234 protein-coding genes (2 of these 234 running past the window's edge) are annotated in these 223,525 nt (G+C 61.5%); 100 read left to right on the top strand and 134 right to left on the bottom strand.

Features of this window, described 5'->3' with window-relative positions; genetic code table 11:
* On the top strand, positions 1 to 627 hold the final stretch of the coding sequence (locus E4M07_RS14885) for an adenylate/guanylate cyclase domain-containing protein (protein WP_136659120.1). 1,050 nt of this gene lie to the left of the window's left edge; only the last 627 of its 1,677 coding nucleotides appear in the window; the start codon falls outside the window, past its left edge; it ends in the stop codon at positions 625 to 627.
* A gap of 20 nt (positions 628 to 647) precedes the next feature.
* Here the strand turns inward: E4M07_RS14885 and E4M07_RS14880 are convergent, their stop codons facing one another.
* Positions 648 to 1,769, bottom strand: coding sequence for an AI-2E family transporter (locus E4M07_RS14880; RefSeq protein WP_136659119.1), 1,122 nt, complete (start codon positions 1,767 to 1,769; stop codon positions 648 to 650).
* A 247-nt stretch (positions 1,770 to 2,016) separates the two neighbouring features.
* Between E4M07_RS14880 and E4M07_RS14875 the strand changes: the two genes are divergently transcribed.
* Complete coding sequence (locus E4M07_RS14875; protein WP_136659118.1) at positions 2,017 to 2,721, top strand: SH3 domain-containing protein; 705 nt, start codon at positions 2,017 to 2,019, stop codon at positions 2,719 to 2,721.
* Between the two features lie 259 nt (positions 2,722 to 2,980).
* Entirely contained in the window at positions 2,981 to 4,069 is a 1,089-nt protein-coding gene (locus tag E4M07_RS14870) for a Glu/Leu/Phe/Val dehydrogenase dimerization domain-containing protein (RefSeq protein ID WP_246660461.1), read from the top strand.
* 168 nt (positions 4,070 to 4,237) lie between these two features.
* Here the strand turns inward: E4M07_RS14870 and E4M07_RS14865 are convergent, their stop codons facing one another.
* Positions 4,238 to 4,657 carry a MucR family transcriptional regulator gene (locus tag E4M07_RS14865; protein ID WP_136659117.1) on the bottom strand — a complete coding sequence of 140 codons (420 nt, stop codon included), beginning with the start codon at positions 4,655 to 4,657 and terminating at the stop codon, positions 4,238 to 4,240.
* 520 nt (positions 4,658 to 5,177) lie between these two features.
* Positions 5,178 to 6,164, bottom strand: a complete 987-nt coding sequence (locus E4M07_RS14860; RefSeq protein WP_169054225.1) for an AraC family transcriptional regulator — start codon at positions 6,162 to 6,164, stop codon at positions 5,178 to 5,180.
* A 109-nt stretch (positions 6,165 to 6,273) separates the two neighbouring features.
* Here E4M07_RS14860 and E4M07_RS14855 point away from each other — a divergent pair, with 109 nt between their 5' ends.
* Together E4M07_RS14855 and E4M07_RS14850 are read left to right on the top strand one after the other, a co-directional pair.
* Complete coding sequence (locus E4M07_RS14855; RefSeq protein ID WP_136659115.1) at positions 6,274 to 6,726, top strand: cupin domain-containing protein; 453 nt, start codon at positions 6,274 to 6,276, stop codon at positions 6,724 to 6,726.
* Positions 6,727 to 6,824: 98 nt separating this feature from the next.
* Positions 6,825 to 8,312: an NAD(P)/FAD-dependent oxidoreductase gene (locus tag E4M07_RS14850; protein WP_136659114.1), complete on the top strand. Its 1,488-nt coding sequence runs from the start codon at positions 6,825 to 6,827 to the stop codon at positions 8,310 to 8,312.
* A 64-nt stretch (positions 8,313 to 8,376) separates the two neighbouring features.
* On the opposite strand, the gene E4M07_RS14845 is transcribed toward E4M07_RS14850, so the two are convergent.
* The 9 genes from E4M07_RS14845 to E4M07_RS14805 all read right to left on the bottom strand — a co-directional run bounded on the left by E4M07_RS14845 (position 8,377) and on the right by E4M07_RS14805 (position 19,257).
* Positions 8,377 to 9,018 carry a hypothetical protein gene (locus E4M07_RS14845; protein WP_136659113.1) on the bottom strand — a complete coding sequence of 214 codons (642 nt, stop codon included), beginning with the start codon at positions 9,016 to 9,018 and terminating at the stop codon, positions 8,377 to 8,379.
* Positions 9,019 to 9,168: 150 nt separating this feature from the next.
* Positions 9,169 to 11,499 carry a hypothetical protein gene (locus E4M07_RS14840; protein WP_136659112.1) on the bottom strand — a complete coding sequence of 777 codons (2,331 nt, stop codon included), beginning with the start codon at positions 11,497 to 11,499 and terminating at the stop codon, positions 9,169 to 9,171.
* Positions 11,496 to 11,972, bottom strand: a complete 477-nt coding sequence (locus E4M07_RS14835; protein WP_136659111.1) for a hypothetical protein — start codon at positions 11,970 to 11,972, stop codon at positions 11,496 to 11,498. The genes E4M07_RS14840 and E4M07_RS14835 overlap by 4 nt, the downstream gene beginning before the upstream one ends.
* 137 nt (positions 11,973 to 12,109) lie before the next feature.
* Entirely contained in the window at positions 12,110 to 12,688 is a 579-nt protein-coding gene (locus tag E4M07_RS14830) for a DUF6362 family protein (RefSeq protein WP_136659110.1), read from the bottom strand.
* 76 nt (positions 12,689 to 12,764) lie between these two features.
* Positions 12,765 to 13,859, bottom strand: a complete 1,095-nt coding sequence (gene ugpC / locus E4M07_RS14825) for a sn-glycerol-3-phosphate ABC transporter ATP-binding protein UgpC (protein WP_136659109.1) — start codon at positions 13,857 to 13,859, stop codon at positions 12,765 to 12,767.
* Positions 13,860 to 13,886: 27 nt separating this feature from the next.
* Positions 13,887 to 15,539 (bottom strand): alpha-glucosidase family protein, encoded by a 1,653-nt coding sequence (locus tag E4M07_RS14820; RefSeq protein WP_136659108.1) that lies wholly within the window; start codon positions 15,537 to 15,539, stop codon positions 13,887 to 13,889.
* Positions 15,540 to 15,566: 27 nt separating this feature from the next.
* Positions 15,567 to 16,718, bottom strand: a complete 1,152-nt coding sequence (locus E4M07_RS14815) for a carbohydrate ABC transporter permease (RefSeq protein ID WP_136659107.1) — start codon at positions 16,716 to 16,718, stop codon at positions 15,567 to 15,569.
* 1 nt (position 16,719) lies between these two features.
* Positions 16,720 to 17,730, bottom strand: a complete 1,011-nt coding sequence (locus tag E4M07_RS14810) for a sugar ABC transporter permease (RefSeq protein WP_136659106.1) — start codon at positions 17,728 to 17,730, stop codon at positions 16,720 to 16,722.
* Between the two features lie 159 nt (positions 17,731 to 17,889).
* Positions 17,890 to 19,257, bottom strand: a complete 1,368-nt coding sequence (locus tag E4M07_RS14805) for an ABC transporter substrate-binding protein (protein ID WP_136659105.1) — start codon at positions 19,255 to 19,257, stop codon at positions 17,890 to 17,892.
* A gap of 320 nt (positions 19,258 to 19,577) precedes the next feature.
* Here E4M07_RS14805 and E4M07_RS14800 point away from each other — a divergent pair, with 320 nt between their 5' ends.
* Complete coding sequence (locus E4M07_RS14800; protein ID WP_136659104.1) at positions 19,578 to 20,609, top strand: substrate-binding domain-containing protein; 1,032 nt, start codon at positions 19,578 to 19,580, stop codon at positions 20,607 to 20,609.
* Here E4M07_RS14800 and E4M07_RS14795 read toward each other — a convergent pair.
* Complete coding sequence (locus tag E4M07_RS14795; RefSeq protein ID WP_136659222.1) at positions 20,606 to 22,201, bottom strand: GMC family oxidoreductase N-terminal domain-containing protein; 1,596 nt, start codon at positions 22,199 to 22,201, stop codon at positions 20,606 to 20,608. The genes E4M07_RS14800 and E4M07_RS14795 overlap by 4 nt on opposite strands.
* Positions 22,202 to 23,493: 1,292 nt before the next feature.
* On the opposite strand from E4M07_RS14795, the gene E4M07_RS14790 reads away from it, so the two are divergent.
* Complete coding sequence (locus E4M07_RS14790; protein WP_169054223.1) at positions 23,494 to 24,561, top strand: NAD(P)-dependent oxidoreductase; 1,068 nt, start codon at positions 23,494 to 23,496, stop codon at positions 24,559 to 24,561.
* Between the two features lie 33 nt (positions 24,562 to 24,594).
* Here E4M07_RS14790 and E4M07_RS14785 read toward each other — a convergent pair whose 3' ends face one another.
* The 6 genes from E4M07_RS14785 to E4M07_RS14760 form a co-directional block, all read right to left on the bottom strand.
* A complete protein-coding gene (locus E4M07_RS14785) occupies positions 24,595 to 25,404 on the bottom strand; it encodes a class II glutamine amidotransferase (protein ID WP_136659102.1) in 810 nt (269 codons plus the stop codon).
* Positions 25,405 to 25,467: 63 nt separating this feature from the next.
* Positions 25,468 to 26,952 (bottom strand): nucleotidyltransferase family protein, encoded by a 1,485-nt coding sequence (locus tag E4M07_RS14780; protein ID WP_136659101.1) that lies wholly within the window; start codon positions 26,950 to 26,952, stop codon positions 25,468 to 25,470.
* Between the two features lie 6 nt (positions 26,953 to 26,958).
* Positions 26,959 to 27,639 (bottom strand): glycosyltransferase family 2 protein, encoded by a 681-nt coding sequence (locus tag E4M07_RS14775; protein WP_136659100.1) that lies wholly within the window; start codon positions 27,637 to 27,639, stop codon positions 26,959 to 26,961.
* On the bottom strand, positions 27,636 to 28,391 hold the full coding sequence (locus tag E4M07_RS14770) for a glycosyltransferase family A protein (protein WP_136659099.1): 756 nt from the start codon (positions 28,389 to 28,391) through the stop codon (positions 27,636 to 27,638). The genes E4M07_RS14775 and E4M07_RS14770 overlap by 4 nt, the downstream gene beginning before the upstream one ends.
* Positions 28,388 to 29,443, bottom strand: a complete 1,056-nt coding sequence (locus tag E4M07_RS14765; protein WP_136659098.1) for a hypothetical protein — start codon at positions 29,441 to 29,443, stop codon at positions 28,388 to 28,390. Before E4M07_RS14765 ends, E4M07_RS14770 begins: the two co-directional genes overlap by 4 nt.
* Complete coding sequence (locus tag E4M07_RS14760; protein WP_136659097.1) at positions 29,430 to 29,885, bottom strand: PqqD family protein; 456 nt, start codon at positions 29,883 to 29,885, stop codon at positions 29,430 to 29,432. Before E4M07_RS14760 ends, E4M07_RS14765 begins: the two co-directional genes overlap by 14 nt.
* A 140-nt stretch (positions 29,886 to 30,025) precedes the next feature.
* Between E4M07_RS14760 and E4M07_RS14755 the strand changes: the two genes are divergently transcribed.
* Entirely contained in the window at positions 30,026 to 30,853 is an 828-nt protein-coding gene (locus E4M07_RS14755) for a hypothetical protein (protein WP_136659096.1), read from the top strand.
* 81 nt (positions 30,854 to 30,934) lie between these two features.
* Here E4M07_RS14755 and fabF read toward each other — a convergent pair whose 3' ends face one another.
* Positions 30,935 to 32,203: a beta-ketoacyl-ACP synthase II gene (gene fabF / locus E4M07_RS14750; protein ID WP_136659095.1), complete on the bottom strand. Its 1,269-nt coding sequence runs from the start codon at positions 32,201 to 32,203 to the stop codon at positions 30,935 to 30,937.
* Positions 32,204 to 32,233: 30 nt separating this feature from the next.
* On the bottom strand, positions 32,234 to 32,698 hold the full coding sequence (locus tag E4M07_RS14745; protein WP_136659094.1) for a MarR family winged helix-turn-helix transcriptional regulator: 465 nt from the start codon (positions 32,696 to 32,698) through the stop codon (positions 32,234 to 32,236).
* Between the two features lie 115 nt (positions 32,699 to 32,813).
* Here E4M07_RS14745 and E4M07_RS14740 point away from each other — a divergent pair, with 115 nt between their 5' ends.
* The gene (locus tag E4M07_RS14740) at positions 32,814 to 33,227 is read left to right on the top strand and encodes an SRPBCC domain-containing protein (RefSeq protein ID WP_136659093.1); all 414 of its coding nucleotides are present in this window, start codon (positions 32,814 to 32,816) and stop codon (positions 33,225 to 33,227) included.
* 305 nt (positions 33,228 to 33,532) lie between these two features.
* On the opposite strand, the gene E4M07_RS14735 is transcribed toward E4M07_RS14740, so the two are convergent.
* Together E4M07_RS14735 and E4M07_RS14730 are read right to left on the bottom strand one after the other, a co-directional pair.
* The gene (locus E4M07_RS14735) at positions 33,533 to 34,849 is read right to left on the bottom strand and encodes an aspartate aminotransferase family protein (protein WP_136659092.1); all 1,317 of its coding nucleotides are present in this window, start codon (positions 34,847 to 34,849) and stop codon (positions 33,533 to 33,535) included.
* 315 nt (positions 34,850 to 35,164) lie between these two features.
* The gene (locus E4M07_RS14730; RefSeq protein ID WP_348640521.1) at positions 35,165 to 35,491 is read right to left on the bottom strand and encodes a helix-turn-helix domain-containing protein; all 327 of its coding nucleotides are present in this window, start codon (positions 35,489 to 35,491) and stop codon (positions 35,165 to 35,167) included.
* A 267-nt stretch (positions 35,492 to 35,758) separates the two neighbouring features.
* Here E4M07_RS14730 and E4M07_RS14725 point away from each other — a divergent pair, with 267 nt between their 5' ends.
* From E4M07_RS14725 to E4M07_RS14715, 3 genes are all read left to right on the top strand, one after another.
* Positions 35,759 to 36,457 (top strand): glutathione S-transferase family protein, encoded by a 699-nt coding sequence (locus E4M07_RS14725; protein WP_136659090.1) that lies wholly within the window; start codon positions 35,759 to 35,761, stop codon positions 36,455 to 36,457.
* 126 nt (positions 36,458 to 36,583) lie between these two features.
* Positions 36,584 to 37,777, top strand: a complete 1,194-nt coding sequence (locus E4M07_RS14720; protein WP_136659089.1) for a phytanoyl-CoA dioxygenase family protein — start codon at positions 36,584 to 36,586, stop codon at positions 37,775 to 37,777.
* Positions 37,778 to 37,830: 53 nt separating this feature from the next.
* Positions 37,831 to 38,691: a DMT family transporter gene (locus E4M07_RS14715; protein ID WP_136659088.1), complete on the top strand. Its 861-nt coding sequence runs from the start codon at positions 37,831 to 37,833 to the stop codon at positions 38,689 to 38,691.
* 3 nt (positions 38,692 to 38,694) lie between these two features.
* On the opposite strand, the gene E4M07_RS14710 is transcribed toward E4M07_RS14715, so the two are convergent.
* Positions 38,695 to 39,387: a phosphatase PAP2 family protein gene (locus E4M07_RS14710; protein WP_136659087.1), complete on the bottom strand. Its 693-nt coding sequence runs from the start codon at positions 39,385 to 39,387 to the stop codon at positions 38,695 to 38,697.
* Between the two features lie 231 nt (positions 39,388 to 39,618).
* On the opposite strand from E4M07_RS14710, the gene E4M07_RS14705 reads away from it, so the two are divergent.
* A complete protein-coding gene (locus E4M07_RS14705) occupies positions 39,619 to 39,975 on the top strand; it encodes an MmcQ/YjbR family DNA-binding protein (protein WP_136659086.1) in 357 nt (118 codons plus the stop codon).
* Between the two features lie 31 nt (positions 39,976 to 40,006).
* Here E4M07_RS14705 and E4M07_RS14700 read toward each other — a convergent pair whose 3' ends face one another.
* Positions 40,007 to 41,437: an MATE family efflux transporter gene (locus E4M07_RS14700; RefSeq protein WP_246660460.1), complete on the bottom strand. Its 1,431-nt coding sequence runs from the start codon at positions 41,435 to 41,437 to the stop codon at positions 40,007 to 40,009.
* A gap of 192 nt (positions 41,438 to 41,629) precedes the next feature.
* On the opposite strand from E4M07_RS14700, the gene E4M07_RS14695 reads away from it, so the two are divergent.
* Positions 41,630 to 42,244, top strand: coding sequence for a TetR/AcrR family transcriptional regulator (locus E4M07_RS14695; protein WP_136659085.1), 615 nt, complete (start codon positions 41,630 to 41,632; stop codon positions 42,242 to 42,244).
* 28 nt (positions 42,245 to 42,272) lie between these two features.
* On the opposite strand, the gene E4M07_RS14690 is transcribed toward E4M07_RS14695, so the two are convergent.
* The gene (locus E4M07_RS14690; protein WP_246660459.1) at positions 42,273 to 43,835 is read right to left on the bottom strand and encodes a hypothetical protein; all 1,563 of its coding nucleotides are present in this window, start codon (positions 43,833 to 43,835) and stop codon (positions 42,273 to 42,275) included.
* A gap of 218 nt (positions 43,836 to 44,053) precedes the next feature.
* On the bottom strand, positions 44,054 to 44,404 hold the full coding sequence (locus tag E4M07_RS14685) for a hypothetical protein (RefSeq protein ID WP_136659084.1): 351 nt from the start codon (positions 44,402 to 44,404) through the stop codon (positions 44,054 to 44,056).
* A gap of 181 nt (positions 44,405 to 44,585) precedes the next feature.
* Between E4M07_RS14685 and E4M07_RS14680 the strand changes: the two genes are divergently transcribed.
* From E4M07_RS14680 to E4M07_RS14670, 3 genes are all read left to right on the top strand, one after another.
* Complete coding sequence (locus E4M07_RS14680) at positions 44,586 to 46,856, top strand: tetratricopeptide repeat protein (protein WP_136659083.1); 2,271 nt, start codon at positions 44,586 to 44,588, stop codon at positions 46,854 to 46,856.
* Positions 46,857 to 46,966: 110 nt separating this feature from the next.
* Positions 46,967 to 47,815 carry an alpha/beta hydrolase gene (locus E4M07_RS14675; protein WP_136659082.1) on the top strand — a complete coding sequence of 283 codons (849 nt, stop codon included), beginning with the start codon at positions 46,967 to 46,969 and terminating at the stop codon, positions 47,813 to 47,815.
* 84 nt (positions 47,816 to 47,899) lie between these two features.
* On the top strand, positions 47,900 to 49,060 hold the full coding sequence (locus E4M07_RS14670; RefSeq protein WP_136659081.1) for a DUF3616 domain-containing protein: 1,161 nt from the start codon (positions 47,900 to 47,902) through the stop codon (positions 49,058 to 49,060).
* A gap of 5 nt (positions 49,061 to 49,065) precedes the next feature.
* On the opposite strand, the gene E4M07_RS14665 is transcribed toward E4M07_RS14670, so the two are convergent.
* Positions 49,066 to 49,383: a hypothetical protein gene (locus tag E4M07_RS14665; RefSeq protein ID WP_246660458.1), complete on the bottom strand. Its 318-nt coding sequence runs from the start codon at positions 49,381 to 49,383 to the stop codon at positions 49,066 to 49,068.
* Positions 49,384 to 49,773: 390 nt separating this feature from the next.
* Between E4M07_RS14665 and E4M07_RS14660 the strand changes: the two genes are divergently transcribed.
* Positions 49,774 to 51,027 (top strand): hypothetical protein, encoded by a 1,254-nt coding sequence (locus E4M07_RS14660; RefSeq protein ID WP_136659080.1) that lies wholly within the window; start codon positions 49,774 to 49,776, stop codon positions 51,025 to 51,027.
* Positions 51,028 to 51,052: 25 nt separating this feature from the next.
* Here the strand turns inward: E4M07_RS14660 and E4M07_RS14655 are convergent, their stop codons facing one another.
* From E4M07_RS14655 to E4M07_RS14645, 3 genes are all read right to left on the bottom strand, one after another.
* A complete protein-coding gene (locus tag E4M07_RS14655; RefSeq protein ID WP_136659079.1) occupies positions 51,053 to 51,481 on the bottom strand; it encodes a GFA family protein in 429 nt (142 codons plus the stop codon).
* Between the two features lie 23 nt (positions 51,482 to 51,504).
* Positions 51,505 to 51,732, bottom strand: a complete 228-nt coding sequence (locus tag E4M07_RS14650) for a hypothetical protein (protein ID WP_136659078.1) — start codon at positions 51,730 to 51,732, stop codon at positions 51,505 to 51,507.
* An 84-nt stretch (positions 51,733 to 51,816) separates the two neighbouring features.
* The gene (locus E4M07_RS14645) at positions 51,817 to 52,227 is read right to left on the bottom strand and encodes a GFA family protein (protein ID WP_136659077.1); all 411 of its coding nucleotides are present in this window, start codon (positions 52,225 to 52,227) and stop codon (positions 51,817 to 51,819) included.
* 77 nt (positions 52,228 to 52,304) lie between these two features.
* On the opposite strand from E4M07_RS14645, the gene E4M07_RS14640 reads away from it, so the two are divergent.
* The gene (locus E4M07_RS14640) at positions 52,305 to 52,748 is read left to right on the top strand and encodes a helix-turn-helix domain-containing protein (RefSeq protein WP_136659076.1); all 444 of its coding nucleotides are present in this window, start codon (positions 52,305 to 52,307) and stop codon (positions 52,746 to 52,748) included.
* 41 nt (positions 52,749 to 52,789) lie between these two features.
* Here the strand turns inward: E4M07_RS14640 and E4M07_RS14635 are convergent, their stop codons facing one another.
* From E4M07_RS14635 to E4M07_RS14585, 11 genes are all read right to left on the bottom strand, one after another.
* On the bottom strand, positions 52,790 to 53,248 hold the full coding sequence (locus E4M07_RS14635; RefSeq protein ID WP_136659075.1) for a GNAT family N-acetyltransferase: 459 nt from the start codon (positions 53,246 to 53,248) through the stop codon (positions 52,790 to 52,792).
* A 90-nt stretch (positions 53,249 to 53,338) separates the two neighbouring features.
* On the bottom strand, positions 53,339 to 54,277 hold the full coding sequence (locus E4M07_RS14630) for a 3-keto-5-aminohexanoate cleavage protein (protein ID WP_136659074.1): 939 nt from the start codon (positions 54,275 to 54,277) through the stop codon (positions 53,339 to 53,341).
* On the bottom strand, positions 54,258 to 55,331 hold the full coding sequence (locus E4M07_RS14625) for a branched-chain amino acid ABC transporter permease (protein ID WP_136659073.1): 1,074 nt from the start codon (positions 55,329 to 55,331) through the stop codon (positions 54,258 to 54,260). Before E4M07_RS14625 ends, E4M07_RS14630 begins: the two co-directional genes overlap by 20 nt.
* Complete coding sequence (locus tag E4M07_RS14620) at positions 55,328 to 56,194, bottom strand: branched-chain amino acid ABC transporter permease (protein WP_136659072.1); 867 nt, start codon at positions 56,192 to 56,194, stop codon at positions 55,328 to 55,330. Before E4M07_RS14620 ends, E4M07_RS14625 begins: the two co-directional genes overlap by 4 nt.
* Before the next feature lie 3 nt (positions 56,195 to 56,197).
* Positions 56,198 to 56,902, bottom strand: coding sequence for an ABC transporter ATP-binding protein (locus E4M07_RS14615; RefSeq protein WP_246660457.1), 705 nt, complete (start codon positions 56,900 to 56,902; stop codon positions 56,198 to 56,200).
* Positions 56,895 to 57,623 carry an ABC transporter ATP-binding protein gene (locus E4M07_RS14610; RefSeq protein ID WP_136659071.1) on the bottom strand — a complete coding sequence of 243 codons (729 nt, stop codon included), beginning with the start codon at positions 57,621 to 57,623 and terminating at the stop codon, positions 56,895 to 56,897. The genes E4M07_RS14615 and E4M07_RS14610 overlap by 8 nt, the downstream gene beginning before the upstream one ends.
* A 114-nt stretch (positions 57,624 to 57,737) precedes the next feature.
* Positions 57,738 to 59,021 (bottom strand): ABC transporter substrate-binding protein, encoded by a 1,284-nt coding sequence (locus tag E4M07_RS14605; RefSeq protein ID WP_136659070.1) that lies wholly within the window; start codon positions 59,019 to 59,021, stop codon positions 57,738 to 57,740.
* A gap of 44 nt (positions 59,022 to 59,065) precedes the next feature.
* Positions 59,066 to 59,989 (bottom strand): 3-hydroxyacyl-CoA dehydrogenase family protein, encoded by a 924-nt coding sequence (locus E4M07_RS14600; protein ID WP_136659069.1) that lies wholly within the window; start codon positions 59,987 to 59,989, stop codon positions 59,066 to 59,068.
* Between the two features lie 3 nt (positions 59,990 to 59,992).
* Positions 59,993 to 60,790, bottom strand: a complete 798-nt coding sequence (locus E4M07_RS14595) for an SDR family oxidoreductase (protein ID WP_136659068.1) — start codon at positions 60,788 to 60,790, stop codon at positions 59,993 to 59,995.
* Positions 60,787 to 61,149 carry a cupin domain-containing protein gene (locus tag E4M07_RS14590; protein WP_136659067.1) on the bottom strand — a complete coding sequence of 121 codons (363 nt, stop codon included), beginning with the start codon at positions 61,147 to 61,149 and terminating at the stop codon, positions 60,787 to 60,789. The genes E4M07_RS14595 and E4M07_RS14590 overlap by 4 nt, the downstream gene beginning before the upstream one ends.
* The gene (locus tag E4M07_RS14585; RefSeq protein WP_136659066.1) at positions 61,149 to 61,988 is read right to left on the bottom strand and encodes a cyclase family protein; all 840 of its coding nucleotides are present in this window, start codon (positions 61,986 to 61,988) and stop codon (positions 61,149 to 61,151) included. The genes E4M07_RS14590 and E4M07_RS14585 overlap by 1 nt, the downstream gene beginning before the upstream one ends.
* Positions 61,989 to 62,155: 167 nt before the next feature.
* On the opposite strand from E4M07_RS14585, the gene E4M07_RS14580 reads away from it, so the two are divergent.
* Positions 62,156 to 62,917 (top strand): IclR family transcriptional regulator, encoded by a 762-nt coding sequence (locus E4M07_RS14580; RefSeq protein ID WP_136659065.1) that lies wholly within the window; start codon positions 62,156 to 62,158, stop codon positions 62,915 to 62,917.
* A gap of 2 nt (positions 62,918 to 62,919) precedes the next feature.
* Here E4M07_RS14580 and E4M07_RS14575 read toward each other — a convergent pair whose 3' ends face one another.
* Both E4M07_RS14575 and E4M07_RS14570 read right to left on the bottom strand, forming a co-directional pair.
* Entirely contained in the window at positions 62,920 to 63,621 is a 702-nt protein-coding gene (locus tag E4M07_RS14575; RefSeq protein WP_136659064.1) for a glutathione S-transferase N-terminal domain-containing protein, read from the bottom strand.
* 103 nt (positions 63,622 to 63,724) lie between these two features.
* Positions 63,725 to 64,630 carry a GlxA family transcriptional regulator gene (locus tag E4M07_RS14570; protein ID WP_206057259.1) on the bottom strand — a complete coding sequence of 302 codons (906 nt, stop codon included), beginning with the start codon at positions 64,628 to 64,630 and terminating at the stop codon, positions 63,725 to 63,727.
* A 111-nt stretch (positions 64,631 to 64,741) separates the two neighbouring features.
* Between E4M07_RS14570 and E4M07_RS14565 the strand changes: the two genes are divergently transcribed.
* From E4M07_RS14565 to E4M07_RS14535, 7 genes are all read left to right on the top strand, one after another.
* Positions 64,742 to 65,650: a 3-keto-5-aminohexanoate cleavage protein gene (locus E4M07_RS14565; RefSeq protein WP_136659062.1), complete on the top strand. Its 909-nt coding sequence runs from the start codon at positions 64,742 to 64,744 to the stop codon at positions 65,648 to 65,650.
* Positions 65,647 to 67,110, top strand: coding sequence for a carnitine 3-dehydrogenase (locus tag E4M07_RS14560; RefSeq protein ID WP_136659061.1), 1,464 nt, complete (start codon positions 65,647 to 65,649; stop codon positions 67,108 to 67,110). The genes E4M07_RS14565 and E4M07_RS14560 overlap by 4 nt, the downstream gene beginning before the upstream one ends.
* On the top strand, positions 67,107 to 68,267 hold the full coding sequence (locus tag E4M07_RS14555) for an acyl-CoA dehydrogenase family protein (protein WP_136659060.1): 1,161 nt from the start codon (positions 67,107 to 67,109) through the stop codon (positions 68,265 to 68,267). Before E4M07_RS14560 ends, E4M07_RS14555 begins: the two co-directional genes overlap by 4 nt.
* Positions 68,268 to 70,298, top strand: a complete 2,031-nt coding sequence (locus E4M07_RS14550; protein WP_136659059.1) for an acetate--CoA ligase family protein — start codon at positions 68,268 to 68,270, stop codon at positions 70,296 to 70,298.
* The gene (locus E4M07_RS14545; RefSeq protein ID WP_136659058.1) at positions 70,291 to 71,076 is read left to right on the top strand and encodes a carnitinyl-CoA dehydratase; all 786 of its coding nucleotides are present in this window, start codon (positions 70,291 to 70,293) and stop codon (positions 71,074 to 71,076) included. The genes E4M07_RS14550 and E4M07_RS14545 overlap by 8 nt, the downstream gene beginning before the upstream one ends.
* Positions 71,077 to 71,174: 98 nt before the next feature.
* Complete coding sequence (locus E4M07_RS14540; RefSeq protein WP_136659057.1) at positions 71,175 to 72,062, top strand: EamA family transporter; 888 nt, start codon at positions 71,175 to 71,177, stop codon at positions 72,060 to 72,062.
* A gap of 77 nt (positions 72,063 to 72,139) precedes the next feature.
* Complete coding sequence (locus E4M07_RS14535; protein ID WP_136659056.1) at positions 72,140 to 72,472, top strand: hypothetical protein; 333 nt, start codon at positions 72,140 to 72,142, stop codon at positions 72,470 to 72,472.
* Here the strand turns inward: E4M07_RS14535 and E4M07_RS14530 are convergent.
* The 3 genes from E4M07_RS14530 to E4M07_RS14520 are packed head-to-tail and all read right to left on the bottom strand — an operon-like array spanning position 72,454 to position 73,604.
* A complete protein-coding gene (locus E4M07_RS14530) occupies positions 72,454 to 72,939 on the bottom strand; it encodes a hypothetical protein (RefSeq protein ID WP_246660456.1) in 486 nt (161 codons plus the stop codon). The genes E4M07_RS14535 and E4M07_RS14530 overlap by 19 nt on opposite strands.
* Positions 72,936 to 73,349 carry a hypothetical protein gene (locus E4M07_RS14525; protein WP_136659055.1) on the bottom strand — a complete coding sequence of 138 codons (414 nt, stop codon included), beginning with the start codon at positions 73,347 to 73,349 and terminating at the stop codon, positions 72,936 to 72,938. Before E4M07_RS14525 ends, E4M07_RS14530 begins: the two co-directional genes overlap by 4 nt.
* 48 nt (positions 73,350 to 73,397) lie before the next feature.
* The gene (locus tag E4M07_RS14520; protein ID WP_136659054.1) at positions 73,398 to 73,604 is read right to left on the bottom strand and encodes a hypothetical protein; all 207 of its coding nucleotides are present in this window, start codon (positions 73,602 to 73,604) and stop codon (positions 73,398 to 73,400) included.
* A 287-nt stretch (positions 73,605 to 73,891) separates the two neighbouring features.
* Between E4M07_RS14520 and E4M07_RS29315 the strand changes: the two genes are divergently transcribed.
* Positions 73,892 to 74,665, top strand: a complete 774-nt coding sequence (locus tag E4M07_RS29315; RefSeq protein WP_246660455.1) for a S24 family peptidase — start codon at positions 73,892 to 73,894, stop codon at positions 74,663 to 74,665.
* A 99-nt stretch (positions 74,666 to 74,764) separates the two neighbouring features.
* Here the strand turns inward: E4M07_RS29315 and E4M07_RS14510 are convergent, their stop codons facing one another.
* Complete coding sequence (locus E4M07_RS14510) at positions 74,765 to 75,529, bottom strand: transglutaminase family protein (protein ID WP_136659053.1); 765 nt, start codon at positions 75,527 to 75,529, stop codon at positions 74,765 to 74,767.
* A 74-nt stretch (positions 75,530 to 75,603) separates the two neighbouring features.
* Here E4M07_RS14510 and E4M07_RS14505 point away from each other — a divergent pair, with 74 nt between their 5' ends.
* Both E4M07_RS14505 and E4M07_RS14500 read left to right on the top strand, forming a co-directional pair.
* Positions 75,604 to 76,452 (top strand): aminoglycoside phosphotransferase family protein, encoded by an 849-nt coding sequence (locus tag E4M07_RS14505; protein WP_348640520.1) that lies wholly within the window; start codon positions 75,604 to 75,606, stop codon positions 76,450 to 76,452.
* Positions 76,453 to 76,587: 135 nt separating this feature from the next.
* Positions 76,588 to 77,475, top strand: a complete 888-nt coding sequence (locus E4M07_RS14500) for a DMT family transporter (RefSeq protein WP_136659052.1) — start codon at positions 76,588 to 76,590, stop codon at positions 77,473 to 77,475.
* A 12-nt stretch (positions 77,476 to 77,487) separates the two neighbouring features.
* Here E4M07_RS14500 and E4M07_RS14495 read toward each other — a convergent pair whose 3' ends face one another.
* The 7 genes from E4M07_RS14495 to E4M07_RS14465 form a co-directional block, all read right to left on the bottom strand.
* The gene (locus tag E4M07_RS14495) at positions 77,488 to 78,420 is read right to left on the bottom strand and encodes a fatty acid desaturase (RefSeq protein ID WP_246660454.1); all 933 of its coding nucleotides are present in this window, start codon (positions 78,418 to 78,420) and stop codon (positions 77,488 to 77,490) included.
* Complete coding sequence (locus tag E4M07_RS14490; RefSeq protein WP_169054222.1) at positions 78,417 to 78,836, bottom strand: ester cyclase; 420 nt, start codon at positions 78,834 to 78,836, stop codon at positions 78,417 to 78,419. Before E4M07_RS14490 ends, E4M07_RS14495 begins: the two co-directional genes overlap by 4 nt.
* Positions 78,837 to 78,870: 34 nt before the next feature.
* Entirely contained in the window at positions 78,871 to 80,430 is a 1,560-nt protein-coding gene (locus tag E4M07_RS14485; RefSeq protein WP_136659050.1) for a trimethylamine methyltransferase family protein, read from the bottom strand.
* A gap of 20 nt (positions 80,431 to 80,450) precedes the next feature.
* Positions 80,451 to 81,485, bottom strand: a complete 1,035-nt coding sequence (gene tdh, locus E4M07_RS14480) for an L-threonine 3-dehydrogenase (protein ID WP_136659049.1) — start codon at positions 81,483 to 81,485, stop codon at positions 80,451 to 80,453.
* Positions 81,486 to 81,497: 12 nt separating this feature from the next.
* The gene (locus tag E4M07_RS14475) at positions 81,498 to 82,700 is read right to left on the bottom strand and encodes a glycine C-acetyltransferase (protein WP_136659048.1); all 1,203 of its coding nucleotides are present in this window, start codon (positions 82,698 to 82,700) and stop codon (positions 81,498 to 81,500) included.
* Between the two features lie 86 nt (positions 82,701 to 82,786).
* Positions 82,787 to 83,377 (bottom strand): XRE family transcriptional regulator, encoded by a 591-nt coding sequence (locus tag E4M07_RS14470; RefSeq protein WP_136659047.1) that lies wholly within the window; start codon positions 83,375 to 83,377, stop codon positions 82,787 to 82,789.
* 83 nt (positions 83,378 to 83,460) lie between these two features.
* Positions 83,461 to 84,363, bottom strand: coding sequence for a LysR family transcriptional regulator (locus E4M07_RS14465; protein ID WP_136659046.1), 903 nt, complete (start codon positions 84,361 to 84,363; stop codon positions 83,461 to 83,463).
* Positions 84,364 to 84,560: 197 nt separating this feature from the next.
* Here E4M07_RS14465 and E4M07_RS14460 point away from each other — a divergent pair, with 197 nt between their 5' ends.
* The 3 genes from E4M07_RS14460 to E4M07_RS14450 all read left to right on the top strand — a co-directional run bounded on the left by E4M07_RS14460 (position 84,561) and on the right by E4M07_RS14450 (position 87,412).
* Complete coding sequence (locus E4M07_RS14460) at positions 84,561 to 84,992, top strand: cytochrome c (protein ID WP_136659045.1); 432 nt, start codon at positions 84,561 to 84,563, stop codon at positions 84,990 to 84,992.
* Positions 84,993 to 85,171: 179 nt separating this feature from the next.
* The gene (locus tag E4M07_RS14455; RefSeq protein WP_136659044.1) at positions 85,172 to 86,344 is read left to right on the top strand and encodes a zinc ABC transporter substrate-binding protein; all 1,173 of its coding nucleotides are present in this window, start codon (positions 85,172 to 85,174) and stop codon (positions 86,342 to 86,344) included.
* A 123-nt stretch (positions 86,345 to 86,467) separates the two neighbouring features.
* On the top strand, positions 86,468 to 87,412 hold the full coding sequence (locus E4M07_RS14450) for an alpha/beta hydrolase (protein WP_136659043.1): 945 nt from the start codon (positions 86,468 to 86,470) through the stop codon (positions 87,410 to 87,412).
* A 50-nt stretch (positions 87,413 to 87,462) separates the two neighbouring features.
* Here E4M07_RS14450 and E4M07_RS14445 read toward each other — a convergent pair whose 3' ends face one another.
* The 12 genes from E4M07_RS14445 to E4M07_RS14390 form a co-directional block, all read right to left on the bottom strand.
* The gene (locus tag E4M07_RS14445) at positions 87,463 to 88,422 is read right to left on the bottom strand and encodes a TAXI family TRAP transporter solute-binding subunit (protein WP_136659042.1); all 960 of its coding nucleotides are present in this window, start codon (positions 88,420 to 88,422) and stop codon (positions 87,463 to 87,465) included.
* 208 nt (positions 88,423 to 88,630) lie between these two features.
* Complete coding sequence (locus E4M07_RS14440) at positions 88,631 to 89,065, bottom strand: PaaI family thioesterase (RefSeq protein WP_136659041.1); 435 nt, start codon at positions 89,063 to 89,065, stop codon at positions 88,631 to 88,633.
* Positions 89,066 to 89,094: 29 nt separating this feature from the next.
* Positions 89,095 to 90,039: a glyoxylate/hydroxypyruvate reductase A gene (locus E4M07_RS14435; RefSeq protein ID WP_136659040.1), complete on the bottom strand. Its 945-nt coding sequence runs from the start codon at positions 90,037 to 90,039 to the stop codon at positions 89,095 to 89,097.
* A gap of 100 nt (positions 90,040 to 90,139) precedes the next feature.
* Complete coding sequence (locus E4M07_RS14430) at positions 90,140 to 90,523, bottom strand: cupin domain-containing protein (protein WP_136659039.1); 384 nt, start codon at positions 90,521 to 90,523, stop codon at positions 90,140 to 90,142.
* 70 nt (positions 90,524 to 90,593) lie between these two features.
* Entirely contained in the window at positions 90,594 to 92,189 is a 1,596-nt protein-coding gene (locus E4M07_RS14425; protein ID WP_206057258.1) for a BCCT family transporter, read from the bottom strand.
* Positions 92,190 to 92,449: 260 nt separating this feature from the next.
* Positions 92,450 to 93,355 carry a VCBS repeat-containing protein gene (locus tag E4M07_RS14420; protein WP_136659037.1) on the bottom strand — a complete coding sequence of 302 codons (906 nt, stop codon included), beginning with the start codon at positions 93,353 to 93,355 and terminating at the stop codon, positions 92,450 to 92,452.
* A gap of 11 nt (positions 93,356 to 93,366) precedes the next feature.
* Positions 93,367 to 93,792, bottom strand: a complete 426-nt coding sequence (locus E4M07_RS14415; protein ID WP_136659036.1) for a periplasmic heavy metal sensor — start codon at positions 93,790 to 93,792, stop codon at positions 93,367 to 93,369.
* Positions 93,793 to 93,795: 3 nt separating this feature from the next.
* On the bottom strand, positions 93,796 to 94,230 hold the full coding sequence (locus E4M07_RS14410; protein WP_136659035.1) for a hypothetical protein: 435 nt from the start codon (positions 94,228 to 94,230) through the stop codon (positions 93,796 to 93,798).
* Positions 94,214 to 94,813, bottom strand: coding sequence for a sigma-70 family RNA polymerase sigma factor (locus E4M07_RS14405; RefSeq protein WP_136659034.1), 600 nt, complete (start codon positions 94,811 to 94,813; stop codon positions 94,214 to 94,216). The genes E4M07_RS14410 and E4M07_RS14405 overlap by 17 nt, the downstream gene beginning before the upstream one ends.
* Before the next feature lie 84 nt (positions 94,814 to 94,897).
* Complete coding sequence (locus tag E4M07_RS14400; protein ID WP_136659033.1) at positions 94,898 to 98,011, bottom strand: efflux RND transporter permease subunit; 3,114 nt, start codon at positions 98,009 to 98,011, stop codon at positions 94,898 to 94,900.
* A gap of 5 nt (positions 98,012 to 98,016) precedes the next feature.
* On the bottom strand, positions 98,017 to 99,141 hold the full coding sequence (locus tag E4M07_RS14395; protein ID WP_136659032.1) for an efflux RND transporter periplasmic adaptor subunit: 1,125 nt from the start codon (positions 99,139 to 99,141) through the stop codon (positions 98,017 to 98,019).
* Between the two features lie 106 nt (positions 99,142 to 99,247).
* Complete coding sequence (locus E4M07_RS14390; RefSeq protein ID WP_136659031.1) at positions 99,248 to 100,141, bottom strand: LysR family transcriptional regulator; 894 nt, start codon at positions 100,139 to 100,141, stop codon at positions 99,248 to 99,250.
* Between the two features lie 97 nt (positions 100,142 to 100,238).
* On the opposite strand from E4M07_RS14390, the gene E4M07_RS14385 reads away from it, so the two are divergent.
* Positions 100,239 to 101,567 (top strand): aminotransferase class I/II-fold pyridoxal phosphate-dependent enzyme, encoded by a 1,329-nt coding sequence (locus tag E4M07_RS14385; protein WP_136659030.1) that lies wholly within the window; start codon positions 100,239 to 100,241, stop codon positions 101,565 to 101,567.
* Positions 101,568 to 101,569: 2 nt separating this feature from the next.
* Here the strand turns inward: E4M07_RS14385 and E4M07_RS14380 are convergent, their stop codons facing one another.
* Entirely contained in the window at positions 101,570 to 101,956 is a 387-nt protein-coding gene (locus E4M07_RS14380) for an SH3 domain-containing protein (RefSeq protein ID WP_136659029.1), read from the bottom strand.
* Positions 101,957 to 102,025: 69 nt separating this feature from the next.
* Positions 102,026 to 102,658, bottom strand: coding sequence for a LysE family translocator (locus E4M07_RS14375; protein WP_136659028.1), 633 nt, complete (start codon positions 102,656 to 102,658; stop codon positions 102,026 to 102,028).
* Between the two features lie 117 nt (positions 102,659 to 102,775).
* On the opposite strand from E4M07_RS14375, the gene E4M07_RS14370 reads away from it, so the two are divergent.
* Complete coding sequence (locus E4M07_RS14370; protein ID WP_169054221.1) at positions 102,776 to 103,435, top strand: class I SAM-dependent methyltransferase; 660 nt, start codon at positions 102,776 to 102,778, stop codon at positions 103,433 to 103,435.
* Between the two features lie 93 nt (positions 103,436 to 103,528).
* The gene (locus E4M07_RS14365) at positions 103,529 to 103,921 is read left to right on the top strand and encodes an MAPEG family protein (protein WP_136659026.1); all 393 of its coding nucleotides are present in this window, start codon (positions 103,529 to 103,531) and stop codon (positions 103,919 to 103,921) included.
* Positions 103,922 to 103,931: 10 nt separating this feature from the next.
* On the opposite strand, the gene E4M07_RS14360 is transcribed toward E4M07_RS14365, so the two are convergent.
* The 3 genes from E4M07_RS14360 to E4M07_RS14350 all read right to left on the bottom strand — a co-directional run bounded on the left by E4M07_RS14360 (position 103,932) and on the right by E4M07_RS14350 (position 107,460).
* The gene (locus E4M07_RS14360) at positions 103,932 to 104,948 is read right to left on the bottom strand and encodes a M12 family metallopeptidase (protein WP_136659025.1); all 1,017 of its coding nucleotides are present in this window, start codon (positions 104,946 to 104,948) and stop codon (positions 103,932 to 103,934) included.
* Positions 104,949 to 104,970: 22 nt separating this feature from the next.
* Entirely contained in the window at positions 104,971 to 106,749 is a 1,779-nt protein-coding gene (locus E4M07_RS14355; RefSeq protein ID WP_136659024.1) for a caspase family protein, read from the bottom strand.
* A gap of 156 nt (positions 106,750 to 106,905) precedes the next feature.
* Complete coding sequence (locus tag E4M07_RS14350) at positions 106,906 to 107,460, bottom strand: sugar O-acetyltransferase (protein ID WP_136659023.1); 555 nt, start codon at positions 107,458 to 107,460, stop codon at positions 106,906 to 106,908.
* Between the two features lie 110 nt (positions 107,461 to 107,570).
* On the opposite strand from E4M07_RS14350, the gene E4M07_RS14345 reads away from it, so the two are divergent.
* Together E4M07_RS14345 and E4M07_RS14340 are read left to right on the top strand one after the other, a co-directional pair.
* Positions 107,571 to 108,158, top strand: coding sequence for an NAD(P)H-dependent oxidoreductase (locus tag E4M07_RS14345; protein WP_206057270.1), 588 nt, complete (start codon positions 107,571 to 107,573; stop codon positions 108,156 to 108,158).
* 84 nt (positions 108,159 to 108,242) lie between these two features.
* Positions 108,243 to 109,619: a metallophosphoesterase gene (locus E4M07_RS14340; RefSeq protein ID WP_136659021.1), complete on the top strand. Its 1,377-nt coding sequence runs from the start codon at positions 108,243 to 108,245 to the stop codon at positions 109,617 to 109,619.
* A gap of 31 nt (positions 109,620 to 109,650) precedes the next feature.
* Here the strand turns inward: E4M07_RS14340 and E4M07_RS14335 are convergent, their stop codons facing one another.
* Complete coding sequence (locus E4M07_RS14335; RefSeq protein WP_246660453.1) at positions 109,651 to 110,247, bottom strand: LysE family translocator; 597 nt, start codon at positions 110,245 to 110,247, stop codon at positions 109,651 to 109,653.
* Between the two features lie 70 nt (positions 110,248 to 110,317).
* On the opposite strand from E4M07_RS14335, the gene E4M07_RS14330 reads away from it, so the two are divergent.
* On the top strand, positions 110,318 to 111,127 hold the full coding sequence (locus tag E4M07_RS14330; RefSeq protein WP_136659020.1) for an AraC family transcriptional regulator: 810 nt from the start codon (positions 110,318 to 110,320) through the stop codon (positions 111,125 to 111,127).
* A gap of 11 nt (positions 111,128 to 111,138) precedes the next feature.
* Here the strand turns inward: E4M07_RS14330 and E4M07_RS14325 are convergent, their stop codons facing one another.
* Genes E4M07_RS14325 through E4M07_RS14315 form a run of 3 tightly spaced genes read right to left on the bottom strand, consistent with a single transcriptional unit; the run spans position 111,139 to position 114,043 of the window.
* Positions 111,139 to 111,933, bottom strand: coding sequence for a VOC family protein (locus tag E4M07_RS14325; RefSeq protein ID WP_136659019.1), 795 nt, complete (start codon positions 111,931 to 111,933; stop codon positions 111,139 to 111,141).
* Positions 111,926 to 113,221 (bottom strand): chromate efflux transporter, encoded by a 1,296-nt coding sequence (chrA, locus tag E4M07_RS14320; RefSeq protein WP_136659018.1) that lies wholly within the window; start codon positions 113,219 to 113,221, stop codon positions 111,926 to 111,928. Before chrA ends, E4M07_RS14325 begins: the two co-directional genes overlap by 8 nt.
* Positions 113,222 to 113,224: 3 nt before the next feature.
* Positions 113,225 to 114,043 carry a sulfurtransferase/chromate resistance protein gene (locus tag E4M07_RS14315; RefSeq protein WP_136659017.1) on the bottom strand — a complete coding sequence of 273 codons (819 nt, stop codon included), beginning with the start codon at positions 114,041 to 114,043 and terminating at the stop codon, positions 113,225 to 113,227.
* 217 nt (positions 114,044 to 114,260) lie between these two features.
* On the opposite strand from E4M07_RS14315, the gene E4M07_RS14310 reads away from it, so the two are divergent.
* The gene (locus E4M07_RS14310) at positions 114,261 to 114,902 is read left to right on the top strand and encodes a LysE family transporter (protein WP_136659016.1); all 642 of its coding nucleotides are present in this window, start codon (positions 114,261 to 114,263) and stop codon (positions 114,900 to 114,902) included.
* 7 nt (positions 114,903 to 114,909) lie between these two features.
* Positions 114,910 to 115,419 (top strand): GNAT family N-acetyltransferase, encoded by a 510-nt coding sequence (locus tag E4M07_RS14305; protein ID WP_246660451.1) that lies wholly within the window; start codon positions 114,910 to 114,912, stop codon positions 115,417 to 115,419.
* Here the strand turns inward: E4M07_RS14305 and E4M07_RS14300 are convergent.
* Positions 115,407 to 116,282 (bottom strand): LysR family transcriptional regulator, encoded by an 876-nt coding sequence (locus E4M07_RS14300; protein ID WP_136659015.1) that lies wholly within the window; start codon positions 116,280 to 116,282, stop codon positions 115,407 to 115,409. The genes E4M07_RS14305 and E4M07_RS14300 overlap by 13 nt on opposite strands.
* Before the next feature lie 124 nt (positions 116,283 to 116,406).
* Here E4M07_RS14300 and E4M07_RS14295 point away from each other — a divergent pair, with 124 nt between their 5' ends.
* The 10 genes from E4M07_RS14295 to E4M07_RS14250 all read left to right on the top strand — a co-directional run bounded on the left by E4M07_RS14295 (position 116,407) and on the right by E4M07_RS14250 (position 125,980).
* Positions 116,407 to 117,162: a class II aldolase/adducin family protein gene (locus E4M07_RS14295; protein ID WP_136659014.1), complete on the top strand. Its 756-nt coding sequence runs from the start codon at positions 116,407 to 116,409 to the stop codon at positions 117,160 to 117,162.
* 7 nt (positions 117,163 to 117,169) lie between these two features.
* The gene (locus E4M07_RS14290) at positions 117,170 to 118,204 is read left to right on the top strand and encodes a fatty acid desaturase (RefSeq protein WP_169054220.1); all 1,035 of its coding nucleotides are present in this window, start codon (positions 117,170 to 117,172) and stop codon (positions 118,202 to 118,204) included.
* Positions 118,205 to 118,219: 15 nt separating this feature from the next.
* Complete coding sequence (locus E4M07_RS14285; protein WP_136659012.1) at positions 118,220 to 118,534, top strand: non-heme iron oxygenase ferredoxin subunit; 315 nt, start codon at positions 118,220 to 118,222, stop codon at positions 118,532 to 118,534.
* 85 nt (positions 118,535 to 118,619) lie between these two features.
* Positions 118,620 to 119,120 carry an Rrf2 family transcriptional regulator gene (locus tag E4M07_RS14280; protein ID WP_246660450.1) on the top strand — a complete coding sequence of 167 codons (501 nt, stop codon included), beginning with the start codon at positions 118,620 to 118,622 and terminating at the stop codon, positions 119,118 to 119,120.
* The gene (locus E4M07_RS14275; protein ID WP_169054219.1) at positions 119,117 to 120,058 is read left to right on the top strand and encodes an NAD(P)-dependent oxidoreductase; all 942 of its coding nucleotides are present in this window, start codon (positions 119,117 to 119,119) and stop codon (positions 120,056 to 120,058) included. Before E4M07_RS14280 ends, E4M07_RS14275 begins: the two co-directional genes overlap by 4 nt.
* Before the next feature lie 59 nt (positions 120,059 to 120,117).
* A complete protein-coding gene (locus E4M07_RS14270) occupies positions 120,118 to 121,089 on the top strand; it encodes a helix-turn-helix domain-containing GNAT family N-acetyltransferase (RefSeq protein WP_136659010.1) in 972 nt (323 codons plus the stop codon).
* An 88-nt stretch (positions 121,090 to 121,177) separates the two neighbouring features.
* Positions 121,178 to 122,110: a ring-cleaving dioxygenase gene (locus tag E4M07_RS14265; RefSeq protein ID WP_136659009.1), complete on the top strand. Its 933-nt coding sequence runs from the start codon at positions 121,178 to 121,180 to the stop codon at positions 122,108 to 122,110.
* 112 nt (positions 122,111 to 122,222) lie between these two features.
* Positions 122,223 to 122,924, top strand: coding sequence for a hypothetical protein (locus E4M07_RS14260; protein ID WP_136659008.1), 702 nt, complete (start codon positions 122,223 to 122,225; stop codon positions 122,922 to 122,924).
* Positions 122,925 to 123,201: 277 nt separating this feature from the next.
* Positions 123,202 to 124,821, top strand: a complete 1,620-nt coding sequence (locus E4M07_RS14255; RefSeq protein WP_169054218.1) for a L,D-transpeptidase family protein — start codon at positions 123,202 to 123,204, stop codon at positions 124,819 to 124,821.
* 142 nt (positions 124,822 to 124,963) lie between these two features.
* Positions 124,964 to 125,980 (top strand): hypothetical protein, encoded by a 1,017-nt coding sequence (locus E4M07_RS14250; RefSeq protein ID WP_136659006.1) that lies wholly within the window; start codon positions 124,964 to 124,966, stop codon positions 125,978 to 125,980.
* Positions 125,981 to 126,017: 37 nt separating this feature from the next.
* Here the strand turns inward: E4M07_RS14250 and E4M07_RS14245 are convergent, their stop codons facing one another.
* Positions 126,018 to 126,458 (bottom strand): DUF4399 domain-containing protein, encoded by a 441-nt coding sequence (locus E4M07_RS14245; protein WP_136659211.1) that lies wholly within the window; start codon positions 126,456 to 126,458, stop codon positions 126,018 to 126,020.
* A gap of 186 nt (positions 126,459 to 126,644) precedes the next feature.
* On the opposite strand from E4M07_RS14245, the gene blaOXA reads away from it, so the two are divergent.
* From blaOXA to E4M07_RS14230, 3 genes are all read left to right on the top strand, one after another.
* A complete protein-coding gene (gene blaOXA / locus E4M07_RS14240) occupies positions 126,645 to 127,445 on the top strand; it encodes a class D beta-lactamase (protein ID WP_136659005.1) in 801 nt (266 codons plus the stop codon).
* A 169-nt stretch (positions 127,446 to 127,614) separates the two neighbouring features.
* The gene (locus tag E4M07_RS14235; protein WP_246660469.1) at positions 127,615 to 128,808 is read left to right on the top strand and encodes an MFS transporter; all 1,194 of its coding nucleotides are present in this window, start codon (positions 127,615 to 127,617) and stop codon (positions 128,806 to 128,808) included.
* Between the two features lie 136 nt (positions 128,809 to 128,944).
* Positions 128,945 to 129,607, top strand: coding sequence for a cupin domain-containing protein (locus E4M07_RS14230; RefSeq protein WP_206057257.1), 663 nt, complete (start codon positions 128,945 to 128,947; stop codon positions 129,605 to 129,607).
* Between the two features lie 24 nt (positions 129,608 to 129,631).
* On the opposite strand, the gene E4M07_RS14225 is transcribed toward E4M07_RS14230, so the two are convergent.
* A complete protein-coding gene (locus E4M07_RS14225; protein ID WP_136659002.1) occupies positions 129,632 to 130,093 on the bottom strand; it encodes a hypothetical protein in 462 nt (153 codons plus the stop codon).
* Between the two features lie 18 nt (positions 130,094 to 130,111).
* Positions 130,112 to 130,567, bottom strand: coding sequence for an alpha/beta fold hydrolase (locus tag E4M07_RS14220; RefSeq protein ID WP_169054234.1), 456 nt, complete (start codon positions 130,565 to 130,567; stop codon positions 130,112 to 130,114).
* A gap of 119 nt (positions 130,568 to 130,686) precedes the next feature.
* Here E4M07_RS14220 and E4M07_RS14215 point away from each other — a divergent pair, with 119 nt between their 5' ends.
* The 3 genes from E4M07_RS14215 to E4M07_RS14205 all read left to right on the top strand — a co-directional run bounded on the left by E4M07_RS14215 (position 130,687) and on the right by E4M07_RS14205 (position 132,861).
* Positions 130,687 to 131,679 (top strand): helix-turn-helix domain-containing protein, encoded by a 993-nt coding sequence (locus E4M07_RS14215; protein ID WP_136659001.1) that lies wholly within the window; start codon positions 130,687 to 130,689, stop codon positions 131,677 to 131,679.
* Between the two features lie 142 nt (positions 131,680 to 131,821).
* On the top strand, positions 131,822 to 132,139 hold the full coding sequence (locus tag E4M07_RS14210) for a hypothetical protein (RefSeq protein ID WP_136659000.1): 318 nt from the start codon (positions 131,822 to 131,824) through the stop codon (positions 132,137 to 132,139).
* A 140-nt stretch (positions 132,140 to 132,279) separates the two neighbouring features.
* Entirely contained in the window at positions 132,280 to 132,861 is a 582-nt protein-coding gene (locus tag E4M07_RS14205) for a hypothetical protein (protein WP_136658999.1), read from the top strand.
* A gap of 25 nt (positions 132,862 to 132,886) precedes the next feature.
* Here the strand turns inward: E4M07_RS14205 and E4M07_RS14200 are convergent, their stop codons facing one another.
* Positions 132,887 to 133,567, bottom strand: a complete 681-nt coding sequence (locus E4M07_RS14200) for a GntR family transcriptional regulator (protein ID WP_136658998.1) — start codon at positions 133,565 to 133,567, stop codon at positions 132,887 to 132,889.
* The gene (locus E4M07_RS14195; RefSeq protein ID WP_136658997.1) at positions 133,564 to 133,857 is read right to left on the bottom strand and encodes a hypothetical protein; all 294 of its coding nucleotides are present in this window, start codon (positions 133,855 to 133,857) and stop codon (positions 133,564 to 133,566) included. Before E4M07_RS14195 ends, E4M07_RS14200 begins: the two co-directional genes overlap by 4 nt.
* On the opposite strand from E4M07_RS14195, the gene E4M07_RS14190 reads away from it, so the two are divergent.
* The 3 genes from E4M07_RS14190 (at position 133,856) to E4M07_RS14180 (ending at position 137,495) form a co-directional block, all read left to right on the top strand.
* Positions 133,856 to 134,749, top strand: coding sequence for a dihydrodipicolinate synthase family protein (locus E4M07_RS14190; RefSeq protein ID WP_136658996.1), 894 nt, complete (start codon positions 133,856 to 133,858; stop codon positions 134,747 to 134,749). The two genes, E4M07_RS14195 and E4M07_RS14190, sit on opposite strands and share 2 nt — an antisense overlap.
* Before the next feature lie 69 nt (positions 134,750 to 134,818).
* Positions 134,819 to 136,078, top strand: a complete 1,260-nt coding sequence (locus E4M07_RS14185) for an FAD-binding oxidoreductase (RefSeq protein ID WP_136658995.1) — start codon at positions 134,819 to 134,821, stop codon at positions 136,076 to 136,078.
* An 808-nt stretch (positions 136,079 to 136,886) separates the two neighbouring features.
* Complete coding sequence (locus E4M07_RS14180) at positions 136,887 to 137,495, top strand: NUDIX domain-containing protein (protein ID WP_136658994.1); 609 nt, start codon at positions 136,887 to 136,889, stop codon at positions 137,493 to 137,495.
* Here E4M07_RS14180 and pip read toward each other — a convergent pair.
* Both pip and E4M07_RS14170 read right to left on the bottom strand, forming a co-directional pair.
* Positions 137,483 to 138,442, bottom strand: a complete 960-nt coding sequence (gene pip, locus E4M07_RS14175; protein WP_281404981.1) for a prolyl aminopeptidase — start codon at positions 138,440 to 138,442, stop codon at positions 137,483 to 137,485. The genes E4M07_RS14180 and pip overlap by 13 nt on opposite strands.
* A gap of 140 nt (positions 138,443 to 138,582) precedes the next feature.
* Positions 138,583 to 139,062 (bottom strand): hypothetical protein, encoded by a 480-nt coding sequence (locus E4M07_RS14170; protein ID WP_136658993.1) that lies wholly within the window; start codon positions 139,060 to 139,062, stop codon positions 138,583 to 138,585.
* Between the two features lie 251 nt (positions 139,063 to 139,313).
* Between E4M07_RS14170 and E4M07_RS14165 the strand changes: the two genes are divergently transcribed.
* Positions 139,314 to 140,555, top strand: coding sequence for an MFS transporter (locus E4M07_RS14165; protein WP_136658992.1), 1,242 nt, complete (start codon positions 139,314 to 139,316; stop codon positions 140,553 to 140,555).
* An 8-nt stretch (positions 140,556 to 140,563) separates the two neighbouring features.
* Here E4M07_RS14165 and E4M07_RS14160 read toward each other — a convergent pair whose 3' ends face one another.
* Both E4M07_RS14160 and E4M07_RS14155 read right to left on the bottom strand, forming a co-directional pair.
* Positions 140,564 to 141,979 (bottom strand): amidase family protein, encoded by a 1,416-nt coding sequence (locus E4M07_RS14160; protein ID WP_136658991.1) that lies wholly within the window; start codon positions 141,977 to 141,979, stop codon positions 140,564 to 140,566.
* Positions 141,980 to 142,007: 28 nt separating this feature from the next.
* Positions 142,008 to 142,688: a winged helix-turn-helix domain-containing protein gene (locus tag E4M07_RS14155; RefSeq protein WP_136658990.1), complete on the bottom strand. Its 681-nt coding sequence runs from the start codon at positions 142,686 to 142,688 to the stop codon at positions 142,008 to 142,010.
* A gap of 65 nt (positions 142,689 to 142,753) precedes the next feature.
* Here E4M07_RS14155 and E4M07_RS14150 point away from each other — a divergent pair, with 65 nt between their 5' ends.
* The 3 genes from E4M07_RS14150 to E4M07_RS14140 all read left to right on the top strand — a co-directional run bounded on the left by E4M07_RS14150 (position 142,754) and on the right by E4M07_RS14140 (position 144,420).
* Positions 142,754 to 143,083, top strand: coding sequence for an NIPSNAP family protein (locus tag E4M07_RS14150; protein WP_136658989.1), 330 nt, complete (start codon positions 142,754 to 142,756; stop codon positions 143,081 to 143,083).
* On the top strand, positions 143,080 to 143,439 hold the full coding sequence (locus E4M07_RS14145; RefSeq protein ID WP_136658988.1) for an antibiotic biosynthesis monooxygenase: 360 nt from the start codon (positions 143,080 to 143,082) through the stop codon (positions 143,437 to 143,439). The genes E4M07_RS14150 and E4M07_RS14145 overlap by 4 nt, the downstream gene beginning before the upstream one ends.
* An 84-nt stretch (positions 143,440 to 143,523) precedes the next feature.
* Positions 143,524 to 144,420: a cation diffusion facilitator family transporter gene (locus E4M07_RS14140; RefSeq protein ID WP_136658987.1), complete on the top strand. Its 897-nt coding sequence runs from the start codon at positions 143,524 to 143,526 to the stop codon at positions 144,418 to 144,420.
* Here E4M07_RS14140 and E4M07_RS14135 read toward each other — a convergent pair.
* Positions 144,417 to 144,821, bottom strand: coding sequence for a MerR family transcriptional regulator (locus E4M07_RS14135; protein WP_136658986.1), 405 nt, complete (start codon positions 144,819 to 144,821; stop codon positions 144,417 to 144,419). The two genes, E4M07_RS14140 and E4M07_RS14135, sit on opposite strands and share 4 nt — an antisense overlap.
* Before the next feature lie 73 nt (positions 144,822 to 144,894).
* Here E4M07_RS14135 and E4M07_RS14130 point away from each other — a divergent pair, with 73 nt between their 5' ends.
* Together E4M07_RS14130 and E4M07_RS14125 are read left to right on the top strand one after the other, a co-directional pair.
* Positions 144,895 to 145,233, top strand: a complete 339-nt coding sequence (locus E4M07_RS14130) for a hypothetical protein (RefSeq protein WP_206057256.1) — start codon at positions 144,895 to 144,897, stop codon at positions 145,231 to 145,233.
* Between the two features lie 4 nt (positions 145,234 to 145,237).
* Positions 145,238 to 145,474: a GDCCVxC domain-containing (seleno)protein gene (locus E4M07_RS14125; RefSeq protein ID WP_136658985.1), complete on the top strand. Its 237-nt coding sequence runs from the start codon at positions 145,238 to 145,240 to the stop codon at positions 145,472 to 145,474.
* Between the two features lie 24 nt (positions 145,475 to 145,498).
* On the opposite strand, the gene E4M07_RS14120 is transcribed toward E4M07_RS14125, so the two are convergent.
* Entirely contained in the window at positions 145,499 to 145,903 is a 405-nt protein-coding gene (locus tag E4M07_RS14120) for a hypothetical protein (protein WP_136658984.1), read from the bottom strand.
* A 93-nt stretch (positions 145,904 to 145,996) separates the two neighbouring features.
* Here E4M07_RS14120 and E4M07_RS14115 point away from each other — a divergent pair, with 93 nt between their 5' ends.
* Positions 145,997 to 146,374 (top strand): helix-turn-helix domain-containing protein, encoded by a 378-nt coding sequence (locus E4M07_RS14115; RefSeq protein ID WP_136658983.1) that lies wholly within the window; start codon positions 145,997 to 145,999, stop codon positions 146,372 to 146,374.
* A gap of 15 nt (positions 146,375 to 146,389) precedes the next feature.
* On the opposite strand, the gene E4M07_RS14110 is transcribed toward E4M07_RS14115, so the two are convergent.
* The 5 genes from E4M07_RS14110 to E4M07_RS14090 are packed head-to-tail and all read right to left on the bottom strand — an operon-like array spanning position 146,390 to position 151,919.
* Complete coding sequence (locus E4M07_RS14110) at positions 146,390 to 147,382, bottom strand: oligopeptide/dipeptide ABC transporter ATP-binding protein (RefSeq protein ID WP_136658982.1); 993 nt, start codon at positions 147,380 to 147,382, stop codon at positions 146,390 to 146,392.
* A complete protein-coding gene (locus E4M07_RS14105) occupies positions 147,379 to 148,356 on the bottom strand; it encodes an ABC transporter ATP-binding protein (protein WP_136658981.1) in 978 nt (325 codons plus the stop codon). The genes E4M07_RS14110 and E4M07_RS14105 overlap by 4 nt, the downstream gene beginning before the upstream one ends.
* A gap of 4 nt (positions 148,357 to 148,360) precedes the next feature.
* Positions 148,361 to 149,302, bottom strand: a complete 942-nt coding sequence (locus E4M07_RS14100; protein ID WP_136658980.1) for an ABC transporter permease — start codon at positions 149,300 to 149,302, stop codon at positions 148,361 to 148,363.
* Complete coding sequence (locus E4M07_RS14095; protein ID WP_136658979.1) at positions 149,299 to 150,276, bottom strand: ABC transporter permease; 978 nt, start codon at positions 150,274 to 150,276, stop codon at positions 149,299 to 149,301. Before E4M07_RS14095 ends, E4M07_RS14100 begins: the two co-directional genes overlap by 4 nt.
* Positions 150,277 to 150,326: 50 nt before the next feature.
* The gene (locus tag E4M07_RS14090; RefSeq protein WP_136658978.1) at positions 150,327 to 151,919 is read right to left on the bottom strand and encodes an ABC transporter substrate-binding protein; all 1,593 of its coding nucleotides are present in this window, start codon (positions 151,917 to 151,919) and stop codon (positions 150,327 to 150,329) included.
* A gap of 359 nt (positions 151,920 to 152,278) precedes the next feature.
* On the opposite strand from E4M07_RS14090, the gene E4M07_RS14085 reads away from it, so the two are divergent.
* Positions 152,279 to 152,710: a DUF4345 domain-containing protein gene (locus E4M07_RS14085; protein ID WP_136658977.1), complete on the top strand. Its 432-nt coding sequence runs from the start codon at positions 152,279 to 152,281 to the stop codon at positions 152,708 to 152,710.
* Between the two features lie 13 nt (positions 152,711 to 152,723).
* On the opposite strand, the gene E4M07_RS14080 is transcribed toward E4M07_RS14085, so the two are convergent.
* Both E4M07_RS14080 and E4M07_RS14075 read right to left on the bottom strand, forming a co-directional pair.
* The gene (locus E4M07_RS14080; RefSeq protein ID WP_136658976.1) at positions 152,724 to 153,038 is read right to left on the bottom strand and encodes a multidrug efflux SMR transporter; all 315 of its coding nucleotides are present in this window, start codon (positions 153,036 to 153,038) and stop codon (positions 152,724 to 152,726) included.
* Between the two features lie 116 nt (positions 153,039 to 153,154).
* The gene (locus E4M07_RS14075) at positions 153,155 to 153,802 is read right to left on the bottom strand and encodes a glutathione S-transferase family protein (RefSeq protein WP_136658975.1); all 648 of its coding nucleotides are present in this window, start codon (positions 153,800 to 153,802) and stop codon (positions 153,155 to 153,157) included.
* A 59-nt stretch (positions 153,803 to 153,861) separates the two neighbouring features.
* Here E4M07_RS14075 and pth2 point away from each other — a divergent pair, with 59 nt between their 5' ends.
* Positions 153,862 to 154,200: an aminoacyl-tRNA hydrolase gene (pth2, locus tag E4M07_RS14070; RefSeq protein ID WP_136658974.1), complete on the top strand. Its 339-nt coding sequence runs from the start codon at positions 153,862 to 153,864 to the stop codon at positions 154,198 to 154,200.
* Positions 154,201 to 154,203: 3 nt separating this feature from the next.
* Here the strand turns inward: pth2 and E4M07_RS14065 are convergent, their stop codons facing one another.
* Complete coding sequence (locus E4M07_RS14065; protein WP_136658973.1) at positions 154,204 to 155,307, bottom strand: agmatine deiminase family protein; 1,104 nt, start codon at positions 155,305 to 155,307, stop codon at positions 154,204 to 154,206.
* Positions 155,308 to 155,428: 121 nt separating this feature from the next.
* Between E4M07_RS14065 and E4M07_RS14060 the strand changes: the two genes are divergently transcribed.
* Positions 155,429 to 156,382: an MBL fold metallo-hydrolase gene (locus E4M07_RS14060; RefSeq protein WP_136658972.1), complete on the top strand. Its 954-nt coding sequence runs from the start codon at positions 155,429 to 155,431 to the stop codon at positions 156,380 to 156,382.
* Between the two features lie 57 nt (positions 156,383 to 156,439).
* Here E4M07_RS14060 and E4M07_RS14055 read toward each other — a convergent pair whose 3' ends face one another.
* Positions 156,440 to 157,231: a PIG-L family deacetylase gene (locus tag E4M07_RS14055; protein WP_136658971.1), complete on the bottom strand. Its 792-nt coding sequence runs from the start codon at positions 157,229 to 157,231 to the stop codon at positions 156,440 to 156,442.
* Between the two features lie 23 nt (positions 157,232 to 157,254).
* Positions 157,255 to 158,319 carry a GNAT family N-acetyltransferase gene (locus E4M07_RS14050; RefSeq protein WP_169054217.1) on the bottom strand — a complete coding sequence of 355 codons (1,065 nt, stop codon included), beginning with the start codon at positions 158,317 to 158,319 and terminating at the stop codon, positions 157,255 to 157,257.
* 219 nt (positions 158,320 to 158,538) lie between these two features.
* Here E4M07_RS14050 and E4M07_RS14045 point away from each other — a divergent pair, with 219 nt between their 5' ends.
* Together E4M07_RS14045 and E4M07_RS14040 are read left to right on the top strand one after the other, a co-directional pair.
* A complete protein-coding gene (locus E4M07_RS14045) occupies positions 158,539 to 159,471 on the top strand; it encodes a pirin family protein (RefSeq protein ID WP_136658969.1) in 933 nt (310 codons plus the stop codon).
* 271 nt (positions 159,472 to 159,742) lie between these two features.
* Positions 159,743 to 160,705, top strand: coding sequence for a LysR family transcriptional regulator (locus E4M07_RS14040; RefSeq protein ID WP_136658968.1), 963 nt, complete (start codon positions 159,743 to 159,745; stop codon positions 160,703 to 160,705).
* Positions 160,706 to 160,990: 285 nt separating this feature from the next.
* Here E4M07_RS14040 and E4M07_RS14035 read toward each other — a convergent pair whose 3' ends face one another.
* The gene (locus tag E4M07_RS14035) at positions 160,991 to 161,554 is read right to left on the bottom strand and encodes a MarR family transcriptional regulator (RefSeq protein WP_136658967.1); all 564 of its coding nucleotides are present in this window, start codon (positions 161,552 to 161,554) and stop codon (positions 160,991 to 160,993) included.
* Between the two features lie 29 nt (positions 161,555 to 161,583).
* On the opposite strand from E4M07_RS14035, the gene E4M07_RS14030 reads away from it, so the two are divergent.
* Positions 161,584 to 162,852 (top strand): flavin-dependent oxidoreductase, encoded by a 1,269-nt coding sequence (locus tag E4M07_RS14030; RefSeq protein ID WP_136658966.1) that lies wholly within the window; start codon positions 161,584 to 161,586, stop codon positions 162,850 to 162,852.
* A gap of 17 nt (positions 162,853 to 162,869) precedes the next feature.
* Here the strand turns inward: E4M07_RS14030 and E4M07_RS14025 are convergent, their stop codons facing one another.
* Both E4M07_RS14025 and E4M07_RS14020 read right to left on the bottom strand, forming a co-directional pair.
* Positions 162,870 to 164,384, bottom strand: a complete 1,515-nt coding sequence (locus tag E4M07_RS14025) for a malonyl-CoA synthase (protein WP_136658965.1) — start codon at positions 164,382 to 164,384, stop codon at positions 162,870 to 162,872.
* The gene (locus E4M07_RS14020; RefSeq protein ID WP_136658964.1) at positions 164,377 to 165,717 is read right to left on the bottom strand and encodes a malonyl-CoA decarboxylase; all 1,341 of its coding nucleotides are present in this window, start codon (positions 165,715 to 165,717) and stop codon (positions 164,377 to 164,379) included. Before E4M07_RS14020 ends, E4M07_RS14025 begins: the two co-directional genes overlap by 8 nt.
* Positions 165,718 to 165,914: 197 nt before the next feature.
* On the opposite strand from E4M07_RS14020, the gene E4M07_RS14015 reads away from it, so the two are divergent.
* Positions 165,915 to 166,583, top strand: a complete 669-nt coding sequence (locus tag E4M07_RS14015; protein ID WP_136658963.1) for a GntR family transcriptional regulator — start codon at positions 165,915 to 165,917, stop codon at positions 166,581 to 166,583.
* A 6-nt stretch (positions 166,584 to 166,589) separates the two neighbouring features.
* Here the strand turns inward: E4M07_RS14015 and E4M07_RS14010 are convergent, their stop codons facing one another.
* From E4M07_RS14010 to E4M07_RS13980, 7 genes are all read right to left on the bottom strand, one after another.
* The gene (locus tag E4M07_RS14010) at positions 166,590 to 167,654 is read right to left on the bottom strand and encodes an ABC transporter ATP-binding protein (protein WP_136658962.1); all 1,065 of its coding nucleotides are present in this window, start codon (positions 167,652 to 167,654) and stop codon (positions 166,590 to 166,592) included.
* Between the two features lie 13 nt (positions 167,655 to 167,667).
* On the bottom strand, positions 167,668 to 168,951 hold the full coding sequence (locus tag E4M07_RS14005) for a trehalase family glycosidase (RefSeq protein ID WP_136658961.1): 1,284 nt from the start codon (positions 168,949 to 168,951) through the stop codon (positions 167,668 to 167,670).
* A gap of 3 nt (positions 168,952 to 168,954) precedes the next feature.
* Positions 168,955 to 170,187 carry a carbohydrate ABC transporter permease gene (locus E4M07_RS14000; protein WP_136658960.1) on the bottom strand — a complete coding sequence of 411 codons (1,233 nt, stop codon included), beginning with the start codon at positions 170,185 to 170,187 and terminating at the stop codon, positions 168,955 to 168,957.
* On the bottom strand, positions 170,184 to 171,467 hold the full coding sequence (locus E4M07_RS13995; protein ID WP_206057255.1) for a sugar ABC transporter permease: 1,284 nt from the start codon (positions 171,465 to 171,467) through the stop codon (positions 170,184 to 170,186). Before E4M07_RS13995 ends, E4M07_RS14000 begins: the two co-directional genes overlap by 4 nt.
* Before the next feature lie 59 nt (positions 171,468 to 171,526).
* A complete protein-coding gene (locus E4M07_RS13990; RefSeq protein ID WP_136658959.1) occupies positions 171,527 to 172,870 on the bottom strand; it encodes an extracellular solute-binding protein in 1,344 nt (447 codons plus the stop codon).
* 31 nt (positions 172,871 to 172,901) lie between these two features.
* Complete coding sequence (locus E4M07_RS13985) at positions 172,902 to 173,969, bottom strand: substrate-binding domain-containing protein (protein ID WP_206057254.1); 1,068 nt, start codon at positions 173,967 to 173,969, stop codon at positions 172,902 to 172,904.
* 82 nt (positions 173,970 to 174,051) lie between these two features.
* A complete protein-coding gene (locus tag E4M07_RS13980; RefSeq protein ID WP_136658957.1) occupies positions 174,052 to 174,498 on the bottom strand; it encodes a DUF4396 domain-containing protein in 447 nt (148 codons plus the stop codon).
* Between the two features lie 76 nt (positions 174,499 to 174,574).
* On the opposite strand from E4M07_RS13980, the gene cueR reads away from it, so the two are divergent.
* The 3 genes from cueR to E4M07_RS13965 all read left to right on the top strand — a co-directional run bounded on the left by cueR (position 174,575) and on the right by E4M07_RS13965 (position 177,405).
* Complete coding sequence (gene cueR / locus E4M07_RS13975; protein ID WP_136659206.1) at positions 174,575 to 174,991, top strand: Cu(I)-responsive transcriptional regulator; 417 nt, start codon at positions 174,575 to 174,577, stop codon at positions 174,989 to 174,991.
* 93 nt (positions 174,992 to 175,084) lie between these two features.
* Complete coding sequence (locus tag E4M07_RS13970; RefSeq protein ID WP_136658956.1) at positions 175,085 to 176,131, top strand: permease; 1,047 nt, start codon at positions 175,085 to 175,087, stop codon at positions 176,129 to 176,131.
* A 41-nt stretch (positions 176,132 to 176,172) separates the two neighbouring features.
* A complete protein-coding gene (locus E4M07_RS13965; protein WP_136658955.1) occupies positions 176,173 to 177,405 on the top strand; it encodes an MFS transporter in 1,233 nt (410 codons plus the stop codon).
* 12 nt (positions 177,406 to 177,417) lie between these two features.
* On the opposite strand, the gene E4M07_RS13960 is transcribed toward E4M07_RS13965, so the two are convergent.
* Positions 177,418 to 178,686, bottom strand: coding sequence for an FAD-binding oxidoreductase (locus E4M07_RS13960; RefSeq protein ID WP_136658954.1), 1,269 nt, complete (start codon positions 178,684 to 178,686; stop codon positions 177,418 to 177,420).
* Between the two features lie 203 nt (positions 178,687 to 178,889).
* Here E4M07_RS13960 and gltS point away from each other — a divergent pair, with 203 nt between their 5' ends.
* The 4 genes from gltS (at position 178,890) to E4M07_RS13940 (ending at position 181,405) form a co-directional block, all read left to right on the top strand.
* The gene (gene gltS / locus E4M07_RS13955) at positions 178,890 to 180,113 is read left to right on the top strand and encodes a sodium/glutamate symporter (RefSeq protein WP_206057253.1); all 1,224 of its coding nucleotides are present in this window, start codon (positions 178,890 to 178,892) and stop codon (positions 180,111 to 180,113) included.
* A 125-nt stretch (positions 180,114 to 180,238) separates the two neighbouring features.
* Positions 180,239 to 180,571: a metalloregulator ArsR/SmtB family transcription factor gene (locus E4M07_RS13950; RefSeq protein ID WP_136658953.1), complete on the top strand. Its 333-nt coding sequence runs from the start codon at positions 180,239 to 180,241 to the stop codon at positions 180,569 to 180,571.
* A complete protein-coding gene (locus E4M07_RS13945; protein WP_206057252.1) occupies positions 180,561 to 180,989 on the top strand; it encodes an SRPBCC domain-containing protein in 429 nt (142 codons plus the stop codon). Before E4M07_RS13950 ends, E4M07_RS13945 begins: the two co-directional genes overlap by 11 nt.
* Before the next feature lie 110 nt (positions 180,990 to 181,099).
* Positions 181,100 to 181,405, top strand: a complete 306-nt coding sequence (locus E4M07_RS13940) for a hypothetical protein (RefSeq protein WP_136658951.1) — start codon at positions 181,100 to 181,102, stop codon at positions 181,403 to 181,405.
* Positions 181,406 to 181,417: 12 nt separating this feature from the next.
* Here E4M07_RS13940 and E4M07_RS13935 read toward each other — a convergent pair whose 3' ends face one another.
* The 3 genes from E4M07_RS13935 to E4M07_RS13925 all read right to left on the bottom strand — a co-directional run bounded on the left by E4M07_RS13935 (position 181,418) and on the right by E4M07_RS13925 (position 183,805).
* The gene (locus tag E4M07_RS13935; protein WP_136658950.1) at positions 181,418 to 182,077 is read right to left on the bottom strand and encodes a tetratricopeptide repeat protein; all 660 of its coding nucleotides are present in this window, start codon (positions 182,075 to 182,077) and stop codon (positions 181,418 to 181,420) included.
* 4 nt (positions 182,078 to 182,081) lie between these two features.
* The gene (locus E4M07_RS13930; protein WP_136658949.1) at positions 182,082 to 182,648 is read right to left on the bottom strand and encodes a hypothetical protein; all 567 of its coding nucleotides are present in this window, start codon (positions 182,646 to 182,648) and stop codon (positions 182,082 to 182,084) included.
* Between the two features lie 233 nt (positions 182,649 to 182,881).
* Positions 182,882 to 183,805 (bottom strand): LysR family transcriptional regulator, encoded by a 924-nt coding sequence (locus E4M07_RS13925; protein WP_136658948.1) that lies wholly within the window; start codon positions 183,803 to 183,805, stop codon positions 182,882 to 182,884.
* Between the two features lie 119 nt (positions 183,806 to 183,924).
* Between E4M07_RS13925 and E4M07_RS13920 the strand changes: the two genes are divergently transcribed.
* The 3 genes from E4M07_RS13920 to E4M07_RS13910 are packed head-to-tail and all read left to right on the top strand — an operon-like array spanning position 183,925 to position 185,809.
* Positions 183,925 to 184,365, top strand: a complete 441-nt coding sequence (locus E4M07_RS13920; RefSeq protein WP_136658947.1) for a VOC family protein — start codon at positions 183,925 to 183,927, stop codon at positions 184,363 to 184,365.
* A 24-nt stretch (positions 184,366 to 184,389) separates the two neighbouring features.
* Positions 184,390 to 185,148: a hydrolase gene (locus tag E4M07_RS13915; RefSeq protein ID WP_136658946.1), complete on the top strand. Its 759-nt coding sequence runs from the start codon at positions 184,390 to 184,392 to the stop codon at positions 185,146 to 185,148.
* 28 nt (positions 185,149 to 185,176) lie between these two features.
* Positions 185,177 to 185,809: a glutathione S-transferase family protein gene (locus E4M07_RS13910; protein ID WP_136658945.1), complete on the top strand. Its 633-nt coding sequence runs from the start codon at positions 185,177 to 185,179 to the stop codon at positions 185,807 to 185,809.
* Between the two features lie 79 nt (positions 185,810 to 185,888).
* Here the strand turns inward: E4M07_RS13910 and E4M07_RS13905 are convergent, their stop codons facing one another.
* On the bottom strand, positions 185,889 to 186,551 hold the full coding sequence (locus tag E4M07_RS13905) for a peroxiredoxin (RefSeq protein ID WP_136658944.1): 663 nt from the start codon (positions 186,549 to 186,551) through the stop codon (positions 185,889 to 185,891).
* Between the two features lie 225 nt (positions 186,552 to 186,776).
* Here E4M07_RS13905 and E4M07_RS13900 point away from each other — a divergent pair, with 225 nt between their 5' ends.
* Positions 186,777 to 186,992, top strand: a complete 216-nt coding sequence (locus E4M07_RS13900) for a hypothetical protein (RefSeq protein ID WP_136658943.1) — start codon at positions 186,777 to 186,779, stop codon at positions 186,990 to 186,992.
* Between the two features lie 25 nt (positions 186,993 to 187,017).
* On the opposite strand, the gene E4M07_RS13895 is transcribed toward E4M07_RS13900, so the two are convergent.
* Positions 187,018 to 187,653: a cation transporter gene (locus tag E4M07_RS13895; RefSeq protein ID WP_136658942.1), complete on the bottom strand. Its 636-nt coding sequence runs from the start codon at positions 187,651 to 187,653 to the stop codon at positions 187,018 to 187,020.
* 74 nt (positions 187,654 to 187,727) lie between these two features.
* Between E4M07_RS13895 and E4M07_RS13890 the strand changes: the two genes are divergently transcribed.
* A complete protein-coding gene (locus E4M07_RS13890; protein WP_136658941.1) occupies positions 187,728 to 188,141 on the top strand; it encodes a helix-turn-helix domain-containing protein in 414 nt (137 codons plus the stop codon).
* 1 nt (position 188,142) lies between these two features.
* Entirely contained in the window at positions 188,143 to 188,451 is a 309-nt protein-coding gene (locus tag E4M07_RS13885; protein WP_136658940.1) for a cupin domain-containing protein, read from the top strand.
* On the opposite strand, the gene E4M07_RS13880 is transcribed toward E4M07_RS13885, so the two are convergent.
* The 3 genes from E4M07_RS13880 to E4M07_RS13870 form a co-directional block, all read right to left on the bottom strand.
* A complete protein-coding gene (locus E4M07_RS13880) occupies positions 188,452 to 189,645 on the bottom strand; it encodes an NnrS family protein (protein WP_136658939.1) in 1,194 nt (397 codons plus the stop codon).
* Positions 189,629 to 190,063, bottom strand: a complete 435-nt coding sequence (locus tag E4M07_RS13875) for an Rrf2 family transcriptional regulator (protein WP_136658938.1) — start codon at positions 190,061 to 190,063, stop codon at positions 189,629 to 189,631. Before E4M07_RS13875 ends, E4M07_RS13880 begins: the two co-directional genes overlap by 17 nt.
* A gap of 268 nt (positions 190,064 to 190,331) precedes the next feature.
* Positions 190,332 to 190,673 carry an antibiotic biosynthesis monooxygenase family protein gene (locus E4M07_RS13870; protein ID WP_136658937.1) on the bottom strand — a complete coding sequence of 114 codons (342 nt, stop codon included), beginning with the start codon at positions 190,671 to 190,673 and terminating at the stop codon, positions 190,332 to 190,334.
* A gap of 979 nt (positions 190,674 to 191,652) precedes the next feature.
* On the opposite strand from E4M07_RS13870, the gene E4M07_RS13865 reads away from it, so the two are divergent.
* The 3 genes from E4M07_RS13865 to E4M07_RS13855 all read left to right on the top strand — a co-directional run bounded on the left by E4M07_RS13865 (position 191,653) and on the right by E4M07_RS13855 (position 195,148).
* Positions 191,653 to 192,612 carry a LysR family transcriptional regulator gene (locus E4M07_RS13865; protein ID WP_206057251.1) on the top strand — a complete coding sequence of 320 codons (960 nt, stop codon included), beginning with the start codon at positions 191,653 to 191,655 and terminating at the stop codon, positions 192,610 to 192,612.
* A 158-nt stretch (positions 192,613 to 192,770) separates the two neighbouring features.
* Positions 192,771 to 194,153 (top strand): aminotransferase class III-fold pyridoxal phosphate-dependent enzyme, encoded by a 1,383-nt coding sequence (locus tag E4M07_RS13860; protein WP_136658936.1) that lies wholly within the window; start codon positions 192,771 to 192,773, stop codon positions 194,151 to 194,153.
* A 611-nt stretch (positions 194,154 to 194,764) separates the two neighbouring features.
* Positions 194,765 to 195,148: a glyoxalase superfamily protein gene (locus E4M07_RS13855; protein ID WP_136658935.1), complete on the top strand. Its 384-nt coding sequence runs from the start codon at positions 194,765 to 194,767 to the stop codon at positions 195,146 to 195,148.
* A 16-nt stretch (positions 195,149 to 195,164) separates the two neighbouring features.
* On the opposite strand, the gene E4M07_RS13850 is transcribed toward E4M07_RS13855, so the two are convergent.
* The 6 genes from E4M07_RS13850 to E4M07_RS13825 all read right to left on the bottom strand — a co-directional run bounded on the left by E4M07_RS13850 (position 195,165) and on the right by E4M07_RS13825 (position 202,906).
* Complete coding sequence (locus tag E4M07_RS13850) at positions 195,165 to 195,899, bottom strand: proteasome-type protease (RefSeq protein WP_136658934.1); 735 nt, start codon at positions 195,897 to 195,899, stop codon at positions 195,165 to 195,167.
* Positions 195,900 to 195,908: 9 nt separating this feature from the next.
* The gene (locus E4M07_RS13845) at positions 195,909 to 196,718 is read right to left on the bottom strand and encodes a transglutaminase family protein (RefSeq protein WP_136658933.1); all 810 of its coding nucleotides are present in this window, start codon (positions 196,716 to 196,718) and stop codon (positions 195,909 to 195,911) included.
* A gap of 12 nt (positions 196,719 to 196,730) precedes the next feature.
* Positions 196,731 to 197,654, bottom strand: a complete 924-nt coding sequence (locus tag E4M07_RS13840) for an alpha-E domain-containing protein (protein ID WP_136658932.1) — start codon at positions 197,652 to 197,654, stop codon at positions 196,731 to 196,733.
* Positions 197,655 to 197,658: 4 nt separating this feature from the next.
* A complete protein-coding gene (locus tag E4M07_RS13835; protein WP_169054233.1) occupies positions 197,659 to 199,050 on the bottom strand; it encodes a circularly permuted type 2 ATP-grasp protein in 1,392 nt (463 codons plus the stop codon).
* Positions 199,051 to 199,218: 168 nt separating this feature from the next.
* On the bottom strand, positions 199,219 to 202,452 hold the full coding sequence (locus E4M07_RS13830) for a 2Fe-2S iron-sulfur cluster-binding protein (protein ID WP_136658930.1): 3,234 nt from the start codon (positions 202,450 to 202,452) through the stop codon (positions 199,219 to 199,221).
* 4 nt (positions 202,453 to 202,456) lie between these two features.
* The gene (locus E4M07_RS13825) at positions 202,457 to 202,906 is read right to left on the bottom strand and encodes a MarR family winged helix-turn-helix transcriptional regulator (RefSeq protein WP_136658929.1); all 450 of its coding nucleotides are present in this window, start codon (positions 202,904 to 202,906) and stop codon (positions 202,457 to 202,459) included.
* Between the two features lie 172 nt (positions 202,907 to 203,078).
* Between E4M07_RS13825 and E4M07_RS13820 the strand changes: the two genes are divergently transcribed.
* The 3 genes from E4M07_RS13820 to E4M07_RS13810 are packed head-to-tail and all read left to right on the top strand — an operon-like array spanning position 203,079 to position 206,694.
* Positions 203,079 to 204,041: a 2-hydroxyacid dehydrogenase gene (locus E4M07_RS13820; RefSeq protein ID WP_136658928.1), complete on the top strand. Its 963-nt coding sequence runs from the start codon at positions 203,079 to 203,081 to the stop codon at positions 204,039 to 204,041.
* 43 nt (positions 204,042 to 204,084) lie between these two features.
* Positions 204,085 to 205,374, top strand: a complete 1,290-nt coding sequence (locus E4M07_RS13815; protein WP_136658927.1) for a hypothetical protein — start codon at positions 204,085 to 204,087, stop codon at positions 205,372 to 205,374.
* A 30-nt stretch (positions 205,375 to 205,404) separates the two neighbouring features.
* Positions 205,405 to 206,694 carry an MFS transporter gene (locus E4M07_RS13810; RefSeq protein ID WP_136658926.1) on the top strand — a complete coding sequence of 430 codons (1,290 nt, stop codon included), beginning with the start codon at positions 205,405 to 205,407 and terminating at the stop codon, positions 206,692 to 206,694.
* Between the two features lie 5 nt (positions 206,695 to 206,699).
* Here E4M07_RS13810 and E4M07_RS13805 read toward each other — a convergent pair whose 3' ends face one another.
* Positions 206,700 to 208,277 carry an FMN-binding glutamate synthase family protein gene (locus tag E4M07_RS13805; protein WP_206057250.1) on the bottom strand — a complete coding sequence of 526 codons (1,578 nt, stop codon included), beginning with the start codon at positions 208,275 to 208,277 and terminating at the stop codon, positions 206,700 to 206,702.
* 321 nt (positions 208,278 to 208,598) lie between these two features.
* Between E4M07_RS13805 and E4M07_RS13800 the strand changes: the two genes are divergently transcribed.
* The gene (locus E4M07_RS13800; protein WP_136658925.1) at positions 208,599 to 209,141 is read left to right on the top strand and encodes a DUF992 domain-containing protein; all 543 of its coding nucleotides are present in this window, start codon (positions 208,599 to 208,601) and stop codon (positions 209,139 to 209,141) included.
* A gap of 112 nt (positions 209,142 to 209,253) precedes the next feature.
* Positions 209,254 to 211,653, top strand: a complete 2,400-nt coding sequence (locus E4M07_RS13795) for a heavy metal translocating P-type ATPase (RefSeq protein WP_136658924.1) — start codon at positions 209,254 to 209,256, stop codon at positions 211,651 to 211,653.
* Here the strand turns inward: E4M07_RS13795 and E4M07_RS13790 are convergent.
* From E4M07_RS13790 to E4M07_RS13780, 3 genes are all read right to left on the bottom strand, one after another.
* Positions 211,633 to 212,028 carry an XRE family transcriptional regulator gene (locus E4M07_RS13790; RefSeq protein ID WP_136658923.1) on the bottom strand — a complete coding sequence of 132 codons (396 nt, stop codon included), beginning with the start codon at positions 212,026 to 212,028 and terminating at the stop codon, positions 211,633 to 211,635. The two genes, E4M07_RS13795 and E4M07_RS13790, sit on opposite strands and share 21 nt — an antisense overlap.
* Positions 212,028 to 212,324 carry a type II toxin-antitoxin system HigB family toxin gene (locus E4M07_RS13785; protein ID WP_136658922.1) on the bottom strand — a complete coding sequence of 99 codons (297 nt, stop codon included), beginning with the start codon at positions 212,322 to 212,324 and terminating at the stop codon, positions 212,028 to 212,030. Before E4M07_RS13785 ends, E4M07_RS13790 begins: the two co-directional genes overlap by 1 nt.
* A 148-nt stretch (positions 212,325 to 212,472) precedes the next feature.
* Positions 212,473 to 213,006 carry a PadR family transcriptional regulator gene (locus E4M07_RS13780; RefSeq protein ID WP_136658921.1) on the bottom strand — a complete coding sequence of 178 codons (534 nt, stop codon included), beginning with the start codon at positions 213,004 to 213,006 and terminating at the stop codon, positions 212,473 to 212,475.
* A 104-nt stretch (positions 213,007 to 213,110) separates the two neighbouring features.
* On the opposite strand from E4M07_RS13780, the gene E4M07_RS13775 reads away from it, so the two are divergent.
* The gene (locus E4M07_RS13775; RefSeq protein ID WP_136658920.1) at positions 213,111 to 213,551 is read left to right on the top strand and encodes a nuclear transport factor 2 family protein; all 441 of its coding nucleotides are present in this window, start codon (positions 213,111 to 213,113) and stop codon (positions 213,549 to 213,551) included.
* Positions 213,552 to 213,603: 52 nt separating this feature from the next.
* The gene (locus E4M07_RS13770) at positions 213,604 to 215,637 is read left to right on the top strand and encodes an NADPH-dependent 2,4-dienoyl-CoA reductase (protein WP_136658919.1); all 2,034 of its coding nucleotides are present in this window, start codon (positions 213,604 to 213,606) and stop codon (positions 215,635 to 215,637) included.
* Positions 215,638 to 215,679: 42 nt separating this feature from the next.
* On the opposite strand, the gene E4M07_RS13765 is transcribed toward E4M07_RS13770, so the two are convergent.
* On the bottom strand, positions 215,680 to 216,114 hold the full coding sequence (locus E4M07_RS13765; RefSeq protein WP_136658918.1) for a glyoxalase superfamily protein: 435 nt from the start codon (positions 216,112 to 216,114) through the stop codon (positions 215,680 to 215,682).
* Positions 216,115 to 216,391: 277 nt separating this feature from the next.
* Here E4M07_RS13765 and E4M07_RS13760 point away from each other — a divergent pair, with 277 nt between their 5' ends.
* Positions 216,392 to 217,684: a glycosyltransferase gene (locus E4M07_RS13760; RefSeq protein WP_136658917.1), complete on the top strand. Its 1,293-nt coding sequence runs from the start codon at positions 216,392 to 216,394 to the stop codon at positions 217,682 to 217,684.
* Here the strand turns inward: E4M07_RS13760 and E4M07_RS13755 are convergent.
* The gene (locus tag E4M07_RS13755; protein WP_136658916.1) at positions 217,681 to 218,055 is read right to left on the bottom strand and encodes a VOC family protein; all 375 of its coding nucleotides are present in this window, start codon (positions 218,053 to 218,055) and stop codon (positions 217,681 to 217,683) included. The genes E4M07_RS13760 and E4M07_RS13755 overlap by 4 nt on opposite strands.
* A gap of 3 nt (positions 218,056 to 218,058) precedes the next feature.
* Positions 218,059 to 218,937: an NAD(P)H-binding protein gene (locus E4M07_RS13750; protein ID WP_136658915.1), complete on the bottom strand. Its 879-nt coding sequence runs from the start codon at positions 218,935 to 218,937 to the stop codon at positions 218,059 to 218,061.
* A 109-nt stretch (positions 218,938 to 219,046) separates the two neighbouring features.
* Between E4M07_RS13750 and E4M07_RS13745 the strand changes: the two genes are divergently transcribed.
* Positions 219,047 to 219,940: a LysR family transcriptional regulator gene (locus E4M07_RS13745; protein ID WP_136658914.1), complete on the top strand. Its 894-nt coding sequence runs from the start codon at positions 219,047 to 219,049 to the stop codon at positions 219,938 to 219,940.
* Positions 219,941 to 220,015: 75 nt separating this feature from the next.
* Complete coding sequence (locus tag E4M07_RS13740) at positions 220,016 to 220,996, top strand: pyridoxal-phosphate dependent enzyme (RefSeq protein ID WP_136658913.1); 981 nt, start codon at positions 220,016 to 220,018, stop codon at positions 220,994 to 220,996.
* Here the strand turns inward: E4M07_RS13740 and E4M07_RS13735 are convergent.
* The 4 genes in view from E4M07_RS13735 to thiO are tightly spaced (at most 1 nt apart) and all read right to left on the bottom strand, a layout consistent with a single transcriptional unit that may run on beyond the window.
* Positions 220,979 to 221,614: a thiamine phosphate synthase gene (locus tag E4M07_RS13735; RefSeq protein ID WP_136658912.1), complete on the bottom strand. Its 636-nt coding sequence runs from the start codon at positions 221,612 to 221,614 to the stop codon at positions 220,979 to 220,981. The genes E4M07_RS13740 and E4M07_RS13735 overlap by 18 nt on opposite strands.
* Positions 221,611 to 222,396 carry a thiazole synthase gene (locus E4M07_RS13730; protein WP_136658911.1) on the bottom strand — a complete coding sequence of 262 codons (786 nt, stop codon included), beginning with the start codon at positions 222,394 to 222,396 and terminating at the stop codon, positions 221,611 to 221,613. The genes E4M07_RS13735 and E4M07_RS13730 overlap by 4 nt, the downstream gene beginning before the upstream one ends.
* Before the next feature lies 1 nt (position 222,397).
* On the bottom strand, positions 222,398 to 222,604 hold the full coding sequence (gene thiS / locus E4M07_RS13725) for a sulfur carrier protein ThiS (RefSeq protein ID WP_136658910.1): 207 nt from the start codon (positions 222,602 to 222,604) through the stop codon (positions 222,398 to 222,400).
* A protein-coding gene (gene thiO / locus E4M07_RS13720) for a glycine oxidase ThiO (protein WP_136658909.1) crosses the window boundary here: on the bottom strand, positions 222,597 to 223,525 show its 3' portion. The gene runs 40 nt beyond the window's last position; 929 of the gene's 969 nt are visible here — the last part of the coding sequence; its start codon lies beyond the right edge, outside the window; its stop codon occupies positions 222,597 to 222,599. The genes thiS and thiO overlap by 8 nt, the downstream gene beginning before the upstream one ends.

The following is a 223,525-nucleotide window of genomic DNA, read 5'->3' as shown; positions in this document are numbered from 1 at the left end:
ATCTGGACGACCTATGCGGGGATGTCAATCGGCCTCAAGAGTGTTTTGCCTTTCTACGAGAAGTATTTCCCCGATTGGGTCGCCCGCGGCAGTCGTCTGACCGGCCGCAGTCCTGTTCTCGGTATCGGAATCGCACTCGCCAATTTCAAATCGAGTTCGGATGCAGCGCCATTGCGCAACGCGATTGCAGATGCACTGCGCGTGTCGGCGTCGGATGCGAACGTCCTGCATTATGCGGCATGGTGCTCGCTTTGGTGCGGGGAGACCTCGACCGCCCTGGACTGCTTCAGAAAATTCGAACGTTTCGGCAAGGCCCATCCGTTTTCAGCGCCGGCTAAAGGTGGAGCAGCGATTGCATCCCTCCAGTTGGGCGACGATGCCACAGCCATCAGGATGGCCAATGAGGGGCTCGAACTGTCCAGCACATATGCATCGCTCTATTCGGTATTGGCAGCGGCCTATGCGAATTCCGGCCAACCTGAAAAGGCCGCTGCCGCATTGTCCGCCTATCGGGAACTGGTGCCGGACCGAACGATCTCCTCCTGGAAGGCCATGAACGACTACGGCGGCTCGGCTGGCGGTGAACGCTACTTCGACGGGCTGCGAAAGGCCGGCCTGCCGGAATGACCACGGCCAGCCGTTGATGATTACACGCCCTGGTTCGGAGCCGCAGGCTGTCGTTTTTGCCCACTGCCTGCGGCATCGGCCGTTCCCCTGTTGCTGCCGAAATTCCCGCTCTGGGAGAGCAGGATGGCGATCGGCCGGGTCGGGCTGAATTCCGCCAGGATAATGACGACGACCGACGTCATCGGCACCGCGAGGATCGCGCCGCCGATCCCCCACAGCGCATACCAGACCGTCAGCGAGATCAGCACCACGAACGGGCTCAGGTTCATCGACCGTCCGAGGAGCCGTGGTTCGACGACACCGCCCATGAACATCTGCGAGGCCGTCAGGCTGATCAAAACGATCAGGATTGGCTCAATCGAGCCGAACTGGGCCGCCGTCAAAAGAACCGGAAAGGCCACGCCAACTAACGATCCGACATAGGGGATGTAGTTCAGGACGCCGATCAGCACGGCAAAAAAGCCGGCGAAATCGACCCCGATGAGGCGCATGCACACATAGCTGATCAGCCCCAGAAGCACATTGACCAGCGTTTTGACGGTCAGGTAGTTGCCGATGCGTTCGTTGACGTTGCCGACGACTTCCATGATGCGCTTGGCATCCTGCTGCGTTGTCGTGGCGAGAATGATCTTCCGGCTGAAATGCAGGCGTTCGGCCATGAGAAAACTGGCATATAAAATGACAACGAAAAGCTGTCCGCCAAGCACGGTCACCGATGTCACGGTTGTGCCAATGAGCCTTTGAAGGTCAATTTCGCCGAGAAACAGATTGCGTATCGTGCCCCATGTGGGTTCGTCCTCGACACCCAGCATTTTGGCGATGTCACCGGCAAAAGCGAGCAGCGTGGCCTGATATTGCGGTGCCAGCGCGATCACCCGCTGTACGTTATCTGCAAAAAGCAGAACCAGCAGAAAACCAAGAAAAATGAAAACAAGCAGCGCTGCGATATGGCGCAGCCAGAGCGGAATCCATGAGCCGATGATTGGGACCCTGCCCAGGCTCGTTGCCACGGTGCTCAGGACGTAGACGGATATGATGCCCGCAATCACCGGTATGAATATGGGCTTGCCGATCCGCAGGACAAAGCCGACCATGATCGCGAATGCAAGGCCGTAGACAAGGTTGCTAAATCGGTTGTTCATTCTTGATTCCAATCTGCCGCCGCCCACCGGTGCGCGCCGAAGTGTTCAGCGAATAGCATCGTTTGGCAAGTCTTATCGGGATTGAAGGCATTGTCTCCTGTGGGCGGTCTCGTCCGGCACAGCGGACAATGAGAACCGGTCACGGCGAATTCATCTCTACTGCGAAAGTCGTACTTGTGGCTGCCACAATTGGTCACGACATGCGCGGCATGAAACCCGAAACATCAACCAATGGATCGAACGAACCATGATAAAACGGATACTTACGGGTCTTGTCGCCATCGTCGGTGCTACCACAATAGTGGGCGCCGCACAGGCCGCAACATCCAGCTACACCACCGCAAATGTCAATTTGCGTGCGGGTCCGGGCACCGCCTATCCGATCCTTGTCACCGTGCCCAACGGGACACCGATCACGACATATGGTTGCCTGGATGGCTACAACTGGTGCGACGTTTCCTGGGGTACGGAACGCGGATGGATGTCCGCATCCTATATCCAGGTCACCTATCAGGGCCAGCCGCGCATCATAACCCCGGCAATTGCCCCGTCAGTCGGCATCACGGTCGTTGTCTTTAACCGTGCCTATTGGGACCGTTACTATTACGGGCGTCCCTGGTACGCGAACTGGAACCGCTACTACAGGCCGCCGCCGCGTCCGCCGCAGGCCAACCCGCGCCCGCCGCGTCCGCCGCACGCCAATCCGCGCCCGCCGCAGATGGTGCAGCCCATCCAGCCGCCGCGTCCGCCGCAGGCCAACCCCCGTCCGCCGCGCCCGCCGCAGGCCAACCCGCGTCCGCCGCAAGCGGTGCAGCCGATACTGCCGCGCCGGCCGCAGGCCGTACAGCCCGTGCAACCGAGGCAGCCTCAAGCAACGCAGCCTCGTATGGGTCAACAAAGGGGCATCCAGCCGCGGCAGGGACTTGGTCAGCGCAACAACCGCAGAGGCTGACCAGTCGCCCAACCTCAGCCAATGGCGGACCGCACGTCCGCCGTTGGCTGATTCAGTGCTCATCGGCCCGCATAAGTCGCTGATTCGGGCGGGGTATTTTGCTTTTGCACGTGCAACAGCGATCAAATAACTGTGTGTATCCGACGCTTTAAATCCAACGGGCCAAGGATCATATAAAATAGAACCAGTAAACGCCGATTCGGTTCGGCGGCTCCGTAATCTGACGCCGGTATCGTGTAGATTTTCCGGGAGATTATCGATGGAAATCACTTCGAAAAGCAAAGAAGCAGGCAGCATGAATATGTCCGGATTCGACCATCCGGAATTCGACGGCCACGAAAAGATCGTCTTCGGCCATGACGCCAGGACCGGCCTTTACACGGTCATCGCGATCCACGACACGCGTCTTGGCCCGGCGCTGGGCGGTTGCCGGATGTGGCCCTACCAGAACACCGAGGAAGCGCTCACCGATGCGCTGCGCCTGTCGCGCGGCATGACCTACAAGAACGCCATGGCCGGCCTCGATTATGGCGGCGGCAAGGCCGTCATCATCGCCGATCCGAAGAAGGACAAGTCCCCCGAACTGATGCACGCCTTCGGCAAGAAGGTCGATGCCCTGGGGGGCCTTTACATTACCGGCGAGGATGTCGGCATGACGCCCGCGGACATGGAAGCGATCGGCGGAGCCACCGAGCATGTGCGCGGCACGTCGAAAACACACAGGGGCGATCCCTCCCCTTACACCGCGCTCGGCGTCTATTGCGGTATTCAGTCGGCGCTCAAACACCTCTACGGCTCGTCCGATCTTCACGGTCGCACGGTTTCGGTGCAAGGGCTCGGAAATGTCGGCTTCACGCTGGCGCGCTTCCTGCATGACGCGGGCGCGGACCTGGTCGTTTCCGACATCAACCAGAGCGCGGTTGGCCGTGCCGTCTCGGCCTTCGGGGCAAAATCCGTCGACACGAACGACGCCCACAAGGTGGAAGCCGACGTCTTCGCGCCCTGCGCGATGGGCGCCGGGATCAACAGCGACACCATTCCTGAACTCGGAGCGCCGATCATCGCGGGTTCCGCCAACAATCAGCTTGCCGAGCCGTCCGACGGCGAGGCCCTCGCCCAGCGCGGTATTCTTTATGCGCCGGACTATGTCATCAATGCCGGCGGCGTGATCGCCCTGGCGCGGCACGACGTGGAAGACGACGTTCTGGAGGCAGACGTGCGCGACATTGGCGACACGCTCACCGAGATCTTCCTGCGGGCGCAGGCGGAAAATGCTCCCACGGCAACGGTGGCGGACCGGATCGCAGAGGAGCGGCTGTCGGCCGCAGACAGGCAGGGTCGTTCATAGAAGCAGCGGCGCGCGTCGTCTCCTGTCCCACGAACCGGCAACCAAAGGAAAACGGGCGCTTGAGGCGCCCGTTTCCTTTGTGATCGTCTTGAAACCCGAATGCGGGCTTCAATGCCACCCGTGTCGCAACGGAAGGACCGCCCGGCCCTCACGGAGCGACAACAACGGTCATTTGCCGCGCTTGTGGCCGAGTTTCATATCCTTGGCGAGCTTCGAACGCTTTTCCGCATATGCGGGCGCCACCATCGGATAGCTGGCCGGAAGGTTCCACTTTGCGCGATACGCCTCAGGCGTCAGACCATGATAGGTCATCAGGTGGCGTTTCAGCGACTTGAACTTCAGACCGCATTCCAGACAGGTAATCTGATTTTCCTGTAGCGATTTCCTGATGTTCACGGCAGGCTTCTGCTGTGTATCGACTTTGGTTTCCTCACTCGTCGTGGTGGATCCCAGAGCGGAATGCACTTCAGCGATAAGATGCGGAAGATCGCTTGTCTGGACGACATTGTTGCTGACATAGGCCGCAACAACATCTGCGGTTAGTTCAACGAGCCGGTCTTCGCGGCCCTGTTCCATAGTTTCATCCATTTTGCGCCTCGGAATTCTTGTTAGTTTGTTATCCGCTATTCACGTTTACCGTCATAGCACTGTGTGCGCTCGAGAAAGTGAATAGCGAGTTCCTGATTATAAGATTAGAAGTAACTTATCAATATAATAAATGTTTACTCGAAGTCGATTACTATTCAATATTTCCGATATTTAAATTTTTGAATGCTTTGAGATATATCTCAGGCATCCGGATGAGCACGCAATGTGTACATAACTGTCAAAAATGCTGTAATCGTGCCGAAAATCGCCTTATTGCGGTGCAATATCAATGTCAAAAATATATGTCATGCCGTATTTGACAGATTTCTGACGATTTTTCACACCCGCAATTTTACCAAAATTCCACAGGTTTTGCGAGTGAAACCGTGTTTTCCCGCTGTAATGGCAATATAGACCTGGATACACAAGATGAAGTTGAACCACGCGGCCGTTTCGATGTTTCGCGCGTGGTCGCAAATTTCCGGACCGCATCAGAAATGAGACGCGTGCCCGTTTGTTTCTACTGTTTTAGTAGTTTGGAGGTCCGTATTGTATTGCTAGGCAACTCGCCGAATTCACTGGCGTAGTACCGCGAGAACCTGCCGAAATGCGGCATTCCCCATTTTGCCGCGACACAAGCGACCGTGCCGTCGCAGTGACCGGATCCGAGCTCCTGCCTGATCCGCATCAGCCGTTCTTTTCGCAGCGCCTGCATGGGACTCATCGACAGGCTTTTCATGAACTCGTATTGCAGCGCCCGCACGGAGACATCCGCAGCCGCCGCGATGTCGCTCAGCGCGATCGGGCGCTGCGCGTTTTCGACGATGTAGCGCCGCGCACGCGTCACGTAGCCGGGCGCCAGGGACGCAGGGGCACGCTCCAGGAAGTGACTGATGTTGCTCGGCTGAATCTCGAGGAACGTGGCAAGCAACTGCTCTTCGAGCATGCGCTGTGATTGCCGCGCATCGGCGGTGAACAGGCTGCCGTCGTCGGCGGCCGCGTAAATCGCCATCACTTTCCTGCGCCAGTTTCGTGCGCCTCTTCGCCCGAAATCGATATGCGGATCGAAAACCAGCGGCTTCGTCAGATACCGTCCGATCAGCTGTTCGGCGAACGCGGTCAGCACGTCCCGGGCGATATAGATGAGGTACTGTTCGCATCCGGCATGCCAGACCATGCGGGTCTTGCGGTCCGGATTGAGGATCGTGCCGTTTTCGGTGTCGGAATCGAACACCACGCTGCCGTTGGCGATCTGCGCGCCGCCGGCAACCGGTATCTGGATCAGGTAGAAATCCCGCAGTTCCCCGGGATCGATCAGGACCGTCGCCCCGTATTGCATGTAGTTGATGGCGAGCATCGCGCCGCGCGCGAAATGGTGGCGGGCATCGAAGGCATCGCGTTCGGCCAGGGGCTCGAGACGATGGCCGCAGAACTTCCGCGCGACCAGCTCGCGGGCATGATCGGGATCACTGGTCCGGAACAGTGCGTGTTGCGAGAGCGGCGTCATGGCATCGCATTCCGGTCGGTTTTTGCGCAAAACGGATAGACAGCGCAGCGGACCGGCTCCATCCTTCAAGCTTAAAATACATCTGGATACTGTCAATAGGGAGGAAACCATGACGCAAGATCTGGAAAAGGGGATCACCCGCAACGGGACCGGCTATGCCGGCAAGACCTGGAACATCCTTGGCCAGACCTATTACCCCAAGGCCTGTTGCGACACGACCTTCGCATTCGAGACGAACTCCGAACCCGGCCAGTTCGTGCCGGTGCATGTGCATCCGACGCAGGACGAATTCATCCTGGTGCAGGAAGGCGTGCTCGACCTGAAGCTCGACGGCCAGTGGGTCAAGGCCGAGGCCGGCGACCTGGTGCGCATGCCGCGCGGCATTCCGCACGGCTATTTCAACAAGTCGGACAAGCCGGCGCGGGCCTTGTTCTGGGTCTCGCCGGCGCAAAAGCTCGAGGAACTGTTCAACAACCTGCACAATCTCGAGGACCCCGAGGAAGTCGTGAAGATATCCGCCCAGCACGAGGTCGATTTCCTGCCGCCCGAAGCCAATGAATGAGTAGGCGGTCCGGCCGGGCGGAACCGTCCGGCCCGGGCCAACAGCGAAAGACAACAAAACCTGTCGGCGCCGTCGGCAGGCAATGAGGGAGATATGCCATGGTCAAGCGCAAGAAAGTCGCGATCATCGGCGCCGGCGTCAGCGGCCTTGCCGCCGCCAAGGTATTCAAGGACAAGGGACACGAGATAACCGTCCTGGAGCGCAGCCACGATCTGGGTGGCGTTTGGGAGCCGTCGCGCTCCTATCCGGATGTGCAGACCCAAAGCCCCAAGGATCTCTACCGCTATACCGACAAGCCGATGCCGGACAATTATCCGGAATGGCCGAAGGGACCGCAGGTCCACGCCTATCTGGACAGCTACGCGGGGGATTACCGCCTGCGCGATCATATCCGTTTCAACACGAGCGTCGTTTCCATGGCGCGGCGCGCCGACGGCGCGCCCGGCTGGAGCCTCGAAATCGGGCATGACGGCGCGACAAGCACGGAAGACTTCGACTTTGTCGCCGTGTGCACCGGGCAGTTCAGCGAGAAGAACATCCTTACCCATCCCGGTCAGGAGGCGTTCGAAGCGGCCGGCGGGTCGGTCATGCACTCGTCGGAATACACCGATCCTGAAACGGTCAGGGACAAGGACGTGGTCGTGCTCGGCTTCTCCAAGTCCGCCACCGACATCGCCGTCCATGCGGCCAATGGCGGCGCCAAATCGGTGACCATCGTCTATCTGGAATCGGTCTGGCGCATCCCCTACTTCATCGGCGGCCTGATCAACTTCAAGCGCATCCTTTATATCCGCAAGCAGGAAAACATGTTCCAGGGTTGGGGGCTGTCGGCGCTCGACCGGTTCAAATATGCCATTGCGGCGCCCTTCATCTGGGCAAACTGGCGGGCGCTTGAATCGCTCTTGACGATGCAGCTCAAGCTCAACAAGACCGGGCTGCGGCCGAAGACCCGCATCGAGGACGGCGTCAACTGTTCGGTGCCGATCGTGACGCCCGGCTTCTTCGACCTGATCGCCAAGGGGCGCATCAAGGCCATCCAGGGCACATTCGAGGAATACGAACCCGGGCATATCCGGCTGACCGGCGGGGAAACCGTTCCTGCGGATGTCGCGATCCTCGCCGTTGGATGGAAGCTCGGCGTGCCGTTCCTGCCGGAGGAATACCGCGAGAAGCTCGTCGAGCCGGACGGCCAATACCGGCTTTACCGCATCATCGCCAATCCGGACCTGCCGGATATGGGTTTTGTCGGCTTCAATTCGTCATTCTGCACGGTACTGAGCGCCGAACTTTCGGCCAACTGGCTGGTGCGCTACGCCGACGGCATGCTGGAGAACCAGCCGAGCGCCGAGGAGATGCGCGACAATATAGACATGATGCTGGACTGGCGGCGCAACGGCCGGCCGGCGGCGCAGGTCTATGGCGGCTTATGCTCGGCGCCGTTCCACTTCATGCATTTCGATGAATTGATCGCCGACATGGGTGCCAGCAAGCGCAGGCGCAACCCGCTCGCGGAAAACCTCTCGCCGCCGAATGCCGACGCCTATGCGCGGTTCCTGGCGACGACACCGGACTATACCGCGGCCTGAACGAAGCGCGGCGGGGCCGCCCTGCCCCGCCGCGCTCCATGATTTCAGTTCAACGGCATCGCGGTTACATGCCCGTCAATCGGACATTCTGCTCAAAGTCGGCGAATGCGCCGGCAAAGGGCAGCATCGGCCATTTGCGGACAAGGGTCTGGTCGTAGCGGTCGGTGAATTTGACATACATGTGCAGCGCATGTGCGGACTGGTCCGAAAAGGAGCGGACAAGCGCCCGGGCCGCGGGACCTGAAAAGCTGCACACACCGCTCTCAAGGCAGGTATGTATGTCGAGGCGCCAGACCGGGAAATTCTCGCGCGCCAGGTAAAAGCCGCCCTTTTCGAATTTCAGGCCCTTTTCCATCTGGAACGTGATGCGCAGCCCGTTTTCGTGCGGCTGGATCATCGCGCTGATTGCGCCGAATCGATCATGGGCGCCGGAGTCCTGCGGCGGACCGAACCGGTCGACAAGCCGCAGGTAACAGCGCTCATCCACGCCGCCTTCCACCTTGGACGCATTGCCATTGCTTGAAGATTGGCGAATTTCGCAAATGGATTCCCAGTCACCGAAACGGCTGTATCGGGTTGTCGTCCAGCCGTCTGTCCTGGTCTGCGCGATACCTTCTTCCACCGCACGGGTCTCCGTCGATGCCAAACCGACAAAAGTCACCCCTCCGGCCGCCAGCACCGCCGCGGCAACGGTCATAAGTCGCATCAATAGCTCCGTGTTTTGCCCCGGGGGGCCGTTCCGTCAAAACATTCCGGAACAAACGTACGGTTTCATATGGTGACGGCGGGCCGCCGAACAAGTGGTTGTAATAATTTCGTGAACGCCCGGTCGCGATTCCCGTTCGGACTCAACGGGTTACGGACCGGTCGGTTCATTTCCCGGCTTCGTTTTCGGAACCGGGCCTGTCTTTGGCAACGGCCGATGGGGCCTTGGCCGGGGCATGGGCACGATGGCGGGCAGTGCCGGCCTTCCTGCTTGAGCGGGCCTGACAAAGCGGTTGAGGGCTTCCTGTCTGCTGCGCAGATAACCCGGCTCGAAGCCGCTGCGCTGCAGCACGTAATCCTCCGGCGACGGCAGGTCGCTGCGAAAAATCCAGTAGAAGGGCTGGCCCTCGTTCTTCATAAAGGGCCTGCGGCCGCGCATATTGCCCTGCGCATCCGGCAACTGCACCGCCCGCCGGAAGACATCGCCGAGCGCCGCATCCGCACCGTTATTGAGAATGAACCGAAGGCCGGCGCGGGAGCGCCCCGTGCCGCCTTCCACCGGCTTGCCGTCACGGTCCAGCAACTGCATGTTGACAAAACGGTCATAGACCTGATCGGCGGGCCTGCCGGTCGAGGCGCGGATCACCTCACCCTTTTCGTTGCGCAGCACCCCGTCTCTCAACAGCAGGTCCATGATCGGAACCTTGCGGAATCGCGGCTGCCGGCTGCCCGAAGTCAGGCTGGCATCGTTGTCATCCGGGAAATAGCTGACATCGCCCACATCCGGGTCGCCATCGACGGAATCGCCCGCCCGCATGGGCGTGCCGAAAAAGTCGATTTTCATTTCGGGATCGTAATGCGGCGAGGCTGGCGCGAGGAAGTCCGGCGGCGCGGGCGCGGGAACGGCCCGGCGGCCATTGGCGGATTCGCCCTTGCGCGGCGCCGGATAGACGCGCGGTATATAGGCATAGATCCTTCGGGATTTGAGTGAATAGAAGAATGTGCCGTCATCGATTTCGATGCGCTTGATGGCATGGCCGTCCTCGCGCACGACCGGGGCCGCGTCGATCGCCGTGTGGTCCACCGCGATCTGCCATTCGCCGCCCAGGCCGTCGCGGACATCGAAATAGTGCGAGTCGTCATGGACGAAATAGGACGGGTCCGACGGATCAATGGCAAAACTGCGCAGGGTGACGATGCTCGGCCTGCCACGGCGCAGGCGATCCGTCTTGTCGCCCGTTTGCGTGGGTGCCGGCGGGCGACCTGTCTTTTGCGGGTTAAACGCTTCATCGAAGCGGCCCGGGTCGACGCCACGCGCGGCGGTAAAGCGCCGCGCCTCCCGCGTCAGCATGTCGAAGGTAAATGCTTCCTCGCCGTGGCGGCTGGCCATGTGACGGGCGAAATCCGCCGCCAGCTCCTCAGCCGGCTCGCCGACGGCGAGGCTGCCCGCGACACCGCCCACCAGCGCCGTCGCCAGCAACGCCCAGGGGCCAACCGTGATGCCGGCCGCACCGGCAAGGATCGTGGCGGTCGCCGCCGCCGCCGCGCCGGCCGCGCTGCCGCCGGCGGTCTCGGCCGCAAAGCGGGCAATCGTCTTGAAGGCTTCATCCTCCCTGCCCGCATCCAGGTGCCCCTTTACTTCCTTGTAAACGAGGCCGATTTCCAGCGCATTGGCCGGACCGCTTAATTGGCGCATGCCTTCCAGCAGGACACCGCCGCTGACCCCGCCAACGATTGCCGCATTGCGCATCTCCTTGGCCGAGAACCTGTATTTGCCGTTTTCCTTGCGCGCCGCAGAGCGCGCGCGCTCGACATAATCCTCCAGAAGCTTCAGCTTGAGCTGCTCGACCCGCCGCGGTTTCTTGCGGGCGGTCTTCTTGTTCTTTTCCGCTTGCAGCCGGTCCTTGATTTCGGAAAGTCCGAGGCCGTACTCGTCGGGCAGATCATGCACCGACATGTGATCGAACAGGCCCGCGAGCTGCGCTGTGCTCATTCGGCCGTTGAGCACTTCCTCGACATAGATCGGCGCGAGACCCGCATAGGAGTGGTGCCTGGAATTGACGAATTCAGATTTGACCTTCGTTCGATAATCGGCCCAGTCGGCGTCGCGCCCGACCAACGCGTATTGCCGGCCGTCCCCGCGCTTCTGGTCAAGGTAGACGAACATCGCGATGTCGGATCCTTGTTTGGATTGCCGCCGCGCGCCTTTTTGGCTGACGAGATATTTCCGCTTGGCCGCCGCACGGGCGGCATCGTTCTCCATTTGTTCTTCTGCAATTTCAACACCGTTGCTCTTTAACCATGTTTCGATTGCTACCCGTTTCCATGTGCCCCTCACCTCATTAAGCGTATCCTGGAGGACGACGATAGCGGACCCTTTCGCCCTGAATGGCGCAAGGACATCGGTACCGCCCGGCAGACCTTTGTGCAGGGAGAGCTTGTAGAGTTCCTCAAGCGGGTTCTTATCGAGGAGGTAGATCATTCGTCACCCTTTTGGATATACGGGCTTTTGTGCATATAGTCGATGGCCTGCTGTCCGAACAGAGCGTCAATAGTGCCTTGAGCGTACAACTCGATAACGGCACCTGGACTCGACAGTGCAGGTTTCGGTACATCCGGATGGAACTTGAGCCGGTACCAACTCTGAAACCAGACTGAAAGTACATGCCGGTTGTCGTCCTCCTCCGAGGGTTCATAGCCCGCCGCCTCTTCCTCGTCGGTCGGAATGTACATGTTCGTGAAAGCGTCCCAGACCTCCGGCATCGACTGCGCGGTGCGGATATAGCGGAAGCAGTCCTCGATCGTCAGCTTCTTGTCCGGGTCGGGCCTCAGGTAGTATTTCTCGTCCTTGCCCTCGCGCAGGGCGCGCGCCTTGCGCTCCTCAACCATGCGCTCCAGCTCGTGTTCCCACGGATACAAGGTCCGCGGCGGGCAGTCTCCTTCGTCTTCACTCATCATGTGGTCCTCGCGGCGGGCCATCGGCCCGGCGCCGTTGAATTGTTCGAGCGAAAAAATTCAATCCAGAATTGCAGGCGCAGTATGGGAGGTTCTTTTGTCACAAGCAAGAAAAAAGAACAAATATGGAACATTTTTCAAGTCCACCGCCTCAAGGTGCGCGACGGTGGCAGGGATGGATCGATTTCGGGCCGCGCTTCCGATGTGCGCCAATGCGTGCTGTATTTCGGTGTTTCGGCACGCTTTCGGGCTTCGGCGCCCGAGCCCCTCGCCGGCTCCACAGGACCGCCTTGCCAGGGCAAGTGCGCGCGATTGAGTGAACTGGCGATGGCCGTGCAGATGCGCGTGATTTCCCGCCGCAGCGTACGCCCGCTCACGCCTTCCAGTTGTGCAAGCAAGTGCAGCGAGCGGCCACGCCCGCATTTGGCGCGCGCCCAGTCATACAGAAGCCGGCGCTCCGCCTCGTCCTCAAGCGCGTTGATCCAGGCCCAGCACGCTTCCATGCGGTCGATCGCGCCGGCGGACGGGCGCCGCCGGTATCGCGGCGCGTTTGACGCATAGGCATCGATCTGGCGGCGCAGCGGCTCCGGCATCGCATTGCCGAAGGCCTTCGGCCCGAGCGCGCGCGGACACAAGGCAAGCGTCTCCGCTGCTTCTACGACGCGATGTTCGACGGCTTTTGCCGTCCAGTCCTCAAATTGGGGATTGGCGCTCATCGTCTTCGATGTTCCTGCAGATTATGCGCAGGAACATATCACGAACGCGGCAAGCCGATAATCCCAAATTCGGCGATCAGTTCAAATGGCGCAGCGATATGCCTGAGTCATTGAAGAGATGCAGCTTGTCGGGATCCGCGTCCAGCGACAATTGCTGGCCGCGCTGGATATCCTGGTTGCCGGGCAGCTTGACGATCATCGGCTCGTCCGAACCCGTGCCGTCCATGTAACCGAGCGTCACCTCGCCCAGCGATTCCGTCATCGACACGGTACCGTGCAGCACGCCGCCGCCCGGATCGGCCAGTCGCAAATCCTCGGGCCGAACGCCGAAGTGGACGGAAGCGCCCTTCATCGCCTCGGCCGAGGGAACCGGAACGCTGACATGGTCGCCCGACTGCAGCGCCACCACCGTCTGGGCGCCGGTCTGCTCGATGGTCGCCGGCAGGATGTTCATGGCGGGCGAGCCGATGAAACGGGCGACGAAAAGGTTATGCGGGTCCTCGTAAAGGTCCATCGGCGCGCCAACCTGTTCCACATAACCGCCGGAGAGCACGACGATCCGGTCCGCCAGCGTCATCGCCTCGACCTGGTCGTGGGTGACGTAGATCATCGTCGCATCGGGCATGCTTTCTTTCAGCTTGGCGATCTCGATGCGGGTGGCGACGCGCAGTGCCGCGTCGAGGTTCGACAGCGGTTCGTCGAAGAGGAAGACCTTCGGATCGCGGACGATGGCGCGGCCGATGGCGACGCGCTGCCGCTGGCCGCCGGAGAGCGCCTTCGGCAGCCGCTCCAGATACTGCGTGAGCTGCAGCTTGTCGGCGGCGGCGCGCACCCGCTCGTCGATCTCGTCCTTTGAGGCCTTGGCGATCTTCATGCCGAAGGCCATGTTGTCGTAGACGGTCATGTGCGGATAGAGCGCGTAGGACTGGAACACCATGGCGATGCCGCGCTTCGAGGGCGGCATGTTGTTGACCACGGTTCCCTCGATCTCCATGGTTCCGGAGGTGATCTCCTCGAGGCCGGCGATCATGCGCAGAAGCGTTGACTTGCCGCAGCCGGACGGTCCCACGAAGACGATGAATTCGCCCCTCTTGATGTCGAGATTGACATCGTGAAGGACTTCGACATCGCCGTAGGCTTTCTTGGCATTGGCTATCTTGAGGCCCGTCATCGTAATTCTCCCTCCTCAGTTCCGCGCCTATCCGACGAGGCCGAAATAGGCATCGATCGGCGGAATGGTAATGGTCTGACCGTCGGCAGTGCCGCCGAAGCCGCTGTCCCGCAACGTGCTGACGGCACCCTCCGTTATGCGGACGGTCTGCGTTTCGTCCGACATGTTGAATGCGCACAAAATGGTCTCGTTGCCGTGGCGGCGGCGGAAACAGAACACCTTGTCGTTCTGGCCGTCGAGCTCGACCGACCCCTTGACCAGCGGCAGATGAAGCTTTCTGAAACCGATGAAGCGCCGGTAATGGGCGAGCACCGAATCCGGATCGCCGTCCTGCCGGTCCACCGCCAGGTTCCGATGCCCCTGCGGCACCGGCAGCCAAGGCTTGCCGGAGGAGAATCCGCCATTTTTTTCATCGGAGCTCCAGACCATCGGGGTCCGGCAGCCGTCGCGGCCCTTGAAAGTCGGCCAGAACTCGATGCCGTAGGGATCCTGCAGGTCCTCGAATTCCAGATCGGCTTCCGGAAGTCCGAGCTCCTCGCCCTGGTAGACGCAGACCGAGCCGCGCAGCGAAAGCAGCACGCCGGCAAGCAGTTTCAGGTGCTTCGGCGTGTCGCCGAAGGTCTCGGACCAGCGTGTCGAATGGCGTCGCACGTCGTGGTTGGAGAACGCCCAGCAGGCCCAGCCGTCGGTGACCGTTGTCTCGAAATCGCTGACCACCTTGCTCAGGTGACCGACGGTCGGCGGCGTCGCCGATAGAAGATCGAAGCTGTAGCACATGTGGACCTTGTCGCCGCCGGACGTGTAATCGGAGACGATCTGCAGGCCGCGCTGTGCGTCGCCCACCTCGCCGACGGCCGCGGAGCCCGGATAGGTTTCGAGAAGGCGGCGCAGCCGTTTCAGGAATTCCAGGTTCTCCGGCTGGTTCTTGTCATGGAGATGGTCCTGGAAGTTGTACGGATTGACGTCCGGCGCGATGCTTGCATTGCGCATCTCGGGAACCAGCGGCGGATTGTCATGCAGCTCCGGGTCATGGAAATAGAAGTTGATGGTGTCCAGCCGGAAACCGTCGACGCCAAGGTCGAGCCAGAAACGGACCGTGGACAACAGGGCATCCTGAACGTCCGGATTGTGAAGGTTAAAATCCGGCTGCGAGGCCAGGAAATTGTGCAGGTAATATTGCCTGCGCCCGGTGTCCCACTGCCAGGCCGAGCCGCCGAAGATCGACAGCCAGTTGTTTGGCGGCGAGCCATCCGGCTTGGCGTCGGCCCACACATACCAGTCCGCCTTCGGATTGATGCGCGAACTGCGGCTTTCGACGAACCACGGATGCTCGCTCGACGAGTGGGACAGGACCTGGTCGATCATCACTTTGAGGCCGAGGTCGTGCGCCCGGTCGACCATCTCCTTGAAGTCGCCGATGGTTCCGAAGATCGGATCGACGTCCTCGTAGTCGGAAACGTCGTATCCGAAATCGCGCATCGGCGACTTGAAGAACGGAGACACCCAGATCGCATCGACACCCAGCGAGGCGATATGCGGCAACCTTTCGGTGATCCCCTTCAGATCACCTGTCCCGTCGCCGTCCGTGTCCTGGAAGGAGCGCGGATAGACCTGGTAGATAACAGCACCGCGCCACCAGTCCGTATCGACCGGAGAAGAGGAAGAAACACGCTCAGACATCAATTTCCTGTCCACAATTGTCATTGACTAGCCACCCTTGACCGATCCGGCGAGAAGTCCGCGCACCAGGTACCGCTGCAGTCCGAAGAACACGATCAGCGGCACGATGATGCTGATGAATGCCGAGGCCGTCAGGATCTCCCAGTTGCCGCCGCGCGATCCGAGCAGTTCGCGCAGACGCCCGGTCAGCACGAGCTGGTCGTCGCCATTGCCCAGGAAAACCATCGCCACGAGCAGGTCGTTCCAGACCCACAGGAACTGGAAAATCGCGAATGACGCGAGTGCCGGGAAGGACAACGGCAGCACGATCTTCAGGAAGATGTCGAAGTCGCTGGCGCCGTCGACCTTGGCCGATTCCATGATCTCGCGGGGAAGACCGGCGATATAGTTGCGCAGCAGGTATATGGCGAGCGGCAGGCCGAAACCGGTATGCGCCAGCCATATGCCGACATAGGTCTTGGCCGGCACGCCGAGGATCAGCCCCGCCTCGTTGTAGAGGCGCAGGAGCGGGATCAGCGACATCTGCAGCGGCACGACCAGCAGCCCGACCACGGCGGCGATCAGCAGCGCCCTGCCCGGAAACTTCATCCACGCCAGCGCATAGGCGGCGAAGGCGGCAATCAGGATCGGGATCACAGTCGACGGGATCGTCACCGTCAGCGAGTTGATGAAGGACTGCCCCAGCCCGTTGGCGCGAAGCACGTTCGAATAGTTTTCCAGCGTGAAGCGCGGCGGCGCGGTGACCGTATAAAATATGCGCTTGCCGCGCGAGCCGGTCCAGGGCTCGTCCGAGACGAGCCGGTAGTCGCCGTCCGGCTCCACGGTCATCATTTCGCCTCTCGGCATTTCAGCGGTTTCGCCGACATCGAAAGCCGCGGGCTGCTGAGAACGCACGCCGAATTTGGTGATCGTGCCTCCGGCGCCTTCCAGGACATTGCCCTGAAGGACGTATTTGCCGTCTTCCTCGATCTGCGTGTCGGGCGCGCCGGAGCGGCCGATCTTGCGCTGCTCGGAGGCCGTCAGCGCCGTCCACCAGCCGGAGACGGCAAGCTGGTCCTTGTCGCGAAGCGACGACACGAACAGGCCGAAGGTCGGCAGGGTCCAGATGACCACCAGGAAAAGCACGCCGGCATGGACGGCCCAGGTGAGCGGTGACTTGGCGGAAGCTGCAGCAGCCATATCAACGGCCCTCCATTTCGGCGTTTGCCCGGCGGATGTTCCAGACCATGATCGGGATCACCAGAACCATGATGACGATGGCGATGGTCGCGCCACGGCCGAAATCGCCGCCGCCGCGGAACATCCAGTCGAACATGAGATTGGCGAGCACCTGCGTGTTCCATTGCCCGTTGGTCATCGCAAGCACGATGTCGAAGACCTTGAGCACGAGAATGGTGATCGTCGTCCAGACAACGGCGATCGTTCCCCAGATCTGCGGAATCATGATCTTGAAGAATATCTGCAGGCCGTTCGCGCCGTCGATCACGGCCGCCTCGATGGTCTCCTCGGGAATGCCGCGGAGTGCCGCCGACAGGATGACCATGGCGAAACCGGTCTGGATCCAGACCAGGATCACCATCAGGAAGAAGTTGTTGTAGAAGGGCAGCGTGATCCAGGCCTGCGGCTCGCCGCCGAAGAACGTGACCAGCGCGTTCAGAAGGCCGATCTGTTCAGTGCCCTCCTCGCGATAGTCATAGATGAATTTCCAGATGACGGCCGCGCCGATGAACGAGATCGCCATCGGCATGAAGATCAGGCTCTTGGCGATGTTGCCCCACCAGACCCGGTCGGTCATTGCTGCAATAACCAGACCGAAGAACGTCGCGGCGGCGGGAACGACGACCAGCCAAAGCATGTTGTTGAGCATCGATTCGTGGAACTCGCCGTCGGCGAGCATCCAGGCGTAGTTCGAAACGCCCACGAACTCCTCGCCGGAGCGTCCGAAGAAGGACAGCCGCAGCGACGAAAGCACCGGATAGAAAAGGTACACCCCGAGTGCCAGGAGAGCCGGCGCGAGGAACAGCCAGGGCCGTATCGTGTTGGCCAGCCTGAGATTGCGGATCGCCCGTTCGCCGTCCCCCTCCTTGGAAGGCAAAATGGTGTCCAGTATCCAGTTCGAGAACAGGAAATAGGCGGCACAACCGGCGACGCCGAGAACCATTGTAATTGTTGCAAAGACCAGCTGATTCATCGCTCTGCCCTTTCAAGCTTCCCCAAAGAGAGAAAGGCGATCGTAAAACGGTGTTGGATAGACGCCTCCCGTTGACCCGCGAACAAAGATGTCCGCGAATTCAAGACCCGGGCCGGGAGGACTAGCCCGGGCCTTACGCAGTCGCAGCAGGTGCTGGCGTTATTTCAGCGCGTCCCAGTTTTCCTGGATTTCGGCTGTCACGTCAGCGGCCGGCTTGCCACCTGCGTAGTCCACCATTCCCGTCCAGAACGCACCGGCTCCGATCTTGCCGGGCATCAGGTCGGAACCGTCGAAGCGGAACGTCGTCGCGTCGGTCAGGATCGCGCCCTGCTTCTTCAGGGTCTCATTGGCGTAGGTGTCCGGGTTCACGCCCTTGTGCGGGGTCAGGAAGCCGGAGCGCGCCATCCAGACCTCGTGGGCGATCGGCGACTTCAGATAGTCGATGAATGCCCGCGCACCTTTGGAGTCCTTGGTGATCGCAAACAGCGTTCCAGCACCGAGAACCGGCTTGCCGAGATCCTTGCCCGCATAGGCCGGGAAGTAGAAGAAGTCGGCATCCTCGCCGAGCACTGTGCCTTCCGGGAAAAAGGACGGTATGAACGAGGCCTGGCGATGCATGTAGCATTTCGGCGGCGACGTGAAGAGGCCCTTCGGGCTGTCGCGGAAGTCGGTGGTGGCCACAGCCTCGGCACCGCCGTCGACATAATCGTCGTTGCGGGCGAAGGCGCCGAATTCCTCGATGGCACCGATGACCGCCGGATCGTTGAACGGAATTTCGTTGCGGACCCACTTGTCATAGACATCCGGCGCCTGGGTACGCAGCATGAACTCCTCGACCCAGTCCGTCGCCGGCCAGCCGGTGGCGCCGCCCGAACCGAGGCCAATGCACCAGGGCGTGCCGCCATCGGCAACGATCTGGTCGGTCAGTTCCTTCAGTTCTTCCATCGTCTGCGGCACATCATAGCCCGCATCCTCGAAGTTCTCCGGCGAATACCAGACCAGAGACTTCACGTCGGCCTTGAACGGAAAGGCGAAGTAGCCGGCATTGCCGTCCTTGTCCGAATAAGTTCCGAGATCGACCCAGGACTGACCGGCCGCATAATTCTGGGCAACCCAGTCACGGGTCTCGTCGCCAAGCGGGGCCAGCAGGCCCTTGGCCGCCAGGTCGGCCGCAAGGCCCGGCTGCGGGAAGACCGCGACGTTGGCCGGGCTGCCGGCCTGCGTGTCGATGACGATCTGCTGCTCGAAGGAATCCGATCCTGTGTATTCGACATCGGCACCCGTCGCCGCTTCGAAATAGGCGATCATGCCTTCAACGAGCTCAAGGTCGGCGCCGGTCCAGGGGCCGAAAACCGTGATCTTCTCGCCGGAGAGATCCATGCCCTTCAGGGCTTCATAGCTCGCCCAATTGAAGCGGCTGTCCTCGCCGGGTTTGAACGCGAGTTCCTGCGCATGCGATATTCCCGAAAGGGCGGTGCCCAATCCGAGCGCGCACACGAACGCCGCTACAGCGGTGCTTTTCTTCATGACAATTCCTCCCGAATTACACTGTGCGGTTAACCCGCACCGACAGTTAAATCAGTCTTCAATCCGAAAATTCAAAGCGGTTTGAATTGGGTTCAAAATGCCGCCATCGGCGACCCTTGTCAACGCGATTGTGATGTATTTTGTGCACTCACCGCAATGGAAATCAACTAGTTGTTGTTTTTGTTGTATTTTTTCCTTTGTGATTTTTAAATCGATTAAATTCACATCTCCAGAGAATTGCAATCTCACGGCTGCGTATTGCCAATCTTACAAAAATATGACTAGTTGCACGCTCAATTTCAAATCGCTTTGGAAAATCGATGAGCGTGAACCTCAAGCAGCTGGCCGAGGCACTCGGTATTTCGCAGACAACCGTCAGCCGTGCATTGAACGGCTTTCCGGAGGTCAGCGAAAAGACCCGGCGCAAGGTTCTCGACATGGCTCAGCAGCTGAACTACTCGCCCAGTCCGCACGCCAAGAAGCTGGCCACCGGCAAATCGAAAACCATCGGGCATGTCGTTCCGCAGTCCGACCACATGATGATCAATCCGCTGTTTTCGGACTTTATCGCAGGTGCCGGCGAAACCTATTCCGAGGCCGGCTATGACATGCTGATGTCGATCGTGCCCCGGGATCAGGAGGAAAACACCTACTACAAACTGATCGCCAGCAAGCGGGTCGACGGGATGATGGTCCACGCGCCCCTTGTCAACGACACGCGCATCGCGCTGCTCCAAAAGCTGAATATGCCCTTCGTCGTGCACGGCAGGAGCGCCGATGACGACGACAGCTATACCTGGCTCGATGTCAACAACCGCAGATCTTTCGAACGGGCGACGCGGCTGCTGATCGATCTCGGTCACCGGCGCATCGGCCTGTTGAACGGCCTGGAATCGATGACCTTCGCTCAGCGCAGGCGCATGGGTTACCTTGACGCGCTCGAGGATGCGCGGATCGATGCGGACCCCGGGATCATGTTTTCGGAAGACATGATGGAACCCTACGGATACCGGCGCATGCACGAGCTCCTGAAACACAAGAATCCGCCCACCGCGGTATTGTGCTCCAGCATTCTGCCGGCCATGGGTGCATTGCGTGCCGTCCAGGAGGCAGGTCTCGAGCCCGGTCGGGATGTTTCGCTCGTCACGCATGACGACATGCTCTCGTTCCTTTCAAACAGCGGCGACATACCGATGTTCACGGCGCTGCGCTCATCGATCAAGGCAGCCGGCGAACGATGCGCGGAGATGCTGATCGAAGCCATTGAAAATCCGCAGCGGGATCCGACACACGAATTGTGGGAGACCGAACTGGTCCTCGGCAGTTCGACAGGCCCTCCACAGCGCCCCTAGCGGTTGTCTTCGCGGATCATGTCGCTGGCCTTCTCGGCGATCATGATTGTCGGGGCATTGGTGTTGCCGGACGTTATCGTCGGCATGACGGAGGCGTCTGCGACACGAAGTCCGTCTACGCCCCTGACCCTCAGCCGGGTATCGACCACGGCACCGGCATCGGCGCCCATCCTGGCCGTTCCGACCGGATGAAAGATCGTCGTTCCGATGTTGCCGGCCGCGTCGGCAAGCTGATCGTCCGTTTCGAAGCCGGAACCGGGCAGGTATTCTTCCGGATGATAGGGCGCGAGTGCGGGCTGCGCCATGATCCTGCGTGTCAGCCGGATGGCCTTGGCGGCGGTCATCCGATCGGCCTCCTCCGAAAGGTAGTTCGGTGCGATGACGGGCGCGTCGCGCCAGTCCGCGCTCCGCAAGCGCACTGAGCCGCGGCTTTGCGGCCGCAGGTGGCAGACAGAAGCGGTAATTGCGGGAAACGGGTGCAAGGGGTCTCCGAATTTGTCGAGCGAGAGCGGCTGTACATGATATTCGAGATCCGGCGTCGCAACTCCAGGGTCTGATTTCGCAAACGCGCCGAGTTGGCTGGGAGACATTGACATCGGACCGGTCCTGAAGAGCGCATATTGCATAGCGATGGCCGCCCTGCCCCACAGCGTCGCGGCGCGCCTGTTGAGCGTGTCAACGCCGGTGACTTTATAGATGGTGCGCAGTTGCAGGTGATCCTGAAGGTTGCGGCCGACACCGTCGATGTCGCGCATGACCGGGATCCCCTGCGCCGACAAGTCTTTGGCGGCACCGAGCCCGGAGAGCATAAGCAATTGTGGGGTTCCAATGGCGCCCGCCGACAGGACCAGTTCGCCGCCGACCGCCACTGTGTGCGCGACGCCGTCGCGGTCGAACTCGATCCCCCGCACCCGCCCGTCAGAGACAACCAGGCGTTTTGCGTGAGAACGGGTCATGATCTTGAGATTGGGCCGGTTGCGGACTGTCTTCAGAAAGCCCCGCGCCGTATTCCAGCGCCACCCGTTTTTCTGGTTCACGTGGAAATAGCTGACGCCGGCATTGTTGCCGCGATTGAAATCATCCACCTTGGCAATACCGACCTGTTCGCAGGCATCGGCGAACCGGTCGAGTATTTCCCACGACAGCCGCTGCTGTTCGACACGTAGCCCGCCACCGGCCCGATGCATGTCCGTGTCGCCCATAAAGTGGTCTTCCGACTTGAGGAAATAGGGCAAAACATCGTCCCAGCCCCAGCCCTCGTTGCCGAGCTGTCGCCAGTGGTCGTAGTCACCCGCCTGCCCGCGCATGTAGATCATGCCGTTGATGGAAGAGCACCCGCCGAGAAGTTTGCCGCGCGGATAGGCGATCGACCGCCCGTTCAGGCCGGCCTCGGATTCAGTCTTGAAACACCAGTCGGTACGCGGATTACCGATGCAGTAGAGATAGCCGACCGGAATGTGTACCCAGATGTAATTGTCGCTGCCGCCCGCCTCCAGCAGCAAAACAGAGCGGCGCGGATCCTCGGAGAGTCGGTTAGCCAGGACACATCCGGCAGAACCTGCTCCGACAACGACGAAATCGAATTGCCCAATATCGATCAAAACACCTCCGAAACGTGCCCGGTCCGGCACGGCGAACAACATCCCCTCCGGCATTATGACTTCGACATCGCTGCTGACAATACACCAATTAGCTGCGTAGGCCGCCGGCCAAATTCCTCCGGTACCGCGTTCCGACCGCATCTCATTCCTGTTGTCGGAGTACCGTGATTGCTATTGTTGTCTTCGTTGGCGCGATGATGTTGTTCTGTTTACATTGCTTTGCCTTACTTAATATTTTATTCCGAATTATATATTGCTATATTTCTCCATATTTGAGTTATTGGTAAAATATTTCACCTTATTATACTTTAACTTCCTCATTCTGAGCTCCTCACCGAACGGCGGAGACGTTTGAGCGGTGCGATTCTACAGTCGCACAACCTGATCGATATTGTCGGAACGGCCGCGCCGCAAGAAAGATCCGCTATACGCCCAAAACTAAGGGTATTGAAGGGATTTAACGGAAGAAACGATGCCCATATGGGAGACAGGTTGCGACATGCCGCTCAGTTGCCCTAGCCGAATTCGATTGGCGCAACCGAAATCGTGAGAGTCAAATTAATGTCTTATTTTCCCGGATATATTTGTAACGGGGTCGGCAGGGTCGGTTCTCAACTGGAACTTTCCTCTTGTTCATCCCCAGAACCGGTCCGCATCAATTAAATTTTATGGATTTTTTATTTGTGTAATATTGCTATAATAGGGCAGGTGAAAACCCGGCACCGTCCGGTTCTCGGTCTCGCTGCGGTTGCAGGGACCATGGGAACGGGAGTTGGAAAAAAGGAGCATGGCTCGCGGATCTGGAGATGACCGCTTCACGCACAGTTGCACAAGGCGAATAGCGAAAATTTTCCAGTAAAGCTTGCATCACTTTGGAAATTGCGTTTAGTTAGCCGACGGTGTAATTCGGACTATGCATTTTGCATAGATGCGGGTACGAGAAGAAACGGAAATCCGTCTGCGCTTGAGAAAAAGTGTATAAAATGCAATAATTTGTTGAGGAATTGCGCATACAGGAACCGAAAGCCAGGATTGCATAATATGCATAGAGGACATGCTGGCTTTCTAGGCCCCGCAACGTCTTGTGATCCGCCCATCGCAACCGTTGCGGGGCTTTCTTTTTGCATCTGACGGCACTCGCGCGACAACGCCCGACAATACGCGGATCTGTCGGCTGATTGACGGGTTGCGGCTGATGCAACGCTGTCGTAGGGATGACGCGAACGGTGCTCCAAACATCACCACCGTCCGTCTTTTCCATCAGCTACCCAGGCAGCTCAGATATGGACATTGAAAAACTGCAGCGTTTCAACAGCGCGTATGTGGGCGACTATCCCTTCCTGCAAGATCTCGGATCGGAATGGGCGCAATCCAGGCCGCTTGCCGGTCTTCGGATCCTGCACAATATCCCTTTGACCCGCGAAACGATGCTGAAGCTCGAGCCGCTTTACCTCGGTGGCGCCGACGTCACGGTCACGCATCTGGAACTGCCGGGCCTGGAGCCCAAGGAAGACTGTGTTGACCTGCTCAGGGATGCCGGCGCAACGGTTGAACTGGATCACCGGCGCATCAACGGCACATTTGATATCGCGCTGGACTGTTGCGCCCAGGTGCCGGCGATGGAAAACGTCAATATTGAACGCGGCTATGTGGAGCTGACACAGTCGGGAACGCCGATTTACAGCGAACTTGAAACCGATCTTCCTGTCTACAGTCTCGATCTTTCGAAACTGAAATGCCTGGAGGGCATGTTTGGCACCGGCGAGGCCTGCGTGCGCGCCATCAAGCAGTTTGTCACCCCCGATCTGGACGGCCGCAAGATCGTGCTGTTCGGTTACGGCAAAGTCGGTCGCGGTATTGCGCGCTACCTGGCCAGGGAAAACGTCAGGCTGACCGTCGTCGACATCAACGCCACATATCTCGATCAAGCCGCGGCGGCCGGGCACAAGACGTTGAAAAGCGCCAGATGCCAGGAACTTCTGGAAACGATCAACGACGCCTTCGCCGTCATTTTCGCAACCGGGCACCCGGGGCTGTTGCAGTCGCTCTATGCTCCGTCGGAGATCGCTGACAATGTTCAGTTGATCAATATGGGCGCCGATGACGAATTCGGCGACGACTATCCGGCAAATCGCATTGTGGCTGACAAGGCGCCGTTGAATTTCCTTCTGGATTCGCCGACGACGATGTTCTTCATCGATCCGATCTTTGCCGCTCACAACAGGTGCTGCCAGAACATCCTGTCGGACGACGCGCACGGGTTTACCGCCCTGCCCGCAGAGCTGGACCTGCCGTTTGTGGACGCCTGGAGCCGACGCTACGGCATCGACGTCAGCGACATCTACTACTGAACGCTGCCTCCCGTTCAAAAGAACGCGACCGCTCTATGGCATTGTCCTTGCCACTTCGTCGCCGTCTCGCAGTGCGACGACGGTTCCCTCATCCAAAGGCGTCCAGCCCGTATCCGTCAGCGGAACGCTCGCAACCAGAATGCCGGCGGTCTCCGTTACCGGCCATTTGATGTCCATGCCCTTGACCAGCTCGCGGGTGTCGCCAAGGCACAGGCCGGGCGCGCGCAGTTCGCCGAATTCTCCATCGACGTCAAAGCGCCGCCGGTCGGAATGGGCAAACAGAACGTCTCCGTCGGCATAGAGGAAGTTCGCGGCGCCAAGTTTGCGCAGGTCTGACGCTGTCCGGGCAACAATCGCCATTCGGTCCGCAAGCGCCGGCACCCCGGATTGCGGAGTTTGCCACAATGGAGCCAGGCGCTGCAGCAACAGGCAAAAGGCGTATTCGGAATCCGTCTGGCCGACCGGGCGGTATTGTTCGGATTCGAAAGGCAGTTCGTCTTCGATCGCCCGCAGCCCGCCGTTGTGGGCGAACACATGCATTCGCCCGCCCAGTTCGCGCCGGAAAGGATGGGTGTTGACGATGGACGGAGCGCCCCTGGTCGCAAAGCGCACGTGGCAGATCGTGCATTGGCTGGTCAGGCCGTGGGTCTCAAGAAACCCGATCCAGGGACTCTTTGCCGCCGGCAACGCTTCGCGTATGAGCAGGACGTCGTTGTCCTGGTAATAGGCCACACCCCACCCGGAACGGTTGGCATGCGATGCGCCACCATGTTTGGCGAACTCGTCCAGGTTGCAGAACAGCCGCACCGGTTCCGAAGTCGAAACACCGAACAATTCACACATCCGCAAAATTCCCCCGCAGCCGGTTGTCTCGCCAGGAAAATATACCGTATCGGCCCGATCCGGTCATTCGCCCAGTCGGCTGACACGAAATGATGTCACCTGGAACGGCGCGGCAGCATAGCGCGCCTCCTCATCCGCGCCATAGCCGCCGGCGAAACACTTGCTCGGTCGCGCGGACAGAACCAGCGGCTCGTCCGAGGCGGACAGGTCACCGGGCAGCCGACAGGCGCCCGACAGCCTCAGGGCCTTCCGCCGACCCCCGTGCCTGTAGGCGAACCGAGCGATGTGCCTTTGACCCGAATTCAGTTCGAAGACGTACCTGCGACGCACCGGCGCGCCATCCAGGGCGATCGTGAACGAAACGGCATCAGGATTGTCGCCCGGTATTGGAAAGGAGAATTCCCCGTCCGGGGGAACTTCGTCGGCTGCGCGGTTCGCCTTCCTAGCGGGCCGCAGTCGTATATCGGAAAGATAAGGTGAAGCCTTCCGGTCCTCCGAACGGGTGCGATAAAGGCGCCACTGCTTGGAAATAGTCCTTCCCGCCAGGCCAAAGACGCTGTGCTGCCGTTTCGGGTGCGACTGGAACAGAGCGCTGAACAATGCGGGCCTCGAGGCCTTTCCTTCCGATATGACCGTCTCGACAACCGCCGCCGGAATGGCCGATTGAAGACGCGAGGCGAGAAATGTCAGGGCGATCGCCGCGTGCGGCATAATCCCGTATTGCCTGCACTGGCGCAGAAACAGCTCCCAGTCGATTTCATTTTCCGCGACAAGGGCTGCGCTGTCGACGATCCAGTCGCTGTGATTGTGGCCGTCCAGTCCGCCATGGGCGATGGCAATGACCAGGGCGTCCGTCGGATCGGCGACAAAGGCTTTGCCACCGAGAAAGGCCACTTCGCGCGCCCGGCTCCAGACCGCCGATTCCGCCTCGTCCAGGACCGTATACTGGTGGAGTATGCGCTGGTGCAGATCGAGATCCCCGTATTTGCCGCGAAACAGGTTGAGACCGCGGATGGACGGTGCAACGGCCTGGCAATAGACTGCTGAACAACCGTTGGACGGCTGCCAGCCATCATCGGTCAGCAATTTCAATGCCCCGGTGAAATCCTGCCTTTTGACCAATATGTCGACATCATGCGCGATGCGGCCCTTCAGGTCATTCATATTGACGGCGGCCCGGGCTGCTCCCTTGAAGACGAGCACGTCGATACCGGCGGCACGGAATTTCTCGAATGCCGGCTCGGCAGCCTTGATGGCCAGTCGCGACTTCGACCAGAGCAGGCGCTGGACCCCGGTCAGGCGCGCCCGGTGCGGGACCACGACCCGATCCTGCGGGAACCGCGCCGCGATCGCGAGGAGCAAGCGCTGCTCCGCATAGGTGACTGCCTCGATGTCCTCATCGGCCATCCAGCGGCGAAATATTTCCGCGGCGCCCTCGTCATCCGTCCAGGCGGCAGCCCGGATCAGTGTTTCCGTATTGCCGCGCGGCCAGGCCCAGCTGAAATTGGGAAAGCTGCGGTTCTCCGAAAGCCGTTCGAGACTGACCATGGACGATCAGCCCGGGCGTTTGGCTGCCGCGCGCCTTCGCAAAATTGCTTCGCGGGCGACGAATATGTAGCCCTTGTTGCCAAGTTCGCGTCTTGAGAACGTCATGCTGCCCGGCCGAATCCGGCGCATCAGCAGGACATCGGGCAAAAGTGCCATCTTTACACCGTTCTCACGCAAGCGCGCGATCCAGTCGACCATATCGCCGAGACCGTCCGGTGGCTGGATCAGCGCACCATTGGCGACCGCCTCCGCCGTTCTGATCAACATGCCGGACCGGCCCCAGATGTCCTGGGTACCTTTTTGTATTCTGCTGCCGGCCGTATCCCTGAAAGTCATTCCCCGGCAGAACACTGCCCCGAGTTGCGCATGCTCGGCGAGGAACCCTAATTGCCTCTCCATCTTGTCGGCATGCCAGATATCATCGGCATCGAGTGCGGCCATAAGCGGGGTCTTGACCGCCCTGATCGCCACGTTTGTCGCAGCGGCCACGCCTCGATTTTCCTGTTTGATTAGCGTGACCTGGTTGCCATATGCAGCAACGGCCCTGGCGGTGCCGTCGGTGGATCCATCGTCCACGACGATGACCCGTTTTGGAGGAATCGTTTGTGAGAGGATCGAATCCAGTGCTTCCGCGATGGTGTCTTCCGCATTGAAGGCCGGAACCAGAACCGTGTAGTCGTTGTTCATATCCAATTGGTCGCCTCCGTTATGCGCAAGACATCAAACACATCGCCCGGAAGACGATAGCCGCCCAGTTGTTTTCTGCGTTTGGCGGATTTCAGCACCGCCCGCGCAAACTCGCGCCCCACGATGGTGCGGTCCCTGCTCATACTGCCCGGGTGCCTGCGGTAGTAGTGCGAAACCTCGTCAGAGACCTCGTATTTGGGAGAGGATTCAAATATCCGGAAAATAAAATCCGTGTCCTCTGCCTGCACGAAGTCTTCATCGAATGGGCCAACGTCCTTGACCAGCGAATGCCGGTACATGCCGGCACTCAGGTGAATGCTGCGGTTGATTATGGTGCGACTGTCGGAAGAAGGCACGAGCGTGCCGGGGTCTGAGTGCTCGAAATAACACAATCTCGAATAGATCATCGCGAGATAGGGATCCTTCGCAAACGCGGCGCAGTCACGTTTTATCCGGCCGTCCGCCATCAGGTCGTCACCGTCGAGGAAAGTCACGAGTTCGGTATCGGGAGCAAGTGCCTGGAGGCCCTGGTTGCGGGCACGGGTGACACCCTGATTTTCCGTATCGATCAACCGGATCTCGGCATGCTCCTGCGCCATCTTGCGCAGCACCGTCTCGGTGCCGTCGTTCGATCCGTCATTGACAACGACGATGTCCAGGAACGCGTCGCCCTTTTGGCGCAAAAGAGACTGCAGCGCGTCTTCGATAAACGGGCGGTCGTTATGCACGGCCATCAACACGGCGACCTTCATGACGTCAGAGTCCCGATGAATTCTGAGAGTGTACCGGCGATCTCCCGCGGGTTGTCGCCGAGTTCGAAATGGTAAGCCGGCAGCTCTCTGCAGATTTCAGCCGACAGTCTCATCGTGTTCGACCAGCCGCCCTTGAGTTGGTAAAGGCTGCTCGGGGCAAGCGCCAGCAAAGCTTCCCGGCCGCTTGCCGGCCGGATCGCCGTCTGGCCGCCATGCGTTACCTTGGGTAGCAATATCGCCTTCAACCGCAATCGGTGTGCCGCCGAACCGGGAGCAAGGTCCTCATAGCCGAACACATACTTGTTTTGCCAATTGGCACGGCCGAATTGCCCGGCGGCCGGATCGATCCCCACGCGTCTCAGCCCCTCTGCATCCTGCTTCATTAGCCGGACAACGGGTTCGGCCACCAGCTGATCGCCCGTTCGGCTGACGACCACATAATCGTCGCCCACGGTTGAAAGCCCGTTGAGAATGCCGGCAAGGACCGTCCCCGATTTGCCGGCGCCGCCGCTGCCCGCCAGGAGAATCCCGACCTCATGCAAGCCAAGCGCGCCGGCATGAGCCAGCAGTCTGTCGGATCGCTGATAGGCCCAATGCACAAACTGGCGAAGCGGGAACGCGGCCTCCCAAGGCGGAAAGGCATCTGCTGACTGCATAAGCTGGATACAAGCGCCGTCTTCCGCTCGAAGGAACTGCCACAGCCGGTAGTCGAATTCGAAAACGCCGTCGTAGCCGTTTCTGTGCAGCGATTCGGCCATGCGCTTGATCGAAAAGGCGGGCTCGTCCCAGAGAGCCGAAGGCAGGCACGCCGACGACTGGCGGTTGACGATGGAGACGGTGATCCTCTTGCCGCTGGCGCCGTTGATTGACGGCTGATCCGCAAATGCCCCGGCACACAGATCCAGATAATCCCGTTCCGTCGAGCGCACATGCAATTGCAGGCCCGGAAGCCCAAACTGGCGATGCCGGCTGGTGTCCAGTTCAATTCGGCTCGCCGCATCGATCGCGTCGGCGGCGAACCGATGAACGTTCTGGATGTTAATCTGCCGCACCGTTCGGTTCCGGCTTGCGGACAGGCCACCCCTCGCTCTCGTCAACCTCGTGGATCGGATCGGCCATCATCAGTTCGGCCAGATCGTCATACATCGTGGTTTCCGGCGGGGTCTCGTTCAACTGGATGGCTTGCGCAAGCGTATCCGGCAGGACGATGCCGGAGCGCTCCGGCGTCGGTACGACCAATCCATAGGATTCGAGCTGGTCACAGAACGCCAAAATCGCCTGCGGTCCGCATTTGCCTTCCTCGTCGCAGACAGCGGCCAGGTCCTTCGGCGACGCTCCGTCCGTCAGGGCCTTCCACACAATCGCGGCGGCACCATCCATAGAATAATAGCGGCCGTTATTCAGGTCGAGAACGACGAATTCTCCATCGAACTCTTCCGATGCAACATCATTGTTTGCCAACCGGTAGACACACTCGTACTTGTTCGACTCCAACACTGCCCCCGCTATGTTTGGCCGCAATACAATGATTTATATTACAAAAAGGGCACAGTTTTCTAGCGACTATCGGGGCTTACGTTATTTTTTGGCTAATCCGTGTTACTTGTCGGGGCCAGTGTTTTTAATGGACGAATATGCTGACAATTGAACCCGAGGGCGGCATTTGCAGCCGAATGCGCGTGATGCACAGTTCGATCGCCCTGGCGCGCGATATCGGTCAACCGGTGCGGCTGGTGTGGATCAAAAACCGGGATCTGGGCTGCGAAATCGAGCATTTGCTCGAAGTGCCGAAGGAGTTTCGAACGGTTCACACCTTCTCGAAACTCCACAAGTCCAAGCTGGATGGCCATCGTTACAAGATCCGGCGTTATTGCCGTTTTGACTATCTCAAGACCAATTTCAAAAACGACCAGGTCGAGGAGATGATGCGAAACGGCTTCGATTTCTCCGAACTGTCCCGCAGGCGCCGGACCCATATCCGGTGCTGGCAACCTTTTTACGAAGCGGACGCACCGATATATCCATTTCGTCCGGCTCAAAAGCTGCAGGACCGGATTCAGTCGTTAACCAGCAGATTTCGAGACACGATCGGTGTGCACATTCGCCGGACCGACCATCGGCCCGCCCGCGAATTCAGCCCGACATCGCTGTTCAAGGAACGCATGAATGCGCTGATCGCCGCGGAACCGGGCATCCGGTTCTACCTGTCCAGCGACGACCCGCGTGAGTTGGATGCAATGAAGACCGAATATGGTGATCGCATTATCTGCGCGCCGGAACAGGATTTTGGACGCCAGTCCACCGAGGCACTGCAATGCGCGGTCGTCGACCTGTTTTGCCTGGCGGCAACCCGGAAAGTTCTCGGCAGCTTCAAGTCGACCTTTTCCGATACCGCAGCAAGGCTGGGCAACATTCCTTTCGAACCGGTACAGGGCGAAAGCGAACCGGTCGTACAGTGGTGAGCGCAACGGCGGATGGTCCGTGAACAGGCTGACCCAATCGTATCTTGAGTATCCGCAATGCAACCGGTTGGCGCCGGTCGGCTAGTCCAGCCGCGCCATCGCGACCGTGGCGTTGACGCCGCCGAAACCGAATCCGTTGCACAGCGCGGCGCGGATGTCGACGCTGCGCGCCTCGTGCGGGACGAAATCAAGATCGGCGAAGTCGTCCTCGGGATGATCGCAGTTCAGCGTCGGCGGCAGCATTCCCGTGCGGATGGCAAGCGCCGTGAACACGGCCTCAACGCCGCCGGCCGCGCCCAGCAGATGACCGATCGCAGACTTGGTGGACGAGATCGCCAGTTTGCCGATCGCATCGCCGAAGACTGTCCTGAGTGCAGCGATCTCTCCCCTGTCGCCGACATGGGTCGATGTGGCGTGGGCGTTGACATATCCGATGTCATCCGGCGAAGCACCGGCCATCGCCATGCAGGCCTGCACCGCCCGCGCCGCGCCGGAACCGTCTTCCGGACCGGCTGTCAGGTGCCAGGCGTCGGCGCTTGTGCCATAGCCGGAAATCTCGACCAGCGGCGTGGCGCCGCGTGCCAGGGCATGTTCAAGGGTCTCAAGAACCACGATCCCGGCCCCCTCTCCCAGGACAAAACCGTCTCTGTCCCGGTCAAACGGGCGCGATGCCTGCTCCGGCGCGTCGTTGCGTGTCGACAGGGCCCGGGCTGCAGAAAATCCGCCGATGCAAAGCCGGTCAATGCAGGCGTCCGTTCCTCCGGCAACAATCACGTCGGCTTCGCCCGAACGGATGATGCGCATGGCATCGCCGATTGCCTGGAGGCCGGCGGCACAGGCGGTAACCGGCGTGCCGATCGGTCCCTTGAAGCCGTAGCGAATGGAGACATTGCCGGCCGCCAGGTTGGCCAGGAACGCCGGAATGACAAATGGAGACAGGCGGCGGGGTCCCTTCTGTTCCAGCGTGTGGACCGCCTCTGTAATCACCGGGAATCCGCCAATGCCGGTCGCGATTATCGTCCCGGTGCGATTGCGCAATTGCTCGTCCTGCGGCTTCCAGTCTGCTTGAGTCAGCGCCTCCTCGGCGGCGGCCAGCGCGTAAACCGTGAACAGATCGACCTTCCTGCGATCGCGGACACTGACCACGTTTTCGATATCTATTCCGCTCGGGTCGGAACGGATGTCCGGCACCAGCCCGGCAATCTTTGCCGGCAAATCGCTGCAGTCGACGCGGTCATTGATGCCGATACCGGACTTGCCTTCCAATAGGCGCTGCCAGACCGCATCGACGCCGCAGCCGAGCGGCGTCACCAGTCCCATCCCGGTCACGACGATCCTGTCTTTGCTCATGCCGTTCTCCCTGTGTTGGCGCTTGTGGTGTCAGCCGACGGCGCCGATGGTGGACAAGGCTGCCTGTATCGCATCCCAGCCCTCGTCGCCGAGTTCGTTGCGCAATTGCGCCTGGGCTTCACGCCAGTGCGGAATCATCTCCCGGACAAGCGCCTCACCCCGTTCGGTCAGAATGTATTGCTGTGGCCGTCCCTGCCCGGAACTGTCCGTTTCTATATAGCCGCGTCGTTGCAACAGCTTCAGATTGCGGGTCAACGTGCTGCGCTCGATGGCCATCTGCGACGCCAGTTCGGTGACCGAGCGGTGATGACCGGAGGCGACATTGAAAAGAAGCGAGACCTGCGTGCATTGAAGGCCATAGGGGCGCAGCAACTTGTCGTAGCGGCGCGTGACCGCCCGCGCCGCCCGTCGCGATTTCAGGACCAGGCATTCACTGCCCATATTTTCGGGAATCTCGACGGCCATGGAACCATAGATAAATGTGTATATACACATTTTCAAGATCGTTTCAGAGCGTTAGAATTTGTTAACTCCGATTCGTGTCGCGACTTGCTATGAACCCGGCATTGGCCCTCATTTGGGCACACTGTTTTTGCAGTGAAAGAAGTGCATGAAGATAGACAAGAACTACGAGCTGCCGTTTCCGCCTGACCGCGTTTTTGCGGCCTGGGTTTGCCCGGAGACAGTGATCCCTCCCGCCACGCGGATGGAAATCGACCCGACGGTCGGCGGTCACTATCGCCTTTTCATGGAAAGCGAGGACCGCTGCAACCGTGCCGAGGGCCTGTTTTTTGCCGTCGAGCCGGACCGTCACGTGCGCTACACGTGGGAGTGGGACCGGGACGGCGAGATCACGGAAATCGATGTTCTTTTCGAACCCGCAGACGACGGGACGGCTCTGCGCATCAGGCACTCCGGTTTTCGCAAGCAGGAAAGCCGCGACATGCATGACAGCGGCTGGGACAGCTATGTCGAGAAACTGTCGGCGATTCTGATGAAGGACCAGGAAACAGCTTCGGCCTGAGCGTTCCGCCTAGACCGTTTCATGGCTAGATTGAATCATTTGACCGTGGCGATTTTGGTCTCTGACTAGGCGGGTTGCGCGCCGTGGTGCCATTCCACCACAAGCGCGAGCCAACGCAGTCAGGGGCCAAAATCGCCCGGCACATTCTACATTTGTTTTCAACTTCCTTTTCCAGGGTGGCGGCAAATCGGCCCATCGGCGTTGTTGCGCCGCTTGCCCGATGCCCCACATCGCGCTGCGCGACGCGCCTAGCCGAATGGACCGATTTTCCGCCATCAAATGCTTCAAGCTAACCATGAAACGGTCTAGATGGCCTCGAGCGCCGAGGAAAGCTTCGTTACAAGTTCGTCGATCTGATTGTCGTCAATAATGAACGGCGGTGCCAGCAGGACATGGTCGCCGCGTACGCCGTCGATTGTCCCGCCCATCGGATAGCAGATGAGGCCGGCGTCGAATGCAGCCGCCTTTACACGCTTGTTGACTGCACGCTCGGGCGCGAACGGGCTTTTTGTTGCCCTGTCCTCGACAAGTTCGATGCCGCGAAACAGTCCCCGCCCCCTGATGTCTCCGACATGCGGATGCTGCCCGAATGCCGTGTTGAGCGCATCGGACAACCGCTCGCCCTTTTCCCGGACGCGCGCGATCAGGTCGCGATCCAGCATCGCGCGCACGACCGCGAGACTTGCCGCGCAGGCAACCGGATGACCGATATATGTGTGTCCATGCTGGAAGAAGCCCGACCCGTTTTCGATTGCGGCGTAGAGTTTTGCCGTACACAGCATCGCTCCGACCGGCTGGTAGCCGGCCCCCAGTCCCTTGGCGATCGTCACGATATCGGGGGCGATCCCCTCCTGTTCGCACGCGAACAGCGAACCCGTCCGGCCCATTCCGCACATCACTTCGTCAAGGATGAGCAGGATGCCGTATTTGTCGCAGATCTCACGGATGCGTCGGAAGTACCCTTCGACGGAGGGCGCAGCGCCCATCGTGGCGCCGACCACGGGCTCGGCGATAAACGCCATGACCGTTTCCGGGCCTAGACGGACAATTTCATCCTCGAGCTCATTGGCCACCCGCTGGCCGTACTCGAACGCGGTTTCACCTTCCCGGCGGTCGCGATACTCGTAACATGGCGCAATGTGCGAGGTATCGATCATGATCGGCGCAAACGGCCGACGGCGCCATTCGTTGCCCCCGGCCGCCAAGGCCCCGAGCGTGTTTCCGTGGTAGCTTTGCCGCCTGGCGATCAGCCGGTGGCGCTGCGGCTCGCCGGTCTCGATGAAGTACTGCCGTGCCAGCTTGATCGCCGCTTCGACCGCTTCCGATCCGCCGGAGACGAAGAAAACCCGGTCTATGTCCGGCGGGGCGTTCTCGACCAGCAGGTCGGCGAGCGTCTCGGCTGCCTCTGAGGTGAAAAAGCCCGTGTGGGCGAACGCAACCTTGTCGAGCTGGCGGCTGATGGCCGAGGCGATATCAGGATCTCCGTGGCCAAGGCAGGAGACGGCCGCGCCGCCCGAGCCATCGAGATATCTCTTTCCCGTTTGGTCAATCAGGTAACAGCCCTCGCCGGTCGCGATGACCGGCAGTTCCGACTTTGTATGTCTCGGAAAGACATGGGACATAGTGCGATCCAGTCAAACCTATCTGAGGGCAGTCCTGCCGCCCGGCGGATGTGTGAGAATCGCCGGCGGCCGCCGCAGTTGATGCTAGCCTTCGAAACATATGTATCAATATTTTTCTCGATGTAAACGCATTTGTTTCAACAACAGATGCGACAACCGGACGCCGGCCGAGCGGTCAGCACCGGCTGACCGGCCACGCCGGACAGGATCCGGACGCCGCGTCATTGCAAACGGTGAACGCGATTTCTATCCCCGGCGCGCCGGGTGCTCAGAACCCCTCCCGGGACTTCAAGCTCAAGTCGCCGGTGCTTCTCCTCAGCAGGCAAATGCGATTTCGTCAAGCAGCGGTCCGCAACGTTCCGGCCGCCCGCCGCAGCAGTCTTCCAGAAGAAAAGACAACAGCTCGCGGATGCCGTCGAAATTGGCGAAATAACGCACGGTGCGGCCTTGCCTCTCATTACGTATCAGCCCTGCATTCAGTAAAATCACCAGATTGGTCGATGTGGTGTTTTGGCGAACATTCAGCGCCTCTCCGATCTCTCCGGACAGCATTCCGTCATCGCCCGCCCGAACGAGCAATCGAAAAACCTCCATCCGGGTCTGTTGGGACAGCGCGGAAAGAGCGTTTAGTGCATTTTTCATATCCATTATTCTTGATTACTTGACGCAATTGTCACAAACAAGCCCCTCACACATCCGCCGCGGAACAACGCTGCGAGAGGTTATTTGCGGCGGCGGAGGCACTACCGATACGGACCACAAATCCGAAGCCCGTTGCGAAGGGATCAAAAGACCGGCCCCGCTTATAATGTGACTTGCACGACGCGACCGGCCGCCCCAAGAATAGGTGCGTCGCAAGCACTTGCACGTCGAGCTGTTCGTGCCGCTCAATCCGATCAAGGAGCCGCCTTGTATACGCTCTACTACGCACCGGACAACGCATCGCTTGTCATCCGTGTAGTGCTCGAGGAAATCGGCGCTGCATACAACACCTGGCTCGTGGACCGGGCGTCCAGGGAGCAGGAAACCGAGGCCTATCGGAAACTCAATCCTGCCGGGATGATACCGGTGTGCATCATCGACGGGGAACCGGTGTTTGAGACAGCCGCCATCGCGCTTAGCCTTGCCGACCGGCACGGGGCGCTGGCACCCCCGCCCCGATCCTCCGACCGACCGGCATTCCTTAAATGGTTGTTTTTTCTTTCCAATACCCTGCACCCGGATTTGAGGCAGCTGTTCTACCCGAAAAAGTATATCGGTCCCGATGCGGCAATGCTTGAGGTCCAGGCCCGAATGACACGTGACCGGCTGGATGGCCATTTCAAGGTTCTTGAGACCGCTTATGCCGATCTTGAGCATCCGTTTCTGCTCGGAAGCGATCCGACCATCGTCGACATCTACGCCGCGTTGTGCCTTCGCTGGCCGCAGCTTTATCCGGCCGACTCCCCACCCGCGCTCGTCCCCGCGGACTATCCTGCCCTGTTGCGACTGCTTCAGGCGCTGGAAACACGACCATCGTTCCAAAGGGCATTCGAGGCGGAGGGCATACCGCCGCCCTACCTGTCGGCCGCCCGACCATGCGACGGTTCACGGGGTTCGCCGCTGTAGCCGGTTTCCGGCACATCGCATGGATCAGCGAGCCCGCCTTGGCCGCTCAAACAGGCTGTCGCCAATACGGGGAAATATGCCTACCATATGACAATCGGTTGGCCGACTGTTTCCGGGAGAGTCCTGATGGATGCGAGAACACTCATTGGCGAGCGCCAGCGTCGCGTATGGCTCAGGGCCGGATCCGGCGCGTTCGGGACATTCCGCGATCTGGTCGAGCAAACCGTTGATCCCGCGCAATGGCCCTTTGCATGCGGCATGGAGCAGAACGTTCTCATCTACGACGGTGACGAAATCCGGGAGTTGGAACAGGACGCCGACAGCCGCACGGAGTTGATGGCCGAATGGGCGGAAGCGTTCCTGGATGGGCCCGGCGTGATAGCGATCAGGAATGCCGTGGAAGATCAGGAAGTCATCGATGTGGCGACCGGCGTCTTTGAGCGCATCATCGAGGAACAGAGGAGCACGGATGCCGGCGGCGGCGATCATTTCGCAAAACCCGGAGCCAACGACCGCATCTGGAACGCCTTGCAGAAACACTGTCTTGCCGCGCCCGAGAACTTCGCCCGGTATTGGGGCAGTGTCGCGATAGACCTTGCCAGCCGGGCGTGGCTGGGAGACGGCTATCAGGTGACCGCACAGGTGAACCGGGTCAATCCCGGGGGTGAGGCGCAGACGGCGCATCGCGACTATCATCTCGGATTCATGACACCCGAGCGGCTGGAGGCCTTCCCGTCGCTTGTCCACAAACTGTCACCGGCCCTGACCCTGCAGGGCGCGATCGCCCATTGCGACATGCCGGTCGAGAGCGGCCCGACGATGCTCTTGCCGTTCTCCCAGGCCTTCCACGAGGGCTACATCGCCTATTCGGATCAACGTTACCAGGACTGGTTCCGCGCCCACCGCTCACAGCTGCCGCTGAACAAGGGCGACGCCCTCTTCTTCAATCCGGCGCTGATGCATGCCGCAGGCTCCAATGTGTCGGAGAACATTTACCGCACGGCCAATCTTCTGCAGGTTTCTTCCGCCTTCGGGCGGCCGATTGAGGCGGTCGACAGAACACGGCTGTGCCTGCATCTTTATCCGGTGTTGCTGGCGGCCCGGCGCGACGGGACGATGACGGACCGGGAGATCGCCTGCGCCATCGCAGCAAGCGCCGAAGGCTATCCGTTCCCGACCAATCTCGACAACGATCCGCCCGTCGGCGGACTTGCTCCCAGTTCACAATCCGACCTGATGACGGAATTGCTCTTTGCCGGAGCGGCGACCGGGGAGGCCCTGGAGGCGCTGCGGGCGCAGGCCGAGCGAAAGCGTTCATGATGTAAGACGACAAGCTAACGACGGGAGCCATCGTGCCGGACCGCAGTACAACAATGCCTCTTGTGTTTGGTTTTCTGGCGGCTTTCTGCTGGGGCACGCACAGTGTCATCGTCCGCTACCTCACCGGCGACATGCACGGTGTCACCATCGCTGCTTTGCGGCTTTACATCGCCGCCGCCGCGCTGCTTGTCCTCATGAAGGTACTGCGTTTTCAGGTATCGAGCAGGCTGTCGGACCGCAATCTTCAGATCGCGGTCGGATCGACCGTCGTCAATTACATCTGCTTTCACATCGGGCTCGAATACACCAGTGCCTCGAACGCAATGATGCTGGAGAACACGGCACCCTTCTTCGTGCTGCTGATCTTGTTCCTGTTCGCCGGCGAGACCGTCAGGCGAAGAGATATCATTGCCGCGCTCATCGCCGTGACAGGCGTATTCCTGACCGTCTTGCAGGATATCGATATCGGAGGCGCAGGTCTGCGCGGCGACATGCTCGAGATAGCCGCGGGACTGAGCTGGGCCGGCTTTATCATCGGAAGCAGCCGGGCGCTGCGTGCCTCGGCGAGTACAGCGGAACGCGTCAATTTCCTTTTCAACGTCTTTATATGCTCCGCCGTCCTTCTGACGCCGCTGATGCTCATCTACCCGGGATCAGCGACATCCGGCGATGTCGCACTGCTCATCCTGCTTGGGCTGTTCCCGACGGCCCTGGCCTATTACCTCTGGTACGAGGCCGCGGCGCGCGTATCCACCGTGTCAGCGGCCTTGTTGTTCACGCTGTCGGTCATATTCACTTTCGTCAATGCCGCGGTTTTCCTCGGCGAGGACCTGTCATTCTATATCCTGGCCGGCGCGGTGCTGATCGTTGCCGGCGTGGTCATCACCTCGACGGGCAACGAAAAGTCCACCTAGCATTCAGCTTTGCGGACCGGCGGCTGTTATGCGGGCGACCGCGTCGATGTAGGCGGGCTGCTCCGCGACCACTTCGGCGTATGCCGCGCCCAGTTTCTGGCCGGCCGTCACGTCGACCGGGTAATGGACGCCGGCGACAACCCGGCCGTAACCGACCTGCTGTGCAAGGTCCATGATTTCCGCCTCGTGCTCGGGGAAAATTCCCGAAAGCAGCGTCCCGTAGACCGTTGCGCGGATGGCATGGCCGCTTGGATAGGCGGCGACCGGCCGCGCGTCACCGACCGGCTGGACACGCTCGTCGACCTGGAACGGCCTCGGCTCGTCGAACACGCCCTTCACAGCGTCATAGTCCATGCGCACCTCGTCAATCACTCCGTCAAGCGTCTCCTTCAGCAGCCTGCCGTCCACCTCGACCAGCGATGCGCTGATGATCGGCGCAAACCGTTCAAGGTCGAGCGGTTGCTCGGCAAAGGCCACCTGTTCGGGCGTACGCGTCTTCTGCAGCCAAAGAACAATGTCCATCTGCGTTTTGAATTCGGCGGAATCGCGCGCCGGCGGCGGTCCGATCAGGGCCTCAGCGTCGACCGCGCCGGCCGGCAGGAACCGCTTCCGGTCATTCTCGCTCGCCATGACAGGCAATGCCATCGCGATCACGACCATGATTACGGTGAAAACAACTGCAATGCGTTTTAGCACCTTGGAATACCTCCTTCTGGTACCTTCATTGCCGCCCCGTCTACAGTCGAATTTCAGGTAGGAACGCCGGCCTTTGCGCACAAAGCAACTTTAGTATGAAACCGTGGTGCGGATTGGCCTGTTCATGCATGTCACCAGGTGTCAGCAGAAGCAGCCGGACATCGGAACCATGCTTCACAAACGGTCCGCGGTGGAGGAAACTCCGGCCGGATTAAGCAAGGGCCGAAACTGGTGGAAAGATCGGAATTTGATGCCTATTGCGGCTCGTTGCCGGCGACGACCCATGTTGTGCAGTGGGGCGGAGCCTCGGTGTGGAAGGTCGGCGGCAAGATATTCGCGATCTGCTCGAATTGGGGCGATGGCGAGGGACACCGGTTCAGCTTCAAGTGCACGGACCTGTCCTACCAAATCCTGAGCGAGCAGGACGGGCTGGCGCCGGCCCCCTACCTCGCGCGGGCCAAATGGATTCAGCTGCAGGATCTTTCCGCCATGAGCGACGCGGAACTGCGCGGCTACATCGACGCGGCCCACGCCATCGTCGCCGGCACGCTGACCCGGGTCAAACGCAGGGAGCTCGGCTTGTCGTGACCGCCGTCCCGGATGACCGGCGGACTGACCGTCATGCCATCCCGGAGCGGAACAATCCCCAGCGCAGGCCGTGGAGGCGTCGCATCTGCACCATCAGATAGAGCGCCAGGCCCAGCATCAGGATCTCCGCGAGCGGGCCGGCGAACCAGATTCCCTGTTCGCCAAAGGCGAATGGGAGGACGAACGTCAGCGGCAGCCCGAATGCATAGGTCCGCGACAGGTTCATGGCCGCCGAGCGACCGGCGTCACCGGTCGCCTGAAAGTAATAGGCCAACATCATCGACGGGCCGAATAGGAAGAACAGTGCGACCATGTAGGGAAGAATGCGCCCGGTCTCGCCCGCAATTGCCGCATCGTCGACGAAACCGTAGCCGATGACATCGGCATAGAGCAGAAAACCGGATTCGATGATGACGCAATAGACAAGCGCGAACATCACCGCGAGCTTCAGGCTGGCGTCGGTGCGCGTCCAAATCTGCGCCCCGAAATTGTTGCCAACCACGGTCTGGAAGGCCATCGCAAGACCGAGCAGCGGCAGGAAGGAGAATGTCATCAGCCGGGTCGTGATGCCGTAGGCACCGACCGTTGCCTCGTAACTGTCCCCGCTCCACAGCTGCAGGCAGTAGATGACCGCCGCAGATGACAGCGACACGCCGAGATAACCCAGGCTGGGCGGTACGCCAAGCGCGAGATAGTCGCGCCAGTAACGCGTCATCCGGCCAAAGGTCAGGGCGCTGAAACCGAGAATTGACGGACTGACGCAACGGTAGGCGATGACGACAAGCGCGGCAACGAACTGCGCGGCAATCGTGCCGAGCGCCGATCCGGCGACACCCATGTCCAGTTTGGCGATCAGAATGTAGTTGAAGACAACGTTCAACAGGATCGTCGACAGGGAGGCCATTGTCATGAATGAGACCCTGCCCTCGGACCGCAGGAGGTCGAATAGCAGCATCTCCACGAAGGTGATCGGCGACAGCAAGACCAGGATCGCGATGTAGAGGTATCCCTGTCGCGCAATCGTTTCGGATCCTCTGGCGACCAGGTCGACGAGATCGCCGCCGACCAGCAGAAAAATGCCGACTAGGATCGCGCAAAAAATGAGCGACAACAGAACGGCTCCGGCAAAGGCGTTGCCAAGCACGCTCTTTGGTTCGCGGGCGCCAAGCAGGCGCGCCATGACCGATGCAAAGCCGTTGGTGACGATCGTCGCCATCGCAATCAGCATCATGAAGAGCGGGAACATCAGCGTGACGGCGGTCAGCGCCTCGGCGCCGACGAACACGCCCAGGAACCAGGCATCCACCAGATTGAACAGGCCGTTGACGAGCATGATCAGGATTATGGGCGCGGCGGTGCGCGCGAACACCAGGGCAAGCGAGCCCTTCAGGAACACGTTTTCCGGCAAATCATCGCCCTGGGAACCCGGGGTTTCCGCCGTCTGGCTTTCCATTTCGCGCATGACCGGTCATCTCCATCTCTGCAACCGTCCCACAGCGCCGCGACAAAACGATCCTGGTGCGGCGAATTCACCGCGTGCGAGACGACGCGTACGAATTATCCGGCAAGGTGAAATTCTTGCAGAAGCGAGAGGCTTGCTGTACTATACTTGACACTGTCAATTGACATTGTCAAGCGTACTGGAACCGACCCATTGAACAAACCGCTGACCGGCGATGAAATCGTCGAAAAACGCGCAAATCTTCTCGACTGCGCAATGGCTATCCTGGAAAAGGACGGCATCCAGGCACTGACTTTGCGGCGCCTGGCGGAGGAAGCCGGCGTCAGCCGCCAGACCCCGTATCTCTATTTCAAGGACAAGGCCGCGCTGGTGGATGCCATGCGCATAGCCGGCCTCAACCGGTTGACCGGGGTGGCGCAAGCGGCCGTCGCGGGCGTCGAACAACAGGACCTCATCGAACAGCTTCGCGTTGTCGGCGAAACCTATGTGCGTTTCGGACTGGAAAACCCGGCGGTCTACAAGCTCGTATTCACGCCGATCCGACCCGACGAGCCGCCTACCCCGGAACACAAGAAGGCGATCGAAGCCAACCAGAACGTTGCCGCGGCGCGCATGAAATCCGCGTGGAAGGAAGGCCTGCTTGCGCTTCCGCCCGACCGCCTGAACAACGTGTTCTGGGCTGCGCTGCACGGCCTCATCTCATTGCGCAACGAGGGTCTTATCGCTGACGGCGAGATCTTCGAGCAGATCCGCTCGGACATGGACTACGTGCTGGCCTGCGGCTTCATCGAACGGCAAGAGAAGTGACTGCGGCCGTCTGCGGTGTTCCGCCCCATCAATCGTCCAGAAGATTAATCGCCTCTCGCAGTTTGTGGATGTGATACGGCACCGCCCAGTTGTCGCCGGGTCCGGTTCTGACGCTCATGTCCCAGTATTTCGTGTGGGTGAAGAACGGCACGTTTCCCTTCGGTTTGCCTTCCTGATCGCGCTGCGGCAGCACCGGGATGTCGAGAATGCCCTGGAGCCTCGCCACCGGGGTCGAGAGATCGAAATGGTCCGCCACTGGCCCCGAGATGATGTCGCCCCACAGGATGTTCTTCGATTTCGAGTAGATGTTCGTCCACCGGGTGAATGCAAAATGCGCGGCGTGATGCGGATACCGGAAATATTCTCCGCTGGATGAGTTGCTGCCCAGCTGATAGCTGAAATGCTGACGCTTCGTCCTTGAATCCCATTCGAGCGCCGGCGGGCATGTGGGCAGGATGCGTTCCTCCTGCTGCGCCCTGAGATCCTCCTCGTCATGGGCCAGCAGGAACTCGGCGTGTGTCAGCGGAGAACCGAGCGTTATGAAGTCACTGACCAGCCACGGACTGCCGTCCGATTTCAGCTCCTGCCAGGCAAGGTTCTGCAGTTTCCGGAATTTGTCGAGGTCAAGCGTCCCGGACGTGTCGATCGCATGTTGAAGCAGTTGCTCGAGTTTGTGCCGGTACGGCTGCTTCTTGCGGGTCTGACCACCCCTGTCGAGATAGCGGTTTATGCGCGCAAAACTCTCCTTGAGGATATCGTAGGCGACCACGGTGCCCAGCGAGTGAGACACGACGATGATGCGTTCATATTCGGTGTTCCACGGGTCGCCCTTCTTGCGCTTCGACGGATCGACATCGCGCACGCCCATCAGCGTCTCGAGCAGCTCGACTCCCTTTTCGCGGATCTCCTGCCGCCGCGCGACATTGAGGGGTGTGGCTTTCACATAGCGTGCAACGTCGCCGAAATACTTGAGCAGATAGACGTTGATAAAGGCGCCGGCCGCGACAGAAACCACCGCGCCGATGACAGGTCCGATCCAGCTCCAGCACAAATCCGAGGCATCGCAGGCCGCATTGTCGCATTCGCCGGCAAGGCATTGCCGCAGGTCGCCCAGAGGCAATGTCGAACTCAGGAAAATGATCGCCACGACCGCGGTGCCGATCCAGAGCGCAATCCATGCGCCATAGACATTGTTCGGCACCCTTTTCGGGGAGCGCCACAGCAAGTCCGCGAACCAGGCCTTGAAATGCTCCCACGTCGTGCCGTGCATCAAGTGTGCCCAGTAGAATTCGTAGAAATCCGTCCGCACGCCGTTCCTGGCTTCCTCGGTCGTGATCCGACGCAATTCGAAGCTGCGGTTGCGCCGGTCCGGCTTGCTCCATACGGGATTTTGCACGCGCTGCTGACCGGTGTTGGAATCGGAACGTGTGCGGGGAATCAGGTTTTCATCCGTGACCCATGTGGCATCGACGAATCCGCGCAGTGTATCCATCGGCACCTGTTCACCCATGCCGTGGATCACCACTACCGCCTGTTTCCGCTTTTCCCCCGTCGCCCTTCCGGAACTCTCTTCACTTCTTTCCGTTGCCACTACCTAGCCTTGCTGGACCCCATGACGATCGCCGGATTTTGCAACAATTCCAATGAAAAGCAAAGTAGCATTCACGCCGCCGGCAACAATGCCGGCAACGCTGGGATACCGGCGCGGCCACCGCAATCTCCTCACGGGATGCCTGAATCCGGAACCGAAAATCCATAGCCCGGGCGGCACTCCATTCCCATTTGGAATGTTCTGGATAAACGCGCAATTCATGGCCGGTGAACCTGTAATAATTCTGTCACAAAAGGTATGATTTGATCGGCGTTGGTGTGGAGTTGAGCGTGATGCCGATGAGGTCCCGCGGGACTGTTGTCCTGCTGCTCTTTGCCGTTGTTTTGATCTCTTGCGTTGTTATTCCGGCGCCGTCTTCCCTCGCGCTTTTTGCCAATGAGTTTGGGAATTCCTCCACCCAAAATCTCGTAATTTTTCCCCTTGCCGGATTCGCTATACTGCTGATGGCGTCCACGCGCCGGCCGGATGCGACTGCGAATTTCGTGTGTCGGCCAGCGGCGGACACGCAGCAATCTGTCTGCCTGAATTCCATTGTTGGCGGTGATCACGGTCCCTCAAGCGAGAAGGTCCGCAATACTGCCTGTGCAAATTGTGCTGCGCGCTATCCATGGGAGGTTTCATGACAACATCGTCGGCATTCGGCACTGCGTTTATCCATCACCCGCATCATCAGAAGGAGTTGCATTTGCCCGGTTGCGACACTCAGCCGGAATGAAGGGATAGGCCGTCATGAGAAAGTGGTGGAAGAGAACCTCGCTGGTCTGCGCAGGTCTGCTCCTGACGATGAACGCAGCGGCAGGATTGCCCCTTCTCGGGGGCCAGGCAACATTCGGCGCCAGCATACGGGACTGTCAGGATTGCACGCACCCGGCACCGAACCGGCTGCTGCGGACTGTCAAGTTCGAGGAAGCCCTCGATGCGGATCCGGACGAGAGTTTTCCGCTGGATCCCGAAAGCGCCTATGACTTCAATGAGAGGGGCAACTACTATCTCCAGCAGGAGGATTTCGACGCCGCCATTCGTGAGTATACGCGGGCGATCGAGCTCGACCGGCTGTTCGGGTTCGCCTATTTCAACCGTGGAACGGCCTATGGAAACAAGGCGGCGTACGGCCGCGCGATAGCCGATCTCAATCGGGCCGCGGAATTGCTGCCGCATGATTTCGAGACGTTCCGCCGGCGCGGAGAGGTCTACTATGACTGGGAACGGTACGAACTGGCCCTCAACGATCTGGGAGAGGCGATCCGGCTCAACCCGAGGGACTTCCAGGCGTTCAACATGCGGGGTCTGGCCTTCGGCAGGCTTGGACAGGACGAAAAGGCCGTAGCGGATTTCAGACGGTCCGTGCTGCTCGAACCCCGCTACTATCCCGCTTATGTCAATCGCGGCAACGCCTACCGGAGACTTGGCGAACTCGACAATGCATTTGCGGACTTCGACAAGGCAATCGCGATCGAAAGCAGCGACGCACTGAATTTCTATTTCAGGGCCGACGCCCATCATGCCGCGGGTCAGGTCGAAAACGCGATCGCCGACATGAGCGAAGCAATCCGCCTGGATCCCTGGGATGCCGATTATTTCTTCAGGCGCGGCCTTTATCATCAGGAGCTGACGGATTTTCAGAAGGCGGCCGACGACTACAGGGCCGCGTTGAACCTCAATCCGGCCTTCTCGTCGGCGCTCAACAATCTCGGCAACACGCTTCATGCCCTGGGCGAGACATACAAGGCGCTGATCTTCTACAACGAGTCCATTCGCCTTGAACCGCAGGACAATATTGCCCGTGAGAACCGCGGCCTCGCCTACCAGTCACTGGGTCACGGTACGCTTGCGCATGACGACTTCACAGTCGCGATCGAACTGGCGCCGAGAGAAGCGAGCGGCTACGTCAAACGGGGCTACAACCTCCACGAACTCGGCCGGTACGACGAAGCGCTGGAAGATTTCAACCAGGCCGTCGCCTTCAGCCCGTCGGACCCTGATGTCTATTTCTACCGAGGCCTGCTGCTTGAAGCGATGCAGCAATTCGGGCGGGCGGCACGGGACTTCAGCCTCGCCATACGGCTCGATCCCAACGATGGCTACGCCTATTACAATCGTGGCACGATGTACCGGCAGGCCGAACGCTTCGAGGCCGCGATCGCCGATTTTCACGAGGCGATCGCGCGCATGCCGGAGGATTCGGACAGCCATCTCAGCCTCGGGATGTGCCTGGAACAGATCGGTCGCTGGGACGATGCGTCAGCCGCCTATCGCGAGGCGCTGCGGATCGATCCCGACAACGCGGCGGCCTATGTCGGACGCGGCAACGTCCACTTGAACACCGGCCGATACCTGCAGGCCGTCAACGACTTTGACATGGCCATTTCCCTCGAGGAGAACAACGCCACCGCGTTCTACAATCGCGGCGTTGCCTATGGACACGCCGGGAAAGACGACCTTGCGCTTTCCAGCTATCAGGAAGCCGTCAGACACGACCCCGGCTACCGGGACGCCTACATGAACATGGGTCACATCCTGCAATCGCGCGGCGAGCTGGAGCAGGCTGCAAGCCAGTTCCGCCGGCTTATGCGGATGGATATGCTGGACCCGGAACCGCACCTTCGCCTCGGCCAGCTCTATCTGGAAATGAAGCGGTATGACGAGGCTGCGGACCAGTTCGACCGGGTGATCGGCAGCCGGCCCGACTGGGCGGAGGCCTATTTCGGGCGGGCAATAGCCAGACGCAGCAATGGCCTGCTTATGGAAGCCGTCGAGGACTTCACAAGGGCAATCGAACTGGAACGCGACTTTGCCGAGGCGCTGTTCGAGCGGGCCAACACCTATTACAGGCTCGGTCAGTACCGGCATGCGATCGAGGGTTACTCGCGTGCCATAGCAATCACCCCGAACATCGCCGAGTTCTACGCCAATCGCGCCAATGCCTACAACAAGCTGCATATGCGGCACATGGCCGAAGAGGATTTGATCAAGGCCGCTTCGTTCAACCGGCGGCGGTGAAGGTCCGTTGGTGGCGACCTGTGTTTCACGTCGGCACCCCGTCGCCGTCCGGATGCCCCTGGGCTTCGGGTTGGTTTGCATCGATAGCCGAATCCTGATTGCATGCGCCCATGGTTGTAAGCAGACAGTCCGTTGTTACCGATGATGGTGTCTCCTTGAGCTATCTTACGGGCGGCTCTGGGCCGCCCCTGATCCTATTGCACGGCTGGTCTCAATCAGCTGATCTGTTTGCCGGCCAATTCGAGGCGTTTTGCGCAAGGCACACGGTTTTTGCGCTTGATTGGCGGGGACATGGTGAGTCCCAAAAGACCGCGGACGGCTATCGCATCGCACGCTTCGCGAAGGACCTGGACGACTTTCTGGACGCGATGGGGATCGACCGGTTCGACGTTGTCGCACATTCTTTGGGCGCGTCCGTGTTCTGGGCCTATCTGATGCTGTTCGCCCGCCGGCGGCAGCCACAAAAGCTTGTTTTTGTCGATGAGCCCTCCGCGTTGCTGGCGCGGCCGGATTGGAGCGAACAGACCCGCCTTCGGGCCGGCGCCATCATCGGCTCAATGCAGGCGCTTTCGGATTTCAAGGCGGCTGTGCGCGAAGCGGACACAGCGGAAAAACACGCAGCCCTGTTGCGACCCATGTTTACCGATGCGTTTAGCGAAAAACAGCTTCTGGAACTGGCCGCCGAAAATCTCAAGTTGCCGCGTCACCATGCCGCCGAATTGCTGGAGGACAACTGCCTGCAGGATTGGCGGTTCCTCATCCCGACAATCCGCAATTCGGTTCTTGTTGTCGCCGGGGAAGCGAGCGTCCATCCGATCGAGTCGCAACAGTGGATTGCGGAACAGATTCCCGGCGCGATCCTTGAGACCGTGTCCCGGTCGGATGGCGGAAGCCATTTCATGTTTGTCGAAAATCCCGAAACCTTCAACACCCTTGTGCTGGACTTTCTCTCTCGCTAGCCGGCCGGCCTTCAGCGGTCCACAGTTGTTTGCCATAGTGAGAATTTCGCTTCCGCTTGAACGTCCGCCGGAGGGCCGCCTTCCATGTACTACCCATCTGCTGGATCCATCCTGCAAATCGCTATCCCGTTCGCGCTCCTGACTACAGCCCAGTGCCTTGCCGCCGACCCGGTGCCGATCAAACCGTCCGGCAATGAGCTGTTCGCGGACCATGACGAGAAAGCCAGGGCCTTCGAAAATGTCAGCGGCGCCACCTGTTTCGAGGACGGCACATGCATTCTGGTCGCCGACGAAATGATCGCCGTTCAGCGGATCGAGCTCGACCTCGACAAGGACGCGCCGACCTTTGAGGCAGGGCGCACCTATGGCCTGATCTTCGGCGACGATTGCACGGACATTTCGAACAGGAAGAACTGCGAAGAGGTCGACCTGGAAGCCATCGCCCGCGATGGCCGCAATGTCCTGGTCGCCGGCTCGATGGGCAATGCCAGCAGGAGCGGCAAGAAGGAAAAGGACCGCTGGTTTCTGGCACAGTTCGCAATCACCAAAAAGGGGAATCCGAAGAAAGGCAGCCTCTCGGTGCAATCGAAAAGGAGCCTGTTGAAGCGGCTCTTTTCCGGCCATGAGGCGCTCGGTCCTTATGTGGAAAAACCGCTGCAATGTGGCGGGCTCAACATCGAAGGCATGGCGCTGTCGGACGGCGACATCTTTTTCGGGCTGCGCAGCCCGACCGACACCGGCACCGGCGAGGCATTCATCGTCCAGTCGCCCTCATCCATACTGCATGCGGACAAGAAATCCGACGTGGAAGGAACAATCCTGCATCGTCTGGTGTTCCGCGACGAGGAGGGGAAACCGATGGTCGGCACAGGAATCCGGGCGCTGGAGCCGTTCGGCGACAGGCTGCTGATCGCCACGGGCGACGCCGGCGTCGACCCGCCGCGCAAGGAAAGGCTGCAGGAGATACTTGAGCGCTGCGACGATGTTCCGAACGGCGCGGACCTCGCCAATGTAACGGGAAGCAAACCCCGGATTCCGCGAATCTGGATCTGGGACCCGCGTGCTTCCGGGGACCCTCGCCTTCTGGCCACGCTCAATCCGCCCTATGCCGCCGAAAAACTTGAAGGCATGGCCGTTCTGCCGGCCACATCGGGCGGCAGCAAGGTTGATCTCCTGCTGACCATCGACGGCCAGAACGACGTTCTCGCCCTGGCGCTCCTGCGGGACCTAGACACTTCGGATTGACGCGCCTACTGATTGTTGCAGTAGTTCTTGACCGCCCAGTCGATGTTGTTCTGCAGCGTCGCAATCCGCTTTTTGTAAAGGCTGGTGAGACAGCCTGTGTCGGAACCGCAAGCGGCGCGCGATTTGAGGAACGCCTGCGCCTCGTCCTGCCGGTTGCCGCTTGCACCCATCAGCAGCGGCATCGCCTTGTATCCGTACCACAGACCCGCCATCTCGGAATCGAGCGATGACAGCTCCGGGCTGGCGCAAACAGCCTTCTCGTCGGCACCAGACGCTTCGGAACAATCGAAGCTGGCAGCGCCCGCCGCTGAGAGCGTGCTCAAACATACGAGCCCGCTCAGGACAATCGTGAGATGCCGGGAATTTCGAAAATTTGTTTTCATCGACCGATCCTCTAACGCCGTTGAAATGTCCCCGGACGGAGCGAAGCCTGTCCAGTTTCCAGACCGCCGTTGCCCGCTGCCAAGGGACGCGTGCTTTGCGCTTTCTGCGGTGGGTAGACACGCCGCATCGGCAAATTGGCCTTCCGCGCTTCGTATATCTGCAGTACACTTTGTCACAATATTGCCCGCTGCCGTAACTCGTTGAAACAAGAGACTGACAGCATGAAAAATACGCAGGATTGTTCCAAACCGGGCCCCGGCGTTTTTGGGGTTACCACACGTCCGGCACCATCGAATTTCAGAGAAAATTTTATTCACAAAAACAGACCCATGTTTAACGTTCCTCATACGTCGTTGAGCTTGTGCGCCCTTGCCGTCGCCGGCCTGCTCCTTTCAGGATGCAGCAATGGCCAGCAGGTGAAACTGGCCGACGCTCCGATCCCGACTTCGCGCACATTGGCGACTCAGGCGGATCCGCAACCGGCGGAATCGCCCTCGCAGGCGGCACTCGGCGAGAATACGGAAAATTCGCTGGAGCAAGTTGCAGAAGCGCCACAGTCGCCTGTCGACGGGGAGGAACCGATGGAGGCGCCGCAGGTCGCGGAAGCTGCAGAAGCGCCCGTACCGGTGACGGCCCCGAGGGCCGAAACGAGCACCGTGGTCAAGGCGGTCACGGTCACGGAAAAACCGGTCAGGAAGATCGAGACGACAGACATTGTCGAAACACCGGAACGGATCATCGAGCGCAAGGAGACGGTGGAAACGACCGAGCGCGTAGTGGACCAGGTGCAAGTCGACGAGGATGCCGGCCGCGTGGTCGAGCAGGTTGAAGTCATCGAACGCACCGAAAGGACCGTCGATACTATCGAAGTCGACAAGACGACTGGCGCTGCCGTCGAGACGATCGTCCGGAGCGAGCCGGTTAAAAAGGAAGTGGAAACGATGACTGTGGTCGTCGAGGCCGCATCGGCGGACGATGCTCCCAGAGACCCTGCCCGCCTGTTTACCGGCCCCGAACAGTCCACCCCGGCGGACTACAGGGGCTACGGCATCGTTGCGATCCGGGCCGACACGCCGCCTTCCGAACGCCAGCGTCTGAACATGATCTGCGAAGCCTTCGTTGCTCCGCTTCCAGCTCGGCCTGAAGGCGAAAACGCCGGAATGGTAACCGTCTGGCCGGTTTCCTCGACCGCGCATGCCGATGAACTCAACGCCGCGCCGCGGCAGCGCATTTGCGGGGACGCGGTTGAGCGATACGGGCTTTCCGAAGGGCGGCGGGCCATTGTCGACACCGAACGGACCGGCTGGATCCTGGATAACAGGGGCCCCTATCTCCTTGCCTGGTCGCCGCCAAGCGCCAAGGGGACCGCCGGTGCGCTGGTGCTGCTTGTCGACCTTTCGGGTGTGACGACACCCGAGGCCGCGCAGGTGGTCATGCAGCGCTGGTCAAGCGATATCGAGCGAAACGCCGATCTATGGGCCGGCAAAAGCTGGGATGTCGACCTGCTGCGACCCATCATCGCGAGCTGGCGCGAGCAGTTCGGCGCGCGCACCCTGATGCTGCTGGGTCCGGTCGGCGGCTGACCGCCGGGAACAACATTGCGCAGGATTATTCGCTAGCCGAACCCGGCATGCCGGCAAAACAGGTGATGCCGTCGGGCACGTTGAGCCAAGCGGGCTTTGAGCGCGTGAAGACATAGCGCTCCGGCTCGAACCAGAACGTTGGGGGATCGAATGTGCCTCCGGCGATGCCGCGATGCCCGGGAAGAAACTCCAGGGTCCAGGTGAGGACCGTCCCGCAATCTTCGCAGAACTGGCTGTCAATCCAGCGGCCGGCGTCCGAATTTAACCGGTGGGACTTCAGGTTTCCACTCAGGAACTCAACGTCGTCTTCAGCAAAGTAGACCGATACACCAAGAGCGCTTCCGGTTCGTTTGGTGCACCATTCGCAAGAGCACAGGCTGACGCGCTTCGGTTCTCCGCTCGTGCGGTAGCGCACCCGCCCGCAAACGCACCCGCCTTCGTGGATTTCACCCATTGTGCCCCTTTCCGGCCGGTTGCTCACGGCTCCGCGCTTTCAAACTCGTCATCCCTCTCTTCGAGCGCGGCTTCGTCGGTCGAGCAGTCGACCACATATTCCCGGCCATCCCACAGAATGTAGCATTCCGTTGCCTCGACAACCTCCTCGTCGGCGACGTCCCGGTTGCCGCAAGCTTTTGGAATAACGACAAGAATCACGAAAGCCAGCAAGGATGCCGTGAACGCGTTCTGCCAGCCCTGATTGAGCATTGCACAGTCCCTTGCCGACCGATCAGGCCTCCATTGAGACCGGCAGCCAGTGTCGTGCAGCGGACCGGATTTTGCAACAAGTCGCTATGTCTTATTCGCGGACGACGGCTCCACGCTTTCCCATGGCTGGGCTTCGCTTTCGAAAACCGTGAATTGCGGCTCGAAGGCCGACGGATCGTCGAGCGAGCCGGCGAGCAGGTATAAGCGTTCCGGAAAGCGTTCCGTGCTCGATACGATTGGCGACCCGCACTCAGGACAGAATCCCGTCTTGGTCGCCGCACCGCTGTCGGCCAGGTGCGCGTAGTATCTGATCGGACCGCGAAGTTCGGTCTTTGACTCCGGAACGGCGAAGGCCGGCGCATGACCGGTGCCGGTCGCACGCTGGCACTTGCGGCAATGGCATTTGAAGGAGAATTCCCAATCCGCCGTTGTCTCGTATCGCACGGCGCCGCAGGCGCAGCCACCACAAATTCGATCCCCATTTTGCTGCTGCATTGCGTATCATCCCTTTACTTGCTATTTACAAGTAAACTGTATTCACTTGCATAATGCAAGTTAAAAATGGACCAAGCATGCCTGAAACGCACGAAAGTCCGGTGCCCTTGCGATCCCATTGCCCGGTCAACTATGCGCTGGAGGCCGTCGGCGACCGCTGGAGCCTGATCGTCATGCGCGACATCCTGCTTAACGGGAAATTCCGCTTCCGGGATCTTCTGGCGGCAGAGGAGAGGATCGCCACCAATGTCCTGAGCGAACGGCTGGCGCGCCTGGCGGAACACCGGATCATCGAAAAAATCCGGGACCCCGATGACGGCCGGCAGTTCATCTATGTCGCGACGGAAAAGGGCGAATCCCTGATGGGCGCCATTCTCGAACTCGGTGCCTGGGGCGCTGAGTTCGATGCGGACACCGATGCGCCGCCGGGAACGACGAAGAAATTCCGGGCCGACCGCTCCGGTACCATTTCAGCGGCGCTGGAGGCCTATCGCAAATCCAGGCCGCGCCTGACAAGGTGAGTCCGCTTACCGCAGCAAGTCATTGAATTAAAACCGCAACGCTACCCGATCTCGATCGTCATGAAGACGCTGTTCGGGTCGGAAACATAGTCCGCGAAAGGCGGACAGAAGGAAAATCCGAACCGGGTGTAGAGGTTTCTAGCCGGTGCGAAGGCGTCCATGGAGCCGGTTTCGAGGCTCAGGCGCCTGTAGCCGCGCTGCCTTGCCTCCGACAGGATTGTCTCCACAAGCGCCGACGCGACGCCCCTGCCCCGTGATGCCTCGGATGTGTGCATGGACTTGATTTCGCCGTGTTCGCGATCCAGTTCCTTCAGGGCGCCGCAGCCGAGAAGCGCATCGGCCTCCCACACGGTCCAGAACGTGACATCGGGCGCGCGAAGCGACTCCAGGTCCAGCGCATGGGTGCTTTCCGGTGGAGACAGACCGGCCATCGTGTCCAGATGCGTCCGCAACAACGCCGCGATTTCCGGCCCCCGCAGGTCGTCAATCCGAATGTCCATGCTGTCTTTCGCCGTCCAACTGCCACTGTTTCCTGCGTAGCAGATTCGGCGCCAACGGCAACACAGGCGTTGGGCACCCCGCAGTCAGTGTCAGAATGCGGTCCGGTCGCCGCCCTTCAGGTCCAGCATTTCACGCGCCTCTTCGGGCGTGGCCACCTCGCAGCCCAGTTCCTCGACGATCCGCCGGATCTTCGTAACCTGTTCGGCGTTGGACTTGGCGAGCTTGCCGCGCCCGATCATCAGGCTGTCCTCAAGGCCGACGCGGACATTGCCGCCGAGTTGGGTGGCAGTCGTCGCAAAGGGCATCTGCGCACCGCCTGCTCCGAGCACCGACCATTGGTAGTTGTCGCCGAAGAGCCGGTCCGCCGTGCGCTTCATGAAGATCAGATTGTCGATATCGGGGCCGATCCCGCCGAGGATACCGAAAATGAACTGGATGAAGACCGGCGGCTTGAACAAGCCGCTGTCCATGCAGAATTTCAGATTGTACAGATGGCCGACGTCATAGCACTCGTGCTCGAACTTGACCCCGTGTCCCTCGCCGAGCTGCTCGGCCACATAGGCTATATCGGCAAAGGTGTTGCGGAAGATGTAACCGTCGGAATTGCGCAGGTAATCCTCTTCCCAGTCGAATTTCCATTCCGTGTAGCGGTCGGCCAGCGGGTGCATTGAAAAATTCATCGAACCCATGTTGAGCGAGCACATTTCGGGCGAAGCCCATTTGGCCGGCGCGATGCGCTCCTCCATGGTGTTCAGGAGGCTGCCCCCGGTCGACACGTTGATGACGGCGTCCGTCGCCTGCTTGATCACAGGCAGGAAACGCTTGAAGTGCTCAGGATCGATCGAGACCGCTCCGTTTTCCGGATTGCGCGCGTGCAGATGCAGCACGGAAGCGCCTGCCTCGGCCGCCGCGACGGCCTGCTCGGCGATATCTTCCGGGCGATAGGGAAGCGCATCGGCCATGGTCGGCGTGTGGATGGCGCCGGTGATCGCGCAGGTGATGATGGTCTTACGTGGCCTGCGGCTCATGCGCATTCTCCTTGTTTTCGGTATTTTGCCCGGCTGCCGGTCGCCGCTCCACGACCCGGCGCGTGAGCGCAAACAGGTCGAGGCCGGTCCGTTCACGCACGAAGCCCCAGATGCCCTTCGGCGCACGCAGCATGATAACGATGGCGACCAGTCCGAGGATCATCAGGTAGACGGCGCCTAGATCCGCCAGTGTCTCGCGCAGCAGGAAGAAAATGATCGTCCCGATGATCGGTCCCTCGATGGTGCCGATACCGCCGATCACGACGATGAATATGACGAAGGCCGTCCAGTCGTTGACGCTGAACGCGGCGTCCGGGGATATGCGCAGCTTCTGCAGGAAAATCAGCGCGCCGACCGACGCGGTCAGCGCGGCGGTGACGACATAGACGAAGAACTTGGCGCGCCAGATGTCGATGCCAAGGCTCTGCGAGGCCAGCTCGTTGTCGCGGATCGCAGTCAGGGCGACACCGCGGCGCGAGCGCAACAGGACGCACACCAGCGCGAGCACCACTACGACCATGCCCAGCGCCATCCAGTAGGTCGTCGCCTCGCGCATGGCGCGACTGTCGGCAATGGACCTGACGATCGACACCGGCAGGCTGGTGCCGGAGCCGCCGCCGAGCGCCGAGACCTGAGCGGCACCCAGCCGGAAAACCTCCGCGATGACCCAGGTGCCGATCGCGAAATACGCACCGCGCAGGCGGAAGATGAGGACGGCGACCGGAACCGCGATCAGCGCCCCGGCAAGGCCCGCGACCGGTATGGCCGCCATCGGCGACAGTCCGAGAAACATGGTGAAAGCGAACAGGCAGTAGCCTCCGAACCCGACAAATGCCTGCTGTCCGACGGAGACGAGGCCGGCATATCCGGCAAGAAGGTTCCACAGGCTGGCCAGCGCCATGTAGAGAAAGAGCTCGCTGAGCAGCCGCATATCCGCACGGCCCGCCCACCAGGGCGCGAGTGCAAGGGCGATGAGGATGACGATCGCGACCGCGGCGGCGATACGGCTTGCTGGCGTGAAGCGGACGACAGTGTATTGACCGGTTGTGTTCATCCGTCGATCCTCGGAAAGAGCCCGCGCGGGCGAACGGCCAGGATGACCAGGAAGGCGATGTGGCCGGCGAGCAGTTGCCAGCCGGGATTGATCTGCGCGCCGATATTCTGCGAAACGCCCAGGATGATGCCCCCGGCGAGTGTGCCCCACAGGTTGCCGAGGCCGCCGATGATGACCGCTTCGAACCCGAAAATCAGCCGGCCCGGACCGGCGGCCGGATCAAAGCTCGTGCGCACGCCGAGGAAAATGCCGGCGACGGCGACGACGACCAGCGACAGGGCCATGGCCAGGCCGAAGACGTGACTCTTGTTCAGCCCCATAAGCTGGGCGATGTCCTGGTTATCGGAGGTCGCGCGGAACGCCCTGCCCCATGCGGAGCGGTAGAAGACCCATTGCAACGCGCCGATGATGACGACGGCGGTGACGAACATGATCAGCGGCAGGATCCCGAGGTTGAGACCGCCCGGCAGTCCGACGCTCGCGGTCTCGATGGCGCCGGCACTCATTTTCTGCGGATCGGCGCTGTAGATCTCCAGGAGGCCGTTCTGGATGATGACCGACAGTCCGAATGTGACCAGCAGTGGCGGCAGGATATCGTCGCCCAGCGTGCGGTTGAGCACCAGCCGCTGCAGCGCGTAACCGATGAGGCCCATGACCGGTGCCACGATGACGATCGAGAGCAGCGGGTTGATACCGAGCGCAGTCGTCACCGTCAGGCCGAGGAACGCCGCCAGCACGATCAGGTCACCATGGGCGATGTTGACCAGCCGCATGACGCCGAAGATGAGCGAAAGGCCGGCCGCGAAGAGTGCGTAGAGACCTCCGAGCAGTATGCCCTGTATGATCGCGTTGACCCAATCCATGCATCAGACTCCGAAATAGGCCTTGCTTATGGCATCGCGCGAGACCTCGCCTGATTTGCCTTCAAGCGACACGCGCCCCTCCTGCAGGCAGTAGACCCGGTCGGAAATCTCGACCGCCCGGGTGATGTCCTGCTCGACGACGATGGCGCTCATGCCCGTGCCGATCACGTCGGGCAGCGCCTCGTAAATGTTCTTGATGATGATCGGCGCCAGCCCGAGGCTGATCTCGTCGAACAGCAGCAGGTCCGGATTGGACATCAGGGCCCGGCCGATCGCCACCATCTGCTGCTGGCCGCCGGACAGTGATGTCGAGGCCTGATTGCGCCGCTCGGCCAGAACCGGAAAGAGCGCATAGACCGCGCTCAGCGACCAGTCGCCCGGACGGCCGACCTGGCTGCCGATGATGAGGTTCTCCTCGACCGAAAGGGACGGGAAGAGCTGGCGGCCCTCCGGCACCATGGCGATGCCCAGCCGGGCGATCTGGTCGGCGCGCAGTGCGCCAATCTGCGCATCGCCGAAACGGACCATATCGGGCCGGTTCGTCAGAAGCCCCGTGACGGAACGCATCAATGTGCTCTTGCCGGCACCATTGGCCCCGATGACGGAGACAACTTCGCCTTTGCCGACTTGCATGGAAACACCGAAAAGTGCCTGGAAGTCGCCGTAGAAGCTGTCGAGAGCGTCGATTTCGAGAATGGTTTCAGGCACCGGCTTCGATCCCCAGATAGATTTCCTGGACTTCGCGGCTCGCCATGATCTCCTCGGGCTGTCCCTCGGCGATCTTCCTGCCGAAATCGATGACGATCAGCCGGTCGACGACCGCCAGCAGCGCGTGCACCACGTGCTCGATCCAGATGATCGAGACGCCCGAGGCGCGAACATCATTGATCGTTGCAATCAGCGACCGGCACTCCTGCTCCGTCAGGCCGCCGGCTATCTCGTCGAGGAGCAGCAGCGAGGGACGTGCGCCGAGCGCCCGGGCAAGTTCCAACCGCTTGCGCTCGAGCAGGGTAAGCCCGCCGGCCGGCGCATTGGCGCGTGCCATCAGGCCCGTTTGCTCCAGTATGTCGAGGCACAGTTCGTTGGCCCCGTGACCGCTTTCCCCGGCGCCTTGCGTTGCGGCGACAAGGACGTTTTCAAAAACGCTCATCGCACCGAAGGGCTGCGGGATCTGAAACGACCGGGCTATGCCGGCGCGGCAGCGGGCGGCGGCCGAAAGCCCGGTAATGGGCTGGCCCTTGAAATAGACATCGCCCGACTGCGCCTGCACCGTGCCGGTGATCAGGTTGAACATCGATGTCTTTCCGGCGCCGTTCGGACCGATGACGCCGAGCGCCTCACCGTCCTCGAGCGCATAGCTCAGGGCATCGGCGACGACGATGGCCCCGTAGGATTTGCTCAGATCTTTCAGTTCAAGAACGGCAGTCATGGTTCCCGCGTTTTCGCACAGGTTCAATCGTCAGTTTGATGGCGGTATCCCGGACAGGCAACAGCTTGCCTGTCCGGTTTCCGACAGGGGCGTAACGCCCGTTGCGCTCCCCTCCTAAAGAAGCAGCAACTCGCCGCCGGTCGGAATTTCGGGCGCCGTCGCGTTGGAGGTGATCACCAGCTCGAAATTGCCGGCGCCGCCCTGCCACTGTCCACCGACAAGCGGTGTCTTGGTGACGTTCTTGACCGGACCCTTGGCCCAGTCCACCGGTCCGACAATCGTGTTCAGATTGGTGGTTTTGATCGCCTCGACGATGGCAAGGTTGTCGCTGAGGTCCTCGGAGCGGCGGATCACGTCGGCCGTTACCTCGAATAGCGCGTGCTTGAAGCCGATGGGCTGCGTCCACGGACGGTTGGTCGCCTTGGTGTAACCCTCCGCCAGCGCACGGGCGCTCTCGCTCGTCAGGCTGGAGTTGAACGGGTGGTTCGGCGACCACCAGACCTCGGATGTCAGCCCGTCGCCGCGCTGTCCGAGCGAATTGATCACGGACGGGAAGAGCAGCGCCTTGCCGATCGTGACGACCTTCGGGTTGAAGCCCTGCTGGGCGGCCTGCGACCAGAAGTTTGCAAAGTCCGGCGGGATCATGTTTCCGGTCACGATCTCGCAGCCGGCCTCCTTGAATGCCGAAATCTGTGCCGAGAAATCTTCCGTCAGCGGCTGGTAGCGGCCCGGGTCGACGAGGGTGTAACCTGCTTCCTTCAGCGGCTTTGGAAAGCCGAGTTCCGGATGACCCCAGGCGTTGCCGTCGGCATCGTTCGGGAACAGCCCGCCGACCGACTTCTTGACGCCGCTCTTGCCCCAGAGATCGAGGAAGACCGCGATCACATCCTCAAGCCCCCAGAAGAAATGGTAGGTATATTCAAAACCGGTTTCCGGGTTGCCGTTGCGGCCGAAGAAATAGGGCTGCCACGGGCAGTCGGTCGTAATGCACGGCACTTCGTTGACTTCCGCCTGGTCGGCAACCGGGTTGGTGGTGTCCGGCGTCGAGGCGGCGACGATGATGTTGACCTCATCGCCGAGGATCAGGTCGGCGGCAACTTCGGCGGCGCGGTTCGGGTTGGACTGCGAGTCCTTGGAAATGATCTCGACGCTGTAGTCCTTGCCGTCGCCATTGTTGCGCAGGCCGCCGGCAAAGGCCGCCTTGATGCCTTCGAGCACGAAATCGTCGGCCTCGGCGAATCCCGCAAGCGGACCGGTCCGCGGGCTGACATGGCCAACCTTGATCACCGGGTTCTGGGCATAGGCCTGGGTGTGGCGCAATATAGCCGGAGCGGCGACAAGCGCCGCCCCGCCCTTGATCACGGTGCGGCGTGTTAAACCTTTCGACTTGATCTGCATGGTCTTCCTCCCATTTTTGCCGGGGCAAATTCCCGGCCGGCAGATTAATCCAGGATGGTCTCGAGCTTCCTGAGATGATCGGACACACGTTTTCGCAGCGCATCCGCTTCTTCGGGTGTCCACTTGTAGAATCCCTCCCCCGATTTCATGCCCAGCCGCCCCCCGGCCACGAGCTCTTCGAGATAGGGTGACGGGCGGCCGCTGTCCTCGAGGTCCGACAGGACGTTCTGATGGATCGCCAGCGTCAGATCGGTCCCCACCAGATCCGCATTGGCCAGCGGTCCGAGGACGGAAAGCCGCCGCCCGAAACTCGAATTGATGACCGTGTCGACGGCTGCGGCGTCGCAGATGCCGTTCTCGACAAGGCTGATTGCTTCGCGCCACAGCGCGTGCTGCAGGCGGTTGCCGATGAAGCCCGGCACGTCCTTTTCGACGCGCACCGGCGTCTTGCCGATCGATGCCAACAGGTCCATCACCTGCTCCATCGTGTCCGGCAACGTCCACTCCGTGCGGATGACCTCGACCAGCGGGATGAGATGCGGCGGGTTCCACCAGTGCGTTCCGAGCGCCCGCTCGCGGTGCCGAAGATCAGCCATGATCGACGTGATCGGAATAACCGACGTGTTGGATGCGAGAATGCAGTTCTGTGGCGCGGCTTCTTCGACCTGCTCAAATATCTGCTGCTTGAGCTCCAGCTTCTCCGGCGCGGCCTCGATCACGAGATCGGCCGCCGCCACGCAATCGGCCAGGCTCTCCTTGGCTTCGATGCGGTTGAGCGCTTCTTCGCGTTCGACGGGCGAGTGGCCGAGCAATTCCAGGCTCGCCGCTGCGCGGGCCGGCAGTGTCTCCAGGCTTTCGGCGAACGCGTCATGGACGCCGACCCGGTGCCCCGCCCTGGCGAAGGACACGGCGATGCCGTGTCCCATCAGGCCGGCGCCGATCACCGATATGTTGGTCAGCCCGCTCACCCGCTAGCCCGCCGTGTAGCCGCCGTCTGCATAAAGAATATGCCCGGTGTAGAAATCGGAGGCCCGCGAGGCCAGGAACAGGAGCGGGCCGGCAAGGTCTTCGGGCTCGCCGAGGCGGCCCTTGGGAACGCGGCTGAGGAATCCCGTGCGAACCGCTTTGGCGTGGTCGGTGTCCTCGAACATCCAGGCGGTCAGCGGAGAGCGGAAGACCGTCGGCGCAATGGCGTTGACTGTTATGCCCGTTTCACCCAGTTCGCAGCCAAGCGCCTTGGTAATGCCGTCGACCGCGGCTTTCGAGGCGCAGTAGGCGGTGTAGCCGTTCGGATGGCCAAGCAGGCCGCGGGCGGAGGAGACAAGCACGATCTTGCCGCCGTCGCCCTGTTTCTTCATCTGCTTCGTCGCGGCTTTCGCCAGCATCCAGCTGTGAGTCACGTTGGCATCCATGACGCTGGTGAAATCCTCAAGCGGCATTTCGTCGATCTTTGCGACCTTGTTCATGCCGGAGGCCACCACCAGTATGTCGAGCCGGCCATGGGTGGCGACCGCCGCGTCGACCATTGCCTGGCACTTTTCCTCGTCGTCCGGCCGGCTGTTCACGACCGTAACGCTTGCCGACAGTTCTTCGCACGCGTCCGCGATCTCCTTGAGGGATTCAGCGTTTCCGGCGGCGAGTACCAGATGGCATCCGGCGTCCGCCAGCGTGCGGGCGGCGACCTGACCGAAGGCGCCCGTCGCACCGGTGATCAGCGCGACCTTACCGTTGACGTCGAAAAGCGCATGGGGGTTTCCGAAGGAACTCATGATTTGCCTCCCGGCGCTGCGCCCGGCGGATAGGGCATGACGACGATCATGGTGACAACGTCGTTACCCTCATTGCGGATTTCCCGCTCCTCCCCGCCGGGGATGAAAACCGTGTCCATGGGACCAGCAATCTCGGTCTTTCCGGCGGCCGTGACCGTGAGTTGCCCGGAAAGCACCACGTAGACTTTCTCGAGGGGTGAGGCATCCGGCCCCGCCCCGCCACCCGGGAGGAAATGCGAGCAGCCGACCCAGTAATTCTCAGGCCCGGTCTCGGAGAAACCGGCGAGCCTCAGCGACGTGCAGGCCTGATGGTTGGGCGCTTCATAAGGCTCGGCTTCATTAAAGCGCTTGATCAACATCAGAACGACTCGCCTGGTTCGATCCGGTATTGCTGGCCGCGGTCGATCATGGCCACCAGCCGGATGATGCAGCCGTCGCCGCGGTCCCAGTTCCACGGGAAGAACGCGAAGGTGCAGCGCTTGCCGGTCACCGCGTCGAGATCGCCGCCGACATTCTCGATGCCGAGGATGCCCGCCTTGAAGATCTTGTTGTGGACCGGCTCCCACTCGGGAAACGCCTCGTCCCAGGCAATGCCGCCCGACCACTCCTTGTATTCATCGGCCAGGTGCGGCAGCAACGGGCCGTTGCGGTGCGGGCCGATCGCCGTTGCGAGGGGATGGTCGTTCGCCTGGGTGTCGTGGCCGACAACCTTGACGCCCTTGTCGATCATCCAGTCGGCGGCGGACGGCACCAGTCCCGGGCAGTAAGGGAAATAGTCGCCATCCTCGTAGTGCTTGTGCCAGCCGGTGTTGATGATCAGCACGTCGTTCTTGCGGATCGCGTGGCCGCAGGCCTTTTCCAGGTCGTCGCCGGTAATCTGTTCCCACTTGTTCTTGGGGATCGAAACGACGAGGCCGGAGCCGAAGAAATGCGGCAGCGGCACCTCGTCGATGAAGGGCGTGCCCTGCACCACGTGGGCCGGCGCGTCGATGTGGGTTGTGACATGCATGGTGGTGGTCAGCGTCTGCGACAGGACGCCGGATTTGGCCATGTAATGCATGCGCTCGATACGCACATCGCGGAAATAGGGCCAGTTGGGGCACTGATAACCGTAACGGTGCGAAAGATTATAGAACTCGAGCCCCATATCGTTGTTCAGGTTTTCCTGAAAATCGATGCCGCGGATTGTCACCGTCATGGATTGCCTCCCAAACGCAATTCTGATGTATTGCTATATGATACATATGCACCATATTGCGGTCAAGTCGAATTCGTGCAACAATGCCCGCCAAATGATAAAAAGAGCTGAGAGAACCGAATCGCCGGACCGGAGATAGACCGTGGAAGAACAGTCGGATATGGCTCATGAACGTTGAGACCGTGGAAAAACCGCAGACCAATCAAGGAGTTCAGGTCATATCCCGGGCCGCGGACATTCTCCGCGCACTCAAGGATCAACCCAAGGGACTGAGTCTCGGCCAGATCGCCGAGCGGGTGGGCCTGCCCCGCTCTACGGTACAGCGGATCATCTATGCGCTTCAGGCCGAACGCTTCGTCATGGCGTCATCGGCGGAGGGCGGCTTCCGTCTCGGACCGGAGATCCAGTCGCTTGCCGAGGCCGGCCGCATCAACATGGCCGAGGTCATCCGGCCGGTGCTGGCTGAGCTTGCCAAGCAGACCGGGGAAACCGTCGATCTCGCCGTCTATCGCCAGGACCACATGGTCTTCGTCGACCAGGTGGTGGGAACGCACCGGCTGCGAACCGTGTCGGCGGTCGGCGAGACCTTCCCATTGTCGACCACCGCCAACGGCAAGGCCGCGCTCGCACTGCTCAGCGACGATGTCGCCGCAGCCCTGATTGCCCGCGAACTGGGCGGCCAGGAAAACAAGAAGCGGGTCCTGTCAGACGTCATACGGGAAGTCGAGGAGATCCGCGAAACCGGGGTCGCTTACGACATCAACGAGCACACGGACGGGATATCTGCGGTCGGTACTGCGTTCAAGGACGTCAACGGCCTGATCTACGCGATCTCCGTTCCGGTCCCGTCGCACCGCTTTGATGGCAAGCGGGATAAACTGCGCGCGGCGCTCGTCACGGCAATGGACAAGGTCCGCGCCAATCTTTGACCCTAGCTTTTTGACCGGAGCAGGCTGTCCGCCGACTGGTTGAACAGCACATTGTTGTTCTGGGCATTGTGATCGCCGCGGTTCTGACTGCCCTTGTAGAGGTCCACCGCCTTTTGCACCGCCGGCCGCTCCTTTATGCGGCCGCGCCACGCCGTGACGTTGGGAAATTTCTCCAGTGACGCACCGAGCGGCTTTGCAATCAGCACCCAGGGAAAGCTGATCATGTCGGCGATCGAGTAGTCGCCGAGGATGTAGTCCCTGCCCTCCAGCCGGTTCTCGAGCACCGCTAGATTGCGGTCATATTCACCGAGATAGCGCTTGAAGCCGTAGTCCTGCCCCTCCGGCGCATAATTCCGGAAATGGCTGAGCTGGCCCGCCATCGGACCCTGGTTGCCGGTCTGCCAGAACAGCCACTCGAGGGTCTCCTTCTCGGCCAGCGGTCCGGACGGCATGAAGCGGCCGGTCTTGCGGCCCAGGTAGAAGAGGATCGCGCCGCTCTCGAAGACGGGAACCGGTTCGCCGCCGGTATCATTATCGACGATCGCCGGCATCTTGGCATTGGGGCTGATCTTCAGGAATTCCGGCTCGAATTGCGAGCCGCCCGCCAGGTTCATGAGGTGCGTCTCGTAAGGCAGCCCGCACTCCTCGAGCATGATGGCGACCTTCCAGCCATTCGGGGTCGGTGCATAGTAGAAATCGATCATGGGCCGTGCCGCCTCTTACAAATGCGCATCACTGCGCCGCCCTCAAAGCAGGTCGCGGCGCCTTCGGAAGTGATTACCACCAGATGCGCGAACCTTATGCAAGTCACAGGGCGTTGCGAACATCCCGCGGCGTCATTCCGAACTCCGCGACGAAGGCCCTTGTCATGGCGCTCGGGTTCTCATAGCCGCAGCGCAGGGCGATCTCGCCGACGGGAAGCTGCGTCTCGTCGACCATTTTGCGCGCGGCAAGCAATCGGATGCGCCGGTAAACGGTGCGCGGCGAGGCTCCCAGCTCGTTTTTGAAACGCTGTTCGAGCGCGCGCTGGGTCAATCCAGCACGGCGAGCTATTATGCCGAGCGGCAGCGGGACCTCGACGCATTCCTGCATCACACGCAGCGCGCGCCGTACGGCGGTGCTTCTTGCCGCAACCGGCGCCTCGCCAGCCGGTGAGCGCCCCTGCATCAACAGCCAGCCGACCTCGAGCCGAAGCGCCTCGCCGTGATGGCGGCCGATCAGTTCGCTCATCAGGTCGTAGGTTGCCATGGCGCCGCTGCAAGTGATCCGGTCGTCATCGATGATGAACCGCTCGCGCCGCACGTCGATCTCGGGAAACTGCTCGGAAAACCCCTCCAACTCCTCGTAGTGTATCGTCGCCGGCCGTCCGTTCAGCAGACCCGCCGTCGCCAGCAGCCAGCTTCCGGTGTCGAGGCCGGCGAGCGTGCTGTAACGCCGCGCCGCCGCGCGCAGCGCGGCGAGGCAGGCCGGGTTCGCCAGTGCGCGGAATCCGTAACTCGGCAGTAAAAACAGAAGATCGCCGCCCGGCCCGTTGCGTAGTGCCGTATCGGGCGCAACCGAAAGGCCGCTTGAAGAGGCGACGGGATTGCCGTCGAGCGTGAGGAAATGCCAGTCGTAGAGTCGGCGCCGCGCCACATCATTGGCCGCACGCAGCGGCTCAACGGTGTTGGCGAGGCAGAAGTTGGAGAACTGCTCGAAAAGCAGGATGCCCACCCTGCTGGTACCAGCACGTGTTTTGAACCAATCCGGCATGTTTTCAGTCTAAAACTGCATGAACAAGAATTGCAAGCGGCGTAGCGTTTCCCAAGGAGGAGGTAGCCTGCCATGCCGCTCGAAATGAATCGTGAAGTCTTCATCACCTGCGCCGTCACCGGATCGGGCGGCACCCAGGACCGCAGTCCGCACGTCCCGCGCAGCCCCGAGCAGATCGCCGACAGCGCCATAGCCGCGGCCAAGGCCGGCGCGGCGATCGTTCATTGCCATGTGCGCGATCCGAAAAACGGCGCACCGGCACGCGATCCTCATCTCTATCGGGAAGTCACGGAGCGCATCCGCGAATCGGAAGTCGATGTCGTGCTCAACCTGACGGCGGGGATGGGCGGGGACCTGGTCTTCGGACATCCCGGTTCACCGCTGCCGCTGCAGGACGGCACGGACATGGTCGGGGCCGAGGAGCGGCTTGCCCATATCCGCGACTGCCTCCCTGAAATCTGCACGCTCGACTGCGGCACGATGAACTTCGCGGAAGCCGACTACGTCATGACGAACACGCCCGGGATGCTCCGGGCTATGGGCGGCATGATGACCGACCTGGGCGTGAAACCGGAAATCGAAGCCTTCGACACGGGCCACCTCTGGCTCGCCAAACAGCTTGTCTCGGAGGGCATTATCACAAGCCCCGCCCTCGTCCAGCTTTGCATGGGCATTCCCTGGGGCGCACCCGACGATCTCAACACGTTCATGGCCATGGTCAACAACGTGCCCGGCGAGTGGCACTGGTCGGCCTTTTCGATCGGCCGCAACGAAATGCCCTATGTCGCGGCCGCCGTTCTCGCCGGCGGCAATGTCCGCGTGGGGCTTGAGGACAATCTGTGGCTCGACAAGGGCAAGCTCGCCACCAATGAGGCGCTGGTAGAGCGTGCCGTGGCGCTGATCGAGGCGATGGGCGCCAAGGTCATCGGTCCGCAGGCCGTGCGCGAGCGCCTCGGTCTCGTCAAGCGGGCACCGCAATGACGACGGCGGCAATCATCGGCGGCGGCGTCATCGGCGGCGGCTGGGCGGCGCGTTTCCTGCTCAACGGCTGGGATGTGCGGGTGTTCGATCCGGACCCGCACGCGGAGCGCAAGATCGGCGAGGTGCTGGCCAACGCGCGGCTCTCACTGCCGCAGCTTTACGATGTCTCCCTACCCGCCGAAGGCGATCTGTCCTTTCACGCCACCATTGCCGAAGCCGTTGAAGGAGCCACCTGGATCCAGGAATCCGTTCCGGAACGCCTAGACATCAAGCACGACACCTACCGGGAAATCCTGTCCCGTGCCGCCGGCGATGCGCTGATCGGATCGTCCACATCGGGATTCAAGCCGTCGGAACTGCAGGAAAGCGTGGAACGACCCGGCCCCATCATGGTCGCTCACCCGTTCAACCCGGTCTACCTGCTGCCGCTTGTCGAGCTTGTGACGACCGGCGCCAACAGCGATGGCGATATTGCACGGGCCGAGGCGATCCTGCGCAGCATCGGCATGGCGCCGCTCCACCTGCTCAACGAGATCGACGCGCACATTGCCGACCGGTTCCTTGAGGCGGTCTGGCGCGAGGCGTTGTGGCTGGTGCGCGACGATATCGCCACAACCGAGGAGATCGATGACGCGATCCGCTACGGATTCGGGCTGCGATGGGCGCAGATGGGCCTCTTCGAGACCTACCGCATCGCCGGCGGCGAAGCGGGCATGAAACACTTCATCGCCCAGTTCGGGCCCTGCCTGCACTGGCCCTGGACCCGCCTGACGGACGTTCCGGAGCTCACCGACGGACTCGTCGAGAAAATCGCAGCCCAGTCGGACGAACAGTCGGGGGCGCGCTCGATCCGCGAACTCGAGCGGTTGCGCGACGACAATCTCATCGGCATCATGCGCGCGCTCAAGGACCGCGACAGTGCCGCCGGTGCGCTCATCAACGCGCATGAACGGCAGGTCGCCGGGCCGCTCGCCGTTCCCGATAGCGAGATCGCCGCGCCGCTCAGCCTGTGGGAGGCGACCGTGCTGCCGTCGTGGATCGACTACAACGGCCACATGACTGAACACCGTTACCTGCAGGTGTTCGGCGACACCACCGACGCGCTCTTGCGCATGATCGGCGCGGATCGCGACTACGTTGCCGCCGGCCACAGCTACTACACGGTCGAATCCCATCTTATGCATCTTGGCGAGGCCAAGCTCGGCGAGCGGCTGACAACGACCACTCAGATCCTTTCTTCGGACGAGAAGCGCATCCACCTGTTCCACACCATCCTTACCGGCGGCCGCACCGTCGCGACTGCCGAACAGATGCTGCTGCACGTGAACAGCGGTGCGGGCCGCGCCTGCCCGGCCCTACCCGAAGTCAGCGCTGCCGTTGAAGCAATCACGCAAAAGCATGCCGCATTACCGCGCCCCGAAACCGCCGGCCGGCATACCGGCCAGAGGAGGTCCGCATGAATTTCGGATTGACCGACGAGCAGGAGATGATCGTCTCCACGGTCCGCTCCTTTGTCGAAAAGGAAATCTACCCTCACGAGGACGCGGTCGAGCGCACCGGCGCGGTACCGGAGGACGTTGCCAGCGCGATCAAGCGGAAGACGATCGACCTCGGCTTCTACGCCTGCAACTTTCCCGAAAGTGTCGGCGGTGCTGGCCTCTCGCATGTGGACTTCGCACTTGTCGAGCGCGAGCTCGGTCGCGGCTCGATGGCCCTCACGCATTTCTTCGGTCGCCCGCAGAATATCCTCATGGCCTGCCGCGACGACCAGATCGAGCGCTATCTGCTGCCGGCGGTGCGCGGCGAGAAAATGGACGCGCTGGCAATGACCGAGCCGGATGCCGGATCGGACATACGCGGCATGAAGTGCACCGCGATCCGCGACGGTGAGGACTGGATCGTCAATGGAACGAAACACTTCATATCCGGCGCGGAACACGCTGATTTCGTTATCGTCTTCGTCGCGACCGGCGAGGACCAGACGCCCGGCGGACCGAAGAAGCGCATCACCACTTTCCTCGTGGACCGCGGTACGGCAGGCTTCACGATCCGCGAAGGATATCAGTCCGTGTCACATCGCGGCTACAAGAACATGGTGCTCGATTTCGATAATTGCCGGCTGCCGCAGGCGCAGGTCCTTGGCGAGGTGGATGGCGGTTTCGCGGTCATGAACGAATGGCTCTACGCGACCCGGCTCACCGTGGCGGCGATGGCCGTCGGGCGGGCGCGGCGCGCCTTCGATCTTGCGCTCGGCTACGCTGCGGAGCGCAAGCAGTTCGGACAGCCGATCGGTAAGTTCCAGGGGGTTTCCTTCCAGCTCGCGGACATGATCACCGAGATCGACGCCGCCGACCTTCTGACGCTCAACGCCGCATGGCGGCTGGACGCAGGTCTTCCCGCGAACCGGGAAATCGCCAGCGCCAAGGTCTTTGCAACGGAGGTGCTCGCACGGGTTACCGACGCCGCCATCCAGATCTTCGGCGGCATGGGCCTGATGAACGACCTGCCGCTGGAGCGGTTCTGGCGCGACGCGCGCGTCGAGAGGATCTGGGACGGCACATCCGAGATCCAGCGCCACATCATCAGCCGCGACCTGCTGCGGCCGCTGGGGGCCTGAGTGTCGACGCAGATCCAGCGCCTGCTGCGCCCGCGGTCGATTGCCGTCGTCGGCGGCGGCGAATGGTGCGAGGCCGTCATCGCGCAGAATCTCAAAATGGGATTCACGGGTGAGATCTGGCCGGTCCATCCTTCGCGCGAGACCCTGGGCGGTTTTCCGGCGTTTACAGACATTAGCGCCCTGCCCGGTATCCCCGATGCGGCTTTCGTCGGCGTCAACCGCCACGCGACCATCGAGACCGTGCGGGCGCTCAATGCCGCCGGCGCCGGAGGCGCCGTGTGCTTTGCCAGCGGGTTTCGCGAGACGGCGGACGGGGTCGATCTGCAGTCGGAACTGCTGGAAGCGGCCGGCGACGTAACCCTGCTCGGTCCCAACTGCTACGGTTTCGTCAACTATCTCGACGGCGCGCTGTTGTGGCCGGATCAACATGGCGGCGCGCGCGTTGCGGCCGGTGCCGCGATCGTCACCCAGTCCTCCAACATAGCGATCAACCTGACCATGCAGACACGCGGCCTGCCACTCGCCTACGTGGTCACCGCCGGAAACCAGGCGCAGATCGGGCTGGCCGGAATCGGCAAGGCGCTATTGGAGGACAGTCGCGTCAGCGTCCTCGGGCTTCACATCGAGGGGATCGAGGACATCCGCGCCTTCGAGTCGCTGGCCGAAACCGCCGACAGGCTGGGCAAGCCGGTCGTTGTACTCAAGGTCGGCAATTCCGATCGCGCACGCGCGGCTGCGCTCTCGCACACGGCGTCGCTCGCCGGCCACGCGGCCGGGGCCGATGCGCTGTTCCGCAGGCTCGGCATGGGACAGGTCGATACGCTCAGCGAGTTCGTTGAAGCCATGAAACTGCTGCATGTTGCAGGGCCCCTTGAATCCCGGCGCATCGCCTCGATGAGCTGTTCGGGCGGCGAAGCGGCCCTGATCGCCGATGCGGCGCACCGCCACGACCTTGAATTTCCGCCGATCACGGGAACGCAGGAGGCAAGGCTGCGCGAACTGCTCGGGCCGCTCGTTTCACCATCCAATCCGCTCGACTATCACACGCAGGTCTGGCGTGACGAGGTGGCGCTGACGGAAACGTTCTGTACCATGACGGAAGCCGAAACCGCGCTGACATTGCTGGTGCTCGACTTCCCACGCAGCGACCGGTGCGATCAATCGGACTGGGACCGGCTGATTACGGCCAGCCTCGCAGCGCGTGAGAGGACCGGCAGGAATTTCGCCGTCGTGTCGAGCCTGGCGGAAAACCTTCCCGAGACCATAGCCGCCCAGTTCATGGAGGGCGGCATAACACCGCTGAACGGTCTTGAAGAGGCCTGTGCCGCTGTCCGCTGTGCGGCCGACACCGGAAAAGCGACGGAGCGCGCGCCAGTGCTGACCGCCCCCGCCCCGTCCCGTCCCGAAGCACTGGGTGAAGCCGCCGCCAAGGCGGAACTCGAGCGGTTCGGCGTCGCTGTCCCGAAGGCGCGGTCGGCGAACTCGCCGGCAGAAGCCGCAGCGGCGGCCAAGGAGCTGGGATTTCCCGTCGTGCTGAAAGGGGAAGGCTTCACTCACAAGACCGAGCAAGGCGCGGTGGTGCTCGGCCTGCAATCTGACGCCGAGGTGGAACATGCTGCGCGAGAGATGCCGGTACGGCATTTCCTGGTGGAGCGGCAAGTAACCGGAAGCGTGGCAGAGCTGCTGATCGGCGTGGTGCGCGACGATGCCCATGGATTCCTGCTGACGATCGCGGCCGGCGGCATCATGACCGAGTTGCTGAGTGACCGGCAGTCGCTGCTCGTTCCCGCATCGCGCGAGGCTGTCAATGAGGCGCTCGGTGCTCTGAAAACGGCGCCGTTGCTTGACGGGTACAGAGGTGCCCCGGCCGCCTCGCGCGAGGCCATCGTCTCGGCGGTGATGGCCCTTCAGGATTTTGTCACGGCCAATGCCGGCAGGCTCGCGGAAGTCGAGATCAACCCGCTGCTGTGCGGCCCCGACTTCGCAATCGCCGCCGACGCACTGATTTCAAGGGAGAATGCCCATGACTGACCAGCCGATTAGGACCCGCCGCGAGGGCGGCATCCTCGAAGTGACGCTCGACCGGCCGAAGGCCAACGCCATCGATCTGGCGACCAGTCGGATCATGGGCGATGTGTTCGCGGATTTCCGCGACGACCCGTCCCTGCGCGTCGCGATCCTCACCGCTGCCGGTGAGAAGTTCTTCTGTCCCGGCTGGGACCTGAAGGCGGCGGCCGGCGGCGACGCCGTCGACGGAAACTACGGTGTTGGCGGTTTCGGCGGCCTGCAGGAACTGCCGGGCCTCAACAAGCCGGTCATCGCCGCCATCAACGGGATCTGCTGCGGCGGCGGTCTGGAACTGGCGCTTTCCTGCGACATGATTCTCGCCGCCGAACACGCGACCTTCGCCCTTCCGGAAATCCGCTCGGGAACCGTCGCGGACGCGGCGTCCATCAAGCTGCCGAAGCGCATTCCCTATCACATCGCCATGGATATGCTGTTTACGGGACGCTGGCTCGATGCCGAGGAGGCGCATCGCTGGGGTTTCGTCAATCGCATCGCGGCGAAGGAGGCATTGTCGCAGGAGGTCTGGAAGCTCGCGCGGCATCTGGAATCCGGCCCGCCGCTGGTCTTTGCGGCCATCAAGGAGGTGGTCCGCGAGGCCGAGAACATGAAGTTCCAGGACGCGCTGGACAAGATCACCAGCCGAACCTTCGAAACGGTCGACACGCTCTACGGTTCGGAGGATCTGCTCGAGGGTTTCAACGCTTTTGCGGAAAAGCGCGATCCCGTCTGGAAGGGCCGTTAGGGCGAAACGCTTGCCAACAGCGCAGACTTCGCGCAGTTTGACCTTCGCTCATCGAGCGGCCCGCCGGGCTGCCATTCGGAGCAGCACGGATTGAGGCGATGGGCAGCAGGCTTTCCCCGATTGATTATCTCATGGGCGTCTCGGTCGCGCTTGTCTGGGGCATGGGCATCGTTTTCGCGAAGGGCGCGATCAATCACTTTCCGCCCATCCTTCTGATGGCCTTCCGGTTTGCCGTGACCGCCCTGGTGCTCGTCTGGTTCGTCAAACCGCCGGTCGGCCAGTTTCTCTGGATCTTTTCGATCGCCCTGGTCTCGGCCGCCATCCAATACAGCCTGACATTCACCGGCCTTGCCGGGATCGACGCTTCGGTCGCCGCGCTTGTGGTCCAGCTTGAAGTGCCCTTCCTGGTGCTTGTCGGCGCTGTGGCGTTCCGCGAAAAGACGAGCCTGCGCAAATGGCTCGGCATCGCCATCGCCTTTTCCGGCGTCGGGCTGATTGCCGGAGAGCCGAGGCTCGGCGCCGCCTGGCTTTCGATCCTGCTTGTCGTCGGCGGTGCGTTTTCCTGGGCGGTCGGCCAGGCCATGGTGCGAACACTTCGCGAAATGAACGCGATGGCGGTCACCGCCTGGGTCGCCGTTTTCGCAACGCCCCAGCTTGTGGTCATGTCGCTGATCTTCGAGGGCGGCCACTTTGAGGCCGTGCGGTCGGCCAACTGGATCGTCTGGTCGGCCGTGGTTTATCTCGGCATCGTCATGACGGTTATCGGCTACAGCCTCTGGTATTCGCTGGTGCGCAGGCACCCGCTCAATCAGATCGCCCCGTTCCTCCTGATGCTTCCGGTCTTCTCCGTCGCCGGCGGCGCGTTGTTCCTTGGCGAGCGTCTGACGCCCCAGGTCATGATCGGCGGCGCCATCGTCATTGCGGGCGTCGCCTTCATCCTGACGGAGCGGCAGCGTTCCGAGCCCCCGATCGTCGAGCACACATAGGCCGGCACATCTGATCCGACATCGTGCATCCTTCGTAATGAACGACGGTTGTATTATGCGAACGTGGGAGCCCGATCATGGTCTATGTGTCCGTTACAGGCCTCAAGCTTAGAAGACCGCAATCCCTGCCGCGGTTTTACTGGCACGCGATCCGTTCGTTCCGGCAGGCAAAAAACTCCGACGGGATGCGCTTTGCCGAAACCCGCACAATTGCCGGTGTGCATCATACGCTGACGGTCTGGAGCGACCGCAAGAGCATGCTTGCCTATCTGACGAGCGGACCGCACCGACAGGCGATGCGTGTCTTCGCCAAAATTGCCACCGGAAAGGTCCATGGGTATGAAAGCAAAACCATCCCGGGCTGGGACGAGGCGCTCGCCGAGTGGACCCTTCATGCGCGCGAAGTCTGACCGATAGCCGTTGCCGGCAGCAGGCCTGCGAGAAGCAGGACACGCATGACATGGGCGGCAGGCAGGCCGCAGTCCATCATCTGGGCGCGGCGCCGGACGGCGGCAAGGTCGATCGAATCGAACGCGTCAAACAGCGCGGATCCCCGTTCGATCAATTCAGGATGGTGCTCAAGGAGCGAAGATACGGCCGAAAGCGTATCCGCGTAGAGCTCCGTCGCGTTGCCTTCCGATTCGACAATCAGCCGGAGCACCAGCGCAAGGTGCGCCTCGCCACTTGCCCTGCCGATGCGCCGCAGGGTCCCGGGCGAAAAACATTCTCCGGGTCCGCGCGCCTTCTTGTAGACGCGCCCGCCGTTGAATAGCCTTACGCCGCACTGGCGCGCCACCTTGTGGATATCGCACCGATGCGCCCTGGCCTTCCGGTCGCTATCCGGTGTCGGCCTTGCTGCCTGCCTACCCGCCGTCATGGGTTTTCGATCAGCCCCAGCTTGCGGGCGGCCTGCATGCGGCTGAGACCGCGCACGAGCAGGTCCGTGTAGGGTTGCTCCAGATGGCCGGGAACATGAAATCCCCGCCGTGCCCGATTGAAGGCCGCAAGGTGGCCTCCGCATTTCGGTTTGCGCGCGGCCGGTGTTCGCAATTCGGCCGGTTGCGCAAATGCGCCCTTGCGGATGCGATAGCGGCTGGCGAGTTTGCGGATATAGGTTTCGTCGATGTCGAAGCGATCGGCGATTGCACAGGTCGGCTCACCCGCAGCGTAACTTCTGAGCACCGCCTCCTTTTGCCGCATATCGAGCCGGCCGCGCCGGCCGCGCGGCGTTGCATTGATGTCGAGTATTGTTTCGGGCAGTGCATCCGATTGCCGATCTTCGTGCATGGCTCGTCCCTGTTGCTGTGTTGAATGGATGAATTGCTCAAAATTCCGCTATGCGTCGCCTTTTCCTCCTTGCAGTGTTCCGATCGCGGTTCCGGTCGGGTCGTCGAGAATGGAGACCCTCGCCACCGATATCCGCTTGCGGCCCCAGTCCGCTTCGCCGGTGCCCGAAGTCGGCTCCCCGAAATCGACCACTTCCCGCCAGACGCGATCGATCCCAAGCGCCGGCGCCAGTCTCCCGGTGGCGGAGTCCGTCACGTATGTTCTTGTTTTGTTCTCTTGGTCATTAAAATTTGAAACACACGATTCACCATCCGCTAATCCGGTGGGGTCGGACGGTTCCGATACGTCTGTCGGCCGATCTACACAAACGGGATTGGCGCGAGGCGGCATTGGCAAACCCTTATTTTTGAAACAAAATCTGGAATGATTTGCAATTTATTCCATTTTGGTATACTCGTCAATGCAAAATACCATTCTGGTTTTCCGATAGACCGGTTTGGAATAATGCGGATTATTACTCACCTGCGGACCGGGGAAAACGGATGAACACCATCAGGCAGCGACGGGAGGCCTTGGGGCTGACACAGGCACAGCTAGCCGAGCGCACCGCGACGTCCCAACCCCAGATCAGGCGATTGGAGGCCGGCGAACGGCAGTTGACCAAGGAATGGGCGGAGCGAATAGCTCCGCATCTTGGTATGAGCCCGTCCGAACTTATGTTCGGAGGTGCTTCCTACAATCCGCCCTCGCCGACCGGACCTCCTGCAGGCACTACGGAACACAACCGGAACATTTCTGTGATCGACCACGAGATATCGGTTGCAACTGCACATCGAATACAATCAAATACGGCAGGGACCGAAACGCCGGCGGGAACCCTGCCGGCCAATGCACGACTGGGCGACGAACTGCCTGACCCGCATGTGAAAATCCCCGTTTACGGGCAGGCAGTCGGTGGTGTTGATGGTGAGTTTGTGATGAATGGCGACCGGCTGGAAGATGTGTTTTCGCCACCGAGCCTTTCATCGGTCGCGGGCGCCTATGCCGTCTACGTTGCCGGCGAATCGATGGAGCCGCGCTATTTCGACGGTGAAATCGTCTTCGTCAATCCGTCCAAGCGGGCACGCCGCGGCGATTTTGTCGTCGCCCAGATCCAGGCCGAGGAGCATGGACCTGTTCTTGCCTATGTCAAACGCTTCGTGCGCTGGAATGCGGAGGAACTGGTTCTGGCGCAGTACAATCCCGAGAAGGAGCTGCTGTTTCCGGCCGGCCAGGTGATATCGGTTCACCTCGTCGTCATGGGCGGCGCGGTCTAGCGGCTGCGCTACCCATATCGATCTCGTGCCGTTGACTCGTACAGCCGTTCACACCGGCTGCGCAACAACAATCGGTGGTGACTTCGGGTGCTGACCTTCTCACATAAGCTCCGCCCCCTGGGACCGCATATGCGGCCGGCCGGTCGGTAACTTTGGCACCGCACCGGCCCGGATATTTGCCACGCGCCGGTTCATCCAGTGACGGATGAAGTAGACATAGGCAAGCCGTCTCAGGCCGCTGATTTGTTGGCTGTGACTGCCGTAAAATTCATCCGGCGACGCGAACAGCCCCAGATCCGCGTTGATCCCTGTCCTCTGGATGTAGGTATCAGTGCCGTTCCAGCTCGTTTGCGGGTCCATCAGCCTGTCGGTACCGGCGCCGAATGCGCAGATGCTGCTTTCTTCGCAGGCTGCCTGCAGACTTGCCACATAGGCATCGTCAAGGATGAACCCCTCAAGGTTGATCCATTTGTCGTTGTAGAGAACTTCTACCCAGGAATGGACGATATTGCCCGGCGCAATCCGGTAAACAAGTTCCGGCATAACACCGCGCTGTAGGGATTTGTGAATGGTGAAGCCATGCAGCCTGCATGGGATTTCCAACGCTCGGAACAGCGCCATCAGCAATGTCGCCTTGGTGTTGCACTGCCCGTAACCGTCAGCCAGGACCCTCGAGGCAGCGATTTCGTCAGCGCTGTTGTAGCCAAATGCTATTTCGTTGCGAACAAATTCATAGGCCGCGCCGATACGATCATACCTGCTCAGTTGCCGCCAACGCCGCTTTTCGATCAGGTCGCCGATCGCCGGATTCCCGAAATCTAGCATCGGAGTTTGCTGAAGCAGTTTCACTTCGTTGTCGCTCATTTCAATCCTCTTTTTTGACACGGTGAAACAATGCTAATGTCTCTAGCGACTATAGATTCAAGATATTTTTTGCATTGCCGAACGGCTTCCGGCCCTTTGAAGGCGGTGCTATGTCTGCGCTCATGTTTTCACCCTATCTGGACCACTGGAATCTGGTGGCCGACGGCACTGCGATCATCACCGATTACAGCCGCCTCCTGCCGGTCAGGATGCGTGACGGAAGTAAAGCCATGCTGAAGATCGCTCTGGTGCCAGAGGAACGTTTCGGTGCGTCAGTCATGGCCTGGTGGGACGGGGTCGGCGCTGCAAAGGTGTTCGAATATGCAGGTGACGCCCTGCTTATGGAAAGGGCCCTGCCCGATCCACAGCTCGACATAATGGCAGTTAACGGTGAGGACGACGAGGCAATCCGAGTTCTTTGCTCGACCGCCGCCACGCTACATGGCAAGACTGATGAACCTCCGTCCGGGCTCATCCCGCTTGAACGCCGCTTTGATAGCCTATTCGCGGCGGCAGCCGTCCACGGTGGTATATTTCGCCATTCAGCGGATGCAGCGGCAGAACTGCTTGCATCGCAGTCGGACAGCCGCGTTCTGCACGGAGACCTGCATCACGGCAACGTTTTGAATTTCGGCCCGCGCGGCTGGCTTGCCATCGACCCGAAAGGCCTCATCGGCGACCGGTCGTTTGAATATTGCTGCCTGTTCGGCAACCCGGATCCATGCGCCGCACTTCGCCGCGGACGGCTCGCGCGGCAGGCCGGGATCGTCTCCAGAACCGCGGCCATAGACCGCCCGCGCCTCCTGAAATGGATCCACGCCTGGGCAGGTCTGTCGGCAGCCATGATGCTTGCAGACGATGCTGGCGGTATTGATGCAAGGCTCGATTTGGCGCGTCTCGCGGCGGCCGAGATGGCGAGTTGAGTGCGTATCTCGTTTTGCACCTGAGCGCGTCGGCTGTGGAGGCGCTCAACTTGGCGCTGCAAAAGACGTAGCCTACACCAGATATTCGTGTTAGGTGACGCCCGATATTCATTTCGCCGGAGACCTGTCCCACCCATGCCGATCCTTGCCGCCGCCGCTGCCGTCGGCGCATCCTGCTGCTGGGCGGCAGGCGCCATTCTTGCTCACAAGCCGGCGACTTTGCTTGGTCCTTTCGCGCTGACCCGCATGCAGCTCGGCTGGTCGGCCGCGCTGCTCATCGTCGTTGTTACCCTGCTGGGCGGCTGGCGAAGTGTGGCGTGGGATCAGTGGCCGGCGTTTGTCGTTGCAAGCGTCATTGGCGTGGTGGCGGCAAATGTCTCCATGTTCGCCTGCATGCGTCGTGGCGGACCGCGCCGATCGCAACTGCTTCTGTCGATGAACGGCCCGCTGGCGGCACTGCTCGGCTTCATCTTCCTCGGCGAAGTCATCAGCGGTCAGCAGCTGCTTGGCTGCGCGATCACGCTGACGGGAACGGCGCTGGCGATTCTATATGGCAGCAACGCAAAGGACAGGCTGGAACATGTGCACGGACCCATGGCGATCATGGTCGCTCTTGGACTGCTGGCGGCCCTGTCCAATGCGGTCGGGCTGGTCTTTCTCAAGCCGGCCATGCTCGCCGGAACCGACCCTCTTGCCGCCAATGCGCTGCGCACGGCGGGCGGAACACTTGTCATCATGATCATGGCGTTCTGGAACGCGCCAATGTTCGCGGCACTGGAAAAACCGGGGCTTGGCCTGACCATTCACGCCATTGTGCCTGGTGTACTCGGTCACGTGGTTGCCGTGAGCCTTCTGTTATATGCCGTGCGCTGGATCGACACCGGAGTCGCCGTCGTGCTCGGTTCCGCCGCTCCTGTCATCATGCTGCCGATGATCTGGACCCTGACCGGCGTCCGCCCCAGGCTTCTCGCCTGGCTCGGTGCGCTGCTCGCGGTTTCAGGCACGGCCCTCATCCTTATTTGAAGTCGGCTCTTCTCATCCGCCGAGGGAACGCACATAACGGCCGTGGAAGTGAACATACCCGTCCTCGGTTTCGCGCAGATGCGATTTCGTCAGCCGGTGAAACTCGGGAAGCCGGTGAAACGGCACGCCGGGAAACGCGTGGTGTTCCGCGTGGTAGGGCATGTTCCAGGCAAGCCGCCGCACGAGCCTGTTGGTGAAGGTCGTGCGGCTGTTTTCGAACATGTTGGCGACGAACGCGCAGCGGCCGTGCTCGGCCAGCAGGTAAAGCCGCAGGAACGGCTGGCCGAGGATTGCCGGAATGATCCAGACATAAACCAGCACGGCGGATCCGGCGGCGATGGAAAGAGCCGCGAGCAGCGCATAGAGCGCCAGCATAAGCCGCGCCTCGCGGGCGATCTGCGGACGCGCCGCCGGCGGCACGAAATCGTCGCTGGTGCCGCGGAACGCAAGCCACAGCAGCGTCGCGGCCTGCCGCACCCAGACCGGCAGTCCCGAAACATGAACAATGTATTGGCCGACCGCCTTTGGCTTGGGTCGCGCCAGCTCGGGATCGCGTTCGGGGTCCTGCGTGTGGCGATGATGGGCAAAATGAAAAAAGCGGAACCACTCGGACGGCAACAGGATCAGGAACCCGCAGACCCGGGCAACCGCGTCGTTTATCCAGGGTGTGGCGAAGGCCGTGCGATGAATGGTCTCGTGCAGCGTCGTGAACAGGAAAATGATCGCGATGCCCTGCGGGACCATCAGCAGCGGCCAGAACGGAACCCTGGCCGCGATCAGACCGCCGAGAAGGAGAATCGCGCCGGCGTGGGCCGCCAGGGCTGCGGTACCTTTCGCATCCGATTTTTCCGTCAGCCGCTTCTTTTGCTGCGGCGAAAGCGAAGCAAGGAATTCGCGGTGGCCCGTGGCGCCCGTATCGGCCTTTTCCGCCAGCTTCGGTGTCACGGCAACAGCCCCAGTGTCTCAAGCAGTCGGTATTTGTCCCAGTCGACCCAGCTTTCGACAATCCTGCCGTCGGCGACCCGGTCGATATCGATACCGGTCCAGACCGCCGTCCTGCCGGTCGGTCCGTGACCCGCATAGTCGCCGGTGTGCCTGGCGGAAAACTCCCAGCGCGTGGCTACGAGATCGTCCTCTGCAATCTGCATGATGACCCGAACCCGGGACTCGGAGAACGCGGCATGGTAGCCGCTGACCAGAGTTTTCCAGCCGCCCAGGTCGAGATCCTTCACGTCGCCCTCGATGCTCGGCTCCTGGTGATTGACGTAACTGTCGGCAAACACCAGCGCCACGTCGTCATCGTTGTCGCTCGACCAGAATTCCAGTGCCCTTCGCGCCAGCTGCTTGTTCGCATCACTCATCGTGCGTTTCCTCGCTGCAAGGCTTCGTTTCCCGTCAGAAATCCGTCGGCACGCCACCTTCGTGCTTGCGGCGTTCGACGAACGTGCGCAGTTCTTCCGCGATCGCGGAGTCCAGGGCCGGCCGTTCATATTCGGCAAGGCGCTGCTTCCAGACTGCGTTCGCCTTTTGCATCGCGGTCGGCTCACCGGCCTCGTGCCAGGTCTCGAAATTGCGCCAGTCGCTGATGATCGGCGCGTAGAATGCATCCTTGTAGCGCGCCTGCGTGTGGGGGGTGCCGAAGAAGTGGCCGCCCGGCCCCACGTCCGCAATGGCGTCCACGCCCAGTTCGTCCTCGTCGAACTTCAGCGGGGTGCAGAATTCGGCGACCATCTGCAGGAGATCGATGTCCAGAATGACCTTCTCGTAGGAGCAGCAGAGACCGCCCTCCATCCAGCCGGCACCGTGCTTGAGCATGTGGCCGCCGCTGTTGACCGCCCCCCAAAGGGAGAACACCGATTCGTAGGCCGCCTGGGCGTCGACCGTATTGGCGGCGCAGACATTGGAGGTCCTGTAGGGCACGTTATAGCGGCGCGCCAACTGCCCGCCGACATATTGCGCCTTCATATATTCGGGCGTCCCGAATGCCGGCGCGCCCGATTTCATGTCAACATTCGACGTGAAGCCGCCATACATGGCCGGCGCGCCGGGATTGACCATCTGGCTGAATGCGAGCCCGGCGAGCGCCTCGGCGTTCTGCTGCACCAGCGCGCCCGGTATCGTCACCGGTGCCATGGCGCCCGACAACGTAAACGGCGTGATCACCACGGGCTGGCCCATCGAGGACATGTCGATGATCCCCTGCATCATCGGGATATCGAGCTGCAGCGGCGAGTTCGTGTTGATGATGGTGAAAACCGAAGGCTGGCGCCTGAGGTCATCCATGCTGATGCCGTGGGCGATACGGGTCATTTCGATCGCGTCGGCAATGCGTTCCTCGCCGAGGGAGTAAACGTTGTATGCCTTGTCAGTCAGCGTGATGTAATCGGAAATGCAGTCGAGGTGGCGAACGGAGGCATGGATATCGACCGGCTCGACGGGGTATCCGCCGAGCAGGTGGATGATTGGGTGGAGCTGCGCAAGTTTCAGGAAGTTCTGATAGTCGTCCCGGTTGCCGCTGCGCCGGCCACGGTCCATGCACGAGGCGTTCGGCGCACTGGCCATCAGGCAGAACGCCATCTTGTCGCCGCCGATCAGAATATTGTGCTCCGGATTCCTTGCATGCAGGACAAACTGCTGCGGCACGGTCGCGATGCGTTCGAGGATAAGGTCGGGGTCGAAACGAACCCGCGTCTCTCCATTCTCGACCCGCGCACCGGCCTTTTCCATGAGCGCGCGGGCACCGTCGTGAAGCACGTTGATGCCTATCTCGGAGAGGACCCGGAGTGACGCCTGATGGATTTGCTCGACAGCCTCCTCGGAGACGAGATCGATCGGTGCGTGCGGCCGCGACGGCTGGACGAAGGGCCGTGCGAGCAAGCCGCCGCCGCCCCGTTTTCGTTCGCGTCCGCCACGCCTGCGTTGCGGTGCGTCACCCCCCGAATACACGCTTGCCATTGCTCAAACCTCCAGTCCGGTCAGGTCGCTTGGTGCAGGTCGAGGATCACCTTGCTGGCCTGGCCGTTTCGCAGCGCCTCAAATCCTTTTTCAAATTCCTCAAAAGCAAAGCGGTGGGTCAGAATTGGAGAGATGTCAAGACCGCTTTCCAGCATTGCAAGTGCTTTGTGCCAGGTATCGAACATTTCGCGTCCGTAGATGCCCTTGAACTGCAAACCCTTGAAGATGGCCTTGTTGAGATCGATCGCCACGGGCCCGTGAAAAATGCCCAGGAGACCGACCTGACCGCCATTGTTGAGGGTTTCGATCATGTCCTGTAGTGCAGCGGCCGAGCCGGACATTTCAAGCCCGACATCGAAGCCCTCCTTCATTCCGAGTTCGGTCATGATGTCGTCGAGGTCCTCCTCGCCGGCGACGACCGCCCGCGTCGCGCCCATCTTGCTCGCCAGCGCCAGGCGCTTCGGATTGATGTCGGTGACGACGACATGGCGCGCGCCGACATGGCGGCATACGGCGGCGGCCATCAGGCCGATGGGCCCTGCCCCGGTGATCAGGACGTCCTCGCCGACGAGATCGAAGCTGAGCGCCGTGTGAACGGCGTTGCCGAGCGGATCGAGGATCGACGCGTACTCGTCCGGAATGTCATCCGGGATCGGATAGACATTGTGCTCCGGGATCACCAGGTAATCCGCGAACGCACCGGTCCGGTTGACGCCGATCCCCTTGGTATCGCGGCACAGATGCTCGCGCCCTGCCCGGCAGTTGCGGCAGTGGCCGCAAACGATGTGGCCCTCGCCGGACACGCGCTGGCCCGGCTCGAAACTTTCGGTTCCGGGTCCCAGCTTGTCGATATGGCCGACAAACTCGTGACCGATGGTCATCGGCACCGGAATGGTCTTCTTCGCCCATTCATCCCAGTTGTAGATGTGCATGTCGGTGCCGCATATGGAGGCGCTGTCGATGCGGATGCGGACCTCGCCCGGTCCGGGTTCCGGCACCTCCACTTCCTTCATCGTCAGCCCGGGTGCGGCCTTTTCCTTGACGAGTGCGCGCATGTCATCAATTCCCTAGCTGATCAGACCGTGTTCGAGACCCGCCTGTGTGAATGCCGCCACAGCGCGTCCGACATGTTCGGGCGTATGGGCCGCGGACATCTGCGTGCGTATGCGGGCCATGCCCTTCGGTACGACGGGATAGGAAAAGGCGATGACGTAAACGCCGTGCTGCAGCATCGTGTCGGCCAGTTTCGCAGCCAGCGCCGCATCGCCGACCATCACCGGAATGATCGGATGGTCGCCCTCGATCAGCGTGAATCCGGCCGCCGCCATTCCGGCGCGAAACCGTGCGGCGTTGTCGTGCAGGCGCCGGCGCGCGTCGGAAGCGGCTTCAGCGATCTCAATGGCCTCGATTGCCGCCGCGCATACGGCCGGCGCAACCGCATTCGAGAAGAGGTAAGGCCGCGCCCTTTGACGTAGCAGGTCGACGATCGGCTGCGCCGAGGCGACATATCCACCGGAGGCGCCGCCCAGCGCCTTGCCGTACGTGCCTGTCAGGATATGGACCCGGCCCTCGACACCGAGCAGTTCGGGCGTGCCGGCACCGCGCTCGCCCAGAAAGCCGGTCGCGTGGCAGTCATCGACCATGACCAGTGCGTCGTGCTTTTCCGCCAGGTCGCAAATCGCCGGAAGATTGGCGACGATACCGTCCATGGAAAAGACGCCGTCCGTGACGATCAGGCGGTAGCGGCAGTCCTTGGCAGCGATGAGCTGCTTTTCCAGGTCAGCCATGTCGTTGTTCGCGTAACGGAAGCGCTGCGCCTTGCACAGCCGGATGCCGTCGATGATCAAGGCATGGTTGAGACTGTCCGAAATAACCGCGTCGGCATCGCTCAGCAGTGCCTCGAAGACGCCTCCATTGGCATCGAAACAGGACGGGAAAACAATGGCGTCCCGGGTCCGCAGAAACGCGGCAGTCCGTTGCTCCAACGTACGGTGCAGATCCTGCGTTCCGCAAATGAAGCGGACCGACGCCATGCCGAAACCGTGGCTGTCCAGCGCCTTTTTCGCGGCCTCCACCAGGCGGGGATCATCGGCCAGCCCAAGGTAGTTGTTGGCGCAGAAATTGAGCACTTCCTTTTCGTTGCCGTCGGCATCGCGGGTGCGGATCATCGGCGCCTGGGGCGAGGTTATGACCCGTTCCCGTTTCAGCGTGCCCGCGGCTTCGATTTCCTCGAGTGCCTCTCCGGCAGAATCGATCAGAGTTTTGGACATGATGTTCCTATATGTTGCACTGATTCCAGCATATTGGAATATTCGCGGATCATGTCAATCGAAAGGCATGCACCGTTCAGATGACATCACACCATACCAGATTTTGCCCGATACTGATCGGGCTGCGCGACCAGCAGCAGGGCCTGCGTTTCACGCTCTGCCACATTGTCGATGCGGTGCGGCGCGTCGGCGCGATAGCGCAGCGTGTCGCCGGCTTTCGCATAGACCGTCTTGCCGCTGACGGACACAGACAGAGAACCGGATAGACAGGTCAGATGTTCGAAGGTCCCCACAGCATGCGCTCCGGAGTCCAGGCAACCGTCCGCCTGCATGACCAGGTGGTGCCACTCGACCGGCAAAACCGTGCGAACCGGGCTGAGCATATAGAGTTCGCACCGGCCGTCCGCGCTTCGCCGAAGGGGTGTCGAATAATGATGCTGATGCTCGATGGGCTCGTCCCGGCGCGCCGTCCCCTCAAGCGTGGCAAGGTCGAGGCCAAGCGCCTGGGACAGCGCCCAGACGATCGAGAATGTCGGATTGGCGGTACCGCGCTCGATCGCCGACAACATGGAGCGTGAAACGCCGCTGCGCTCGGCGAGCTGCTCCAGGGTCAGTTGGAGCGCCTTGCGCTTCGATCTGACGATCTTGCCGATATCCGGAGTCGGCGCGACATGCATCGGGTGCTCCCCAGTCTCAATGATGTGTCCGGGCTGTCTTAGCGCATATTCCGATATATTGGAAATCTGATGACCGACGTCCGTTAAACCGCCATCCCTTCCAGAAGCGGCGATTTGGCGCGCAACTCCCTGGTGATGTATTCATTGAAGGCCTTGACCCTTGCGGCGCCTCGGATGTCGGAATGGGTTAGGACCCACAGGGAGGTATCCATCTCTCTGATGGGATCCGTCACGCGCACCAGCCCCCGTGAGGTATCGCCAAGGCAGCATGGCAGGACGGCAACGCCGACCCCGGCCAGTGCGCAATCCCGTACCGCGACGAAGGTATCGGCCGTCATGGCGATCCGATCGGACACAACGTTGCGCGCCAGCCAGTCACCGACCGGTGAAGCAGCGAGCGCCTCGCCGATCCCGACCCAGCGGGCCTTGCGCAGCACACGCTCGCGTTTCCCGTTCGCGCCATCGACAAGCGCATCGGCCCCGTAGACAGCGAAGACCAGACCGGAAACCCGCTGCCCCACCAAAGTGTCGGGCGGCATCTTGGATGCCCGGATCGCGACATCGGCGTCCTGCTTCGTCAGATTAAGCCGGCTGTTCGTCACCGAAACGTCGACCTGGATCTGCGGATGGCGCGCGATAAAGGTCTGAATGAGCGGGGCCAGCAGCGAAACCAGCAACGAGTCTGTGGTCGTGACGGCCAATTGTCCCTCCAGGCGCAGGTCCCGACCGAGGAGGTCGCGGTTGATCGCCGTCACATTCTGCTCGATCTTGCGGGCCGCCTCCACCACCGCGGCGCATTCCACCGTCGGACGGTAGCCCGACTGTCGCCGTTCGAACAGCCGGACGCCATTCTCGGCTTCGAACTTCGCAATTCTGCGCAGCACGGTGGTCGCGTTGACACCGAGCCGCTCGGCGGCGGCAACGGCCGATCCACTGTCGGCGACAGCGATCACGTAACGGAATATGTCCCAGTCAGGGTTCTGCATAAATGCAGATTCAATATGCAAAACTTGTCGTTGTCGAGCGTTTTCGCATTTTCTAGAGTTTTACGGTCATTGTACGCACCCCTGGACGCGCTGCGTTTCTCGGGAACGGAGTGGCGCGTGCATGGTTGCGGAAAATGACGGACGGCATGACACCGTCGTGATTGCAGTTTTCTCAATGATCCTCACGGGAGAGCGTTATGAATCGCACGATCGCACTGGCAGGAATTCTTTCGGCCGCCCTCATTGGCGGCAGCTACGCGGCTGACGATCCGTCCGCCGACAGGCAGAACATCATGAAGAATGTGGGTGCGGCGACGGGTGTCGGTGCAAAGATTGCCAAGGGCGAGATGGAATTCGATGCCGTCACGGCACAGCTCGTATTCAATACGCTGAACGCGGCGGCGAACGGTTACGGATACCTGTTCCCCGAGGGATCAGAGACCGGCAACGATACGGAAGCCTCGCCGAAGATCTGGGAAGACAAGGCCGGCTTCAACGCGGCCGTCGCCAAATTCATTGCCGATACCAATGTAAAGGTCGCGGACCTTGACGGTTTTCGGGCGGCCTTTGGCGCGGCGACCAAGAACTGCGGCAGCTGCCACGAGAGCTACCGCATCATGAAGAAATAGGACGGACAGACTGCGCCGGCGCCGGCCGCCGGTGCAGTCGCTCCGTGCCTGCACAATAGTCCAACATTATCCGGAGATGCACCTGCGCCAAAAACAGCGCATCGGGGCTTGAGACCGTATTGTCATTACGTTATAGCATTACGAGTTGATGTTACAACATAACGAGTCTGGTCTCGATCATGAAATCTGCACCCGCTTTTCTCTTCGCCTCGGTTGCGTGGCTTGGCCTCTCGGCGACCGGTTTTGCGGCCCCGTCCGTCGTCACATCCATAAAGCCGGTTCATTCGCTTGTCGCGGGTGTGATGGAAGGGGTCGGCACGCCCGAGATCATCGTTGACGGCGCGGCTTCCCCGCACACCTACAGTCTTCGTCCATCGCAGGCCCGAAGCCTTGAACAGGCCGATGTGGTTTTCTGGATCGGACCCGAACTGGAGGCATTTCTCAACAAGCCGCTTGAGTCGCTCGGGCGCAACGCGACTGTGGTTGCCCTCGGTGATGCGCATGGCCTGACGCGCCTGCCGCAGCGCGAGGGAGGCGCGTTTGAAGGTCATGACCACAGCGATCACGGCGGTCATGATGGGCACGCCGATCATGACGACCATGCGGATCATGACGAACATGCCGATCATGATGGCCATGAGAAGCATGCGGACGACGACGATCATGACGATCACGAAAAACATGCAGATCACGACCATCATGATGATCATGAAAAGCATGCGGATCACGACGACCACGCCGATCATGACGACCACGACAAACACGCGGATCATGATGAGCACGCGGACCATGATGACCACGCCGATCATGCCGGACACGATGAACACGGCGAGTTCAACATTCATGTGTGGCTGGATCCGCAGAATGCCAAGGCTCTGGTCCACGAGATCGAGGAGACGTTGGTAAAGGCAGACCCCGAAAATGCGGAAAAGTACGAAGCCAATGCGGCACGGATCGAAGCCCGGCTGGACGAATTGACCGCCGAAGTCTCCGGTCTGCTTGAGCCCGTCAAGGACCGTTCTTTCATCGTCTTCCACGACGCATATCCCTATTTCGAAAACCGCTTTGGCGTTGCAGCCGCCGGGTCGATTACCGTCAGCCCCGAAGTGGCACCGGGCGCCGCGCGGGTTTCCGAGATCCGGGAAAAGGTCGAGTCGCTCGATGCCGCCTGCGTCTTCTCCGAACCCCAGTTCGAACCGAAGATCGTTGAAGTCATTACGGAAAACACCAACGCCAGTTCCGGTGTGCTCGATCCGTTGGGCGCGACCCTGGAAAACGGTGATGAGCTTTATTTCAAGCTCATACGCACACTGGCCGACGACATGCGTGCATGCCTGTCGGGAAACAGCTGAGCCTATAGTTCGCCCCAGGCCCGGCTGCGCAAAGGACCGCCCTGCGGTCCTTTGCGTCTTGTGGGACCCCGTCAGCTTCCATAAGGTCCCAACCGGGGTCATTGGGCGGATCGGGGACATCTCATGGAATGGATTATCGGCGTTGTTGCGATCGTCGCGCTGGGCGTCGCGCTGAGCTGGTACATCGCCGGCTCCAGCGAAAGACCTCTAACGGCAGAGATACGAAAGACTGAGGCGCCGGGCGAGACTGTATCGCTGGACGCAGGCGATCTCTATTTCTCGAGGCGCGGCCCTGTGGACGGTCCGGTCGTTGTCATGGTCCACGGTTTCGGTACCCCGCACTTCGTGTTTGAGCAGAACGCGAGCGCGCTTGCCGCGGCCGGATTTCATGTGGTCCTATTCGATCACTTCGGCCGCGGCTGGTCGGACCGACCGCATGCCCGTTACGATCCTGCTTTTTATGACCTTGAACTGGCGAGTCTTATCGACGCACTGACGCTTAAGGAGCCGGTGGCGCTCGTCGGTTATTCCATGGGCGGGATCATCGCCGCTGAATTCGCGGTCCGGCATCCCGAACGGCTTTCGGCTGTGTTTCTGTTTACACCCGCCGGACTGGATCTGCAGCCCTTCCTTGGCAAGACCTTCGGGAAAATACTACGCATTCCGGTTCTTGGCGATTGGCTGTGGCGGCTGCGCGGCCGGTCGCTTCTCATGGGCGACCCGCAATTCACGAAGCCTCCGGTGGACACATCCCGCTGCATGCAGGGAGACGACACGGTTCAGATGCGCTATCGGGGGTATTTCCCGGCGCTGCTGCAGACGTGGCGGAACCTGCCCATGGAAAACTGCGATACTGTCTTCGCGACGGCCTCAAAGAGCGTGCCGATGATGGCACTGTTCGGCGGCAGCGACAAAACAATCGGGATCGAGAGCGCGGCACGCCTGAAGCGGGCGGCGGCGCATGCCCGTGTCGAAATCATTGAAGACGGCACACACGGCCTTCTCTACGAGATGCACGATACGGTCAATCCGATCCTCATTGACTTCCTGCGGTCGCACGCCCGCTAGGAGCCGCCGCCAAGGCCGGCATACACCGCAGGATGATCGAAACCGATGCTCTAGTGCTGATCCTCGGCAATCGGAAAACCGACTTCCTTGTAGAACTTAAGTGCGCCGGGATGCAGGCGACCGGTAATGTTGACCATCAGCCGGTCGTCGACTCCCTCCCACCAGGCGGCGGACTGGGCCATGACCTTTTTCTGTTCCCAAAAGGTCTTGGTCAGGAGATAAGCCGTGTCTTCGTCCATCTCGGTCGTCGTGTAGACAACCATCGGAACCGACGTTGTTGTGACGTCATCATCTTCTCCGGAATAGGTTCCGCCGGGTATGACCATGCGTGTACGCTTGGTCTTCTTGACCTCTTCGCCATCCATCGTCAGAAGATTGATGCGCACCCCCTCGGACACTTCGACAACCATCGGCGCCGGCCATGACCCGGCCATCACGAAACCGTCGACCTTGCCGCCCTTCAGGGCCTCTTGCGCCCCGGACAGTTCCATATCGACGATCGTGACCTTGCCTTCCAGCCCGAAGAGATTGAGGTACTTCGCCCCTTCCCTTGCAGCGAATGTACCGTTGTCCATCAGCAGCGATTTGCCGTCCAGATCGGAAAACGTCAACGAAGCGGACTCCTGCGCCATGACGAAATGCATGGTCAGGGACGGGATCGGGAACAATGCCCGGATGCTGTCGAAATTGCTGCTTTCCTTGTCCGCGAACATGGCCTTGCCCTGCTGGGCAAGACTGACGAGCACAGGTGGAGACGTGAAAATGTAGTCTTCCGATGCGTTTTCCACGTCGAGGATGTTCTGCACGGAGCCCGAACTGTCGCTCAACGTAACGTCGATTTCGCCGTTCGATCCGGTCTTGAGCGCCTGGGCCAGTTGATTGCCCATTTTGTAATAGGAGGACGATTCCTTCGCCGATTTCAGGGCGATCTGTATTTCGGCCTGCGCCGGCCCGGCCACCAGCAAAACAGACGCAATACCAAGGCCCAGAAGTTTCGTCGGCAAATTCATGTCGCATTCCTCCGATGACGACGATCATGATTTAAGGCCAACCGGGCAACATCGGCCCCGCGCGCGTGTAAACGCAACGGTATTGAGCTAGGAAAGCCGATTCCCTTGTTTCTTTCCAGTTCAAGTTCGTAATGCTGGCTGCTATTTTGAATTGGGAAATAGACGCAATATTATGATTTGTAAATGTTTTTTTCCAATAGTTTAAAGATCAACTTTCCGGCCTTGGCCAGAGAATCATCTGCGTGCAGCGGAAATGCGCCATGGTTTTTCCGGATTCCTCCGCGGTCACCACTGCATCCCATACCTGGGTGGTCCTCCCCTTGTGCAGCGGCGTTGCCCTGCAAAGCACGTGACCGTCGCGGGCGGTGCCCAGGAAGTTCGATACAAGATCGACAGTCGTGAAGCCGTCCGCGCCGGCCGGAAGCGAGCGCAAGGTGCCGTAGCCGCAACAGGTGTCGGCGAGGGTGACCACCGATCCAGCGTGCAGGAAGCCGTTCCAGGCCATGAGCGATGTCATGACCGAAAAGCGCGCCTCGACCAGGTCCGGATCGACCTTGTGAAACACGATCCCCAAATGGCCCGGCAGATAGTCATCGCCACGGCTGTTCCATTCGTCCACGGTTTCCGGGATGGATATTTTCAACGGTGCCTCCTTGTGTTCAAACGTCCGTTTCAGTAGCCCCGCAACCGGTCGACGCCGTCGGGAATTGTCCCGTTTGCGAAATAGGCCGCAATGTTCCGTGCGACAATCGCCGACGCTGTCGTCCTGTTCGTCGGTCCCGATATGTGCGGCAGCACGGTCACCGCCGGATGAGACCAGAGCGGGCTGTCGTGCGGCAGCGGTTCCCGGTCGAAAACATCGAGCACTGCGTGGTTCAGATGGCCACGGTCAAGCTGTTCCAGAAGCGCGCGGGTGTCGACAATCGGGCCTCGGGCGAAGTTGATCAGGCTCGCACCCGGTTTCATCCCGGAAAGCCGGCTGGCGTCCAGCAGACCGCGGGTCTCGCCGGTCAACGGCATGAGAACCACGATAATGTCGGCTTTCGCCAAAAGCCGGTCGAGGCCTTCGGATCCGCCGAATGTCTCCACCCCTTCCATCCGAGTACCCGATCTGCTCCAGCCGCACACGTTGAACTCCTGTTCAAGGAGCCTGCCGGCGGCGACCCGACCAAGATTGCCGAGACCCAGGATCCCGACGTTTCTTTGAGACGGCAACGGCAGTTCGTGCATCTTCCACTCACGGGCCTCCTGCTGGCGCCGGTAAAGCGGCATGTCGCGATGCAGGTAAAGCGTCCAGGCGAGCACCGCCTCGGCCATGGTCTTGGCCATCTGCGGGTCCTCCAGACGGACGATCTTCGGCCCGTCCACAGGAAGCTCGGCGACGATCCGCTCGACACCGGCCCACAGGCTGTGAACCCATTCCAAATTGGGCAGCAACGCCAGGTCGGCGGGATCGGGATCGGCGACGATCGCGACGCGCGCGGCAGCGCGATCGTCTTCGCTCAACTCTTCGAACGGTTTGATCCTGTAGGACGGCATCGCCGTGCCCAGCGCTTCTAGCCATGTGTCACGATCATCCTCATCGGTGCGTGCGACAAACGGGATCGTAGTGTTCATCAAGCCGGGACTCCGGGTTTCCTGAGAGATTACGAGGTTACCGAGACGAGGCAGAAATAACCGCCGCCGATCAAAGCGTTAACACCGGGTCCGCCTGTGCTCAACCGTGTTCGCCATTACGCGGTGATCGGGGCTCCCAGAACAGATCGTTGTCCACCACGTTCGTCTTGAACACGATATAGGTGAAAGGCTCGCTGTGCGGGTTTCTCGTATTGTGCACTTCGCCCGGCTCACAGGTCAGCGTGTCCCCGGGTCGCAGTTCGAAAACCCTGCCGTCGATCTCGAAGGTGCCCTGCCCGCGCATGACGTGGAAAACCTCGGTGCAGCTTTCATGGTGGTGGTCTTCGACCCGTGCATGCGGCGCCAGTTCGACGATCTGAACCAGGGTGCCCTTCGCGTTGAGCGCATCGTCCCGCAGCAGGATCTTCTTGCGGTAGCCTTCGCCCTCGATCCAAGGAACATCATCCTGGTCGACGAAATTCATGACACGCCTCCGAGCCGTCAAAACAAACACGCCGCCCGAAGGCGGCGCGTTGTCAGTTTAGCTCCGGCTGTCAGGCATGCAACTCACGACTGAGGCTGGTGCCGTCGGGCGCGGTGCGCTCCTCGCCCTCCGGCACGGCGCTCGGGTCCTCGTTGAGCGATTTGACGATGCCCCAGGTCATCAGCAGCATGATCACGCTCACCGGCAACGCGGCGGCGATCGACGCCGTCTGCAATGCCGTCAGGCCGCCCGCCAGCAGTAGGACGGCTGCGACAAATCCCTCGCCGAGGCCCCAGATGATGCGGAAACGCTGCGGCGGGTTGTCGTCGCCCATCGACAGCATCGTGGTGATCACCAGCGTGCCGGAGTCGGACGATGTGATGAACCAGGTGGCCAGGAGGACGGTCGCCAGCGCGGCCATCGCCCAGTTGAGCCAGGCCATGTCGGTCATGCGCTCGATTGTGCCGTAAAGCGCCGCCGGCAGGTTCCAGTCGCGCACCAGCTGGGCGATGCCGGCCGTGCCGACGCCGGTGTCCGAGGTGAGTTCCAGGAACATGGCATTGCCGCCGAACACGCACAGCCAGAAGAAAGCGATCGTGGTCGGCACGAACATCACGCCGAGCATGAACTCGCGGATCGTCCGGCCGCGGCTGATGCGGGCGATGAACATGCCGACAAACGGCGCCCAGGAGATCCACCAACCCCAGTAGAAGATGGTCCAGCCGCCCTGCCAGGCCGCATCACCGGTCCCGTTGAAGGTCTGGAAGCCCATCGGAATGACGTTCCAGAGATAGTCGCCGACCGTGGTGACGAAGAAGCCCATCAGCCACTTGAACGGCCCGCCGAACAGGAAGAACGCGAGCAGCACCACGCTGAGATAGATATTCCACTCCGAGATGATGCGGATGCCGTTGCCGACCCCCGAGACGGCGGACAACGTCGCGACGATGGAGATGATGACGATCAGGATGACCTGGGTCATGACCCCCGGATCGATGCCGAAGAGATAGTTCAGCCCGGTGGCCATCTGGCTGACCCCGAGACCGAGCGACGTTGCGACACCGAACACGGTTCCGAAAACCGCGAGCAGATCCACCGCGTGCCCCGCCGGCCCGTAGATCTTGTCGCCGATAACCGGGTAAAGCGCCGAGCGAAGGGTCAGCGGCAGCTTCTTGCGGAAGCCGAAATAGGCTAGACAGAGCCCGATCATCACGTAGACCGCCCAGCCGTGGAAACCCCAGTGGAAATAGGTCACGCGCATGGCCATGACGGCGCGTTGCGAATCCATGGCCGTCACCCCCGCCTGGTCGGCGAACGGGTTGTTCGGATAACCCCACGGCTGCGTGTTGTCGAAATAGAACATCGGTTCGGCGATGCCGAAGAACAGGAGGCCAATGCCGACACCGGCCGAAAACAGCATGGCGAACCAGGAGAAGTTGCTGAATTCGGGTCTGCTGTCGTCATCGCCGAGCCTGATGTGCCCGTGCTTGCTGAACATCAGATAGAAACAGACGAACAGCATCACCGTGACCGCACTGATGTAGTACCAGTTCAGCGCGCCCTCGATCCAGCCGCGCACGGCGGAGTAAATGTCGTTGGCGAAATCCACATTCAGCGCGGTAAAGACGACAAAGGCGGCAACCATGCCCTTTGCCGCAAGGCCCATGCCGGGATGCAACCCTTTCCAGGGACCTGAATTGGCAACTAAGCCATTGTTATTCCTTGGCGATTGGTCTGACATATGTGCTCCTCCCGATGCGGGCCGCACTCCAGCGTCAGCACAAAAAACAATGTCGCGAATCCGGCCCAATTGCTCAATGATTGAGCAATTCATCCATTATTGGGGCCGTATTTGTCGCGAAAGGCGCCCGAATCGACATCCAGTGTGTTCTTTGCGACGCATTCACAACCAATGCCGCGTATCATTCAGCGCGAAATCCGGTAGACCTCGCCGTTGTCGAGCCCGACGACAAAATGAGGGTCGGAAGCCGAACTGCCCGGCAATACGGGCTTGCCGATTGTGCCCGGCACGACGACGGAAGCAATCTCGGCAAGCCGCCCCCGGTCCAGGCCGACGATGCGCAGCGCCCGCCTGTCGGCCGAAGGCACCGCAAGCTCCACCCGTCCGTCACCGTCGACATCCAAAATTGCCGACAGCCGCATTTCGCGCGAACCGATGGCATGGTTGGAAAACCCGTCCAGGGCCGCGATACGGACCAGAACACCATTGCGATAGCCGTGCACGATCAGCGTGCCGCCGATATGCGGCGTGCGCACATGGGCAATCTCAAGACCGGGCGTTCCGTCAAGGTCGGCAATCGCCGCAATGTTCAGCCAGCGGTTGGACCGGCCGATGAAATCGGTCGTGGCACGCTGCTTCAGCACGCCGTCTTCAAGACCGTAAATGGTGACCGCCGCTCCATTCGTCAGGGACGAGCGGATGGTAACGATCTCCGTGCGACCATCACCGTCGAGATCGGCGAGCCGCGGCGTCCGGTCCTCGAAGACCTCGGACTCCGGCAGCCATAGTGTCACAATCGCGCCACCGGCCGTCCTTGCAAAAAGCGCGCCCGCCTCCACCGCGTCACCGAGGATTGCGTGGCCGTAGCGGCGGGTCGGCCCGCCATACCAGGCCTCCGCGATGTCCCCGCCTTGCGCGGTTGCCACCAGGCCGTCGGGCAGGCCATCGGGCGCCGGCCGGCCAATCTCGGAAAAGCCTTCCGACGGCAACGCAGCCGCCTCCATCCGCTCGGCACGCCAGTCCTCCGCCGCCGCCTTGCCGCCAAGAACCGCAAGAACCGATAAGGTCATCACAATAAGACGTGTGCGCATCAGGCGGGTCCTCAGTCCTTGTCGGCGATTTGCGCGCGCTGGTCGTCGGGCAGTTCCAGGATCGCTTCGACCACCTCCTCGTGGACCGTAAGGACAAGTTCCGATGAATGCTGCGTCATGTCGCCGAGCACCGCGTCGATCGCGCTGCGATCCGGTTCCGACGCTGCCAGAAGGCCGCGCAGGTGGCTGTAGTTCTCGCGGCGCGCCTCCAGGCTCGCCTTGTATTGCGGTGTCACTACTTCCAGCGCTCCGGCTATTTGCTGCCGTGCATCCTCGTCGAGATTTTTTGTCAGCCGGTGGCTGACACCGCGCAGGATACCGCCCTGGCGCTTGCTGGCCGGTTCGTCCAGCATGCGGGTCGCGGCGAACCCTATAAAGAACGCATTTGCCAGCAGCGATGCGACGAGTGTGACGATCAGTATGCGCTGTCTGCTCATGGTCTATCCATTCAGTGTTCCGGCCGGGCCCTCTCCGGAGCCGAGCAGCAATTCATCGAATGCGTCGCTTTGCGACAGGCCCGGATCGGGTACGATCTGCCCGACACCGACGCCAAGCCCGCAGGCCAGCACGATGCCCGCGGCAAGCCGGCTGAGGGTGCGCCGCGAAAATGCACGCCGCCTCTGCGCCTGCGCATCGATCCGCTCCAGAATGGCGTCCTGCATGCGAGCGGTGCGCGTGCCTGCAGAGGCGTTGTTTTCCAGTGCCGTCGAAAGCGCGGCAAGGGATTGGTCCATCCGCCTGGCGGTGTCCAGCTTGCGGCGGAATTGCGGATCGCTGAGCGCCGCGCGGCGCGCCTCCTGCGCCAGCTCCTGGTCCGGCCAGGCATTCAGATTCGCGCCGTGAAGGTCGATGAGGTTTTCAATTCTGTCGTCCATGGTCGTCACCGCCTCCTTTCTCCATTTGTGATTGTTCAAGTTTCTGACGCAGCGAGCGCCGCGCCCGCGCCAGCAGCGACGAATACGCATCGATGCCCAACTCCATCACCTCCGCCGCCTCGCGGTGGCTCAGGTCCTCGAAATGGGCCAGAACAAGCGCCGTTCTCTGGTTCTCGGGAAGCGCCGCCAATTGTTCCGTGAGGCGTGTCATGTCCTCGCTCGCTTCCAGATCCGCCTCGGGGCCCCGTTGCGGATCCAGCAGTTTTTCCCATTCGAAGTCATCCACCTGGCCTTGCCGTTTGCGCAGCAGATCGATGGACTTGCGTGTCGCGACGGTGCGAAGATAGGCGCTCACCGTTGATTTCGCCTGCCATTCGGGCGCTGCGGTCCAAAGTGCGAGCAGCGTTTCCTGGGCCACGTCCTCGGCCTCATCGATCCGGCCGACGATACCGAAGGCAAGTCTGATCAGTTTCGGGCCATGCGTATCCATGATCTGGCGCAGCGCGCCGGTGTCGCCCGCGGCAATGCGGCGCATCAGTTCGCCGTCCTTGCGAACCGCGCCGTCCGACTGGGATGGGGACATGGATGGCCTTCCGCCTCGTGCCAAATGAGATGTCAGGCTATCAATCCGTCCCCGCCGCCGTCAAACGTGCCGCGTGACTTTCCTTCAGGCTGCGCCGGCCTCCTTTCCGCTGGATTCAAGTTCTTCGATCAGACGCTGCTCGTCGGCATTGCGTGAGCTGCTCAAGCCGGCAAGCAGGTTGTAGGCGACCGGTGTCAGGAACAATGTAGACACGGTTGCGAAGCCGAGACCGCCGACGATGGTCCAGCCAAGCGCCATGCGGGCCTCCGCACCGGCGCCGAAGGCCAGGATCAGCGGCAGTCCTCCCAGCACGGTCGATATCATGGTCATCATGACTGGCCGAAGCCGGCGCATGCAGGCGCCTTCGATCGCCTCGCGCACATTGAGACCCTGCTCGCGAAGCTGATTGGCGAACTCGACGATCAGGATGCCGTTCTTGGCCATGATGCCGACCAGGAGAATGATGCCGATCTGGCTGTAGACATTGATCGTGCCGCCGGTCAGGCCGATCGCCATGACAGCCGCGGCCACGCCGGAGGGGATCGTCAACAAAATGACGATCGAGCTGACGAAACTCTCGAACTGCGCCGCAAGCACAAGGAAAACGATGACGATGGCGAAGATGAAAACCAGCCCCATGCCCGTCGACGTCTCTTCAAGCAGTGCAGCTTCCGACAGCAACGTGACCTCGACACCGGCGGGAAGGACTTCCTCGGCCGTGTGCCGCATATCCGCAACCGCGCTCTCAAGGTCATAATTTGCATCCAGCGGCACCGAGATCGGTACGGCGCGCATGCGCTCCTCGCGCGTCAATTGCGGTGCAACGGCCGTATCCGTGACCTCGACGACCGTCGACAGCGGCACCATGGTGCCGTCGCCGGCACGCACGAACAGGTTCTCCAGGTCACCCGGATCGGCGATGGCGCGTTCGCCGATCGACAGCATCACCGGGATCGCGTTGTCGTCCTGATGGATCTCGGCGATCTCGCGCCCGTCGAGCGCGATGGCGACGAAGGAGGAGACATCGTCGAGATCGATGCCGAGCTCGCGCGCCCGGTCGCGATCGACCCGCATCGACAGTTCCGCCTGCGTGGTGTCGTAGCCGATATCGAAATTGCCCAGACCCTCGAAGCGGTCCGCCATTGCACGGGTCAGGTCAACCGCAGCATCCGACAGGACATCGTAGTTCGAGCCGGTCAGGGCAAAGCGCAGCCCGCTACCGCCGCCGCGAAGGCCCAGCGTGTTGGGCTGTCGGGCGAAAGCGGACACGCCAGGAATTTCGGCCAGGCGGCGGTTGATGTCCGAGACGATCTCGGACTGGCTGCGGTCGCGCGCGTCCCACTCGACCAGCCGGAATATGATGAAACCGCGGTTGCCGCCCTGCATGCCGACGATGCTGAACAGCGAATCGACCTCGCCCGCTTCCATCAGTTCCTCGCCGATCGCCTCGATCTGCTTCATTTTCTCGTTGGCAATCTCGAGCTCGGTTCCCTGCGGCAGTTGAACGACGATCGGGATGCTTGCGCGGTCCTCGCGCGGCGTGATTTCCTGCGGCAGGTTGTTGAACAGGTGGTAGGAAAAGCCAGAAAAGATGATGCTGGCAACCAGGACCACCATTGGCGCGGCCATGGCGGCGCGCAGCAGGTACCGGTAGCCGCCGGCGAACGCCGTGCCGATGCGCTCCAGCCAGGTCACCCGCGCTTTCGCGGAAGCGCCTCCCGAAAGGCGCGATGCGAGCATCGGCACCAGCGTCAGCGCGACGAAGGACGAGATCGCGACTGCGATGGCAAGCACAAATCCGAATTCCGAGAAAAGCTGGCCGACCGTCCCCGGCAGGAAGGAAATCGGGATGAACACCGCGGCGAGCGTTGCCGTGGTCGCGATCACCGCAAAGAAGACTTCGCGCGTTCCGCGGACCGCTGCGGCGCGCTTGCCGTCGCCCTGACGGCGCCGGCGCACGATGTTCTCCAAGACGACGATGGCGTCGTCGACCACCATGCCCGTCGCAAGCAGCAAGGCCAGCAGCGTCAGGATGTTCAGCGAAAATCCGACGAGCCAGATGGTGGCCACCGTGCCGATCAGGGCGACGGGGATCGTTACCGCCGGTATGACCGTCGCTCCGGCCGTGCGCAGGAAGAGGAAAATCACCGCCACCACGATGGCCGTCGAGATCAGCAGCGACTTGACGACCTCCTGGATCGCCGCGCCGATGAAGACCGCGTCGTCAGAGGTAACGCGCAGATCGACGTCGTCCGGCAATACCGGCTGAAGCTCGGCCACCGCCTGTTCGACGCCCTGGGAGATCTCAAGCGTGTTCGACTGCGCCTGACGGACAATGTTGATGCCGATGCCGGTCTTGCCGTCGGCGCGCAGATAGGAGGTTCGCTCATCGGGACCGTAGGACACATCCGCGACATCGGCGATCCGCGTGTTTTCGTCTATGCGCAAATCCCGGATATCGGCGACGGAGCCGACATTCATGTCCGTTCGAACGAGGATTTCGGTGCCGCCGGTCACCAGCGATCCGGCCGGGGTATCGGACGTCACGCGCTCTATCGCCGATCGGACGTCGGCCGCCGAAAGGCCGCGGCTTGCCAGCGCCATCAGGTCGAGATCGACCTTGAAGACCGGTTGCCGGTCGCCGAAGGCCGTTACATCGCCGACACCGGGGACCGCGGATAGCCGGTCAACGATCTGGTTGTCGACGATCTGCGTCAGTTCCTCGATCGGCATGCGATCGGTGGTCGCGGCGAGCCGGATGATCGGACTGTCGTCGTCATTGGCCTTGATGACCAGGGGCGTGTCGGCGGAATCGGGCAGCAACCGCTCTGATCGGGCAATTGCGTTGCGCAGGTCATTGGCCGCCGTGTCGACATCGACGGACGATGCGAATTCGACCGTAATGCGGCTGGAGCCGAAGCTTGATCTCGAGGATATCGAGGCGACGCCCGGCGTCCGCGCAGCGGCGCCCTCCAGAACCGATGTCACGGTCGTGTCGACCGTCTCGGGCGTTGCGCCCGAATACGTCGTGCGGATGGTGACGACGGGGCGGTCCGTGCTCGGCAATTCGCGGATTTCCACAGCCATGATGGCCGCCAGCCCGGCGATGATCACCAAAAGGTTGATGACGATGGCGAACACCGGTCGGCGCACGCAAAACGCGGGAAGGCCCTTCAGTTCGTCCGTTATTCTCGACATTGTACTCACGCTCCCGTTGCCGGTGCCGGCGTCTCGCTCGGCGTACGGAACGGCTGGTCCGTTCGGACGGCATTCGTGCCTTCGCTGACCACGCTGTCGCCGGCCGCGATCTCACCGTCGACAAGCACCTGGCCGTCCTTGCGCGCGACAATGGAGATGGCTGTCCTCTCGGCCGTGTTTCCATTGGCCTTGAACACGTACGATCCGTCCCGGTCCCACTGGACGGCAAGCGACGGGACGCTCGGATAGCTGTTGCCGGCGAAGGACAGGGACACCTCGAACGACATGCCCGGCCGGATCAGGTCGTCCTGATTGGCAATGGTCCCCTGCACTGTCAGGGTCCGCGAAACCGTGTCGATGCGGCTGTCCATGCCGCTGATCGCGCCGTCGAGGACAAGGCCGGGCAAGGCGGGTGTCGAGAGCGTCATCGGCTGGCCGTGCGCGATCTGATTGGCGAAGCGCTCCGGTACCCGGAATTCAATGAGCAGGGTCTCGCGCTCGTCAAGCGTGGTCACCGGTGTCGCCGTCGTCACATAGTCGCCGACGCCCACATCGATCAGCCCGACCTCGCCGGAAAAGGGTGCAATAACGGTGCGTCTTGCGAGCGCGTCCTCGGCCTCCCGCAGATCGAGCCGGGCATTGGAAAGCGCCAGTGCTGCATCGCTGAGCTGGACGTCCGAGACGGTATTGCGCGCGGCGAGTGTCTCGAAGCGCTGCAGTTGCGCCTCGGAGTCCTCGACAGCAAGACTGGCCCGGTCAACGGCAAGTCGCTGCACCTGGTCGTCGAGCTGGACGATGACGTCACCCTGCTCGACCCGTGCACCGGAGGCGGCATTGACCTGCGAGACCCGTCCGGCGACTTCCGGATACAGCGTCGCCCTTTCGATTGCCCGGGCCGTGCCGACCGATTTGACCATGTCGTCCGTGGTCGCCGTTTCGACCGTCGACAGGACCACGAGCGGCGCAAGGCGCTCGCGGACGCCAGCCTGTCCGCCGCCTGGGATTCCAGCCGTCGCGGCACCAGAGGAAAGGCCGGGCACCGCGCCCGGACCATAGGAAAAGAGTGCAAAGCCGATGGCGAAAACCATCAGCAAAATCAGTGATATAACGGCCTGCTTCCAAAATGCCATCACGGCTGTTCTCCAAGACTATTCTGTCCTTTAAACGGGCGGCCGAAACAATCTGGTCGCTCTCAACGGATTAAACTTTTGTAATGAAGCCCCGGCGCCAGCGGGATCAGTCCGGAACCGATTCTTTCAATGCGGCCACGACAGCGTCCAGCAGGGAATTGGCGCCCGGAGGGTGCGCAGATTCCAGAACGAGCTTCCGGCCAAGCGTTGCCGGGGTGTCGAACAACGGCACCAGCCTGCCGGCATCCAGTTGCCGTCTTACAAGTGCTTCGTGGCCGATCAGCACACCGGCACCATTGACGGCTTCTTCAACGGCAAGCGCGTATAGCGAGAAGCTTGGCCCGTCCGTGTCCACCGGCAGGTCGGGAGCCAAATGGGCAAGCCAAAGCCGCCAGTCATCCGGCCAGGAAGCGTCGTGCAGGAACGTTGCGCCGGCCAGATCGGAGACGGTCTCCAGACGCCGCGCAAGTGCCGGTGCACAGACCGGAAAAATCACGTCGTCAGCGATTATGACGCTTTGAGGCGGTACAGAATTTTCATCGACATAAAACAGGCTCAGATCGAAAGGTTCGCGGCGAAGGTTAGGCGGTTGTTCCGTTGCCGTTACAGAGACAACCAGCAAGGGAAATTCCTTGCGTATGGCGGGAAGGCGCGGCGACAGCCACAATTGCGCCAGGCTGGGAAGTGCCGCGATGCGGACTTGATGCGGCACCGTCGCGGTCCGCATGGCCTGGACAGCTTCGCCGAGTTTATCAAACGCGGTGGTGAAATCACCTGCGATGGCAGCGCCCGCCGCAGTCAGCCTGACGCCTTGCGAACGCCGTTCGAAAAGGTCTGCCCCTGCCCATTCCTCCAGGACCTTGATGTGCTGCGCGACGGCACCGGGGGTTACGCACAGTTCTTCCGCTGCGGCGGCAAAGCCGCCCAGTCTTGCCGCCGCTTCGAAGGCGCGCAACGCGTTGAGCGGCGGGCCCTTGGGCCTGCGTGGCGATACAGCCATTTCGAGACTCAGTTTTTCTACGCCTAGCTTTATAAAAACTGGTTTGCGCGTCCGCATCAAGTCTGGTTGATTTTCGAAAGACACGAAGGGGTGACCGATGACGGCGCTAAAAAACAGGAACTGGGTTCCCGATCACTGCGAAAAAATGGTCCAGGCGTTTGCCGGGCAAACCGCCAACTCCGATGCGGCGGCGCTCGCCGACCGCTTATCCGCGCTGATCGACAAAAACAGGGACATCCACGAACGGGAGTGTTTCAACCTGAATCCGGCCACGAATGTGATGAATCCCCGCGCCGAGTCGGTGCTTGCCGCCGGCCTCGGTTCGCGGCCGTCGCTCGGCTATCCGGGCGAGAAATACGAAATGGGGCTGGAAGCAATCGAGGAGATTGAGGTCATCGCAGCGGAACTTTGTGCCGAGGTTTTCAAAGCGAGCTACGCAGAAATCCGCGTCGCATCCGGTGCCATGGCAAATCTCTACGCGTTCATATCCACATGCAGGCCCGGCGATGCGATAATCGCTCCCCCGGCGAAAATCGGCGGACATGTAACGCATCACAATGCCGGATGCGCGGGACTCTACGGTCTGGAGATCCACGAAGCGCCCGTCAATCCGGACGGGTATACGATCGACATTGAGGGACTGGCCGAACTCGCCGGCCGTGTACGGCCGAAGCTGATCACCGTTGGCGGCAGCCTCAATCTCTTTCCGCATCCGGTCCGGCAGATCAGGGAGATCGCCGATACCTGCAATGCGCTGGTGTTGTTCGATGCGGCCCATCAATGCGGCATCATCGCCGGCGGCGCCTGGCCGGCACCTTTAGAAGAGGGTGCGCATCTCATGACGATGAGCACCTACAAGAGCCTGGGCGGGCCGGCCGGCGGCCTGATCGTCACCAACAGTGCCGATCTTGCTGAAAAACTCGACGCAATCGCGTTTCCCGGGATGACAGCCAATTTCGACGCCGCGAAATCGGCAGCGCTGGCGTTGACCATGCTCGACTGGCGCGAATTCGGTGCAGCCTACAGTGAAGCGATGATCGCCCTTGCGCGCCGGCTGGCCGAAGCGTTGGATGCCCGTGACGTACCCCTATTCGGCAAAGAGCGAGGCTTTACAGACTCACACCAGTTTGCCGTTGAGGCGGGGCGCTATGGCGGTGGCCAGACGGCGGCAAAAAAACTGCGCAATGCGGGATTCCTCGCCTGCGGGATCGGATTGCCGATCGCCCCTGTGCCCAACGACGTGAACGGACTTCGTATCGGCACACCGGAATTGACGCGCTGGGGCGTCGGGCTGGACGACGTCGAGGCACTGGCGGACCTGATCGCCGGCGCCCTTGAGGCCGATGCACCCGAAACGCTGGCTGCGGAGGTCCGTGCACTGCGCGCGCGGTTCAACCGTCTGCATTTCATCCACACCGGCCGGTAGTATCATCCGGCAATGATGGTGACGTATTTGCCGAATACCCAACCGGTGGAGCCGGGTCCGTCATAGGGACGGTTGTTGCGGACCGGCGAACAGGAAATATTCGGCGAGCCGTAGGCAATGCCGTACCAGCCGTTGTTCTCGTCGAAGACCCAGACGCGGTCGTTGGTGTGGATCTTGTCGAGCATGTGATGACCGGTACCGGGTCCCGCCCTTACGGCCAGGAAATTGTCACCCTTCGGATCAAGACCGGTGACGGCACCGACCGCGCAGGTATCGAAATCCCCGTCCGCCCAAATCATGACCGGTACATCCAGTTCGTCGCCTGCCATCGCCAGCCCGGCAGCAAGTCCGCCGGTAATGAGTAGCAAACCGCACAGCAATTTCTTCATCCACCTGCCTCCTCGGGGTTGATGGCCTCTTCTACCACAACGCGCGATCAATTTCTGTTTTCAGTGCCATTACGGGGTCACCGGATTGCGGGCGTCGGCCAGGATACGCCCGCCGATGCCGATGAAACAGACACCGGCGGCGCGCTCGATCCAGTGCCGGGCGTTCTGAAACCGCCGGATGACCGGCGCAGACGACATGAAGAGGCTGACCAGCGCATACCAGACCAGCGCGCTGCAAAAGACGAGAACGATCATCGCCGACATTAGCCACACAGGCGTCGTCCCGGTCACGGCCGTCGCAAAGACGCTGGCAAACAGGACAATCGCCTTCGGATTGGTCAGCGTTACGAGAATGCCGAACAGGAATGCGCTTCCTCTTTTCCTCTGACTTTCGTCCGAAACGTCGATCGCTTCGGGCTTGGAAAACAGCAGCCTGATGCCGAGCCAGGCAAGGTAACAACCGCCCAGAACCCTCACCGACCAGGCAAGCCATTGATATTCGACCAGAATGGCCGACAGACCGAGAAGGCTGAGCGTCGCGTAAAGCGCCAGTCCCGTCGAAACGCCCAGCGTCGTCATTAGTCCCGCACCCGCGCCGCGGGTCATGGACGAGCGCACGACGGCGATGAAATCCGGTCCGGGCAGAATAAGCGCGGGAAGAAAGATCGCGAAGACCGCCGCCAGTACCAGCCACTCGTTCATCTTCCAATACTCCCGGTCGTTCTGGAGCCGCGCAATTGCGCCGCCGGTCTCGATAAGGCTATCCTCTTTTTGCCAGCTCGGGCAAGTTCGCGCATACGGACAAGCGGGGTGATGCGAATGAGCAAAAAGCCGATTTCAGACAACGAGATTGTCGACGCGGCCCTCCATCTCGACGGGAATCCGGAGACCATTCGACGCTTTTACGACATCTGGGCGGAGAAATACGATCAGGACGTCGTCGATATCGCCTATTCCGGTCCGCGCATCGTCGCCGGGCTGGTGGACAAGCATGCCGAAAGGCTGCGCGGAGCGGACCGCAACGCGCTGAGAGTGCTTGACGCCGGCTGCGGAACCGGCCTGTCGGGAAAAGCGCTGCATGACATCGGATTCCGGGAAATCCACGGATGCGATCTGTCGCCGGAAATGGCGGAGCGTGCGGAAGAACGCGGCTGTTACAAAAGCGCGGTCGGCAATGTCGACCTGATGAAGGCCGACGCGCAATACGAACGCGCAACCTTCGATATCGTCATATCCGTTGGCGTGTTCACCCTCGGCCATGTGCCGCCCGAAGCGCTCGGGGTCCTGGTCGACCTTGTCAGGCCCGGCGGCATTATCGCGCTGTCGACCCGCGTCCAGTATTACGAAGAAAGCAACTACCGCGATGTGGCGGGTGCGCTGATCGATGGAGGCCGCATACGCCTTCTCGAGCAGCTCTCGGACGCCAATTACTGCAATGATGGCGCCGGCCACTTCTGGGCCTATCAGGTCGCGCGGTAATTTGCCGGCGCTGCACCCGGCACGGCGCGGTAATCCGATTGACCGCAATACACGTAATGCAAAGGCGAACCAGATACGGGAGCCTTTGCCGCTATGTATGTCACTCCGATCTTTGCCGGCGGCCTGACCCTGCTTTACGTCTACCTTGCCGTGCGTGTGATCACCACCCGGCGGACGGTGCGTATCGGGCTCGGCGACGGCGGCGACGCCGAGATGCTGCGCTGCATCCGGGTGCACGCGAATTTCGCCGAGTATGTGCCGATTGGCCTGTTGCTGATGGCGATGGCTGAACTGCAATCCGCACCGGCTTGGATGACAGCGAGCATCGGCCTGATCCTCGTCGCCGGCCGCCTCATTCATGCGGCCGGCGTGAGCCGGCAACCCGAGGTTCCCGGCTCGCGGACGCTTGGCATGGGGCTGACATTCGCCGCGCTGATTGTCGCGGCCATGCTCAATCTGGCCCTCGGGCTCTACCAGTCCCTTTAGCGTTGCACCGCTAGTAGGCGGTTACCATGATGCGGTATTCGCCGGTCCGGTGCGGGTTGTAGTGACGAATGGCGGCATAATAGGTGCCCGGCCGCAAACGGGCCGCTATCCGCGAATTCTGGCCGCGCCCGCCGTCGTCGTTCTCGGCGATCTTCTTCGTCTTGCTGTCGGGTCCGAATAGCACCATCACGACATCGGTGGAGCCCGTGGTCTCCACGATATGCATGCCGTCCTCCTTGACCTTGAAGCTGTAGAGATCCTCTTCCCCGGCCTCGGAAATCGCCGCCTCTGTTCCGCGCCTGATGTCGAGTTCGGTTATGTCGCTTTCCGCGCCGCCCCTGCCCGGATACATCACGGCGCTGGCGACGAAGGCCTTGTCCTGTTCCGACAGGTCACTGTTCTCGCTTGTGGCGCCCATATTGGTCGTCCAACTGTCGGGGAATGCGTAGAGCATGACCGAATGCGGATCGAACTCGGTGCCGTGCACCTGGTCGGCGCTGTATTTGTTGAGCACGTTGTGGCGGATCGTCGCCTCGTCCCAGAAATTGGGCGGACCCGACAGGTCTTCGATGACCTGCTGCTCGTTCCAGACGATACCGCCGTCCGGGTTCTGGTGCTCGTGGCTGAGGCCCGCCATGTGGCCGAATTCATGCAGGATGACGCCCTGGTCCAGCCAGCCAAGATTGAGCGTCGCCGCGTGCAGCGGTATTTGCGCATTGTCGGTGCCCACATAGGACCAGGCACCGTCATTCTCATCGAAGGTGACCCGGATCTCGGCGCGCGGGTCGTCCGTGAATTCGAAAGTCAGGTTGGCGTAGTCGGTCCATTTCGGCGCGATCGACCGCACCATGTCCTGTTGGTCCTGCGTTCCGCCGAGGAAGCGGATACGCAGTGTGCTGCCATTGGCCCACTGCTTGCCGATCAGGCTTATGGCGCGCTGGCGGCCGCCCACCATGCGCGTGCGCTGAACCCTGACGAGGTCCTGCGGCAGGATGCGGTCGTAACACATATGTTTCGCTGCTTGCATGCCTAATTCCTCCTGCGTCTCGCTAGTTCTTGGTGTTGAAGAGCGGCTCGTCGTAGCGCATTCCGGGCGCCACGAAATTGGGCACCTGGTTGTCGGCGATCTGCTTGATACGGTGGGTGGTCAGCTGCTCCAGACGCACCAGATCGGCGCCAGTATGGTCCGGATCGCGCAGAATGCGCGCCAGTGAATAGGAGAACGCCCCGTAGGACGTGACGCCGTGGCGGTATTCATAGGCAAGCTGGTGCTCCTGGCAGGCCTGCAGGATCACGGGCAGATAGGGTCCGTGGTGCTCCAGTTCCTCGCACTTGGCATTGAAGGCGCGGTTATCCATGGTCAGCAGGTCGGTCGAGCGCATCAGGCGCCGCTGACCGTCCTCGCCGAGATAGCCGATCTTCCTGACGGCGCGGTTGCCCTCCAGATCCAGGTTCTGATCCGGCGGCCGGCGCGTGACCCAAACACCGTTCTTCGCATCCCAGCGCATGGTCCGGTGGCGGATGTCGTCCGGCGGCGTCAGCCCGCGCGGCTTGGCGCCGCCCGCCCTTGTCATGCCGCCGGAATGGCAGCAGTCGAGGATCGCGGTGAAGTGCGCGCCGTAGGGAAGCTGGCTGTAGAGATCATGGAACCGGTCGTCGGTAATGGCGCGCTCGCGACTCCAGTCGAAGTCGTAGGGAACCAGGCACTCATCGACGCGGTCGACCGTCTCGTCCGCGCCGTAATCCGCGAGTTGACTGCCATGACCGGAAAAGCACAGGATCCGGTGCTGACCCTTCCTGGTGCCCTCGAGCAGCCATTCCAGGCGCCGCCAGATCTCGACGGCCGTCGCCCGGTGATCGAGCAGCAGCCTGATGTTCTCTGACTCATACCCGTGTTCCTGAAGCAGCTCGCTCATCAGGAACGCGTCGTTGACACAGCCGTCGAGCCGCATTTCAGGATCGTCATAGGCATTGATGCCGATGATCAGCGCCCGCCGGTCATGGCTGCCGCCGCGGCGCACTTCGCCGCGCACGGCGCGTGCCTTGGTGCGATCTCGCTTGCCTGAAAGCAGATCCGACCAGACCGAATGCGTGACGCCCTCATGTTCCAGGTAACGCGGCGCGAAGTGATCGGTCACACCCGGGATATCGAACGTCGTGTCGACCTCTTCGAAACCGTCGTCGGCGAGTGGGATGCGGGTCGTCAGCACATCGTCGTGAATGTTGAAGAGATGGTACCAATAGGCCCCGTCCAACGGCTGAATACGGCCGGCGAACTGGGCCCGGACAAAGGGATTGCCGATCTGAGAGCCGAAGCTGACGAACGTCCTGTCCTTCACCAGCGTGCGGTGCGCGGGATGCCGGAACGTGTCGTATGCGATCAGGCTGCCGAGGGAATGGGCAAATATCACTTGCGGGTCGAGCACGTTGATGTGCTCCTCAAGTGCCGATCGGAGCTGTTCGCGCAACGCCATGTTGTCGGCCCACTGAACCACCATTCCGGCGGTCCAGCGAACGGAGTCGCTGAGACCGCGCGCGGCGCGCGCGCCGGGCCGGGGCAGCGCGCGCTCCCTCGGCGACAGCAGATCGCCGATGCCGTGAACAAGGCCGCTGGCGGCCAGCTTGGTCAGTGCCGCCAGCGTGCTTTGCGGGGTGATATTGAATGCCTCGAAGATGTGGTCGTAGAGGAAATAGGCGACTTCCAGTTCGACCGGCTTGCCGAGCCGGGCGAGCGAGCGATCGAGCGCGGCTTCCCAGTTGTCCTGCCACGCTCCGCCGTTCGGATGGTGTCCAACACCATGGATGCAAGTTACTTTTACTGCAGGCACAAGGTCACTCCGCAGTATTTTATCAGTATTTCAGCTAAACCAGTAATTGCATCCTACTATTGATCACCAATTATGTCTACGCCGTACTATAGTCCGTGAGCAATTTTTATTACGTGTATTCATTCGTGACCGCCGGCGCCGGCGTGCGCAAACCCGTCAGGCCGACCCGATCGGCCGGGCCGGGTTGCCGACGACGGTCGCGCCGGCCGAGACGTCGCGCGTCACCACACTGCCCGCCCCGATGATGGCGTTGTCGCCGACCGTGATGCCGGGGAGCAGGATTGCGCCGCCGCCGATCCACACATTTGCGCCGACCGTGACCGGCTTTGCGATCTCCAGACCGGCGGCGCGCTCGACTGCGTCCTTGCTGTGTTCCGCACAATAGATGTGCACGCCCGGCCCCAACATCGTACCGGTCCCGATCCGGACCGGCGCCGTGTCGAGGATGACGCAGCCGACATTCATGTAGACGCGTGTTTCGAGATAAAGGTTGTAGCCGTAGACGCAATGAAACGGCGCCTCGAGGCGGATACCCTCGCCCGCCTTGCCGAAGAGGGCCCTGAGTTCCGGCGCGATATCGCCACGCTCCCGGGGGCTCATCGTGTTGTGACGGTGAACAGCGGTATAGGTTTGCTGCCGAAGGCCATCCAGCTCTTCGTCCACGCAGCAATACATCTGCCCGGCCTGCATTTTCTCGCGTTCTGTCGCCATTGGCCCTTCCACTGTTCCTGGAACAGACTTCGCGATGGTTTGCGTTGGGTCAAGAACGCGCGGCTGTTTGTCCTCTATTTTGATAGCTGTCCAGCCAAGGAAGGCACGGGATCATGGCGAAGATCGCAATCATACAGGGACACCCGGATCCGGGCGGCAACCGGCTCTGTCACGCACTGGGAGACGCCTATTCGGAAGGCGCCGAGGGCGCCGGGCACACCGTCACCATGATTTCCGTCGGCAATCTGGATTTTCCGCTGCTGCGCAGCCAGTCGGAATGGAACGCCGGGGCGGCCGGAACGCCGCAGGGCCTGGTCGATGCGCAGAAATCCTGTCTCGAAGCCGATCACATCGTATTCATCTATCCGCTCTGGCTTGGAACCATGCCGGCGCTCCTGAAGGGATTTCTGGAGCAGGTTTTCAGGCCCGGCGTCGTCATGAGCGAGGGCGACTCATTCCCGAAGGCGAAGCTGAAAGGTAAATCGGCGCGCATCGTCGTCACCATGGGCATGCCCGCCCTCGCCTACCGCTACTTTTTCATGGCGCACAGCCTGAAAAACCTGCAGCGCAACATCCTCGGATTTGTCGGAATCGGCCCGATACGCAGCACCCTGTTCGGCATGGTTGAACAGGCAAGCGATGCCAGGCGTCAGACCTGGCTGGACAAGATGCGGGCGCTGGGTCGCGCGGCGCGGTGAATATTTGATCCTGCGCCCCGCCGATTGAGCATCGGAGGAATTCGGATAAACTGCGGGTTTTTTCGATCAACGACTGTGCAGGCGATGCAATCCGGACCCGGCGACAAGAACCGAACTCCAATCAGGTCCCTCGTTCCTCAAGGATCGGGCCACCAGTTTGTCGTCTGCGGAGACAGCTGCTCCGGAGTTCCGGGAACAGCCCATGAAGCAACGCTGGCGCGGGTTAATTCCGTCATCTCCCGGATGACACCGGCGCCCGAGTTCATTGCCTTCCTTGGTGATGAGATCATGGGTCTGGTCAACGACGAGAAGGCCCTCGAAGCACAGTGGCGGCACTGGGACGGCACAGAAATGCGCCGCTTCCGGGATCCGAACATCCCGATTTACAACACCACCGGAAACCACACGGTCTTCAACGCCTTGAGCGAGCGGGTTTATCAGGAAACGCATGCGCACCTGCCGCAAAACGGTCCGGCGGAACAGAAGGCGCTCTCCTATTTCGTCCGGCGCGGCGACCTCTTGATGATCTTCGTCAACACGATGTGGCGCGGTCTGGGTGGAGAGGGTCATGTGGAGACCGAATGGCTCGCCGAGGTGCTCAATTCGAACGCGGACGCGCGCTGGAAATTCGTTGCCGGCCATCACCCGGTGTTCCCGGTCAATGGCTATTCAGGACCCTACCAGCGCACGATCGGCGACGAATACGCCGCGCCTTTCCGGGACCTGCTGGTGAGGCACGACGTCACCGCCTATCTGTGCAGCCATATCCTCGCTTTCGACGTACAGGTCCATCGGGGGGTGCTGCAGATCACGACCGGCGGCGCCGGAACGGCGCATCTTTCGCCGCGGGAGTTCGAGTATCACCATTTCGTCCAGGCCTGCGTCGACGGCAACGGGCTGCGCTATCAGGTTGTCGATGAGGCCGGCGTCGTGCGCGAGCGGCTGAACTGGCCGCCTGACGTGCCGTCCTCCGCAGGTTGGCCGGATCGGCAATTCAGCATCCCGGCCGGTCAAGCCGGCCCGGATCGATTCATTGTTTGGCGCCTGCGCGGCGACCTGGCCGCCGGCTACAGCGGTGAACCCCAGAAACTGCTTGCCGCGCCGTCAAAAACCGGAGCCTACACATCCTTGTGGATCGGCCTTGTCGGACGGAGCCGCCGTCTGACCGTGAGCCTGCAGCCGCAGGCGGATCGAAGCCCGCACTATTGGCACGGGCCGACATTCGAAAGCGGCCCGGATTTCGATGTCCAGGTGGCCCTTCATTTCGGCATGGGGCCGGGCGGAATCCTCTGGCGCGACGGCGACCGGTCACCTTGGAATTCCATGGATGGGGCCTCCGCGTGGGGCGCCGAGCGGCTGAAGGATTGCGATTTTGCGAAACTCTGCCTCGGCAGCTCTGAAATATTGGAGGCACCGTTCAGGGGCCGGAACCTGGACGTGTCCTGGTTCGCTTTTCCGTGACCGCCTGCCGAACGATCCGGAATTCTGCCGGTCAGGCGACAAAGACGGCCAGTGCCACAGAGGCAACAAGCAGCAGCGCAAACACGATATTGGCAATCCGCCCCAGCTTCGGGTCCCGAAGCAGACCGGAAAAGGCCGATCCGAACAGCAGCCAGGCCGAATTCACGATGACAATGACGGCAAAGAGCACGGCAAATTTAGCCATGGCATCGTGCAGCAGGCTGGATGGGACGAGCTGCCGGCCCGAGTAGACGGCGCCGATGGCAGCAAACGCCTTCGGATTGGCGAGCGCGAGCATGAATCCGCCGTAAACCGACGGTGATGCGGATAAGGACGGATCCGCGCTCCCGACCGGCGCCGTCGCTATGCGGTATGCGAGATAGAGTATGTAGGCCGTCGCTGCGGCAGTGATCACGCCCACGAGCGCCGGCTGCGCGGTGATCAATCCCGATACGCCGGTCGCGACCAGGATCAGTACGGTCGCTGTTCCGGCGATGATGCCAAGCAGGTAAAGCAAACCGCGCCGGGCCCCGTAAGCAGCGCCGATCGCAGCCAGGCTCATGGTTGCCGGACCGGGGCTGCCCATCAGGGGAAACGCCGCCGCAATCAGCAGAATATACTCGCCCACCGTTGCCTCCGGTTACAAACGGAAAGAAAATAGCCGCCGCCTGTAAAATGCGTCTTGAACGATCGTGCAGATGACCACGGAACGACCGCAAAGCACTTTTGAGCATCGCGCCGCTGCGCCGGGTGTTGACCGGGCGCGAGCCTTTTTCCGAGATATCGCGTTCTCGCCGCATCGCCACGACACCTATGCGGTCGGCTATACGACCCGCGGCGTCCAGACATTCCGGTACCGGGGAAAGGGCCGATACTCGCTGCCGGGGGACGTGTTCGTTCTTCATCCGGACGAAGTGCATGACGGCCGGCAAGGCGACGACCGCGGCTATGGCTACCGGATCGCCTATATCGATCCGCAGCGGATCTCGGAAGCGCTGGGCGACGGCAGCCTGCCATTTGTGGATTTGGCCGCCTGCAAACGAGCCGAACTCGTAGACGCGATCGGGGGTTTCTTTCCGGACACGGCTGAAAACGGCGACCCGCTGTTCGAGGCGGGCGCGCTCACACGGCTTGCCGACGCCATGCATGCGTGCTCCGCGAGACTGCCATACGCAAAGGTGGATCGGCCGGCGATGCGGCGCGTTCGCGATCATCTGCTCGAGTTGGCGCCGCGGTCGGTTTCTATGACCGAGCTCGAAGTCGTGCACGGTTTCGACCGGTTCTCTCTGGCCCGGCAATTCCGGCGGGCGTTCGGCGTGTCGCCGCACCGGTTTGTCACGCTGCGACGGCTCGACATCGCAATGGGTCATATCCGGGACGGCAAGTCGCTGGCGGACGCCGCGCTGTTGTCGTGTTTCGCGGATCAGAGCCATATGACCCGGCAATTCCGCGGCGCCTTCGGCCTGTCGCCCGGCAGATGGAGAACACTGCAGTCTCCGGCCGGATAATTTCGGAACCGTCAGAGCCAGCCGAGCATGTCGTCCGGGCGCAGATAATGACGGCTTCCGCCAATGTCGCTACGCCATCCGAAGCCTGCAAATCCGGCTTCGTCGCGCCCGCTGTCCGGCTCGGATATTGTTCCGCCAGGAACATGCTGCAGTTCAAGCAGCGCATAGGGGCGCGCCCAAAGCCACTCCCGATTGGCGACTGATTCAAGATCCGGGTCCGGTAGAACCTCATCACTCCAGCAAAAGAAATAGAGGCAAAACCCGTAGTCCGTCACCGGCTGGACCGAAATCAGCCGCATGCCCAGCCGACCCTCCAGATCGGCCCGGGCGGCAGCAATATCGTTCACCCGCAGCGTGATGTGGGCGAGCGTGGCCTGTCCGCCGACCGGATGGCCCGTCCCTGCCGGTTGCGCCCTGCCCTTAAAGCCGTGCTGTAGCAGCTCGATCGCGAATCCGGCCGGATCGCGCAGGTGACTCATATAGCCGATATCGCCGAACTGCCGCGGCTCGCTGACGGCAAGGCCGCTTTGCTTGAGGTGATTAACAGCATGATCGAGGTCGCGCAGCGTGATGCCGATTTTCCAGTAAAGTCCGTCCGTCCGCGCGACGTAAGGTTCGTCCGCGCCGTCCAGCAGTTCCAACAGACATTGTTCACTGTCGTAACCGAGTAGCGGCTCGTCGGCGGTTCCGAAGTTCCGCATGCCCAGCACTTTGCAATAAAAATCAACCTGTTCGGCCGGATCCCGAACACGAAGGCAGTGACGGGCGATGACATTTTCCGGCCCTTTCGGTGATTGATCAGACATAGCTCAGCAGCAGACCGCAGGCGGCGGAAATCGCCAGGACCCGCAATATGTCCCAGTGCAGGCGCAGCAGGAGCACGCCGGAAAGGACGGCAAGGATGATGACACGCCAGTCCAGTGTCGCCACCTCCGGCTGCCACAGCGTCACCGGCCCGTAACGCTCGGCGGACACCTGCGAAAAGGCCACGTGCAGCGCGAACCATATGGAGAGGTTGAGGATGACGCCGACGACGGCGGCGGTGATGCCGGAAAGCGCGCCGCGCAGTCGCGGCTGTGCCCCGATCCAGTCGATATAGGGTGCGCCGGCGAAGATCCACAGGAAGCACGGTGCGAAGGTCGCCCAAAGCGTCACAGCCGCGCCGGCAATCCCGAGCGCGATGCCGCCTTCGCCGAAGGCCGACAGGAAGCCGACAAACTCTGTCACGAGGATCAGCGGTCCCGGCGTCGTCTCGGCAAGCCCGAGACCGTCCATCATCGCGCCCGCCGAAAGCCAGCCGTACTGGTTGACGACATCCTGCGCCATATAGGCAAGCACCGCGTAGGCGCCGCCGAAGGTGACGACCGCAAGCTTGGAGAAGAATCGGCCGAGTTCGGCCAGTATCGGCTCGCCCGATAGCGCGCCGACGGCAAGGAGCGGCAGCCACCAGACAGCGAGCCACAGCACGACAGTACGCAGGGTGCTCATGGTCGGAACGCGGCGGGCGGCGTGGTCTTCATGATCGGCCGGGTCGGAACCGGCAAGGAACCCGTAGAGCGCCGCCGCCAGAATGATCAGCGGGAACGGCAGGTTCAAAAAGAAGATGCCGACAAAGGCCAACGCCGCGATCATCCAGTGTCGCGGCAGGTGCAAAGCCTTCTTGGCAACCCGCAGAAGGGCCTCCACCACAATGACCAGCACCGCCGCCTTGATGCCGAGGAACAGCGCGCTCACCAGCGGCACATCGCCGACAAGCGCATAGATTACGGCAAGTGCCAGCATGACGGCGGCGCCCGGCAGGACGAACAGCAAGCCTGCGATCAGACCGCCGACGACCCCGTGCAGGCGCCACCCGGCATAGGTGGCAAGCTGCATGGCCTCGGGACCGGGAAGCAGCATGCAAAAGCTCAGCGCGTTCAGATACAGACGCTCAGACAGCCATTTCTTCTCCTCGACCAGAACGCGGTGCATGAGCGCGATCTGCGCGGCCGGACCGCCAAAGGAGAGGATGCCGATGCGGGCAAAGGCAGCCGTTGCTTCGGAGAGCGAAGTACCGTCACCGGCCGCGGCACCTGGCATGTCGGAAGCCGTCATACCTCAGTTCCTCGTCACTGCGGCTGGCCAGTCGTGGCCCTCGTCTGTCGCGTCCCGGCACCAGCGGTAGAAGGCATCGTAAAGGAGCATCCCCGCCTCAAGCTGCTCGAGGTCGTCACGGTACATGCGCGACAGGCCGAGGGACGCGGCAAGCAGCCCCGAGGCCTCCGGCGCAAGATCGTGCCGGTTCGTATCGGCGCCGCGCACGATCGTCGCCAGCCGCTCCAGCGGCTCGGTCGCAAGCGCGAATTCCTCGACCATCGCATCGAACGTACACTTCTCGCCGCGGTGGCTCCAGAACACGTCCTCCACGTCGAAAGGCGTCGCTTCGAACCGATCGGCGACCGCCAGGACCTCGGACGGGGCGACGAAGAGGAACTGCGCGTTCGGGTCGACAAAGCGCCGGATCAGCCATGGACAGGCGATACGGTCGATCTTCGGTCTGTGCCGTGTCACCCAGACAGTCCGGCCTTCCCGATTTGCCTCCGGTAGTTTTCCGGTCGGGATCAACGGCAATGCGGCGTCGCGCCAGGCGACAAAGCCGCCCTGGAGGGTCTCGGCGGACAGGCCATGGTCGCGCAGCACGGCCGCGGCCCCCTGGCTGAGTTTCAGCCCCTTCTGGCATGAGACGACAACACGCCGTCCCGCAAGGCGCGGCGCGAGCGTGTCCATGCGGTCGAACGGATGCCGTTTGGCTGATGGGATCAGCCGCGGATCGGCGTCGAAGTCCTCGTCAACACGGACGTCGACGATCGCCGGAGCGTCCGGCGTTCCGATGAGACGTGAAAGTTGTGGGACCGTGATTTCGGTTGGCGACGGCATGGCGCATCCTTCCCTTGTTCGGTTGTGGTCGGATACGAATCTTGGGCTGTCGCCTCACGGGGCGTTCGCTGACCCCATGGGTTATCATTCGCAAAAAAACGGCGACGGCGTCAAGTCGCAGCGCTTTTTTTGGGATTGTTTACTTGCCGCTTGCCAGCGCTTCCGGGATATGGCACGGTTCGGAACATAATGTGAACATCAACCTGGTGGATTTCCCGTGGAACAGATTTCCGTCTACCTGCCCGGCATTCTCCTTGCCTATTCCGCTTTTTTGCTCGGCATCGCCAGTCCAGGACCCAACGTGCTGGCGATTATCGGAACATCCATGGCCGTCGGCCGTCAATCCGGTATTGCGCTCGCCTATGGCGTTTCGCTCGGATCGCTCTGCTGGGCATTGCTGACGGCGTTCGGCCTTTCGGCGATCCTGGCGACATACGCCTCGGCCCTTTTGGTCATCAAGATCGTTGGCGGTCTTTATCTCCTGTGGCTGGCCTACAAGTCGTTCCGTGCGGCAGCTTCCCACCAGGACATGGCGGCAAAGGCGCTCAATGGCGGCAACCGCTCGCCGGTAGGCTATTTTGTACGCGGATTCACCATCCAGATGACCAATCCCAAGGCGGCACTTGCCTGGATCGCGATCATTTCGTTGGGCCTTGGACCTCAGGCGCCGCTCTGGGTGGCATTCGCCATCGTCGCCGGAACCGCAGTCCTTTCGCTGGTATTCCATTTCCTCTACGCGGTCGCGTTTTCGACCCCGGTCATGGTGGCGCTCTATACGCGCGCCAGGCGCTGGATACAGGGCGTGCTCGGTGCGTTCTTCGCCTTCGCGGGGTTCAAGCTCCTGCTCAGCCGCAGTTGAGTCCGCCGTGTCTGACAGTGGATACACTTTCCGGCCGGTAACGGATGCGGACCTTGCGATGCTGCGGCAATGGCTGCAGACGCCGGAAGTGGCACAATGGTGGGGCGACCCCGATCACGAACTCGACCTGATCCGGCGGGATCTTGATAGCGGGAACATCACCAACCTCATCGTCGCGTTCGACGGCAGACCCTTCGCCTACGCCCAGCACTACGACCTCCACGACTGGCCGCAGGCGCATTTGGATCATCTGGCCTCCGGCACACGGGCGATCGACACATTTATCGGCGTGCCTGAAATGCTCGGCGCCGGCCATGGCGCGGCTTTTCTTCGCGCGCTCGCCTGCAGCCTGCTCGAAGACGGCGCGAAAGGTGTCGTAATCGACCCGGTACCGCACAACGCACGTGCCCGCCGCGCCTACGAAAAGGCAGGCTTTACCCTGGTCGAGGAACATCAGACGGAAGACGGCCCGGCCATCGTCATGCATTTTGTTCCGGAGGGCCGTCAGCCCGGGTGAAACTGCTCGAGCACCCAGGCCTCGAACGCACGGCTGGCCGGTGTTTCGTTGTGGGCCGCGGCCGGGATGAGGAAATAGGCTTCCAGCAACGGACGCTCCGTGTCGAACGGCTTCACAAGCTGGCCGGTATCGAGCAGCGCGCCGGCCAGCGTGTCGTGGGCGAGCGCCAGGCCGGCCCGGTTCACGGCCGCCATGATGGAGACCGAATAGGTGGTCGCCAGATTGACCGTGCAACCGCGCGGCAGGGTGGTGCGTCGACCGGCGAGCCAATATTCCCAGTTGCTCTCGACACCGGTGCAGTCGAACAGCGGGTAGCGCGACCAGTTCGCTTCGGAAACATCCAGATCCGGGGATGCGATGGCGTAGCAACGGTCCTCGCCGAGCCGGGTGGCGCCTGGCGGATCGTCCGTCGCGCTGCCGTAGCGGATTTCCACGTCGGCCGCCGGCGCGAAGGACTTCGGATCCCAGACCATGGTCACGACATTGAGGACCAGCCAAGGGTGGCGCCTGTAAAGTTCTTCCAGCCGCGGTGCCAGCCAAAGCACCGAGAACGCCAGATTGCAGTGAATGGTCAGCACCTTGCCACGGTCCCCGCCGATCAGCATGCGCGTGCCTTTTCCGAGCGTCGCAAAAGCCTCCTGCACGCTCGGCAGGTATATCCGGCCGGCCTCGGTCAATTGCAGCGAACGGGTCCGGCGGACGAACAGCGCACGTCCCAGGTGGTTTTCCAGAGCCTTTACCTGCTGGGAAACCGCGGGCTGCGTCATGTTGAGCTCCTGCGCGGCAGCGGTAAAGGACAGTGTCCGGGCGGCGGCTTCAAAGGCGCGCAGCCAATTCAGCGGAGGCAAGGATGAGTCGGCCATGGGTACCCAAAACGATCCATAAGTCAGACTTATGACATTACTTGGAATTTCTCGTTTGTAAATTTCCACGCGCGGGGCAAATCTTGCCCGCGGGCGATTGCGCCGACAATGGCGGGAGGAGATCATGGCCGTTCAGCCGCTGCATTCAGCAGACAGCGAAGAGTGGAAACTGCGTGTCGACCTCGCCGCGGCCTTTCGGCTGGCGGTGCATTTCGACTGGCACGAGTCCGTGGGCAATCATTTCTCCGCAGCCGTCAGCGAGGACGGCAGGACGTTCCTGTTGAATCCCCGCTGGCAGCATTTCTCGACGATCCGCGCCAGCGACCTGCTGTTGCTGCACGCGGACGATGAGGAGACGATGGAACGGGACAACGCACCCGACCCGTCGGCCTGGTGCATCCACGGTTCGGTTCACGCCGCGGTCCCGCATGCCCGGGTGCTGCTTCACTGCCATCCACCCTACGCAACGGCGCTGTGCGGACTGAAGGACCCGGCGCTCAAGCCCATCGATCAGAACACGGCGCGCTTCTTCAACCGATGCGCCGTCGATCTCGACTTCGGCGGCATGGCGGATGAAGCCGAAGAAGGCAAACGCATCGCCCGCGCCTTCGGCAATCACGGCATCATGATGATGGGCAATCACGGCGTCGCTGTTGCCGGAGAGACCGTGGCGAAGGCATTCGAGGATCTCTACTTCCTCGAGCGCGCCGCAAGGACGATGGTGCTGGCCTATTCGACCGGGCAACCGCTCAACGTGATGGACGACGCGCTGGCGGAAAAGACAGCCGCCGCGTGGGAAGACTATGCCGGCGCGGCCGATGCCCATTTCGAGCAGCTCAAGGAGATGCTCGACCGGACCGATCCTTCCTACAGGGACTGATGACCGCATGAATGCACCGGAAACCTATGCCGCCACCAATGCGGCCTCGACAGGTGTATCCATAGACCGCAAGCGGCTGAAGGCCCTCGCACGGCGCACCGACCGGCCCGGACTCGTCTTCATCGCCAAATGGCTGGCCGCCCTCGCCTGCTCAAGCTTTGCGATATGGCTGGCGCTGGGATCCTGGTGGGTCTGGCCTGCAATGCTCGCGCATGGCGTCATCCTGTGCGTTCCGGCCTACGCGCTCAGCCACGAGACCGCCCACGGCACAGCGTTCAAAACGCGATGGCTGAACGAGGCCGTGCTGTGGGCAACGTCGTTCATCTATATCGAGGAGCCGCTGCACCGGCGATACACCCACACCAACCATCACACATTCACCTGGCACGCCGGCAAGGACAGCCAGATGCCCTTTGCCACGCCGATGGACTTCCGGGGCTGGCTGCAGGAGGTCAGCGGGTTCGGCCTGGCGCGTTTCCACATTGCTGCGATGCTGCGACTGGCGGCGGCGCGCTACACACCGATGATGCGCGAAGTCGTGCCCGAATCCGAACTGCCCAAACTCACCCGCAATGCGCGTCTGTTCCTGGCGCTTTATGCGCTTCTGGCGGGCCTCATCGTCTGGGGCGTTGGTTGGCCGCTCTGGTTCCTCGTTCTGCCGCGCGTTCTGGGAGCGCCGGCAATGCTTCTCTTCACGCTGATCCAGCATGTCGAAATGCAGGAAAATTCACCGTCGATCCTGGAATCGACCCGTTCATTCGGAACGTCCCGGACCGGCCGCTTTCTCTACATGAACATGAACCACCATATCGAGCACCACCTCTATCCGCAGGTGCCGTTCTTTGCGTTGCCGGAACTGCACGAAGAGCTCAGGGACCAGTTGCCAAAGCCCGATCCCGGATTCTGGCGCACCAATCTGGAAGTCCTCTCCGTCGTGCTGCGGCGCAGCCTCGGCCGGCACACAAAGGCGCGGTCGATTCGCCAGGCACCGCACATGATCGGCCAAGGCCGGTTCGAGCGCATTGCCGAACGGACCATGTAGGCGCGTGGAGACTACATCGTGACGAATTGGGTAAGAGCCTGCGCAACCGACGCGATCGATGCCGAGGATCTCATCATGTGGGAGCACGATGGCCGTTCGTTTGCCATCTACAACACCGATCAGGGTTTTTTCGCGACCGACGGTCTGTGCACGCATCAGCACTATCCGCTCGAAGACGGTATCGTCATCGGCACGGTGATCGAATGTCCGCTGCATGGCGGCCGCTTCGAGGTAACCACGGGCGAGGCGCTGTCCGCACCGGTTTGCGAGGATCTGAAGACCTATCCTGTGAAAATTGAAGGCGGCTCGGTCTATCTGGCAATCGACTGACTTGTTCCCGGCCCTTGAGAAGCCGCCTCAAATTCATTGACAATTTTTATCATGGATATATTTTATCTATAAATAGGAGACAATCATGAAACTCAGCGACGGTGTTGAATGGGCCATCCACTGCGTGATGCTGCTGGGCGCGTTGCCGCAAACAGCAACGCTGTCGGGTAAGGCGCTTGCGGAGTTTCACGGCATACCGGAAAGCTACCTGCTGAAACATCTCAAGCGGCTGGTCGCCAGCGAAATCCTGGAATCGGTGCCGGGTCCGCGTGGCGGCTACCGGTTGGCACGGCCGCCAAAGGAAATCACCCTGCTCGACATCGTGCAGGCGGTGAACGGCAAGCGCCCCGCATTCCGCTGCACGGAAATCAGACGGCGCGGACCGTGCGGCCTCGACGACAGCGCCTACCCGCGATGCTGCGGCATCAACCGCGCGATGATGCGCGCCGAAGTGGCCTATCGCGACGCCCTGGCGGAAGAAACGATGAAGGGCATAACCGACGAATTCATCGCCAGCGCGGATCCGAGGATTATTCCCCTCGGACAAGGCTGGCTGGCAGACAATATGAGGTCGCCAAAATCATGATCGTCTTTGTAACGGGTGCAACCGGTGTCCTTGGCCGCCCGGTCGTGCAACGGCTTGTCCAAAATGGCCATCAGGTGCGTGCGCTCAGCCGTTCGGAGGCAAACCGATCGGCACTGCAAGAGGCCGGAGCGGTTCCCATGGACGCGGACCTGTTCGATCCGGTTTCACTCGGATCCGCCATTCAAGATTGCGACGCCATCCTGCATCTTGCGACCCGGATACCGGCAACGTCGGAATTGAAGGACCCGGCCGTTTGGGCCGAGAACGACCGCATACGCCGCGATGGCATGCGCAGTCTCATTGCCGCCGCCGAGGGCGCCCCAAGTGTCAAAACGCTTGTTTACCCGAGCATTTCATTGCTCTACGGCGATGCCGGGCCGAACTGGATCTCGGCCCAGAATGCCGACATCGCGCCGTGCGCCGAGCAGCAATCGACCCTTGACGCTGAAGCGCACGTGGCCGCCTTCGCGGAAGGATCGCCTGACCGAAGAGGCATCGTTCTGCGCTTCGGCTCGTTCTACGGCCCCGCGTCACCCGACAGCAGGCAGGCGATCGACATGGCCCGCAAGGGCCTCGCGATGACCACGGCCGCCGCACCGAGCTACAAGTCGCTGATCTGGATCGATGACGCTGCGGCTGCCGTTGTCGAAGCGGTCGAGAACGCACCGAGCGGCATCTACGATGTCGTGGAAGACGACCCGAGCACGCAGCACGAGGCGCTCAAGGCACTTGCTGCCGCGGTCGGGCGCAAGCGATTGACACAGCTGCCGCGGTTCCTGCTTCGCCTCGCCGTGCCCCGGAAACTGCGCGGCATACTTGCCCGCAGTCAACGGGTATCAAACGCGCGGTTCCGCGAAATCACCGGCTGGCGCCCGGAAGTGCCGTCGCAGCGCGAGGGCTGGCGGCGCATGGGCATGAACGCCGAGGCTGCGGAATAATCCACAATCCATCGCTGGTGATTGCCGATCGGTTAATTTAGTTGTATCATACAACTACTATGACACATCTTGCCCCTACATCCGAAAACGACATCGAGACGATCCGGTCGGCTTCGCGTACCCTCGTGCGCGAACTCGGCTTCATGAACCGCAATCTCGCCGAGAGCGATCTTTCGCCTTCCGGCGTACACGCGCTGCTGGAGATCGAAAGCGGCAGCTGCGTCACCGCGAAACAGCTTTGCGACACGCTGCTTCTTGAAAAATCCACGGTCAGCCGCCTCGTCCGGAACCTCGTCGACCGCGGCGAAATACGGGAGGTCGCCGCGCCCCATGACGGCCGGGCCAAGCAGCTCAAACTGACGGCTGACGGCCGGAAGACGCTTGTCGGCATCCACCGGTATGCTGTGAACCGCGTGAGCGGCGCCGTTGATCCTCTTGACAAAGGAAGCCGCGCGACGATTGCCAGCGGTCTTGCAAAATATGCGAAGGCGCTTCAGGCAGCACGCATGGAGGAGCGATCCGCCGAGTTGGACAAGACGATCGTCTTCGCTGCCGGGTATCAACCGGGTCTCATCGGCCAAATCGCAAAAATGCACGGTCTTGCCTATCACGAACTGGAGGGATTCGGTGCGCCGTTCGAGGCAAAGGTCGCCGCCGGCCTGGCCGAATTCTCGACGCGCCTCGAAAATCCGAAAAACGAGATCTGGACGGCACGATCTGGAGGCGTCACCCTCGGATCCATTGCCATCGACGGCGAGAGCCTGGGCGAGAATACAGCCCACCTGCGCTGGTTCCTCGTCGACGGCGCCGGCCGCGGCACCGGTATCGGCAAGCGCCTGCTCGACATGGCGCTGGAACACTGCGATCGCCACGAATTCGCGGCCGTCAGGCTCTGGACTTTCAGGGGCCTCGATGCGGCACGCAGCCTTTATGAACGAAGCGGATTTGTGCTCGAACAGGAGTACAGCGGCAATCAATGGGGCACGCCGCTGTCCGAGCAGATATTTGTCCGAAACGCTGACGGTCGTTAGCAGAGTCCCGGTCCATCTTGGCTGGGTTGGCGCTCCGCCCCATAATGAACCCATTGCAACAGTGCAAATCGCGAGCGCGGGGCTGAATATGAGGAAGCACATCAAGGGTCTGCATCACGTCACCTCACTGGCGAGAGACGCACAACAGAACAATGGGTTCTTCACCCAGATCCTCGGTCTTCGCAGGATAAAAAAGACCGTCAATTTCGACCGCCCCGATGTCTACCACCTCTATTACGGCGACACGGTTGGAACACCGGGCGCCGTTATGACCTATTTCCCGATCCCCGATATCAAGAACGCGCGCGCCGGCACCGGCGAAGTCGGAACAACCGTCTTCGCAGTACCGGATGGGTCGCTTTCCTATTGGCAGGACCGCCTGGAGGGCCTCGGCATCGAGGACTTGACGGAGGCCGTTCGCTTTGGCGAAAGGCGTCTCGGCTTCCGCGGACCGGATGGCGACGGATTTGCGCTTGTCGAACAAGCCGACGACAAGCGCGCACCCTGGGAGGGATCAGATGTGTCAAGCGACCATGCTATCCGCGGGTTCCATTCAGCCACGTTGCGGCTCGAAGAGGCGGGCCCGACGGGCGAATTGTTGACATTCATGGGGTACGAGGAACAGGACAGCGACGGCAATAATCACCGGTACCGGATGGCTGACGGGAATGGCGCCGATATTATCGACATCTCCGCCATGCCGGGCGCCGAGCCGGCGGTGCAAGGAGCGGGTTCCGTGCACCACATCGCCTTTGCGGTCGACAACCGCGAACAGCAGCTCGAAGTGCGCGAGGCGCTCGCCGGCGCCGGCTACTCGGTCACGCCGGTTATCGATCGGGATTACTTTTGGGCCATCTATTTCCGCACTCCCGGCGGCGTGCTTTTCGAGATTGCCACGGCGGAGCCGGGCTTCGACAGGGACGAGGACCGCGATCATTTGGGCGAAGCTCTGAAACTCCCGACGCAACACGCGCATCTGCGGGAAAAGCTTGAACGGGAACTGCCGCCGATCACAGACTAGCGCAAGACTTGGTTAGCCGTGATAATCTTTTGTTACCGCAGCCATCATGAAAGTTCGTTACAAGTGCGGAAACGATGGGAGGCGACTGAGAAGCATGAGGCATCGCTTGTGGATGTTCACGCTGGTGCTGGCGGCCTGGGCGCTGTGCGCGCAGGCGTTTGCCCAGTCGGCCACCCTGTACGAAGGCCCTCTGCCCGTCAGGATCAAAGACCGTTTGTTGACGGTGCCGGTTGCCGTGAGCGGCGAAGCTTCGGCGAACAATGGCGAGGAGGTGCTGCTCCACGCGGCAGCCGCAACCCGTGATCTCTCGCCGATCCTGAGAGAACAGCTTCAGGTCCTGGCCGACGACAATGTCAGCGCCTGCGAATTGCGCATCACCGTACTGGAGGCCGATGTCGGCGCAAACGGCCAGACACTTATCCTGGCCGCAACTGTTGGCGCCGAGGCCTGGGTGTGCACGTCCTTCCTCAAGACGCGGCTCGGATCCGAAACCGCCCGCATCATCGCTGAGGTGACGCCGGAAATCCGGGACGGGCGGCTTCATCTGCAACCTGGCACGCTCAGGATAGACGGCATCGGCGACCTCATCGCTTCGATCGGCGGCGACCGGGTCTTGCAGAGTCTCTTTTTTCAGGCGGTTGACCGTTTCAACAACGACCCCGAGCTGACGGCCCTTCCCGGCAAGCTTGCAGACGCCGGTTTCGCTTACCAGGCTGTGGCCGTCGAATCCGCCGGAGTGCCGAGGCTAAGGGTGACTATCATCGGCCCCAACGACCTGGCTAATCTGGCAAGGATCATTGCCGGGATCCGGTAAGCCTCTGATTCAAAGCCAGAAAGTCGCACTCCTTGCCGATGGGCGGCACCGCGGCGGTCGTCCATCCGGCCAAACGGATCATCTGACGGCGATGTCATTTGACATCCGTTGCGCTTTGGTGTCGCCTTGGCGCGGGGATTCTGTGGGTGGAGAACGGTTTCGTGGGCACTGTGCCGCTGGCAATGTGCGACGGACGCAGGGAGCAGAGGCTGTGAGGAGCAAAATCCTATCCGCTGTACTGGGTGTATCGGCCGCGATATCCGTGGCGGCCATAGCGATGGCGCAGACTGAAGAGAGCCAGTCTGAAGACGCGCCGACCACGGTCGAACAGGTCATACGCAAAAGCGGCATCGATGAGCGAAGCGGCTCGCCTGAATGGTACCTGGCCATGCAGACCAGGCTGTACCTGCCCCAGGAGGGTTTTGAATCGGACACACGCCGCGCCGAGAGAATCGCACTCTGGTACGAGGAGCGCGACTTTGAGCCCTTGTGGATCCGCAACGGAAAAGCGACCAACGCGGCCAAGGAAGTGGTCTTCGCGCTTCTGAACGCGCATGAGGACGGTCTGATTCCGTCGAACTACGCCGCCGACCGGATCTTCCCGAAACTGCAGAAGGAGGCGGAGGACGGTCTGGCGGACTTCGAGGTCTCGCTGTCCTATGCCGTTTCCCTCTACGGCCAGCATCTGCGCAGCGGCCGTGTCAGCCCAAACGACATAAACCGCGAACTTGTCCTCTATCCGGAGGAAATCGCAGCGGATGTCTTGCTCCAACGGGTGGCGGATGCCGGCGATCCGATGGTTGCTCTGCGCGGATTCGCACCGGGAACGGACCGGTATGACCGGATGAAGAAGCATCTGATGCACCTTATCGTAGTGCGTGCGACCGGAGGCTGGACCGCGGTGCCGGACGGCAGCGCCCTGAAGCCCGGCATGACAGATCCGCGCGTTCCGGCCCTGCGGCAGCGGCTGATCGAATCGAAGGATCTCGACGACGGCGCCCATCAGGGCGATGCCTATGGCGGTGCGCTCGTCGAGGCTTTGAAGCAGTTTCAGTTCCGCATGGGACTGGAGACCGACGGTGTCGTCGGACCGGCCACGCTGGAGCAGTTGAACACGACCGTCGACCAGCGCATCCGGCAGGTCGAGCTCAATCTCGAGCGACGGCGCTGGATGCAGGCCGATTTCGGTGACCCTTACGTGTTCGTCAACCTGGCAGACCAGGTGGTCAAGTATGTCGAAAACGAGAAGACCATCCATGCGGCCGTGACCCAGGTCGGCAAGCCCTATCACCGCACGCCGGTATTCTCGGACGAAATGGAGTATCTGGAGTTCAATCCATACTGGAACGTGCCCTACTCCATCGCCACCAAGGAATATCTGCCGAAACTCAAGGCCAACCCCTACGCACTGGCGTCACAGAACATCCACGTCCTTGCCAACGGCAAGCGCATCGATCCGGGTGGCGTTTCATGGGGCAGCTATTCACGGGACAGTTTCCCGTTTCGGCTGCGCCAGGAACCCGGGCCGAAAAACGCGCTCGGCCGGGTCAAGTTCATGTTTCCCAACCAGTTCAACATCTACATCCACGACACGCCGTCGAAATCAAACTTCGATCGGGCCTCTCGCTATTTCAGCCATGGCTGCATTCGGGTCGAGAATCCTTTGAGGCTGGCGGAGGTGGTGCTTCAGGCGCAGGGAATGTCGCGGACCGACATCGACAATATCATCAATTCTGGAAAGCGGCGGGTGGTACGACTGGAGACCCCCCTGCCCGTGCATGTCGTCTATCTGACAGCCTGGGTGAACAAGGACGGATCGGTGCATTACCGTCGCGACGTATACGGCCGCGACGAAATCCTGCAAGCGGCCCTCGGTGTCGAAACGGTGTCTCGTTGACCGGCATTTGCGATGAACGGCACGGGCTGTTTCGTTTTCTGAACCTGTGTGGAATGCGATGGAATTTACTACCTAAGGTTCTATTCACACGGAAAATCGCCTATTCTCAGCATACTTGCATCCATCGTGGTTGAGGCCCGTCATGCGCAATTGGCTGTTTTCTGTTCTGGTAATGCTGTGGGCGGTCTGTGCGCAGGCAGATGTGATCCCTGGCACCCAATATGACCACGGCGTGTGGATCGGAGCAGCGTATACCAGCGCGACAACTGGCAAATTCGACCACTGTGCGGTCAGCGCCAAATTCAGGAGCGGCGACAGGCTCTATCTGTCTTTGAATTTTGATTCAACACTCACCGTCGGCATTACGAATTCATCTTTTCGGTTCACAGCCGGCGAGAGCTTTCCGATCGTTCTGTCCGTTGACAATCGGAAGCTTTTCGGTGGCCGGGCGATGGCCCGCTCCGAGACTTTTTTGATCGTGACATTTGAAGAGATTGAAGCCCTGATTCCGGCCCTGAAACGGGGCAGCCAAATGCGGTTGGAATCCGACCCCGTTAAGGGGATCTACAGTTTGCGCGGATCCAGCCGAGCGCTCGATGCGACGTTGAAGTGTGCAATCGACAACAGCGACTATGCGGAAAAACCGGCGGATACCGCTCCATTGTTTGACAAATCTCTATTGTACCAGATCGCAACCGGAATGATTGCAGAAGTCGGGGCAACCGACTTTGTTTATCTGACGGACAAGGAAGTTGAGGAACTTGGATTCGTAGGCGCGGTCGTCTGGAAGTCGGTATCCGCGGGTGTCGTCGGGGTTGTCCTGCTAACTCCGGCCGGCGAAGGCGAGGAACTGCATGACAGCGATTCTGCTGACATCGAGGAATTGACACGCGGATGTTCGGGAGACGTGCTGTCGGGCATCCGTTCCGTCAAATCCAGCGACCTGCCAACAAGAGAAATAAGGGTCATCTGTACGGACGAGAAAATCGTCGAGGAAACGATCGCGTCAAAAGTGCTTCTCGATGGTGCCGTATTGTACACGATGCTTGTCTTCCTGGATCGAGTAGACGACCCGGCACTGGACGGCCGGGACCGCATTCAGTTGAGCGACGATATCCGTCTGCGCGCGGCATCGTTTGTCAGGTCGGAAGGACGGTAGTTATCCGGGGCCTGATCCGGTTCAGGCCCCGAAAGCGCTATTCGACGGTAATCGTGATGACTTGCGATGTGACCGGCTTGGCGTGCGGTATGTGATTCCTGTCGCCGAGCACCAGTTGGAGCGTGTGCGCGCCGGGTGCAAGCTCAATGGTTGCCTCAGTCTGCCCGCCTCCGTAGTGGATATGATTTTCATCGGCCGGCAGGGCGTAGTCCAGTTCTTCAGTACCGTCCTCTCCCTGGCCAAGCGGCGGGCGGTCGATGAGCAGGTGATGGTGGCCTGTATTCGGCTTGTCGATACCGGCCGGTGCGATTCCCATGCCGCTCAATCCGAACTGGATCAAAACGGGAGACTGCACCGCGTCGCCATTGTTCAAATTGATAAAATAGACTTCCGCCTCGTCCGCGGACGGCGTTTCGCCGGCAAATGACGGTCCTGAAATTGCCAGAACGGAAGCGAGCGCGAATATGGATTTTTTCATAATTTCCTCATTGAAATATTGACCTCGCCCCCGCACGTTGGGTCCGGCAGCCCGGATCCAACCGCCTCCAATAGGTAGGTGCCAACCGGACAGGCCGCAATACGAAGAAAGCGTTTCGCCGGTCAATTTTCGACACGATTTGCCTGCAATACGTAGCCGACAAAAAGAACCTGGAGACTGAAACAAATGAGGCCATTGCACCTCTTCGTGCTGATCCTGGCCGTGATCGTGCTGCCGCTGTCCGGCAACGCCGCGGACAGGGTCGTCGATCACCCGGAACTGGCGGCGTCTTTTGCCGGCCGAAACATCGAGGGCGCGTATGTATTGCTGGATACCGCTACCGGCGCGCTGCATGCCGTCAACCCGTCGCGGATCGAAAGGCGCAGATTCCCCGCCTCGACGTTCAAGATTGCAAACAGCCTGATCGCACTCGAAACCGGTGCCGTTCGGGATGAAAACGAGATCATCCCCTATGGCGGCAAGCCGCAGCCGGTGAAGGCATGGGAACGGGACATGCCCATGCGCGATGCCATCCGGGTCTCGAACGTGCCGGTGTTCCAGGAACTGGCCAACCGAATCGGCGCCGAGGCCTATGCGGAATGGCTTGCCCAGCTCGATTACGGAAACCGCGAGACCGGGAACAATGCCGAAGCGTTCTGGCTGCGCGGACCGCTCGCGATCAGTCCACGCGAGCAGGTGAAATTCGTCGCTGCGCTGACGGCGGGCGAATTGCCGGCATCCGCGAAGAACCAGGCCAAGGTTCGCGACATGCTTCTGATTGAACGGAACGGAACGGCTGCGCTTTTCGGAAAATCCGGCTGGAGCACCTCTGCCGATCCGCAGATCGGGTGGTGGGTCGGATGGGTTGAGAGGAACAACGCGCGCTTCGTTTTCGCTCTGACCATCGACATAAACACCCGCAAGGACGTTGACCAGCGCGAGCCCCTGCTCAGGGACCTGTTGCGGGCAATGGATGTCTATCAGTGACCCCGTCCGGCGGCGCTGAAGCCCCTGACGGAGATTGCGCGTGCGTGAGGAAGCCTTGACCAACGCCGGCCCGGCGCGTTATGGCCCGTACACGCTCTGCTTGCAGCGCGGATTCGGCGCCCATTGAATACCGACAATTCCAGACGCCTGGAGACATTCAGCCGTGCGAATGGCAGTCCGGCCGGACCGGCAATCATCGCTGATTTTGGCGCTCGTGTTCATCGGCGGCCTGAGCGCGTCGTCGCTGGTGCCGATGATGAGCCTCTTCATCGTCGAGGGGCTGGGCCGGGAACCCTGGCATGTCAGCCTTTACTCCGGGATCGTCATCGCGCTGACCATGCTGGTTAACCGGATATTCGGCGAACGCATCGATCGCGGAACAAATATCGCGCGGCTGTTGCTCGTCTCCATCCTGTGTTTCCTGGTGGGAACAACGGGCCTCGCCCTGATCCAGTCCTATGTATTGCTCATATCCGGAGGCGCGCTGTTCCTCGGCCTGTCGAACGCCGCGCTGTCGACCACCTTCACCTATGGTCGCCTGCATGCCGAAAAGGCCGGACTCGATACGACGATCTTCAATTCGTGGCTGCGGATCGCCGCCTCTCTCGCCTGGATGATCGGCCCGGCGCTTTCGTTCACGGTGATCGGTGTGTGGGGATTTCGGACTACATTTCTTGTCTCGGCGGCGCTCGGTTGCCTCTGGCTCGTCGTCTGGCACTTCGCCGTTCCGAAGGATTTCCTGTCCCCGCCCCGTCAGGCAAAGACCGAAAAGGGCGGTCTCGGTTCCGACCGGCTGTTACTGGTCGCGGCGGCGGCCTGCGTGTTCTTCTCCCTGACGAACTCGCTATACATCATGGCCATGCCCCTGTTTTTCGTTCAGGAGGTGGGCCTGCCCTACTATGCGCCCGGCCTCTCGTTCTCCACCAAGTGTTTTGTCGAGGTGCCGGCGATCTTTGCGGCGGGTCTGCTCGCCAAGCGCATCGGCGAAAGAAACGTGCTGTATATTGCAGCCATCATCGCCGTCGCGACCTTTCTTGCGATATCCGAGATCAGAACGGTGCCGCAAATGATCGCCATTGCCGCCTTCGAGGGCCTCTATTACGGCCTCTTCGCCGGCGTGGGCATCACATTCGTCCAGAGTTTTGCCGGCGGCCGGACAGGCCGGGCGACATCGATGTATGTCAACAGCCTGTTTCTCGGCGGCGCCATCGGCGGCATATCGATGGGGTTTGTCGCCACCGGCTTCGACTACCGGACGGTGGTTTTCGTCAGCGCCGGCTGCGCCTTTTGCGCGCTGCTCACCCTTTTCGCTACGCGCGGCGCTGATTCCAGGCGTGACCCGGCGGTCGCCGATACAAACTGAAAGTCTCTTGGGCATTCCCGGCCGGCGAGCCGGCACGATTGACCTGCAGACGGCATCCGCTAAGTGATTGGTTGCAACGACGAGATTGAGGTTCCTGCCCGCCGATTGCGTGAGCGGACAACAACGGGAGATGCGAATGCGCGTACGCGACGATTTTTCAAGCCGCGCGGTGGTGCGGCCCGAGGACTACGAATGGGTGCATTCGCCGGCGAATGGCGTTGACCGTATGATGCTCGACCGCATCGGCGAAGAAGTGGCAAGAGCCACGACGATCGTCCGCTTTGCGCCCAATTCCTATTTCGACGCGCATACCCATGGCGGCGGCGAGGAGTTTTTGGTTCTCGACGGCGTGTTTTCCGACGAGAGCGGCGACTTTGCTGCGGGAAGCTACGTGCGCAATCCCATCGGCACGAGCCACAAGCCGCATACGGAAGATGGCTGCACGATATTCGTCAAGCTGCACCAGTTCGATGACGACGACCAGGATCAAAAGCACATCGACACGAAGAGTGCGCCGTTCCAGCCCGGCCCGGTGGACGGCATCTCGGTGTTGCCGCTTCACCAGACCGCGAACGAGACCGTCTCGCTTTGGCGTTTCGAACCGGGCACCAGTGCGGCCCTGCACCAGCACCCGGGTGGTGAGGAGGTTCTGGTCCTTGAGGGAACGCTCCAGGATGAACATGGCGCGTATCCGGCCGGAAGCTGGATCAGGAACCCGCATCTCTCGGAGCACGCACCCTATTCGGATGAGGGTTGTCTGCTTTATGTCAAAAGCGGGCACCTGGCGCCGCCCTCCTAGGACGGCGCCAGCGCTTGGCACGCGTCAGGCAAGCCCGGCGAGGATGTTTGCCAGTTCGGCGGGTTTCGAGAACATCACTTCGTGGGACGCCTCGATGTCCACCAAGTCCGTCTGTTGCGACGGCCAGGCGGCATTCATGTCCGCAACGATCGCCGCGCCGGTGCTCGGCACCACCGTCTGGTCCTGCGTGCAGCGGATATAGGTCCTCTTGATACCGGCGAAACCGTCGGCGAACTCGGCCGCATCGCCATAGATCGATACCGGTGCGTCCGGCGTCAGGAGGTGCATGACGGTGGCCAGAAGGCCGTCGTCGACATCGGCCGCCAGCGCCTCCTTCAGGAGGGCGAGATATTCGGGATCGGTCGACCGCGTGTCGATCCGCAAGGCCCCGATAACCGCCGGGTCGGCCACGATCGCCGGACCCAGTTTGCTGTTCTTTTGCTGATCTTCCAGTTGAAGATAGGCGCCGGCCGGTTTGCCGGGCACCGGGGCGAGCGCGGCGATTTAGGCAAGTCCGTCGAACAGCTGGGGTGAGCCGGCGGCCGCGAAGGTGATCGGAACGCCTCCCATGGAATGACCGACGGCTATGACTTTCTCGGCCCCGGCCGCCCTTGCCCTCTCGGCACCTGCAACCACGGCGGCCGCGTATTCGCCGATGCCGATACCCGCGAGCGGCGACGGTTCGGTTGCGAATGCCGCGGCATCGAGCGGCCGGCCTCCGAATGTTCCCGGAAGTCTCGCATTCAGGCCATGGCCGGGCAGATCGATGGCCACCGTCATGTGTCCCGCGTCGTTGAGGATCGGCTCGACCTGTCCCCAGCACCAGCCGCCGTGCCAGGAACCGTGCACGAACACGTAGGCGGTGGCGGAGCCCGCCTGCGCCCTTGCTTTGCCGACACCCGATACCGTTACCAGCGCCGCGCCCGCGGCGGCGCTCTTCAGAAATCCACGCCTGTCCATCATTTCCTCCGTATTGCCTCCCTGTCGTCGGCGTTATTATAATCCCATGCCACCGGCAGCGTTATCCGCCAAGCGACGGAGGCAAGCCGGGGCAGCAGTCAAAAAAGGACGCATTGCCAGTGGGTTACACTCAAGATTGCACCGAAAACGAAATACCGCTTGCCGTCACCGACCAGCGGTTTGACGATTTCGACGCGCAATCCGAGCAGCTCAGCGGGCACGACCAGGACTACTGCCAGCTTTCGTTCGGCGCCTTCAGCGGCCGCTTCGTTTCGGCCTTTCTGGACAACGGGATCTCCCTTCATCTGGAAACGGCCAATCAGGCGCTGGAACAGCGCATCGGCTGTCCGAAAGACACGGTCAACATCGGTCTTGTTGTTGACAGCGAGCGATCGTTCATGGTCAACGGCGAAGCGCTGGACCGGTCCGGCATGCTGCTCACTCCGCCGGGTGCGGAACTCAATATGTTCAGCCCTGCCGGATCGACGATCCTGGCAATCTGTCTGGAAAGGAACCGCATTCGCGAATGGAGCGGCGCGGAGGATCTGCAGGACCCGTTTGCGTCGACCGGCGCCGACGTTTCGGTCCAGGTCGCGCCTTCCGTTGCGGACAGTCTGCGCATCAGCGCACTGCGCATACTTCGCACCGGCCTGGCTGCCGGCTTTGAAAATGGCCCGATGCCGGACAATGTTCCGATCGGTCGCCACCTCATGTCGGCGGTCCTGGCGCAGCTTTCGCTTCACCAGGCCATCGCCTCATGGGCCCGCCCGGCCATGGCCGACAGGTCCGCACTGTTCGAGCGCGCACGGACGCTGCTACTCGAACAGCCCGACGGAGAGATCGACTATGCGATGTTGCGCTCGCAGCTTGGCTGCAGCGCGCGAACCATCCAAAAGGCCTTTTCACGGCACACGGACATGAGCCCGACGCGCTATCTGCGCACCGTCCGGCTGAACCGGGTCCGCAGGATGCTGCTTTCCAAGTCTCACAAGCACTGTTCGATCGGTGACCTTGCTGCCCGCAGCGGGTTCTGGAACTGGAGCCGCTTTTCCGGATTCTACAAGCAGCAATTCGACGAATTGCCCTCCGAAACGCGCCTCAAACTGCAGTAGCGGACGCCAATTGGCATTGCCTGGAATACGCCAAAATCGGTATATTGAACCATCTTCCATTCAGTGTGTGATCCGGACCCGGCCGCCATCGTCCCGCGGTGCCAAAGACGCGTCACATCCACGAACCGTTTCGGTCTGTCAGATGCTCGATACCGAATATTTCTTTGAGGAATTGCCCGTTGCCATCGGTGATACGGAGATCGCCCTGTGCACCGGCACGGCGCTGCTGGAGGGCGAGACCGGCATTCACGACTACGGATTTTCAGTGACCGGAATTGTCCTTGAGGGCAACCTGGTCGGAAGCTACCGCGACAAACGCACCGTCCGGCTCACCCGCAACAGCAGCGATCCCTTCTGCGCTCTGCTCTTTCAGCGCCTGGCGGACCGCATCGAAACCGACAGGGCCGCCGCGGACCATTTTTACATCGCGATGCGAGAATTGCGGGAACCGGCTGAATAACCGGTGCGAAACACCGCATATTTCAAAGGTACTTGGGAAATATTGTTTATTACAGCAACCGCCAAAGTCACGCCGCAAAAGGCTGGAAGTATCGCACGCAGAGGCTGCATATCCGCCAGCCGTACAAGGGAGAGGACCGAATGCGCACGATATTGCTGTTGACGATGACATTGGCCGGAACCGTGGCCGCCACGTCCGCCTTGGCGCAAGCGCCCACGCCTGCGCAGCAGCAGGCCATCCGATCAAGTTGTGTTGCCGATTACCGGGCCAATTGCTCAAGCGTTCCGACCGGTGGCATGGACGCGCTGATCTGCCTCGAGCAGCATGAGGACAAATTGTCGCCGGCATGCAAATCGGCGGTGGAAGCCGTCGATCATGGATCAGGATCCGGCGCGTCCGCGACAACCACGGCCGCTGCACCGGCTAGCAGCGGCACCGAAGCTGCCGCTGGCGACGCCAAGGCTGCGGCAGAAGCACCGAAGGCTGAAGCGAGCGCACCGGCGACATCCGCCGCCCAGGCACCGGCATCCGGCGGGCACACGATGTCGCTGCGCCAGGAGATGCGGCTCGCCGCGCGGTCCTGCGCCCGCGACTACCGCGTCCTTTGTCCGAACCTGCCGGTCGGTCAGGGCAACGTCCTGTTCTGCCTGAAGGTCCATGCGCAACGCCTCTCGCCCCGTTGCCGGAACGCGCTGCTGGAGGCCGGCGAGGTCTTGCAGTAGGCCGTCATACGCAAGGGCCGCGCGGTCAGATTCGCGACTGCTGGCCTTTGTTCTTTTCCAGGAAATCGATCAGCGTGTGCTTGGCGCCCTGAATGTGCTGGCGCGTGCGCTCTGCGGCCAAGGCAGCGTCGCCGGATTCGCAGGCCGACAGGATTGCGAGGTGTTCCCGGTTCGCCAGGTCCAGACCATCCGTCATCAATAGCTGTGCGCGCAAATATCGCTCGACGCGGTCAAGCGCGTTGTCGATGACCTTGAGATGGTACGTCAGCCCGCTGTCCCTGTAGAGGGCATAGTGCAGACGGCGGTTGAGTTCCCCCCATTCAAGCGGATCGTCGCTGTCCATGAAATCCTGGCAGTGCTGGCGCGCCTCAAGCAGGGAAGCTGATGTCATTTTCGGCACGGACGCCGCGATGACCTCGCCTTCCAGCAGGCTGCGGAAGTCGAATATCTCAGCGGCCTCTTCCGCCGACAATCCGGCAACCACCGAGCCCCGATAACGACGGCTTTCAACCAGACCCTGCTGCTCCAGGCGCGTCAGCGCCTCACGCACCGGAATGCGGCTGGTGTTGAACAGCGTCGCGATTTCGTCCTGGCGCAAAGGGTCGCCGTCATTCAGCTCGCCTTCGATAATCGCCTGCCTGAGCGAATCGAAAATGATCGATGCCGCCGAGGTGGTCTTGCCGATATCCACAGCCCGAAGCTTCAAGCCGATTCTCCCGTTTCAACTATCAAGACGTTCATTTTAATGGTTTTTCCGCATTTCAATTCCGCCTTTTCAGCACCCTTGGTCTTACTGACCATAACACAGTTCTTCAATTTTGAATATTGAATATTGGATCCAATCTTGGTAATGAGAATGCCATTGGGACGTGTTTTACGGCAAACGGTCCGGCCGGTTGCACTGGGCAAGGAGCCGGGAATCGGCACAATCAAATGATCGCCGGTGCAGCCTGAACGGCCCGGCAACGTTTCGCCAGCAAAGATGGGGATTACCATGTGGCAGGGAGTCATTCCGGCGGTTACGACGAAATTCAAGGAAGACGGCAGTCTTGATCATGCGGAGATGGAGCGGTGCTTCGCCTACCAGATGGAGGCCGGCTGTCACGGGCTTGTGGCGTGCGGAACGCTCGGTGAAGGCAATATGTTGTCACAGGAGGAACGCCTGGAGGTCCTGCGCCTTTGCAAGCGGGCAACGGCAGACAAGCCGGCCCTTTTGACCATCTCGGAACCCGGAACGCGCGAGGCCTGCGCGCTGGCAAAAGAGGCCGCATCCGCCGGTGCGGACGGCGTGATGATCGTTCCCTCTCCGATCTATCACACGAGCCGGTCCGAAACGATCGCAAACCTGCGGGCAATCGCCGAGGCAGCCGATCTGCCGGTCATGATCTACTCGAACCGGGTCGGATACCGGGTCGACGTGACGCCCGACATGATGGAGGAACTGGCGGACGACGCGCGGTTCGCGGCAATCAAGGAAAGTTCCGACGATATCCGCCGGACGACGGAGATCTTCAATCGGCTCGGCGATCGCTTTGCCGTCTTCACCGGTGTCGACAACCTGGCCTACGAGGCCCTGACCGCCGGCGCCGTCGGCTGGATTGCCGGCCTCGTCGTGGCGTTTCCAAGGGAAACCGTGGCCATCTATGAGTTGGTGCGCCGGCAGCGTTACAGGGAGGCGCTCGAGATCTATCGCTGGTTCCGCCCCCTGCTCGATCTCGATGTGTCGACATTCCTGGTTCAGCAGATCAAGCTCGCCGAGGTCATCGAAACCAACTCGAACGACCGTGTGCGACTGCCGCGCCAGCCGCTGTCGGGAGAACACCGGGCAAATGTTGAACGCACAATAAAACTAGCAATTGAAAGCCGCCCGACTTTGCCGCATTTTTGACGCGGGGAGGGAGAATATTGCGCCGACTTCCGCGACGGAGCGCGGAGGCCGGGGGTAACTGGGCGAATTATGGAATTTTCAGGCGACAGCCGGCCGGATGTTATTGTTGTCGGCGCTGGTATCGTGGGACTGTCTGCGGCTTTCTCTCTTCAGTTAAAGGGCTATTCCGTTCTGCTTCTGGACCGCAAGGGTCCGGCGGCCGAGGCCTCGCGCGGCAATGCCGGCGCCTTTGCCTTTTCGGACATCATCCCGCTGGCGACGCCGGGGATCATGCGCAAGGCGCCGCGCTGGCTGCTGGATCCGCTCGGCCCGCTGTCGGTTCCGCCACGCTACGCATTCAGGCTCCTGCCGTGGATGTTGCGCTTCTGGCGCGCCTGCCGCCCAGAGCGTGTCGAAAGCGGGATCTTCGCACAGACCGACCTGATGAACCTTTCAAAACACGCCCTGTTGCCGTTCCTGAGAAAGACGGGAACCGGCAGCATGCTTCGACGCGACGGCAACCTGCAGGTCTATGAGAGCCGGGCAGAGTTCGAGGCATCCCTGCCCTACTGGGATGCGCGCGAACGCTGCGACATCCCGTTCGAGCATGTGCACGGATCCTACGCCATTTCGGAATACCAGCCGGGCCTCGACAGGCGCTTTGTTTCTGCCACCTTCACACCGGAATGGTACTCCATTTCCGATCCCCTGGAATATGCGCTGACCATTGCCGACATCTTCGACAATCGCGGCGGCCGCATCGAGATCGGCGAAGCCGTCGCTATCTTTCCGCGGAACGACGGAGCCAGCGTCCGATGCGCGGATGGCAGGGAGTTCGCCGCCGACAAGGTCGTGATTTGCGCCGGCGCGTGGTCGCACAAGCTGGCCCAGACGCTCGGTGAGCGCATTCCGCTTGAAACGGAGCGCGGCTATAACACAACGCTTCCCAACGGAGAGTTTGACCTGCGCACGCAACTGACCTTCGGCGCCCACGGTTTTGTTGTCTCGAGACTGAGTTCGGGCATACGCGTCGGCGGGGCCGTCGAACTTGGCGGTCTGTCCGCACCGCCGAATTTCCAGCGCGCCGACGTTTTGCTGGCGAAAGCCAAGTCGTTCCTGCCGGACCTTGTTACCGAAGGCGGCACCCAATGGATGGGTTTCAGACCGTCCCTGCCCGATACGCTTCCGGTGATTTCGCCGTCCAGAAAGAGCGACAACGTCATTTACGCCTTCGGCCACGGGCATCTGGGCCTGACACAGTCTGCCGGAACGGCCATGCTGGTAACCGATCTCGTCGAAGGCGAAGACCCGTCGATCGATATTCACCCGTTCCGGGCGGACCGCTTCTGATAACGACATTGCGGTTGGGTGGTTGGCGGCGTTAGCCGGCGGGACGTCACGCGGCGCCGAAATTCGATGCGCAGCGAAGCCCTGCGGGTAAACGGGTCAGGTCGTTTGGAGAATTTCGCTGCGCACAAAAGGAAAGACGCTGGCCACAGCCAGCGCCCCCCTGTTCGAGCGCGTTAGTCAATCAGTTGTTCGCGTTGACCGTTAGGCCTCTCGCGAACCCTGCGTCAACTGCCGCGTCCGCTGGCCAACTGCCCCATTAAATGAAGCTTCTGGCCGGTGCGGTCCACAGACCGGAAGGTCCGCTAACCGCGTGCTGTTATCGCACATGCATTCGCTTTCACAGCGCCCTGTGTGCCTCACGGTTTTCCGGTCGGGGCGTTGGAAACGTTCCTGGCCGGGCCGTTCACAGGATGTTGGGCGATCCGATCAATTGTCTCCCAATCGGCGGTCAGGAATTGTCCGGACCCAACGCGTACATATTGCGCCGAAAACGCCAGATCTGTCGAGTCGAAGTATTCCACAGTGGATAACTCAGGGGATAAGAATCCGCCGCAACGGCTTATGCCATTGATCCGAAAAGCGATAAGATTTTTCGGAAAAATTTCAGCCGGTCTTCGGCGGTACCGCCGCGGCCATCATGAAGCAAAACCCGACGACATTTTCCAAGGAATTGGCGAAGGCTGTGCATCGGATTTCGACCGCCTTGTTGCCGCGGGAAACATTGTTTGCCGGCAATTGACTCGGGCCACCGGCTGTGGTCACTCATGCCGTCCCACGTCTTGGGTATCAAAGCGGGATCGATCCGACCATGACAATCACAGACAATTTGCGGCTGCACGGCACGGAGATCCTACACGAGGGCTGGTCCCGCCTGACCCGAACGACATTCGAGCACAGGCGGCGCGACGGAAACTGGCAGGTTCTGACGCGCGAGGTCTTCGATTGCGGACACGGTGCGACCATCCTCCTTTACGATCCGGACCGGCGCACGGTCATCCTGGTCCGCCAGTTGCGCTATGCGGCCTATCGCGAAGGATATGACGACCTGATGATCGAAACGCCCGCCGGCTTGCTCGACGGTGCATCGCCGGAGGAGCGCATTCGCGTCGAGACCGAGGAAGAAACCGGCTATCGCATCGGCGAGCTCAGGAAAGTGTTCGAGGCGTTCATGAGCCCCGGCGCCGTCAGCCAGAAGATCCACTGTTACGTCGCGCCCTACGCGCCCCGCGACCGCGTGTCAGCCGGAGGCGGCCTTGTCGGCGAAGGCGAAGATATCGAGGTGCTCGAACGCGATTTCGATGAGGCTTATGCGATGATCTGCGACGGGCGCATCCAGGACGACAAGACCATCATGCTGTTGCAATATGCGGCACTCAATCTCTTCGCGGATCAGGCCCGGGCCGATCAGGTGGTCTGATCGGCGAACCGGTCTGTCGCGAGGATGGTCTGGTGCAAGATGCCCGGTTCGTTGTAGGCGTGCCCTGCTCCGTCCACCAACTGCAGATCGGCCTCCGGCCAGGCCCGGTGCAGATCCCAGGCGGTCCGCGCCGGGGTCACGACATCGTAGCGCCCCTGGACGATCACGCCCGGAATGTCCTTGATCCTGTGCGCGTCGCGCAGGATCTGGGCATCCTTGAAGAAGCCCTTGTTGATGAAATAGTGGTTCTCGATGCGAGCGATGGCGAGGGCAAACTCGTCCGATCCGTGCAACTCGCTTAGTTTCTTGTCCGGCATCAGCCGGATCGTCTCGCCTTCCCAAAGGCTCCAGGCCCGTGCGGCCTCGATGCGTGCCTCCTCATCGGTGCCGGTCAGGCGCTTGTGGTAGGCGGCAATGAGATCGCCGCGCTCCTCTTCCGGAATGGGATCGACAAAGCGTTGCCACTTGTCCGGAAAGAGCCAGGAGGCGCCGTCCTGGTACAGCCAGAGCAATTCCGACCGCCTGGCGGTGAAGATACCGCGCAGAACCAGTTCGGAAACGCGCTCGGGATAGGTCTCGGCATAGGCAAGAGCCAGCGCGCTTCCCCAGGAGCCGCCCAGAACAAGCCAGCGGTCGACCTCGAATTTCATGCGCAGCGACTCTATGTCGTCGACGACATGCCAGGTGGTGTTGGAATCAAGACTGGCGTGCGGCGTCGAGCGGCCGCAGCCCCGCTGGTCGAACAGCAGGACCCGGTAGCGATCCGGATCAAAGAGGCGCCGGTGGTCTTCCGTGCAGCCGGCACCCGGTCCGCCGTGCAGGAATATTGCCGGCTTCCCGGCCGGGTTGCCGCACAATTCCCAGTAGATTTCGTGTCCGTTGCCGACGTCGAGCATGCCCGAATTATACGGCTCGATCGGCGGATAGGCCTTGCGCAATTTGGTCACCCCCTGCTGCAATCGGCGTTAGCCGGTGCGTTGCGAATCCCGTCTGATACAGGATTCTACAATCTGCATATTGCAACATACTTAAAGCGTCGCCATCGCGCAAAACGACAGGGATGACCGGCGCTTAAGGGTCTGAAGTGTCAGCGCATAATCTCAAGAAACGCAAAGCCGCCCGCGGTCAGGGCCGCGTAGGAGCCGAAGATCGCGACGACGGAAGCGACCATGCAGATCCGCCCCCACTGGGACAGGAAACGGGATCTTGCGCTGTCGTGGATGAACGGCTCTTCGAAGTCGACCGTCTGCTCGAACAGCGCGTGCGCGTGCAGATACTGACGAAGCCAGGACAGGCCCGGGACCATCACACACAGCAAGATGGCGGCAAAAAACCACGCGAGAATAATCGCCAGATCACCGATTCCGGCACCGACCTGCGAATGGTTGGAGGAATAGAACACCACTGCACAGGCAGAGCCGACGGCGGCGGCCAGCGCCGGAGCCGCGACTGCCGACATTTCCAGCAGGCCGATTCGCTCCAACTGCTCACGAAGATTGTCGCTGTGCTGTATCTGGGCGTCCTTGCCGCCCTCGAGTATCAAAGCCAGTTCGCTACCATTGGCCACGGTCTTACTCCCAACAATGTGTTCCCACGGCATGCCCCACGAGACCAAGGGTGGCCCGAGAAATAGGCACGGATGTGGTTATTGCCGGTGGTGGCGGATCAAACTTGCTTACAGTGTTAAATATTTCGGGGGTCCGTCCACCGCGTCCCAGAGGCAACGGTCAGGTTCTCAGCGGCCTTCGGCGGTCTCATTCTTTTCGAGCTTGTCGCGAGACTCTGCTAACATTGCCGGCAAAACAACGAGGGATCGTCATGTCACCCGTCGCAAAGTTCGCCCTGCTTGCCGTCGTGTTTGTCGACCTGATCGGCCAGGGGCTGGTCTTTCCGATCATCAATGAACTGGTGATGGATCCGAAACTGACCTTTCTTCCGGTCTCATCCTCGGATGCGACGCGCCACTTCGACTACGGCCTTGTCATCGGCATCTTCTTCCTGTGCTGGTTCTTCGGCGGCGTCTATGTCGCAAAGCTCTCCGATACGATCGGCCGCAAGCCCGCCATCATGATCTGCCTGTTCGGGGCGCTGATCGGTTATGCGATCACCATTTTTTCACTGTTCGCCGACAGCCTTTGGCTTCTGATCCTGGGCCGTGGCATCACCGGTTTCACCGCCGGCAACCAGCCGATCGCGCAGGCGGCAATGATTGACGCCAGCCGGACCGACGAGGAAAAAGCGCGCAACATGGGCTACATCGTCACCGGCATCAGCGCCGGCCTCGTCGGCGGGCCGATCATCGGCGGCGTTCTTTCCGATCCGGCCATTTTGGGAAGCTTCGCAAGCATCAAGATGCCGTTCTACGGCGCGTTCGTCCTGGTGCTCGTCACAATCCTGCTCGTGCAATTCACCTACAAGGACGTCAAGACGAAGCGCGAGAAACTGGAGATCAGACCGCTCGAGGTGTTCACGCAGTTGGTCCGCATTCGCGAAAAGCCGGTCGTGATGCGTCTTTACACCGTGTTCCTCAGCTTCATGTCCGCCAATGTGCTGTTCTACGTCTTTATGGACAATTACCTGAGCAGCGAGTTCCAGATCGGCCTGTTCGGCACGAACATGGCGATGATGGTCCTTGGAGCGGCATTGGCGACGTCGAGCACATTCCTTGTCTCGCCTGTGTTGGGGCGCTTCGGAAAGCTGCCGGTGATCACCACGGTCACCTGCACAATGGCATTGAGCGGCGCCCTCTTTGTTCTCACTCCGGTGCCGGCGCTTAGCTACGTCTTCATTGCCACGTTCTATTTCGGGTTCGGTATCGCCTACCCGGCGCTGCTGGGGCTGTTTTCAGCAAGCGTTTCGGATGAAGAACAGGGCTGGGTCATGGGCATTACGACCGCGGCCTTCACACTTGCGGCCGGTGTCTTTTCCCTGATCGGCGGGCTGCTCATGGCCGTTGACCTGCGCCTGCCGTTTTATATCTGCATCGCCGCGGCACTGCTGGCACTGGTGCTTATCCGCACGGCGTGGCGGCATCCGGATATCGACGCCATCGCGCGATAGAGAACCGGCTAGCCGCGCTCGAACAGCCGTTCGGCCATGATGCCGACCCGCTGTTCAACAGCCTCACAGGCGTCCAGAATGAGATCCTCGCGGAAGCGGCGGCCGACGATCTGAACGCCGACCGGCAGCCCGTCATTGTAGTTCGCCGGCACGTTTCCGGCCGGCAGTCCCATAAAGTTCATGGAGTAGCCGTAAACCGAGGAGCCGAGCGCATCGGTCACGCCCTCCACGCCCCCGGTGTCGCAGTCCCATGCGTAGGTCGGATGCGGCAGGAACGGTGTGAGCACCAGCGGGTATTCCTCAAGGAAGAGTGACCATTCGCGGGCATAATGGGTGCGCTTGGCGAGGCCGCGCAGGAGATCTTCGCCCTCATAGGCGCCGAAATATTCGAAGTAATCCCTGAAGATCGCGTTTATCGTCGCGCTTCCGTAGGTCTCGATATCCTTGCCCATCAGCTTCCTGACCTCGCCGAACAGACACTTGCCCGCTTCGCGGGCGATCTCGCGCACCAGCGGCGGTTCCGTCTCGACGATCTGGTAGCCGGCGTCCGCGAGCGCGTCGCGCGCCGTATCGAGCGCCGTCTCGACCGCCGGATCGAGGTCGAACTCGAAAGTGTTCTTCGTGAATGCCACGTTGACCGGCCCGTCGAGCGGCGTGCCGTCGAAGGGCAGCGGCACCATCCACGGATCCTGCGGCCGCGGCCGTACGAGTTCGCGCATGGCGAGGCGAACATCGCGGACTTCCCGGGCAATCACGCCCTGAACGGACATCAGCTGCGCCAGCAGCCCACGTTCCGCGGGCGCGGAGGGATTGTAGGCCGGCACGCGCCCGAGGCTGGGTTTCACCGATGTCGCGCCGGTCGCGGCCGGCGGAAAGCGCAACGATCCGGCGATGTCGTTGCCGTGGGCCAACGCGCCCATGCCGGACATGACCGCCGCTGCCGCACCGCCGGAAGAGCCGCCGGCGGTGGCCCAGTCGTTCCATGGATTGAACGTGCGGCCGTGCAGTTCGTTGACCGTTGTCACCCGGAAGGAGAACTCCGGCGTGTTGGTGCGTCCGATGACAATGGCGCCCGCCTTCTTGAAATTCGTCACGACGGGCGAGTCGGCGGGTGCGACAACGTCCTTCAACGCGGTGACGCCGTTCGGTGTCGCCTTGCCCGCCTGGTCGACATTTTCCTTGATCGTCACCGGCACGCCATTCAGCGGGCCGACCGGGCCCGAGCGCCGCATCCGCGCATCCATCGCCTCGGCTTCGGCAATGGCCTCGTCGCCGAATTCGTCCACCACGGCGTTGACCGCACCGTTGCGTTTCCGCATGCGCTCGACCGCCGCGGTCACCGCCTCGCTGGCCGAAACCTCGCCCGCGGCGATCGCTTCGGCAAGTTCGCAGGCACCCAACTGCCAGAGGGGACGTTCGGTCATCTGCTTCCTCCAGGTTCGCTTTCGGCCACTAGACCGCAAATGTCTTGAGAAAATCCTGCTCGCCCTTGCGGTTGAAGGAAATCACGCGTGAATTCTCCTCCCGCCTCGCCCAGCCGAGTGTATAGATGCGGTCGAGCAGTGCCGTGCCGAGGGAGCCGGCAAGATGGGTCCGGCGCGCGCTCCAGTCGAGACAGGACAGGCAAAGCGGCCGGCGCAGCGTGGAAAGCGCATCAAGGTCGATGCCGAATTCCCGGACGAAGGCGGCACCCCGGTCGGTGAGATCGATGTCCTCCCCCTCCTCGCGAACGAAGCCGTTGGCCTTCAGGCTATCATGCAGCCTGACACCCAGTTCGCCGGCCAGGTGATTGTAGCAGACGCGCGCCCTGCGCAGCGCCGGATCCCTGGGGCCGGTTCTGGCGCGGACATGGCCGCATTTTGCCGCCAGCCCCATCAGAGCCTCCAGTACGCCCCCGACATCATCGTTTGCGAGCGAGATATAGCGGTGCCTTCCCTGCTTGCGCTGGCGCGTCAGGTTGGCCGCCTCCAGTTTCGACAGATGAGAGCTCGCGGTTTGCGGCGTTATTCCCGCCTCCGCGGCAAGCTCGCTTGCGGTCAGCGCCTTGCCGCTCATCAGCGCTGTCAGCATGTTGGCGCGCGCGGGATCACCGATAAGCGCGCCGATCATGGCAATGTCCGGACCTTCTTTCATAGTTCGACCATAGTCGAAGCATTCCAGCAATGCAATGTGGGATGATGGGTGAAAGGAGGCCCGTCATGATCACCTGTTTCATCCGATACCATATCGACCCGACAAAAAAACCGCAGTTCGAGGAATATGCCCGCAACTGGGGCCAGGCCATTCCGCGATGCGGCGCGGACTTGATTGGCTATTTCGCGCCGCATGAGGGGTCTGCCACCCTCGCCTACGGCATCTATAACATCGAAAGCCTGGCCGCTTACGAGACCTATCGCGGCCGGCTGGCCGGCGACCCGCTCGGCAGAGAAAACTACGCTTTCGCGATGAAGGAGAAATTCCTGTTGCGCGAGGACAGGACATTTCTCAAACTGGCCTCAGCGCCGCACAGCCCGATGGTGAACCCATGATCGCAGTCATCTTCGAAGTCGAACCGCATCTGGAGCGGCGTGAGGAGTATCTCGACATCGCCGCCGCTCTCCGTCCCGAGCTGGAGAAGATAGACGGGTTCATTTCGATCGAACGTTTCCAGAGCCTGACGGACGAGAACAAGATCCTGTCGCTGTCGTTTTTCCGCGACGAGGAGGCACTCAGGGACTGGCGCAATCGCGCGGCCCACCGTTCTGCACAAAACAAGGGCCGCACGGAGATCTTCCGCGATTACCGGTTGCGCATCGCCGGCGTGATCCGCGACTACGGCATGAACGACCGTGCGCAGGCGCCGGACGACAGCCGCAAAGCGCACGGTGTTTCGGCGGAGCAATGAGGCGGCGGTGCTTGCAATGAATGTCAAAGCCGTGACATAGCTTGCCGCCGACACCACTGGAACAAAGCAAACGGCCGGACGATTGTGAGCAGCAAAAACCGCATAACCAATCTCGCCGGTTGGTCCATCGCGGTCGCAGGTCTGGTGCTGATCCTCAAGACCCTCGCCTGGTGGATTACCGGCTCCGTTGCGCTGTTTTCCGACGCGCTGGAATCGGTCATCAACGTCGTCACGGCGTCCCTCGCCTGGCTCGCCATCCGCATCAGCCACGTCCCGGCCGACAAGCGACACCCCTTCGGGCACTACAAGGCCGAGTATTTCTCGGCCGTTGTTGCCGGTGTGCTGATCGTCGTGGCCGCCCTTCTCATCTTCACCGAAGCCGTTTCGGCACTGGCAAATCCGCATGCTCTCAATGAGCCGGCATCCGGGATGGCCGTCAACGGCCTCGCGGCGGTCATCAACGGGCTCTGGGCCTGGCGCCTGATCCGCGAAGGTCGCCGCTCCCGATCGCCGGCCCTTTCCGCCGATGGCCGGCATATCATGGTGGATGTCGTCACATCGGCCGGGGTGATCGTCGGGCTCGGCCTGGTTCTCGCCACAGGCTGGCTGTTCCTGGATTCGCTGATCGCCATTGGTATCGGCATCAACGTCCTTCTGGAGGGCTGGAAGGTGATCCGGTCATCGGTGGATGGGCTGATGGACAGCGCGCTCGACGAGACGGAGACCGAACGGATACGGCAGACCATCCTTGCAAGCGCCACCGGGGCGTTGGAGGTTCACGACATAAAGACACGCAGCGCCGGGCACGTCTCCTTCATCGAGTTCCACCTGGTTGTCGATGGCCGGATGAGCGTTGCGGACTCGCACGCGATCTGCAATCGTGTCGAGGCAGCGCTTGCCGAGGCGATCCCCGGATCGAACATCACGATCCATGTCGAACCGGACGAAGAGAGCAAACGGGACGGGCTGACGATCGGCTAAATTACGGTCGATGGTTCGCGCCCGTAGAGCTCTTGCAAAAGTGCACACTGCGCATCGTCGGGATGACATTTTGAAATCAGCAGGTCGAGTTCCTGCTCCAGAACCGACAAATCAGCAATTTTCTGGCGAACCGAATTGAGATATTCCCGGGCGATTACCTGCGCACTGCCACACGGCGTATCCGACTTTGTAAGTGAAAGCAGGGTTCGGGTGTCGCGAATGGGAAATCCGTACTCCCGGCAATGCCTGACAAATCTCATGCGCGCGATGTCATCGTCGCTGTAAATGCGCCGGCCACTTTCGGTTCTTTCCGCCTTTGGCAACACGCCCTCGCGCTCATAATAGCGAATGGTCTCGATATGGACTCCGCTTAATTCCGAGGCCTTGCCGATGGAATGCATTTCGATGGTCCTTGATCCTGTAGTCGCTACAGCTTGTATACACTGTCGACAGACCCAAATCACCATCAGGAGCTTGAGCGAATTGGAAGGCATGGGACTTGCAAAAACCGGGCTTTGGGGATCGATCATCGCACTGATCACCGCCGCCTGCTGTGTCTTGCCGCTGATATTGATTATGATCGGCCTCGGAGGCAGTTGGGTTGCCGTTATCGGGGGCATTGCCGCCGCCGGATACTATATCGCTGCGGCCGCGGCCTTGCTGGTCGCACTCGCCTGGTTCGTGGCAATCAGGCGTCATGCCAGTCGCACCGTCTACGGCACGCTGGCAACCGGAACGGCGATCACGTTCGTTGCATGGATCGTCCTGATGAACGAAACGCGCATAAACAACTTTCTGATCGGTCTCATGTAGGACAATGACTGGAACCAAACCGATCCTCGAATCAGAAATTACGTGCCCGCAGTGCGGACATGTCTCGCGCGAGATCATGCCGACGGACGCCTGCCAATGGTTCTACGACTGCAAGGGCTGCGGCGTCCTGCTCAGTCCCAGGGAAGGCGATTGTTGCGTCTTCTGCTCCTACGCGACGGTCCCCTGCCCGCCGGTTCAGGAAGGCACGGATTGCTGCGACAGCAGCGCGCCGGAAATCTGAGCGTCTGTCGCATTCGCCGTAACACTAGCCTTTCAACCATCCAAGCGCGTCGGCCCGCGTGCCGAAATAGCCTGTCGGGAAGTCGGCCGGTCCCTCGTTGGCGGGCGGTGCGCCAATGGCCGGCATGCCGCCCGGCATTATGAAAGCGAATTTGCGCATACCGGCGGCGTTGTAGCGCGGGATGATATTCTCGTCCCGCCAGCCCATGTTCATCTTCGCCATGTCCATGCGGAACTGGACGGCATCGACGAGCCCGCACGCCCGGCCGCATTGTTCGACGTGACCGGCATAGACGGACAGGAAGGTGTTGAAATCGTCGCCCGCCATCGCGGAAGTGGTGTCGAACCAGCGGATTTCGACGCAACCGCCCGCCGGCCGGTCGATGATATCGCCCCAGCGGTCGGTGTGGACAATTCGCGCTTCGGTCATGCGCTTCTCCCTCGGACAGCAATCGGTGTCGCCAATTCAACGGATGGGCGGTATAAAAAGTCAATCAGGCACAAAAAGTATACCGGGTGTGACATGGATGAACGCGGCCGCGAACTCGTCGACCAGGTCGAGACACTGATGAAAGTCATCGGCGCGAAATGGAAGCCGGCGATTATGTTCTGCCTGGTGTTCGGCGGGCGGCAGCGCTTTTCGGAACTGCGGCGGCAACTGCCCGATATCACGCAACGCATGCTGACGCTCAGATTGCGGGAAATGGAGCGCGACGGTCTTGTACACCGCACCTATCACGAGGAAGTGCCGCCGCGGGTCGAATATGAGGTGACCGAACTGGGTCGGTCGCTGCACCCGTTCTACAAGTCGCTATGCGATTGGGGGCAGGAACACGCACAGGCCATTAAGGCAGCAAACGGTGCTTATCGTCCGCCGCCCAAACCAAATCCCTACGCATAAGACACCGACAACGGATCAGACACGGCCCTCGTCGACCGCGAAACAGGCGGTTTCCGTCGTTCCGTGAAGCTTGAGTTCCGGCTTCTCGCTCAGGCACCGATCGTTGGCGAGCGCACAACGCGGATGGAAAGCGCAGCCGGACGGCGGATCGATCGGATTGGGGATCTCGCCCTCGACAGGCTTGCGGGCGCGTCCGGTCATCTCCAGGTCCGGAACCGCATCGAGCAGCATCTTGGTGTAGGGATGCTGCGGATCCTTGAACAGCGTCTTGCCTTCCGCGACTTCGACGAGGCGGCCGAGGTAAAGCACGCCGATGCGGGTCGCCATGTGCCGCACCACGGAAAGGTCGTGGCTGATGAAAAGATAGGTCAGTCCGAACTCGTCCTGCAGATCGCGCATCAGGTTGAGGATCTGCGCCTGGACGGAGACATCGAGCGCCGACGTCGGCTCGTCGCAGACTATGAATTCGGGCTGCGCCGACAGGGCGCGCGCGATGGCGATACGCTGGCGCTGGCCGCCGGAAAACTCGTGCGGATATTTCGCCCCGTCGCCGGATGACAGGCCCACGGTTTCCAGCAGTTCGTCGACACGGGTTTGCCAGCGCGCCGCCTCGCCCTCCAGGCCGAAGGTGCGGATCGGCTCGGCAATGATGTCCTTGACACGCCAGCGCGGATTGAGGCTGGCGAACGGATCCTGGAAGATCATCTGGAAGCGGCTCCTGAGCTGGCGCATCGAGGAGCTGCCCTGTGTCGCGACGTTCTTGCCGTCGAAACTGATCTGCCCGCCGCTCGGCCTGATGAGGCCGACGATGAGCTTTGCAATGGTCGACTTGCCGGAGCCGGATTCGCCGACAAGCGCGAAGGTCTCACCCTTCCGTATCTCGAATGTCACGTCGTTGACGGCGACGAGAAACTTCTTCTCGTCACGCTCGAGAACGCGGTTCAGCCAGGGCTTGGAGACGTCGAAGACGCGGCTGAGGTGTTCGACATTGACCAGGGCTTCGGTCATGGCCGGCCTCCTTCGTCATAGAGCAGGCAGGCAACTTCACGGTCCTCGTGCCTCTCACAGGCGGGCTGCACGCTGAAGCAGCGGTCAAAGGCCTTCGGACAACGCGGGCTGAATGCGCAACCGGGCGGAATATCCGTCAGGCGGGGCATGGAACCCGGTATCTGCGTCAGCCTGTCGGAATCGTGCATCAGAGTCGGGATCGATCCCATCAGCCCCTTCGTATAGGGGTGGCGGGCATCCTGAATGACGTCGCGCACAGGGCCGATCTCCGCCAGGCGGCCGGCATACATGACCGCGACGCGGTCGGCGGCCTCGGCGATCACGCCCATGTCGTGGGTGATCAGCATCACCGAACTGCCGTGCTCGGCGCACATGTTCTTCAGCACGTCGATGATCTGCGACTGCACCGACACGTCGAGCGCCGTCGTCGGCTCGTCCGCAATCACCAGTTCCGGCTCGGCGCACAGCGCCAGCGCAATGACGACACGCTGTCGCATTCCGCCGGAGAACTGGTGCGGATAGTCGTCAATGCGCCGCGAGGCCGCGGGAATGCCGACCTCGTCCAAAAGGCCGATCGCCCGTTCGCGTGCATCGCGCTCGCTGAGCTTCAGATGCGTGCGAATGGTCTCGATCAGCTGCTCGGCGATCGTATAGAGCGGATTGAGCGATGTCAGCGGATCCTGGAAGACCATGCCGATGCGCTTGCCCCGCACCTTGCGCATCGCCTCCAGCGGCAGATTGTCGATGCGCTCGCCGGCGAGCTCGATCGATCCGCCGGCAATGTGTCCGGGCGGTTCGATAAGACCGATGATGGCCGAGCCTGTCATGGATTTTCCGGCGCCGGATTCGCCCACAACACCGAGGACTTCGCCGCGGCCGATGTCGAAGCTCACGCTGTCGACGGCGGTGAGGATACCCTTGCGGGTCGGGAACTCGACCACGAGATCGCGGACCGAAAGGAGAGCGTCACTCATGGGATCACCTCAGCCGCGGATTGAGCGCATCGCGCAGCCAGTCGCCAAGGAGATTGACGGCCAGCACGAGGATGGCGAGCGTGATGCCTGGGAAAATGGTGATCCACCATTCGCCGGAGAACAGGAAGTCGTTGCCGATGCGGATCATGGTCCCGAGCGACGGCTGGGTCGGCGGTATGCCGACGCCGAGGAACGACAGGGTTGCCTCGGTAATGATGGCGAGCGCCAGGTTGATCGTGGCGATCACCAGCACCGGCCCCATCACGTTCGGCAGGACATGCCGGGCCATGATCTTGATCGGGTGCAGCCCGATCAGACGCGCGGCCTGGACGTATTCCTTGTTTTTCTCGACCAGCGTCGAAGAGCGGACCGTTCGCGCGTACTGCACCCAGAAGGACAGACCGATGGACACCACCAGCACGTAGAACGCCGATTGTTCGCGGTCGATGCCGCCGAGCACACTGCGCACCGAGCCGTCGATCAGCAGCGCGATCAGGATGGCCGGAAAGGTCAGCTGCACGTCGGCGATGCGCATGATGATCGAATCCGTGCGACCGCCCGCATAGCCGGCCAGCAGCCCAAGCGATATGCCGAGAATGGCCGCAAAGACCACGGATGCGAAGCCGACCGCCAGCGAGATGCGCGACCCGTAAAGGATGGTCGACAGGATGCCGCGTCCCTGGTCGTCGGTGCCGAGCAGGAAGCGCGGATCGCCTCCCTCCTCCCAGGCCGGCGGCGTCAGAGAATCGAGCAGTGAGAGCGTCGCGAGATCGAACGGGTTGTGCGGCGCGATCAGCGGCGCGAACAGGGCGCTCAGGAAGATGAACAGCGTCACGATCGCCGCGACGATGGTGATCCTGGAACGCTTGAACGAGTGCCAGATGTCGGAGTCGAGTGCACGGGCCAGAAAACCGGGACGTGCCATTTCCTGTGTTTCCGTGCTCATGCCTCAGCCCCTCCGATGCGGATGCGCGGATCGACGACGACATAAAGCAGGTCGACGATCAGGTTGATGGCGACGAACAGGAAGGCGATCAGCAGCAGATAGGCGGACATGATCGGAATATCGACGTTCTGCACCGCTTGCAGGAACAAAAGACCCATGCCCGGCCACTGGAAAACCGTCTCGGTGATGATGGCGAAGGCGATGATGGATCCGAGCTGCAGACCGGTGATGGTAATGACCGGGATGAGCGTGTTCTTCAGCGCGTGACCGAAATGGATGGCGCGGTCCTTGAGCCCGCGGGCCCGCGCGAACTTGATGTAGTCGGTGCGTAGCACTTCGAGCATCTCGGAGCGCACGAGGCGCATGATGAGCGTCATCTGGAAAAGACCGAGTGTGATCGACGGCAGGATCAGTGCTTTGAGGCCGGAGACCGTCAGGAATCCGGTCGTCCACCAACCGAGATCGACCACCTGGCCGCGGCCGAAGCTCGGAAGCCATTGCAGGTTCACCGAGAAAATGAAGATCAGCAGAATGCCGATCAGAAAGGTCGGCAGCGAAATGCCGATCAGCGACACCGTCAGAAACAGTTTCGACAGGAAGCTCTCGCGGCGCAAGGCCGTGTAGACACCCATGGGTATGCCGGCCAGCAAAGCGAAAAGCGCGGAAACAAAGGATAGTTCCAGCGTCGCCGGAAGGCGTTCGCTAAGCAGCACGGCGACCGGGCGCTTGAACTGGTAGGAAATCCCGAGATCGCCCTGCGCCGCCTTGGAAACGAAGTTCCAGAACTGCACCGGCAGCGGATCGTTGAGGCCGAGTTGCTCGCGCAGCTTGGCGCGTTCCTCCAGGGTGGTTTCAAGGCCGACCATCTGGTCAACAGGATCGCCGACAAAGCGGAACATGACGAAGGCGATGAGGCTGACAACCAGCATCACCACCACCGACTGAACAAGACGTCGAATAACAAAAGCAAGCATGGGGAAATAGTCTTAGGCCCCGGCTTTCGCCGGGGCCCAAAGAAGGCTCTTTATTTCTTGTTGACGTGATAGAGCATGAGAACGTTGTCAGCGCGCTGGACGACGTCGAAGCCGTCCGAGACGCCCCAGGCAAGACCCTGCTGGTGAAGCGGGATATAGGCCGATTCAGCAGTGGTGATCTGATAGGCCTGGGTGATCAGGTCGAGACGCTTGTTCGGATCGTTCTCAACCAGGATCTGCGCGGTCAGCGAATCGACGTCCTCGTTGCAGTAGCCGCCGAGGTTGAACATACCGCCATTGCCGGCCTCGTCACGACAGCCGTGCAGGTTGCTCAGAACGTTCCACGAGTCGAAGGAACCCGGTGTCCAGCCAAGCAGGTAGAAGGACGTGTCGAAACCGCCCGACGCCAGCACCTTGGCGAAGTACTGGGCCTTCGGCTGGGCATTGAGGTTCACCTTGATGCCGACGCGTGCGAGCATCGCGACAACCGCCTGGCAGATCGCCTCGTCATTGACGTAACGGTCGTTCGGGCAGTCCATGCCAACCTCGAACCCGTCCGCATAGCCGGCTTCCTTGAGAAGGTTCTTGGAAGCGTCCGGATCGTAGCCGAGGCGGGCAATCTTGGAGGCGTTGTCGAACATGAACGGCGAGATCATGATTGACGACGGTGTCGACAGGTTACGCATCACCTTCTCTTTGATCGCCTCGATATCGATGGCGTGGTAGAAGGCCTCGCGGACCCGTTGGTCCTTGAACGGGTTCTTCCCCTTGATGTTCGAGTAGAGCAGTTCGTCGCGCATCTGGTCCATGCCAAGGAAGATGGTGCGCAGCTCCGGACCGGTCAGCGCCGCGGTTGCGGCGTTGTCGTTGACGCGTTTGATGTCCTGAACCGGGATCGGATAGACGAGGTCCATTTCACCGGACAGCAGCGCGGCAACGCGCGTCGCATCCGATGCGATGGTTGCGAACTCGATCGTGTCGACATTGTACTTCTTGTTGGCCGCATCCCACCAGTCCGGATTGGCTGCCAGCGTCGTCTTCACGCCGGCGTCGTGATTGGTGATCTTGAACGGACCCGTTCCGTTGGCCTGCAGCGAAATGGTCGTGGCAGACTGGTCGGAAGCCGACGTCACGCGAACGGAGTCGTTGGCCTCGGCCCATTCCTTGTCGATGATGCCCCAGGTGTCCCACTCATAGTGAAGGATCGGGTTCGGCGACGTCAGGACGACATCCACAGTGTGGTCGTCGACGATCTCAAATTTCGCGTCCGCCGGGATGCGGGTCTTCAGGTCCGAACCTTCAGAACGCACACGGTCGGCGGAGAAGACCACGTCTGCGGCAGTGAAATCATTGCCGTTGTGGAACTTCACATCCTTGCGCAGATGAAAGCGCCACCGGGTCGGCTCGACGACTTCCCAGCTTTCGGCGAGCGCCGGCCTGATCTGAAGATCCGGCCCGCGCCGGGTCAGACCCTCATAGACGTTGTTCAGAGTTCCGAGCGTAAAGGTCTCGTTGAGCGAATACGGGTCAAGAGACTTGAGCGTACCCTGGAATGCGAATTTGAATGTGTTTTCAGCATAGGCCTGCGTTGCGAGCAGGCCGGTCAGAAGCGTTGCCCCTAGTAAGCTTCTACGAAGTGACATGAAATACTCCCGTTTTTATGGTGGTTCGCATTACCCTCTCGCGAACCTTGGCGGGAGTATAGACACGAAGCCGGAATGAAATCCAGATTATTCGTCCGGCCGGGCGAAACCGTTCCAACATCCGCAATTTCAATAGAAAAAATCGGTCGCCGGAGACAAAAAATTGCCCAATCGGGCGCGTCGCTGTCATTTGATTGCGTCATCGGCGGTATTGCCGACCGGGGAGACTGTATGCGGGACAGGCTATTGCGGCTCATTCCGTGTCGCCCTGCCGGTGGTGACGTTGAATACCGCACGTTGAGCTTGTGCGTGTCCCGGAAATTCAGTAACGAATCGACAGAGCGTAAAAGCGAGGTCGCATGGTCTCCCTGAAAAACCCCATTCTGCCGTTGCGCATTTTGCTGGCGATTGTTGGCGTCGTGATCATATTCCTGGGTTTCAATGTCGGTTTCGGCGGCATCAAGACGCTCGGCTGGCAGGGTCCGACAGATTTCGTCGAAGTGGTCGATACCTCTGCCTTCCGAACCCAGGACAGCCATTTCCGTTTCCTCGGCGGTGTCTGGCTCGGGATCGGATTTGTCTTTCTTGCCGGCGCCTTTGCGTTGCAGCGACTGCGAAATGTGCTGATTGTGCTATGCGGCGTTATATTTGTGGGCGGCATTGCCCGTCTCAGCGGCCTTGATTTCAGAACGCTGTTCAGTCTCTCGGTTCTTCCATCGCTAGTAGCCGAGCTGTTTCTGTTCCCACTGCTCGGCTACTGGATCTCGAGATCGGGCAAAGTCCACAACTAAACGGCAAATCGGCTCAGCTCGTGAGTTTAAGCCCGGCGATGCCCATCACGATCAGGCCGATGCAGCCGAGGCGTATGGCGGTTGCCGGTTCGCTGAAAAGCAGGATGCCGACAATTACCGTGCCCATGGTGCCGATTCCGGTCCACATGGCGTAGGCGGTTCCGAGCGGCAGTGTGCGCAGCGACAATCCGAGAAGTGCAAGACTGGCGATTATCGCGCAGATCGTCAGAGCGGTGGGAACGGGCAGCCGAAAGCCGTCCGTATATTTGAGGCCGACGGCCCATCCGATTTCGAGCAGTCCGGCAAGAAAGAGAAAAATCCACGCCATACCTAATCTCCATAATGGCGATAAGGTCGTCCTCATCAGAATTTCCGTTGAACTGCGTGGCCGTCCGCGCAATCACCACATGGCTATGCGGGGATGCCGTTTCAAGGGCGCGGCCGTTAAAATGCCATTTTCCCGGATAGTTCGTCGAACGGCACCATGACATGCTCGCGAAACCCGTCGCGCTGTTGAAGCCGCTCGTACCAGGCCGAAATGCCGGGGATATCCGGCCGCTTTATGTCGAGATTGAAGTAGCGGTAGAGGTGCACGCCCACCGTGATGTCGGCCAGTGTCAGGTCGTCGCCAAGGAGATTGCCGTCGTCGCCCACCATTTCGTCCAGTAATGTAAAATGCTGCGCGCATTGCTCGACGCTGCGGTGGATGAACCTCCAGTCTCTCTGTTCTTCGGGCGTTCTGTAGAATCCCCAGAAAACGCCGCCGATGAAGTCCTTCTGCAGGACCGTTTCGGACCACTCCATCCACTGATCGACCTGCGCGCGTTCGGCGGGATCATCGCTCCAGAACCGCCCTTCTCCGTGCATCGCCGCAAGGTAGCGCAGGATCGCGTGCGATTCCCAGACAACCCGGTCGCCGTCCTTGAGGACCGGCACCTTGCCGTGCGGATTCATCATGCGGAATTCCGGCGTGTCGAGCCCGCCGAAGTCCCCGCCGAGTTCGATGTGGCGATGCGGCACGTCAAGTTCGGCCAGTAGCCAGGCCACCTTCTGCACGTTGATTGAACTGCGTCGGCCAAGAACGGTCAGCATCGGCGTCTTCCCCTGTCCGGCGGTTGCCAGATGATCGGTCGAATGGTCACTATAGCCTCATGAAACAGGTCATCGTCGTCAATAGCGCACTCGATCTGCCGCCCGGCAAGCTTGCCGCGCAGGTCGCCCACGCTTCGGTGTCCGCATATCTCGAGGCGGATCCCGAAATCCAGCAGGACTGGATCGGAGACGGCATGCCGAAGATCGTGCTGTCAGCACCATCGCCGGAAGCCCTGCAGGAGATTTTCGCGCTGGCCGAGGGCCGCGGCATCGCGGCGAGCCTCGTCCGGGATGCGGGAAAGACCGTGATCCCCGCCGGCACGATCACGGCACTTGGCCTTGGCCCCGACGAAGCGCACGACATCGACCGGCTGACCGGCGCCCTGCCGCTTGTCTAATCTCTAAACCAGCGGCTGCTGTTGCGTGGCGCAATGAATGCCGCCGCCCATTTCCCCGACCGGGTCTACGTTGAGCGAAACGATCTCGCGCCCGGGATAGAGCTCCTTCAGCAGACGCTCGGCCTCGCTGTCCGTTTCGCTGTCGCCGAATTCGGCGGCAATAACCGCACCGTTGCAGACATAGTAGTTGACATAGGACGCAACGAACTCGTCGTCCTCGACGCGTATGCCGACGGGCTCGGGAACAACCGCCACTTCCAGCGGCTGTCCAGACATGTCCGTCGCCGCCCGCAAAATGTCATACGTCTCGAAGGCCGCGGCCGACCAGGGATCTTCGGGATCGACCGCCTGCGGTAACTGTATCAGCACCTTTCCGGGCGCGGTGAAGCGCGCCAGTGAATCGATGTGGTAGTCGGTTATGTCGGCACCGGCGATCCCCGGCGCCCAGATCATCTTGTCGGCGCCAAGCGCGCCCAGGAGCCGCCGCTCGATTTCATGCTTCGGCAAATCGTTGCGGTTGGGATTGACCCAGCTGCTCTCGTGCGCAAGGAGGGTTCCCTCGCCGTCCGTTTCGACACCCCCTCCTTCGCCGACAACGCCGGAATCGATCACGCGCAGGCCGAGCCGCTCCGCAACTCTTTGCGCGACCAGGCCGTCATTGGCGTGCACCTGCTTGTTTCCCCAGCCGTTGAAATTGAGCTGGCTGATCGCCAGATCTCCGGAACCATCCGTGACGAATACCGGGCCGCTGTCCCGGCACCACAGGTCCTCCGTGGGGATCGGCCAGATTTCGACGGTCCCGGCCAGCAGCCGGCGGGCCGCTTCCTCGCTCGCTTGCGGCATCAGCATGACAACGGGTTCGAACTCGGCGACCGTGTTGGCGATGTCGGCGATTGTCTCCTGGAGGATCCGCAGGAATTGGCGGTCCGGATGAACCGTGCGGCTGGCAGGCCACTGCATGAAGGTGCGCAGGTGTGGCAGGCTTTCTTCGGGCATATAAAACGAGGCCCGCTCTGTTGAATCGCCATCCGCACCGCCGCCCGACGCAAAGGCCGCCGGTGCGAATGTCACCGCCGCGGTCGAACCCAGGAATTCGCGTCTCGTCATCACAAATTGTCTCCGTTGCAGCACACAGTGTCCCGGCCCTTGCCTGAAGCAACCGTCGCGCTAACTGCCAGTCTGATGCTTCACCTGCCCAATGCAATAGCCTCAACTGAAAGGGAACACCATGACTGAAGTCACAATCACGCGGCGTTCGGCCCTTCTCGGCGCATCCGCATTGCCGCTGGCCGCCGGTCTGGCGGGTGCCGCACCGGCGCTTGCCGCCGCGCCGATGCAATCCGGAGGAGGAACGCCGTTCGCGCGGTTCAAGGTCGGCGGCTTTGAAGTGAACACGCTTCAAGACGCATCAATCACGCGGGACAACCCGCAGGGCATTTTCGGCATGAATGTATCGGCCGAGGAATTCGGCACGGTCTCGGCGGAGAACTTCATACCCGCCGACAAGACGCGGTTCTTCTTCACACCGACTGTCATCAACACCGGGAACGAACTCGTCCTGTTCGACACGGGTCTTGGCGCCGGCGGCGGCGGGAATACCGTCGGGGCATTGGCGAGCGCGGGCTACACACCGGACCAGATCGACGTTGTCGTGATCACCCACATGCACCCCGACCATATTGGCGGACTGATGGGCGAGAACGGCCCGACATTTCCCAATGCCCGCTATGTGACCGGTGAGGCGGAATACAACTTCTGGACCACCGAAGGCGCTGAAGGCGGCGCCGGACCGCTTGTCGCCAAGAACGTCAAGCCGCTTGCCGAGAAAACGACCTTTGTGAAGGACGGCGACAACGTCGTCACCGGCATCACAGCGATGGAAGCATTCGGCCACACACCCGGCCACATGGTGTACATGATCGAAAGCGACGGCGGCCAACTGTTGCTGACGGCAGACCTTGCCAATCATTATGTCTGGTCGCTCGCCTATCCTGACTGGGAGGTGCTTTTCGATATGAACAAGGAAGGCGCGGCGGCCCAGCGGCGCAAGGTGCTCGGCATGCTGGCCTCGGACAAGATTCCCTTCGTCGGCTATCACATGCCGTTCCCGGCTCTCGGCTATGTGGAAACACGCGGAGACGGGTTCCGCTACGTTCCGGCCTCCTACCAGTTGCAGCTCTGAACCGGAGCATCGACAAGAGATTCCGGGCACGCAGTCGCGTGCCCGTTTTCTTTTGGGTCAGGCTGCAAATTTGAACAGGTTCAAAGGCAGCAGGCCCGGCTCAAGGCCGCCGCCGCTCTGCTGCCGCGGCGCGCGGCAGTAGAGTTCGAACGGAAACCAGCGCCAGTTGTCCGCCCAGGTCCAGCAGCCGTGCTTGCGGTACACGTCGGCGACCGTGTCGGCATAGGTCCCGTCGACCGGGAACTGGATGTAATCCCTGTTGTCATCCTGCGTATAGGTCATCGCCAGCGGCAACGAGCGATCGGTGCAATAGTTGGTCATCCACTGGGTAAAGCCGATCTCGCCGCGAAGCCTGTCGACGGCCCGGAAGACCTGAATGTGGTCCTCGTGACCGTATTCGCCCCACGGATTGTGGGTGAAGACATTCATTTCTGGCATCAGCAGCGGTTTCAATGCCGTGTAGACGCGCTCGAAATTTTGCTTGTAGTGCGCATTGATGCCGCCCCGCGGAGCACGGCTCTTTCCCAGGAGACGCTTGACGGACTGCTTCAGGTCCCGCTTTGTCGCCTCGAAACCGAGTTCTATGCCGTATTCGCTCAGTTTCGGGTCGTTCCAGTCGGCGCAGCTGTGGGTCGCCGCCTCGGCGATGCGCAATGACGTGACACCCGCGCGTGGATAGTCGTCGAGCACCGCCGCGCGCGCATTGCCGACCTCGGGATTCGGCCAAAAGTCCTCGTAGACCATGATCACGCGGTCGACTTTTTTTAAGATGGCGCCGAACCACAGCAGTTCATCGTCCGGATGGGCGGCAATGATCACTGAATTGGAAAGCAGGTCGTCTGTGGCCATCAATCTCCCCCGAAACGGTGAAATCAGGAATTGTGCCGCCAGGTCAGCGCCCGCCGCGCGAGGGCGCCAAGAAGGCTACCCGTTTTGACAAACGCGAACATGGCGGTGGGAGCGGTGCCGAACTTCATCTTGAAATCCTCATCGCCGATGGTGAAATCGAAGCAGGCCCCGTCCCTGCCCGACCAGTCTTCCATGATGCCGTCATAGAGCTGCAGGCCTGGCGAAAACTGTCCGAAACGCTCGTAGTCGCAGCCGATCAGAAGATAGTAGAAACGCCCGGCGTTGGTCAGGCCGAAGACAATGCCGGCCGTGTCGCCATCCACCGCTAGCCGCCAGGTGCTCGCCATGCCTTCGCGCGCGCCAACCTCGGCGACCTCGCTGTAGAATGCGCGCGCGAAATCCTGGTGGATGACGTCGCCTTCAAATCGGCCGGACCGCAACTGCGCCAGATCAACAATCGCTTGCCGGATGTCAGCAGCGTCACCGACCTGTTCAAGCACGACCGCATGCTCGCGCCTCAGTTTTCGCGATTTGCGGTCAATCATCTTCCGCAGCGATCCGTTCAGCGTTTCCTTTCGCCAATCGGCGAACGGCCGTGCCAGCGTGACGGCGTGCGCGGAAAAGCCGAGCGGCTCCGGATCGCAGCCGAAAAGCAGGCTGAACCGGCCGCAGTCCTCCTCGCGGACCGGCCGGGCGCGCAGCAGGTCGAAGTCCGGCAGTGCCGAGCGGAGCGATTGCTGCAGTTCTTCATCCTGCTCGAGATCCGCCCAGAAATCCGCTGTGGCCACCGCGCTGGCATAATCGCCGACACCGAGATCGGTCATCTCGAGCAGGCGAAAGCCACGCTTCATGCGCATGATCATCGGCACCACACACTGGAGCGACCCGTCATGGACACGGCGGACCGACAGCACGACGGGCTCGGCGGCACGCGCCGGCGCCAGGTGCCGGTAGAACGCGTCGAGCCAGACAGGATGCTGGAACGCATAGGCCGACGCGCGCTCGAACAGGTCCACATACCCGTCGCTTCGAAAGTCGAACGAGTCTTCCAGCTCCGTGCGATAATGTGTCTTGTCGATCGACAGCATGGCGTTCGCCGTCCGGTCCTGGCTTAGGGCGCGTGCACTGTCCGCAGGTCGCGGCAATGCGGCGCCATTATCCCGCGCAGAGGTTAAGGAAGCCTCACGTACCGGGGTTAAGGAAGCTCTCGGCCAGGCGCTGTCTGCGGGATCAATGAACAGTGCGTCACTTGCGGCCCGTGTTGAACGCGGGCCGATCGCACGCATATTCGGGCAAAGGAGAAAATCATGAGTTGGAACCCTGCGCTTGAGCCGAACTGCCCAGAGGCGGGCAATCTCGACAGCATCGAAACCGTGATCATTCCGCGGGCCCGCGATCTCGGCGGCTTTGAGGTGCGCCGCGCCCTGCCGGCGCCGCGGCGGCAGATGGTCGGACCTTTCATCTTTTTCGACCAGGCGGGGCCCGCTGAATTCGTCACCGGACAGGGCATCGACGTGCGCCCGCATCCGCATATCGGGCTGGGCACGGTCACCTATCTGTTTCGCGGCGAGTTTCATCATCGCGACTCGCTGGGGACCGACCAGATGATCCATCCGGGCGAGGTCAACTGGATGATTGCCGGCAACGGCATCACCCATTCCGAGCGTACGAGTGCGGAGACGCGGCGGGCGCCGAGCAGCCTGTTCGGCATCCAGACATGGGTTGCGCTGCCGGAGTCCCATGAGGAAACGGACGCGGCCTTCGAGCACCACGGCAAGGACGCGCTGCCCGTGCTGCAGGGCGAAGGCAAGGAGGTCCGCCTCGTGCTCGGCAATGCGTGGGGCGAGCGGGCACCCGTTTCGACCTTCACCAACATGTTCTACGCGGACGCCGTGCTGGAGGCCGGCGCGCTGCTGCCGTTGCCGGACGATCACGAGGACCGCGGCATCTATGTCGTCGACGGTTCCGTCGAGATCGCCGGCGACAGCTTCGAAAGCGGTCGCATGATGGTGTTTCGTCCCGGCGATGCCATCACCGTGAAGGCGGGATCCGGCGGCGCACGCATCATGCTGCTCGGCGGCGACACACTGTCAGGGCCGCGCTACATCTGGTGGAACTTCGTCGCCTCGTCGCGCGACAAGATCGACGCCGCCAAGGAAGCCTGGGCGGAAGGCGACTGGGAGCACGGGCGCTTCCAGCTCCCGCCGGGCGACACAGACGAGTTCATTCCGCTGCCCTGAACGGGTCCGTGGCGGCCCGCCGGGCCAAAATAAAAACCGGACGCCAAGGAGGCGTCCGGTTGCCCGAATTGTGCAAGAGGCGCACACCTGCACAATTTCTTGCGGGCAAAAATCAGATCATGAATGACCGGCACGCTTCAACGACCCGGCCAAGGCTTTTCCGACGCTTTGGGCGCCGATGACAGCGATATCCATTGCGGCTGATTTTCCTGTTCCCCGTACCGCGACCATGATAGAGCACGATTGAATGTGAAAAAATCAAATTCGCCTCATGAGTGATATTGATCAAACTAAACTCAGGAAGATCGACCTGACGCTGCTGCTGGTGTTCCTCGGTCTGATGCGCCACCGAAAGGCGGTGTCCGTCGCGGGCGAACTGGGACTAACGCAGTCCTCCATCAGCCATTCGCTCCGGCGACTGCGGGAGATATTCGCCGACCCGCTTTTTCTTCGCCGCGCACACGGACTGGAGCCGACAGCGGTTGCCAATGCGCTCGAGCCGAATGTCCGGCACGTTGTCGAGACCCTCAACAACACCCTGGCGGCGCCGGACACATTCGAGCCGAACAACAGCACACGGGTGATTCGCATTGCCGGAAGAGACAACATCCTGTCGCGGCTCGTTCCGCCGCTGGTCGCGCGGCTGGGCATATCGGCGCCGCGCATGCGTCTTTCCAGTCTTGAACTCGGGCGCGATGCAGCCATGCGCGCGGTGTCCGACGGCGATATCGATTTCGCCATCGGCTACTACTGGGATTACGGAAAGGACCTTTTGTCCGACACGCTTTACACCGAGGAGTACCGGGTCATTGCGCGCAAGGGACATCCGCTCTTCTGCGGCGACCTGACGGTTGAATCCTATGCCGGCGCGCGGCACATCCTCGTGTCTGAAGTCGGCGACATGACGGGCATTGTCGACATGACGCTTGAAAAAATCGGAATGTCGAGACGCGTCGTGGCCTCGGTGCCGTTGTTCTTCCCGGCGCTGGCGACGGTGGCGCAAAGCGATCTGATCGGAACGCTGCCGAAGAGCCTCGTCGAAGAATTCGCACCGCTTTTCGGCCTTGCCTGGCGGGCGCCGCCGATCGAGATTCGGACGTTCACCATTCAGGCGCTGCGGCATCGCCGCGACGAAAAGAATCCGTTCCACACCTGGCTTCTCGGTGTTCTCATGCAGTGCGCAAGAATTGACCGGACGCCCCTGTTGGAGCGCCCGGTCGCCCCACCGGCATGATCAGGGCGGTGATCACGCCGGCTCTCCTACACGGCACAGCCAGCGCACATCGCGCCCCCGGCGGCGCGGCACGCCGTGAATCGATTTCCAGGAGTGAGGGAGGATGTCCGGCGTCTTGCAGGCGTTGATTGCCTGCCGTCTGGGTCCGCCCGCCGGACATAACTTGAAAGCGTTTCGCTCAACAATGGTCCCACCCCTGTTGGATCGGGAAATAGTTGGCATAGCCTTCATGAACCGCAGCTGAACGGGTTTGCCGGCAAAATGTCTGACGTTTGGGACCGGCGACTAGTCTTCGATCCCGGAAAGGCGCTTTAACGACGCAATGAGCTCCGCGCGCTGCCTGTCGGTCAGCGACCGGGCAAAGCGGTCCTCGCAGTCGGCGATCTTCGGGCGGAGGTCCGCAAACCATTTTTCACCCCGTTGCGACAGCCGGTAACGCGTCACGCGCCTGTCGGTTTCCGACGCGCGGCCGACGACCGTTCCCGCAGCCAGCAGCGGCTTCATGGTCGTTGTCACGACCGAGGCAGCCGTTCCCATCGCAGTGCAGATGCGCGAATGGGCGATGCCGGGATTCTTCGAAATCAGTTCGAGGATCATGAATTGAAGCGGCGTCACGCCATCGTCTTCAAAAACCTCCGAAAAAACGGCCTGCCCCCGGTTGAATGCGTGGCGGAGCAAATGTCCGAGCAAGTCGTGCAGAATCCCGGAGTCGACGGCGCCCGATTGCTCGCTCGACCGGGGTTCAACTGTTGCAGCATTGTCAGAAGGCATCACGGCCTCTTTGTTTATGTCATAAACGGATATTGACAATTGTTTACCACATAAACTAATCTTGACGCAATACAGCAACAGGGAAACGGACCAGATCCGTCTATCGCATGACCGTACTGATCGCCGGTGCCGGAATCGCCGGCCTGTCTCTGGCGCTGACCTGCCAACAGATTGGCGTGCCGTTCAAGATCTTCGAAGCCGTTCCCGCGCTGAAGCCGCTCGGTGTCGGCATCAATCTGCAGCCCAATGCCGTGCGCGAGCTGTTCGATCTGGGCCTGGAGGCGGATCTTGAGGACATCGCCGTTGCGACGCAGGAATACGGCTTCTTCACCAAGCACGGGCTCAGGATCTGGACCGAACCGCGCGGCAAGTGGGCAGGTTACAACTGGCCGCAATATTCGATCCACCGCGGCGCCCTGCAAATGCTCCTCTATGACAAGCTGATGCAGCGCGCCGGCCCGCAATGCCTGGAAACGGGGTGGCGCGCTGTCGGCTTTGAAAACAGCGCCGAAGGGCCCCTCCTCCATCTCGTCGATTCCGGCGACGGCACAAGGCGCACCGAACGAGGCTCATTGATCGTCGGCGCCGACGGCATCCACTCGGCCCTGCGTGCGCAGCTGGAGCCAAACGAGGGCGAGCCGATTTGGGGCGGCGCGGTGCTGTGGCGCGCGACATCGCAGGCGAAACCATTTCGCACCGGCGCATCCATGGCGCTCATCGGCCATGCGACCCAGCGCCTCGTCGCCTACCCGATCTCGAAGCCGGATCCCGAAACCGGCCTTGTGACCATGAACTGGATCGCCGAACTCACTTATGACCCGGATGCCGGCTGGAACAAGGAGGACTGGAACCGAGAAGCCGATATCGGCGACTTCTACCCGGCCTTCAAGGACTGGGCCTTCGACTGGATCGACATTCCGGCACTGATCAAAAGCGCCGAGAAGGTGTTCGAATACCCGATGGTGGACCGCGACCCCATCGCGCGCTGGACCGAGGGTGCGGTCACGCTGATGGGCGACGCGGCGCATGCCACCTATCCCGTCGGCTCCAACGGCGCCAGCCAGGCGATCGTCGATGCGCGCAAGCTCGGACGCGCCATGCTCGATCACGGCGTGACATCGAGCGCACTGGAAGCCTACGAGGCCGAGGTGCTTCCGGCGACGCGCAACATCGTGCTGACGAACCGCGGCAGCGGCCCGGATGCGGTCCTGCAGATGATCGAGGACCGCTGCGGCGGCACGTTCGACAGGATCGAGGACGTGGCAAGCCACGAAGAGCTGGCTGCCCATGCGGAGAAATACAAGAAGATCGCCGGTTTCAGCATCGAGGCGCTCAACGCCCTGCCCCGGACCATTCCCGAAGGCGCGCGGGCCTGATTCCGGTCGGGTGACGGTCAGCCGGCAAGCAAATCGCCGAAGCGGTCACGCAGCACGTTCTTTTGCACCTTGCCCATCGTGTTGCGCGGCAATTCGTCGACAACCACCAGCTTCTTGGGCTGCTTGAAGCGGGCGATCTGCCCGCCAATCGCCGCCATCAGCGCCTCGGCGTCCGGTTCGCGGCCGGGTTCGGGCACGATGACGCCGACGACACCCTCGCCGAAGTCGGGATGCGGCACGCCGATGACGGCCGATTCCAACACCCCGTCCTGCTCGTCGAGCAGCAATTCGATTTCCTTCGGATAGATGTTGTAGCCGCCGGAGATGATCAGGTCCTTCTGCCGGCCGACGATATGGACATAGCCGTCCGCGTCGATCCTGCCGAGATCGCCAGTGATGAAGAAGCCGTCGTCGCGGAACTCCTCCTTCGTCTTCTCCGGCATCTGCCAGTATCCCGCAAAGACGTTGGGGCCGCGCACCTCGATCACGCCGATCTCGCCGTCGGCGAGCCTTTCACCGGTCGACGGTTCTGCGACGCGCAGCTCAACGCCGGGCAGCGGGAAGCCGACGGTGCCGGCCCGGCGCTCGCCGTCATAGGGATTGGACGTGTTCATGTTCGTCTCGGTCATGCCGTAGCGCTCGAGGATGCGGTGGCCGGTCCGTTCCTCGAACTGGATATGGGTTTCGGCGAGCAGCGGCGCGCTTCCTGACACGAAGAGACGCATGTGGCCGGTCAGTTCGCCGGTGAAACGCGGATCATCCAGAAGGCGCGTATAGAAGGTCGGAACGCCCATCATCGCCGTCGCTTTCGGCATGTTGCCGATCAGGTCGTCGATCTTGAAGGCCGGAAGGAAGATCACGGCGCATCCGGACAGCAGGCTCACATTCATGGCGACGAACAGCCCATGCGTGTGGAAGATCGGCAGCGCGTGCAGCAATACGTCGTCCTGGGAAAAGCGCCAGTAGTCGACAAGCGTTCGCGCGTTGGACAGGAGATTGTCCTGCGTCAGCATGGCGCCCTTGGAGCGCCCGGTCGTGCCGGAGGTGTACAAAAATGCCGCAAGGTCATCGCCGCTTCGCTCGGCGGTCTCGAAGTCGGCCGGCTTGTCGCGTGCCGCTTCCGGAAAACTGCCGGAGCCGTCCGCGTTGAGGGTCATCAGGGCCGTCTCGTTCTGCGCCGCAACCGGTGCCAGCGCATCCGCCGACGCCGCGTCGCACAGCAGCAGCCTCGCGCCCGAATTGCCGACGAAATAATCGATCTCTGCGGGCGTATAGGCGGTATTGAGCGGCAGGAACACCACGCCGCTGCGCACGCATGCCGCATAGACCGCAAGCGCCTCCGGCGACTTTGCCACCTGGACGGCCAGCCGGTCGCCGGCGACGAGGCCCGCATCGGCAATGACATGCGCGAACTGCGCTGCCTTGCGCAGGAAGGCCTCATAGGTCATGTGGCCGCCGTCCTTCAGATAGAGGAACGGACCGGTGTTTTGTGCATGCGGCGCGAAGAGCGCGTCGTAAAGCGGGTTAGCCATTGGCGGTTTTCCGTGTTTTCCTGTCGGGGAAGCCGGCGCGCAGGATCGACTGGATCGTGCGTGACTGGGCGACCGTCTGATTGGTGGCAAATTCTTCGTGGTTCTGTTCGACCTTCGACAGATCGTAAAGGTAGTTGACCATCACGCCGCTGGACTGGCGCAATCCGTTCGGCGAGATGTCGGCAAGCGCGTGCACATCGTGGACCAGCGCACCGTTGCCGAGATGAAAGCGCGCCACCGGATCGAGCGGCAGGCCGTTGGGCCGCTTCTGCTCGACAAGGTATTGCGTCGCAAGGTAACGCATTTCAGGCGCGAAATGGTCAAGCGAATCCGTATCGCCGCTCCTTTCCGCATGTTCGACCGCCGACAAAATCTCCGAAACCGCACCGTCGGGCCGCTCTTCCTTCAGTCCCTGCAACCAGCGATTGAGACCCGGCACCGGCGACAGTGTCACGAAGGTCTTCAGGTGCGGCAGGTCGCGCGACAGGTCTTCGACGACCTGCTTGATCAGCGAATTGCCGAAGGAAATGCCGCGCAGGCCGCGCTGACAGTTGGAAATGGAATAAAAAACCGCCGTATCGGCCTGAGATTCTGAAAGAATTTCACGTTCCTCAGCGAGCACCTCCTGCACCGATCCGGGAACGCCCTTGGCGAGCGCAACCTCAACGAAAATCAACGGCTCGTCCGGCATGACCGGGTGGAAGAAGGCGAAGCAGTGGCGGTCCTCCGGCTCGATCCGCCGCCGCAGATCGTGCCAGTCGTCGATGGCGTGCACCGCTTCATATTCGATGATCTTCTCAAGGATATTGGCGGGCGTGTCCCAGTCGATCCGTCGCAGCACGAGGAACCCCCTGTTGAACCAGGATGTGAAGAGATGAATGAAGTCGAGATCGGTGCGCCCGAACGCCGGGTTGTCCTTGAGGAAACCGAGCAGATCGAGCCGCATGGCGACAAGCTGCGCGGTGGCGCCGGGCACCTGGTTGATACGGCGCAATAGCTCCTGGCGTACCGGTTCCGCCGTGCCGATCAGCGCCTCGAGGTGCTCGGGCGTGCGCTCGGAACCGTAAAGACGGGCGCTCGCCTCCACCGCATCGGTGTCGACGTCGAGTTCCTCGGTGAGGAAGCGGAAGAACGCCTCTTTCTCCTGCGGGTCCATCGCGCCGTAGCGGGCAATGATGGTGCGCGCCAGCTTGAGGCCGGACACCTCGCCGGCTCCGGTCAGGAGCGAGCGGCAGACCTCCTCGATGGGACGCTTGTCCTCGGCTGCCGAGGCGGAATAGCGGCGTTCGAATATGGTCGACAGTATGTCGGATAAAAATCGGGACCGGTTCATCAATCAACTCCAGGGACCGGGGTCGGCTTCGCTGAGTATGCAGCGCTTGCGTGGAAAGGGCTCCGCATCAATCATATAGCGCACGATGCCCGGCCGCGGCGCCGACGACGCTAACGATTTTGCATTCCATGTCAAGATTTTTGTATACAAAACACGCAGTATTGAATTCTTAGTAGGTTGGCGTTTAAACTCCGCCCATGGATCAGCGCCGTGCAGACAAAATCCGCGAGACACTCGAGCAGCTCATCATCACCGGTGCGTTCGCCGATGGAGAACGGCTCGACGAAATCCGCCTGTCGGAGCGGTTTTCCGTTTCCCGCACCCCGCTGCGGGAGGCGTTTCAGATGCTCGCCGCATCGGGCCTGCTGGAGCTTGTTCCGCGCCGCGGCGCCTATGTGCGCCATCCGGGCATCATCGAGCTGGTCGAGATGTTCGAGGTGATGGCGGAGCTTGAAGGCATGTGCGGGCGGCTTGCCGCGCGACGCCTGACCAATGACGGCCTCGGCGCCATAAAACAGGCCGCCGAGGATTGCGAGACGGCGCTGGGCAGCGGCAATGCGGATGCCTACTACAGCGAGAATGAACGCTTCCACAATCTGCTCTACGAGGCCAGCGGCAACAGTTTTCTCGCCGCCGAGGCGCGCAAGCTGCAACGCCGCCTGCAGCCGTTCCGGCGCATGCAGTTGCGTGTACGGGGGCGCATGAAGCAGTCCATGGATGAGCACCGGACAATCGTTGCCGCTCTCGAGGCCGGCAATGCCGGGGCGGCCGAGCGTGCGCTGCGCGATCATATCGCCGTCCAGGGCGAAAAGTTCAACGATCTGATGGCGCAGTACAATCAGTCGAAACCGAAACGCGCCGTCTAGAGTAAATCAGGCCGTATTGACCGAGCGTCCCTCGCCGTTGAACAGGTGGATGTCGGCCTCGTTGAATTTCAACCCGACCGTTTCCCCGTGACGGATGATCCCGGCGCCGGTGCGCCGCACCACGATGGTGTCGAGGCCCGCGCAGTTCACATAAAGATAGGTATCCGCACCGAGATATTCGGCGACCTCGACGACGCCCGTGCAGTGGGCATCGTCGCCCTCGGCAAGGTCGATGTGCTCCGGCCGGATCCCCAGGCTGGCAGCCGAGCCGGCCACCTCACCCAGCCTGTGCGCGCCGCTGCCGTGGCCCGAGACCGTGAATGTGCTGCCGTCGGCGCTCGCCGGCATGATGTTCATCTTGGGGCTACCGATGAACTGGGCAACGAACAGGCTGTTCGGGTTCTCGTAGAGCTCGCGGGGCGTGCCGACCTGCATGATCAGCCCGTCCTTGAGCACGACAATACGGTCCGCCAGCGTCATCGCCTCCACCTGGTCGTGGGTCACATAGATCATTGTCGTCGAAAGGTTCTGGTGCAGCCTTGCGATCTCCAGCCGCATCTCCACACGCAGCGCCGCGTCGAGGTTGGAGAGCGGTTCGTCGAAGAGGAAGCCCTTCGGTTCGCGCACGATCGCCCGGCCGATCGCGACGCGCTGCCGCTGGCCGCCGGAGAGCGCCTTCGGCCTGCGGTCCAAAAGCGCATCGAGCTTGAGCACCCGCGCCGCCTCGTCCACCTTGCTGGCGATTTGTGCTCTGGCCTCGCCGGCCGTCTTCAAGCCAAAACCCATGTTCTCGCCGACCGTCATATGCGGGTAGAGTGCGTAGGACTGGAATACCATCGACAGCTTGCGGCCGGACGGCGGCTCGGCCGTCACGTCGACATCATCGAGCAGGATCTTGCCGCGGCTCGTTTCCTCAAGCCCCGAGATCATGCGCAGGAGGGTCGACTTGCCGCAGCCGGACGGGCCGACGAAGATAACGAACTCGCCGTCCGCTATATCGAGATCGACCCCCTTGATGACCTGGACTTCGCCAAACCATTTCTCAACATTTTCAAGCCGTATGGAGCCCATCCGTCCGATCCTCTCATGCCGCCTGGGAATTGGTTGAACCGCTGCCCCAGACAAGGTGCACCGCCGCGGTCCAGGTAAAATCCGCCCCGCCCAGGCCCTCGCCGGTCCGCGGGTCGAAATATTCATAGAAGCCGGCCGTTTCGATCAGCCGGCGGGTGTCGGCCTTTATGCGATCGGCCAGTTCGGTCTCGCCGGCGTTGTTCAGGCCGTCGACGATCAGGAAGTTGATGATCGCCCAGACCGGCCCGCGCCAGTAGCGCTTCGATTCGAAACGCGGATGCGTCGGATCGAAACTCGGAAAGCCGAACTCGACATCATCCAGTATGCGCCGCGCATGGGCGGCCATGGCATCGCGCTGCTCGTCGGACCCGGCGCCGGCGTAGAAGGCCAGCATGGACGCGCTGGTAATGCCGTCCGAGAATTCGCGGGTGCGCAGATCCCGGGCACAAAAGGCGTTCACGGCCGGATTCCACAGCAACTGGCAGCCGTCGCGCGCGCGTTCCAGCCAGTGCGCAATCTCGGACTGGGCGGAACGCTCACCGAGCAGTTCGGCGAGCCTCAAGAGATCGCGGTCGGCACGCATCAGGATGAATTGCACACCGGGATCGCCCATGTAGAACGGGCCGTTGCGTGCCATTTCGACGTGATCCCAGCCGCATTCGCGGCCGAACTTGATGATCGTCAGGTAGCGGTCATACTGTTCGGCGCTTGGTCTTTCGGCCGGATCGATGTGCTCCGTATCGCGGCGCTGATAGGGCCCGAGATCGTCCGGAACGACGATCCGGTCCATGCCGATATCCCAGTCCGGACAATTGTCGCGCCCCGATTCCCAGGGGTGGATGATGCCGACCAGGCCGGTGTCCTCCGGATCGCGCATTGCGTGGAACCAGCGGTGGAAAGCCAGCATCCTGTCAAACAACGCGCGCGCGCGCTCAATATCAGCTGTACCGCCGCTCTCCACCAGCCGCAGGACGATGCTGGCCGTCACCGGTGGCTGCGAGTGACCGGACGACGGCGGCTCGGTGTTCGACTGCCAGATGGCGGGCCCGGGAAAATAGTCCGGATCGTTCTGGCGGAAGACGATATGCGGCACCATGCCGTCGGGCCATTGCGCCTCGAACAGCGTCTCGATCTCGCGCCACGCGCGGTCCCGGTCGAACTCCGCGAAACCCAGCGCGGCAAAGGCCGAATCCCAGTTCCACTGGTAGGGATAAAGCCGTGCTGTCGGAACGGTGAAACCGCCCCTGTCGTTCGCTTTGAGGATGCCGATGGCTTCCTCGTCCAGACTTGATCGCATTTGCTATCCTTTGACGCTGCCGGCGGTCAGCCCCGAGACGAGGAACCGCTCGAACCACAGAAAGATGAAGAGCACGGGCACGGTGGCGACCACCGCTCCGGCCATGAGATGCTGGCGCGGCACCTCGGATGAGTTGAGTGACACGACACCGCGCGAGAGCGTGAAGATGTCGATATTGTCCAGGAACATGAAAGCGAACAGGAACTCGTTCCAGGCGATCATGAAGACGTAAAGCGCGACCGAGGCGAGCGCCGGAAGCGACAGCGGCAACGTGATCTTCAAGATCACGCCGACACGGGTAAGCCCGTCCATGAGCCCGGCCTCCTCCAGTTCGGCCGGAAGACCGCGGAAATAACCCTGCAGCATATAAAGCGCGACGGGAATCGTCGTCGCCGGATAGACGACCATCAGTCCGGTCAGCGTATTGCGCAGGCCGATCTGCGAGAAGACGGCGTAGAGCGGAATGACCAGCACGATCGCCGGCACCATGTAGATCAGCAGGATCGAGCGCGACAGGAAGGCTTGCCCCGGAAACCGCAGCCGCGAGACCGCATAGGCACCCGGTATCGAGAAGGCGAGCGTGATGATGACGGTGGCGACCGACACGATGGCCGAATTGATCAGGAACGTGCCGAAGCGGAACTGCGTGAACAGCTCGATATAGGAACGGAACAGCGACTCGGCGCCCTGACTGAGGTCGATGGAGAAGTCCAGCGGATTGGCCAGCAGCGACTGCTGGCTCTTCAGGCTGGTCATCACCATGACATAAAACGGCAGGGCGACGATCACGGTGAAGACGACGAAGCCCAGGCCTTTCATCATGCGGATGAACATGAGTTCGAGCTGATAGCGCGGCAGGGATCCGCCCGAAAGGTCGCCGATGACCAGCCTGTTGGAAATCCAGATCAGGACGATCAGGATGGCAATGGCGACAAGCTGGTAAAGCGGCACCTGCGACAGCGGCAGCCCGAGCGGCGCGCCGAGAGTCAGGCCGCCGAGCAGCACAATGATGGCGGCGATGCTGGCGATCTGGATGCCGGGCGTCCTTTGCGACGGCATGGTGGCCGCCAGCACCGCCGCGCTCGCCACACCGGCAAGCAGGGCGATGCCGACCGGCGGTCGGGTGATCGCGCCCGAAACCAGCATGAAGATAACGGAGATGACAATCATCCAGCAGGCACCCCAGATGCCTCCAGAGACAACGGCCGCGATGAATCCGATGCCCGGGCGTGTCATGCCTCATCCTTTGGTGAAAACGTGAAGAACAGAAGTGAGAAGGTCAAAAGGACGATGAAGACAACGACCGCGACAGCCGCACCGGCACCGAGGTTGGATACGGCGAACGCCTGCTCGTAGACGTCGACGGTCAGCGTGCGCGTTCCGGCAGCGCCGCCCGTCAGCAGGAAGATGTCGTCGAACTTGTTGAAGGTCCAGATGAACCTCAGCAGGAACAGCACCGCCAGGATTCCGGCGAGTTGCGGGAGCGACAGGTACCAGAACTGTTGCAGCGGTGTCGCGCCGTCGATCTCGGCCGCCTCGTACATTTCCGAAGAAATCGACTGCATGCGCGCCAGGATGAAAAGGAACGACAGCGGGAAATAGCGCCAGGCCTCGAAGGCGATCACGGTGCTCAGCGCCACTGGGAAATCGAACTGCAGGCCGAACAGATTGATTGTCACCGCCCGCTCGCCGAAGAAATTGACCGGGGAATCGATAAAGCCGATCTGTTGGAGGATCGAGTTCAGCGTTCCCGAGAACGGATCCAGGAGCACGACCCATGTAAAGGCGACCGCGATGACCGGTGCCACATAGGGGAACAGGAAAAGCCCGCGCAGGAATCCGCGCCCGGCAAAGGTGGTGTTCAGAAGCTGGGCGGCGAAGAGGCCCAGAACCAGAGCGCCGGCGGTTCCGAAGATCGTGTAGTACATCGACACGCGCAGCACATGCCAGAACTCGGACGATGAAAAGACCCTGCGGAAATTCTCCAGGGAAAACTCGAAATTGGTCAGCACGTTGTCCGCCGTTCCGGTGATCACCGGCCTGCTGTCACGCGGATTGAGCGCGTTTTCCAAATAGCTCGGCTCGACCGTCGCCTCGATGCGGATGCGGTCGCGGAAACCGCCCTCGATGTCGCCGAGTTCGCAGGTCAGAAACTGTCCAGATACGGTGCAGCGCTCGTCCAGTGCCGTCGGCGTGAGCCCTTCGGGCAGCGTGTCCGTAAAACCGGCTCCCGCGATCGTGTCGTCCCGCGATGAGTTGCGGATCCGATATTCGATGGCGACGGCATCGCCGGCATTTTCGGCATCGCCGCGCAGGCGCTCGTTGGTGATCAGCGACGCAGGCCGCAGGTCGCCGAGTTGAACGGGCTTGAACGAGATCCAGAAATTGGCGAGCAGCGGCCCCATGACGATCGCCAGAACGATCGCGAAGGTGGGAAGAAGCATCACATAGGCGAGCTTCATCTCACGCTTCGCCATCGGGCCGATCCCCTTGGGAGGTGTGGGTTCAGCAGTCATCTTTTCTCAGCCGGTCAGGATTGTCCGACCGCGCCGCACGGGCAGCGCGGTCCTTTGCCTTAATTCACCTTGGCGAGCTCTTCATTGAGCTTTTCAACGGCCGTGGGCGTATCGATCTCGCCGTCGATATGCTCGCGAACGATGCGGTTGATCGCCTGGCTGTTGATGATCTTGGAGGCAAGCGCGAGCTGGCCCTCCTTGACGCCCCAGCGGTTGCCGCTCTCGAGGCCGGCCACGATCCGGTCGATTGTTTCGGCCGGATAGAGGTCTGACAGCGGTGCCTTGCGGTCAACGCCGACCGGCAGTTTCGACCATGCCTCCACGAACTTGGTGGGCTCGTCCATTGTTCCCTTGCGGACGGGGAACTTGCCCTCCGGCGCGATCGACAGCGTGCTGGTGTAGCCGTCGTCCATCGAGAACTTGACGAACTCCGCCGCCACGTCCGTGTTGGCGTCGGCCGTTACGCCGAAATACCGAACGTCTGCCCAGGCTGCGCCATCCGGGTTGGAGGGCCCGGAAAAGGCAGTGACCACATCGGTCTTGGCGGCAAGCTCGCGCGAGGTCGGATCGTCGTTGATCGTCGGCGGCGCGGAATCGCGCAGGCCCGCCAGTTCATCGAGGATGAAGGGCGACCAGATGATCATCGCCGCGTCGCCCGCGAAATAGAGTTCGCGCGACTGTTTCCAGAACAGTTCGCCGGGCGGCGAAGCTTTGGCAATCGCCTTGTAGAAATCGAGCACCTCGCCCGTCGCCTTCGGATCGAGCGGCTTGAAGCCGTCCGAATCGACCGGCGACACGCCATTGGCGAGGAACACGTGCTCGAGCACCTGGCTCATGAAGTTCTCGTCGATCTTGGTTGCCGCGACGAAGCCGTACATTTCCGGCGGATTGTGCAGCTTGTCGAGCGCCGCCTTGATGGATTCGAACGAGTCCGGCGCGCCGAGACCGGCTTCATCGAAAAGATCCTTGCGGTAGACGACCATCTGTGTCCAGCCGTCGACGGGAACCGCCGCCGTCAAGCCGTCGGACTGCGCCATGGCGATGGCGCCCGGTGCGAATGTGTCGACACCCAGCTCTTGAACGATCTCGTCGTTCGTCTCGATGTCGAGGATGCCGGCTTCCGCCCAGGGCAGCACGTATTGCAGCGTGTGATAGATGACGTCCGGGAGGTCGTTTGCCGCGAAAGCCGCGGTCGCGCGCGTTCCAAGTTCAGACTCGGATACCGGGATGACCTCGACCTCGTGGCCCGTCTTGGCCTTGAACTCGGCCGCCATTTCCTGCTGCTTGGCGAGCCGTTCCGGCTGTTCCTCTGTGGTCCAGAAGCGGATCGTGTCGGCCTGGGCCAGTGTCACCATTGACGCGGACAGCAATAGTCCGGCGGCCAGTTTGCTTAGTGGTCTCATTTTTTCCTCCCGTTATATTTTTCCTGGATAGTCAGCTTTGTTCCGCCATTGGCGGTCCGTCGGTCTCGCGCCGCTCAAGGGTGGCGCTCCAGAGCTCTTGTTGCTGTTTCGGGTCCGCGCCGTCGATGACGGCCAGCAGCATGTCGCCGATCTTCCGGCCGGCTGTCTGCAGCGGCTGCGCCATGGTTGTCAGCGGCGGATCGGTGTGTTCGCCAAGGGGCAGGCCGTCATAGCCGATGACCGAGACTTCCCTGCCCGGGCGCCAGCCACGCTCGCGGATCGCCTTCATGGCGCCGAGCGCCACGCTGTCCGAAACGCAGACCACGGCGGTCGGCGGCTTTTGCAGCGACAGCAGGTAGCGCATGGCGCGATACCCGCCATTCTCGCTCATGTCGGATTTCGCCTCGAGCTCCGGATAAAGATCCAGCCCGTGGTCGAGCAGACCCCTGCGATACCCGGCGTGACGACTGGCGGCGAAATTGTACTCCAGCGGTCCGCGGATGTGGCTGATGCGCCGGTGACCGAGCTGGCACAGATGGGCGACGGCCTCGCGAAATGCGGAGTAGTTGTCGATATCGAACCAGGCGTGCTCATCCGAGTTGGCCGTCCGCCCGTGGGTGACGAAGGGGATGCCGATCTCGCGCATTCGGTCGACGCGCGGGTCGTGGGTCAACGTCCGCGAAATGACGAGGCCGTTGACGCGTCCCGACTGTGCCATGCGCGAAATGATCGCCAGTTCATCCTGGGCGGATCGCGAGACGGCCAGCGTCAGATCCCAGTGCCGATCGGAAAGCGACTCGCTCAAGCCGTCCAGCAACTCGCCCAAGAAGGGTTCGGAGAGATGGCCGAGCTGCCAGGACATGACGTAGCCGACGCATTCGGCATTGCCGATCGCCAGCCTTCGGGCGCTGGAATTCGGGCGGTAGCCCATTTCCTGCGCCGCGGCACGCACACGCTCCCGGGTTTTCTCCGAGATGTCTGTGTAGTTGTTGAGCGCTCGCGAAACGGTGCCCTCAGTGAGGCCCAGTTTTTCCGAAAGCGCTTTCAGGCTGACCTTGGACATGGCGAAATAATATTCCGAAAGCGCTTTCGGAATCAAGCGAATTTCTACAAAAAAGTGACAGGCGCCGAAGGCGCCTGATGTAAAACACTATTCCATAATGCTGATTTTATTCTATTTTTTAATGGCATGCCTTGCCGAGCGCCTTGGGGCGCCAGTAGTTGTAAGGCAGCGGTGCAAGAAAGCCCGCCAGCCACATGATCGGCAATATCCACAGGGTCAGCTTGGCGCCGCCCATAATGGCGATATCGACGGCGTTCATCGCCGCTTCCATGGCGATCATGGAGATCAGCGACATGCCGCAGGCGGTCTTGAATGCGAGTGCAAGGTTCATCTGCCGCGACAGGATCACCGTCTCCAGCGCGATCGAGGTCAGCAGCCCGTTGGCAATCGCCAGCGTCATGATGGCAAGGGTCGGCCAGGGAATGCCGGTGAGCTGGAAAAACAGGATCGTGCCCATGTCGCCGATCGAGCAGCCGGCAAGGCACCACAACGTGTTGACCGAGGCACGCTTCCAGGTGTGATTGCAGCGCCAGCTGATGGCTGAAACGGTGTCGACGAGACTCATTCGCGAATTCCTTTGACCTGAGTTGGCCGATCTGTAAATCCTTCCAGCTACTGGAAGGTCAAGGAGGAATTTGATGCTGACGATCGGTGATGTCGCGCGGGCCTCGGGCCTGCCGACCAAGACGGTGCGATATTACGCGGATATCGGCCTCGTCAAACCGGACGCAAGGTCGCAGTCGGGCTACCGGCTCTACAGCGACATCGAGCTGCGAAAGCTGATTTTCGTGCGGCGCGCCCGCGCCTTCGGATTTTCCGTCGAAGCATGCCGCGAACTGCTCGATCTTTACCAGGACCGGGACCGGCCGAGCCGGGATGTCAAGAAACTGGCCATGCAGCGCATCGCCGAAATTGAACGCAAGATGCGCGAACTCGAGCTGCTGCACCGGGAACTGTCACACCTTGCAGAATCGTGTCACGGCGACGACCGGCCGGACTGCCCGATCCTTTCCAGCTTCGCCGAGGACGGGGCCGTGCCGGAGATTTCGGAAAAATAGCCGCCGGCCCGCTTGACCATCTCCTTTTTTCGATATAACTAGATTTATAGTTTTATTGACATGCAATGACACTCGCTTTCAGGAGATGGTGGCTTGTCCGACATTACCCAACAGGCACAGCAGCCCGTGGCCCGGGATTTCCGGCAGATTGTGGCGCGGCTGAAGTCGCCGTGGACCGTCGTGATTGCGGCGCCGCTTCTGGTCTTCATCTTTGACCAGGCGAACACGGCGCCGGTCATCGAATTCGCGGCAAGGGCGTTTGTCGGCACGCTGCCGTTCATATTCGTGGCCGTAATGATGATCGCGTGGCTCAAGGCCGCCGGCGCCGAAGCCTATGTGGCGCGCGCCTTCGAAGGCCGCGAGAACCGCATGATCGTGCTCGCGGCGCTTCTTGGCGGGCTTGCGCCGTTCTGCTCCTGCGAGGTCATCCCGTTTATCGCCGGCCTGCTCGCCGTTGGCGCGCCGCTATCCGCAGTGATGGCGTTCTGGCTCTCCTCGCCGCTGGTCGACCCCCCTACCCTGGTCATAACAGCGAGCGCGCTCGGCTGGCCGTTTGCCGTCGGCAAGGCGGCATCGGCGGTCGCGCTTGGCCTGCTCGGCGGATTTGCCATCAAGGCCGCCCTCGCCGCCGGCCTGTTTTCCGACCCGTTGCGCCAGCGGTCGCAGGGCGGCTGCGGCTGCGCCCGCTCGCCGTTCGAGGGAAAACCCGAATGGGCTTTCTGGCGAACCGACAGCCGGCGCAGCGTGTTTCGCTCAGAGTTTGCCTCCAACGCCTTGTTTCTCCTGCAGTGGTTGGCCCTTGCCTATGTGTTGGAGGCTCTTTTAGTCACCTACGTACCCGCATCCCTGATCGCCGCGGCCGTCGGCGGCAACGGGGTCGGGTCCATCGCGACCGCGGCCGTCGTCGGCATGCCGGCCTATCTCAACGGCTATGTCGCGCCGCCGCTCCTCGCCGGCCTCATGGACCAGGGCATGAGCGCAGGGGCCGCCATGGCATTCATGGTCGCCGGCGCGGTCAGTTCCATACCGGCAATGGCGGCCGTGTGGTCGCTGGTCAAGCGCGGTGTCTTTGCGAGCTATCTGGCACTGGGATTGCTCGGTGCCATCGGATCGGGCATCATCTTCCAACTCATCACCTGATCCGGGACGTTCCCGACCTGCTTGGAGCGCAATACGCCTAAATGACTTCACCGAACGATTACGGGGAAGCCGTGCACGGCCGGATACGTCTGGCCGTGTGGCTGCTGGCCGCCGGGCAGGCCATCGTCTGGGCCGGGCTTTTCTACAGTTTCGCCGCGCTCCTGCTGTCCTGGGAAGAAGGGCTCGGCTGGGCAAAGACCGATCTTACACTCGGCCTGACAGCCGCCGTTCTGGTCTCGGCGATCCTGTCACCGGTCGCCGGGCGCATCATCGACGCCGGCAACGGACGCCTGTTGCTGACCTCCGGCTGCTTCGGCGGTGCGGCGATGCTTGCGCTGCTTTCGACGGTCGACAGCCAGGCCTCGTTTATCGGTCTGTGGGCGCTGATCGGCGTTGCCCAGGCCGCAAGCCTTTACGAGCCCTGTTTCGCCTTCGTCACCCGGACGATGGGACATTCCGCACGCGGCGCCATCACCCGGATCTCGCTGTGCGCCGGCTTTGCATCGACCATTGCGTTCCCGTCGGGCGCCTGGCTTGCCGATGTGCTGGGCTGGCGCGGCGCGGTGCTGATCTTCGCGCTTGCCGTCGCCACCGTGGGGGCGCCGCTGATGTTCGCCGGGGCGACCATTTTGCATCGCGGCGACCGTGCCGAACACAAACCCGAACACAAGGCGAGCAACCGCGACGCAGTGCGTGCCGCGATGGCGCGTCCGGCCTTCTGGCTGCTGGCATTCGCCTTTCCGATGATCGGGCTGAACCACGGGCTGCTGCTCAACCACATCCTGCCGATCCTGGCTGATCGCGGCCTGGAACAGACGCTTGCCGTTACGGTGGCGTCGGTCATCGGCCCCATGCAGGTGGCGGGCCGCCTGGCCATGATGCGTGTCGAGCACCGGATCAGCGCCATGACGATGACGGTGGTCTGCTTCGCCGGCATCACGATCGCGTCCCTGCTGCTGCTGAATGCCGGCGCCTCGCCGGTACTGGCTTTCGGCTTTGCGGCGCTGCAGGGCGCCGCTTACGGGCTGACCAACATCCTGAAGCCCGTGGTCACCGCCGAGACGCTCGGGCGCGCTGGTTTCGGCTCGATTTCGGGGCTGCTTGCGGTGCCCTACCTCGCAAGCTTCGCCATCGCACCGTTTGCCGGTGCGTGGCTGTGGCAGATCGGCGGATACAATCTTGCGATCACCGGTGCCGGCGCCATGGCGTTTCTGGGGCTGCTTGCGGTGCTGCTTCTGAGCGCAATCTACCGGCGTTCGGCCTACGCGACCTAGATCGGCCCGGCTTTACGGTCGCAGCAAGTGAACGATGCAGGCGCCAGCCTCGTAGTAAGCCGCTTTCAGGCCCGTGGCCGGTTCGCGATAGGAATCCATGGGCGTGACCGGAAGCGCCTCCTCGTTTCCACTCGCCAGCGCTGACGCCAGTGACTTTCCGAACACGGTTCCGGGGCCGATGCCGCGGCCCGAGAAACCGAACACCGAAAAGGCGTTGGGGCCGAAACGCACGATCTTGGGAAGATGGTCGGAGGTCATGGCAATGCGTCCGTGCCAGGCGAATTCGATGGGCAGATCCGCAAGGTGCGGAAACAGGCTCACCATGTGGCTTCGCGCCCACCGCCGATGGACGGAGGCACCTGCATGTCCCAGTGATCCGACCGCTCCGACAATAAGCCGACCCTGGCGGTCCTTGCGGAACGACGACATAACGGTGGCCGTGTCCCAGCAACCCTCGCCGCCGGGAAGGATCGCCGCGGCGCTGTGGTCATCCATCGGCCGGCTGGCGAGTTGAAAGTAATGCACCGGTACATAAGCCGCATCCGGCACGCCGGCTGCCGGCCTGGCGTAGGCATTGGCGGCGACCAATAGGGCGTTTGCCGAAACGGTACCGGACCGGGTCTGGACCAGCCATCGGTCCTTGCGCCGCTCGATCCGGACAACCGGGCTGTCGCAGTAAAGTTCGGCGCCGGCCCGGAACGCGGCCCGCGCCAGGCCCCTGCAGTAGGATAATGGCTGTATGGTCCCTGCACGCGCGTCATGCAGCGCGCCGTGGTAACGCGACGTTCCGGTGCGCGCAGCCGTGTCGAGGGCGTCAAGCAGCGTCACCGGCGCATCGCGGCGTTTTTGCTGCTCGAAACGCCTCCTCAGGTCCCGTAGCCCGGCATCGGAATGAGCGCAATGCAACGTACCGTTGCGCACGGCCTCGCAATCGATGGCATGTTCCTCAATGAGCGAAAACACCAGATCAGGCGCGGCCGCCAATGCCGCGTTCAGCCTGTTGCCCTGTTGCGGGCCAAGTATCCGTTCGACTTCATCGGGTGGTGTCCACAGGCCCGCATTGACCAGCCCGACGTTCCTGCCCGAACCGCCGTGGCCTATTTTCTCGGCCTCCAGAAGGCATACGCTCATCCCCTGCCCGGCGGCCGTCAGGGCGGCCGAACAACCGGTGAATCCGCCGCCGACGATGACGAGGTCGACGGATTTTTCGGAATCCAGAACCGGATATTCCGAATTATCGGAGCCCGTCGCCTGCCAGAGACTTGAAGTGTTTGCGGCCATAATCCGGATTGAACCAATAGTTGTAACGGAATCAAGCAATAATCGCAGAATGGTTTGTCCGAATTTTTGCCCCGTCCTCACAAGATGTTGCACATCTATTCCAGCTCCGCCTCGAAAACCGGCAATGCGCCACCCGACCCTTTTGCATTCCGCGGCCCGGTGGGGCATTAGTCGCCGCAGGCAATCGCGGACGGAGTAACAACGTGACGGACGGCACCTGGCACTCGATCGAAATCCCGGATTTTCCGGCGGTCACGGTCGGCATCATCGTATTCTTCCTCGGCGCATTCCTGACCCGCCGTGTGGCCTTTCTGAAGAACTACAACATTCCCGAGCCGGTGGCCGGCGGTCTTGCCGCGGCCTTGATCACCTGGGTCGCATTTTCCGGGTTTGGCGTGGAAATCACCTTCAATCTGGATACGCGCGACGAATTGCTGGTTGTTTTCTTCACCACAATCGGACTGAACGCCCGCTTTGCCGATCTGATCGCCGGCGGACGGATGCTCGGCATTCTCCTGCTGATCACCATCGCCTTCATCGTGACGCAGAATTGCATCGGACTGCTGGGCACCTTCGCCTTCGACCTGCCGGCACCGCTCGCTGTCCTCCTTGGATCGGCGGCGCTGATCGGCGGTCACGGTACGGCCATTGCCTGGGGACCGACCGTCCAGGAGATGACCGGCTTCGCGGCGGCCAGCGAGATCGGCATCGCCGCGGCAACTCTCGGACTAGTGTGCGCGGCCCTCATCGGCGGCCCGATCGCGAAACTGCTCATTGACCGGCACGGGCTCGAGGCAAGGGCCTCGAGCGGACCGATTGTCGGGTTGCCTTACCAGTCGGACAACAAGGAAGCCGGTGCGGTCAATCACATCAGCCTCATGCGCTCAATCCTGGCGATCTACATCGCCATCATCGTCGGCTACGCGGTCAACGAGGCAATTGTGTCGGCGGGTTTCAAGCTGCCGCTCTTCGTTTCCTGCCTGCTGGTGGCGATTGTCATGTCCAATACCGTGCCGCTGATCTTCCCGAACCTGCCCTGGCCAGCGCGCACGCGCGCGCTGGCGGTGATTTCCGACTATTCGCTGTCGGTGTTCCTGGCGATGTCACTGATGAGCATGCAGCTGTGGACCCTCGCGGGTCTCGGCGGGCCGTTGCTGGGTGTTCTCGCGCTCCAGGTGGTCGGCACCAGCCTCTTTATCGTCTTTCTGTTCTTCAGGATCATGGGAGGGAATTACACCGCCGCCGTTCTGAGTTCGGGCTTTGCCGGCTTCACATTGGGGGCGACGCCAACGGCCATCGCCAACATGTCCTCGGTTACGAAACGTTACGGCCCGGCGCCCCTCGCCTTCATCATTCTGCCCATGGTATCGGCGTTCTTCGTCGACCTGGCCAACGCCATCATCATCCGCTTTTTCGTGACTCTCTGACGGCAGAACCCGGTTCGCCGCAAAAACCCCTTGACATGATACCATCTGGTATTATGTTAAATGATACCGATTGGTATTATTTAGGAGAGCTCCATGTCCCGATCTAACCCCCGCGCGGTGCCGTCATGAACGCCGCACTCCAAGGCGCATTCAGGGCGCTGGCCGACCCGACGCGGCGTGACATCCTGATGCATCTGAGCGCCCGCGACATGACCATCGCAGAGGTTGCAGATCACTTTTCGATCACCCGTGCGGCGGTCAAGAAGCACCTCACCGTCCTTGAGGAAGGACGCCTGATTTCCGTCCGGACCGAGGGTCGCGAGCGCATCAACCACCTCGAACCGGTCGGGCTCAAGCCGGTCGCCGACTGGGTCAACTACTTCGACCGCTACTGGGATGACAGGCTGCTTGGACTGCAGCGTGCCGTGAAGGACCATGAAAGGAAAAATGATGACTGAAGCACAGATCACCAAGACCGTCTTCCTGGCGGCGTCGCGCGAAACCGTATGGAGTTTCCTGACCGACAGGGACAAGCTGGCCCTGTGGTTTCATCCGGCCGACCAGGACCTGCGCGACGGCGAGGACTACACCCTGCTCGGCAAGACCGATGACGGCGTCGACACCAAACTGTGCTGGGGGACAGTCCTGCGGATGGACAAGCCGTCCAAGCTTGTCTGTTCGTTCACGGTCCAGCCGCTCGAAGGGGCGATGACGACCGTGACCTGGACACTGGACGAGGTCGGCGGCGGCACCCGGCTGACGCTGCAACACACGGGACTTGCCGAAGTCGACGCACCGTTCGGGCTGATGATGGCGCTGGACGCGGGATGGGACGAGCACCTCAACGGGCTGCGCGGGAACCTGAAACCGGCATAGGGCGGCACAACCGTCGCAACGCCCTCCTGACAAAGCTTGTCAGGAGGGTCCTGACAGCCGCCTTGAAACAGCTTGCCATCGACGGCAGTTGTTAATTAAGGGAGAGACACATGCGCGGAATAACCATCACCTACAAATACTCCGGCCCCGAGGATGCCTGGCGGGAGGCCATGGAGACCTTCATTTCTGCGATCAATGCCGACAACGATGTCGCCGGCAAATTCACCTATCAGGTCTCGGTAGCCGATGACGGCGAAACCCGAATCCACTGGGGCCGCTGGGACAGCCAGGAAACGCTGAAAACCGTGCAGTCGCGCGACTACTTTTCAGCCTTTGCCGGCAAGGTGAAGGAGTTTGCCGGCGGGCAGCCGCAAAACACCGGCGCCGACATCCACTTCAAGACCCAGGGCTGGTAGGCCGGAAAGCCGCTAGTTCGAAGGCGCCGCGCGCCGCTTGGTGCGTTTCTCAATCTGGATCTGCTGGCGCATCAGCACCTGTTCGGTGCGGTTGATCAGGTCCAGGTAGTAGGCGGCGTCTCGCGAGCCGAATTTCTCGCTGGCAATCGTCAGATGCCGGCGGGCATCGTCAAAGCGCTGCGTCAGAAAATACACTTCGCCAAGATTGCTGTGCACGGCGCCCTCGGTATAGGTGTCCGTGCCCTTGGTCGCTTTCGCGGCGATCAGCAGCAGCCGCTCGGCCCTGATGAGGTCGCCGTTCTTGAGGCTGACCCAGCCGGCGGTGTTGATCAGTGTAAAATCGTCGATCTTCTGCTCCCGGCGTATGCGCAGGGCCTTGTCAAAGGCCACCGTGGATTTCTCGTAATCACCGAGTTCGTGATAGGTCAGGCCGAGATTGAAATAGGCGCGGTAATAATCCGGCTTCGCCGCGACGACCTCCTCCAGCAGTTTCGCCGACTTCTTCGGATCGTATCGGTCCTTCTGGTAAGGCAGCCGCATCAGGCGTGCCTGCAGGACCTTCTTTTCCAAGTGCGCGGGAACGTTCTGGCCGAACTTGTCGGCCGCGGCGGCGGCGCCGCACAGCGCCAGCGTCAGGACAAGGGCGACGACATGGTGCAGTTTGATTGTCATCCGATCACCCGCCGCTCAATATCCGGATCGCGTCGACAGGCGGCGGCGGCTCCGGCCGGGCGGCAGCCGGCTCGTTGTCTTCGCCGAGCACGGGCACCCCGCTGGCGCGACGCACGGAATTGATCACGGTGAGCTGCGCCTGGATCTTGCGGATCACGCCGGCCACCTTTTCCGCGTTTAGCTGGATTTCGTCGTTCTGGCCGTAGATGCCGCTGTAGGGGTTGTTGACCAGCGCATGGGTCTTGCCCTTGTGAACGAGCAGAATATCGCCGTAGGCGTGCTCCCATTCCGGGTGGGTCATGGTGATATGAAGTTCGACTTCCTTGACCGAAATGTAGTTTTCGAGTGCCAGCGTGATCCACTGCAGCGGCCCGGCGCACAACATGAACACCAGTGCGATTTTCAGGAAAAACCGGCTCAACCCGACCGCGGCCTCGTTCGGTTCCGGCTGGTTGACGATCTGCTTGACATTCGTATAGCCGAGAACAACGAAAATCGTCGAAAGGCCTAGAAAGCCAAAGCCGAGGATCGTCGCGGCGTTTTCAAACAGACTCTGAATTGCACTATCCATGGCCGCCCCTTTACAAACACTGTGTTTACCGGCGCAACGTTTAGTTTGTATACAGCCGGTTACTTTTGGGCGAACGCCAGTAAGTCATTTTAATTTATATTATTATCTTACTTTCCTAAATTTCGGAATGATCTAATCCGCCCACATACAACCGTCAGTATAACGAAAAATACATGAGCAACATAGTGTGTGTTTCGCGGAATTGATTGGAGTTCCACGGATCGTCTTACAACTCATTCAGACGTGTTTTCCGCCGGCATGACGCCGCACCTTGCGGCGAGAAAATCGACGAATGCCCTCACCTTCGCCGCCAGATGCTCTCGGCTCGGATAGAGGGCGAAAACACCGATTGGATCCTCCTCGTAACGCGTAAGGATCGGCACGAGGGCGCCTGATGCGATTTCCGTTTCGCAGGCCATGCTCGGCAGCCGCGTTATGCCCACGCCGGCAAGCGCGGCGGCCATTTCCGTCTCGGCGCTGTTGCACACCAGCCTTGGCGCCACGGAAACCGACACTTTTTTGTCACCGGCACCCATATATTCCCAGGTTGTCGCGATCCTGCGATAGGAAAAATCAATGAGCGTGTGACCAGTCAGTTCCGCGGGTGTCTGCGGTGTTCCTTGGCGGCTCAGGTAGTCCGGTGAAGCGACGGTCAGCAGGCGCGACGTCATCAGCCGCCTTGCGATGAGCCCGGTGTCATCCAGCCGCCCGGCCCTGACGACCACATCAAAACCCTCCGCGACAACGTCCACCATTCTGTCGCTCGCCTCGACATGAAGGCGGACGTTTTTGAAGGTCTCCATGAAATCCGGAAGCCATGCGTCAAGGTAGTTGCGCGCAAAACTCACCGGGACGCTGACGCGCAGGAGCCCCGTGGGCGTGTCGCCGGCGGCGACGATACGATTGCGGATCTCGCGCGCGTCTTCGACGATCATGCTCGCCTGCTCGTAATAGACACGGCCGACTTCCGTCAGGCTGAGCGTTCTCGTTGTGCGGTTCAGGAGCCGTGCACCGAGCCGCTCCTCGAGGCGGGCGATCTCCTTGCTGATATGGGATGCCGAATGCCCGAGGCGCTCCGCGGCCGCTGCAAAGCCGTTGGCGTCCACCACGGCGCAGAAAATGATCATGCCGTCAAAGAGATCTTTATTATTCTTCATATGGAAATAATGAGCTTCTATCTGCGCTATTAAAGTTCCGTTTCCAGCAATTTAGATTGGCGATTGTCGGGTTGGCAAGCCCCTGCCCGCACCCGCCCAACCGGAAACAGGAGCGCACCATGCTTGAGATGAAGAATGTCGACCACATCGGTATCCGCATCAGCGACCGTGAAAAGTCGATCGCCTTCTACGAGCTGCTCGGGTTCGAGCTCATCGCCGATGGCGGCTTCGAAAACGGCCATCCGCTGGTGATGGTTCATCCAAGCGGCATCAACTTCAATCTCCTCGGACCGGCCACCGCACGCCAGGGTGAGAACGTCCTGATGGACGAGGACGTGAAGTATCCGGGCATCACCCATGTCGCCGTCAAGGTTGCCTCCGCTGAGGCGACCGAGGCGTTCGTGACCGAAAACGGCATCGCGATCACCGGCAGGCGGGACTTTCGCGGCACGAAGACGATCTTCATCCGCGACCCTGACCGCAACGTGCTCGAACTCGTCGGACCCGGCCCCGCCGTTTCCGAACTGATCAAGGAGCACGTTGAGGAAAACAACTCCTGAACCTCACACTGAAAGGCTAGAACCATGAAACCCACACACTTGCTCACCGCCGCCTTGCTGGCATTGTCCACCGCGCTGACGCCGCTTCCGGCCGTTGCAACGGACGCTGTCGCGATCAAGACCGTCAACGGTGTCGCCACCTATCCGGAAGGTTACCAGGGCACACCGCATCGCGCCGCGGACGAGGACCCGTTCCTGTCGCCGTCCAATTCGGCGCTTATCCTGATCGACTACCAGCCACCGATCCTCCAAGGTGTGCGCAACATCGATCATGAAGAGCTGATCAACAACACGACCGGCCTCATCAAGACCGCGGTGATCTACGACATCCCGATCATCTTCTCGCACGTCGCGGTTGGCCTGAACGGTTACGATCCAATGATCGAGGAACTGCGCAAGCTTGCCCCCGACGCGGTCTTTGTCGACCGCACCAATGTCAATGCCTGGGAAGAGCCGGAATTCGTCGCGGCCGTCGAGGCGACAGGGCGCAGGAAGCTGATCATGGGCGGACTGTGGACTGACGTGTGCCTGGCCTATCCGGCGATCGAGGCCGAGAAAGCCGGATACGACGTCTACGTGCCGGAAGACACCGTCGGCAGCATTTCGCAGATGTCCCATGAAAACGGCATGCGCCGGATGATCGAAGCCGGTGTCGAACCGATCACCTGGAACGTCGTTCCGGCCGAGTTGCAACGCGACCACGCGCGGACAGACAGGCTGAAGGAAGTCACCCGGGTGTTCATGGAGCACCTGTTCAAGGTCGACCCGGATTCCACCTGGTAGCCGCGGCAATTTGCAAAGGAGACAACCGATGAAACTCTATTCCGCTCCCGGCACCTGCGCCACCGCAATGCATATCGCGCTCGAATGGGCCGGCGCGCCGTATGAGGTGGAGCATCTCGACTTTCAGGGTATGAAATCGCCGGAATACCTGAAGCTCAATCCGGCGGGCGTCGTGCCGACGCTCGTCGACGCGGGCACGCCCATCGTCGAGGGTGCGGCAATCCTCTTGTACCTGACCGACAAGCTCCCGCAGGCCGGGCTCGGTCCGCAGCCGGGCGACGCCGACCGTCAGGAACTGTACCGCTGGCTGGTGTTCCTGAGCGGCACGCTGCACCCCTATTTCTGGCCGCATTTCATGCCGATGCGCTTTACCACAGACGAGAACGGCCATGACGCGGTCCGTGAGGCATCGCACCAGCTGGTCGCCAAGGCGTTCACGATCATCGACGATCATCTCGAAGGCCGCACGTGGCTGGTGGGTGAGGAGCGGTCCGTCGCCGACGCTTTTCTTTACGCCATGGCTTCATGGGGATACGGCCTGGCCAAGCCGACCGGCGAATACCGCAACATCCACGCACTGATGATGCGGTTGAGCAATGACCCGGCCGTGCTGAAAGTCCATGCGGCGCAAGGCACGTCCCCCAAGGCGGTCGCCGCCTGACGGGGACCCTCCGGCGGGGGCAACCGCCGGGACGGGACGGCGGCGTGATGGGCGCCGCCGTCTTTTCAACGCGTAGACGTTATTTCGGTTGCGGCACGACCCGCAGGTAAGGCTTCAGCGTCTTCCAGCCATCCGGGAACTTCTTTTCGGCATCTTCATTCGAAACCGCCGGAACGATGATGACGTCGTCGCCGTCTTCCCAGTTCACCGGAGTCGCGACCTGGTGCTTGGCCGTCAGCTGCATGGAGTCGATTACCCGCAGGATCTCGTTGAAATTACGGCCCGTGCTCATCGGGTAGGAGATCATCAGCTTGATGGACTTGTCGGGCGCGATCACGAATACGGTGCGAACCGTCTGGTTGTCCACCGCCGTGCGGCCTTCGGAGGTTTCGCCCGCACCGGCCGGCAGCATGCCGTAAAGCTTGGCAACACTCAGATCGGTATCGCCAATCATCGGATAATTGGGCATGAAACCTTGCGTTTCCTCGATATCTGCGGCCCATTCCGCGTGATTGTCGACGGGATCGACACTCAGGCCGATGATCTTGACGTTGCGCTTTTCGAACTCGGGATTGATCTTGGCCATGTAGCCCAACTCGGTCGTGCAAACCGGGGTAAAGTCCTTCGGATGCGAGAACAGGACGCCCCAGGAGTCGCCGAGCCAGTCGTGAAACCTGATTTTTCCCTGTGTTGTCTCCGCTTCGAAATCGGGTGCCGTGTCGCCGATTCTCAAATTCGTCATACCCTGATCTCCCTTCAAAGATGCGGCAATATCGGAAATGTGCATGCCTGTTTCTTGTCCGCACGCTTGCATCAGTGAACACCAACGGATACGGACAATCAACACAATATGGGGCGGTCATGTTCTTATTGCGACTGTCGCCGGGGCTTGCCGCCGGACGTGGGTCCGCGGGCCGGATTGCGCCTCTGGCACACACGTGGAGCCCTCAACACGAAAGGCGATGCCATGGCAAAAAAACGGCTGCCGCTGCCCAAGCGTTTCTCGGCCGGACTGACGGAAGACGCCTATGCGCGCCTGCGCGAACTCAACGCCGACTGGGGCCTGGGGAACAACTACCTGCTGGTCGTCCTGCTCGAGAACCTTGACCGCTACGCGGACAAGGCAAATCTGGACGCCGTGTTTCGCGAGTTCATCGACGAGTACGGTGCACCTTCGAATTGATCAGGGCATACGAGAGCCCCTGCCCTCACGCCGGCTCTTCCAGGAGCCGCGCCGCCTGACGCTCGCGCAGCCCCTGCCGCACGATCTGCACGGATGACGACAGGAAAAGACCGGCCATGATCGCGGCGACCACGAGGTCCGGCCAGCCGGTTTGCGTGCCCCAGACACCGAGCGCGGCGAACATGACGGCGATATTGCCGATCGCATCGTTGCGGGAGCACAGCCAGACCGAACGCACATTGGCGTCGCCGTCCTTGTAACGCACAAGCAGCAGAACGCTGGCTATATTCGTTGCCAGGGCCAGCGCGCCGATCGCGCCCATGACGTGGGCCTCTGGCACGCCGATGAAAAACACGTGCCACGCGGTTGAGCCAAAGACCCACAAGCCCATCAAGAGCAGGCTGATACCCTTCGCAAGCGCCGCCGTTGTGCGCACGGCCACGGATGACCCGATGACGGCAAGCGAGATGCCATAGGTCATCGCATCGCCGAAGAAATCGAGCGCATCGGCCTGCAGCGCCTTGGAGCCCGCCAACTGGCCGGCAACGATCTCGACGACGAACATGGCAGCGTTCAGCCCGATCACCAGCCAAAGCCGGCGCTTGTAGTCGTCCGACATGCCATCAAAAGCGTTGTTTTCGTTACCGCAGCACGCGCCCATTTCTCACCTCTTGTTGTATCGCTGCGGCAAAGATAATGTCTCTAGCGACTATAGCTTCAAGAGGAAAATCCGGATTGTTTACGATCGGACAGATGGCACGCCGAACGGGCGTCAAGATTCCCACAATCCGCTACTACGAGCAGATGGGGCTTATGACGGCGCCCGAACGCTCGCAGGGCAACCAGCGGCGGTACACGAAGACGGAGCTCGACCGGCTCGGATTTATCAAACACGCGCGCGATCTCGGCCTTTCCCTCGACGCGATCCGCGACCTGATCCGGTTGAACGCGCACCCGGAAACCCCGTGTGCGGAAGCCGACAGGATCGCCGACGAGCACCTGGCCAGCGTGCGCGACCGGATCAGGCGGCTGCAGCGCCTGGAAAGCGAACTCTCGCGAATTGCCAGTTCCTGCAAGGCAGGAACCGTCAAGGACTGCTATGTCATTCGCGCCCTTTCGGACCACACCCTGTGCGAGGACGATCACTGAGATGAATGATCCCCATAAACCGGGCACGGCCCGGGCCACCGTCCTGGTCGACAATGAGCGCACGCGCGTGACCGAATGGCGTTTCGCCAGGCGGGGCGACAACACCGGCTGGCACCGGCACCAGTGGGATTATGTCGTCGTGCCGCTGTTCGACGGCGTGCTGGAAATCGACAACGGCAATGGCGAGATCTCTTCCGCCAGCCTGTCGAACGGTGTTCCCTATTTCCGGGAAGCCGGCGTCGAGCACGATGTCATAAACGGCAACGACTTCGAATGCGCGTTTATCGAGGTCGAGTTCCTCGATAGGTGATCACCTGCGCGGTAAAATCAGAAGCCGGCCGTAGAAAATCACAAAGCCACTGAACGCAGCGAGCCACGCCAGCCCGGATGCTGTGTGAAGCGCGCCGGAGAACTGCGGCAATCCAACGACCAGCAGACGTGCGAAAACGGCGATAATCAGCAGCACGTAGATCGCAGTTGTTGCGGTCCCGGCGGTCAGCGCCTGTCCGGTATGCCCGAGCGTTGCACGCGTCATCACAGCAAGTGTCATCAGGCCGATACCGCCGGCCATCCAGGCGTGCTGCGCGGGCGCGGCACCAATAATATCGGGCATTAAAACGGAGAGCCCGACAACAAGCGCACCAACGGGAATGAAGGCATAGCCTGCATGCAGCACCCAGACCAACGGCTCGCTGCCGGTGCGAAACCCCGACCAACGGGCAAGACGCACGGCATGGCACAATCCCGCCAGAACGAGCCCGATGCCGGCTGCCTTGGCTTCGGGCCGCAACACCCAAATCGCCAGCGCGGCCAACAGGACAAGCAGAGCCGCGCGGTCAATGCCACCCATGGGCGGCGCCGGCAGGCTGTCCGAGCCCCGCTTGGCCAGCCAGTTTCGCGTGAATGACGGAACGATGCGACCGCCAATCAAGGCGATCAGCATGACTGCGGTGGCAAGACCGATCCGGATGCCAATTCCCTGCGCCGCAAAATCGCCCCGCGATGCCTCCCAGTGGAAGATTGCGTTGCCGGCAAGGAGGATGCCGAACAGCGCGACAACCGACAAATTGCGCCAGTTTCGGCCGGAAATGATCTCGCGCACGATTATCCCGGCAAAAAAGAGTGGAAACGCCAAATCGATCGCCGACACCGCAAGCGCGGGCCATGCCGCAGACGTTGCGACGGCAATGCGACCAAGCAGCCAAAGCGCCCACAGGCCGCCCAATTGCCAGCCGGCAATTGGCATTCTGCCGGTCCAATTGGGTATCGCGGTCAGCAGGAAACCGGCGATGATCGCGCCGAGATAGCCGTAAAGAAACTCGTGGGCGTGCCAGGAAACCGGATCCAGCCGTGTCGGAATCTCAATAGCGCCCGTGAGTGCGGCCAGCCAAAGCGACATCGCGATCGCTGCCCAGGCGGCGCCGCCCAGGAAAAAGGGGCGGAAGCCATAGCTCAAAATCGCCGGCCCGGTCCAGGCGCGTATTTTCTCAGCGGACGTCGCCATTGCGCCTTTCCGGTTTGGGAGGAAGGGCGCAGTCCGCCAGCGTGTATGCATTCAGGTCGTTCAGGAACCTCGAACGCGCCCCGGACAAGATACCCTTCAACCGGCAGGTCGGCGTAATGACACAGGCACCTCCGTCCGTGGAGAAGCACTCGACCATGGCTGACTTTTGCTCAAGTACGCCGACAATGTCACCCAGGCGCAGCTTCGCCGGGGGCCGCGCAAGCACGGCGCCCCCGCCGGTTCCGCGTCGGGTCTCGACGATGCCTGCAGCCGCCAGGGCAGCGATCGTCTTGGTCAGATGATTGCGCGAGATTCCAAACTCGCCGGCGATCTCGGCGGTCGAATAGGCGCGTTCAGGTTCGGAAGCCATGCGCATCAGTGCACGCAGGCCAAAGTCTGTGAATCGGGTCAGGCGCATCGTAAAAATTGACTCTGTTGATCAAGATCCAATCAACCTGCAGGGTATCAGATGTAAGTGGTATTTAAAATACCAATTATGTAGTGCCGCCGCATGTGCGCAAGACGGGCCTGCGGCGTACTAAAGTGATCTCGATGGAATTATCTTGGGGCGACGGACCTGCCGACGATGTGTCAGCCGAAACGGCTTATTCGGCCGGCGGAATCCAGACACTGCGCGCCGGACTAGCAGCGTTGCGCCGGCCGATGGCCGGGCGTCTTGTTTCGGTCTAACCCGCAGCCAGGAACATGCCCAGGTTCGACTGTTCCGCCGTAAGGTCGGTGCACTTCGCACCGAGCGCATCATATTGCTCGGAATAATCGCGCAAAAAAGCCAGAAACGCGTCCCGCGACTTCCAGTAGTCGCCGGTACGATATCGCGTCGGATCGTCCGGATCGCGCAGCAGTTCCGTCTTGATATAGCCGTCTGCATGCCGGAACAGTTGCGCCCATTTCCCCTGTACGCCGTAGAAAGCCTCAAAGGCTGCAGCGTTTCCGGGCTTGACCTTGTATTCCCAAAAGAACGCGCATTGGGACTCGTTCCAGTCGTAGCTATCTTTGTGTTGTGTCATATGGTCCGCCCACCATTTGCACCGAAAATACACGGCAAGGATGTGACGCTACCGATTAAATTTGACTTAACCGGAAACGCGATCTTTCACCCGGGCCGCCGGGAATCCGGTCGCCGGCGCGGCTTTGTCCGGTCTTCGGACTTCGTTCGGTCGCGTTGTTTCGTGGAGTGAGAAGCGAGCCCTGCGTGTCAGGCGTCACCTCCGGCACAATCCGCGACAGCCTCCGAACAGGCACCGGCAAAGGCGCGTATCGCCGGGCTTGACGTATTGCGATCCAGGCGGACCGCGCGGCTGTCGGGACTTGTGCCGGAGGGCGTGATGGCGACCCGCATTCCGGTTGCCACCGTTTCGGGATATGTGCCGGAAACGCAGGTTTCGCGACCGCGGCACCGATTTTCCCTGCCGGCGGTCGGCAAAACCGATGCACCGCCGGACGTTCCTCTCGGACCGGAGTCCTCAAGACTTGTCACCGCTCCCGAACCGTCGCCCGCACCCGCTTCACCACGCCGTTTCGGCGTGATGCAGCGCGCGGAACGACCGCCGGGCCAGACGCTCATTTCAATGACATCGACTGTCCTGCCCCAGGCCACAGGGTTCGGCCCCGCAATGCGATCAATCGGCTCGATTAACCCCGCATTATAAGCGTTGATGTCATTGCGCCCGGAGGAGCCGCAACGATGGCCAACTGCAGCGTTGAGAAGAGCAAAATCACCGATTTGCACCGTTGTGAACAAATTTGCATCCGCTCCGCCGCGGATTGATGGCACGACGGGGTCAACGGCACCGCTGGAACGTGTGGCAAGAAGATCGGAAGCGCATCGCCCTGCATTCTTCCGAACTTTGGCCTCGCCCGGTTCCTTGCCAGTGCCGGCATCGATCGCGAATTTGTCACGAAGCTCCATCAGTGATCCTGATTGGTCTCAGACTCAACATTGCAGCCGCCCAAAGTCAGAGTAGTTGGACCACCTGGAACAATAAATTGCTCGACCGGCAGGATATTCGTGCATATTGTGCAGCAATGGATCTGGAAGCGCTCAAACTGTTTGTGGACGTTGCGAAGCGGAACAGCTTCGCCGCCGTGGCCCGCGAGAACAACCAGGATCCGTCGACAGTTTCAAGGGCGGTGGCCAATCTTGAAACTGAACTGGGAATCAGGCTTTTCCAACGAACAACCCGCAGCATGACCCTGACGGAAGCCGGCGAGATCTATCTCAATCGCATGGAAGCGCTGATTGAATATCTGGACAATGCCCGCGAAGAGGCCCTGGCGGTCAGTGCACGGGCCACAGGGAGCATGCGGATCACGGCGAGCGTCGCCTTTGGCCAAATCTGCCTCACTCCCCTGCTCCCGCAAATGCGTGCGGAGTTTCCGGATCTTCGAATCGAACTCCACCTGACGGATTCCCAGGTCGATCTGGTTGCCAACCGGGTCGATCTTGCCGTTCGCCTCAGCCGTCGCATCGAGGGGGATCTCATTGCAACCAAGCTGTTCAACACGCGCTATATCGTCTGTGCCAGTCCCGCCTATATGAAGTCACGTGGCCCGATTACGCATCCGATGGATCTCGCCGAGCACCGCTGCCTGCTGTTTCGTGCTCCGGCCTATAACCAGAACTGGGTTGCAAAGGACGCTGACGGCAACGAGTTCGCGATCCCAGTTGACGGAGACATCATCATTTCGTCGGTTCAGGCGCTGCAACAATGCGCTTGCGACGGGCTTGGGCCGACCCTGCTTGCCGAGTGGATGGTCCAGGCCGATATCAATGCGGGAAAGCTGGTCAATGTGCTTCCGGGATACGAAATGGCCGGAGGCCACGCACAGGCCGCGGCGTGGCTCGTCTATCCAAGCCGCCGCTATCTTCCCTACAAAGTCCGCGCTGTCGTCGATTTTCTGAAGCGGCGCTTCGGCGACGGTTGGTTCGCCCCGGATCACCATTGAAAGTCGCTGCTGGCGCCAGCCAAAATCTGGCGTCATCGAGCATTCGGAACTGGGGCTATCGCGATGCCCGGCTTGCATGGGATTGTCGCCTCAACAACGTGTTGTACTGACCACAGGTCCGCTTTGATGGACCGGTCGGCGGCCCCTGGAGCAAGACAATGAACATATCACTTGGCAGCAACGATTTCAGTGAGGTTATCGAGAGCGATCGGACGCATGTCTGGCATCACCTGAGCCAGCACAAGCGTTACGAGAACAGCGATCCGCTGGTCATCATCGAAGGCAAGGGAATGCGCGTCTGGGACGCAAAGGGCCAGGAATATCTGGACGCGGTCTCGGGCGGTGTGTGGACCGTCAATGTCGGCTACGGACGCGAGACCATCGCGGACGCCGTGCGCGAGCAACTGGTGAAACTCAACTATTTCGCCAACTCCGCCGGCAACGTTCCAGGCGCCCGCTTTGCCAGGAAACTGGTCGAAAAAATGCCGGGCATGAGCCGGGTCTATTTCTCCAACTCCGGTTCGGAGGCGAACGAGAAGGCCTACAAGATTGTCCGTCAGATCGCGCACAACAAGTATGGCGGCCGCAAGCACAAGATACTTTACCGTGAGAGGGACTATCACGGCACGACGATCACCGCTCTGAGCTCGACCGGCCAGAACCAGCGCAAGGACCAGTACGGCCCCTTCACCCCGGGCTTTGTGGAAGTGCCGCACTGTCTCGAGTACCGCTCTCAATACGGCGACTGCGCCGACTATGGCGTGAAAGCCGCACGGGCGATCGAAGACGTTATCCTGCGCGAGGGGCCGGAGACGGTGGGCGGGATCGTGCTCGAGCCGATCACCGCAGGCGGCGGGGTCATTACGCCGCCCGAAGGATACTGGCCGACGGTCCAGGAGATCTGCCGCAAATACGATATCCTGCTGCATATCGATGAAGTCGTCTGCGGAGTCGGGCGCACGGGCAAGTGGTTCGGATACCAGCACTACGGCATCCGTCCGGACATCGTGACGATGGCCAAGGGCGTTGCCTCCGGATACGCGGCGATCTCGTGCACGGTGACAACCGAAGACGTCTTCAACGAGTTCAAGTCAGACCCGTCGGATCCGATGAACTATTTCCGCGACATCTCCACGTTCGGGGGATGCGCGGCCGGTCCGGCCGCGGCGCTTGAGAACATGCGCATCATCGAAGACGAGAACCTCTTGGAAAACGCCGCCTCGATGGGTGAATACCTGATGGGCCGTCTGGGCGAGTTGAAGGACCGGCATGCACTGATCGGCGATGTGCGCGGCAAGGGCCTTTTCTGCGGCCTGGAGCTCGTCAAGGACAGGACAACGAAGGAACCGGTCGACGAGAGCGTCGCCCAGGCCGTCGTGGCCGACTGCATGGCCAACGGCGTCCTGATCGGCGCCACAAACCGCAGCTTCGACGCGTACAACAACACACTGTGCCTGAGCCCGGCGCTGATCTGCACCAGGGAAGACCTGGATGCCATCGTCGATGCCATCGACAATGCACTCACCCGCGTCGCGGCGTGACCCTCGACATCCGCGACAGTGAATGGGCCGCCCCCTGGGCGGCCTTTCTTTTTCGTGCCCGACAAAATTAATTACGCAGTTCTATTGATGTAAACACCTGTATCTTTACTAAATAGTCAATATATATTTTTGTACCGCCCCGGCGATTTTTTGCATTTTTTGTCCGTTCTCCTTGTAAAATCGTACATCAGCTATGATTTAAATTGGTTTTTTGTGAAATTCGACCGGAAAACTTCAATTCCGACTTTAAATGATTGCGCCAACCAGAATTTTTGTCCTTAATACTCGATCAGAAGACTGAGGCGCGGAAAAGTTACCCCAATATCGGCCATCCAGCCTGGATCGGGCGGCGGCGTTCCAGCGCAACACGATGCACTTCCTTCAAAGTCGGCATGACCGGCCGGAAAGGAAGGCTCGGTTCCCTGCGAGATTTCACCCTTCCCATCACTCGCGGGATCCGGCGGGCGAGAGCGCGAGTTCTTGCCCGCTTCTTTTTGCCGCCGTCGCAACTGTCTGATCCTTTTGCCCCTGTCCATCACGCCGGCTATGCCAAAATCGGCGCGCCGGGCTATAGTTTCCTCTGAACACTATGGAATCAGGTTGACTGCCCAATGGATTTTTCGACCCGCATCGAACGCTGCACACCGATTGTCCGCATCGCAAGCTACAAACTGGCAATGCCGTTCTACCGCAGCATCGGGTTTGCCGAGGAGTGGCGTCGACAGGTGGATCCGGCCTTTCCCGTAATTGCCGCCGTGAGCCGTGACGGCATCAGGCTCCTGTTGTCGGAACATGCCGATGACGGGGTGGTCGGCGTCAGGCTGATGCTTGATGTCGCCGATGTCGACCAGTTTCATGCCGAGTGCACGCGAAACGGCGTCGAAATCCATGAACCGCCCCAGGACACGCCTTCCGGAACGCGGCAGATGAGCCTGTGCGATGTCGACGGCAACATCCTGACATTTGCGACACCGTTGACGCAGCGCCTGTTCTGACCGCATCCGCAATCGGTCAGAAAACGTGCGGAAGGTCGTGAAAGGCCGAGTTGAGCGCCTGCGACCAGGCATCGGAGAGCCGCCCGAAATCCTTGTCATCCGGCTCGATGCGGCGTCTCTCCGTAATCTTCAGCGCGCCCGTCTCGATGATCGCCAGGTCAAGCGGCATGCCCACCGACAGGTTGCTGCGCAGCGTCGAGTCCATCGACACGCATGCCGCGAGCTTCGCCTTTTCCAGCGGTGTCTGCGGCGTGATCACCCGGTCCAGGATGGGCTTTCCGTATTTGTGCTCGCCGATCTGGAAAAACGGTGTGTCGGCGGTCGCCTCGATGAAATTTCCGGCGGTGTAGACGAGAAAGAGGCGCAGCGAACCGCCCTTTCTCTGGCCGCCGACGAGCATTGTGGCGTCGAACGCGGTGCCCTGTGCCTCCATGCCCTCGCGGTGGCGTTCCTGCACCTGTCGCATCGTCTCGCCGACGATCTGCGCGACCCGGAAGATGCTGTCCGCACTCAGGATCGTCTCCATCTCGGGATCGATGGCCGAGGTTTCGATCTGTTTTTCAAGCCGGGTGACAACACCCTGGGTGATCGACAGATTGCCGGCCGAGAGCATGACGATCGCCCGTTCCTCGTCCACTTCCCAGCAGTGCATCTTTCCGTAGCGGGAAATGTTGTCCATGCCCGCATTGGTGCGCGTGTCGGAGAGCAATACCAGACCGGCGTCCAGCTTGATGGCAACACAATATGTCAAAGGTATTTCCTACTGCTGCTGACTGTCGGAAACCGCGACATCCGCCGAGAGCGTTATCTGCGAGCCGCCGACCACATGGCCTTTTATCGGAGTCGCGTCGTCGGCGTCCAGCCCGCAGGCAATCCTGATGTAGTGATCGGTGGGCGAGACGCCATTGGAGGGGTCCAGCCCCACCCAGCCGAAATGCTGGATATGCGCTTCCACCCAGGCGTGGGTCTCGAGCAGTTCGTCCTCTTCATCGGCCGCCTTCAGGTAGCCGGTGACATAGCGCGCCGGAATGCCGAGCGCCTTGCAGGCGGAAATAAGGACGTGGGAGTGATCCTGACAAACGCCGGCGCCGATTGCCATCGCCTCGGCCGCCGTGGTGCTCGTGGTCGTGGCCTCCGGCCGGTAGTCAATCGCCTCGCGGACCGCAAGCGACAGCGCGTGCGTCGTCTCGAGCTGGTCTTCCTTGCGCGCCGCTTCCGCAAGCGCCTGTATCGCGGCATCAGCGCGCGTCAATTCGGTGTCGCGCATGAAGATGCTCGATGGCGGCTTTTTCGGCAGATCGCGCACGACCCCGGCCTTGTCCTCGGTCGCGATGATGCCGTGCGCCAAGACCTCGACACTGGAGACAGCGCCGTCGCTTTGCCAAAGCGCGATTTCGTCCCCATAGCCGGTGATGTAGATCGGCTCGACCGGATCGCCGTTGACCGTCACGGTCCAGCCTTCGACCGACTGCCCGTCATAGACCGATGGAAACAGCTTGAGCCGCAACGAGACCCGTGCCGCGGCGGGCTCGTAACCGTACTCGGAGCGATGACGCACGTTCAGCCGCATCAACCCTTGCCGTCAGAAGTGGTAGGCATCCGACACCTCCTTGCTGATGCGCGCCGTCTTGGCGATCTGGTCGTTGATGAATTCGTGCAGGCCATCGCTGAAGACCGCGTTGATATCGAGACGGGACAGACGGTTGAGCTCGGTCTTCGCGGTGCGCTGGCAGTTATGCGCGCCGCCGTAATTCTTGTCGAGCTTGTCGAGACAGCCGTGGATCTGGCTGTAGCTGAATGCGACGGAGCGCGGGAAAGTCTGGTTGAGCAGCAGGAAATCGGCAATGTTCCAGGGCGCGTAGTCGCCGCCATAGTGGTGGTGGTAGGCGCGCAGGCCCGACACCGCGTGCAGCATAGACATCCACTGGTGATGGTCACGGCCGCCGCCGACCACCTCCGTCTCGGGGAGCAGCAGAAAATACTTCACGTTCAACAGCCGCAACGTCATGTCGGCGCGTTCGATATTGCTGCCGAGCCTCAGGAAGAAGTAACCCTCGGTGCGCAGCATCGCGGTTTCGACGGCGCCGCGGAAGATCGCCGCGCGCTTGCGGATCCATTCGAGCAGATGGTCGAGCTGCCGGCGGGCCGCCTGCGTGTCTATCGATTCAAGGTAGCGCCAGTCCTCGTTGAGGCTCTCCCACATTTCCTGCGTCAGCGCCGTGCGCACCGCCCTGCCGTTCTCCCTTGCCTTGGCGAAGCAGGCCTGGACCGCCGACGGACTGACCGGGTCGAGTATGAGTTCGGCGACGATATCGACCTCGGTGACCGGTCTGCCGTCCGGCATCGGGGCGCCCGTCGCCTGCATGAGGGATGTCCATTCCGATTGCCCCTGGCTACCCGGAAGGGTCGCCATGCGCTGCCCCATCGAAATCATGCGGGCGGTGGCCTCGGCGCGCTCCATGTAGCGGCCCAGCCAGAACAGGTTTTCAGCGGCGCGGCTCAGCATGGCGTCATTCCCGCAGCACCCAGGTGTCCTTGACGCCGCCGCCCTGGCTGGAATTGACGACGAGCGAGCCGGCTTTCAGCGCCACGCGGGTCAGGCCGCCCGGAACCAGCCGGATGTTCTTCCCGACCAGGCAGAACGGCCTGAAATCAACGTGCCGACCGTCCACCCGGTTGTTTTGAAGCGTCGGCGCGGTCGAAAGGTCGAGCGTCGGCTGGGCGATGAACTCGGACGGATCTGCGACAATGCGTTTGCGGTATTCGGCGACCTCCTGTTTGGTGCTCTTCGGTCCGATCAGCATGCCGTAGCCGCCTGAGCCGTGAACCTCCTTGACGACGAGTTCCTCCAGATTGTCCAGGACATGGGCGAGTTCGTCCTCCCGGCCGCACTGGTAGGTCGGGATGTTTTCCAGCACCGGCTCCTCGCCGAGATAAAAGCGGATCATCTCCGGAACGTAGATGTAGATCGCCTTGTCGTCGGCAACACCGGCCCCTGGCGCCGAGCAGATATTGACGTTGCCGGCCCGGTAGGCATCGAACAGGCCGGCGATGCCGAGCATGCTGTCGGGCCGGAAGGTCAGCGGATCGATATAGTCGTCGTCAATGCGCCGGTAGATGACATCCACCTTTTGCGGGCCGCGCGTGGTGCGCATCCACACCTTCGCGTCATCGACGAAAAGGTCCTGCGGCTCGACGAGTTCGATGCCCATCAGATCGGCGAGAAAGGAATGCTCGTAATAGGCCGAGTTCAGCGAGCCCGGCGTCAACAGCACCACCGTCGGATCACCGGTTCCAGAGGCCGGCGCGACTTCCTTCAGCGTGCGCAGCAACTCGTCGGGGTAGTGGTCGACCGGCTGCACCGGCCCACCGCTGAAGACGTCGGGAAACATGCGCGCCATGATTTCGCGGTTTTCCAGCATGTAGCTGACCCCGGAGGGCGTTCGGCAGTTGTCTTCAAGAACCTGGAAGCTGCCGGGTCCGGTGCGCACGATATCGATGCCGACAATGTGGCTGTAGACGCGGCCCGGCGGTGCGAAGCCCACCATCTGCGGCAGGAAGGCGGAGTTGCAGTAAACCAGCCTGGCGGGAATGATACCGGCCTTGATGATCTCGCCCCGGTGGTAGATGTCGTACAGGAACGCGTTCAGCGCCCGTGCCCGCTGGCGGATGCCGCGGTCGAGCTGCCCCCACTCGGCGGCGGAGAAAGCGCGCGGGATAAGATCGAACGGGATCAGCCGCTCGGGATCGCCGCCCTCGCCATAGACCGCGAAGGTGATGCCGATTTTCCGGAAGATCGCCTCCGCCTCGTCGTTGCGGCGGCCAAGTAACTCGGTGCCCGTTTCTTCAATCCAGTCGGCGATGCGCCTGTAAGGGGCGCGTACACCGTCCTTTTCTTCCATCTCGTTAAAGGGCACGCCGAGCCTTTTTACTGTTTCCCCTCCGCACTTTTTCCGTGCGTATTCGGGAAGCCTAGCAAAACTCTTTGCAATCAGGAAGATGCGGTTGTGCATGAATATTGGGCAGCCCGGGTGGCGCCCACGGGTAACCGCGCATCTGAACTGCGGCGGCTAAAGATCCACCTTGACGACGCCGTCCTCGTCCTGCGCCCGTGAGCAGCACAGGATGATCCTGTGCTCCCGCTCCTTGGCGGAAAGTACGTGATCGCGGTGTTCAACGTCGCCGCCGAGTAACGGGGCGGCGCAGACGCCGCACAGGCCGTCGGTGCATTTGACGTCGACGGCGATGCCCGCGGCGTTGAGTGCATCGGCCGCGGTCTCTTCGGCCGGAACCTTGACGGTGCGCCCCGACTTTGCCAGTTCGAGGACGAAGTCGTGATTGACATAGTCGGGCGCCTCGGGAACGGAGAAATACTCCTTGAGCAGCGCCTCCTCCGGCCAGTCCTTGGCCGCGGCGGCCTCGAAGACGCCGTCCATGTAGCGGTCCGCACCGCAGGTGTAGAGCCGGAAGCCCTGCCGGTATGCGGGAACGAGCTCCGGCAGATTGGCGCGCCTGCCGTCGGCGGAAAAGTGGAAGAAGACGCGATCGGACCAGGGCATCGCCTTCAGCTCGCCGGCGAAACCGGACTGTTGCTCAGATTTTGCGCTGTAGTGGAAGATGAATTCACGGCCGAGCGCGTGCAGCCGGTGCGCCATTGTGATCAGCGGTGTCACGCCGATGCCGCCCGCCATCAGAATTGAAAGGGGCGCCTCCTCGTCCAGCGGGAAATGGTTGCGCGGCTCACTGATGAAGACCCGCCTGCCCTCCTTGAAGACCCGGTACATCAGCAAAGAGCCGCCGCGCCCGTTGGTTTCCTTCTGGACACCGAGGACATATTTGCTGTTGTCCGACGGATCGCCGGCCAGCGAATACTGGCGCTGGTATTCGGGCGCGACCACCACGTCGACATGGGCGCCCGCCTCGACCTGCGGCAAGGGTTTGCCGTCCGCCCGGGTCAATTCGAAGCGCACGATATCGTCGGCGAGGTCCTCGCGTTTCGAAACGATGACGGGGAAGACCGGCGGCGGCCCGTCGAGCGGCCGCGCCTTCGGCGCCAGTCCCTCTGCGTCGCCACGGCCGAGTTTGTCGCGATAAGCCTGCGGGGTCAGCAAGGACCGGTAACGCGCGATGCCTTCTTCCCGGTTGAGCGGGTGCGTGACCGGATAGGGCAACGGCATCACGTCGGCCGGATAAACGGCAAGCGTCTGATCCTCGTATTTGACGTCGAGTTTCTTCGAAAGCCCGCGCCTGTTGGACGCCTCCGCCCTGACATAGCGGCCTTTTTCGGTATCGAGTTCGACGTCCCACCACCAGGTCTTGACCGGGTTGATCTCGCCGCGGCCCAGCGCATCGTCGAGTGCAGCAAGCGTGCGGGCGCTGTGCGGCGCGTTGATGGCAAGCCAGCGGAAGGCTTCATCGGCGAACAGGCCCTCAAGGTTCCAGGGACATGTCTTCATGCAGCGTCCGCACATGCCGCCGGCCGTGTTGGTTATGCGATAACGGGCGCATTTCTCGGCGTCGGACTTCCAGATCTCGTAGCCGTTATACATCAGCTTGGGACCGGCGGTGATGGCGCCGGACGGACACTCCCGCGCGCATTTGTTGCAGGAATTGCAGAATTGCTGAAGGCCGAAGTCGATCGGCTTGTCGTGGGTCATCGGCATCGACGTGGTGACGACGCCGGATTTCAGCCGCGGCCCGAGAAACGGGTTGAGGATGACCTCGCCGATGCGGCTGACCTCGCCGAGGCCGGAAAGCAGAAGAAGCGGCGGTTGCAGGACATCCCCGTCGAGCACCGAATGGACGCGGGCGGAATAGCCGAGCCGGCGGATCTGCTCGCCGATGACGCCGCCGAGCAGCGAGAAGCGCAAATAGGCGCGCATCGACTGGGCGACCGAAATCCAGTCGTCGCCGCTGGCGCCCTCCATGGTTTCGAAACCCTGATCGAGCAGCAGCGATACCCCGCTGTCATGGTAGGGCTCGATTGGATTGCCGCCGGCATCGTGGGAGTAATAGGCCCAGTCGGGCACGCGGCTGAGACCCACGGCATCGGCGGACAGGTAGTAGGACGCCGCCTTGAGGTTGTCGGCATTGCGCACCGGATCCATGGTCTGCGGCGAGACCGGTCCGCGCGCTTCGCCGAACTGGAGCAGCAGAAGCGCGCCGAGCGCACGGCGGGCGCAGGCGCCGATCGGGCTTTTCATGACATACATGCCGCCCTTGGCGCCCTCCTGAACCTGTTTGCCCATGTCGCCGAACAGCGCGCGCGCAAAGAAATCCGCCCGCTTGGGGAAACGCGGCACCCGTTCCTCGTCGATAAAGGTCGTCGGCTCGTCGCAGCGCTTGATCGTCTCGAAGGGATGCGGTCCCATCCGGAAGTCGCGGTCGCGATAGGGGACGGCGGTCGATGCGCGGCGCGCCGTACCGCGGCCCATCCACCAGTCGGGCCCGTGGGAATGCCAGCCGGCACGGCCGGCATCGGCGCCAAGCGGCTCGTCCGGGATCATTTCGAGCGTCGTCGTGACGGCGGCAAGCCCGAGGCGCGTGCCGACAAACGGATTGACCAGCGCCGGAACGCCTTCCACGGTCTCGATCGAACACAGGCCCGAAGACACGCCGAGCCTGTTGATATCGACGTCCGAAGTGGTGGCCGTGTGGGCGCGGGCCTCGTGCCCGAGCATGCGCAGGTAATTGGCGATCACCACCGCGACATTGGAGGTCAACAACGCCGCGCGCTCGGCCTGGGTGTCGACGAACCACTCCGTGCCGGGCTCCTCGGGGCGCGGATCGCGCGTATGTTCGACGAGAAAGACCAGCGCATATTTGTGGTGGTTGACCGGTCCGAGTTCCACCCGCGTCGATTCCAGCACGTCGGCATAGATGGCATCGATGCCCGAGGCGAAGCTCTTCGGCTGGCCCGCTTCAAGCTCGTCCTTGATGTAATCGATCATCGGATTGCGGAACGGATCGGCCAGAAAATGCCCCGCTTCCAGACGGGCAATGCCGACCATGGAGGCATCGAAATAGTATCCGGCCGCCTTCAGATGATGGGCGCGTTCCTTTAAGTCGTCGGGAATCTCGGCCTCGCCGTGGACGATCTTTCCATCACGCACGGTATCCATCATGGCGAGGAACCGGGCCATGGCATGGGCCAGGGACTCCTGCGGGTGACGGCTGAAATCGAGCGGCCGCATCGGCTCTACCGCGCCAAGATCCGGGCCGTGCGATGTGCGCTTCAGCCTTTCAAGCGGAAAGGGACCGAGGTGGAAGGGACGCTTTCTGGTCGAGAAGAGATTGACGTTCATGGCGTTACAGACGTGCCAGCTCCCGAGTTTCGCCGGCCGACAACGCGTCGACGAGGCGCAGCACCGCTGCAAGCTCGTCCTGCGCGATCTTGTCGGTAAAATGGTCGTTGAGTTGTTCGACAAGAGGACGGCATTGTTCCATCACGGACCTGCCTCTTTCTGTCAGCCTGATCTCGACGCCGCGGCCGTCACCGTCGGCGCCGCAACGGCTGATGAGCCCCATGTCCTCCATGGTTCGCAACGCACGCGAAACCGCCGAGCGGGCGATGCCAACGTAATCCGCAAGGGCCGACGGCGTCCTGACATCCTCAAGTCCGACACCGCTGAGGATGCACCACATCAGCCGCGTGACCCCGAAGGGGCTGATCATCTCGTCGAGTTGCGCTTCCATCAGCCGGGCAAGCCGGGAAACCTTGTATCCAAGCCTGGTGTGCAGTCTGTAGCCGCGGTCCATCGCCTTTTTCTCCGCTATCCCCGCCTCACGCCAATATGATTATCAATGTTAATTAACAATGTCAATTATCTGCATATCGTGCCCGTTGACATTCATGCGGCAAATTCATTCTCACACTTCAAGGTTCGGCCGAAGCGATCTAAAAGGAATGTCCACCAAACGGAAAGCGCCAATGCCGAAACCAGAAATCCTGATTACCGGAAGCCTGATGCCGCTTGTGCACGAACAGCTGTCCGCGGCCTATACAACCCATTCGCTTCCTGCCGGCGATGCCGCCGATGACGTGCTGAACGCGGTCGCCGACGAAATCCGCGGCATCGCCGGCAGCCCGGCCCGCGGCATCGGGGCCAATCTGATGGATCGACTCCCGCGACTGGAGATCATCGCCAACTACGGCGTTGGCTATGACAATATCGACGTGCCGCACGCCGCCGCCAGGAACATCATCGTGACCAATACGCCGGACGTGCTTTCGGAAGAAGTCGCCGATGCCGCCATCGGCCTGATGATCATGACGGCGCGTGAACTGTCGGCGGCCGAGCGCTGGCTGCGCGCCGGGAAATGGAAGAAGGGATATCCCCTCACCCGTGGCACGCTGCGCGGCAAGCGGCTCGGAATTTTTGGATTGGGGCGCATCGGCAGGGCGATCGCGGTGCGCGCGCAGGCGATGGGGATGGAGATTTGCTATCACAACCGTACCCGTGTGCGCGACGTGCCTTACCCCTATTGCTCGAGCCTGCGCGAACTTGCGTCCCACTGCGATGTCCTGCTGTGCGCGGCGCCCGGCGGCGAAGCCACCCGCGGCCTGATCAACGCCGAGATCTTTCAGGCGCTCGGCGCCGAGGGTATATTCATCAATATCGGGCGCGGAACCACCGTCGACGAGCCGGCACTCGTGGCGGCCCTGCAGGACCGGACAATCATGGCCGCCGGGCTCGATGTCTTCGAAAACGAACCACATGTGCCGCAGGAACTTATGGACATGGACCATGTGGTTCTGCTTCCGCACATGGCTTCGGCGTCGGTCCACACGCGCAACGCGATGGCGCAGTTGCTGGTCGACAACCTGATCGGCTGGTTCGAAAACGGCGCACCGCTCACGCCGGTCGCTGAAACGCCCTGGCCGCGAAAATGACCAACAAGCCGATACCGAGGTTTTGAAGCAGAACGAACGGGACATGAACGCGCCGCAGGTCAATCCGCACGAGACAAGAAACCTGTCGATCCTGTCCGGCCAACGGGCTCTCCAGACGGTCGGGTGGACCATGTCCAACCCTGCGGTTGTCCTGTCCTATCTTGCGATATCGATGGATATGCCCGTTTTGCTGGCCGGCCTGCTCGTCAGTATCAGGCGCTCCGGCAATGTCGGTGTAGCCGTGTTCGGCTCCGATACGGCGGCCCGCCTTGTCAACAAGAAGGCCGTCATCGCCGGGACCGACTTCATTCTTGCCGTCTGTTGCCTGCTGGCGGTCGCCTCCGTCCTGACCGCGTCCACTGCGGTCGTCACGGCCGCCTTTATCGTTGTCGTCCTGCTGATCGGCATGGTCGAGGAATATCAAAACCTCATCAACTGGGATTTTCTCGCCGACGTGCTGCAGTCCGACAGCCGCCAGCGGCTGATCTATGCAGCCATGGGGATCGGCGGCATGTGCACGATCGCGTTTACCTGGACGGCGCACGTTGTTACCCAGGAGTATCCTGCCTTCGCGCGGCACTCCGCGGTTGTCGCCATCGCGGTCGTCAGCTTCTGCATCGCCGCCCTTTCCGTTTTGCTGGTTCGTGATTTGAAACGCGACGTGCAGGACGGTCACACCGGGAAGGACCAGCAAGGCGTCTATCAGGCGGCCCGTCTCGCCATCGCGGGTTTCGCTTCCAAACTGCGCGAGCTCCTGACGATGCCGTGGTTCCGCCGTTTCCTTCTGATCCGGCTGGCGTTGCAGACCGTCGAACTGTCCATTCCGTTCTTTGCCATCCTGGCGGCCATTGCGCATAGCGGCTCTCACAAGGGATTGACCGCACTCATTATATCGTCGGCGGCCGCCCTGATGCTGGGCGGACCTATATGGCGTTCCGTCGGACGGCTCTCCAACGGCAGCGTCATGGCCTGCGGTTCCCTGCTTGCGGCTGTCAGCGGTGTGGCGCTGGTTCTCAACCACTTCGTACCGGTCGTCGACAAGACGATTATTCACTCGGCTACCCTGTTTGTCGCCACGGTCGGGGTTCAGGGCGTTACCAATGCCAGGGCGCTCTACTATCTCGACAACGCCCCGAAAGAGCACCGGGTCGCCGGCCTCGCCGTCTCCAAGAGCGTCGTCAAGGTGTGGAGCATCGCGGTGGCGGCATTCATGGCATTCCTTGCCCACACACAACATATTGCCTGGGCAATCACCTTTGTGTCTTTTCTTAACATCTGCACGGCAATATTGGTGCTGTCGGTCTCAAGCCGCCCGAAACCGGTGACCGCATAGATCATGATTGTTTGATGGCACAGCATACGCATGAACAACACGCAGTCTTCCAGTGAGAAACGCAACCTGTCCGTCCTTTTCGGACAGGGGACTTTTTCCACCACGGCCTGGACGATGGCGAACCCGTCGGTCGTGCTGACCTATCTTGCGATTTCCCTGGATTTGCCCGTGCTGCTTGCGGGCATGCTGGTGACATTCGGTCAGACGGCCTGCCTGTTCACGGCGACATTCGCCACGCCGATTGCGGCGCGCCGGCAGCAAAAGAAAAGGGACCTTGCCGCCACAGACATAGTGTTGGCGATCGCTTTCATGACGGCGCTGGCTGCCGCCACCTTCGGAACGCCGCTCGTGGTCGGGATCTGTTTCGTCCTGGTCATCCTGCTGGTCGGCGCGACATCCGAATACCAGGCCATCATGACCGCCGGTTTCTACGGAGAGGTGCTCAATTCGCGATCGCGGACGCTGCTGATGTACTCGGTCATGACCCTGGGCGGCATCGCGACCGGCATATTGGCGTGGTCCGCGCACCGGGCCTTCTTCGACGATCCACCCTTCGACCGCCATGTGGTGCTGGTGACAATCGGTGTGGTTTGTTTTGTGGTTGCGAGTGCGGTCATCCTGATGGTCCGCGAGTTCGAAGGCGGCTCCCAGCGAGAGGAAGCCTCACCGGAAGAAGCCCGGAAATTCTCCGTCGCCGAACAGGTACGCGAGGCCATTGACAACTTCCGTCTGCTGATCGGCATGCCCTGGTTCCAACGCTACCTGCGCGTCAGGCTGGCATTGCTTACGGTCGAACTTTCCATTCCCTTCTACGCGATCCTTGCCGCCCTGGCGCATCATACCTCGCCGAAGGGGCTGAGCGCGCTGATCATCTCGTCGGCGACCGCGCTGATCGTTTCCGGTCCGCTGTGGGGCCTGGTCGGCACAAAGTCGACGCGAACCGTGATGACGGCAGGCGCGTGCCTGGCCGCCCTGGCCGGGTTCATGCTGGTCGCGAACTTCTTTTATCCGGTGGTCGATTCGCCCTATATCCACGCGATCGCGCTGTTCATCGTCACGGTCGCGGTGCGCGGCGTCTCTACGGCGCGTTACCTCTACTTCATGGACGTCGCACCAGAGGAGTATGCGGTCATCGGTATCGGCGTTTCCAAGGTCGCGGTTCGCACGGTCGGAATCGGGTTGTCGTTCGCAATGGCCGCGGTGGCGCATCTCCAGCATGTCATCTGGGCGATCCTGGCGCTCGCGCTCATCAATGCCACGACGGCGCTGCTCACCTATCGCGCCGCGGTAAGGCCGGAGACCAACGGCCAGCCGTCCTGAACGGGTCAAAACGCTTCGGCGCTGGCCTTTGCCCAGTGATGCGCGAAAGCGGGGTTGATGTCCTTTCCGAGCAGTTCGCCCGGCTTCAGGAACGCGTAGATTTCATCATAGGTGCGCTCGGTTTCATCGGCGACCCGCTGGTAGATCAGGTCGGGCGTCAACTGGTCCGGCGATTCAATGCCCATTGCGCCGACGAGGTCCAGGAAGCTTTCAACCGTTGCGTCGTGAAAATTCGCCACCCGGACCTGACGCGAGTCGATGTCCACCGCCTTGGCGCGCTGGCGGTCCTGCGTCGCAATGCCGGTGGGACACGTGTTGGTATTGCAGCGCACAGCCTGGATACAGCCGAGCGCGAACAGCATGGGCCGCGCCATATTGCACATATCCGCACCGAGCGCCATTTTCTCCACCATGTGAAAACCGGTCACCACCTTGGCGCTGGCGATCACCCGCAGCTTGTCGCGCAGCGACGCGCCGACGAGACATGAATGCGCGAAGGACAGGCCCTCGTTGATCGGCACGCCGAGGCGGTCGGTGAACTCCAGTGGCGCCGCACCGGTGCCGCCCTCCGCTCCGTCGACCGTTATGAAGTCCGGCAGGATCTTCGTCTTCACCATGGCCTTGACGATGCCCATGAATTCGTGGCGCCTGCCGATGCACAGCTTGAAACCGATCGGCTTGCCGTTGCTGACCTCGCGCAAACGCGCGACCCATTCCAGCAATCCCTCGGGCGAAGAGAAGGTCGTGTGCGCCGGCGGTGAGATGACATCCTTGCCCACGGGCACGCCGCGGATTCGCGCGATCTCCGCGTCGACCTTCGCGGCAGGCAGAACGCCGCCATGGGCCGGCTTCGCACCCTGGGACAGCTTGATCTCGATCATCTTGACCACATCGCGATTGGCGATCTCGATGAACTTGTCCTCGTCGAACGTTCCCTCGGGCGTGCGGCAACTGAAATAGCCCGTGCCGATCTGGAAGATGATGTCGCCGCCGCCGGCAAGATGGTACGGGCTCAGCCCGCCCTCACCTGTATTGTGGGCGAAATTTCCGCGTTTCGCACCGGCGTTCAGGGCGTGGATCGCGGTCGGGCTGAGCGCGCCGAAACTCATGGCGGAGATGTTGAGGCGCGAGGCCGAGTAAGGCTGCTTGCATTCCGGACCGCCGACGGTGACCCGGGCCTCGTCGCGCGAAACCTCCTTGGGGGCGAGCGAATGGCTGCCCCGCGTGAAACCCACCTCCATGATGTCCCGCTGGGTGCCGAAGGGCTGGGTATCGACCGTTCCGGCCGCACGCGCGTAGACCAGGTTGCGGTGAATCCTGTTGTAGGGTTTGCCGTCCTCGTTGTTCTCGACGAAATACTGCCTGATTTCGGGGCTGATGAATTCGAAGGCGTAACGCAGGTGGCCGATCACCGGGTAGTTTCGCAGGACGTTGTGATCCGACCAGTGAATGTCATAGAAGCCGACAAGAATAAGCGGGATGACGATCACCAGCGCCCAGACAAAGGGCGGCCAGGCCAATGCGATGAGCCAGACGGCGAGCAGCGCAACCACCGAGACTACATAAAAGACTGTTCGCATCATTACCCGCATCCTCCACGATCAAGCGCGGCCCCGTGGCGACCGCATCTGATCGCCGAGTTTAGCCGCTTAAGAATGACTCTAGCTTTCGGTTAATTGCACGATCAAGAATTATTGTGAAAAATTCGCGACGTAGCCGGCATCGGGCATTCTTGCCGCCTATCGCCGGCAGATGGAAAAGCGGCACAGGATTACCCGACAAGCAACACAATCTCGGCCAAATTTGGCCGCGAATTCCGCGTTTGTATTGGCGCCTGGAAGGGCGCTGTTCGGGCGCGGACGGCCGGCGACAATCGCCCCCAATTTTCGAGCAGGAGAGAACGGATGAAAGCAGGAAAACCGGCAACCACGATTGGAGCCGCCGCAGTGGCGGTGGTTATGGCCACGGCACCCATCCTGGCGGCCGATACACCGCCGGTGGAGATCCCGCAGGCGGCCGCGCCGAAGCGTCACTTCACGAAGATCGGAATGCTGAGCTGTACCAGCCAGGGCGGCTTTGGCTACGTCATCGGATCGTCCAGCGACCTTTCCTGCACCTTCAAGAACCGTCATGCCGGCCAAGCCTTTGAACATTACAATGGATCGATCACCAAGGTCGGCCCGGATATCGGCTTCAAGCGCAGCGAAAGACTCCTGTGGGCCGTCTACGCGCCGAGCTACCAGGTCCCGCAGGGCCGGCTTGACGGCACTTACGTCGGTGTCTCGGCCGCAGCGGGCCTTGGCATCGGCGTCGGCGCGAACGTGCTGGTCGGCAATCTGAAGAACAACCTCAATCTCGTTCCCGTCAGCGTCAGCGGCAACATCGGCCTGAACGCGTCCGCCGGCATCGGCGCACTGACGCTTTCGAGCGCCGCGGCCTCACGCTGAAATGTGTCCCGTCCGGTCGCCGAATGTTGGCGACCGGGTTTCATTTCTCTGGGTTTTTTCACGAAAGATTACATATTATAAGCTGCATTTGCGCGAGCCATCGGAGCCATTGATGCGTGAAAAAACAGATGCGGCACCGGCACCCGCCGAACCGGGGGGCGTGTCCGGCATTGACAAGAACGAACAACCGGCTTCCGTGAAGGAGCCGCCAGCGGACTGCGCTCTGCCGGCCGATCCGGTCTGCGGGATGCGGGTCGAAGTCGGTGACGCCACGCCGCGCGCGAAGTTCGGCGGCTCGGAGTATGTCTTCTGTTCTGAAAAATGCCGGGAGTCCTTTGAAAAGGATCCCTACTTCTATGCCACCGGAAACGCCGGACGCGTCGAAATACCGGTTCAGGGCGATGTCACCTATACCTGCCCTATGCACCCGGAAATCATCCGCGACGCGCCGGGCAGTTGCCCGATCTGCGGCATGGCGCTCGAGGCGGTCGGGGCCGCGCCCGACGGACCCAATGAAGAGCTGGTCGACTTCACCCGGCGGCTGATCATCAGCCTCGTCTGCGCGGTGCCGCTTCTTGTGCTTACCATGGGACCGATGGTCGGCCTTCCGGTTCGCTCGCTCTTCGGCGAACGCTTGTCGATCTTCATCGAATTCGTGCTGGCAAGCCCGGTCGTCCTCTGGGCCGCCCTGCCGTTTTTTGAGCGCGGCGTGCAATCGATCCGCTCGCTTAGCTTCAACATGTGGACGCTGATCACGATCGGTGTCTGCGCGGCCTATGGCTACAGCGTCATCGCCACATTCCTTCCGGGCCTGTTTCCCGCCCAGTTCCAGGCGGACGGCGGGCATGTGCCCGTCTATTTCGAGGCCGCGGCGGTCATCATCGCGCTGATATTCGCCGGTCAGGTGCTGGAGCTGCGGGCGCGAGAGCGCACGGGTGACGCGATCCGCGCGTTGCTCGACCTGGCGCCGAAAACGGCGCGGCGCATCCTCGACGACGGCACCGAATATGACGCGCCGCTGGAAAACATCCTAGAGGGCGACCGGCTGCGCGTGCGGCCGGGCGACCGGGTTCCAGTGGATGGTGTCGTCATTGACGGCCGCAGCGCGGTCGACGAAAGCATGATCACGGGCGAGCCGGTGGCGGTCGAGAAAACCGCCGGCGATCCGCTGACCGGCGGAACGCTCAACAGGAATGGCAGCCTCGTCATGGCGGCAAAGCGCGTCGGCAGCGAGACAACGCTGGCGCAGATCGTCGAAATGGTGTCGAGCGCCCAGCGCTCTAAGGCATCGATCCAGGGCCTTGCCGACAAGGTCGCATCCTATTTCGTGCCCGCCGTCATCGCCGTCGCAGTGATCGCGTTCATCGTCTGGCTGGCGGTCGGTCCCTCCCCGGCCTTCATATTCGCCATGATCTCGGCCGTCTCCGTGCTGATCATCGCGTGCCCCTGCGCGCTGGGACTGGCGACGCCCATGTCGATCATGACCGCCACCGGGCGCGGTGCGCAGGCCGGCGTCCTCGTCAAGGACGCGCGGGCCCTGGAAAGTCTCGGCGGCGTAGACGTCCTGGTCGTCGACAAGACCGGAACCCTCACCGAGGGCCGGCCCAAATTGACGGACGTGGTGGGCCTGTCGCGGCACAGCAAGAACACGATCCTGAAACTCGCCGCCACGCTCGAGAAGGGTTCGGAGCATCCGCTGGCCGAGGCCATCGTCGAGGGAGCAGAGGACGCGAAGCTCACGCTGGAGACGATGATCAATTTCGAGGCGGTCACCGGCAAAGGCGTGATCGGCAAGGTCACCGGGCGCGATGTGGCGCTCGGCAACGACGCGCTGATGGAGACACTGCAGATCGATCTGTCTGCGGCAAAATCCGCGGCAGACGGACTGAGACGCGAGGGCAAGACCGCGATGTTCGTCGCTATCGAGAACGAACTCGCCGGCATCGTTGCGGTCGCCGATCCGATCAAGGCCAACGCGGCCGAAGCCATTCGTGCCCTGCACGACGAGGGTCTCACCGTCGTCATGGCGACCGGTGACAACGAGACTACGGCCAATGCGGTAGCCGCCCAGCTCGGCATCGATCAGGTCAATGCCGGCGTCCTGCCGGCGGACAAGAAGCGGCTCGTCGACGATCTGAAGGCGCAGGGCAAACGCGTTGCCATGGCCGGCGACGGCGTCAACGATGCGCCGGCGCTCGCCGCCGCCGATGTCGGCATCGCCATGGGAACCGGCGCCGATGTCGCTGTCGAGAGTGCCGGCATCACGCTTTTGAAGGGCGATCTGACCGGCATCGTGCGGGCGCGCCGGCTGGCGCACGCGACGCTGCGCAACATCAAGCAGAACCTGTTCTTCGCATTCGCCTACAACACCGCCGGCATTCCGATTGCCGCCGGCGTGCTCTATCCGCTGACCGGCAGCCTTCTGTCACCGATGATCGCGGCGGCGGCGATGAGCCTGTCTTCGGTCTCCGTCATTTCCAATGCGCTGAGATTACGGTCGGTCAAGCTCTGATCGAGCAAGATGATAGGGTTGAATAAGCACATCCGAGGGGATGTTTAGCCGGTTGTGGATCTTCTGGATCATAGCCAGCGAAAGGGCGCGCTTACGGTTCAGAACTTCAGACGCACGGGAACGCGAACCGAGCACTTCGGCAAGGTAAGCCTGCCCGGCGTCAGTTTGGTCAAGCACGTACTTGATAGCCTCTATAGGGTCCGGGTCATCGATAGCCCAATGCTTATCTTCGTAGACGGCAATGAGATCGGAGAGCACATCAAAACGATCAGCATCCGGAGTTCCCGGAGCCGGTTCCTTCTCGAAGTACGCTTCGATTTCGGCAAGCGCCCATTCGTAGTCATCTTCAGTTCGAATTGCGCGAATGTTTTCCATCACACTGTCTCCGGGTCGATCTTATCGTACTCCCTATGGGTTCCGACGAACTTAACGAGCACTCTCTTGTAGGTGTATGAAACATGCACGATGAGGCGGTACTTGTTGCCTCCGATATCGAAAATCACGCGGTTGTCAGCGACAAAGTCAACGGTATTGCCGAATTGACCTCTGATATCCTGCGAATTCTCCCACAAGGCTCTGCTGGCGATACTGTGCCAGACCTTCAAGGGAGTCTCTGCTTTGGGATGCTTTTGCCAGAACTCCCTAAGGGTACGTTTCGCTATCACCTGCATGGGGCAGAATATAGTATGTTCCCATAATGGGAACAAGAGGCGAGAGCAACAAAATTACCCGTAATGGGAACGCGGTGCAGATACAACGGCTATCCTCAATTCGGCGGTCACTGGACTCGAGATGGGATATCTCAATTGTTGGCGCAGCTCAGGCGCGCTCCAGCCGCTCCAACACGCTTTCGCACCAGGCGATCCAGCCCTGCTCGTACTGGATTCCGAGTTCCAGCCCCATGAGCTTGCCGAGATCCTCCGGCACCGCCGCGCCGCCGCTGAAGCGCATGTCGCGGATGTGGTGATACTGCTCCAGCTGTTCGCGATGCGCGGCAAGGCGCGCGCGGACCTGTGCCCGCAGGGCATCCTTGTCGACATGTTCGATGGCCTGCAGCCGCACCAGAAGATCGTCCTTTATCAGCGGCAATGCCACCGGCTCGCGCGACCATGCCTTGAGGGCATCGCGGCCCGCATCTGTGATGCTGTAGACCTTGCGGTTGGGCTTTCCCGACTGGACCTCCTCGTTGGAGGTCACGCAGCCCTGCTCCTCGAGCTTCTTCAGTTCGCGATAGATCTGCGGATGGGTCGCCTTCCAGAAGAACGCGATGGACGTGTCGAAGAACTTGGCGAGGTCATACCCCGACATCGGACGCTCGGTCAGGCAGACGAGGATGGCGTGCGAGAGGGCCAATTTCAGAACGACTCCATTTTTCCTTGTCATTTTTATTGAACTTTGCATATATGTGTCAATGCACATATGAACTGGCCATCACGCAACGTGACGGGAGGACGCTGATGACGGCTTTACCGGGATTGAAACCGGCGGCGCAACAGACGCTGGAGCGCTGGCATGAACTGTTTCTTACCAAGGATGTCAATGGTCTGGCGGACCTGGCGTCCGAGTCCATGGTTTTCCGGTCCCCGGCTTTCTTCAAGCCCTATCCGGGCAAGGAGGCCTTTGTCTTTATTATCACGACGGTGTCGGGGATCTTCGAGGATTTCCGCTACGAGCGGCAGTTCGCAACCGACGACGGTTCGAGCGCCGTGCTGGAATTCACCGCCCGCATCGGCGACAAGTCGCTCAAGGGAATCGACATGATCCGCTTTGACGACGACGGCAAGATCGCCGAGTTCGAGGTCATGATCCGCCCCGCCAACGCGCTGGCCGCTCTGGCCGAAAAGATGAGCGAGAAGGCCGGACCGTTCCTTATGCAGCAACGCGCTCGGTCCGGATAGATCACGCAAGCCAGCGCTCGCCAGCCAGCCCGAACTTCGACAAGGATCGTCCATGACAAAGTATCCGCACATCTTCTCGCCCCTCGACCTTGGCTTCACCACGCTTCCGAACCGCATCCTGATGGGCTCCATGCATACGGGCCTGGAAGACCGCAAGGCACATGATCGCGTCGCCGCCTATTTTGCGGAACGCGCCCGCGGCGGTGTCGGGCTGATGGTGACGGGCGGCGTCTCGCCGAACGAGGAAGGCGCGGCCCTGCCGGGCGCCGGCAAGCTCTCCGTCATGGACGAAGTGGCCGAACACGTCCCGACAACCACGGCCGTGCATGCCGAAGGCGGCAAGATCGCCATGCAGATCCTCCATTCGGGACGCTACGCCTATCACCCGGGCGGTGTTTCGGCGTCGGCGGTCAAGTCGCCGATTTCGCCCTTCGCGCCGATCGAACTGGATGAGGCCGGCATCGAAAAACAGATCGCCGATTTCGCCAACTGCGCGGCGCTGGCGCGCGAGGCCGGTTATGACGGTGTCGAAATCATGGGATCGGAAGGCTATTTCATCAACCAGTTCCTGGTCACCCACACCAACAAGCGCGAGGACGACTGGGGCGGCGCCTACGAAAACCGCATGCGCCTGCCGATCGAGATCATCAAGCGCGTGCGCAAGGCGGTCGGCGAGGACTTTATTATCATCTACCGGCTGTCGATGATCGATCTGGTTCCGAACGGTTCGACCTGGGACGAGGTCGTGCAGCTTGCCAAGGCGGTCGAGGCTGCCGGCGCGACGATCATAAATACCGGCATCGGCTGGCACGAGGCGCGCATCCCGACGATCGCCACGTCGGTGCCGCGCCGCGCTTTCACCTGGGTCACAAAGAAACTGATGGGCCAGGTGTCGGTCCCCCTGATCACCTCGAACCGCATCAACACGCCAGACGTGGCCGAACAGGTGCTTGCCGACGGATGCGCCGACATGATCTCCATGGCGCGTCCGTTCCTGGCCGACGCGGCGTTCGTCAAGAAGGCACAGGAAGGACGCGCCGACGAGATCACGCCCTGCATCGCCTGCAACCAGGCATGCCTCGATCACACATTCCAGATGCAGCTCTCCACCTGTCTCGTCAATCCGCGCGCCTGCCATGAGACGGAACTCAACTACCTGCCGGCTGAGAAGCCGCAACGCATCGCTGTCGTCGGCGCCGGACCGGCCGGGCTTTCGGCGGCCCTGGTCGCAGCCGAGCGCGGCCACGAGGTGACGCTGTTCGACAGGGCGGACGAGATCGGCGGGCAGCTCAACATGGCCAAGCGCATACCCGGCAAGGAGGAATTCGTCGGCCTTGTCGACTATTACAAGCGCCAGCTCGAGCTCAAGCAGGTGCGTTGCGTGCTTGGAACGGCGGTCGATCCGGACTCCCTGACCGACCAGGGCTTCGACGAGGTGATCGTCGCCACCGGTGTCCTGCCGCGCGATCCGCAGATCCCCGGCCAGAACCACCCGAAGGTTTTGAGCTATATCGATGTCCTGCGGGACAGAAAGCCGGTCGGCAGGAAGGTCGCCGTCGTCGGCGCCGGCGGCATCGGTTTCGATGTGTGCGAATATCTCGCCCATGAGGGCCATTCGCCGACGGAGGACCTCGATCTCTGGAAAAGGGAATGGGGCGTCGGCGATCCTTCCGAAACGCGCGGGGGGCTCAGCCCTGCGGGCGCGCAACCGGATCCGTCGCCGCGCGAGATCACGCTGCTGCAGCGCAAGGCCAAGAAACACGGCGCCGGCCTCGGCAAGACGACCGGCTGGATCCACCGCGCTGCGCTGGCGATGAAGGACGTCAAGATGCTCGGCAATGTGAATTACGAGGAGATCGGCGACCAGGGTCTGCGTATATCCTTCGGCGAGGAGCGGCGCGACCCGCAATGGCTGGAGGTGGACACGATCGTCATCTGTGCCGGCCAGCTTTCCGACAATAGCCTCGCCGACGCGCTCAGCGAACGCGGCATCGCCAACCAGACGATCGGCGGCGCATTCAAGGCCGGCGAACTGGATGCGAAGCGGGCCATCGATCAGGGCAGCCGCGTGGCCGCGACTCTCTAGAGCGCGTTGCCTGCCGCACCGGAATGCGGCAGGCGGTTTTTCCTACAAATGCAATTGCAGATGCGGGTTTCCGTTGGACGTCTTCTGCTGCGTGGTCCCACGCGAGTCGATAACCGCTTTCACCCTCTGGCGGTAAGCGGAGAAGCTGTCGAAGGTCACCACGTCGACGGGTTCGTCGAAGTGCAAGGTGATCCGGTAGCGGTCGTGCGCCGGCAGCGCATAGATCCCCAGGACCCGCCCCGAAAAGGGCTGGCCGAGATAGATGCCGGTGACCGCCTCGCCCACATAGACCGGGGCCAACGGCGGCGTGTTGGACGCCCGCGCGCTGATCGTGTTCCAGTCCTTGAAACCATGCTGGTGGGCAATGGCTTCAAGCGCCTTGGCGTGGCTCATCGACTGACCTTGCTGCTCCAGCGACTTACGCAGTCGGCGGGCCTGGTCTTTCAATGTCTCAATCGTCGGTAATGCGTCGGTCATTCTTCGCCTCATTCGATTTGCGCATCACGGTAAATGAAGGTGCTCGCGTTGCCATCGATCCAGATGCTCTGAATTGGCGTCGAATATCGTGCTGAGGTCTTCACCATGGTTTTCACCAGCGAGCGGCAGGCGCCTCAAGCCAAGGCCCGCTAGATGGCGATGCGGTGCATGAATGTCAAGGGCGCGAGCGTTGTCGGAACGTGAAAGTTCCTCATATTTTGCGCTTGAACCGGTTGTGCCCAATACATAACTGCAAGTACGTGACCTCGGAGGCTTCATGAAAATCCTGATACTGACGATCGGCTCCCGCGGCGATGTCCAGCCCTATCTGGCGCTGGCGAAGGGGCTGAAGAAGGCAGGGCACGCTGTCACCCTTGCGACCTGCGAACGCTTTCGCGATTTCATCGAAAACCACGGCATAACCTATGGCTTCATCAGCGACGACCTCATGAAGATCGTCGATTCCGACGAAGGCAAGGCGCTGATGGAGGACACGACCAATATCGTGCGGACCGTGTCCGCGATGATCCGGATGCGGCGCCAGGTCGCGCCGCTGCAGCGGCAGGCGATCGCGGATAGCTGGGCAGTTGCCGAGACCGTTATGCCGGACCTTGTCCTGTTTCATCCCAAGGCCGTGCTCGGCCCGGTTATCGGCGAGAAGCTCGGGGTTCCTTGCGTCCTGGCAACACCTATTCCGATGATCGTACCGACCGGCCAGTTTCCGTGCGTCGGCTTCGCCGATCTTGGACTCGGCGGCTGGTACAACCGGCTCGGCTACAGGGTTGTCAATTTCTTCATCAAGGCGTCGGCGGGAAAGGACGTGCGCGCCTGGCGCGAGGCCACGAATACGCCGGTCAAACGCGTCAATCTCGATTACCTGGCCGATCAGGAGGGCCTACCGTTGCCGGCGCTCCACGCGATCAGCGAGCACGTCCTGCCCCGCCCTGCCGACTGGCCGCAGACCGCGATCATGTCCGGATACTGGTTCCTCGAAGCGCAAGACGACTGGCAGCCGCCGGAGGCACTTGAGCGTTTCCTCTCAGACGGGCCGCCGCCGATCTATATCGGCTTCGGCTCCATGTCAGGGCGCAATCCGAAGCGGCTTGCCGCGGCGGTTGTCGAAGCGCTCCGCAAGACCGGCCAGCGCGGTATCCTCGCCAGCGGCTGGGGCGGCCTGGAGGCCCGCGATCTTCCCGACAGCATCCTCATGATCGACCAGGCGCCGCATGACTGGCTTTTCCCGAAGGTCGCAGCCGTCGTCCATCACGGTGGCGCCGGCAGCACCGCCGCCGGGCTACGCGCCGGCAAGCCGACGCTGATCTGCCCGTTCTTTGCCGACCAGCCTTTCTGGGGCAAGACCGTCCGGCGACTGGGCGCGGGACCGGAACCGATCCAGCAGAAAAAGGTCACGACTGACAATCTCGCCGACGCGTTCGACCAGCTTATCCACAATGGCCGAATGCGCGCGCGGGCAAAGGCCATCGGCGAAAAGCTGCGGGCGGAAGACGGCGTCGCCACGGCGGTCGCCGTTATTGAAAAGGTCGCCGCCGCCAACGCGGATCACGCCTAGGGCAGCTTGAATTCCGGATTGTAGATCAGGCCGACAACGTTCCCCCAAGGGTCGGCGACACCGGCCACCACGATTTCGCCGCCGACATTGGTCGGTTTCTCGACGACGGTCGCGCCCAGCGCCTCGAAATGCGCGACGGCCTTTTCGACGTCTTCCACGCCCCAATAGGTCAGGACTGTGCCGGTCTTTTCGTCCGCTGGCGTTTCATCCGGCATCAGACCGAGTTCATAACCGGCGATGTTGAAGCCGACATAAAACGGCTCGTCGAAATAGGGCTTGGGGCCGAAGGCGTCGGTGTACCAGCTCTTCGCCTTTTCAAGGTCGGCAACCTTGTAGATCGTTGTCCTGAGACCGAGGATTTTGAGGGACATCGCCTATTCTCCCGCTTGGCTGATTCCGGGCATGATCATGTCGGCGGCAAAGCGCCTAAAGTCTGTTGCCGGACGGCCGGTTATCTGTTCGACGTCGTCTGTGACATAGTCGCCCCATCCACCACCATAGGCAGCGCCGTAGTCGCGCAACACCGCCGCCATCCAGGGATCGATCCCTGCGGCGACCATTGTTTCATACTGCCTTTGGGGCGCGACCGGTACAAAGGAAATGCGCCGTCCTGACAATTCTGACAGGATCGACGCGGCGTCATGCCATGACAATGTCTCGGGGCCGGTCAATTCCAGTGTCCTGCCGAGAAAATCGTCGCTCTGAACACACTTGGCTGCGCAGGCCGCGATGTCGCGCGTGTCGATCATGCCCATATGCCCGTCCCCGGTCGAAAAACTGAATGTCGCCCCGTCCCTTATGGACGGCACTTCGAAGCACAGATTCTGCATAAAGAGTTGCGGCCGGAGAACGACATGCGGCAGCCCGCTGGATGCGATGTGGTCCTCCGTTTCCGCGTGCAGCCGGGTGTTTTCGGTCGGTCCGTCACGGGCGGCCTTGAGCGCCGAGACGCGGACCAGCCGTTTCAGGTTCCCGGCGCGTGCCGCCTCTATGAAATTGCGGGCATAGCGACCGGCTGCTCCATCGGCGGGTGTGATCAGCACCGCTGCATCGGCGCCCTCGAGCGCTGCCGCCAGCGCGGCGGGATCATCGAAATGCGCTGCGACCGGCTGTATCAATTCGTCCTTCCGATCGGCTGTTGGTAGCGGACCCCGGCTCATGGCGCGAACCGTGCAGCCGTCACGCGCCAGCATTCGGGCAAGAGGACGGCCGATTGTGCCGGTGGCGCCGGTGACGAGGATTGTTTCGGACATGGTGCCTCCCGTTGGACATGATTTTCAGCGGAGAGAAGTCCTACGATATTTCCAGTTTCGATATAATATGATGAAATTGAGAGGCACTATCTATGTGGTGGAATAATTGATGCATGATCTCAATGCGGTCGCGGTGTTTGTCCAGGTGGCCCAGTCCGGCAGTTTCTCGGCGGCGGCCCGCAACCTGTCGATGCCGCTCTCGACGGTCAGCCGGAAGGTCTCGGATCTCGAAAACAGCCTCGGTGCCAAACTGCTGGAGCGTTCGACACGCAGTCTGCGCCTGACCTATCTCGGCGCGGTCTACCTGGAGCATTGCCGTAGGGGCCTGGAGGAATTCGAAGCCGCGGACCTTGCCTTACTCGACAAGCAGGACGAGGTCACCGGTCTTCTGCGTATTTCGTTGCCGCCCAACCTCGCGGACACGGTCTTCGTGCCGATCATCGATCGCTTCCAGCGGCGCTACCCGCAGGCGACCGTCGCCGTTCTGGTCGCGGAGCGCATCGTCGATCTGGTCGAGGACGGTATCGACCTGTCCTTCCGGGTCGGCCTGTTGCGCGACAGCAGCCTCGTCGCCCGCAAGCTTGTCCGTTACCGCCACGTCATGGTGGCAAATCCGGACTACTTGGCGGAATGCGGCGCGCCCAAGTCGCTTGCCGATCTGGCGTCGCACCGGTTCGTCACATTCGGTTTCACGCCCGGGGCCGGTCAGCGCTGGACCCTTCACAAGGGCGACAGGACCGAAACAGTCGAAATCCGCCCTACCCTTTGCGTCAATGACTACGCGGCCGTCGAGAAGGCGGCGCTTGTCGGTCGCGGCATAGCGGAGTTGCCGTCGATTTTGTGCTCGGCGTCCCTTGCAACAGGCGCGCTTGTCCAGGTGCTTCCCGAATGGCGGTTTCAGGAAATAAGCCTGCAGGCTGTCCATTCGGGACGGCGCAACATGTCGCGCCTGTCACGCCTTTTCCTTGACACCTGTATCGATGAGCTGCGGTCAATCGCCTGAATTTCATTGCGCGGCCCTGGCGAACGTGCTGTAGCTTTGCCGATCCTGTTTCCCATCGCGCTTCCTTGACTGCCCATGCAAGAGACCTTCCCGACGCCTGACCAGATTCGCAGCGCCCGAGACGCAATCGAAGGCAAGATCATCCGAACGCCGATGCTGGCGCTGAAACAGGATGCGTTCGCTGGGCGGTTCGGCGATGCGCGATCCGTTTCCATGAAACTGGAGCTGTTCCAGCATGCCGGCTCATTCAAGGCGCGTGGCAACCTTCTGGGCATCGACCGGCTGAGCTCAGCGGAAAGGGACGCCGGGGTCATCGCGGCGAGTGGCGGCAATCACGCGCTCGCCGTTTCATGGGCCGCCGCGCGGCAGAATGTCTGCGCCACCCTCGTTATGCCGAAGGCAACCGATCCGCTGCACATCGAAGGCTGCCGTGAAGCGGGCGCGGATGTGCGGCTTGTGGACGACATCGCCGCCGCTTTCGATGAGATGAACGGAACAGCGGAAGCCGAGGGAATGACGATCATGCATCCCTTCGAGGGGGCTCATATGACGCTCGGTGCAGCGACCTTGGGGGCGGAAATCGTCGCGGATCTTCCAGACATCGACTGCATGGTCGTCGCGGTGGGCGGCGGCGGCCTCATCGGCGGGGTCGCAGCGGCGATCCGGCAGGCAAGGCCCGAATGCGAGATCATCGGCGTCGAGCCTTTCGGCGCGGACAGCATGTCCCGCAGTTTCGAGCAGGGCGAAGCGGTACGCATAGGCAAGGTGGATACGATTGCCGACAGTCTCGGATCGCCGGCCGCCCTGCCCTTCTCCTACGCGGTCGCCCGGCGCAACGTCAGCCGACTTGTCCGTATCGAAGACAGTGCCATGCTCAACGCCATGGCAACCATGCGCGATGCGTTGAAACTGGTGGCCGAACCGGCATGCGCCGCGGCACTCGCTGCCGCCACCGGGCCGCTAAAGGTGGATCTCGCCGGAAAGAATGTCTGTGTGCTCGCCTGCGGCTCCAATATCGGGGCGCAGCGGTACACCGCGCTACTGGGCGACCGGTGACACGCGCCTGCCGGAGCTCAGCCGGCGGGTTGCTTCGATCCACTCCAGCGTGCGCGCCTCCGGATCTTCGTTCAGCGTAATATCGGTGACAACGGCCGCACTGTCGGCGCCCGACGCGAAAACGCCCGAAAGCCGCTCCGGATTGAGCCCGCCGATGGCGACGAGCGGCAGCGGCACTATCCGCGCCTTCCAATCGGCGATGCGGTCGAGGCCCTGCGGCGCCCAGCGCATCTTCTTCAGCCGTGTTTCATAGACCGGACCGAGCGCGACGTAATCCGGCTCCGCTTCCAGCGCGGTCACAAGCTCGGCATCATCGTGGGTGCTGACGCCGAGGCGGATACCGGCGGCCCTGATGGCGCGAAGATCGGCCGCGGCCAGATCCTCCTGACCCAGGTGCACGAAGTCGCAATCCTCCTTGATCGCGAGTTCCCAGTAATCATTAAGGACAAGCTGGCAGCCATGGGCGTCACAGATCGCTTTCGCGACGCTGATCTCCTGTCGCATGGCCGCCTCGTCCCGACCCTTCATGCGCAACTGCACGAGGCGCACGCCAATCGGCACGAGACGGCGTATCCAGGCGGCGCTGTCGACGATCAGATAGAATGGATCGAGTGTCACGTGAACGTCGCCATTCCGATTACCGGTGTCGAGGGAACGGCAATGTCGCGGGGCTCGAGCAGGCCCGCGTGCCAGGCCGTCCTTCCGGCCTTGATCGCGGCCGAAAAGGCGCGGGCCATATAGACCGGGGCGCCCGCACGCGCGACGGCGGTATTCAACAGCACCGCATCATAGCCGAGTTCCATGACGGTCGCCGCATGGGACGGGCGCCCGATGCCGGCGTCGACGATCAGGGGCACATCGGGAAAATGGCTGCGCAGCGAACGCAGCGCATCGAGATTCACCGGCCCCCGCGCGGAGCCGATCGGCGCGCACCAGGGCATCAGAATACCGCAGCCGGCCTCGAGCAGCCGCTCGGCGACGACGAGATCATCAGTGGTGTACGGGAACACCTCGAAACCCTCGTCGCACAGGATGCGCGCTGCCTCGACAAGCTCAAACACGTCCGGCTGCAGCGTGTCGTGATTGCCGATAACTTCCAGCTTGATCCAGTTCGTGTCGAAGACCTCGCGCGCCATTTGCGCCGTCGTGATTGCCTCGCGCGCGGTGTGGCAACCGGCCGTGTTCGGCAACACCGGCACCCCCAGCGACCGGACAATCGACCAGAACTTCCCGCCCGGGCCGGTCGCTGCAGCATCCTGTGCGCTCTCGCGCCTCAGCGATACGGTTACAGCAGACGCGCCTCCGGCCCGAACGGCTTCGCCAATTGTGTCTGGCGAAGGATATTGCGCGGTTCCAAGAATCAACCGCGACGGAAGTTTTGCCCCGTAAATCTCGAGCATCTCAGCCTCCTTGCATCGGCGACAGGATTTCAATGCGGTCGCCCTCGCACAGCACATGTGTGGCCCGGTCGTCGCGATGCACGACAACGCCATTGACCGCTGTGGCCAACCACTCGCCCTCGTAGGAGAGCTCCGAAAGCAAGGCGCCCAGGCTGCGCGAAGAAACGGCGGCTCTCCGACCGTTGACGACCAGGGTGAGTTCAGCCATGTGCCGCCTCCCTGATCCCCATCGCCATGGCAGCGGCATCGGCGGCCAGAGCCGGCGCCAGCAGAAATCCATGGCGGTAAAGGCCGTTAAGGCTGATCGTATCGCCATGGCGTGACACACGCGGAAAGTTGTCGGCAAATGCGGGGCGCACACCGACACCGATCTCGACGATCTCCGCATCGCCGAACGCCGGGTGCAACGCGTAGGCCGCGTTGAGCAGTTCCATGACTGATCGTGCGCTCGCGCTACTGTCGGCGGCGCTTTCGATCATCGTGGCGCCGACCATGAAAAGGCCCTCGCCACGCGGGACGACGTAGACCGGAATCCGCGGGTGCAGCAGTCGGATGGGCCGCGACAGGCGGATACCAGAGGTTCGCAGCAACAGCATCTCCCCGCGTACGCCGCGCAATCCGTCCACCGGACTGGCCATGCCGGTGCAGTCGACCACAGCGTCAAAGCTGTCGGTTTCTGCCACGTCCTCGCCAAGGCGGAAGATACAGCCGCTGCGCGCCAGCAGCATTTGCAAAGACCGCATGGCCGCACGCGGATCCAGGTGCGCTTCCGCCTCGAAGAACAGGCCACGGCGAAAGCGGCCGGACAGCACGGGTTCCAGCTCGCCCAGTTCGGTTTCGTCTACCGTCCTGTGACCGGCGGTCCGGCGGGCAAAGCGGTCAAGCTCGGAACCGTCACGTGCCGGGGCAACGACAAGCGTTCCGTTTCTTTCGACACGATCGGGCAGGATGTCCGCCCACCAATCGGTGGCCGCCGCTCCAATTTCGGTCACCTTTTCATCAGCGCTCTCGCGCTCACACCAGGGCGCCAGCATGCCCCCGGCGAACCATGAGGCCGTGCCGCCGACCCTGTCCTGCCGGTCGACAACCGTCACGTGCGCGCCACGCCTGCGCAGTTCCCAGGCCGCGG

The sequence above is a fragment of the Nitratireductor sp. XY-223 genome (assembly GCF_004959855.1).
GTDB lineage: Bacteria > Pseudomonadota > Alphaproteobacteria > Rhizobiales > Rhizobiaceae > Hoeflea_A.
This window is presented reverse-complemented; position numbering and strand designations above follow the sequence as displayed.

Coding starts and splice junctions, on each gene's coding strand:
- E4M07_RS14880 (WP_136659119.1), bottom strand. CDS start 1,769: ATGAACAACCGATTTAGCAACCTTGTCTACGGCCTTGCATTCGCGATC.
- E4M07_RS14875 (WP_136659118.1), top strand. CDS start 2,017: ATGATAAAACGGATACTTACGGGTCTTGTCGCCATCGTCGGTGCTACC.
- E4M07_RS14870 (WP_246660461.1), top strand. CDS start 2,981: ATGGAAATCACTTCGAAAAGCAAAGAAGCAGGCAGCATGAATATGTCC.
- E4M07_RS14865 (WP_136659117.1), bottom strand. CDS start 4,657: ATGGATGAAACTATGGAACAGGGCCGCGAAGACCGGCTCGTTGAACTA.
- E4M07_RS14860 (WP_169054225.1), bottom strand. CDS start 6,164: ATGACGCCGCTCTCGCAACACGCACTGTTCCGGACCAGTGATCCCGAT.
- E4M07_RS14855 (WP_136659115.1), top strand. CDS start 6,274: ATGACGCAAGATCTGGAAAAGGGGATCACCCGCAACGGGACCGGCTAT.
- E4M07_RS14850 (WP_136659114.1), top strand. CDS start 6,825: ATGGTCAAGCGCAAGAAAGTCGCGATCATCGGCGCCGGCGTCAGCGGC.
- E4M07_RS14845 (WP_136659113.1), bottom strand. CDS start 9,018: ATGCGACTTATGACCGTTGCCGCGGCGGTGCTGGCGGCCGGAGGGGTG.
- E4M07_RS14840 (WP_136659112.1), bottom strand. CDS start 11,499: ATGATCTACCTCCTCGATAAGAACCCGCTTGAGGAACTCTACAAGCTC.
- E4M07_RS14835 (WP_136659111.1), bottom strand. CDS start 11,972: ATGAGTGAAGACGAAGGAGACTGCCCGCCGCGGACCTTGTATCCGTGG.
- E4M07_RS14830 (WP_136659110.1), bottom strand. CDS start 12,688: ATGAGCGCCAATCCCCAATTTGAGGACTGGACGGCAAAAGCCGTCGAA.
- ugpC (WP_136659109.1), bottom strand. CDS start 13,859: ATGACGGGCCTCAAGATAGCCAATGCCAAGAAAGCCTACGGCGATGTC.
- E4M07_RS14820 (WP_136659108.1), bottom strand. CDS start 15,539: ATGTCTGAGCGTGTTTCTTCCTCTTCTCCGGTCGATACGGACTGGTGG.
- E4M07_RS14815 (WP_136659107.1), bottom strand. CDS start 16,718: ATGGCTGCTGCAGCTTCCGCCAAGTCACCGCTCACCTGGGCCGTCCAT.
- E4M07_RS14810 (WP_136659106.1), bottom strand. CDS start 17,730: ATGAATCAGCTGGTCTTTGCAACAATTACAATGGTTCTCGGCGTCGCC.
- E4M07_RS14805 (WP_136659105.1), bottom strand. CDS start 19,257: ATGAAGAAAAGCACCGCTGTAGCGGCGTTCGTGTGCGCGCTCGGATTG.
- E4M07_RS14800 (WP_136659104.1), top strand. CDS start 19,578: ATGAGCGTGAACCTCAAGCAGCTGGCCGAGGCACTCGGTATTTCGCAG.
- E4M07_RS14790 (WP_169054223.1), top strand. CDS start 23,494: ATGGACATTGAAAAACTGCAGCGTTTCAACAGCGCGTATGTGGGCGAC.
- E4M07_RS14785 (WP_136659102.1), bottom strand. CDS start 25,404: ATGTGTGAATTGTTCGGTGTTTCGACTTCGGAACCGGTGCGGCTGTTC.
- E4M07_RS14780 (WP_136659101.1), bottom strand. CDS start 26,952: ATGGTCAGTCTCGAACGGCTTTCGGAGAACCGCAGCTTTCCCAATTTC.
- E4M07_RS14775 (WP_136659100.1), bottom strand. CDS start 27,639: ATGAACAACGACTACACGGTTCTGGTTCCGGCCTTCAATGCGGAAGAC.
- E4M07_RS14770 (WP_136659099.1), bottom strand. CDS start 28,391: ATGAAGGTCGCCGTGTTGATGGCCGTGCATAACGACCGCCCGTTTATC.
- E4M07_RS14755 (WP_136659096.1), top strand. CDS start 30,026: ATGCTGACAATTGAACCCGAGGGCGGCATTTGCAGCCGAATGCGCGTG.
- fabF (WP_136659095.1), bottom strand. CDS start 32,203: ATGAGCAAAGACAGGATCGTCGTGACCGGGATGGGACTGGTGACGCCG.
- E4M07_RS14745 (WP_136659094.1), bottom strand. CDS start 32,698: ATGTGTATATACACATTTATCTATGGTTCCATGGCCGTCGAGATTCCC.
- E4M07_RS14740 (WP_136659093.1), top strand. CDS start 32,814: ATGAAGATAGACAAGAACTACGAGCTGCCGTTTCCGCCTGACCGCGTT.
- E4M07_RS14735 (WP_136659092.1), bottom strand. CDS start 34,849: ATGTCCCATGTCTTTCCGAGACATACAAAGTCGGAACTGCCGGTCATC.
- E4M07_RS14730 (WP_348640521.1), bottom strand. CDS start 35,491: ATGAAAAATGCACTAAACGCTCTTTCCGCGCTGTCCCAACAGACCCGG.
- E4M07_RS14720 (WP_136659089.1), top strand. CDS start 36,584: ATGGATGCGAGAACACTCATTGGCGAGCGCCAGCGTCGCGTATGGCTC.
- E4M07_RS14715 (WP_136659088.1), top strand. CDS start 37,831: ATGCCTCTTGTGTTTGGTTTTCTGGCGGCTTTCTGCTGGGGCACGCAC.
- E4M07_RS14700 (WP_246660460.1), bottom strand. CDS start 41,437: ATGCGCGAAATGGAAAGCCAGACGGCGGAAACCCCGGGTTCCCAGGGC.
- E4M07_RS14680 (WP_136659083.1), top strand. CDS start 44,586: ATGAGAAAGTGGTGGAAGAGAACCTCGCTGGTCTGCGCAGGTCTGCTC.
- E4M07_RS14675 (WP_136659082.1), top strand. CDS start 46,967: ATGGTTGTAAGCAGACAGTCCGTTGTTACCGATGATGGTGTCTCCTTG.
- E4M07_RS14670 (WP_136659081.1), top strand. CDS start 47,900: ATGTACTACCCATCTGCTGGATCCATCCTGCAAATCGCTATCCCGTTC.
- E4M07_RS14660 (WP_136659080.1), top strand. CDS start 49,774: ATGTTTAACGTTCCTCATACGTCGTTGAGCTTGTGCGCCCTTGCCGTC.
- E4M07_RS14655 (WP_136659079.1), bottom strand. CDS start 51,481: ATGGGTGAAATCCACGAAGGCGGGTGCGTTTGCGGGCGGGTGCGCTAC.
- E4M07_RS14650 (WP_136659078.1), bottom strand. CDS start 51,732: ATGCTCAATCAGGGCTGGCAGAACGCGTTCACGGCATCCTTGCTGGCT.
- E4M07_RS14645 (WP_136659077.1), bottom strand. CDS start 52,227: ATGCAGCAGCAAAATGGGGATCGAATTTGTGGTGGCTGCGCCTGCGGC.
- E4M07_RS14640 (WP_136659076.1), top strand. CDS start 52,305: ATGCCTGAAACGCACGAAAGTCCGGTGCCCTTGCGATCCCATTGCCCG.
- E4M07_RS14635 (WP_136659075.1), bottom strand. CDS start 53,248: ATGGACATTCGGATTGACGACCTGCGGGGGCCGGAAATCGCGGCGTTG.
- E4M07_RS14630 (WP_136659074.1), bottom strand. CDS start 54,277: ATGAGCCGCAGGCCACGTAAGACCATCATCACCTGCGCGATCACCGGC.
- E4M07_RS14625 (WP_136659073.1), bottom strand. CDS start 55,331: ATGAACACAACCGGTCAATACACTGTCGTCCGCTTCACGCCAGCAAGC.
- E4M07_RS14620 (WP_136659072.1), bottom strand. CDS start 56,194: ATGGATTGGGTCAACGCGATCATACAGGGCATACTGCTCGGAGGTCTC.
- E4M07_RS14610 (WP_136659071.1), bottom strand. CDS start 57,623: ATGACTGCCGTTCTTGAACTGAAAGATCTGAGCAAATCCTACGGGGCC.
- E4M07_RS14605 (WP_136659070.1), bottom strand. CDS start 59,021: ATGCAGATCAAGTCGAAAGGTTTAACACGCCGCACCGTGATCAAGGGC.
- E4M07_RS14595 (WP_136659068.1), bottom strand. CDS start 60,790: ATGAGTTCCTTCGGAAACCCCCATGCGCTTTTCGACGTCAACGGTAAG.
- E4M07_RS14590 (WP_136659067.1), bottom strand. CDS start 61,149: ATGTTGATCAAGCGCTTTAATGAAGCCGAGCCTTATGAAGCGCCCAAC.
- E4M07_RS14585 (WP_136659066.1), bottom strand. CDS start 61,988: ATGACGGTGACAATCCGCGGCATCGATTTTCAGGAAAACCTGAACAAC.
- E4M07_RS14580 (WP_136659065.1), top strand. CDS start 62,156: ATGAACGTTGAGACCGTGGAAAAACCGCAGACCAATCAAGGAGTTCAG.
- E4M07_RS14575 (WP_136659064.1), bottom strand. CDS start 63,621: ATGATCGATTTCTACTATGCACCGACCCCGAATGGCTGGAAGGTCGCC.
- E4M07_RS14565 (WP_136659062.1), top strand. CDS start 64,742: ATGCCGCTCGAAATGAATCGTGAAGTCTTCATCACCTGCGCCGTCACC.
- E4M07_RS14560 (WP_136659061.1), top strand. CDS start 65,647: ATGACGACGGCGGCAATCATCGGCGGCGGCGTCATCGGCGGCGGCTGG.
- E4M07_RS14555 (WP_136659060.1), top strand. CDS start 67,107: ATGAATTTCGGATTGACCGACGAGCAGGAGATGATCGTCTCCACGGTC.
- E4M07_RS14545 (WP_136659058.1), top strand. CDS start 70,291: ATGACTGACCAGCCGATTAGGACCCGCCGCGAGGGCGGCATCCTCGAA.
- E4M07_RS14540 (WP_136659057.1), top strand. CDS start 71,175: ATGGGCAGCAGGCTTTCCCCGATTGATTATCTCATGGGCGTCTCGGTC.
- E4M07_RS14535 (WP_136659056.1), top strand. CDS start 72,140: ATGGTCTATGTGTCCGTTACAGGCCTCAAGCTTAGAAGACCGCAATCC.
- E4M07_RS14530 (WP_246660456.1), bottom strand. CDS start 72,939: ATGACGGCGGGTAGGCAGGCAGCAAGGCCGACACCGGATAGCGACCGG.
- E4M07_RS14525 (WP_136659055.1), bottom strand. CDS start 73,349: ATGCACGAAGATCGGCAATCGGATGCACTGCCCGAAACAATACTCGAC.
- E4M07_RS29315 (WP_246660455.1), top strand. CDS start 73,892: ATGAACACCATCAGGCAGCGACGGGAGGCCTTGGGGCTGACACAGGCA.
- E4M07_RS14510 (WP_136659053.1), bottom strand. CDS start 75,529: ATGAGCGACAACGAAGTGAAACTGCTTCAGCAAACTCCGATGCTAGAT.
- E4M07_RS14500 (WP_136659052.1), top strand. CDS start 76,588: ATGCCGATCCTTGCCGCCGCCGCTGCCGTCGGCGCATCCTGCTGCTGG.
- E4M07_RS14490 (WP_169054222.1), bottom strand. CDS start 78,836: ATGAGTGATGCGAACAAGCAGCTGGCGCGAAGGGCACTGGAATTCTGG.
- E4M07_RS14485 (WP_136659050.1), bottom strand. CDS start 80,430: ATGGCAAGCGTGTATTCGGGGGGTGACGCACCGCAACGCAGGCGTGGC.
- tdh (WP_136659049.1), bottom strand. CDS start 81,485: ATGCGCGCACTCGTCAAGGAAAAGGCCGCACCCGGGCTGACGATGAAG.
- E4M07_RS14475 (WP_136659048.1), bottom strand. CDS start 82,700: ATGTCCAAAACTCTGATCGATTCTGCCGGAGAGGCACTCGAGGAAATC.
- E4M07_RS14470 (WP_136659047.1), bottom strand. CDS start 83,377: ATGCATGTCGCGCCGACTCCGGATATCGGCAAGATCGTCAGATCGAAG.
- E4M07_RS14465 (WP_136659046.1), bottom strand. CDS start 84,363: ATGCAGAACCCTGACTGGGACATATTCCGTTACGTGATCGCTGTCGCC.
- E4M07_RS14460 (WP_136659045.1), top strand. CDS start 84,561: ATGAATCGCACGATCGCACTGGCAGGAATTCTTTCGGCCGCCCTCATT.
- E4M07_RS14455 (WP_136659044.1), top strand. CDS start 85,172: ATGAAATCTGCACCCGCTTTTCTCTTCGCCTCGGTTGCGTGGCTTGGC.
- E4M07_RS14450 (WP_136659043.1), top strand. CDS start 86,468: ATGGAATGGATTATCGGCGTTGTTGCGATCGTCGCGCTGGGCGTCGCG.
- E4M07_RS14445 (WP_136659042.1), bottom strand. CDS start 88,422: ATGAATTTGCCGACGAAACTTCTGGGCCTTGGTATTGCGTCTGTTTTG.
- E4M07_RS14435 (WP_136659040.1), bottom strand. CDS start 90,039: ATGAACACTACGATCCCGTTTGTCGCACGCACCGATGAGGATGATCGT.
- E4M07_RS14430 (WP_136659039.1), bottom strand. CDS start 90,523: ATGAATTTCGTCGACCAGGATGATGTTCCTTGGATCGAGGGCGAAGGC.
- E4M07_RS14425 (WP_206057258.1), bottom strand. CDS start 92,189: ATGGGCCTTGCGGCAAAGGGCATGGTTGCCGCCTTTGTCGTCTTTACC.
- E4M07_RS14420 (WP_136659037.1), bottom strand. CDS start 93,355: ATGCGCACACGTCTTATTGTGATGACCTTATCGGTTCTTGCGGTTCTT.
- E4M07_RS14415 (WP_136659036.1), bottom strand. CDS start 93,792: ATGAGCAGACAGCGCATACTGATCGTCACACTCGTCGCATCGCTGCTG.
- E4M07_RS14410 (WP_136659035.1), bottom strand. CDS start 94,230: ATGGACGACAGAATTGAAAACCTCATCGACCTTCACGGCGCGAATCTG.
- E4M07_RS14405 (WP_136659034.1), bottom strand. CDS start 94,813: ATGTCCCCATCCCAGTCGGACGGCGCGGTTCGCAAGGACGGCGAACTG.
- E4M07_RS14400 (WP_136659033.1), bottom strand. CDS start 98,011: ATGTCGAGAATAACGGACGAACTGAAGGGCCTTCCCGCGTTTTGCGTG.
- E4M07_RS14395 (WP_136659032.1), bottom strand. CDS start 99,141: ATGGCATTTTGGAAGCAGGCCGTTATATCACTGATTTTGCTGATGGTT.
- E4M07_RS14390 (WP_136659031.1), bottom strand. CDS start 100,141: ATGGCTGTATCGCCACGCAGGCCCAAGGGCCCGCCGCTCAACGCGTTG.
- E4M07_RS14385 (WP_136659030.1), top strand. CDS start 100,239: ATGACGGCGCTAAAAAACAGGAACTGGGTTCCCGATCACTGCGAAAAA.
- E4M07_RS14380 (WP_136659029.1), bottom strand. CDS start 101,956: ATGAAGAAATTGCTGTGCGGTTTGCTACTCATTACCGGCGGACTTGCT.
- E4M07_RS14375 (WP_136659028.1), bottom strand. CDS start 102,658: ATGAACGAGTGGCTGGTACTGGCGGCGGTCTTCGCGATCTTTCTTCCC.
- E4M07_RS14370 (WP_169054221.1), top strand. CDS start 102,776: ATGAGCAAAAAGCCGATTTCAGACAACGAGATTGTCGACGCGGCCCTC.
- E4M07_RS14365 (WP_136659026.1), top strand. CDS start 103,529: ATGTATGTCACTCCGATCTTTGCCGGCGGCCTGACCCTGCTTTACGTC.
- E4M07_RS14360 (WP_136659025.1), bottom strand. CDS start 104,948: ATGCAAGCAGCGAAACATATGTGTTACGACCGCATCCTGCCGCAGGAC.
- E4M07_RS14350 (WP_136659023.1), bottom strand. CDS start 107,460: ATGGCGACAGAACGCGAGAAAATGCAGGCCGGGCAGATGTATTGCTGC.
- E4M07_RS14340 (WP_136659021.1), top strand. CDS start 108,243: ATGCAATCCGGACCCGGCGACAAGAACCGAACTCCAATCAGGTCCCTC.
- E4M07_RS14330 (WP_136659020.1), top strand. CDS start 110,318: ATGACCACGGAACGACCGCAAAGCACTTTTGAGCATCGCGCCGCTGCG.
- E4M07_RS14325 (WP_136659019.1), bottom strand. CDS start 111,933: ATGTCTGATCAATCACCGAAAGGGCCGGAAAATGTCATCGCCCGTCAC.
- chrA (WP_136659018.1), bottom strand. CDS start 113,221: ATGACGGCTTCCGACATGCCAGGTGCCGCGGCCGGTGACGGTACTTCG.
- E4M07_RS14315 (WP_136659017.1), bottom strand. CDS start 114,043: ATGCCGTCGCCAACCGAAATCACGGTCCCACAACTTTCACGTCTCATC.
- E4M07_RS14300 (WP_136659015.1), bottom strand. CDS start 116,282: ATGGCCGACTCATCCTTGCCTCCGCTGAATTGGCTGCGCGCCTTTGAA.
- E4M07_RS14295 (WP_136659014.1), top strand. CDS start 116,407: ATGGCCGTTCAGCCGCTGCATTCAGCAGACAGCGAAGAGTGGAAACTG.
- E4M07_RS14290 (WP_169054220.1), top strand. CDS start 117,170: ATGAATGCACCGGAAACCTATGCCGCCACCAATGCGGCCTCGACAGGT.
- E4M07_RS14280 (WP_246660450.1), top strand. CDS start 118,620: ATGAAACTCAGCGACGGTGTTGAATGGGCCATCCACTGCGTGATGCTG.
- E4M07_RS14275 (WP_169054219.1), top strand. CDS start 119,117: ATGATCGTCTTTGTAACGGGTGCAACCGGTGTCCTTGGCCGCCCGGTC.
- E4M07_RS14270 (WP_136659010.1), top strand. CDS start 120,118: ATGACACATCTTGCCCCTACATCCGAAAACGACATCGAGACGATCCGG.
- E4M07_RS14265 (WP_136659009.1), top strand. CDS start 121,178: ATGAGGAAGCACATCAAGGGTCTGCATCACGTCACCTCACTGGCGAGA.
- E4M07_RS14260 (WP_136659008.1), top strand. CDS start 122,223: ATGTTCACGCTGGTGCTGGCGGCCTGGGCGCTGTGCGCGCAGGCGTTT.
- E4M07_RS14255 (WP_169054218.1), top strand. CDS start 123,202: ATGGCGCAGACTGAAGAGAGCCAGTCTGAAGACGCGCCGACCACGGTC.
- E4M07_RS14250 (WP_136659006.1), top strand. CDS start 124,964: ATGCGCAATTGGCTGTTTTCTGTTCTGGTAATGCTGTGGGCGGTCTGT.
- E4M07_RS14245 (WP_136659211.1), bottom strand. CDS start 126,458: ATGAAAAAATCCATATTCGCGCTCGCTTCCGTTCTGGCAATTTCAGGA.
- blaOXA (WP_136659005.1), top strand. CDS start 126,645: ATGAGGCCATTGCACCTCTTCGTGCTGATCCTGGCCGTGATCGTGCTG.
- E4M07_RS14235 (WP_246660469.1), top strand. CDS start 127,615: ATGGCAGTCCGGCCGGACCGGCAATCATCGCTGATTTTGGCGCTCGTG.
- E4M07_RS14230 (WP_206057257.1), top strand. CDS start 128,945: ATGCGCGTACGCGACGATTTTTCAAGCCGCGCGGTGGTGCGGCCCGAG.
- E4M07_RS14220 (WP_169054234.1), bottom strand. CDS start 130,567: ATGGACAGGCGTGGATTTCTGAAGAGCGCCGCCGCGGGCGCGGCGCTG.
- E4M07_RS14210 (WP_136659000.1), top strand. CDS start 131,822: ATGCTCGATACCGAATATTTCTTTGAGGAATTGCCCGTTGCCATCGGT.
- E4M07_RS14205 (WP_136658999.1), top strand. CDS start 132,280: ATGCGCACGATATTGCTGTTGACGATGACATTGGCCGGAACCGTGGCC.
- E4M07_RS14190 (WP_136658996.1), top strand. CDS start 133,856: ATGTGGCAGGGAGTCATTCCGGCGGTTACGACGAAATTCAAGGAAGAC.
- E4M07_RS14195 (WP_136658997.1), bottom strand. CDS start 133,857: ATGGTAATCCCCATCTTTGCTGGCGAAACGTTGCCGGGCCGTTCAGGC.
- E4M07_RS14185 (WP_136658995.1), top strand. CDS start 134,819: ATGGAATTTTCAGGCGACAGCCGGCCGGATGTTATTGTTGTCGGCGCT.
- E4M07_RS14180 (WP_136658994.1), top strand. CDS start 136,887: ATGACAATCACAGACAATTTGCGGCTGCACGGCACGGAGATCCTACAC.
- E4M07_RS14165 (WP_136658992.1), top strand. CDS start 139,314: ATGTCACCCGTCGCAAAGTTCGCCCTGCTTGCCGTCGTGTTTGTCGAC.
- E4M07_RS14160 (WP_136658991.1), bottom strand. CDS start 141,979: ATGACCGAACGTCCCCTCTGGCAGTTGGGTGCCTGCGAACTTGCCGAA.
- E4M07_RS14155 (WP_136658990.1), bottom strand. CDS start 142,688: ATGAAAGAAGGTCCGGACATTGCCATGATCGGCGCGCTTATCGGTGAT.
- E4M07_RS14150 (WP_136658989.1), top strand. CDS start 142,754: ATGATCACCTGTTTCATCCGATACCATATCGACCCGACAAAAAAACCG.
- E4M07_RS14145 (WP_136658988.1), top strand. CDS start 143,080: ATGATCGCAGTCATCTTCGAAGTCGAACCGCATCTGGAGCGGCGTGAG.
- E4M07_RS14135 (WP_136658986.1), bottom strand. CDS start 144,821: ATGCATTCCATCGGCAAGGCCTCGGAATTAAGCGGAGTCCATATCGAG.
- E4M07_RS14125 (WP_136658985.1), top strand. CDS start 145,238: ATGACTGGAACCAAACCGATCCTCGAATCAGAAATTACGTGCCCGCAG.
- E4M07_RS14120 (WP_136658984.1), bottom strand. CDS start 145,903: ATGACCGAAGCGCGAATTGTCCACACCGACCGCTGGGGCGATATCATC.
- E4M07_RS14115 (WP_136658983.1), top strand. CDS start 145,997: ATGGATGAACGCGGCCGCGAACTCGTCGACCAGGTCGAGACACTGATG.
- E4M07_RS14110 (WP_136658982.1), bottom strand. CDS start 147,382: ATGACCGAAGCCCTGGTCAATGTCGAACACCTCAGCCGCGTCTTCGAC.
- E4M07_RS14105 (WP_136658981.1), bottom strand. CDS start 148,356: ATGAGTGACGCTCTCCTTTCGGTCCGCGATCTCGTGGTCGAGTTCCCG.
- E4M07_RS14100 (WP_136658980.1), bottom strand. CDS start 149,302: ATGAGCACGGAAACACAGGAAATGGCACGTCCCGGTTTTCTGGCCCGT.
- E4M07_RS14095 (WP_136658979.1), bottom strand. CDS start 150,276: ATGCTTGCTTTTGTTATTCGACGTCTTGTTCAGTCGGTGGTGGTGATG.
- E4M07_RS14090 (WP_136658978.1), bottom strand. CDS start 151,919: ATGTCACTTCGTAGAAGCTTACTAGGGGCAACGCTTCTGACCGGCCTG.
- E4M07_RS14085 (WP_136658977.1), top strand. CDS start 152,279: ATGGTCTCCCTGAAAAACCCCATTCTGCCGTTGCGCATTTTGCTGGCG.
- E4M07_RS14080 (WP_136658976.1), bottom strand. CDS start 153,038: ATGGCGTGGATTTTTCTCTTTCTTGCCGGACTGCTCGAAATCGGATGG.
- E4M07_RS14075 (WP_136658975.1), bottom strand. CDS start 153,802: ATGCTGACCGTTCTTGGCCGACGCAGTTCAATCAACGTGCAGAAGGTG.
- pth2 (WP_136658974.1), top strand. CDS start 153,862: ATGAAACAGGTCATCGTCGTCAATAGCGCACTCGATCTGCCGCCCGGC.
- E4M07_RS14065 (WP_136658973.1), bottom strand. CDS start 155,307: ATGACGAGACGCGAATTCCTGGGTTCGACCGCGGCGGTGACATTCGCA.
- E4M07_RS14060 (WP_136658972.1), top strand. CDS start 155,429: ATGACTGAAGTCACAATCACGCGGCGTTCGGCCCTTCTCGGCGCATCC.
- E4M07_RS14055 (WP_136658971.1), bottom strand. CDS start 157,231: ATGGCCACAGACGACCTGCTTTCCAATTCAGTGATCATTGCCGCCCAT.
- E4M07_RS14050 (WP_169054217.1), bottom strand. CDS start 158,319: ATGCTGTCGATCGACAAGACACATTATCGCACGGAGCTGGAAGACTCG.
- E4M07_RS14045 (WP_136658969.1), top strand. CDS start 158,539: ATGAGTTGGAACCCTGCGCTTGAGCCGAACTGCCCAGAGGCGGGCAAT.
- E4M07_RS14040 (WP_136658968.1), top strand. CDS start 159,743: ATGAGTGATATTGATCAAACTAAACTCAGGAAGATCGACCTGACGCTG.
- E4M07_RS14030 (WP_136658966.1), top strand. CDS start 161,584: ATGACCGTACTGATCGCCGGTGCCGGAATCGCCGGCCTGTCTCTGGCG.
- E4M07_RS14025 (WP_136658965.1), bottom strand. CDS start 164,384: ATGGCTAACCCGCTTTACGACGCGCTCTTCGCGCCGCATGCACAAAAC.
- E4M07_RS14020 (WP_136658964.1), bottom strand. CDS start 165,717: ATGAACCGGTCCCGATTTTTATCCGACATACTGTCGACCATATTCGAA.
- E4M07_RS14015 (WP_136658963.1), top strand. CDS start 165,915: ATGGATCAGCGCCGTGCAGACAAAATCCGCGAGACACTCGAGCAGCTC.
- E4M07_RS14010 (WP_136658962.1), bottom strand. CDS start 167,654: ATGGGCTCCATACGGCTTGAAAATGTTGAGAAATGGTTTGGCGAAGTC.
- E4M07_RS14005 (WP_136658961.1), bottom strand. CDS start 168,951: ATGCGATCAAGTCTGGACGAGGAAGCCATCGGCATCCTCAAAGCGAAC.
- E4M07_RS14000 (WP_136658960.1), bottom strand. CDS start 170,187: ATGACACGCCCGGGCATCGGATTCATCGCGGCCGTTGTCTCTGGAGGC.
- E4M07_RS13995 (WP_206057255.1), bottom strand. CDS start 171,467: ATGACTGCTGAACCCACACCTCCCAAGGGGATCGGCCCGATGGCGAAG.
- E4M07_RS13990 (WP_136658959.1), bottom strand. CDS start 172,870: ATGAGACCACTAAGCAAACTGGCCGCCGGACTATTGCTGTCCGCGTCA.
- E4M07_RS13980 (WP_136658957.1), bottom strand. CDS start 174,498: ATGAGTCTCGTCGACACCGTTTCAGCCATCAGCTGGCGCTGCAATCAC.
- E4M07_RS13965 (WP_136658955.1), top strand. CDS start 176,173: ATGACTTCACCGAACGATTACGGGGAAGCCGTGCACGGCCGGATACGT.
- E4M07_RS13960 (WP_136658954.1), bottom strand. CDS start 178,686: ATGGCCGCAAACACTTCAAGTCTCTGGCAGGCGACGGGCTCCGATAAT.
- E4M07_RS13950 (WP_136658953.1), top strand. CDS start 180,239: ATGAACGCCGCACTCCAAGGCGCATTCAGGGCGCTGGCCGACCCGACG.
- E4M07_RS13945 (WP_206057252.1), top strand. CDS start 180,561: ATGATGACTGAAGCACAGATCACCAAGACCGTCTTCCTGGCGGCGTCG.
- E4M07_RS13940 (WP_136658951.1), top strand. CDS start 181,100: ATGCGCGGAATAACCATCACCTACAAATACTCCGGCCCCGAGGATGCC.
- E4M07_RS13935 (WP_136658950.1), bottom strand. CDS start 182,077: ATGACAATCAAACTGCACCATGTCGTCGCCCTTGTCCTGACGCTGGCG.
- E4M07_RS13930 (WP_136658949.1), bottom strand. CDS start 182,648: ATGGATAGTGCAATTCAGAGTCTGTTTGAAAACGCCGCGACGATCCTC.
- E4M07_RS13925 (WP_136658948.1), bottom strand. CDS start 183,805: ATGAAGAATAATAAAGATCTCTTTGACGGCATGATCATTTTCTGCGCC.
- E4M07_RS13920 (WP_136658947.1), top strand. CDS start 183,925: ATGCTTGAGATGAAGAATGTCGACCACATCGGTATCCGCATCAGCGAC.
- E4M07_RS13915 (WP_136658946.1), top strand. CDS start 184,390: ATGAAACCCACACACTTGCTCACCGCCGCCTTGCTGGCATTGTCCACC.
- E4M07_RS13910 (WP_136658945.1), top strand. CDS start 185,177: ATGAAACTCTATTCCGCTCCCGGCACCTGCGCCACCGCAATGCATATC.
- E4M07_RS13905 (WP_136658944.1), bottom strand. CDS start 186,551: ATGACGAATTTGAGAATCGGCGACACGGCACCCGATTTCGAAGCGGAG.
- E4M07_RS13900 (WP_136658943.1), top strand. CDS start 186,777: ATGGCAAAAAAACGGCTGCCGCTGCCCAAGCGTTTCTCGGCCGGACTG.
- E4M07_RS13895 (WP_136658942.1), bottom strand. CDS start 187,653: ATGGGCGCGTGCTGCGGTAACGAAAACAACGCTTTTGATGGCATGTCG.
- E4M07_RS13885 (WP_136658940.1), top strand. CDS start 188,143: ATGAATGATCCCCATAAACCGGGCACGGCCCGGGCCACCGTCCTGGTC.
- E4M07_RS13880 (WP_136658939.1), bottom strand. CDS start 189,645: ATGGCGACGTCCGCTGAGAAAATACGCGCCTGGACCGGGCCGGCGATT.
- E4M07_RS13875 (WP_136658938.1), bottom strand. CDS start 190,063: ATGCGCCTGACCCGATTCACAGACTTTGGCCTGCGTGCACTGATGCGC.
- E4M07_RS13870 (WP_136658937.1), bottom strand. CDS start 190,673: ATGACACAACACAAAGATAGCTACGACTGGAACGAGTCCCAATGCGCG.
- E4M07_RS13860 (WP_136658936.1), top strand. CDS start 192,771: ATGAACATATCACTTGGCAGCAACGATTTCAGTGAGGTTATCGAGAGC.
- E4M07_RS13855 (WP_136658935.1), top strand. CDS start 194,765: ATGGATTTTTCGACCCGCATCGAACGCTGCACACCGATTGTCCGCATC.
- E4M07_RS13845 (WP_136658933.1), bottom strand. CDS start 196,718: ATGCGGCTGAACGTGCGTCATCGCTCCGAGTACGGTTACGAGCCCGCC.
- E4M07_RS13840 (WP_136658932.1), bottom strand. CDS start 197,654: ATGCTGAGCCGCGCCGCTGAAAACCTGTTCTGGCTGGGCCGCTACATG.
- E4M07_RS13835 (WP_169054233.1), bottom strand. CDS start 199,050: ATGGAAGAAAAGGACGGTGTACGCGCCCCTTACAGGCGCATCGCCGAC.
- E4M07_RS13830 (WP_136658930.1), bottom strand. CDS start 202,452: ATGAACGTCAATCTCTTCTCGACCAGAAAGCGTCCCTTCCACCTCGGT.
- E4M07_RS13825 (WP_136658929.1), bottom strand. CDS start 202,906: ATGGACCGCGGCTACAGACTGCACACCAGGCTTGGATACAAGGTTTCC.
- E4M07_RS13820 (WP_136658928.1), top strand. CDS start 203,079: ATGCCGAAACCAGAAATCCTGATTACCGGAAGCCTGATGCCGCTTGTG.
- E4M07_RS13815 (WP_136658927.1), top strand. CDS start 204,085: ATGAACGCGCCGCAGGTCAATCCGCACGAGACAAGAAACCTGTCGATC.
- E4M07_RS13810 (WP_136658926.1), top strand. CDS start 205,405: ATGAACAACACGCAGTCTTCCAGTGAGAAACGCAACCTGTCCGTCCTT.
- E4M07_RS13805 (WP_206057250.1), bottom strand. CDS start 208,277: ATGATGCGAACAGTCTTTTATGTAGTCTCGGTGGTTGCGCTGCTCGCC.
- E4M07_RS13800 (WP_136658925.1), top strand. CDS start 208,599: ATGAAAGCAGGAAAACCGGCAACCACGATTGGAGCCGCCGCAGTGGCG.
- E4M07_RS13795 (WP_136658924.1), top strand. CDS start 209,254: ATGCGTGAAAAAACAGATGCGGCACCGGCACCCGCCGAACCGGGGGGC.
- E4M07_RS13790 (WP_136658923.1), bottom strand. CDS start 212,028: ATGGAAAACATTCGCGCAATTCGAACTGAAGATGACTACGAATGGGCG.
- E4M07_RS13785 (WP_136658922.1), bottom strand. CDS start 212,324: ATGCAGGTGATAGCGAAACGTACCCTTAGGGAGTTCTGGCAAAAGCAT.
- E4M07_RS13775 (WP_136658920.1), top strand. CDS start 213,111: ATGACGGCTTTACCGGGATTGAAACCGGCGGCGCAACAGACGCTGGAG.
- E4M07_RS13770 (WP_136658919.1), top strand. CDS start 213,604: ATGACAAAGTATCCGCACATCTTCTCGCCCCTCGACCTTGGCTTCACC.
- E4M07_RS13765 (WP_136658918.1), bottom strand. CDS start 216,114: ATGACCGACGCATTACCGACGATTGAGACATTGAAAGACCAGGCCCGC.
- E4M07_RS13760 (WP_136658917.1), top strand. CDS start 216,392: ATGAAAATCCTGATACTGACGATCGGCTCCCGCGGCGATGTCCAGCCC.
- E4M07_RS13755 (WP_136658916.1), bottom strand. CDS start 218,055: ATGTCCCTCAAAATCCTCGGTCTCAGGACAACGATCTACAAGGTTGCC.
- E4M07_RS13750 (WP_136658915.1), bottom strand. CDS start 218,937: ATGTCCGAAACAATCCTCGTCACCGGCGCCACCGGCACAATCGGCCGT.
- E4M07_RS13745 (WP_136658914.1), top strand. CDS start 219,047: ATGCATGATCTCAATGCGGTCGCGGTGTTTGTCCAGGTGGCCCAGTCC.
- E4M07_RS13740 (WP_136658913.1), top strand. CDS start 220,016: ATGCAAGAGACCTTCCCGACGCCTGACCAGATTCGCAGCGCCCGAGAC.
- E4M07_RS13730 (WP_136658911.1), bottom strand. CDS start 222,396: ATGCTCGAGATTTACGGGGCAAAACTTCCGTCGCGGTTGATTCTTGGA.
- thiS (WP_136658910.1), bottom strand. CDS start 222,604: ATGGCTGAACTCACCCTGGTCGTCAACGGTCGGAGAGCCGCCGTTTCT.